We start from the raw sequence: 172104 nt of genomic DNA on the forward strand, positions 1-172104 counted from the left end.
GATCTCCGACGTCGAAGCCCAGCTCGTTGAGCCGCTGCAGCCGCTCGGCAACCCGGTAGCGCTGCTCGTCGGTGCGGAAGACCTCCTCGCGGCGGCCGGCGAGCTCGCGGCGCAGCCGGCGCAGGTGCCGGGCCAGGTCGCCGGAGGCGGCCATCGCGGCCAGCACCCGCTGCCCGGCGCGCGGCGGGCGGGCCCCGGTGCGGGTGCGCCGCTCCACCACCAGGTCCCGCAGCACCGGCGGAGCCACCATCCAGCCGACGCCGAGCGTGGGGCTGACGATCTTGCCCGCGGTCCCGAGGTGCACCACGACGTCGGGACCGAGCGCGCCCAGCAGCGGCAGGGGGGCGACGTCGTAGCGCAGCTCGCCGTCGTAGTCGTCCTCCAGCACCCACCAGCCCTCCGCCCGCGCCCGCGCGACGAGCGCCAGCCGCCGCTCCGCGGCCATCCGGCGGCCCAGCGGGTACTGGTGGGCCGGCGTGCAGTAGACGGCGGCGACGTCGGCCGGGACCGCGTCCACCACCAGGCCGTCGCGGTCCACCGGTACGGGCACCACCTCGGTCCCGGCGTCGCGCAGGGCGCCGACCACCCGCTGGTAGCCGGGGTTCTCCACCGCCACCCGGCTGCCGGCGGGGAGCAGGCGGGCGACCTCGGCGACCGCGGCCGAGGTGCCGGTCGTCGCCAGCACGTCGTCGGCTCCCGCCACGAGGCCCCGGTGCCGGAGCAGGTGCTCGGCGACCGCGGCCCGGAAGCCCGGGTCCCCGGCGGGCTCGGGCCCCCGGTCGGGCGGAGAGTCCCCGGCGGCCCGCCAGGCGCGACGCCAGGCACCCCGCTCGAGGACCTCCAGGCACGGTGCCCCGGCCCGGAGGTCGACCAGCTCGGAGGAGGCCGCCGGCCGACCGCCCCGGTGCGGAGGGGCGGTGGCGGACGGCGGCACCGCGCTCAGCACGTACGTTCCCGCGCCGCGGCGGGCACCGGCCCAGCCCTCGGCCAGCAGCTGGTCGTAGGCGGCCGAGGTGACGGTCCGGCTGACGCCCAGGGCGGCGGCGAGCTCCCGCGTGGAGGGCAGCCGGTCACCCGGCCGGAGCGTGCCGTCGGCGGTCGCGGCGCGCAGCGCGTCGGCCAGCTGCACCGGCAGCGGCGTGCGCGAGGCGCGGTCCAGCACCACGGGCGGAACGTCGACCACGGCGCATCCCCCTCGACCGGCAGGAGTGGACTGCCGGAAAGCCGGCGGATTGGCCGTTCCAGGATGCCACTGGTCCTAGCAGCATGATCACCGTGGACACCGCCGCCCCGCTCTCACCCACGCCCCGCAGCACCGTGCGCCGGGGTGCCAAGCGCGCCCGCACCGAGCGGGCCGACCTGTACGCCGTGCTCGACGCCGGCCTGGTCGGCCACCTGGGCGTGGTGCTCGACGGCGCACCGGTCGTGCTGCCGACCGGCTACGGCCGCCGTGGCGAGACCCTCTACGTGCACGGCTCCACGGGTGCGGCGTCCCTGCGGGCGTCGGCCGCCGGCGTCCAGGTGTGCTTCACGGTCACCCACCTCGACGGGGTCGTCTACGCGCGCTCGACCTTCCACCACTCCCTCAACTACCGGTGCGCCGTGGTGCACGGCACCGCCCGGGTGGTCACCGACCACGACGAGCGCCTGCTCGCCCTGGAGGCGCTCACCGAGCAGCTCGCGCCGGGCTCCTGGACGACGGCCCGGCTGCCCGACCGCAAGGAGCTCGCCGCCACCGCCGTCCTCGCGCTGGACCTGGGCGAGGCCAGCGTGAAGGTCCGCACCGGCCCGCCGGGCGACGACGAGCGGGACCTGGCGCTGCCCGTGTGGGCCGGGGTGCTGCCCCTGCGGACGGTCGCCGGGGAGCCCGAGCCCTGCCCGCTGCTCCCCGAGGGGACGCCGGTCCCGCCCCACGTGCGGGAGCGCCGGCTCAGCCCCGGGGCGTGACCCGCAGCAGCTGGTCGTCCCCGCCGTTGTCGGTGAGGGCGTAGAGGGCGCCGTCGCCGCCCTGCTGGACGGTCCGGATGCGCCCGTGGGTGCCCTCGAGCTCGGGGACGCCGAACTGCTCGGCCACGGCGCCGTCGTCGTCGAGCCGCAGGGCCAGCACCCCCTGCGCCTTGAGCAGGGCCACGAGGAGCAGCCCGTCGTAGCTCGTCCACTCCTCGCCGGTCACGAACGTGGCGCCGCTCGTGGCCAGCGTCGGCTGCCCGGAGGACCACACCGCCTCGACCGCACCGTCGATCGCCGGGTCGGTCATCGGCACGCTCTCGTCGTAGGAGCCGCCGCCGTCGGGGTCCCAGCCGTAGTTGCCGCCCTCCCGGAGGAGGTTGACCTCGTCGTCGCGGTCGGGACCGTGCTCGACGGAGAAGACCTGCCCGGTCCCGGGCCGTACCGCCAGCCCCTGCACGTTGCGGTGCCCCGACGTCCACACCGCCACCTCGCCGGACGACGGGTCGACGCGCAGCACCTTGCCGCCCAGCGACCCCGCGTCCTGGGCCACCGTGCCGCGCGCGGAGTCGCCGGTGCCGACCAGCAGCGCCCCGTCGGGCGCGAACTCCAGCCGGCACCCGCCGTGCCGTCCGCTGCGCTCGTTGAGCGGCAGCCCGCCCACCAGCGGGTCGGCCACGCGGGTCGCCGAGGACCAGTCCCCGGCGACCTCCCAGGCGACCACCCGGATGTCGCCGTCGGTGTGCCCCTGGCAGCTGTACAGGCGGCGGTCGGTCTCGAACGCCGGGTCCAGCGCGAGGCCCATGAGGCCGGTCTCCCCGTCGGCGAACAGGTCGGAGAAGTCGGCGGCGACCTCGCGCACCTCGCCGTCGGGCAGGACGGCGGTGAGGCCGCCGGAGCGCTCGTCGACCAGCAGGGTCCCGTCCGGCGCCTGGACGACGTCCCACGGGTGGTCCAGCCCGCCGGCCACGACCTCGACCCGGAGGCCGGGCGCCGAGGGAGGTGGCGGGGCCTCGTCGACGTGCAGGGTGGCGGAGGAGCAGCCGGCCAGCAGCAGCGCCGCGAGGCAGGGGCCCACCACCAGCTCGCGCGCAGTGGCCCCCGGCATGGTGGTCCCGATCAGCTGGTGCGGGTGACCACGTAGTCGCACAGCGCGGAGAGCGCGTCCCGCACGTCGCCGGCCGGCACGTCGCCCAGCCGCGCGCGGGCGCGGTCGGCGTACTCGCGCAGGACCTCCGTCGCGCGGGCCAGCGAGCGGGAGGCCCGCAGCAGCGCCAGCGCCTCGGCGTGCTCGACGTCGTCGGTGACCGGTGCGGCGACCAGCTCCCGCAGCCGGGCCTCGGCCGGGTCCTCGCCGGCGAGCGCGAACAGCACCGGGAGGGTCGCGATGCCCTCGCGCAGGTCGGTGCCCGGCAGCTTTCCGGAGGCGCCGTCGGTGACGATGTCGAGCAGGTCGTCCGAGAGCTGGAAGGCCACGCCGACCTCCTCGCCGAACGCGGTCAGCGCCTCGACCAGGTCCGGCCGCACCCCGGCGAACTCGGCGCCGAAGCGGGCGGAGGTCGCCACCAGCGAGCCGGTCTTGTCGGCCAGCACCTGCAGGTAGTGGGCGACCGGGTCCTCGCCGGGCTGCGCGCCGACGGTCTCCTGGATCTGGCCGGTGACCAGCCGCTCGAAGGTGCGGGCCTGCACCCGGACGGCGTCGGGCCCGAGGTCGGCCAGGATGTCCGAGGCGCGGGCGAAGAGCAGGTCGCCGGTGAGGATGGCGACGCTGTTGCTCCACCGGCTGTTGGCGCTCGGGGCCCCGCGGCGCACGGCGGCCTCGTCCATGACGTCGTCGTGGTAGAGCGTGGCCAGGTGGGTCAGCTCGCAGACGACGGCGCCCTCGGTCACCTGGGGCGCGTCGGCGTCGCCGAGCTGGGCGGCCAGCAGCGCCAGCATCGGGCGGAACCGCTTCCCGCCGGCGGCCATGAGGTGGCCGGCGGCCTCGCGCACGAACGGGTGCTCGCTGCCGACGGCCACGGCCAGCCGCGACTCCACCCGGGCCAGCCCCTCGGCCAGGGCGGCGCCGAGCTCCCCCTCGGGGAGCCAGGGGCCGATGGTCGAGGCCGGCGTCGAGATCCGGTGCCAGACCTCGGTGGGGGTGCCGTCGGTCGCGGCACGGGCTCCGGTCATATCAACCGACGAAGATAGCCGCCTGCTCGGCGAGTTCGAGCACCGCCCCGGGCAGGATGCCCAGAGCCAGGGTGGCCGTCGCCGTCACCGCCAGCACGACCGTGGTGGGGACGCCGGGGACGCCGACCGTCGGGCCGTCGGCCACCGGCTCGGAGAAGTACATGAGCACGATGACCCGCAGGTAGAAGAACGCCGCCACGGCGCTGGCCAGCAGCGCGACGACGACCAGCGGCCAGGCGCCCTGCTCGATGGCCGCGCGGAACACCGCGAACTTGCCGGTGAACCCGGCGGTGAGAGGGATGCCGGCCAGGGCGAGCAGGAACAGGGTCATCACCGCGGCCGTGAGCGGCGAGCGCGCCCCCAGCCCGGCCCACTGCGACAGGTGGGTGGCCTCGCCGTCGCCGTCCCGCACGAGGGTCAGGACGGCGAAGGCGCCGAGCGTGGTCAGGCCGTAGGTGAGCAGGTAGAACATCGTGGCCGCCAGGCCGGAGCCCTCTCCCCCGCCACCGAGGCCCAGCACGCCGGTGAGCAGGAAGCCCGCGTGCGCCACCGACGAGTAGGCGAGCATCCGCTTGAGGTCGGTCTGGGTCAGGCCCAGCACCGCGCCGACGACCATGGAGACGATCGCGACGGCGTAGACCAGCGGCCGCCAGGTCCACTCGGCGGTGCCGAAGGCGACGTACAGCAGCCGGAGGATGGCGCCGAAGGCCGCCACCTTGGTGCAGGCGGCCATGAACGCCGTGACCGGCGTCGGGGCGCCCTGGTAGACGTCGGGCGTCCAGGTGTGGAACGGCGCCACGCTGGCCTTGAAGAGCAGCCCGACGACGAGCAGGGCCAGCCCGAGGACGAGCAGCACGTCACCGCCGCCGTCGGGCCCCGCCGCGCGGATGTCGCTCAGCCGGACGCTGCCCGTGGCGCCGTAGACCAGGGCCAGGCCGTAGAGGAAGAAGGCCGACGCGAAGGCACCGAGGAGGAAGTACTTGACCGCCGCCTCCTGGGAGAGGAGCCGGCGACGGCGGGCCATGCCGCTGATCAGGTACAGCGGCAGGCTGAGCACCTCCAGCGCCACGAACATGATCAGCAGGTCGTTGGCCGCGACGAACAGCATCATGCCGCCGATGGCGAAGGTGGCCAGCGGGTAGACCTCGGTCTGCACGCGGGGCGTGGTCACGAGCTCGCGGTCGCGCGGGCTGCCGGCCGGCACCGCCGCGCTGACGACGAACGCCGACCGCGCCGGGTCCAGGGACCGCTCGGCGAACAGCAGGATGGACAGCGCCCCCAGCCCGGCGATCGTGGCCTGCAGGAACAGCGCGGCCCCGTCGACGGCGAGCGCGCCGCCCGCGGTGACCTCGTGCGTGCCGGCGAGCAGCAGCGTGGCCACGAGCGCGCCGCCGGTGCCGACGAGGGCGATCGCCACCTGCACCGGGTGGCGCACGTCGCGCGGGGCGAACGCCTCCACGAGCACCCCGAGGCACGCGGCGCCGAGCACCAGCAGCAGCGGGGCGAGCGCGGCGAAGGAGAGGTCGGGCACCTCGATCATCGGTCCGTTCCTCCGGTGTCGGTGCCGACGTCGCTCAGGGTGGCGCTCACGGCGGGCTCGATCAGGTCCAGCAGCGGCTGGGGGTACACGCCCAGCCCGATGATCAGCGCGACCAGCGGGGCGACCACGGCGAGCTCGCGGCGGCTCAGGTCCGTGACGCGCAGGGTGCGGGTCGGCGCGGTCAGCGTGGCGGTCGCGCCGTGGGCCTGCTGCGCCTCCTGCGGCGCCTCGGGGCCGGCGTCGGCCAGCAGCACGCCGCGGGGCGGGCCGTGCATCGTGCGCTGGTACATCAGCAGGATGTAGAGCGCGGCCAGAATGATGCCGGCGGTCGCCACGACGGTGAAGACCGGGCGCTCGGGGAACGAGCCGATGAGCACCAGGAACTCGCTGACGAAGCTGTTCGTGCCCGGCAGTGCGAGCGACGCCAGGCCCGCGACCAGGAAGGCGCCGGCCAGCTTGGGTGCGTGCCGCGCGACGCCGCCGTAGTCGCCGATCTCCCGGGACCCGCCGCGGGCGATGAGCATGCCGACCACGAGGAAGAGCAGCCCCGTCGCGATGCCGTGGTTGACCATGTAGAGCACCGCACCGGTGCCGGCCTCGGTGGTGAACGCGAAGATGCCCAGCGCGATGAACCCGAAGTGCGAGATGGACGTGTAGGACACCAGGCGCTTCATGTCGCTCTGCCCCATGGCCAGCAGCGCCGCGTAGAGGATGCCGGCCACGGCCAGGACCAGCACGAACGGCGCGAAGAACCGCGAGGCGTCGGGGAACAGCGGCAGGCAGTAGCGCAGGAACCCGAACGTGCCGACCTTGTCCAGGACGCCGACCAGCAGCACCGCCCCGCCGATCGGGGCCTCGGCGCCGGAGTCGGGCAGCCAGGTGTGGAACGGGACCAGCGGCGCCTTGATCGCGAAGGCGACGAAGAAGCCCAGGAACAGCAGCTTCTGCACGTCGGGGTCGATGTCCAGCTGACGCAGCGCGTCGAAGGCGAAGGTGCCCTCCCCCAGCTGGCTGGTGCTCACCACGTACAGGCCGATGACGGCGGCCAGCATGATCAGCCCGCCGACGAGGCTGTAGAGGAAGAACTTGACCGCCGCGTACTGCCGCCGCGGCCCGCCGAAGCTGCCGATCAGGAAGTACATCGGGACGAGCATCGCCTCGAAGAAGACGTAGAAGAGCAGCACGTCGACGGCGGCGAAGACGCCGACCATCATCGCCTCGAGGAGCAGCAGCCAGGCGAAGAAGACCCGCGGCGGGCGGGGGCCGGTGTCCGCCTCGTGCCAGGACGCCCCGACGACCAGCGGCACCAGCACGCCGATGAGCAGCAGCATCACCAGGGCGATGCCGTCGACGCCGAGGGCGAAGTCCGCACCGAAGTCGGGGATCCACGACACCGACGTCGTCAGCTGGAACCGGTCGCCGTCGGGGTCGAAGGCCAGCGTGGCCAGGACCGCCAGCAGCAGGACCGCGAGGCTGACGCCGAGGGCGACCTGCTTGGCGAGCAGGGACCGCCCGCGCGGCAGCGCGGCCACGACGGCGGCCCCGACCGCGGGCAGCGCGATCATGAGCAGGAGCCAGGGGAAGTCGCTCACGAGGCGCCCTTTCCGGAAGTCGAGGAGGTCATCCCGCCGTCACCGCCAGCAGGGCCCCGGCCACCATGACGGCGCCGCCGAGCATGCCGAGGGCGTAGGTCCGCACGAAGCCGGTCTGCGCCCGTCCCAGCCGCGACGACGACCCGCCCAGGCCCGCGGCCAGGCCGTTGACCGCGCCGTCGACGCCGCGGTTGTCGAACCAGACCAGCGCGCGGGTCAGCCACTGGCCGGGCCGCATGAACAGCGACTCGTTGACCGCGTCGGCGTAGAGCGCGTTGCGGGCAGCCCGGGTGACCGGCGAGACGCGCACGGGGGCGGTGACCGGCACCTCGCGGCGGCCGACGAACAGCCAGGCCGCCAGGACGCCGAGCAGCATCACGACGGTCACGACCAGCCCGACCAGGGCCGGGGCCACGACGTGCGCCGCCTCCTCCGGCTCGCCGAACACCGGCTCCAGCCAGCCCGACAGGGGGACCACCGAGACCAGGAGCGCGCCGGAGAACACCGAGCCGACGGCCAGCACGACCATCGGGGCGGTCATGACCGTCGGCGACTCGTGCGGGTGCAGGCCGTCCTCCCAGCGGGCCCGGCCGAAGAAGGTCATGAGCATCAGCCGGGTCATGTAGAACGCGGTCAACCCCGCGCCGAGCACGGCCACGCCGCCGAGGACCCAGCCCCAGACGTCGTCGCGGTCCAGCGCCGCCTCGATGATCGCGTCCTTGGTGAAGTAGCCCGACAGGAACGGGAAGCCGATCAGGGCCAGGTAGCCCAGGCCGAAGGTGGCGAAGGTGACCGGCAGCTTCCGCCACAGCCCGCCGAAGCGGCGCATGTCCACCGAGTCGTCCATCGCGTGCATGACCGAGCCGGCACCGAGGAAGAGGCCGGCCTTGAAGAAGCCGTGTGCCAGCAGGTGGGCCAGGCCGGCGACGTACCCCGCGGGGCCCAGGCCGACGGCGAGGAACATGTAGCCGATCTGGCTGACCGTCGAGTACGCCAGGACCTTCTTGATGTCGTCGTAGGCGCAGCCGGCGATGGCCCCGACCAGCAGGGTCAGGGCGCCCACGGCGAGGACGACGGCGCGGGCGGTGGGCGTCAGGTCGTAGATCGGCGCGGAGCGGGCGATCAGGTAGACGCCGGCGGTGACCATGGTCGCGGCGTGGATGAGCGCCGAGACCGGGGTCGGGCCCTCCATCGCGTCCGGCAGCCAGGCCTGCAGCGGGAACTGGCCGGACTTGCCGCAGGCGCCGAGGAGCAGCAGCAGCCCGATCGCGGTGATGGTCCCGCCGGCGAGGGTGCCGACGGTCCCGTGCACGCCGGCGTAGGACGTCGTCCCGAGCTGGGCGAACATGATGAAGATGGCGATCGCCAGCCCGACGTCGCCAACCCGGTTCATGATGAACGCCTTCTTCGCCGCGGTGGCCGCGGCCGGGCGGGTGTACCAGAAGGCGATCAGCAGGTAGGACGCGAGACCGACGCCCTCCCAGCCGACGTAGAGCGCGACGTAGCTGTTGCCCAGGACCAGCAGCAGCATCGCGGCCACGAACAGGTTCAGGTAGGCGAAGAACCGCCGGCGGGCGGGGTCGTGCGCCATGTAGCCGATCGAGTAGACGTGGATCAGCGATCCGACGCCGGTGATCAGCAGCGCGAACACCGCCGACAGCGGGTCGTAGAGCAGCCCCGCGGTGACGTCGAGGTCGCCGGCGGAGATGAACGTGAACAGCTCGACGTCGGCCGAGCGCCCGTCGGTCCCGGCGAGCTGCACCGTGCAGGCCACGGCGAGCACGAAGGCGGCGACGACCGTCGCCGTCCCCAGCAGGTGGCCCCACCGGTCGGTGCGGCGGCCACCCAGCAGCAGGACGGCGGCGCCGGCGAGCGGCAGCGCGATCAGCAGCCAGGAGGCGGCGAGCAGCCCTTCAGCAGGCACGGTGCCCATGTCCGTCGACCCCGTCCCCGGTCAGTACTTCAGCAGGTTGGCGTCGTCGACCGAGGCGGACCGGCGGGTCCGGTAGATCGACATGATGATGGCGAGCCCGACGACGACCTCGGCCGCGGCGACGACCATGACGAAGAACGCCATGATCTGGCCGTCGACGGTGCCGGTGGCGCGGGCGAAGGTGACCAGCGTCAGGTTCACCGAGTTGAGCATCAGCTCGACGCACATGAACACGACGATCGCGTTGCGGCGGACCAGGACCCCGACGGCGCCGATCGTGAAGAGGATCGCGGCGAGGACCAGGTAGTAGCTGATGGTCACCGCTGCTCCCCGCTGTCCGCCGGGGCGGGGTCGAGCGTGCCGAGCGCGGCGTCCGGGCTGCCCAGCTGCTCGCGGCCGGTGGGACGGGGCATCTGCTGGACCTCCTGGGGTTCGACACCGGTGGCCACCGTCTCGTCGAGCGTCCGGCCGTCGGGGAGCAGCGCGGGTGCCGCGACGGAGTTGGCCCGGGCGTAGACGCCGGGGCCGGGCAGGGTCTGCGGCCGGTCGCTGGTGAGGAACCGCGCCCGGGACAGCTCCTTCTGCGTCTGCCGGCTGCCGGGCTCGCGCTCGATGTGCGCCAGCACCATCGCGCCGACGGCGGCGGTGATGAGCAGCGCGCTGGTGACCTCGAAGGCCAGCAGGTACCGGGTGAACAGCAGCTCGGCGATGGCCGGGATGTTGCCCTCGGCCTGCGCGTCGCCGAGCCCGGCGACCGGCAGGTCCTCGGTGGCCCGGGCGATCCCCGCACCGACGAGGCCGGCGAAGCCCAGCCCGAGGACGGTGGCCGCGACCCGCTGCCCGCGCAGGGTCTCCACGACCGAGTCCGACGAGTCGCGCCCGACCAGCATGAGCACGAAGAGGAACAGGATCATGATCGCGCCGGTGTAGACGATGATCTGGACCGCGCCGAGGAAGGGCGCGGACTGGACGACGTAGAAGACGCCCAGCGCCAGCATCGTGTTGACCAGCCACAGCGCCGAGTGCACGGCGTTGCGGCTGAGCACCATGCCGAGCGCCCCGGCCAGCGCGACCGGCCCGAGGACCCAGAAGACGACGGCCTCGCCGGTGCCGATGACGACGTCCGCGTCCCCGGGGGTCACGGCCGGGCCTCCGGCGCGCGCAGGTAGTAGTCCTTCTCGTCCTCGCCCAGGCGCATGGCGTGCGGGGGCGCCTCCATGCCGGGCAGCAGCGGGGCCATGAGCTGTTCCTTGGTGTAGATCAGGTCGCGGCGGTTGTCGTCGGCCAGCTCGAAGTCGTTGCTCATCGTCAGCGAGCGGGTGGGGCAGGCCTCGATGCACAGCCCGCAGAAGATGCAGCGGAGGTAGTTGATCTGGTAGACCGCGCCGTAGCGCTCACCGGGTGAGAAGCGGGCGTCCCCGGTGTTGTCGCCGCCCTCCACGTAGATCGCGTCGGCCGGGCAGGCCCACGCGCAGAGCTCGCACCCGACGCACTTCTCCAGCCCGTCCGGGTGCCGGTTGAGCACGTGCCGGCCGTGGTACCGCGGCTTGGTCACCTTGGGCTCGAACGGGTACTGCTCCGTGGTCACCGTGCGGAAGATCTGCGCGAAGGTGACGCCGAAGCCCTGGGCGGGCGCCGGGGTGACCGCGTCGCGCAGGGCCGGCCGGGACGACGACGTGCCGACCTCGGCCGCCGTCCTCCGCACCAGGTCCTGCTCGCCGGGCCGGGAGCCGGTGGGCTCAGACATCGCCGTCCTCCTCGATCGTCGCGGTGCCCCGGCGGCCGGTGCCGACCACTGCTCCGCCGGCGTCGGCGCCCTCCCGGCGCAGACGCGGCGAGGGCGGCACCTTCAGGTCCATCGGGGGCACGGGGAAGCCGCCCTCGGCGCGGCTCGGTGCCCCGGCCGGGCGGCGGCGCGCGGCCGCCGGGGGCAGCACCTCGGGCTCGGGGTCGGTGGCGTGCACCGCGCCCGCCGAGGCCTGCTCGGCCATCACCCGGGTGTCGCTGTTGGCCGACCGGCTGGCCAGCAGCAGGCCGGCGAGGACCAGCAGCGCCGCCGGGACGCCGACGAACAGCGCGACCTGCCCCGTGGAGAGGTCGGCCTCGCGGGACACCGTGCGCATGGTGGCGACGACGAGGATCCAGACCAGCGCCGTCGGCACCAGCACCTTCCAGCCGAAGCGCATGAACTGGTCGTAGCGCAGCCGGGGCAGCGTGCCGCGCAGCCAGATGAAGACGAACAGGGCGGCGACGACCTTGAGGAAGAACCACAGCAGCGGCCACCAGCCGGTGTTCGCGCCGTCCCAGACCGAGATCGGCCAGGGCGCCCGCCAGCCACCGAGGAAGAGCGTCGCGGCCAGGGCGGAGACGGTGACCATGTTGATGTACTCGGCCAGGAAGAACAGCGCGAACTTCAGCGACGAGTACTCGGTGTGGAAGCCGCCGACCAGCTCGCTCTCGGCCTCGGGCAGGTCGAACGGTGCCCGGTTCGTCTCGCCCACGACGGCGATCACGTAGATGACGAACGAGACCGGGAGCAGGACCGCGAACCAGCTCGGGCCGGTGAACTGGAGGCCGAAGAAGTCCAGTTGGTTGCCGTCGGCCTGCGCGGCGACGATCTCGGAGGTGGACATCGACCCGGCGTAGAGGAACACCGCGACGATGGACAGGCCCATCGCGATCTCGTAGCTGACCATCTGGGCGGCGCTGCGCAGGCTGCCCAGCAGCGGGTAGGTGGAGCCGGACGCCCAGCCGGCGAGCACGATCCCGTAGACGCCCATCGCGGAGCAGGCCAGGACGACCAGCACGCCGATCGGGGCGTCGGTGAGCTGCAGCGGGGTGCGCTCGCCGAAGATGCTGACCGTCGGGCCCAGGGGGATCACCGAGAAGGCGAGGAACGCCGGGATCGCAGCGATCACCGGGGCCAGGAAGTAGACCGGCTTGTCCGCCAGCGCCGGCATGATGTCTTCCTTGAACGCCAGCTTCAGCCCGTCGGCCAGGCTCTGCAGGTAGCCGCGGGGGCCGACCCGGTTGGGGCCGATCCGCTGCTGCATGCGGGCGACGACCTTGCGCTCGAAGACGATCGCGAACAGCGTCATCAGCACCAGGACGCCGAAGATGCCGACGACCTTGAGAAGCACGATCCACCAGACGTCGTGCCCGAAGTCCTCCAGCGTCGGCTGGTCGGCCGCTGCCCAGAGGTTCACGACGCACCGCCCGCGAGGTCGGCCACGACGGGAGCGCTCGTGCGGGCCAGCCGCACGATGCCGCCCGGCCCGGTGCCGAGCTGGACGCGGATCTCGCTGCCCGGTGACCGCATCGGCAGCCACACCACCTGCTCGGGCATCGGCGTGATGCGGACCGGCAGGCTGACCGAGCCGGTGGTCCCGCCGACGGTGACCCGGTCCCCGTCGGCCAGGCCGAGCCGTGCCGCGGTCTGCGCCCCGACGCGGGCGACGGGGTGCCGGGCGGTCCCGGCGAGCTCCGGCTCGTCCCGCTGGAGGGTGCCGACGTCGAGCAGCTGCCGCCAGGACGCCAGCAGCGCCTCGTCGTCGCGCAGCACGGGCGCGGCGGGGGCGGCCACGTCGGGCCCCTCGCCGGCCGCGGAGCGCCGGCTGCCCAGCGCGGCCAGCGCGGCCCGCGCGACCTCGGGCGTGGGCAGCCGCAGGTCGACGTCCATCTCCTCGGCCAGGCCGTGGAGCACCCGCCCGTCGGTGAGCGTGCCGGTCCCGTGCAGGGTGGCGTCGAAGGAGCGGGCCCGCCCCTCCCAGTCGAGGTAGGTGCCCGCCTTCTCCGGGGCGGCGGCGACGGGCAGCACGACGTCGGCCCGTTCGGTCACCTCGCTGGGGAACATCTCCAGGCTGACGACGAACGCGGCCGAGTCCAGCGCCGCGAGGGCCAGCGCCGGGTCCGGGAGGTCGCCGGGGTCGACGGCGCCGACCAGCAGCCCCGGCAGCCGGCCGCTGCGCGCGGCGGTGAGGATGCCCGTGAGGTCCCGGCCCGGTGCGGCCGGCACCGCGGCGGGGTCGACGCCCCAGAGCGCGGCCACCTCGGCCCGCGCCTGGGCGTCGGCGACGCTGCGGCCGCCGGGGAGCAGGCTCGGCAGCGCCCCGGCCTCGACGGCGCCGCGCTCACCCGCGCGGCGTGGCACCCAGGCCAGGCGGGCGCCGGTGGCCCGGGCCAGGGCCACGAGGGCGGTGAAGGCGCCGGGCACCTCGGCCAGCCGCTCGCCGGCGAGCAGCACCGCGCCCGGCTGCCGGAGCGCCTCGACGGCCGGGCCGCCCCAGCTGCCGTCGGCCAGCGCCAGCAGCGAGCGGGCCTCCGCGCCGGGCAGCGTGGCCAGCACGGTGGCCTGCAGCTTCTCCGCGGCCCGGGTGGCGTACGGGGCCAGGTCGAAGACGGCGAGCTTCCCGGTGCGCACGGCCCGGCGCAGCCGCAGGAAGAGGATCGGCGACTCCTCCTCCGGCTCGAGCCCGGCCAGCAGGACCGCCGGGGCCGACCCGAGGTCGTCGTAGGTGACCGCGCCGGTCGCGGGGCCGGTGCCGGCCACGGCCGCGCCGAGGAACGCCAGCTCCTCGGCGGAGTGGGCGCGGGCGCGGGCGTCGACGTCGTTGGTGCCCAGCGCCACGCGGGCGAAGGTGGCCCAGGCGTAGGCGTCCTCGAGGGTGAGCCGGCCGCCGGGCAGCACCCCGACGCCGCCCTCGGCGCGCGCCTGCAGGAGGCCTGCGGCCGCGGCGGCCCACGCCTCCGGCCACGAGGCCGGCTGCAGGACGCCGTCCCGGCGGACCAGCGGGGTGGTCAGCCGCTCGTTCGACGTGGCGTAGCGGAACGCGTAGCGGCCCTTGTCGCAGGTCCACTCCTCGTTGACCGCCGGGTCCTCGCCGGCCAGCCGCCGGGTGACCTTGCCGCGCCGGTAGTCGGTGCGCATCGCGCAGCCCGAGGCGCAGTGCTCGCACACGCTGGGCTCGCTGCGCAGGTCGAAGGGGCGGGCGCGGAACCGGTACTGGGCGCTGGTGAGCGCGCCGACCGGGCAGATCTGGGTGGTGTTGCCGGAGAAGTAGGACTCGAACGGCTGGTCCTCGTAGACCGCCACCTGCTGCAGCGCCCCGCGCTCGAACAGCTCGATGAACGGGTCGCCGGCCACCTGCTCGGAGAACCGGGTGCAGCGGGCGCACAGCACGCAGCGCTCGCGGTCGAGCAGGATCTCGGTGCTGATCGGCAGCGGCTTGGGGTAGGTCCGCTTCTCGCCCTCGAACCGGCTCTCGGTCCGCCCGTTGCTCATCGCCTGGTTCTGCAGCGGGCACTCGCCGCCCTTGTCGCAGACCGGGCAGTCGAGCGGGTGGTTGATCAGCAGCAGCTCCATCGTGCCCTGCTGCGCCTTGTCGGCGACCGGGCTGGACAGCTGCGTCCGCACCGCCATGCCGTCGGTGACCGGCATGGTGCAGGAGGCGACCGGCTTGCGCTGCCCCTCCACCTCGACCAGGCACTGCCGGCAGGCACCCACCGGCTCCAGCAGCGGGTGGTCGCAGAACCGCGGGATCTGCACGCCGATCATCTCGGCGGCCCGGATGATGAGCGTCCCCTTCGGCACGGCGACGTCGAACCCGTCGATGGTGCAGTGGACGGCGTCCGGCGGGGTGTGCGGGCCGGGGGCGCCCGGGGGCACGGCCGGCGCCGGCGTCGGGTTCACGAGTGTCACGATGCGACCTTCACTGCGGCGGCTCCCACGGGCTCGAGTCGGAGGCTGCGACCCAGGCGGGCCTGCTCCTCGGGCGGCAGCAGGGCGACGTAGTCGTCCTTGAAGTACTTGAGCGAGCTGGAGATGCAGCTGGTGGCGCCGTCGCCGAGCGCGCAGAACGAGCGCCCGAGGATGTTGTCGCAGGTGTCGACCAGCAGGTCGAGGTCCTGGGCGGTGCCCTGCCCGTCGACCAGCCGCTGCAGGATCTGGACCAGCCAGTACGTGCCCTCCCGGCACGGGGTGCACTTGCCGCAGCTCTCGTGCGCGTAGAACTGCGTGAACCGCAGGGTGGCCTCGACGATCGAGTCGGTCTCGTCGAACACCATCAGCGCGGTGGTGCCGAGCATCGAGCCGGCCGCCCCGACCGAGTCGAAGTCCAGCGGGACGTCGAGGTGGTCGGCGGTGAAGTACGGCGTCGACGAGCCGCCCGGCGTCCAGAACTTCAGCTCGTGGCCGGGGCGCACGCCCCCGGCCATCTCGAGCAGCTCGCGCATCGTCGTCCCCATGGGGGCCTCGTACTGGCCGGGGCGGACGACGCGGCCGGACAGCGAGTAGATCTTGGGCCCGGGCGACTTCTCGGGGCCGAACGCCTTGAACCACTCCGCCCCGCCGCGGACGACGAACGGGACGCTGGCCAGCGTCTCGACGTTGTTGATGACCGTGGGCGAGCCGTAGAGGCCGGCGACCGCCGGGAACGGCGGCTTGAGCCGGGGCTGGCCGCGGTAGCCCTCCAGCGACTCCAGCAGCGCCGTCTCCTCGCCGCAGATGTAGGCGCCGGCACCGGCGTGCACGACCAGCTCCAGGTCGTAGCCGGAGCCGAGCACGTCGCGGCCCAGGTAGCCGGCCGCGTAGGCCTCCCCCACCGCGTTCAGGAGCCGGCGGTGCGCGTGCACCGCCTCGCCGCGGACGTAGATGACGGCGAAGTGCGAGCGGATCGCGTACGCGGAGATGACCACGCCCTCGATGAGCGAGTGCGGGTCGGCCATCATCAGCGGCAGGTCCTTGCAGGTGCCCGGCTCGCCCTCGTCGGCGTTGACCACCAGGTACTTGGGCATCGCCGCGGGGCCGGTCGGGGTCTCGCCCGGCTTCGGCTGCGGGATGAAGCTCCACTTCATGCCGGTGGGGAAGCCGGCGCCGCCGCGGCCGCGCAGCCCGGAGTCCTTGACCATCGTGACCAGCTCGTCGGGGCTCATCGACAGCGCGGTGCGCAGGGCGGTGTAGCCGTCCATCGACTCGTAGGTCGACAGCCGCCAGGACTGGTCGGCACCCCACCGCGAGGTGAGGACGGGGCTCAGGGGCATCGCTCATCGCCTCCGCTGCGGGCCGCGGCCCTCGATGGTCTTCGGCGGGCCGTCGGGCCCCTGGCCACCCGTGCCGGGCTCCTGGCCGGCGGGGGTCTGCGTGCCCGAGTCCTGGTCGGCCAGCGAGCGGCCGGCCGGCTCCGGTGCGTCGGGGTGCGAGGCGGCGGCGCCGGCCTTCTCCGCGGGGGTGCCGGCCGCGGCGACGCGGGCGTCGGCGGCCTCCTTGCCCGGGGTCTCGCCGGTGTCGCCCGAGGGGCGGACCGTCTCCTCCGGCTCCCCGGCGTCGGCCGGCTCGGCCTCCGGGCCGGTCATCGGCGGCGCCTGCTCGCCGCGCTCGGCCGCCAGCCGCAGCCCGACCAGCGTCGGGCCGTACTCGCCGGGCGCGTCGACGGCGGCCGCGGCGGCGGCCTGGTCGGCGTGCTGGGAGAAGCCGGCCAGCTGCCGGGAGATGCCGCGGAAGTCGGTCAGCGGGGCACCGCGCGTGGGGTGCGGCTTCTCCCCGCGGCGCAGGGCCTCGACCAGGGCGCGGGCGCTGTCGACGTCCTGCTGGTCGTAGAACTCGTAGTCGACGGTGACCACCGGCGCGTAGTCGCAGGCGGCCAGGCACTCGGCGTGCTCGAGGGTGACCGAGCCGTCGGCGGCGGTCTCGTCGTGGTGGACGCCGAGGTCGGCGGAGAGCGCGTCCATGATCCGCTGGCCGCCGAGGACGGCGCACAGCGTGTTGGTGCAGACGCTGACCAGGTGCCGGCCGGTCGGCCGCCGCTTGTACATCGTGTAGAACGTCGCGACCGCGCCGACCTCGGCCTTGGTCAGGCCGAGCTCCTCGGCGCACAGCGCGACGCCCTCGGGGCTGACGTAGCCCTGGTAGCTCTGCACCAGGTGCAGCATCGGCAGCAGCGCCGAGCGGGCGACCGGGTAGCGGGCGATGATCTCCCGCGCCTCGACCCGGGTCTGCTCGGTCAGCGGTGGCAGGTCGGCCGGGGCGGGCAGGACCGGGCTGTCGTCCAGCCCGGTCGTCAGCGCCGCCTCGGGGCTGCCGGGAAGTGCACTCACCTGTCGACGCCCCCCATCACCGGGTCGATCGATGCGATCGCGGCGATGACGTCGGCGATCATGCCGCCCTCGCTCATCGCCGCTGTGGCCTGCAGGTTCACGAAGCTGGGGTCGCGCACGTGGACGCGCCACGGGCGGGTGCTCCCGTCGCTGACGACGTGGTAGCCGAGCTCGCCGCGGGGCGACTCGACCGGCACGTAGACCTGGCCCGCCGGCACCCGGAAGCCCTCGGTCACCAGCTTGAAGTGGTGGATCAGGGCCTCCATCGACTGGCCCATGATGTGCGCGACGTGCTCGGGGGAGTTGCCCATGCCGTCCGGGCCGAGGGAGAGCTGCGCCGGCCAGGCGATCTTGCGGTCGCCGACCATCACCGGTCCCGGCACGAGCCGGTCCAGCGCCTGCTCGATGATCTTCAGCGACTCGTTCACCTCGGACATGCGCACGAGGTAGCGGCCCCAGGCGTCGCAGGTGTCGGCCGTCGGGACCTCGAAGTCGTAGGTCTCGTAGCCCAGGTAGGGCTCGACCTTGCGCAGGTCCCAGGGCAGGCCGGCCGCGCGCAGGATGGGGCCGGTGACGCCGAGGGCCAGGCACCCCGTGACGTCGAGGTAGCCGACGTCCTTGAGCCGGCGCTGCCAGATCGGCTGGCCGGTGAGCAGCCGGTGGAAGTCGGCGACCCGCTTCGGCATCACCTGCAGGAACTCGCGGATGTGCTCGACCGCCCCCTCGGGCAGGTCCTGGGCCAGCCCGCCGGGCCGGATGTAGGCGTGGTTCATCCGCAGGCCGGTGATCTCCTCGAGCAGGTCGAGGACCATCTCCCGCTCGCGGAAGCCGTTCGTCATGCCCGTGAGGGCGCCCATCTCCATGCCGAAGGTGGCCAGGGCGACCAGGTGCGAGGCGATGCGGTTGAGCTCCATGACCAGCACGCGGACCGTCTGCGCGCGCTGCGGCACCTCGATGCCCAGCAGCTTCTCGACGGCCATGCAGTAGCCGGCCTCGTTGAACAGCGGGGCCAGGTAGTCCATGCGGGTCACGAAGGTCGTGCCCTGCACCCAGTTGCGGTACTCGGTGTTCTTCTCGATGCCGGTGTGCAGGTAGCCGATCACCACGCGGGCCTTGGTGACCGTCTCGCCCTCGAGGTCGAGCACGAGCCGCAGGACGCCGTGGGTGGACGGGTGCTGCGGGCCCATGTTGACCACGAGCCGCTCGTTCTCGTGCGGGTCGGCCCCGAGCGTGGCGTCCCAGTCCCCACCGGTGACGGTGTAGACCCGCCCCTCGGTGGTCTCGCGGGACCCGGCGTAGGGGTCGCTGGTGGTCGTCATCGGTACGCCCCGTTCACCTGTAGGCCCGACGTGTGTCCGGCGGCGGGATCGTCGCGTCGTGGTACTCGACCGGGATGCCGCCGAGGGGGTAGTCCTTGCGCTGCGGGTGCCCGTCCCAGTCGTCCGGCATGAGGATCCGGGTGAGGCCCGGGTGGCCGTCGAAGACGACCCCGAACATGTCGAACGTCTCCCGCTCGTGCCAGTCCGCCGTCGGGTAGGTGGCGGTCACCGAGGGGACGTGCGGGTCCTCGGCGGTGACGGCGACCTCGAGCCGGATGCGCCGGCGGTAGGTCATCGACGTCAGGTGGTAGACGACGTGCAGCCGGGGCCGCCCGGGCGTGACCGCCGGCCCGCCGCTGTCGAGGTAGTCGACGCCGGAGACGCTGCTGAGCAGCTCGAAGCGCAGTGCCTCGTCGTCCCGCAGCGCGCGCACCAGGGTCAGCAGGTGCTCGCGGGCGACGAAGTAGGTGATCTCCCCGCGGTCGACCAGGACCCGGTGGACCGCGGCGTCGTAGGTCGCCTGCCCGACCGCCTCGGCCAGCGCGTCGGTGACCTCGTCGAACCAGCCGCCGTAGGGCCGCTCGGTGGAGTGCAGCGCGACCGCGCCACCGGGCTCGACGCGGACCAGGCCGCCGAAGCCGGAGGTGTCACCACTGCCGCTGACCCCGAAGGCACCCTTGCGGAAGCCGCCCGCGGGCGCCGTGGCGTCGTCGTACCCGGCCTCCTCGCGGCCCGGGACCACGTTCGACCCGCCGTCGTTGCTCATCGCCCGCGCTCCCCCGGCAGGAGCACCGCGTTGCCGCCGCGCTGCTCGATGGCGAACTGGCCGGTGCGGCCCTGCGCGGCGGCCTCCTCGTAGGCCCGGCGGAGGTCCTTGTCCGCCCGCACGGTCGAGGGCATCTCGACGAGCAGGTCCCGGGCGCGGCCCTCCGCGCGGTCCCGCTCCAGCTGCCGCTCCCGCTTCGCGCCGAGGGGTTCGTGCTGGATCTTGTGGTGCAGCTTGAGGATCGCGTCCATGAGCATCTCCGGCCGCGGCGGGCAGCCGGGCAGGTACATGTCCACCGGGACGATGTGGTCCACGCCCTGCACGACGGCGTAGTTGTTGAACATGCCGCCGGAGCTGGCGCAGACGCCCATCGCGAGCACCCAGCGCGGCTCGGGCATCTGGTCGTAGATCTGGCGCAGGACCGGCGCCATCTTCTGGCTCACCCGGCCGGCGACGATCATCAGGTCGGCCTGCCGCGGGGAGGCGCGGAAGACCTCCATGCCGAAGCGGGCGAGGTCGTAGCGCCCCGCGCCCGAGGCCATCATCTCGATCGCGCAGCAGGCCAGCCCGAACGTGGCCGGCCACAGCGAGGACTTGCGCGTCCAGTTGACCAGCTTCTCCACGCTGGTCAGCAGCACGCCGCTCGGCAGCTTCTCCTCGAGACCCATCTAGATCGCCGGCCCCACGCTCAGTCCCATTCCAACCCCCCACGTCGCCACACGTACGCGTAGGCGATGAACACGGTGGCGATGAAGATCGCCATCTCCACCAGGCCGAAGACGCCGAGCGCCTCGTTGTGCACGGCCCACGGGTAGAGGAAGACGATCTCGATGTCGAAGACGATGAACAACATCGCCGTCAGGTAGTACTTGACCGGGAAGCGGCCGCCGGTGAGCGGCTGGTCGACCGGCTCGATGCCGCACTCGTAGGCCTCGAGCTTGGCGCGGTTGTACCGGCGCGGCCCGATGTAGGGCGCTGCGGCGACCGAGAACAGCGCGAACGCGGCGGCCAGCACGAAGAGCCCGACGATCGGGACGTAGGTCGAGAGCATCAACGGCACCCTAAGGTGAGATCGGTCACGTCCGGGTCACGATGCGGACACGGAGCGTCGGCGTCGGGTCGGCATGTCGGTCCGGTGCCCATTCAGGCCGCCGGGGTGAGTCGGAGGAGGACGGCCATCGCGCGGTCGACCGCGTCACCGTCCCGCCCGTCGGTCAGGTTGCCCATGAGGCGCAGCGCCCCGTCGACCACCGCGGGGCGGCGCAGCCCGCGGGCCATGGCGAGGCGGACCACGCCGGGCCGGGCGAGCAGGGCCAGGAACCCCAGGCCGAGCCGGTGGTGGCGCCCCACCTCGTCGCGCAACCGCACCGGGTACCGCTCGAGCGCGGCCTCGCGCGCGGCGGCCGTGGGTGCGGCGAGCGCCTCGGCAGCGGCCTCGGCGGCCATGCGGCCGCTCTCCAGCGCGTAGCTGATGCCCTCGCCGTTGCAGGGGTTCACCGTGCCCGCCGTGTCCCCCGCGAGCAGCAGCCCCCGGGCGTAGGCGGGGCCGCGGCTGAGGGCCATCGGCAGCCCGGCGCCCCGGAGCGGGGAGACGGCGTCCTCCTCGCGGAGCCCGTCCTCGTCGGGGAAGAGGTCCAGCCACCGGCGCAGGACCGCCCGCCGGTCGGCGCCGCTCCCCCGGCGGGTGTCCAGCAGGCCGTAGCCGACGTTGGCCGTGCCGTCGCCCATGCCGAAGATCCAGCCGTAGCCCGGCATGCAGTCGCGGGTCGGGCCCTCGGCGGTCAGGTCGAAGGCGATGTCGAGGTACTGGTCGTCGGCCCGGCGGCTGCGCACGTACCGGCGGACCGCGACCCCGAGCGGCCGGTCGGTGCGGCGCAGCAGGCCGAGGCTCTTGGCGAGCCGGCCGGACAGCCCCTCCGCGGAGACGACGAGCGGTGCGCGCCAGCTGACCGGCTCGCGGTCGGGGCCCTCCTCGGCGCGCACGCCGGAGACGCGCCCGTCGTCGAGCAGCGGCTCGGTGACGGTGGTGCTGGTGACCAGCCGGGCGCCGGCGGCGACCGCGTGCTCGGCGAGGAGCGCGTCCATCTCCTTGCGGGTGCGGACCAGCCCGTGGTCGGGCCAGGAGTCCAGCCGCGGCCAGTCCACCTCGGCGACCTGCCCGCCCCCGTGCACCCGCAGGCCGCGCCGGCGGACCCAGCCGGGGGCGGAGGTGTCCACGCCCATGTCGTGCAGCGCCTTGACCCCGCGCGGGGTCAGCCCGTCGCCGCAGACCTTCTCGCGGGGGAACTCGGACTTCTCCAGGAGGGCGACGTCCAGGCCGGTGCTCGCCAGGTGCCAGGCGGCGCTGGAGCCCGCGGGGCCGGCGCCGACCACGACGACGTCGGCACGGCGTTCGGCCGTCCTCGCCATGGCCACCACCCCCGGTTCCGTCGTCCAGCCCGGCAGCACTTTGTGAAATGGTTCACAAAGTGGTCGGTCCCGAGTCTAGGACCAGGTGTGACCCAGCTCGCAATGACCCCTCGGGAAGTGGCCCCGGAAGAGCGGTCGGGACATCAGAACGGCGGCGGCCCCACGGGTGCCACGTCGGGTCCGGGCAGCGCCGGTTGGACCACGGGGTCACGCGATCCGGGCGGCCGGGTCGTGCGGGTGACCCCGCTCGGCGTCGTGACCCGCACGGTGCCGTCCGGGAGCAGCTCGAAGCGCCACCCCCGGGCGAAGGTCTTCAGCCGGTGGTGGGTGCGGCACAGGCAGCACAGGTTGTCGCAGCTGGTGCGCCCACCGCAGGCGTAGGGCACCACGTGGTCGGCGTCGGTCCGTCCCGCCTGCCGCGAGCACCCGGGGTGTCGGCAGGTGCCGTCCCGGAGCCGGAGGAACCTCACCTGCGCCGCGGAGGGGGCGTGACCGCTCACCGCGGGAGGAGGGCCGGCCAGGGCGCAGCCGCAGGCGGCGTCCCGGCCGTGGGCAGGGCACCCCCTGGCGGCGAGCCGGCGGACCTCCGCCGGCGTGAGAGATGCCAGGAGCGCACCGTCCGCGCCCGTGACCGCAACGGCGAGGCTCCCGCCCGGCGGCTCCTGCACCCCGAGCGCGCCCAGCCGGGCGAGGAGCTCCCGCACCTGCCCGGCGGTCACCGGGGCACCGTCCACGCTCGGGCCCCGCTCGTCGTCGGGAGCGGCCCCCTCCGGCCGCAGCGCCGACAGCGGGGCGACCACGGTGACGTGCCCGGTCATGGCAGGGCGCGAGGTGTCCCACGGCCGCAGCACCAGGGCCGCGTGCGCCTCGGCCCGGAGCACCCCGATGGGCCGGTCGTCGCCGGTGGTCCTCGCCAGCTGGGCCGCCTGGTCGATCGCCGACCACATGGCCGCCGCCACCGGGGAGGGGAGCTCGCTGGTCAGCGCCGACATCCCGTCGGCGGTGGGACGCGTGCGCACGTCGGCGCGGCGCTCGGCCTCGACCCGGCGCTGCTCGGCGAACTCCTCGTCCGCCGCGGTCGCCGCGGCCACCAGCCGCCGGCGGAGCCTCCCCGAGGAGAGCTGCGCGGCCTCGGGCAGCAGGAGCGGCACCACGGCGGCGACCACCTCGTCGGAGGCGTGCCCGAGCACGTCGGCGAAGACCTGCGCCCGGAACCAGTCCAGCCGGCCCTCGCTGCACGCTTCCCACACCGCGGGCATCCGCTCGACCAGCGCGTAGGAGTCGGCGAGCAGCCCGGCGGCGAAGACGGGCGAGCAGTTGAGCACGAGCGCCAGCTCCTGGGGCAGGAACTCGCTCGTACCGGGGACCGGGGAGCCGGATCCCCGACGCCGGGCACCGGGGTGGCCGGGCGGCGGGTCGTCGGTGTCGGGCCGCTCGGCGGCCAGCGACATCAGCAGCTCCGCCTCGTACGCGCAGTCCATCGCCTTGAGCGCCTGCAGCCGCCGCAGCTCGGTGGCCTTCTCCTCGGCCGTCAGCAGGCCCACCGGCAACCGGTCGACCAACGGCGGGCGCTCGACCAGCCACCCGGCCAGCGCAGCCTCGACCCGGCTGCGGGCGAGCTCGGCGGTGGCCACGACCCGAACCTACGTCCGGGGTACGACGGTTTCCGCAGGTCAGACCTTGCGTCCGCGGTGCAGCGCGACGATCCCCCCGGTCAGGTTGTGCCACGCGACGTCGGACCAGCCGGCCCCCTGCAGCCGGGAGGCGAGCGCCGCCTGGTCGGGCCAGGCCCGGATCGACTCCGCCAGGTAGACGTAGGCCTCCGGGTTGCTGCTCACCGCACGGGCGATCCGCGGCAGCGCCTTCATCAGGTACTCGGTGTAGACTGTGCGGAACGGCGACCAGGTGGGGCTGGAGAACTCGCAGACCACCAGCGTGCCGCCCGGGCGGGTCACCCGGTAGAACTCCCGCAGCGCGGCGTCGGGGTCGGCCACGTTGCGCAGGCCGAAGGAGATGACGACGCCGTCGACGCTCTCGTCGGCCAGCGGCAGCGCCATCGCGTCCCCGGCCACCTTGGGCACCGGCCGGGCGGCACCGGCGCGCAGCATCCCCTGGGAGAAGTCGCAGGCGATGGCGCGCACCCCACCAGCGGCCAGCTCGACGGTGGACACGGCGGTCCCGGCCGCGACGTCGAGCACGGTCTGCCCCGGGCGGGCGCCGAGCGCCTCGCGGGTGGCCCGCCGCCAGGAGGCGTCCAGCCCCCCGGAGAGCACGGTGTTGGTGACGTCGTAGCGCTTCGCCACCCGGTCGAACATGGCCGCGACCTCGGCCGGTCGCTTGTCCAGATCGGCCCTCAGGCCGGCGGTGTGCGGGTTCTCTCGCCGGTCTGCCACACCATCGACGCTACAAGGCCTCCTAGTCTTGTCTCGTGACCGCGGCCGCCCTGACCTCCCCGGCAGCGGCGTCGCGCACCGTCACCACGGTCCGGTCCGACGCCGCCGTCGAGCTGCTCGACCTGCTCCCGGCGGTCGGCGCGCTCTCCTGGGTGCGCCGGGGCGAAGGCCTCGTCGGCTGGGGCGAGGCCGCCCGCCTGGAGGTCACCGGTCCCCGTGCGCTGGCCGAGGCGGCCGCCTGGTGGGACGAGTACACCGCCGGTCTCGACGTGGACGACGAGCTCGAGGTGCCCGGGTCCGGTCCGGTGCTCTTCGGCAGCATCGCCTTCGACCCGGACGCCGGCACGTCGGTCTTCGTCGTCCCCGAGGTCGTGGTCGGCCGGCGCGACGGCGTCGGCTGGGTCACCTCCGTGGGCAGCGCACCGCCCCGCCTCCAGCCGACCGCGCTCGCCGACGGCCCGTCCCCCCGGCTCCGCTACGCCGACGGGGCGCTCGACCCGGCCAGCTGGTGCGCCGCCGTGGCCGAGGCCGTGCAGCGGATCGACGCCGGCGACCTGGCCAAGGTGGTCCTCGCCCGCGACCTGCTGGTCTCCTCCGACGTGCCGCTGGACCCGCGGCGGATGCTGCGCCGGCTGGCCGGCCGGTTCCCCGACTGCTGGACCTTCGCCGTCGACGGGCTGCTCGGCGCGACCCCGGAGCTGCTGCTGCGCCGTACCGGCCGGCGGCTGTCGGCCCGCGTCCTGGCCGGCACCGCCCCCCGCGGGGCCGGCGCGGAGGACGAGCGGCTGGCCCGGGCGCTGCTGGCCTCGCCCAAGGACCGCGCGGAGCACGCGCTCGCCGTCGACTCCCTCGTGCGCGCGCTGGAGCCCTACTGCGACACCCTCGACGCCCCCGCCGAGCCGCAGCTGCTGACGCTGGCCAACGTGCGGCACCTGGCCACCGACGTCGTCGGCTCGCAGGCCGACAGCGGCCGGGCCTCCGCCGCGGGGCTGCTGGAGCTGGTGGGCGCCGTCCACCCCACCGCCGCCGTCTGCGGCACCCCCACGCCCGACGCCGCGGCGCTGATCCGCGAGCTGGAGGGCATGGACCGCGGCCGGTACGCCGGCCCGGTCGGCTGGCTGGACTCGACCGGCAACGGGGAGTTCGGTCTGGCGCTGCGCTGCGCCGAGCTGGTCGGGGACGACGGCGCGCGGCTGTTCGCCGGCTGCGGGATCGTCGCCGGCTCCGACCCGGCCGCCGAGCTGGCCGAGACGCAGTCGAAGTTCGCCGCCTTCCAGGCCGCGCTCGAGGGCTGAGGGCTCAGCCCCGCAGGGCGTCGGCGGCGGCGGCGCGCAGGTCCCTCGCCAGAGCGGCCTCCGCGCGCTGGTCGGTGCCGACGACGACGACGCGCGGCCCGCCCAGCGCCAGTGCGCCGGGCAGCTCCTCGGGCGACCGCACCCGCGACGCCGCCCAGCCCAGCGACTCCGCCACCGCGACCAGGTCACGGCCGTGCGGGGTGCCGAACACCCGCCGGTAGTCGCCCGCGTAGCGGTCCTCCCCCGGCTCCAGCTGGGCGAAGATCCCCCCGCCGTCGTTGTCCGGGACGACGACCGTGAGGTCCGGCCGCCGCTCCCCCTCACCCAGCAGCAGCCCGGTGAGGTCGTGCAGGAACGTCAGGTCGCCGATCAGCGCGAACGACGGGCCGCCGCGCACGAGCGCCGCCCCGACGGCCGTGGAGATCGTGCCGTCGATCCCGGCGACGCCGCGGTTGGCCAGCACGGTGAGGTCGGACCGCGGGACCGCCAGCCGGTCGACGTCGCGCACCGGCGTCGACGAGCCGAGCACCAGCAGCGCCCCGGCGGGCAGGACGGCGACGACGTCGCGCGCGAGCCGGGCGGCGGTCAGCGCCGACGTCGCGTCCAGAGCGGCGTCGACGGCCGCGCCGACACGGGCGGCAGCCGCGGACCACGCCTGCACCCAGCCGGCCTCGACGGTGCCGCCCTCGCCCGGGCCCGCGTTCAGCCCGAGGCCCACACCCGCGCTCGACCGGGTGGCGTCGGCCCACCGCGGCACGGTGGTCACGGTCTCGACCTCGACCCTCGGGTCGGCCAGCAGCGCCGACACCGGGCGCGAGAGCGTCGGCCGGCCCACGACCACCACCCGGTCGGGCCGGTGCCGGTCGAGCCACCCGGGAACGCCGAGGAGCAGTGCACCGCCCCGCAGCCCGGCCGCGCCGCTGGAGGGCTCGGCGATGACCGGCCAGCCGTTGCCCGCCGCCGTCGCGGCCGCGATCCGGCCCCACATCGGCGGTCCGTCCCCGATGACCACGAGCGTCCGCTGCCGCCAGCCCGAGGGCGCCGACGTGGCGTTCGTCCTCGTGCGGGCCGCCGTCCAGGGCGCGCCGTCCGGCCGCCCGGCCCAGGGGCCGGTGAGCTCTCCCGGCTCGTCGTCGGGCATGAGCGGCTCGCGCAGCGCCAGGTTCAGCTGCACCGGTCCCGGGTCACCGGAGAGCGCGCCGGAGGCGGTGACCAGCGCCTTGGACACCACCGACCGCCAGTACCGGTTCTGCTGCTCCTCGCGGCCGGCCTCGGGCGTGCCCACGTCGACCGCCCAGCGCACCGCGCCCCCGTAGAGCCCGGCCTGCTCGATGGTCTGGTTGGCCCCGGTCGCGCGCAGCTCCGGCGGCCGGTCGGCGGTCAGCGCCAGCAGCGGCACCCCGCTCTGGTGCGCCTCCAGCACGGCGGCGTGCAGGTGCGCGGCCGCCGTCCCGGACGTCGTCAGCACCGGCACCGGGCGCCCTGACGCCTTCGCCAGGCCGAGCGCCAGGAACGCCGCCGTCCGCTCGTCGATGCGCACGAAGAGCCGCAGCCGCCCGGCCCGCTCGGCGGCCGCGAGCGCCAGGGCGACCGGGGCGGAGCGGGAGCCGGGTGCCAGGACGGCGTCGGTCACGCCGCCACGCAGCAGCTCGTCGACCAGCACGCGGGCTAAGGCGGTCGAGGGGTTCACGCGGCCAGCACCTCCTCGATGCGGGCCCGCCAGCGGGCGGTGGTCCCGTTCCCGGCGCCCAGGTCGGCGAGCCGGTCGGGCTCGGGGCGCACCACCGGCAGCGCGCCGTCGACCGGCAGCAGGGGGGACGACGACACGTCACCGGTGAACAGCGCGACGGTGGCCAGCCCGCAGGCGAACGGCAGCTCCGGCAGCGCGGCGGCCAGCGCCACCCCGGCGGCGATGCCGACCGAGGACTCCAGCGCGGAGGAGACGACGCAGGGCAGCCCGTGGGCCTCCGCCACCCGCAGCGCGGCCCGCACGCCGCCGAGCGGCTGCACCTTGAGGACGACGACGTCGCCGGCCTCCCGCAGGTCCACCGCCAGCGGGTCGTCGGCCCGCCGCACGCCCTCGTCGACGGCGACGCGCACGTCGATGCGGCGGCGCAGCGCGGCGAGCTCCGCCAGCGTCGCGCACGGCTGCTCGACGTACTCCAGGCCGACGGCGGCGTCGAGCTCGCGGATGCGGCGCACCGCGGTGTCGACGTCCCAGGCGGCGTTGGCGTCGACCCGGACCGCCCCGCCGGGGCCGAGCGCCGACCGCACCGCCTCCACCCGGGCCAGGTCCTGCGCGTGCGTCTGCCCCGGCTCGGCGACCTTGACCTTGGCGGTCCGGCAGCCCGACGCCGCCACGATCGCGTGCGCCCGCTCGGCGTCGACGGCGGGGACCGTGACGTTCACCGGCACCGAGCCGCGCACCGGCGCGGGCCAGCCCTCGACGGCGGCCTCGACCGCGGCGGCCCACCAGCGGCGGCTCTCGGCGGCGTCGTAGTCCCAGAACGGCGAGAACTCGCCCCAGCCGGCCGGCCCGCGCAGCAGCACGCCGTCGCGGACGTCGATGCCGCGGAACCGGGCACGCAGGGGCACCTCGTAGACCGCCACCTCGGTGATCGCCGCGGGCAGCGCGGCGGCACGGGCGACGGTCACGGTGATCAGCGTAGTTCGGCAGGGCCGTAGGCTTGCCCCTCGTGGGTGAGCGGCTGAATCCGGTGCCGGCCGCCGACCTCTCCGACGACGACGTCCGCGCCGCCCTGGACGGTCTGCGCCCGCTGGCCGTGCTGCCGTCGGGCCCCGCCCCGGTCGTCGACGCGGCCCGTGCGGTCCTCCGCCCGGACGAGCCGCTGGAGCCGGGCACCGACCTCGTCGTCGTCACCTCCGGCTCCACCGGCGGTGGGCGGGGCGTGCTGCTGTCGGCCGCCGCGCTGCGCGCCTCCGGGACGGCGACGCTGGACCGGGTCGGCGGCCCCGGCAGCTGGCTGCTGGCGCTGCCGGTCTCGGCGATCGCCGGCCTGCAGGTGCTCTGCCGCAGCCTCCTCGCCGGGCGGACGGCGACCCGGCCGGCGGAGGGCGAGACGCTGGCCGCCGCCGTGGCCCGCATGCCGGCCGGCGACCGCCGCTACACCTCGCTGGTCCCCACGCAGCTGCGCCGCTGGCTGGACACCGAGCCCGACGCGCTGCGCGCCTTCGACGCGGTCCTCGTCGGCGGCGCGGCGGCCGACCCGGCGCTGCTGGCGCGTGCCCGCGCCGAGGACGTCGCCGTCGTCACCACCTACGGGATGACCGAGACCGCCGGCGGCTGCGTGTACGACGGCGTCCCGCTGGACGGCGTCCGCGTGCGCGTGGCCGACGGCGGGGTCGAGCTGGCCGGCCCCGTGCTGGCGCACGGCTACCGCGGTGACCCCGAGGGCACGGCGGCCGCGTTCGCCGACGGCTGGTTCCGCACCCGCGACGCCGGCACGCTGGCCGGCGGCCGGCTCACCGTGCACGGCCGGCTCGACGACGTCGTCATCTCCGGCGGTGTGAACGTGGCGCCCACCGCGGTCGAGGCGGCGCTGCGCGAGCACCCCGCCGTCGCCGACGCGGTGGTCTTCGGCCGCCCCGACCCGGAGTGGGGGCAGCGGGTCGTCGCCGCCGTCGTCCCGGCGCCCGGCAGCAGCCCCGGCCTGGCCGAGCTGCGCTCCTGGGTGGCCGACCGGCTGGGAGCCGCGGCCGCCCCCAAGCAGCTGCACCTCATCGACGCCGTCCCCACGCTGCACACCGGCAAGCCCGACCGCCGCGCCGTCGCGGCCCGCACCCCGGAGGTCTGATGGCCACCCCCGCCCAGTGGCTGGCCGGCGCCCGCCCCCGCACCCTGCCCGCGGCGCTCGCCCCGGTCCTGGTCGGCACCGGCACCGCCGTCGCGCTCGGCGGGTTCCGCCTCGGCCCCGCGCTGCTGGCCCTGCTCGTCGCCCTCGCCCTGCAGGTCGGCGTCAACTACGCCAACGACTACTCCGACGGACGGCGCGGCACCGACGCCGACCGGGTCGGCCCGATGCGGCTCGTGGGCTCCGGCGCGGCCGGCCCGCGGCAGGTGCTCGTCGCGGCGCTGGTCTGCTTCGCCGTCGCCGGGCTCGCCGGGCTGGCGCTGGCGGCGCTGTCGAGCTGGTGGCTGGTGCTGGTCGGAGCGGTCTGCATCGCCGCGGCCTGGACCTACACCGGGGGCCCGCTGCCCTACGGCTACCGGGCGCTGGGCGAGGTCTTCGTCTTCGTCTTCTTCGGACCGGTCGCCGTCGTCGGGACGACCTACGTGCAGACCCGCACCGTCGAGGGGCTGGCCTGGGCGGTGTCGGTGCCGATCGGCCTGCTCATCGTCGCGATCCTCGTCGTGAACAACCTGCGCGACCGCGTCGGCGACGCCGAGGTCGGGAAGCGCACGCTCGCCGTCCTGCTGGGCGACCGGGCGACCCGGTACCTGTTCGCCGGGCTGTTCGTCGCCGCCTTCGCCGTGGTCGCGGCCGTCGGGGCCACCCGGCCGTGGGCGCTGCTCGGCTTGCTCGCCGCACCGCTGGCCGTGCCGCCGTCGCGCACCGTGCTCACCGGCGGCCAGGGCCCCGCGCTGATCGCGGCGCTCCAGGGCGCCGGGCTGGTCACCCTGGCCACCGGCGTGCTGCTGGGGGCGGGCCTGGCCCTCAGCTGAGGGCCGGCCTCGCGGCCCCGCAGCGCTGCGGACCGCTCACCGGAGCAGGCCCGGGAGGTCGAGCACCGCGAACGGAGCGACCCAGAGGACGGCCGACGTCCCCCACCACTGGCGGCCCGACAGGGACGTGGCACGGCGAGCGAGCACGTTCAGCGGCGCGGCGACCAGCACGAACAGCGCCCAGAGCACCGCGACCAGGACGAAGAAGACAGCGACCCCGTCGTCGACGAGGGTCGGGTCGATCGAGGCCCACCCGGCCTGCCAGGCCACCGCCCGCCCCGTCAGGCAGGTCCAGACCAGCGGGTAGCGGCAGAGCCAACCGAGGCCGAGGCCGAGCACCAGGCACAGCGCCCACCCGAGCGGCGCCGGGAGCCGTCCGGCCCCGCCCCGGAGGCCCAGGTCAGCCCTCGCCGCTGAGCCGGCTGCGCAGCTCCGCCTTGGCCGCGGCGCGCGCGTCGGCCCGGGCCACCAGGGCGGCGGTCAGGCGGTCCCGCGTGGGGCGCAGCAGCAGGTAGGACACCGGCATCGACAGGAGCAGGCCGAAGAGCAGGCCCGGGAAGCTGCCCAGGCCGACCTGCCAGAGGACCAGCACCAGCAGCGCGGCGATCGCGAACCGCCCCACGACGTAGGCCAGCAGCAGCGGCAGCACCTTGGGCCGGGCGGTGCCGGCCGCGCCCGTCGGAACGTTCTGCTCAGCCATGACGGCCCTCCCACTTGGTCGACAGGACGACCGTCGTCCGGGTGCGTGCCACCCCTCTGATCCGGTTCAACGCGTTGACGGTGGCCTCGAGTGCCGGGATGTCGGTCACCCGCACCTTGAGCACGTAGCCCTCGCTGCCGGCCACGCGCCAGCAGTCCTCGATCCCGGGGACCTCGCGCATCGCGGCCTCCAGGCCGGTGTCGTCCACCGAGTCGCTCTCGATCACGCCGATCAGCGCGGTGACGTCCAGGCCCACGGCTGACGGGTCGACGACGGCGCGGTAGCCGGTGACCACCCCGGCCGCCTCGAGCTTGCCCACGCGCTCGTGCACAGCGGGCGAGGAGAGGCCGACCTGGCGGGCGAGCTCGGCGTAGCTGGCGCGGCCGTTGGCGCGCAGCAGGTCGATCAGCTGCCGGTCCACGGCGTCGATGGTGGTTCTCCGTCCTGCGGTCGTCAGCGGCGTCCCGAGCGCCGGTGCCGCTCGTCCGCCCCGAGTATCCCCGGCGGTCGTACGCTGGATGACGACGAGGGGGTGGGCCCGTGGTGTTCCTGGTGGTTCTGGTGGCAGCGGTCGTCGTCCTGCTGCTGGTCGTGCGTGCCGCAGCGGTGTCCGGGGACCCGGCCCGCGCCGCCCGCAAGGCCCGTCGTGCACCGCGCCCGCCGCAGGGGCGCACCCGTCCGCTGGCGCCCGACGACGACCCGGAGTTCCTCCGGGAGCTCGGCCGCCGCGTGCGCCGGGACGACGGCTCTCCCGCCTGACCCCCGCGACGGGCCCTCCCGTCAGGCGGCGCGGACCCCGAACAGCCGGCGCCAGCCCCGCTTCGGGCGCGCCTCGGCCGTCCCCGGGCCGGCCGCGTCCTCCGCGGGCTGCTCCGAGCCGCCCGGCCAGCCCAGACCGCCGTCACCGGGGTCCGGCGCGTGCGGGGCCTCGGGCCACCCCAGGCCGCCCTCGTCCGGTCCCGAGGACCGGTCCCCCCGGTGGGCGCCGCCGCTGTCGGGCGACCGCCGGGCCAGCGCGGCGGCCACGAACGGGTCCGCCGCGGCCCCGTCGGCCGCGGTGTGCCTACCCATGCCGCACCTCCGTGCGGACCTGCCGTCGTTCGACGAGCTCCATGGGGGCATGGAAGCACGGCCCTCCGACGCGGTCACCGGTGATCGGCGCGGTCTCGCCCGACAGGGCGACCGCCGGTCAGACGCCGGCGTAGCTGTGCAGGCCGGTGGAGACCAGGTTGACGAACGTCAGGTTGAAGATCATCACCAGCAGGCCGACGACGTTGACCCAGGCCGCCGGGCGCCCGCGCCAGCCGGCCGTCGTCCGCGCGTGCAGGTAGGCGGCGTAGACGACCCAGGCCACGAACGACCAGGTCTCCTTGGGGTCCCAGCCCCAGTAGCGGCTCCACGCCGCCTCCGCCCAGATGGCGCCGGCGATGACCGCGAAGGTCCACACCGGGAAGCCGAACACCGCGGTGCGGTGCGCGAGGCGGTCGAGCGTCGCGGCCGAGGGCAGCCGCGAGACGAAGCCGGTGCCCTGGTCGGCGCCGGGGCGCGAGCGGACCAGGTACAGGACGCTGGCGATGCCGCTGACCATGAAGATGCCGAAGCCGAGGATCGCCGCGGTGACGTGGATGGCCAGCCAGTACGACCGCAGCGCGGCCACGACCGGCCCGGCCTCGGTGTAGAGGCCCAGACCGATGGCGACGAGCGCCAGGATGACCGGGCCCACCACGAAGACGCCGATGTGGCGGAGGTTCGGCACGCGCACGGCGAACCAGATGAAGGCCAGCACGGTGACGAGCACGACCGCGGTCGCGAACTCGTACATGTTGCCCCAGGGCAGCCGGTCGGTGGCCAGGCCGCGCGTGACCAGGACGCCGGCGTGGGTGAGCGCACCGACCGCCGTCACCGCGAGGGCGATCACTCCCCAGCGGTTTGTGCGGGCCGCGCCGTCGGTGGCCTCGGCGGGCGCCGGACGGTCCGCGACGGTGACCCCGCCCCGCCCCGTGCCGGCGGCGGCACCGACGAGCTCGTGGGCGCGCTCGCGCCGCCGGCCGAACGCCAGGTGCGCGCAGAACGCGACCAGGGCGACCGAGTAGAGCGCGACGCTCACGGAGAAGAGGCTGTTCGACAGCTCGGCCAGCGAGGAGTCAGACACGCGGGGGGACCTCCGGATCCGGTGGTGCGGTGCGGGGGGCAGCCGTGGTGAGCGCTCCCTGCAGGTCGTCGGACAGCGCGGTGAACCGCGGACCGCTCTCGCCGCCGCCGCGCGTGAGCGAGGCCAGCGTCAGCACGGTACCGCTCCCGTCCGCGCCGGGCCCGGCGCGGGCGAAGACGCGCTCCCGGCTCAGCAGCAGCATGCCCAGGAGGCCGGCCAGCAGCGCGATCGCCGCACCCAGCACCCACAGCTGCCCGGGGTCGTGCGAGAACTGCAGCGCCGCGAACTCCTTGTAGCCGCTGAAGGTGACCCGGGTGCCGTCGGGCAGGTCGAGTGACTCCCCCACCGACAGGTTCGCCGCGCCCACCTCGGTCAGCCGGCCGCGCTCGATCTGGTCCTGGTCCAGCGAGTAGACCGACTGCGGGAGGCCGGAGTCCAGGCCCAGGTAGCCCTGGTAGGCGAAGATCGCGACCTGCGGGGCGAGCGGGCGCGGGTCGACCGAGGTCAGCACGCCACCCTGCATCAGCCCGGTCGGGGCGAAGAACCCCTCGAGGGCGAGCTGGTCCTCCTGGTCGGCCCCGAGGTCGGGGAGCTTGAGCGCCCCCTCGCTGGCCATCGTGCGCTGGTCGGTCGGGAGGAAGGGCGCCGAGACGTCGGTGAACGCCGTGCCGTCGGGCAGCGTGACGGTGAAGGTCGGGGAGAACCCGTGCCCGGTCACGTGCACCCGGCCGCCCTCGATGCGCAGCGGCTCGTTGACGCCGATCGTCGTCCGCCGCTCCTCGCCCTGCGGGTCGCCGTAGCGGATCGCCGCGGTGAACGACGACGCGGTGAGGTTCTCCTCGTACTCGGCCCGGAACTGGTCGAGGTCCACGCACATCGAGGTGAGGTCGCCGCTGTCGACCAGCGGGCCCGCCGAGTAGGTGTCGTACTGCTGGAACGAGTTGCAGAAGCCCTGCCCCTCGGTGACCAGGATGCTGCCCTCGTAGCCCCACATCTTCCCGCCGGCCAGGCCGAGCAGGAGCGCGAGCAGCGAGAGGTGGAACAGCAGGTTCCCGGTCTCCTTGAGGTGGCCCTTCTCCGCGGAGACCTCCGGGCCGCCCGCCCCGTCCCGCCGGACGACGCGGAACCGCCGCACCCGCAGCTCCTCCTCGACGACGTCGAGGGCGGCCGACGGCGGCAGCGGGCTCTCCAGCCGGCCGGAGTCGGGCAGCCGGAGCAGGTTCCGCGGCGCGGGCGGCGGCGGCGTGCGCAGCGCCCGGAAGTGCTCGGCGGCGCGCGGCAGCACGCAGCCGATCAGGGAGACGAACAGCAGCAGGTAGATCGCGGCGAACCACGGCGAGCTGAAGACGTCGAACAGGTACAGGTCGTCGAGCACCGGGGCGAGGTCCGGGTGGTCGGCGAAGTACTGGCGCACGTTGGTCTGCGACAGCGAGCGCTGCGGCAGCAGCGACCCCGGCACCGCGGCCAGCGCCAGCAGGAACAGCAGGACGATCGCGGTGCGCATCGCGGTGAGCCGCCGCCACGAGCGCAGCAGGAGCCCGCCGACGCGGCGGCCGGCCGAGGGCCTGGACGGCGGCGACGGCGGGGTGGCCGGGCGCGGGGGTGCCTCGACGCTCACAGCGAGGTCTCCAGGAAGCCGGAGGCCGCGAGCCAGGACCGCAGCCAGCCCATCATCTCGGTCCACGCGCCGGTGACCAGCAGCAGCCCGACGACCACCAGGAGGATGCCGCCGAAGCGGGTGACGGCCTGCGCGTGCCGCCGCAGGAACGAGGTGGCGCCGATGGCCCAGCGGGCGCCGAGCGCGACCAGGACGAACGGCACACCGAGACCGAGGCAGTAGGCCAGCCCCAGCAGCGCCCCGCGCCCGGCGGTCGCCTCCTGGAAGGCGAGGTTCTGCACCGCGGCGAGCGTCGGCCCCAGGCACGGCGTCCAGCCCAGCCCGAAGACGACGCCGAGCAGCGGCGCCCCCGCCAAGCCGACGCCGGGCCGGACGGACAGCCGCTTGGTGCGCTGCAGCAGCGGCAGCCAGCCCAGGAACCCGAGGCCGACGACGACGGTGACCACGCCCATCACGCGGGTGATGAGCTCGTTGTGCACCAGCAGCAGCCGCCCCAGGCCGCCGACGGCCGTGGTGAGCGTGACGAACACGGCGGTGAAGCCGAGGACGAAGAGGACGGCGCCCAGCACCATCCGCCCGCGGGGCGAGCGCTCGTCCGCGCGGACCGCCGTGGCGGTCGCGCCGCCACCGGCCGCGGGCGCCGGCACGGTCTCCCGTGCCCCGGCGCCGACGAGCCCGGCGACGTAGGACAGGTAGCCCGGCACGAGGGGCAGCACGCAGGGCGAGGCGAAGCTGACCAGCCCCACCAGCGCGGCGACGGCGGCGGCGACCAGCAGGGGCCCGTCGGAGACCAGGCCGGCGAAGGTGTCCCCCATGTCAGGCGTCCTCCTCCAGCATCCGGTCGAGCACCCGGCGCAGGTCGTCCTGCGAGATCTCCCCGGTGTAGACCGCCGCCACCCGGCCCTCGCGGTCCAGCACGATGGTGGACGGGATGGCCGTCGCCGGGTAGTCCCGGAATGCCAGCGCGACCTCGCCCTTCGGGTCGTAGAGCGACGGGAACTCGATGCCGAAGCGGTCGACGAAGGCCAGCGCGAACTGCTCGTCGACCTCCTTGACGTTCAGGCCGAGGAACTCCACGCCGTCGTCCCGGACCTCGGCGTAGACCTCCTGGAACGCCGGGGTCTCCACGCGGCACGGGCCGCACCAGGACCCCCAGAAGTTGAGGACGGCGACGTCGCCCGCCAGCTCCTCGGAGCTGAACTCCCCGCCGCCGAGCAGGGTGCCGGAGAACTCCGGCGCCGTGGCCCGCTCGGGCTCGGGGATGACCTCGCCCCGGGGGGTGCCCTCCACGAACCGGAACTCGCCGCCGTTGTTGACGTCGACGGCGTCGGACCCCGTGGAGCACCCGGCCAGCAGCAGGCCCGCGAGCATGGCTCCCGCGACTCGTCTCATGCGCCCGGCACCGCGTCGGGGTCGGTGGCACCGGCAGGCTCGGCGTAGGTGACGCCCTCCAGCCGGTCGCCGTCGTAGGTCACCGACGTGACGCTGGCCAGCGCGCACTCGCGGCGGCGCGGGTCGTGCAGGTAGCGGCGGCCCTCGAGGTGCAGGCGCGTGGTCCAGATCGGCAGCTGGTGGCTCACCAGCACCGCCTCGTGCCCCCGGGCGGCGTCCCGCGCGGCCTCGACCGCGGTGATCATCCGCGCGGCGATCTCCACGTACGGCTCGCCCCACGACGGCTGGAACGGGTTGCGCAGCTTCCACCAGTTCCGCGGCGCCCGGAACACCCCGGCACCGCCGGCGACGGCCATGCCCTCGAAGGCGTTCCCGGCCTCGATGAGCCGGTCGTCGATGGTGACGGGCAGGCCGGTGGCCTCGGCCAGCGGCTGCGCGGTCTGCCGGGCGCGCTCCAGCGGGCTGGAGACCAGGTGCACGACGTCGTGGCCGGCGAACCAGGCCGCGGCGCGGCGGGCCATGCCCTCGCCGGCGGTGGAGAGCCGGAAGCCGGGCAGCCGGCCGTAGAGGACGCCCCCCGGGTTGTGCACCTCCCCGTGGCGCAGGAGGTGGACGGTGGTCCGCTCGCTCACGAGCTCACCTCGGACAGGTCCTGGTCGGCCGGCTGCCCGTCGCCGGAGACGGCGGCCGCCGCCCGGGCCGCGGCCGGCAGCGCCTCCAGCACGCGGTCCAGCGCCTCGCCGCCGAGCTGGGCGTTGACGAACCAGGCCTCGAAGGCCGAGGGCGGCAGGTAGACACCGCGGGCGAGCAGGGCGTGGAAGAACGCGGTGTAGCGGGCGACGTCCTGGGTCCGCGCGTCGTCGTAGTCCCGGACCTGTCGCTCGTCGGGCACGAAGAAGATCGAGAACATGTTGCCGGCCTGCTGGACCCGGTGCGGGACCCCGGCGGCGAACAGCGCGGCGGAGGCCGCACCCCGCAGCACGGCGGAGACCTCGTCGCAGTGCGCGTAGACCTCGTCGGTGCAGTTGCGCAGCGTGGCCAGCCCGGCCGCCACCGCCACCGGGTTCCCCGACAGCGTGCCGGCCTGGTAGACCGGCCCGCTCGGCGCCAGGTGAGCCATCAGGTCGGCGCGGCCGCCGAACGCCGCCGCCGGCAGCCCGCCGCCCATGACCTTGCCGAAGGTGAAGAGGTCGGCCTCGACCGGGTCCAGGCCGTACCAGCCCGACCGCGAGACGCGGAAGCCGGTCATGACCTCGTCGAGGACCAGCAGCGCGCCGTGCTCGGCGGTGATCCGGCGCAGCTCGGAGTTGAAGCCGTCCAGCGGCGGGACGACGCCCATGTTGCCCGCGGCGGCCTCGCTGATGACGGCCGCGATCTGCTGGCCCTTCTCCGCGAACACCGCCTCGACGGCGGCGACGTCGTTGTAGGGCAGGACGATCGTGTCGGCGGCGGCCCCGGTGGTCACGCCCGGGGTGTCGGGCAGGCCCAGGGTGGCGACGCCGGACCCGGCCGAGGCCAGCAGCGCGTCGACGTGCCCGTGGTAGTTGCCGGCGAACTTGACCAGCAGCGGCCGGCCGGTGGCGCCGCGGGCCAGCCGGACCGCCGACAGCACGGCCTCGGTGCCGGAGTTGACCAGGCGGACGCGCTCCACCGGGGCGACCCGGCTGCGGATCTCCTCGGCCAGCTCCAGCTCGCCCTCGGTGGGGGCGCCGAAGGACAGGCCGCGGCGGGCGGCGGCCGCGACGGCGTCGACGACGGCGGGGTGCGCGTGGCCGAGGATCATCGGCCCCCAGGAGCTCACCAGGTCGACGTAGCGCCGGCCGTCGGCGTCGGTGATCCAGGGGCCGGACGCCTCCACCATGAACCGCGGCGTCCCGCCGACGGCCCGGAACGCGCGGACCGGGGAGTTCACGCCGCCGGGGGTGATCTCCTGGCCACGGGCGAAGAGGTCCGCCGACACCGGCGCCTCGTAGGGGAAGGGTGAGCTGTCCGGCGAGGTCACGGTCCCAGTGTCCCCTTCGCGGTGAGCAGTGCGGTCCGCAGGGCGCCCGGGTCCCGTGTGGGAACGAGCACGGTCCGCCCGTCCGCCAGCCGCAGCGGCAGGCCGGTGCGGCCCTGCGGCAGCGACCAGCCACCGCCGAGGACCGGGGCGCCGGCGTCGACCCCGGAGTCGACGCCGGCCAGGTGCTCGCCGTCGACCTCGGTCAGCGCCAGCCGCTCGCGGCCCACACTGAGCGCGCCGTCGTCCCCGGCTCCCTCGACGCGGACGGTCCAGAGCCGGCGGGCGGCCAGGCAGCTGCCCGCCACGATGCCGAGGACGACGGCCAGGGCGGCCCAGGCCACCACGGGCAGGTCGGGGCCGGGGAGCACCAGCTCGAGGGCGAGGAAGAGCAGCGCCGCTCCCCCGACGACCCACAGGGGCCGCCAGGAGCCCCCGGGCTCGACGTAGTCCTCCGCCGGCGCGGCCACGGTCAGCCGCGGGCGAGCAGCCGGGCGGCCTCGACCGCCCAGTAGGTGAGCACCTGGCCGGCGCCGGCCCGGCGGATCGCGGTCAGCGTCTCCAGGATCGCCCGCTCGCGGTCCACCCAGCCGTTGGCGGCGGCCGCCTCGAGCATCGCGTACTCGCCGCTGACCTGGTAGGCGCTGACCGGCACCTGCACCGCGTCGGCCACCTTGGCCACGATGTCCAGGTACGGCAGCGCCGGCTTCACCATGACGGCGTCGGCGCCCTCGGCGAGGTCCTGCGCGACCTCGCGCAGCGCCTCGTCGGCGTTGGGCGGGTCCATCTGGTAGGTCGAGCGGTCGCCGAACTGCGGGGCGCCCTCGGCGGCCTCGCGGAACGGCCCGTAGAACCCGGACGCGTACTTGGCGGCGTAGGCCAGGATCGGCACCTCGGTGAAGGCGGCGCTGTCCAGCCCGGCGCGGATGGCGGCGACCTGCCCGTCCATCATCCCGCTGGGGGCGACCAGGTGGGCGCCGGCCTGCGCCTGGGCGATCGCCACGGCCGCGTACCGGTCCAGCGTCGGGTCGTTGTCGACCACGCCCGCCGGGGTGACGATGCCGCAGTGCCCGTGGTCGGTGTACTCGCACAGGCACAGGTCGGCCATGAGCACGAGCTCGTCACCCAGGTCCGACCGCAGGTTCTGCAGCGCCCGGTTGACCACGCCGTCGGCGGCGTCGGCCTGCGACCCCACGGCGTCCTTCTCCGAGGGGATGCCGAAGAGCATCAGCCCGCCGATGCCCGCCTCCGCGGCCTCGGCGGCCGCCTTCCGGAGCGAGTTGTGGGAGTGCTGCACCACGCCGGGCATCGACCCGATGGGGACCGGGGCGTCGATCCCCTCCTTGACGAAGACCGGGAGCACCAGGTCCGCCGGGGCCACCCGGGTCTGCGCGGTCAGCCGCCGCAGCGCGGGCGTCGACCGCAGCCGGCGCCCGCGCGCGAACCCGGGGCTCGCTCCAGCGCTCACTTGCCCTCGCCGTCCTCCGCCTCGCGCAGCGACAGGGCGTACTCGGCGAGCGCGTCGACCAGCGGCGCGACGGCCGCCGTCTCCGGCTGCACGTCCACCCGCAGGCCGAACTCCTGCGCGCTGGCGGCGGTGGCGGGGCCGATCACCGCGACGACGGTCTTCGCGTGCGGCTTGCCCGCGATGCCGACCAGGTTGCGGACCGTGCTGGACGAGGTGAAGCACACCGCGTCGAAGCCGCCGCCCTTGATCGCCTCGCGGACCGACGCGGCCGGCGGGGCGGCGCGCACGGTGCGGTAGGCGGTGACGTCGTCGATCTCCCAGCCGCGCTCGACCAGCCCGGCGGCGAGCGTCTCGGTCGCGATGTCGGCGCGCGGCAGCAGCACCCGGTTGATCGGGTCGAGGACGTCGTCGTACTCCGGGAAGTCGGCCAGCAGGCCCTGGCTGGACTGCTCGCCGGAGGGCAGCAGCTCCGGCACGATGCCGAAGTCCCGGACCGCCTGGGCGGTCTGCTCGCCGACGCAGGCGACCTTCACGCCGGCGAAGGCGCGGGCGTCCAGGCCGAGCTCGACGAACTTCTCGCGGACGGCCTTCACGGCGTTGACCGAGGTGAAGACGATCCAGCCGTAGCGGCCGGTGACCAGGCCCTTGATGGCGCGGTCCATCTGCGCCGGGCTGCGCGGCGGCTCGACGGCGATCGTCGGCACCTCCACCGGCACGGCACCGTAGGCGCGCAGCCGGTCGCTCATGTCGCCGGCCTGGTCCTTGGTGCGCGGCACGAGCACGCGCCAGCCGAACAGCGGCCGGCTCTCCCACCAGGACATGCGGGCGCGCTTGTCGACGACGGAGCCGATGGTGGCGACGACCGGGCCGCTGAGCGGGTCCAGGCCGGCGGTCTTCTCGGCGACGGCCGACAGCTTGGCGACCAGGCTCTTCTGGCCGGTGCCCGAGCCGCCGGTGGTGACGACGACCGGGGTGCTGCCGGACAGGCCGCCCTCGACCAGCCGCGCGGCGGCGTCGGGGAGCTCCTCGGCGGTGCCCTGCAGGACCAGCGTGCCGCCGGTCGCCGCGGTGGCGCCGGCGAGGGCGCCCAGGTCGGCACCGCTGCGCAGGTCGGCGGTCAGGGTGGTGCTGCCCATGGCGACGCCGGCGAAGGCAGGCACCCCGGTCGCGGTGGCGACACCCGGGACGACGTCGAAGGGCACCGAGGTGCGGCCGACGGCGAGCACCTCCTTGACGACCTCGTCGGAGGTGTAGGGGTCGCCGTGGACCAGGCGGACCACGACCGAGCCGCTCTTGGCGGCGGCGACCGCGCCCTTGGCGATGTCGGCCGGCTCGCCGGAGACCGGCGTCAGCTCGGTGCCGGGGTTGGCCTCGCGGACGGCGTCCTGGAGGGGCGCGGCCACGTCGGGGTCGACCAGCACCACGGCGGCCTCGGCCAGCGCGGCGGTGGCGCGGGCGGTGAGCATGCCGGGGTCACCGGGGCCGGCTCCGACGAAGACGACCCGGCCCGACTGGCCTGCGGTCTTGCGGAAGCGCGTCATCGCGTGCTCCTGATCCTGGCCCGAATCGCTCGGGCGTCTGTCATGGCCCGGGTCCGGGCCGTTGCGGGGGTCTGGTGGTGCGACGCCGTCGGGCGTCGCGCGGGGGCGGTCATCCGCCGACCGCCATGAGCTCGGGCGCGCCCCGGTCGAGGAGCTCGTCGGCCAGGGCCCGGCCGAGCGCGGCGGCGTCGGCCATCGGCCCGGTGACCGAGCCGCGGACGCCGTCGCTGCCGTCGATGGCGGTGACGGAGGCGCGGAGGAACAGCTCCGGCCCGGCCTCGCCCTCGGCGACCTCGGCGTAGGCGGCGACCGGGGCGCTGCACCCGGCCTCGAGCGCGGCGAGGGTGGCCCGCTCGGCGACGACGCAGGCGCGCGTCGTGGCGTCCTCGAGCCGGCCGAGCAGCTCGCGGGTCCGGGCGTCGCTGGTCCGGCACTCCACCGCCAGCGCGCCCTGCGCGGGGGCGGGGAGCACCTGGAGCGGGTCGAGGGTCTCGGTGACCTTCGCCAGCCGGCCGATGCGGGACAGGCCGGCGCGGGCGAGGACGACCGCGTCGAGGTCGCCGGGGCCCTCGGCGGCGCCGGGCACCCTTCCGAGCCGGGTGTCGACGTTGCCGCGGATCGGCACGATCTCCAGGCCCAGGCCGAGCGCGCGGAGCTGGGCGACCCGGCGGGGCGCACCGGTGCCGACCCGGGAGCCGGCCGGCAGCTCGCCGAGGGTCAGCCCGTCGCGGGCCACCAGCGCGTCCCGCGGGTCCTCCCGCGCCGGGACGGCGGCGAGGATCAGGCCGGGCTCGGGGGCGGTCGGCAGGTCCTTGTAGCTGTGCACCGCGAGGTCCACCTCGCCGTCGAGCAGCGCCCGGCGGATGGCGGCCACGAACACACCGGTGCCGCCCAGCTGGGTGATCGCGGCCGAGGACCGGTCGCCCTCGGTGCTGATCAGGACCAGCTCGACCGGCACGCCGGTCGCGGCGGTGATGGCGTCGGCGACGGTCTGCGACTGCGTGCGGGCCAGCTCGCTGGCCCGCGTGCCCAGGCGGAGGACGGCGCCCCCGCTCGCGGCGGTGGCCACGGCCTGCGCGTCGGTGGCGGTCATGCCGGGCCTCCCGCGCGGTCGGGGTCGACGGTCACGGCGTCGGCCAGGCGGCCGGCCCCGGGGGTGACGTCGGCGTCGATGCCGAGGCCGAAGAGGGCGCGCAGGGCACCGGCGTAGTCGGTCCCGCCCGGCGCCGCCGCCAGCTCCTTCACGCGCACGGTCGGCTCGTGCAGCAGCTTGTCCACGACGCGGCGCACGGTCCGGACGATCTCCGCCCGTGCCCGCGCATCGAGGTCGGGCAGCCGGCCGGCCAGCCGCAGCAGCTCGGCGTCGACCACCTCGGCGGCCTGGGAGCGCAGGGCGGACACCGTGGGGCCCACCTCGGCGGCGCGGCGCTCGGCCCGCAGCAGCGCGGTCTCGGCCTCGATCATGGCGCGGGCGCTGTTGATGTCGTCGACCGCGACGGGGCCGACGGCGTCGCCGTCGGCGGCGTGCCGTTCGCCCTGCAGCAGGGCGAGGTCGACCACGTGCACGCCGGGCAGCGCGGCCACACCCGGGTCGACGTCGCGGGGCAGGGCCAGGTCGACCACGACCAGCGGGCGGCCCGGGCGGTCGGCCATGGCGGTGCCGACGACGTCGGTGCCCACGACCAGCCCGGTGGCCCCGGTGCAGGTGAGCAGCACGTCGGCGGCGGCCAGCTCCTCGGCCATGCGGTCCAGGGGTGCGGCGCGGCCGCCGATCGTCTCGGCCAGGCGCGCGGCGGAGGCCTCGGTCCGGCTGCTGACCACGACGTCGGCACCACGGCGGGCCAGCGTGGTCGCGGCCAGCGCACCCATGGAGCCGGCGCCCACGACGAGGACCGGGCGCCCGACGAGGCTGCCGATGCGGGCCTCGGCGCGGTCGAGGGCGACCGACACCAGCGACGCGCCGGCCTTGTCGATGCCGGTCTCGGAGTGGACGCGCTTGCCCACCCGCAGCGCCCGCTGGGCGACCGGGTGCAGGGCGCGGCCGACCGTGCCCTCCTCGCGGGCCAGGGCGTAGGCGGCGCGCAGCTGCCCCAGCACCTGGGTCTCGCCGACCACCATCGAGTCCAGCCCGGCGGCCACCGTGAAGAGGTGCTCGACGGCCTGGTCCTCGTAGTGGACGGTCACGTACGGGGAGAGCTCCTCGACCGTCGCACCCGCCTGGCGGGCGAGCACCCGGCCGACGTCGGTGACGCCGCCGTGGAAGCGGTCGACCTCGGCGAAGACCTCGATGCGGTTGCAGGTGGCCAGCACGAGGGCCTCGCTGACGTGGTCGCTGCCGACCAGCTCGTGCAGCGCCTTGACGCGCTCGTCGGGCCCCATCGCGAACTGCTCGAGCAGCGCGACCGGTGCGGTCTGGTGGCTGACGCCCACCGCGAGCAGGCTCACGCGGTCACCTCCGCCGCGCGCACGCCGCGCTGCTGGCCCAGGAAGGCCAGCACCTGCAGCTCGACGGAGAGGTCGACCGGGCGGACGTCGACGCCCGGCGGGGGCGTGAGGGTCACCGGCGCGAAGTTCAAGATGCTCCTCACCCCGGCCGCGGCCAGCCGGTCGCACACCGACTGGGCGACGTCGGCCGGCGTCGCGATCACGCCGATGGAGGCGTCGGTCGCCGTCACGGTCGCCTCCAGCTCGGCCATGGGCTGCACGACCAGGCCGCCGATCTCCTCGCCGACCCGCGCGGGGGCGGCGTCGAAGAGGCCGACGAACCGGAAGCCCCGGCTGCCGAAGCCGGCGTAGTCGGCCAGCGCCGTGCCGAGGTTGCCGATGCCGACGAGCACGCAGGCGCGGGACCGCTCGGCCCCGAGCACGTGGGCGATCCGCTCGCGGAGCGCACGCACCTCGTAGCCCACGCCGCGGACGCCGCACGAGCCCAGGTGGGAGAGGTCCTTGCGCAGGCCGGCCGGGTTCACGCCCGCGGCCGACGCCAGCTCACCGGAGGAGACGGTGGTCCGGCCGCCGTCGGCGAGACTGGTCAGCACCCGGAGGTACACGGCCAGGCGTGCGACGGTGGCCTCCGGGATGGTCCGGGGCCGTGGCTGGATCACGGGCTCTCCACAGCGGTCGCACCCGGGATGCCCGGCGGGCGCCGGGGGCGGATCTGCGACATCGGGACGCGAGCGGCAGGTGCGCTCGCGTCCGCCACGGTAACCGCTTGTGAACGCAGGAACAAAGTCGCTGGGCAGGCGTCGGCCCGCTGACCAGGCAGGATCCGGCCGGTTGTGGTGGACACCACCGTAACCGCAGGTCAGACGCCACCCGGACGGGGCAGGAGGACCCCCTGCCGGAGGCGCCTCAGAGGCCCAGGTCCCTGCGCAGCCGGGGGACGTCGAGCGTGAAGTAGGAGTGCTCCCGGCCGTCGAGCAGCAGCACCGGCACCCGGTCGCCGTACTCGGCCTGCAGCTCCGGGTCGGTGTCCACGTCGACGTCGACCACCGTCAGCCCGGCCTCGGCGGCGACGGGGGCGAGCTGCTCGGCCGCGGTGAGGCACAGGTGGCAGCCCGCCCGCCCCAGCAGCTGGAGGCGCGGCTCACTCACCCGGCGCGCTCCCCGCCGGGACCGCGAGCCCCTCGTCGGCGCCGGTGAGCCCGAGCTCGCGCAGCCGCGCCCGGCTCACCTTGCCGGTCAGGGAGTGCGGCAGGGACGCCAGGAAGTGCACCGAGGTGGGCACCTTGTAGCGGGCCAGGGACTGCCCCGCGAACGCCTGCAGCTCCTCGACGGTCAGCTCCCCACCCGGGGCGAGGACGACGACGGCGCGGACCGCCGCACCCGTCCGCGGGTCCGGCACGCCGATCACGGCGCTCTCGACGACGGCGGGGTGCTGGTCGAGGACCCGCTCGACCTCGGCCGGGTAGACGTTGAAGCCGCTCACCAGGATGAGGTCGCTGCGCCGGTCGACCAGGTGCAGGTCGCCGTCGGCGTCCCGGTAGGCGAGGTCGCCGGTGCCCAGCCACCCGTCGGCGTCCGGACCGTCCGTGCCGTCGGGCCAGTAGCCGGAGAAGAGGTTCGGCCCGCGCACCCAGATCTCGCCGGGGCCCTCGTCGGGGTCGCCGCCGTCGTCCTCCCCCGTCCCGCTCTCCTCGTCGGGCAGGTCGACGGTGACCGCGCCGGTCGCGGCGGTGTCCCGCAGCACCAGCTCCAGGCCCGGGAGCGCCCCGCCGATGCAGGCCGGCTTCGCCCGGCCGGTGGCCAGCGTGCTCGCCACGACCGGCGACGCCTCGGTCAGCCCGTAGCCCTCCCACACCGTGACCGCGGCCCGCTCGCGCATCGCCCGCCAGACCTCCTCGGGCAGCGGGGCGGCACCGGCCGAGGCGACGCGGACGGCGGCGAAGGCGCGGCGCAGGTCGGCGTCGCTGCCGACGGCGTCGGCCACGGCCAGCCAGGCCTGGTACATCGGCGGGGCGCCGGGCACGGCGGTGACCTGCTCCCGGGCCATCAGCGCCAGCGAGGCGTGGGGGTCGAAGGTCTCCTCGAGGACGGCGCAGGCGCCGGTGGCCGCGACCAGGCCGAAGCCCGCGTTGAGGCCGTAGACGTGGAACAGCGGCAGGACCAGCAGCACCCGGTCGTCGCTGCGCACCGGCGGCGGGCTCATGGCCAGGCACTGCTCCTGGTTGGCCCGCAGCGCGCCGGAGGTCAGCATCGCGCCCCGCGGCCGGCCGGTCGTGCCGCTGGTGTAGCAGAGGAAGGCCAGCGCGGAGGGGTCGTCGGCGACCGCCGGCACCGGCCCGTCGTCGTCCGGGGGGCCGGGGCAGACCGGCACACCGGCGAGGGACTCGCGGTCGTGGGCCGCCACCAGCAGCTCGGCGCCGGAGTCGGTGAGCACGTGCTCGAGCTCGGGGTCGGTGTAGGCGGTGTTCACCGGGACGACGGTCAGCCCCGCCCGGAGCGCCCCCAGCACGGCCCGCAGCCAGTCCAGCCCGTTGGGCAGCTGGACGGCCACCCGGGCGCCGGCACCCAGGCCACGACCGGCGTACCCGGCCGCGACCCGGTCCACGGCGGAGTCCAGCTCGCCCCAGCTCAGCCGCTGGTCCCCGGCCACCACGGCGGGGGCCGCGGGGTCGCGCTGCGCGGCCGCCCGGACCAGGGCGGCCAGCGAGGTGCCTGCGTCGGACACGGACGTCTCCTGTTCGTCAGGGGGCGGCGGACCGGCCGCCGGACGCACCCGGAGGGGGCGTCCGGCGAGGCTGCCGTGGACGAGCAGGGGCGATGTTGTCACCATGGGGCCTGCGCCGCAGCCGCGCACGCCGTCCCCCGGCGTGCGCGACCCACGAGACGGTCCAGGCACAGCGGGCCGACGAGGAGGTCGATCGCCCGCATGCCCCCGCCCCTGGACGCCGAGCGTCCCGCCGGTCTGCCTGCACCACCGAGGCCGCGTCCGACCCCCTTCCCCCGCACCAGCGCCGAGGCGCTCCCCGGCGACGAGCCGGCGAGCGACGAGCACCCGGTGAACGACGAGGACCCCCGTCCGGTGACGGCCGAGGACGGGGAGACCGTCGACGGCGTGCCCACCGAGGTCCCGGCCACCTCCGAGCTGCCCACCGAGGTGGCCGAGGAGATCGCCGCCGCGGAGGCCGGGGCGGCGTCGGACGCCCCGGACGTGTGGGCGCTGGTGCGCCAGGCGCAGGAGGGCGACGCCGAGGCGTTCGGCCGCCTCTACGACCACTACGTCTCGCTGGTGCACCGGTACGCCTACCACCGGGTCGGGGACCGAGCGACGGCCGAGGACGTCACGAGCGAGACCTTCGTGCGGGCGCTGCGCCGGATCGACTCGCTGTCGTTCCAGGGGCGGGACGTCGGCGCCTGGCTGGTCACGATCGCGCGCAACATCATCCGCGACCAGGTGAAGAGCAGCCGGTTCCGGCTCGAGGTCAGCACGGCCGACATGCGCGACGCCGACCGGGTCACCGACGGTCCCGAGGACGCCGTGCTGCAGCACCTCACCAACCAGCAGCTGCTCGCCTGCGTGCAACAGCTGGGGAGCGAGCAGCAGGAGTGCATCGTGCTGCGCTTCCTGCACGGTCTGTCGGTCTCCGAGACTGCCGAGATCATGGGGAAGAAGGACGGCGCCATCAAGGCGCTCCAGCACCGGGCGGTCCGGCGGCTGGCGGGGCTGCTGCCCGAGGGCCTGCGGTGAATCACGCTGCGGTAACGGGCGTAACCGACGGCCCCCGCCCGTCGTTGTGCCCCCTGGAACGGTTCCGCCTCGATGGCGGGGCCGGCTCGGACGAGAGGACGGGGGGTCGCAGGTGATCCGGCACGACGGCACGACGGCTCACGACGCCGCCTCCGCAGGTGACCGCGAGGCGGCGGTCGTGGCGCGCCTGCAGTCCCTCGCGACCGTCCTCGACGACGAGCCCGACGCGCAGTACCGGGCCCGTGCCCGCGCACGCCTGGTCGCGATGGCCGCCGTCCGCACCCCCGAGCCCGCACCGCGCCCGCTGGTCTCGCGGCTGCTCACGCTCCGCGCCGAGGACCGCGCGCCCTCCCGCTGGCGCGGGCGGCTCACCGCCGGGCTCGCCGGTGCCGCCGTCGGCGTGACCGGCCTCGCCGCGCTGGTGGCCGTGGCCGCCGGCGCGCAGCCGGGCGACCCCCTCTACGACCTCAAGCGCGGCACCGAGCAGACCCAGCTGGCGCTGGCCGGTGAGAGCCGCGGCCAGACGCTCCTGGAGCTGGCCAGCACCCGGCTGGAGGAGCTGCGGACGGTCACCGGCGACCCCGCCCTGGTCGAGTCGACGCTGCGCACCATGGACCACCAGACCACCGAGGCGGCCGCGCTGCTCACCTCCCGCGCGGTGACGGACCGGGACGCGGAGACGCTGGCGGACCTGGCCGCCTGGACCGACCAGCAGTCCGCGGGCCTGGCCGACCTCCGCGACGAGGTCCCCGCGCCCGCCGACCCCGCCTACGTCGGGTCGGTGGACCTGCTGAAGGCGCTGACGACGCGGACCGCGGGCCTGTCGACGGCGCTCGGCTGTGCCTCGGGCCCCGCCACCGTGGGCGAGGACGCCCTGGGACCGGTGCCCGGCCTCTGCCTGGCCGACGTCCCGCCGCCGGTCGCCGAGGAGCTCCCCGCCCCGCCGCCGGTCGCCAGCCCGCCGGGTGCTCCCTCGGTCGACCCGTCGTCGCCGCCCGCCCAGGGCCCGGCCCCCGCGCCCGCCCCGGCCCCGGGCGGGAACGGTCCCGGAGCGGCCGTCCCCACCCCCGCGCCGGGCGGGCCCGCCGGCAGCGCCCCCACGCAGCTGCCCACCCCGGGCGGGCTCCTGCCCACCGGGCCGGTGCTCCCGCTGCCCGGGACGCCGAGCGGCTCCGCGGCGCGGCCGACGCTCCCGCCGGTCATCGACGTGCCGCTGCCCGGACCGATCCGGATCTGCCTGCCGCCGCTGGCGACCGTGGGGAACTGCTGACCAGGACCTGAACCGACCCGCCGGTACGGCTAGGGTCGGGGTCGTCGGGATCGCTGCGCCGCGAGGCGCGACGAGGCAGGGAGGTCGCTGTGCCGAGACTGACGGTGCGCGGCCGCCGGGTGGGGCGGCCCGTCGTGGACGCCGACGAGAGCACCCGCGCCCACGTGGCGGGGGCCGCGTCCGCGGCCGCCGCGGAGGTCGACGCGCCGTCGACGGTCCACCCGGACCTGACCGGTGCCGCCTTCTTCGACGTGGACAACACGATGATGATGGGCGCCTCGCTGTTCTGGTTCGCCCGCGGCCTGGCGGCTCGCAAGTACTTCTCGACCCGCGACCTGGCCGGCTTCGTCTGGCAGCAGGCCAAGTTCCGCATCGCCGGCAACGAGAGCGCCGACGACATGCACACCATCCGCGAGAACGCCCTGGCCTTCGTGGCCGGCCGCACGGTCGAGGAGATCGTGCAGGCCGGTGAGGAGATCTACGACGAGCTGATGGCCGACCGCATCTGGTCGGGCACCCGCGCGCTGGCCCAGAAGCACCTCGACTCCGGCCAGCGGGTCTGGCTGGTCACCGCGACCCCGGTCGAGCTCGCCTCGATCATCGCCAAGCGGCTGGGCCTCACCGGTGCGCTGGGCACCGTCGCGGAGGTCGTCGACGGCCAGTACACCGGCCGCCTGGTGGGCGAGATGATGCACGGGCCGGCGAAGGCCGAGGCGGTGCTGGCGCTCGCCGAGCGCGAGGGCCTGGACCTCTCCCGCTGCACGGCCTACAGCGACTCGGCCAACGACCTGCCGATGCTCTCCCTCTGCGGCACGGCCGTCGCGGTCAACCCCGACACCGAGCTGCGCGCCGCGGCCAAGGCGCGCGGCTGGACGATCCGCGACTTCCGCACCGGCCGCAAGGCGGCCAAGATCGGCGTGCCGACCGTGGCCGCCGCCGCCCTCTCCGGGGGCCTCGTCGGCGGCGCGGTGGCCCTGCGCCGGAGGAACAAGCTCCCCTGGTGAGCGCCCCCGGCGGCGGGGCCGTCAGGAGAAGACGCTGCGGCGGCGGAGGAGCAGCTGGTACAGGGAGTGCTGGATGGTCTCCCGGACCTGGTCGGTCAGGTTGAACACCAGCATCGGGTCCTCGGCGGCGGCCGGGCCGTAGGAGGCGGTCTCGATCGGCTCGCCGAAGGCGATCAGCCACTTCGAGGGCAACGGCACCAGCCCGAGCGGCCCCAGCAGCGGGAACGTCGGCGTGATCGGGAAGTAGGGCAGCCCGAGCAGGCGGGCCGCCGTCTTCGCGTTGCCGATCATCGGGTAGATCTCCTCGGCCCCGACGATGGCGCACGGGATGATCGGCCTCCCGGTCCGCAGCGCCGCCGACACGAAGCCACCGCGGCCGAACCGCTGCAGCGTGTACCGGTCGCGGAAGGGCTTGCCGATCCCCTTGAAGCCCTCGGGGAACACCCCGACCAGCTCGCCCTCGGTCAGCAGCCGCTCGGCGTCCTCGTTGCAGGCCAGCGTGGCCCCGAGCTTGCGGGCCAGCGCCCCCGCGCCCGGGATCTCGAAGACCAGGTCGGCGCCGAGCAGCCGCAGCCGGCGCGACGCCGGGTGGTCGTCGTGCAGGGCGACCGTGGTCATCAGGGCGTCGATCGGCAGGGTCCCGGAGTGGTTGGCGACCACCAGGGCACCGCTGTCGGCCGGCACGTTCTCCAGGCCGAAGGTCTCCACCCGGAACCACTTCTGGAAGAAGGGCCGCAGGATCGGCAGCAGCACGTGGTCGGTCAGGTCGGGGTCGAACCCGAACTCGTCGGTCTCGTACTCGCCCGTCAGCCGGCGCTGCAGGAACTCCAGCCCACCGGCGACCTGGTCGTCCCAGGCCGGCGGCGGCGTCGTGGGGACGAACGGCTCGTCGTCGTCCGGGCGCAGCGGGATCACGCGGGCCTCAGGCATCGCGCACCGCCCGCAGCCCCGGCGGGGGCGGGGTCGGCCGCAGCCGCCGCTCCACGGCGGTGGCGGTGTCGCCCACCCGGCCCAGCGCCGAGCGGAGCCCGTCGGCGACCGAGCGGACGGTTCCCGGGGCGATCACCGGCGGGACCGTGCGCGCGTAGTCGGCCAGCGCGGCCGCCGTCGTGTAGCGCGGGGTGTAGCCGAACTCGGTGCGCAGCCGCGTGGTGTCCACGACGCGGCCGAAGTTGAGGAAGCGCATCTGTTCCGGGGAGTAGTCGACGAAACCGAACCGGCGGGAGAGCCGGCCCACCGACCCGAGGGTCGGGGACGGCAGCGGCACCTCGATGCGGCCGAGGCGGCGGATGGCCTGGGAGAGCAGGAGGGTCCCCTCGCCGCCGACGTTCACCGTGCCGGTGAAGTCGCCCGTGGTCGCGCGGGTGAGCACCGCCAGGGCGTCGTCCTCGTGCAGCAGCTGCACCCGGGCGTCGTAGCCGAGGGCGGTGGGCACCAGCGGCATGCGGAGGAACCCGGTGAGCAGCGAGTCGATGCGCGGGCCGATGAAGTTGGTGAACCGCAGGACGGCGACGTCGACGTCGGGACGGCGCCGGCTGAACGAGCGCACGTAGCCCTCGATGTCGACGCTGTCCTTGGCGAAGCCGCCGGAGGGGACCTGGCGCGCCTGCATCGACTCGGTGAAGACCGCGGGGTCGCGGGAGGAGGCGCCGTAGACCGCGCTCGTCGACTTCAGGACGAAGCGGCGGACCGACGGCGCGCGCTGGCACGCGGCCAGCAGCTGCATCGTGCCGATGACGTTGAGTTCCTTCATCGGCACCCGGCCGCCGGAGCCGGCGGGCGTGGAGCTGATGTTCATGTGCACCACGGTGTCGACCGACGCCGCGGCGATGACCTTGCCGATCAGCGGGTTGCGGATGTCGGCCCGCACGAACTCGGTACGACCGAGCCGGCGGAGCATCGCGGGCGACGGCGGGACCGTGTCCACGCCGATGACCCGCTCGATGCCCGGGTCGGCTGCGAGCTCGGCCGCCAGCGCGCCTCCCAGCCACCGGCTGACACCGGTGACGAGGACGACCGCGGGCGGCACGAGCGTCAGCTCACTTCTTGTTGCGACGCTGAACGCGCGTCTTCTTCAGCAGCTTGCGGTGCTTCTTCTTCGCCATCCGCTTGCGCCGCTTCTTGATGACCGAACCCACGTGGTGCTCCCGACGTCGTATTTGGAACAGCTCGAGCGCGACTGCCGGGTCCCCCCGGTGCCGCTCGGCGACCGAGCGTACCCGAGCCGCCCCGCGACGACGTCGTCGCGGGCGGCCGGACCGGGGGAAGTACAGCTGGTGCGACTGCTCGTCGCGACCCGTCCGGGACCGGCCCCGCGCTGGGCGGGGTCAGGCGGACGGGGGTCCTGCTCAGGCGATGTCGGTGTAGGCGTCGCGCAGGTAGTCCTGCACGGCGCGCTCCGGCACGCGGAACGAGCGGCCGACGCGGACGGCGGAGAGCTCACCGGCGTGCACGAGGCGGTACACGGTCATCTTCGAGACGCGCATCATCGAGGCGACCTCGGCGACGGTCAGGAAGGTCACGGCAGCGCGGGGGGCCGGCACGGACGGGCGGCCGACGGGCATGGCGGCCGGGTGCGCGGCCGGGACCGGGCGGGCGACGGCAGAGGCGGGCATGGGGCGACCCATCGGACGCGGGACGGGCATCCCCGGGCGGACGACGGTGGCGGCAGCGTGGCGCTGGGGCATGGTCATGTCTTCGTCTCCGGTACCTAGCTCATGTCGTGGCGCCGGCTTCCCCACCGGCAACTGAACACGCATGCGCTGGTACTGAGCGTAAGGGGACGGGCGTGACTGATGCGATGGATGAAACGAACAGGCGGACCGGTCCGTACTAGGCAGAACTACACCTATGCAACACGGGACACACCCGTTCCGGCGCGTTCCGCGACGCCGTGAACGACCGATCACGCAGCGTCCACCCGAAACGGCCGATGACCCGCTACTGTGTTCGGCCCGCTCCGGTCGGTGACGGTCGACGTGTCGACGTCACGACTTGTCGACTCCCAGCTCGACCGAGCGCGCGTGCGCGGCCTCGATCGCGGCGATCAGGGCAGCGCGGACGCCGTGCCGCTCCAGCTCGCGGATCGCGGCGATCGTCGTCCCCCCGGGGCTGGTGACCGCCTCGCGGAGCTGGACCGGGTGCTCCCCCGAGTCCCGCATCATCACGGCCGCGCCGAGCGCCGTCTGCACGATCAGGTCGGCGGCCAGCGCGCGCGGCAGGCCGAGGAGGATCCCGGCGTCCACCATCGCCTCGACGAGGTAGAAGAAGTAGGCCGGGCCGCTGCCCGACAGCGCGGTGGCGGCGTCCTGCTGGGCCTCCGGCACCCGCCGCACCCGGCCGACGGCGGCCAGCAGGGCCTCTGCCTCGTCCAGGTCGGCCTCGGTCACGTGCGACCCGGCCGACAGCACGCTCATCCCCTCGTCCACCAGCGCGGGGGTGTTCGGCATGACCCGGACGACGGGCACGCCGTCGGGCAGCGCCGCCTCGATCCGCGCCGTCGGGACGCCCGCCGCGATGGACACCACGAGGTGCCCGGGGTCGACGTGCGCGGCGACGAGCCCGAGCAGCCCGTCGACGTCCTGCGGCTTGACCGCCAGCAGCAGCACCCGCGCGCGTGCCGCCGCGCCCGCGAGGTCGACGGTGGCCACGCCGTAGCGCTCGGCGAGCTGCCGCGCCCGCTCCTCGCTGCGCTCGACGACCACGATCCCGTCGGGGCCGCCCCGGCGGACGAGGCCGGAGAGCAGCGCCTCCCCCATCTTCCCGCCGCCGACGATCGCCAGCCCGCGCCGGTCCGCGGCGCTCACGCCCGACCGCCCGTGACCGGCACCTGCACGCGGACGGTGGAACCGGCGGCGAGCAGCCGGTGCTGTTCCTCGGTGGGGGCTCCCCAGGGCATGACGTACTCCCAGCTCTCGGGCGGACGGCCGTTCCAGGCCGCGCGCTCTCCGGTGACGGCGATCAGTCGTGGGTCGGTGGTGGCCACGGCCGGCATCCCGCTGCCGGCCATCAGGACCGCGAGGCAGCGGGCGAACGCCAGGTCGGCCGCCCTGCCGCGCCCCGGGGTCAGGCGGACCCGGCGCCCGGCCAGCCGGCGGCACCGCTCCTCCGCTCCGGCCTCGGCGGCGCCGACGACGACGCGCGCCTCGGGCAGCACCGCGGCCGCTCGGTCGACGGCGTCCGCCGGCCCCACCAGCGCGAGGGCCGGCCCCGCCGGCGGGACGCGGCCGGGGACCGGGACCGTGACCTCGCAGGAGCCGGCGACCCCGGCGGCGTCCAGCCGGCCGGTCAGCTCCTCCCACAGCGCGTCGGAGACGGCCCCGTCGAGCGCGAGGTCCACCCGGCGGCCGGCCGCCACCAGGTCGCCGGCCGTGCGGACGGCGTCCTCGACCGCGAGGGCGCGACGGGTCGGCCGCGCCGGCAGACGGCGGGGACGGGGACCTGCGGGCACGTCGGAAACCGTAGTGCGCCCGGGTGTGCCCGCTCCGGCCGCCGGGTAGCGCCGCCCCCATGGCAGGAGAACTGGACGGGATGAGGGTGGCCGTGCTGGCCACCGACGGCGTGGAGCAGGTCGAGCTGGACCGGCCGTGGCAGGCCCTGGAGGAAGCCGGTGCCGAGCCGGAGCTGGTCTCCTTCAGCTCGGGGACCATCACGGCCTACGAGCACATCGACAAGGGCGAGGAGCGCACGGTCGACACCGAGCTCGGTTCCGCCGACCCGGACGACTACGCCGCGCTGGTGCTGCCCGGTGGGGTCATCAACGGGGACTTCGTGCGGGCCGACGCCGATGCCGTCACCTTCGTGAAGGCGTTCTTCGACGCCGGCAAGCCGGTGGCCGCCATCTGCCACGCACCCTGGGTGCTCATCGAGGCCGACGTCGTCCGGGGGCGCCGGATGACCTCGTGGCCGTCGCTGCAGACCGACCTGCGCAACGCCGGCGCGAACTGGGTGGACGAGGAGGTCGTCGTCGACGGCAACCTGGTCACCAGCCGCAACCCCGACGACCTCGACGCCTTCTCCGCAGCGATCGTCGAGGAGTTCGCCGGGGCCCGGGAGGAGGAGCCGGCCGACGCCTGACCCCGAGCGGTCAGGAGGTGCCGAGCAGGTTGGCCGCCGGGGCGATGGTGAGCAGCGTCCCGGCGAAGACCAGCACCGCGAGCAGCCGGGCCCCGACCGGCTCGGCACCCTGCCGGTTCCGCCAGAGGTTCACCCCGGCGACCAGGCCGGTCACCGCGAGCGGCGCCAGGAACATGGCCAGCCGCGGCACCATCTCCCACAGCACGGTGGCCGCGAAGTAGATGCCGACACCCGCCGCGAGGGCGATCAGCAGCTCCCCGCCGAACCGGAGCCAGGCGAGCGCGCTCTCCTGCGGGGTGCCGTCGAGGTCGGTGTCGGGCAGGTCGTCGGCCCGGACCACGGGGATGGGCCCGGTGTGCGGGTGGCTCTCGCGCGCGGCGGTGCGGGTGGCTCCCCGGCGCTCCTCGCGCTCGGCCGTGCGCGCCGCGCCCCGGTCGGCGGACCGCTGGGGACCGGCGGCCTCGGCCGCCCGGCGCAGCGGCGGGACGGGGGCCGACGGCTGCGCCGAGACCTGGGGGACGCCGGGCTTGCGGTCGGGCCGCAGCCCCGGGATGGCCGCGGTGGAGGGGCCGGCCGTCACGCGCTGGGCCGGGCGTCCCGGTCCCGACCGGCGGAGCGGGGGCTGGGTGGCGTCGGGCACCCGGGCGTCGCTGCGCCGCCGGTTGTAGGCCGCGCGCTCGGCCGCGGCCGCGTCGTCGGCACGCCGCTGCCGGATACCGGTGTCGTCGTCGTCGTCGGACCGCCGCCGGCGCGCCTGCTGCCGGGCGGCGGACTCGATGCCGGCCTCGCGCAGGATCTCGGCGAGCGACCGACCTCCCGTGTCCGGGTTCCAGTCCGGTTCGGCCATCACACCCCTCCCAACGAGTCCAGCCTGCGCAGGATGACACCCTCGCGCAGCGCCCACGGACCGATCCGCACGCACGGTACGTCCAGCGCACGCAGAGTTGCGGCAGCGACAACCGCTCCAGCGGGAACCTGGTGCGCGCGGTCGGCCGAGACGCCCGGCAGCTCGGCCAGGGCGGCCGACTCGATCCGCGACACGAAGCCCACCACCTGGCCCAGCCCCACGGCGGTCAGCTCCCGCGGGACGCGCAGCCCGGCCGAGGACGGCGCGGCGCCCGCGAGGCGGGCGAGCGTGCGGAAGGTCTTGCTGGTGGCCACCACCAGGTCGGGGGCGCCCAGGGAGGTGATCTTCTCGGCGGCCGGCGCGAGCAGCTGCGCGGCGTGCTCGTCGAGCGCCTCGAGCGCGGCGAGGTCCGGGCGTCCGCCCTCGCGCGCCTGCGGGAGGAAGCGCCGGGTCATCCGGCCGGCGCCCAGCGGCAGCGACAGCGCCACCTCGGGGTCCTCGTCGATGCCGGCCGCGAGCTCGAGCGAGCCTCCACCGATGTCCAGCACCAGCAGCCGGCCCGCGCTCCACCCGAACCAGCGGCGGACGGCGAGGAAGGTCAGGCGGGCCTCGTCCTCCCCGCTGAGCACCTGCATCTCCACGCCGGTGCGCTCCCGGACGCGCTCCAGGACCTCCATGCCGTTCGCCGCCTCGCGGATGGCGGAGGTCACCAGGGCCATGAACTCGTCGCAGCCCTGCGCCTCGGCCTGCTCGCAGGCGTTCTGCACGGCGGTGAGCAGGGCCTTCTCCCCCGCCTTGGACAGCACGTCGTCCGGGCCGACGTGCTCGGCGAGGCGCAGCACCGACTTGTCGTCGTGCATGGGCGTGGGGTGCGCGCCGCGGTGCGCGTCGACGACCAGCAGGTGGACCGTGTTCGAGCCGACGTCCAGCACCCCGAGTCGCATGGGCACAGTCTGCCTGGCCCTCCCCCGACACTCGCGCCGAGCGGCGTCGGGACCGGGTCCTTCTAGGCTGGGCCGGTGCTGAACGAGCCGCCGGAGGAGGTCGGGCTGGACTTCCCCCGGGAGTGGGTGGAGTTCCCCGACCCGGCCGATCCCGAGCACGTCGTGCGTGCCGACCTGACCTGGCTGACCTCGGCGTGGACGTGCGTCTTCGGCCGTGGCTGCGCCGGGGTGGTCGAGGGGCGCCCGGACGACGGCTGCTGCAGCCACGGCGCCTTCTTCACCGACGAGGACGACCTGCACCGCGTCACCGCCGCCGTCGCCGACCTGGCCGACGAGGACTGGCAGCTCGCCCCCGTGGGGCGCGGTGCCTGGACCGAGGAGGACGACGCGAGCGACGCCGAGGACGGCGTCCGGTCGCTGCGGACCCGGGTCGTCGACGGCGCGTGCGTCTTCCTGAACCGGCCGGGGTTCCCCGGGGGCATCGGCTGCGCGCTGCACCGCATGGCGCTGCGCGAGGGGCTGCACCCGGTCACCACCAAGCCCGACGTGTGCTGGCAGCTCCCCGTGCGCCGGGAGCAGGAGCACGTCGACCGCCCGGACGGCACGCGGGTGCTGGTCTCCACCATCGGCGAGTTCGACCGCCGCGGCTGGGGCCCGGGCGGGCACGACCTGCACTGGTGGTGCACCGGGTCGCCGACCGCGCACGTGGCCCCCGAGCCGCTGGTGGACACCTACGCCGCCGAGCTGACCGCCCTCCTGGGCGGTCCGGCCTACGCCGAGCTACGCCGGCTGACCCAGCTGCGCCTCGACCAGGGCCTGGTCGCGCCCCACCCCGCCAGCCCCGCCCCGGTGCCCGTCGAGCTGCACCGGCGCCGACCGGGCACCTGAGCGGAAGGTCTGCCGGTAGGCGCGCGGGGAGACCCCGCGCCGGCGGGCGAACTGCTCGCGCAGCCCCGCGGCCGTGCCGAAGCCGACGAGCCGGGCGACCTCCTCGACCGAGGCGTCGGACTCCTCCAGCAGCGCCTCGGCGGCGTCGAGCCGCCGGCCCAGCAGCCACGCGTGCGGCGTGGTCCCCGTCGTCGCCTTGAACCGGCGGGCGAAGCTGCGCGGGCTCATCAGCGCCCGGCGCGCCAGCAGGTCGACGTTGATCTCCTCGGCGAGGTGCTGCTGCGCCCACTCCAGGACCGCGCCCAGCCGGTCGTCCTCGCAGGCGGCCACCGGGGCGTCGATGAACTGGGCCTGCCCGCCGTCGCGGTGCGCCGGCACGACCATCTCGCGGGCGAGCGAGTTGGCCGCGTTCGCCCCCCACTCCCGGCGGACCAGGTGCAGCAGCGCGTCCACGCCGGCCGCCGTCCCCGCCCCGGTGATGATCTGGCCGTTGTCGACGTAGAGGACCGACGGGTCGACCTCCAGGTGCGGGAAGCGGCTGGCCAGCTCGCCGGTCCACTTCCAGTGGGTGGTGACCCGCATGCCGTCGAGCAGCCCCGCGGCGGCGAGCACGAAGACGCCGGTGCAGTGGCTGACCAGCAGCGCGCCACGGGCGTGCGCGCGGCGGACGGCGTCCAGCAGCCGGGGCGAGGGGTCGGCGTCGAAGTCCTCCCACGCCGTGACGAGCAGGATGTCGGAGCGGTCGACGCGCTCGAGGTCGTGCTCGACGAGGATCCCGATGCCGGTGTCGGTCCGGCAGACACCGGGGTGCTCCGCGGCGATGCCGAAGTCGAAGCGCGGCAGCCCGAGCCGGGTGCGCTCGTAGCCGAAGACCTCGTTGCAGACGCCGAGGCCGAACGGGGCGACGAGCCGGTCGGCGACGATGACGGTGACCACCAGGGGACGGTCCGGGAGAGCCATGGCGGCAGCATGGCAGAAAACATGCGCTAGCGGTCAGTCCTGCCACTCGTCCGGTGGTCGGGGCCGGGCCAGGCTGCTCCCATGTTGCTGATCACCTGCCCCGTCACCCGGACCGACGAGCTGGTCTCCGACCGGCGCATCCGGTCGGTCACCAACCACCCGTCGCACATCGCGCTGCACGTCGAGTGCCCCTCGTGCGGCAGCGTGCACACCTATCGCACCGGCCGCCGCTGGACCGCGACGCGGGCTGCGCGCGCCGCCTCGGTCGACGCCGCCGCTCGCCGTGCGGAGCACTCCGTCCCGGCCTAGGCTCGAACACATGAGCGAATCGAGCGAGAACACCCAGCCGGCCGCGTCGCCGGAGAAGGACCCGGCCGACTGGGTGACCGGCGACGAGCCGGCCACCGGTGCCCAGAAGAGCTACCTGGAGACGCTGTCCCGCCAGTCCGACGAGGACGTCGACCCCGACCAGCTCACCAAGGCCGAGGCCTCGCAGAAGATCGACGAGCTCAAGAACTGAGCCGTCAGGCCTCGAGCTTGTAGCCCAGGCCCCGCACCGTCAGCAGGTAGGTCGGGTTGGCGGGGTCGGGCTCGAGCTTGGCCCGCAGCCGCTTCACGTGGACGTCGAGGGTCTTGGTGTCGCCCACGTAGTCCGAGCCCCAGACCCGGTCGATGAGCTGCGAGCGGGTGAGCACCCGGCCGGCGTTGCGCATCAGGAACTCGAGCAGGTCGAACTCCTTCAGCGGCAGGGCCACCTGCTCGCCGTCGACCGCGACGACGTGCCGCTCGACGTCCATGCGCACGGGCCCGGCGGTCAGCACGCCCTCGGCCGACGACGACTCCGCCACCTCCCCGCGGCGGCGCAGCACCGCGCGGATGCGGGCGACCAGCTCGCGCGCCGAGTACGGCTTGGTCACGTAGTCGTCGGCACCCAGCTCCAGGCCCACGACCTTGTCGATCTCGCTGTCCTTCGCGGTCAGCATGATGATCGGCACGTTGCCCCGGGAGCGCAGCGCGCGGCACACCTCGGTGCCCGACAGGCCCGGCAGCATGAGGTCCAGCAGCACGATGTCCGCGCCGCCTCGGTCGTACTCGGCCAGCGCCTCGGGGCCGGTCGCGGCCACGACGGGGTCGAACCCCTCGCGGCCGAGCATGTAGGACAGCGCGTCGGAGAAGGACTCCTCGTCCTCGACGACCAGCACTCGGGTCATGAACGTTCGTTCTCCAGGGTCTGCGGAGCGGGGACGGGGTCTGTGGCGACCGGGTGGTCGGCAGGGCCGGCGAGCGGGATGCGGAGGGTGAAGGTCGAGCCCAGCCCCTCCTCGCTCCACACGCTCACCGAGCCGCCGTGGTTGCTGGCGACGTGCTTCACGATGGCCAGACCGAGCCCGGTGCCGCCGGTGCTGCTGGCCCGCGACTGGTCCACACGGTAGAAGCGCTCGAAGATGCGGTGCCGGTCGCTGCGCGGGATGCCGATGCCGCTGTCGGTCACGGCGATCTCGGCGAAGCCGGACCGCGACCGCGCCGCGACGGCGATCCGGCTCTCCCCGGTGCTGTAGGCGACGGCGTTGGCCAGCAGGTTCGTGACGGCGGTGGTCAGCTGGCTCTCCACCCCGCGGACGACGAGGCCGGGCTGCCCGCCCAGGACGATGTCGAGCTGCTTGGCGCGTGCGGCGGTCCGCGTGCGGTCGACCGCCTCGGCGAGCACCCGGTCCACCTCCACCGGGGTCAGCTCGGGCAGCGGCTCGCCGCCCTGCAGCCGGGAGAGGTCGATGAGCTCGCGGACGAGCCGGCCGAGCCGGTCGGACTCGTGCGCGATCCGCGCGGCGAACCGCTGCACAGCCTCGGGGTCGTCGGCGGCGCCCTGGATCGCCTCCGCGAGCAGCGCCAGCGCACCCACCGGCGTCTTGAGCTCGTGGCCGACGTTGGCGACGAAGTCGCGGCGCACCGCCTCGACCCGCCGGGCCTCGGTCACGTCCTGGAGGACCAGGGCGACCGGTCCCGGGCGGGCGACCGTGCCGCTGTCCAGCCGCACCCCGTGCGCGCCCACCAGGCGGGGGCCCGAGCCCACCAGGTCGCCGGGCAGCCGCACGTCGACCCGGCGGCTGCCCGCGCGGCGCACGTCGCGGGCGAGCGTCAGCAGCTCGGGGACCAGCAGCCGGTCGCCCCGGACGATGCCGAGGGCCCGCGCGGCCGGGTTGGCCAGCAGGATGGCGTCGTCGCTGCCCACGAAGACGATCGCGGGGTCGATGAGGTCGACCAGGCGGCGGGTCAGCGCCGCCTCCGGCGAGGTCATGACGACGTCGTCGACGGAGGCCTCGCCCATGTCGGAGCGGAAGCGGAGGATGACGGTGGCGGCCACCACCCCACCGAGGAGGAGGCCGACCACCAGGGCGACCAGCGGACTCACGGCCCAGATGCTAGGTGGGCGACGGCCCGGGAAGCGCCACGCCGCAAGGGTTCACCGCCCGGACGGGTCAGTGTTCACCGGAGGGTGGTGGCTCGTTCACCTGGCAGCGACCAGGCCGCTCCCGGGACCGCCTACCGTCGCCCGGGAACACCGACGAGAGGGACGAGAGCGTGCGCGACAGCTACCACGAGGAACTGGACGACATCAACGCCTGCCTGGTGGGGATGGCCAACGCGGTCGGCTCCCAGATGAGCACGGCGACCACCGCGCTTCTCGACGCCGACGTCGAGCTCGCCGACCGGGTCATCGCCGGCGACGACGCGATCGATGCGACGCGGGAGAGCATCGAGCAGCGCACCTTCACCCTGCTGGCACGCCAGCAGCCGGTGGCGGGCGACCTGCGGACGATCACGACGGCGATGCGCATCGTCAGCGACCTGGAGCGGATGGGCGACCTCGCGGCGCACATCGCCAAGGTCGCACGGATGCGCTTCCCCGACCACGCGGTGCCGCAGGAGGTGCGCCCGGCCTTCCTCGAGGCCGGCAACGTCGCCGAGCTGCTCATCACCAAGACGGCGACGGTCATCGCCAAGCACGACGTCGAGGCGGCCCGGGAGCTGGAGACCGACGACGACGCGATGGACCGCATCCACCGCGAGCTGTTCCGGCAGCTGCTGGGCGACCAGTGGCCGCACGGCATCGAGTCGGCCATCGACATCACCCTGCTCGGGCGCTACTACGAGCGCTTCGCCGACCACGCGGTCAGCGTCGCCCGCCGGGTCTGCTACCTGGTCACCGGTGAGCGCTGGGAGCGCGAGCCCGCCGAGGCCTGAGCGGCCCTGACGCGCCGTCGTGCGCCGTCACCCCTGCATCGGGCAGAGGGGTGGACGGGCGCACGGCGGCGCAGCCGTCAGCGCTTCCCCTGGTTCTTGACCGCCTCGATGGCGGCCGCGGCGGCCGCCGGGTCGAGGTACTGGCCACCCGGCTTCGTGGGCCGCAGGTCGGCGTCGAGGTCGTAGCGCAGCGGGACGCCCGTGGGGATGTTCAGCCCGACGACCTCGTCGTCACCCATGCCGTCGAGGTGCTTCACCAGGGCGCGGAGGCTGTTGCCGTGCGCGGCCACCAGCACGGTCCTCCCGGCCCGGAGGTCCGGCACGATCGCGTCGTACCAGTAGGGCAGCATCCGGACGACGACGTCCTTGAGGCACTCGGTGGCCGGCCGGGCCTCCGGGGGCAGGAAGGCGTAGCGCACGTCGCCGTCCTGGGAGAACTCGTCGCCGGGCGCGATGGGCGGCGGCGGGGTGTCGTAGGACCGGCGCCAGATCATGAACTGCTCCTCGCCGTACTCGGCGAGGGTGGCGGCCTTGTCCTTGCCCTGGAGCGCGCCGTAGTGGCGCTCGTTGAGCCGCCACGACCGCTTGACCGGGATCCACTGCCGGTCGGCGGCGGCGAGCGCCAGCTCCGCGGTGGTGATGGCCCGCTTCATCAGCGAGGTGTGCAGGACGTCGGGGAGCAGGCCGTGCTCGGCGAGCAGCTCACCGCCGCGGGCGGCCTCGGCGCGCCCCTTCTCCGAGAGCGGGACGTCCACCCAGCCGGTGAAGAGGTTGGCCTTGTTCCACTCGCTCTCGCCGTGGCGGAGCAGCACCAGCGTTCCCGTCGAGGTCGTCACGTCGGTCATCCTGCCCGACGGTGTCCGCGCAGGCAGCAGGGCCGTCAGGCCAGCGCCATCTCCCACTCGCCGTCGCGCGCCCGGCGGACGGCCGCGGCCACGACCTGGGCCGCCTCGCGGAGCTGCTCGTCGGTGTGGGTCGCCATGACGGTCAGCCGGAGGACGCCCTTGCCGCGCGGGACCGCCGGGTAGGCCACCGCGTTGGTGTAGACGCCGTCGTCGAAGCAGGCCCGCCAGGCGCCCGCCGTGACCTCCTCGGCCCCGGTCGGGACAGCGATGACCGCGCCGCGGCCGGGCACGGGCTGCGCGCCGGCGTCGGCGAGCGCGGTGCGCAGCAGCTCCCCGTTGCGCTGGAGCCGCGCGACCCGCTCGGGCTCGGCCCGCAGGATGCGGAGCGCGGCCAGGGCAGCGGCCACCGAGGCCGGGTCGTTGGCCGCGCTGAACACGTAGGGCATGGCCCCGGCACGGATGCCGTCGGCGGCGGCCCGCGAGGTCATGACGGCGCCGCCCACGCTGGCCAGCGACTTGCTCAGCGCCACGGTGACCGCGTCGACCCGGTCCAGCACGCCGAGCTGCTCGGCCGCGCCGCGCCCGCCGGCGCCGAGGACGCCGAGACCGTGCGCCTCGTCGACGACCAGCCGGGCGCCGTAGCGGTCGCACAGCGCCACGACGGCGTCCAGCGGCGCGAGCTCACCGGTCATCGAGTAGACGCCGTCCACGACGACGACGGCCCCGGCGCGCGCGTCGAGCCGCTCCAGCCGGGCGGCCAGCGAGTCGAGGTCGTTGTGCCGCCAGCGCACGACGCTGCCCCGGCTCGCCGCGGCGGCGGCGTGCAGGCTGGCGTGCACGTGGGCGTCGACGAGCAGGACGTCCTCCGGCCCGCAGACCGTGGACAGCAGCGCGAGGTTGGCGTTGACCCCGGACGAGGTGAGGACCGCCGCCTCGGTGCCGTAGTGGTCGGCGAGCTCCTCCTCGAGCTCGAGGTGCAGCGCGGTGGTCCCGTTGAGCACCCGGCTGCCCGAGGCCGAGGTGCCGTACCGCCGCAGCGCCACCGCCGCCGCCTCGACGACCCGCGGGTCACCGGCCAGGCCGAGGTAGTTGCCGGTGCCCAGGTTGATGCGGGCGCGGCCGTCGGCGTAGGTGGTGACCGGCAGCGGCGCCCCGCCGGTGGGGACGGAGTGGGTGGCGGCCCCGGCGTCGCTGTGCGCGCGCAGCAGGGCGGCCAGCGGGTTCTCCAGCAGCGGCGCGAACGGGTCGCGACGGCCTCGCAGGGCTCCGGTCGGGTCGGTACGGGTGGCGGCCGGGCCGTCGGTCACAGGTTGCACTCCCACACTTTGGACCGCGCGGATCCCCTCGCCGCGCGGTTACCCGGCCAGCCTGTGCGGATCGTGACTGAGCGTCAACGGTCTGGCGCGTGTTCACCTCAACGGGTGGCCGGGACCACCCGATCGCGGCGCCCCGGGAGCCAGATCAGCACGACGACGGTAGCGACCAGCGTCGCCGCCGCCGTGCCGATCGCGGTGACGTGCATGGCGGAGACGAAGGCCTCCTGCGCCGGCCCGACGACCTCCGCCGCGGCCCTCGCCGCCTCCGGCCCGCCCTCGGCCTGCACCCGCCGCACGGCCTCGAGCGTCGCGACGATCGACTCGCCGGCCTCGTCCCGGACACCGGCCGGCAGGGCGTCGACCGTGCTGCCCAGGTGGGCGGCGTAGGAGCCGGCGAGGAGCGAGCCGAGGATCGCGACGCCGAGCGCACCGCCGACCTGGCGCACCGAGTTGTTGACCGCCGCGCCGGCGCCGGCCTTCTCGCGCGGCACGACCGACATGATCGACTCGGTGGCCGGCGCCATCACCGTGCCCATCCCGACCCCCTGGACGGACAGCACGGCGAGGAGGACCCACACCGGCGTCGTCAGGTCCAGCAGCTGGACACCGGCGAAGGACAGCGCGATCAGCAGGAAGCCGACGGCGCAGACGGCCTTCGCCCCGAAGCGCTCGGCCAGCCCGGAGCTCAAGGGAGCCATGACCGCCATGCCGAGGGCCACCGGGATGAGCGCGGCACCGCTCTCCAGCGGGGTGAGCCCCCGCACGCCCTGCAGGTAGAAGACCAGGTAGAACGTCGCGCCCAGCAGGGCGAAGAAGTTCAGCCCGAGCGCCCCGGCCGCCGCGGAGAAGGCGGGGTTGCGGAAGAGCGAGACGTCGAGGGCCGGGTGGGCCGAGCGGCGCTGCAGCCAGACGAACAGCGCCAGCAGCACCAGCCCGCCCAGGAGCGGGACGAGCACCCTCGGCGTCGTCCACCCCTCGCCACCGCCGCCGCGGATGATCCCGTAGACCAGCCCGGCCAGCGCCGCGATCGACAGCAGGACGCCGGGGACGTCGAGCCGGCCGGGGCTGGGGTCCCGCGACTCCGGGACGAAGGCGACGACGGCCAGGACCCCGAGGAGCGCCACCGGGACGCCCACGAGGAAGACCGCGCCCCACCAGAAGTGCTCGAGCACCGCACCCCCGGCCAGGGGGCCGCCGGCGACGGCGATCCCCGCGGTGCCGGCCCAGACGCCGATGGCCCGCCCGCGCTCGCGCGGCGGGAAGACGTTGGTGATGACCGCGAGCGTGGTCGGCTGCACCGCCGCCCCGCCGACGCCCATGAGCGCCCGCCAGGCGATCAGCTCCAGCGCACTGTCGCTGAAGGCGGCGAGCACCGACCCGAGGGCGAAGATGCCCAGCCCGATGAGCAGGACCCGGCGGCGGCCGATCCGGTCGCCGATGACGCCCCAGGAGAAGAGCAGGCCGGCGAACACGAGGATGTAGGCGTCCACCGCCCACTGCAGCTCGCCCTGGGTGGCCCCCAGCTCGCGCTGGAGGGTCGGGATGGCGACGTTGAGGATCGTGTTGCCCATGATCACCACGAGCAGGCAGACCGTCATGGTGGCCAGCACCCACCAGCGGCGGGCGTAGCCCGGGCGCTCCTCCTCGCCGGGCGGCACCGCGCCCGGCTGCGACCGCTCGGTCGCCGTCACGCCTCGCCGTCGGGGGCCGACGGGCGGCGGCTCGGGTCGGCGAAGGCCGCGAAGGCCTCCAGGTTGCGCAGCGACTCGCCGCGCTTCACCCGCCAGTCCCACTCCCGGCGGATCGAGGTGCCGAAGCCGATCTCGAGCATCGCGTTGAAGTGGTCGTCGGCATAGCTGAGCACCGCGCCGAGCAGCCGGTCGAGCTCCTCGGGGGTGACGGCGGCGTGCGGCAGCCGGCCGGTCAGGTAGACGTCGCCCACGGAGTCGATCGAGTAGGCGACGCCGTACATGCGGGCGTTGTGCTGCAGCAGGTAGGTCCACAGCTGCTCGCGGTTCTCATCGGGCTGGCGGCAGACGAAGGCCTCCACCCGCAGCGAGTGCTCCCCCACGACCAGCCCGCACACGGTCTTGAGCTTCTTGGTGCCCGGCAGGTCGACCAGCCAGGTGCCGGGGGCGGGGTGCTCGTGCACCAGCTCGCTGTCCCGGAGCGTCTGGTCGATGACGGCGTCGAGCTCGGCCGTGCTCCTCGTCCCCGCGGGTCGGCTCACCGGGCGACCTCCAGGCCGGGCAGCGAGCGCAGCGGGCCGCCGGGGCGCCGCTCGCGGGCCGGGCGGGGCGGCGCGGCGGCCATCTCGGCGGCGGCGGAGGCGTAGGCCTCGACCAGCGCGTCGACGGTGCGCTCCCAGGAGAACCGGGCGGCGTGCCGCCGCGCGCCGGCGGCCAGCAGCTCCCGGCGGGCGAGCACCGCCCGTACGGCCGCCGCGTAGTCGGCCGGGTCGTGGCCGGGGACCAGGACGCCGGAGACGCCGTCGCGCACGGCCGTCGGCAGCCCGCCCACCGCGGCGGCGACCACGGGCGTCCCGCAGGCCTGGGACTCCAGGGCCACCAGCCCGAAGGACTCGTTGTGGCTCGGCACGACGGTGACGTCGGCGGCCCGGTAGAAGTGCGCCAGCCGCTCGGGGGGCTGCGGCGGGTGGAAGCGGACGACGTCGGTGATGCCGAGCCCGGCCGCCAGCTGCTCGAGCTGGCGCGGGGCGTCCAGGCCGCTGCCGCTGGGGGCGCCGACCACGTGCACCTGCAGGCGGGAGCGCAGCCCCGGGTCGTCGGCGAGCATCCGGGCGGCGGTGTGCAGCAGGACGTCGGGCGCCTTGAGCGGCTGGATGCGCCCCACGAACAGCAGCACGACGGCGTCCTCGGCCACCCCGACCGCACGCCGGGACGCGACCCGGCTGCCCGGCGCGAAGCGGTCCAGGTCCACCCCGGGCGGGACGACGAGCGTGCGCGCGGGGTCGGCGCCGTAGAGGCGCACCAGCTGGCGGGCCTCCTCGTCGGTGTTGGCGATCAGCCGGTCGGCCTCGGCGACCACCTGCTCCTCGCCGATGACGCGCGAGCGCGGCTCGGGGCGGTCGCCGGCGGCCAGCGCCTCGTTCTTGACCTTGGCCAGGGTGTGCGCGGTGTGCACCAGCGGCACGCTCCACCGGTCCCGCGCCAGCCAGCCCACCTGGCCGGACAGCCAGTAGTGCGAGTGCACGAGGTCGTAGTAGCCCGGCTCGTGCTGGGCCTCCTCGCGCAGCACGGCGGCGGTGAACGCGCACAGCTGCGCGGGGAGCTCCTCCTTGCCCAGGCCCTCGAAGGGGCCGGCGCTGACGTGGCGGACCGTCACGCCCGGGCTCATCTCCACGACCGGCGGCAGGTCGCTGGAGGTCGCGCGGGTGAACACGTCGACGGCGATGCCACGGGCGGCGAGCCGCCGGGAGACCTCGACGACGTAGACGTTCATGCCCCCGGCGTCACCGGCACCGGGCTGGTCGAGCGGGCTGGTGTGCACCGAGAGCGTCGCCACCCGCCGGGGCAGGCCGGGGCCTGGGAAGCGGCGAGCGGGCACCCTGCGACCTCCCGCTCTGCGCTTCACGGGGCGCACACGACGCACCCCTGTCTCCTGCCCATCCTGCAACAGCGCGAGGATGGCCCGCATGCCCGACCCCGCAGACCTCACCCGGTCCGAGCACTCCCCCCTCCCCGGACGCGGCCGCACCGCCGTCGTCACCGGTGCCTCCAGCGGCATCGGTGCCGCCACCGCCGCCCGCCTGGCCGCCGAGGGGTTCGACGTCGTCCTCGGGGCCCGCCGGGTCGACCGGCTCGAGGAGCTGGCGGCCTCGACCGGCGCCCGGGCCCTGCCGCTGGACCTCACCGACGCCGGCTCCGTGGCGGCCTTCGCCGAGGCGCTGGACCGGGTCGACGTGCTGGTCAACAACGCCGGCGGGGCGTTCGACGCCAACCGCGTCGAGGACGCCGACCTGGAGTCCTGGGCGCGCACCTACGACGTCAACGTGCTCGGGACGGTGCGGCTCACCAAGGCGCTCCTGCCGGCGCTGAGGGCGTCCGGCGCCGGCGACGTCCTGTTCGTCAGCTCGACCGCCGGGCTGGTCACCTACGAGGGCGGGAGCTCGTACACGGCGGCCAAGCACGGCGTGCACGCCCTCGCCGGGGCGCTGCGGCTGGAGCTGGTGGGCGAGCCGGTGCGGGTCATCGAGGTCGCGCCGGGGATGGTGCACACCGACGAGTTCTCGCTCAACCGGCTGGGCTCCCAGGAGAAGGCCGACGCCGTCTACCGGGGTGTGCGGGAGCCGCTGGTGGCCGAGGACGTCGCCGACTGCATCGCATGGGCGCTCACCCGGCCGCACCACGTCAACATCGACCTCATGGTGGTCCGCCCCCGCGCCCAGGCCGCCCAGCACAAGGTCGCCCGCGACGCCTGAGCCACCCGCGGTCCGCGCTGCGGGTCCCGGCCGGCGACCCGGTCGCGGCGGGGGTTGACCCGCGTCACCGAGCCTGGAGCCGGACCACAGCGCGGCTCGACGGCCGGTGGCGCGGGTCGAGCCGCGCGCCGAGAGCCCGCGCGGAGCGAGCCGAGGTCAGCCCTCCGCGAGCAGCCTGCGGGTCCACTCCTCGTCGCTCGCCTGCCCGCTCGGACTGGGCTCGGGAGCGGAGAGCACCGCGTAGAGGGCGCGCAGCCGCGCCTGCCGGTCGTCGGTCACGGCCGCACCGCCGTCGGCTCGCGCTCGAGCGTGACGCCGAACCTCTCCTGCGCGGTCGCCACGATCCGGTCGGCGAAGGCGAGCAGCTCGGCGGCGGTGGCGCCGTCCTCGGTGGTCAGCGCCAGGCTGTGCCGGGACGACGTCCCGACCCGGCCCTCGCGGGTGCCGCGGCCGAACCCGGAGTGCTGCACCAGCCAGGCGGCGCTCAGCTTGACCAGGCCCTCACCCGCCGGCCAGCTCGGGCAGCCCTCGACCGCGCGCTCGGCCGGGACGATCGGGTTGGTGAAGAACGACCCGGCGCTGCGGCTGTCGGGGTCCGCGGGGTCCCAGACCATGCCCTTGCCGCGGCGCAGCCCCAGGACCGCCTCGCGGACGTCGGCCAGCGGCGCCCGCTCGCCGATCTCCACCCCGAGGGTGCGCGCCAGCTCCGCGTACCCCACCGGGCGCGACAGCTCGCTGGGCTCCAGCGCGAACTCCACCTCCAGCACGACGAACCGGCCGGGCTCCCGCTTGAGCCGGCTGTCGCGGTAGGCGAACCCGCACTCGGCCGGGGACAGCGTCCGCTCCGCCTTCTCGTGCCGGTCGTGGACCCGGACGGCGGTGATCGTCTGCGCGACCTCCTGGCCGTAGGCCCCGACGTTCTGCACCGGCGTCGCGCCCGTGGAGCCCGGGATGCCCGAGAGGGCCTCCATGCCGGCCAGCCGGTTCTCGACGGTGAAGGCGACCAGCGCGTCCCAGTCCTCCCCGGCCTGCACGGTCAGCCGGTCCCCGGTCCGCTCGATGCCCCGGGACCGGACGGCGACGACGTCGCCGGGCCAGCCCTCGTCGGGCGCGATCAGGTTGGAGCCGCCACCGATGAGCAGCAGCGGGCGTCCGGACTCGTCGGCGTCGCGGACCGCGGCCACCAGCTCGGCCGCCGTCTCCACCTCGACCAGCCGCTCGGCGGGGCCACCGACGGCGAGGGTGGTGAGCTCCGAGAGGGGGACATCCGATCGCACCTGCACCCCTCGACGGTAGCCGGGACTACGCTCCCTCCCGGTGAGCGAGGCGGGCAACGAGCACAAGCGGCGGGCCTCGCTGTCTTCTCAGCCGCAGCGCAGGGCACCTCGCCTGGCTGCCGGCCGCGCCCGGGCGCTGGGCCTGCCGACCCGCGGGACCACCAACGCCAACCGGCTGCGCCGGGTCGACCGCTGGCTCGTCGCGACGCAGGTCCCGCGGCTGCGCGACTCCGCGCGGCCCCTGGTCGTGGACCTCGGTTACGGCTCGTCCGCGGTGACCACGCTGGAGCTGGTGGAGCGGCTCGGCCCCGAGGTCGACCGCCTGGAGGTCGTGGGCCTGGAGATCGACCCCGAGCGCGTGAAGGCCGTCGAGGCGGACCGGGACCCGCCCCGGGTGGACTTCCGCGTCGGCGGCTTCGAGCTCGCCGGCCTGCAGCCGGTGGTGGTGCGCGCGTTCAACGTGCTGCGCCAGTACGACGAGGAGTCCGCGGCCCGGGCCTGGGACACCATGCGCGGCGCCCTGGCACCCGGCGGGCTGATCGTCGAGGGCACCTGCGACGAGTGGGGGCGCCGCTCGGCCTGGGTGGCGCTGGACGCCGACGGCCCGCTGACCCTCACCCTGTCGGCCCGGGTGTCGGACATCGCGACGCCGTCGGACCTGGCCGAGCGGCTGCCCAAGGCGCTGATCCACCACAACGTCCCCGGCCGGCCGGTGCACGAGTTCCTGAAGGCCTTCGACGCCGCCTGGGCCGCGGCGGCGGGGATGTCGACGTTCGGCCCCCGCCAGCGCTGGGCCGCCGCCGTCGAGGCGCTCGGCGAGCAGGGCTGGCCGCTGGTGGGGTCCAGCCGGCGCTGGCGGCACGGCGAGGTGACGGTGCGCTGGTCGGCCGTCGCCCCGGGCTGAGCCGGTGCGGATCCCGCCCGGGCCCACGCCCGTGGACGGTGGCACCGCGGAGCTGCTCGGCGACGCCGACCGCGACGGCGCCTGGGTGCTGATGCTCAACGGCACCCCGCAGTCGCACGTGGACCTCGACGACCCGGCGCACCTGGAGTTCGAGTACGTCCGGCGCATGGGCCACGTCCTCGACCTCGCCGCCGAGCCGGGGGCCGCGCTCGACGTCGTGCACCTGGGCGGCGGGGCGCTCACCCTGCCCCGCTACGTCGCGGTGACCCGCCCCGGCTCCCGGCAGCGGGTGGTGGAGATCGACCAGCCGCTCACGGACCTGGTGCGCGAGCACCTGCCGCTCCCCCGCAACGCCCGCGTCCGGGTGCGGGCGGCGGACGCCCGCGAGGCGCTGCGGTCCATGCACCCCGGCAGCGCGGACGTCGTCATCACCGACGTCTTCGCCGGGGCCCGCACACCGGCGCACCTCACCAGCGCGGAGTTCGCCGCCGAGGTCGCACGGGTGCTGCGCCCCGGCGGGGTCTACGCCGCCAACGTGGCCGACGGCCCGCCGCTGCGCTTCGCCCGCGCCCAGGTCGCGACGCTGCGGACGGCGTTCCGGCACGTGTGCCTGCTCGCCGAGCCGGGCACCCTGCGCGGCCGCCGCTTCGGCAACCTCGTCGCGGTCGCCTCCGACGTCGAGCTGCCGCTCGCCGCGCTCACCCGCGCCTGCGCCCGCGACCCCATGCCCTCGCGCGTGGTCGACGGCGAGGACCTCGACCGGTTCGTCGGCAAGGTGGGACCGGTGTCCGACGCCGAGGCCCAGCCCTCGCCCGAGCCGCCGGCGGGCGTCTTCGGCCGCTGAGGACCGCGCCCGCCGGCCGTAGGGTGGGCGGATGACGACTCCTGCGCCGACCCGGCTCCGCCGCGACACCCGGAACAAGGTCCTGGGCGGCGTCTGCTCGGGCCTCGCCCGCCAGTTCGGGCTCTCCCCGGGCGGCCTGCGCCTGGCGTTCGTGATCTCCTGCGTGCTGCCCGGCCCGCAGATCGTGGCCTACCTGCTGCTCTGGCTGCTCATCCCCGCCGGCTGACCGGGGGGCGCGGTCACCAGCTGTTGCCGCGGTGCAGGCCGCGCACGGCCGGCCGCACGTCGACCAGGTAGACGATCGCGGCGATGATGGCCGGCAGGCCGAGGAAGCTCACCAGGCCGAAGGCGTAGACGACCACCGCAGCCAGGGCGGTGATGCCCAGCCAGGCGGGCTTGGTCAGCTTGCCCATGGCGACGAAGGCGTTCGCCGGCCTGGTCAGCGCGTCGACGAAGGCCCAGGCGGCCAGCCCGAGAGCGCCCAGGCGCAGGGCGTTCATCAGGAACCACTCGAACTCGGCCATGGCGGCAAGGTTACCCGCGGCATCCCGCCCGGCTGCCGGTCCCGCCCGCGCCCACCCGGTCGTGCCCCGGACGCGACAGGGCCCCGGAGCGCCGTAGCAGCTCCGGGGCCCTGGTCACGGGACCGGTGAGGTCAGTTCTTCTTGGCCGGCACGGCGGTCGGGTCGCTGCGCCGCGCGGTGCGGGCGCGGGTGACGCGAGCCGAGGTGGCCGGGGCCTTCTTGGCGGCGGCGGCGCTGTTCTTCTTGGTGGCCTTCGCCTTGGGAGCCGGGGCCTCCTCGGCGACCTCGGCCACGGAGGCCTTGGTCTGCTCGGCGGTCTCGTGCACCGTCTCCTCGGCCTTGGCGGCGGCCTTGGCGGCCTTGCCGGCGGTCTTCTGGACCAGCGAGGTGACCTCGTTCGACGCCTCGGTCACGGCCTCGGCGGTCTCCTCGAGAGCCTCCTCGAGGGTGTCCTCGACGGTGTCGACGGCCGACTCGGCGCGACGGACGACCCGGCGCACGGCCGGCTGGCGACGCAGCTCCTCGACGACCTCGGCACCGCGCTCGGCGAGCTGCTCGACGGTGCTGGCGGCCTGCGTGCGGGCGACCTCGACCAGCCCGGCGACGGTGCTGCGCAGCGCCTCGGGACGGACGGCGGTGGCCAGCTGCTGAGCGGTGGTGCGGGCGGTGCCGGCGGCCTCGGTGGCCCGGGTGCGGGCCTCCTTGACGGCGAGGTCGGCCTGGACCTGCGCCTCGCCGGGCAGCTGCTCGGCGCGGGAGCGGAACGAGCTGACGACGGTGCGGGCGCGCTCGACGGCGAGGTCACCGGCGCCGACGACGGCCAGGAGCGGGGTGCGGGCCTGCTCGGCGAGGGTGCGGCCCTGGGCCACGGCGAGCTCGCCGTACTGCTTCACGGTCTGGCTGGGGGTCATGTCGACTCCTTGGTCTGTGTGGGGGGTCAGCTGGCGGCCGGGGAAGAAGCCCGGTGCTCCCGGACGTAGGTCTCGTAGAGCTCGAGCAGGACGGCCTTGTGGCGTTCGGACAGCGACTCGTCCGACCGGATCGCCGCCACGGTGTCCGGGTTGCCGGAACGCCGGTCGAGGATCCCCGCCTGCTCGTAGAGCGACTCGGCCGAGATCTTCAGGCCCCGGGCGATCGAGGCGAGGATCTCCGCTGACGGCTTCCGGAGACCCCGCTCCACCTGGGACAGGTACGGGTTGCTGACCCCCGCGGTGCGGGCCAGCTCGCGCAGGGACACCCGGGCAGCACTGCGCTGCTCGCGGATGAAGTCCCCCACCGAGGAGCTGACGGCCGAGACGCTGGGCGCCTCGGCGACCGTCTCGGCCACGCTGCCGGCCACCCGGTCCACCTTCTCGCGGACCGTGGTCACCTGCTCGCGGACGAACTCACCGGGGGTCTGCACGGATACGACGCTAACCCCGGGTGCTAGCAGTTGCAAGCGGAGGAGTTAGCACACCGACGTGAACACCCTCACAACCGGAAAACCCCGCTCAGGCGTTTAGATCAGCCGATTCCCGCACGTCGCCGACGACGCCGTCACCGCCGGAGACCGGCGTGCGCGACCACGGAGCAAGCACCTCGGCCGGCACGCCGAGCCGGCGCAGCCCCGCCGCGAGCGCCGGCGTGCGCCCGCGGTCACCGCCGTCGTCCAGCTTGAGGGCCACCGCCCCGGCACCGGGCAGCGCCGCCACGTGCACGCCGTCGGCACCGCCCTTGACCAGCAAGCCCGGCAAGGCGCGCATCAGGTCGGTGTCCTCGCGCCCCGTGCCGGCGACGAACCACGGGTTGGCCCGCATGGCATCGGCCACCGCGCGCTCCCGCGACCCCTCGGCGGCCTGCACCAGCGAGAGCACACCCCGGGCCAGCCCGGTCACCGACAGCGCGTGCTGGGGCGCCCCGCAGCCGTCGACGACGACCGCCGCCACCGGCTCGCCGGCGGCCTCGGCCAGCCGCGCCTCGATCGCCTGCTGCAGCGGGTGCTCCCGCGCCAGGTAGCCATCGGTCGGCCAGCCGGCCGCGACGCAGGCGGCCAGCATCGCGGCGTGCTTGCCCGAGCAGTTCATCGCCAGCCGCTCCGGTGCCCGGCCCGAGGCCAGCCAGGTGGCCCTCGTCGCCTCGTGCGACGGCAGAGCCGGAGGGCACCCCAGCGCCTCGGGCCCCAGCCCGGCGGCGGCGAGCATCCCGGCGGCGGTCTCCCGGTGGCCGTCCTCGCCGTTGTGCGAGCCGGCCGCGATCGCCAGCTCCTCCCCGGACGCGGGCACCCAGCCGGCGGCGAGCACCGCCGTTGCCTGCACAGGCTTGTTCGACGACCGCGGCAGCGTCGGGCGGTCCACCGCGCCCACGGCGAACGTCACCTGACCGGCGGCGTCCAGCACGACCAGCGAACCGCGGTGCACCGACTCCAGGAAGCCCGACCGCCGGACCTCGACCAGGACCGGGTTCAGCGGCCAGCCGCCGCTCAGTGCCGACCCTCGTCGGCGAGCAGGGCGGCGACGTCGGCCTCGCCGTCGCGGTAGCGGCGGCCGAGCTCGGCGGCCAGCCCGTCCATGACCTGCTGCACGCCGCGCCGCCGCTCGCACAGGCCCTTCTCGGCCTCGGCGAGCGCGCGGGCCGCGGACTCCAGCTTCTTGTCCGACAGCTCGGTGATCGCCGAGAGGTCGGCGCCCGGGGTCAGCGAGTTCACCCAGGACTCGTACTCCTCCGGGCTGGCCGGCTGCACCGTCTGGTGCCGGCCCAGCCCGTGCGCCGGGCCGCGGCCCTTCTCGGCCAGGATCTCCGGCAGCAGGTCGACCAGCGACCGTCCGTCGTGCTCCGCGCGGCGCTGCAGCTCCCGGCGCACGATGTCGAGCCGGCCCTGCAGCAGGCGGCGCGTGTAGGAGAGGTTGACCTCCTCCTGCTCCGCCTCGCGACGCAGCCGCCGCACCTCGCCCATCGGCCGCTGGACGGCGCTGTCGAGGAACGACGGGTCCAGGAGCGCGTCGACGGCGGCACCCCCGGCGGGGGACGGCTTCGGACTCACGGGGCGGCCTCCAGGTGCGTGTTCCCCGGCATCGTGCGGGCGTCGGCGGTGGTCATCAGCGGGCGCTGGGCGGAGCGTAGGTCAGCGGACCGCTGGGGTCACTTCCCGATCGTCGCAGACCGGATCGCCCGGACCCGGTCGCGCGCCGCCGCCCGGGTGTCGTCGAGCTCGGCCGGGGCGTCGTCGGGGTCGATGGCGGCCGTGGAGCCGCCGACGGTGAGCACCGCGTCCTGCGCCACCGACTGCTTCACCAGCGCCAGCGCGACCACGCCCAGCTCGTGGTGGCGCACCACGGTGCCCACGCGGCCGACCACGCGCGTGCCCGCGAGCACCTCGGCGCCCGGCTGCGCCAGGTCCTCGCTCACGCCGTCCAGGTGCAGCAGCACCAGCCGGCGCGGCGGCCGGCCCAGGTTGTGCACCCGGGCGACCGTCTCCTGGCCGCGGTAGCAGCCCTTCTCCAGGTGGACGGCGGTGCTGAGCCAGGACAGCTCGTTGGGGATGGTGCGGTGGTCGCTGTCCACGCCGAAGCGCGGCCGCCGGGCCTCCACGCGCAGCGCCTCGTAGGCCGACGACCCGGCGGGCTGCGCGCCGGCCGCGACCAGCCGGTCGGCCGTGGCCGCGAGCTCGGCCCGCGGCACGACCAGGTCCAGCACCACGGCCCCGCCGTCGCCGATCGGGGGCATCCGGCGGACGAGCCCCGGCCCCTCGGGGAGGACGGCGTGCTCGCGCTCCGGGACGGCCATCCCCGCGGCGGCGAGCACCCGCGGCGCCTCCGGGCCGACCACGCTCAGCACCGCCCAGGCGTCGGTGACCAGCTGCGGCTCGACGCGCAGCATGAAGCGCATCCGCTCGAGGAAGGCCAGCAGCGCCGCGCCGGTGCCCGGCTCGACGTCCACCCAGGTGGTGCCGCCCAGCTCGGCGACGACGAGGTGGTGCTCCACGTGCCCGTTCGGGGAGAGCACGAGCGCCTCGCTGCCCGCGCCGTCGGTCAGCTGCTCGAAGTGCTGGCTGGTGATGCTGTGCAGCCAGGACAGCCGGTCGGCACCGGGGACCACGAGGACGTCGCGGTCGCTGCGGTCGACCAGCCCGGCCCCCTCGGCCAGCGTGCGCTGCTCGCGCAGCGGGTCGCCGTAGTGCACGGCGACCTGGCCGCCCTCCTCCTGCACGGCACCGGGGCGGGACAGCAGGGGTGAGACGGTCACGGCTTCTCCTGGGCTCGTTCACGGCAGTCGCGGCACGTGCCCGACAGGGCGACGTGACCCACGTCGACGGTGAAACCCAGCTCGGCCGCCAGACGTTCCGCGGCCTGGTCCAGCAGGTCCGGCGCCGCCGAGGAGATCTCGCCGCAGGAGGCGCAGACGACGTGCAGGTGCGGGCGCTCGGCCGCGTGGTAGACCGGCGCGCCCCGCCCCAGGTGGGTGTGCCAGACCAGGCCCAGGCTCTCCAGCAGCTCGAGGGTGCGGTAGACGGTCGAGGTGTCCGGCGCCGCGCCCCCCGGCCCCGCCTCCTCGCGCAGGCGGGCCCCGATCGCCTCCGGCGTCGCGTGCGCCAGCGCGCTCACGGCCGCCAGCACCCGCGCGCGCTGCGGGGTCAGGCGCAGGCCGCGCGCCCGCAACTGCTCGGCGAGCGGCGCCGCGACGTCGTCCGGACCCATGCCGTGAGCCTATGCCGCGCGTGCGGCAGGCTGAGGGGGTGACGGAGCAGCGCAGGGTGGCGGTCTGGCGCGACGGCGCCGCGGTCGCGGTGCCCGCCGACCAGCCCGTGGTGACCGCGTTCGACCAGGGCCTGGCCCGTGGCGACGGCGTCTTCGAGTCCGTGGCCGTCGTCGACGGGCGCACGCCGCACCTCGACGCCCACCTGGCCCGGCTCACCCGCTCGGCGGCCCTCCTCGCCATCCCCCACCCCGGCGACGGGACCTGGCGGGCGCTGGTGTCCGCCGTCCTGGCCGACTGGCCGCCGGCGCTGGAGGGGGTCTGCCGGCTGTTCCTCACCCGCGGCCTCGGCGAGGGCACGGCCCCCACCGCCCTCGCCCTGCTGGCCCCCGTCCCGGAGGAGACGCTCCGCCAGCGCACCGAGGGCATCTCGGTGGTCAGCCTCGGCCTCGGCATCCCCGCCGACTTCCGGGCCGGCGCGCCCTGGCTGCTCGGCGGCGCGAAGACGCTCTCCTACGCGGTGAACATGGCCGCCCAGCGGCACGCGCACCACGCCGGGGCGGACGACGTCGTCTTCACCAGCCTCGAGGGGCGCCTGCTGGAGGGGCCGACGTCGACGGTCGTCTGGGCCGCCGGCGGCACGCTGCACACCCCGCCGCTGGAGACCGGCATCCTCGCCGGCACCACCCAGGCCAGGCTGTTCGCACAGGCCGAGGCCGCGGGCTGGCCCACCTCCGTCACGCCGGGGACCGTCGCGGACCTGCACGCCGCCGACGCCGTCTGGCTGCTGTCCGGCGTGCGCGGCGCGGCGGCCGTGCACACCCTCGACGGCGTCCGACGGGGCGACGGCGGGCTGTCCGCGCGGGTGCGGGAGCTGCTCAGCCGGTAGCCTCGGCCCCTAGGTGAGCCGGGAAGTCTGGTCGGCAGTGTCCTTCTCGACCCTTCCGTCTGGAGCCGCCCCCCATGCCTTCCACCGCCGCCCCCGCCCGCCTGTTCGGGCGTGGCTCCTGGACCGAGGCCAGCCGGGTCGCCTCGGTCCTGCGCAAGGAGACCGTCGGCGGTGTGCTGCTGCTCGTCGGCACCGTCGTCGCGCTGGTCTGGGCCAACTCCCCCTGGGCGGAGGGCTACGAGGCGCTCCGCGACACCCGCGTCGGCCCGGCGTCGCTGCACCTGGACCTGCCGCTGGGCACCTGGGCGGCCGACGGGCTGCTCGCCATCTTCTTCTTCGTCGCCGGCCTCGAGCTCAAGCGCGAGTTCGTCGCCGGTGACCTCCGCGACGTCCGGCGGGCCGCGCTGCCGGTGGCGGCCGCGGTGGGCGGCATGGTCGTCCCGGCCGTCCTCTACGTCGCGGTCAACGCCGGCGGCGACGGCGCCCTGGGCGGCTGGGCCATCCCTACCGCCACCGACATCGCCTTCGCACTCGCCGTCCTCGCCGTCATCAGCACCCACCTGCCGAGCGCGCTGCGCACGTTCCTGCTGACGCTGGCCGTGGTGGACGACCTGCTGGCGATCACCATCATCGCGATCTTCTACACCTCCTCGCTCGCGGTGACCCCGCTGCTGCTGGCGCTGGTGCCGCTCGCCCTCTTCGGCTTCCTGGTGCAGAGGCGCATCCGGTCCTGGTGGCTGCTCGTCCCCCTGGCCGTCGTCACCTGGGTGCTGGTGCACGAGTCCGGCGTGCACGCCACGGTCGCCGGCGTGCTGCTCGCCTTCACCGTGCCCGTCGTCCGCAGCGAGGCCGCCGGCGGGCCGGAGGCCGGCCCCGGCCTGGCGGAGCACTTCGAGCACCGCATCCGGCCGATCTCCGCCGGGGTCGCCGTCCCCGTCTTCGCCTTCTTCGCCGCCGGCGTCACCATCGGCGGGCTCTCCGGGCTCACCGAGTCGCTGACCGACCGCGTCGCCCTCGGGATCGTCGTCGGCCTGGTCGCCGGCAAGGCGGTCGGCATCACGCTGGCCACCTGGCTGGTGTCCCGCTTCACGCGGGCGGAGCTGGCCGACGACCTCAGCTGGTGGGACGTGATCGGCCTGGCGCTGCTGGGCGGCATCGGGTTCACCGTCTCGCTGCTCATCGGCGAGCTGGCCTTCGGCCAGGGCAGCGAGCGCGACGAGCACGTCAAGGTCGGGGTCCTGGTGGGCACGCTGACCGCCGCGCTGCTGGCCACGGTCGTGCTGCGGGCGCGCAACCGCATCTACAAGCGGATCGCGCTGGAGGAGACCTCGGACGTCGACAGCGACGGCATCCCCGACGCCTGGGACACCGTCGACGACCGCGCCCGGCACGAGGTCGACAACCCTAGTGACACGCCGCCCGGCCGCCCTGCCAGGCCGTTCGCCGAGGGCTGACAAATGCGGTTGCAGGCCCCGCTTTCCCGGTCGTACCTTCGTCGTACACGAGAGAGGAGGTGGTCCGTAACTTGCTGAGCTACAGGACTCGTGAGGTGGCTGTCCGCTAGCCGCCGTCCAGATGGGCCGCCCGTCCGGCGTGGAAGCCGGACGATCGGCAGAATCGCCCGTCCGTCGCACGGCGGCGAGCGAGAACCGGACAGTCACCCGACCCCCGGGCCGCCGACCATTGTCCAGTCGGCCCGCGTGCTGCTCCCCCTCACCGAGGGCTGGGCGCCGCGGAGCAGCCCGGGGGTTGTCCGTTCTCCGGGGGAGGTCAGGTGCAGCTCGGCGGGCTGCCGATCGAGCGGGACGTCGCCGTGGGCACCTGGGTCTCCGAGGCGGTGGGCCGCGCGCACTGGAGCACCGTCGGGTCGCTCGTGCCGCCGGTCTTCCCCGCCTACGCGCGGGTGCTGCACCCCGCCTACCGGTACGACGGCGACCTCGACGTCGAGATCCCCTGGGCCGCCGTCGCCGAGCTGAACGGCACCACCCCCCACCCGCGCATGCAGTGGCCGGCGGTCACCGGCGGCTGGGAGTACGTCAGCGAGGACAGCCAGCCACCCACCTGGGACGGCACCCCGGCCGAGGGGCACCTCCCGTGCACGCTCGCCGAGCGCATGGCCGCCGTCCTGGCGCGCCACACGAGCACGCCGGAGAGCTGCTGGTTCGGGCGCTGGACCGGCTTCGGCTACGACACCGCCGAGCTGCGCGGCGCGCCCCGCCTGCCGCTGCCCCGCGCGCGGGACGTCGTGCTGGTCCGCGGCCGCGTCGACGACGCCGTCCGCAACCTGGCCCCCGAGCCGTCGGAGCAGAGCGCCAACCTGTGGTGGCCGGCCGACCGCGCCTGGCTCGTGGCGACCGACATCGACCTCATGAGCACCTACGTCGGCGCCAGCCGGGCCTGCGTCGCCGAGCTGATGGCCACCCCTGGCCTGGAGGTCGTCCCCGCCGACCCCGGTGACCGGGTCGGCCACGGCGACGACCCGCTCAACCCGGTCCCGCCGCGCTAGCGGGACCGGGTCGGCTCAGAGCGCGGCGAGCTCCGCCTCGAGGTCGTCGAGACCCAGCGAGCCCTGCGACAGCGCGGCCATGTGCCAGGCCTTGAGGTCGAAGCCGGCCCCCCGCGCGCGCTGCGCGGCCTCCCGCCCGGCCCGCCAGGCGCGCTCCCCCAGCTTGTAGCTGATCGCCTGCCCCGGCATGCCCAGGTAGCGCACCAGTTCGCTGTCCAGGAAGGCCGGCTCGGCACCGGAGTGCTCGCCCAGGAAGGCCCGCGCCAGCTCGGGGGTCCACGGCCGGCCGCGGTGCTCGGCCAGCACGCCCTCGGCGTCGTCGGGGACCGGCAGCTCCAGGTGCATGCCGATGTCGATGACGACGCGCACCGAGCGCAGCTGCTGGGCGTCGAGGAAGCCCAGCCGCTCACCGGGGTCGGTGAAGTAGCCCAGCTCGTCCATGAGCCGCTCGGCGTAGAGCGCCCAGCCCTCCACGTTCGCGCCGACCGACCCCACCGACGTCTGGTAGGTCGAGAGCTCGCCGGAGACCAGCGCCCACTGGGCCAGCTGCAGGTGGTGGCCCGGGACGCCCTCGTGGTACCAGATCGAGACCAGGTCCCAGAGCGGGAAGCGGGTGCGGCCGAGGGTCGGCAGCCAGGTGCGCCCGGGCCGGGAGAAGTCCTGCGCCGGGCGGGTGTAGTACGGCGCCGCCGCGCTGCCGGGCGGCGCGATCATCGCCTCGACCTGCTTCACCGGCTCGGCGAGGTCGAAGTGCGTGCCGTCCAGCGCGGCGATGGCATCGTCCATCATCTGCTGGAGCCGCTCGCGGATGGCCTCCTCGCCCTCGACCGCCGGGCCGTTGGCGCCCAGCCAGCGCATGGCCTCCATGGGGGTCGCCCCGGGCAGCACCCGCTCCGCCTCGGCCCGCTGCTCGGCCAGGATCCGCCGGTGCTCGGCCCAGCCCCAGGCGTAGGCCTCCTCCAGGCCGCGGCCGGCACCGAGGTCCGACCCGGTCCACCGTCGCGCGGCCACGGCGTAGCGCTCCCGGCCGACGGCGTCCGGGGTGCCCTCGGCCATCGGCGCGTACTCGTCGCGCAGGAAGTCGCGGATGTCGGCGACGGCGGCGTCGGCGGCGCGGGCGGCGGCGTCCAGCTCCGCGCGCAGGGCCTCGGGACCAGGGGCGACGAACCCGGCGAAGTAGGGGCCGGCCAGCCACTCGTCGAGCTGGGCGACGACGGTGCGCACCTGGCGGGGTGCGACCAGCAGGCCGCGCCGGCCGCCTTCGGCGAGGGTCTCCCGGTAGCCGCGGTAGGCCTCCGGCACCCGCGCCAGCCGGCGCGCGAGGACGGACCAGTCCTCCTCGGTGGCCGCCGGCATCATCGAGAACACCTGGCGCATCGAGTGGATCGGCGTGAAGAGGTTGTTCAGCGACCGGAACCCCTCGCCCGCCTCGTGACCGGCGAGCTCGGCCTCCAGCCGCTCGCGCAGCAGGCGGGCGCAGCGGCGCTCCACGGGGTCGTCGTCCAGCGACGGGTCGGCGGCGAGCACCCGGTCGAGCTCGGCCAGCGTCCGCCGGGCCAGCTCGGCCTCGGCCTCCAGCCCCGCGGGGCTGGTGTCGGGCAGCCGGTCCTCGCGCGGTCGCGTGCCCAGCGCGGTCCCGAGCGTGGGGTCCAGCTCGGTGGCGTCCTCGACGTAGCGGTCCGCGACCTCCCGCGGGGTGCGTGCGGCGCTCACCGGAGCCGCTCCAGGCGGGCCGACATCGTCGGGCGCAGCTCGCCCTCGCCGACCGCCCGGTCGATGGCGTACATCAGGGCGCCCTCGACGATGCCGTACAGCCGCACCGAGCGGCTGACCTCCGGGGCGTCGGGCGTCCGCGCGACGACGTCGCTGGTCAGCTCCCAGCTCGTCGTCGTCCGGGCGGTGCCGACGTAGATCTCGACCAGCCCGTCGGGCCCGACGACCAGCAGCTCGACGTCGTCCTCCCCGACCGGTCGCCAGAAGCCGGACTCGCGGACGTCGGGGCCCATGATCTTCCCGTCGTCGGTGAGCCGCCAGGTCCGGGACTCGTAGGCGAGGAAGCCGCGCCCGTCGTGCGCGAACCGCACCCACTGCCCGAACCGGTGGTCGCCCCCGGTGCCGGCCGCCTGCCCCTCGCCGTGCCACTCGCCCAGCAGCGGCAGGACCGACAGCAGCTCCGGCGCGACCTCCGGGCCGCTGCGGACGTCGGCGGTGTCGGGGACCGGGAGCTCGGTCTCCCCGCTCATCGCCGCGCCGCCTTCGGGCGCCGGGACAGCCGGACGGCGCCGTAGCCGAAGCCCAGCGCCGTGCCGGCGGCCAGGATGACCAGGACCCAGGCAGAAACCATGGGAACCACCGTAGTGACGGCCCGGTCCGCCGGCCGCACGGCGGTGGACCGGGCGGTGCCGCGACCCGGTCGGGAACGTTCCTGGTGGCTCGGGGCGTTGTGGGGCAGGCTTGGACGACCCAGGACGCGAGCGCGAGGAGCAGTCATCGAGATGGCCGAGGCCGGCCCCGGCGGAACGGTGCCGACCACGGAGAGCGAAGCGCTGCCCGGGACCCCGTCCTGGTACTCCGTGCTGCACGACTCCGCCTTCATGTTCGCCTCCGTCTGCGACCTGCGAGGGCGGCTGCTGACCAGCAACCTGCTCGCCGTCGAGGGGTGCGGGTTCGACCGGTACGAGCAGCTGGGCAGGCCGTTCTGGGACACCGGCTGGTGGGCCGGCAGCACCGCGGTCCAGGAGCAGGTGCGGCGCTGGGTGCACGCCGTCGCCACCGGAGGCGAGCCGGTGCGCGCCGTCACCCGGTACTTCCTCGCCGACGGCACGGAGCGCGCCGCCGACTTCACCCTGCAGCTGGTGCGGGAGGGCGAGAACCCCCAGTACCTCCTGGCCACCGGCATGGACATCACCGACCGGCTGGAGGCCGAGCGCACCGTCGCCGAGGCCCGGGCCGCCGGCGCCGAGGCCTCGACGCTTCGCCAGGTCGCGGCCAGCCGCGCCCGAGACCTGGAGTCGCTGCGGGAGACCGAGGCCAAGCTGACCCGGGCCCTGGCGATCAGCGACCGCGTCCTGGCCAACGTCGCCGACGGCATCTACGGCCTCGACGCCGAGGGCCGCGTCGAGTTCGTCAACCCGGCGGCACAGCGCATGACCGGCTACTCCGCCGAGGAGCAGCTGGACCGCGACCAGCACTCGCTGATCCACGGGCACCGGCGGGACGGCTCCCCGTACCCGCGGGAGGAGTGCCCCGTCTGGCGGGCGCTGCGCAGCGGGCGCACGGTCGTCGCCGAGGACGAGACCTTCTGGCGCCGCGACGGCTCCGCCATGCCGGTCGAGATGATCGTGGTCCCCACCGTCGAGGACGGCGTGCAGACCGGCGTCGTCGTCTCCTTCCGCGACCTCACCGAGCGGGTGGCCGCGAAGCAGCAGGCGGCCGAGCTCGAGGCCCTCGCCCTCCGGGCGGCGAGCGACCGCGCCCTGTCCGACCGGCTGCAGCAGTCGCTGCTCACGCCGCCGCCGGAGCCCGACCACCTGCAGATCGCGGTCCGCTACCGCCCGGCGGCGCACGAGGCGCAGGTCGGCGGCGACTGGTACGACGCGTTCCTCCAGCCCGACGGCGCCACCATGCTCGCCATCGGCGACGTCGTCGGGCACGACAGCAACGCCGCCGCGGCGATGGGCCAGCTGCGCGGGCTCCTCCGGGCGCTGGCGTACGACTCCGACGACGCGCCGGCCCGGACCCTGACCCGGGTGGAGCACGCCGCCCAGGGGCTCGCGGTCACGACCCTGGCCACCGGCGTCCTGGCGCGCATCGAGCGCCACCCCGACGTCCCCGCCACGGGCACCCGGCTCCTGCGGTGGAGCAACGCCGGCCACCCGCCGCCGCTGCTCCTGGCCCCCGACGGCACCGTGACGGAGCTGACCACCCGCCCCGAGCTGATGCTCGGCATCGACCCGGACGCGCCGCGCAGCGACCACGTCGCGGAGCTGCCGGACCACCACACCCTGCTGCTGTTCACCGACGGGCTGGTCGAGCGCCGCGACATCGACCTCGACGAGGGGACGAGCCGGCTGCGCGAGGCGCTCGGCGACCTCGGCGACCGGCCGCTGGAGGACCTGCTCGACGAGGTGCTCGCCCGGCTGGTCCCCGACGCCGGCGCCGACGACGTCGCCATCGTCGCCGTCCGCCCCTTCCCGGAGGACCGGCCCCGGCCGCCGGAGGCCGGGCCCAACCGGCTCCCTCCCGGCATGGGCTGAGAACGCGACAGCGCCCGCCCGGCTGGGGAGCCGGGCGGGCGCTGCCACTGGTACTGGGCGGGGGCCTCAGTCGAGGACGACGGTGGTCTCGTTCAGGCCGACCTCGGCGTCGAGGACGCGCTGCCCCTTGCCGGCCGGGGCCAGCGCGCGGAGCTTCCACGTCCCCGGAGCGGCGAAGAACCGGAACTCACCCTCGGGGCTGGTGACGACCTCGGCGGTGAACTCGTCGGTGCCGTCCAGCAGCCGGACGTAGGCGCCGGCCACGGGGGCGCCGTCGTGCCAGACCGAGCCCTGGATGACCGTCTGCGTGCTCAGGTCGATCCCCGCGAGGGAACCGCCCTGCTTCGGGGCTCCGCACATGTCAGCTCACTTCTCGATCGGGACGCCGACCAGGGAGCCGTACTCCACCCAGCTGCCGTCGTAGTTCTTGACGTCGGTCTTGCCGAGCAGCTCGCGCAGCACGAACCAGGTGTGGCTCGAGCGCTCGCCGATGCGGCAGTAGGCGATGGTCGGGCGGCTGTCGTCGAAGCCCTGCTCGGCGTAGAGCTTGGCCAGCTCCTCGTCGCTCTTGAAGGTGCCGTCCTCGTTGGCCGCCTTGCTCCACGGGATGTTGATCGCCGTGGGCACGTGGCCGGCCCGCTGCGACTGCTCCTGGGGCAGGTGCGCCGGGGCGAGGATCTTGCCGGAGAACTCGTCGGGCGAACGCACGTCGACGAGGTTCTTGCTGCCGATGGAGGCCACGACCTCGTCGCGGAACGCACGGATCGACAGGTCGGGCTCGGAGGCCTGGTACTGGGTGGCCGGGCGCTCGACGGCATCCTTCGACAGCGGGCGCCCGTCGAGCTCCCACTTCTTGCGGCCGCCGTCCATCAGCTTGACGTCGCGGTGGCCGTAGATCTTGAAGTACCAGTACGCGTAGGCGGCGAACCAGTTGTTGTTGCCGCCGTAGAGGACGACGGTGTCGTCGTTGCTGACGCCCTTGGACGACAGCAGCGCCTCGAAGGCGGTCTTGTCGAGGTAGTCACGGCGCAGCGGGTCCTGGAGGTCCTTCTTCCAGTCCAGCTTCACCGCGCCCTCGATGTGGCCGCCGTCGTAGGCGCTGGCGTCCTCGTCGACCTCGACGAAGACGATGCCGGGCTGGCCCAGGTGCTCCTGGACCCAGTCCACGTTGACGAGCACGTCGTTGCGGCTCATAGGGGTGTTCCTCCGGATGTCGGTGTGCGGTCGGTCGGTTCGGCGGTGCGAGAAGAGGACGCGGATCGCTCGAGCGCGGGACTCACGGGAGAAAGGGGCCTTCCCGGCGGCGCGGAGAGCGCGTCCGGACGGCGCTGTGCCGCCCTCAGAGGGCGGGACACAGGCAGCTGCCGACGCGGCACAGGTCGACTGTGCGGCGCGAGGTCAGCAGGATGCCCACGGCGCGAGGGTAGCGGATCACGACACGCCGCCGGTCCGGGCGTCCACCAGGGCCGCCAGGTCGGCGAGGGCCGGGGCGCCGGACATGCGCCGGACCACCGTCCCCGACCGGTCCAGGAAGAAGAGCGTCGGCGTGACGCGCACGTCGAGCTCCCGCACCTCCGCCAGGTGGCTCTCCGCGTCCACGTGGACCGTCGCGAGCCCGGGGCGCGTCGCCTGCAGCTGCCGCAGCCGCGCGGTGGTCGCCCGGCAGGGGCCGCAGAAGGCCGTGGAGAACTGGACGACGGTCAGCTCGGCGTCGCCCGCGCGCACCCCCAGCCGCTCGAACACCGCGGAGGTCTGCAGCTCGCCCTCCTGCCGCGTCGCCGTGGTCCCGGTCACCCACGGCACAACCGGCGGCAGCGGGCGGGCTATTCCGCCGCCAGCACCGTGTCGCGCGCCTCGACCCGCACCTCGACCCCGTCGTCGGCTGGCGAGACGCCGGTCAGCCGCAGGCCGAAGGGCAGCTCGACGGGGTAGCGCAGGTCCAGCAGGTCGCTGGCCCGCTCGACGAGGAAGCCCGGCACGTCGACCCCGGCGCCGGAGGCCCGCTCCACGTCGACGACGAGCACGTCGCCGTCCAGGCCGACCGTGCCCACCGCCGTGAGCGGGAGCGTGACCCCGAAGACCTCGACGGTCCGGGTGATCCGCAGCCCGTCGCCCTCGCGGCGCAGCGTCGTGTCCCCGCCCAGCTCCTGCGCGAGCAGCTCGTAGGACAGCGTGGCCGTCCCGTCGATGCTGTCGACCGGCACCTCGCGCACCTCGCCGCTGACGACGGAGGACAGCGGCAGCCGCACGCCGCGCAGGACGACGTCGGCCGTCGTGCCCTCCGGGCGGCCGAGCTGCTCGGCGGTCAGGGAGATCCGCACGTCCCGGTACCGGCCGCCGAACGCCTGGCTGAGGAACGGGAAGCCGCGGATCTCGACCTCCGGCCGCCCGGGCAGGTCGCCCTGGGCGGCGATCTGCCGGGCGACCTGGCCCTCGGCGACGCCCACCGCCACCCGGTCGAGCAGCACCCCCAGCCCGACGAGGAGGACCAGCAGGACGACGAGGGCCCTCACAGCACCGACAGCAGGCCGAGCGCCACCGGGGCGGCCCCGGCCAGGGGCAGCACCACCTGGACGACGGTCAGCACCCACGGCGAGATCGCGTCGGGCACCCCGTCGGCCGCCGCCTCGACCGCGACGTAGCTGGCGGCGACGGCGACCAGCGCCACCACGCCCGCGACGACGGCGCCGACGAACAGCGACCGAAGCATCCCCAGGTCCGCGAGGTCCCGGGCCGCCCACGCCACCGCCGCGCCCGCCAGGACCGACAGCACCGTGCCGGCGAGGCCGCGCGGCACGCCCTCGGCGACGACCGGGCGCGGCAGCACCTGGTCGAGCAGGTGACCGACGACGAGGGCGACGCCCGCCGCCAGAGCGGTGACGACGAGCCGCCCCTCGGCGGAGCGGTCGAGCAGCAGCAGCGCCGCCAGCGCGCCCACGGCGGTGAGCAGCAGGGCGGCGCCGGCGAGCGAGTCGACCAGGCGGTGCCGCGGGGAGCGCAGCATCTGCTGGAGCACCGAGACGATGAACCCCACGGCCAGCACCCCGAGCAGGCCGCCCAGCTCGGGCCGGTCCGGCAGGACGAGCACCAGGTCGGCGGCGACGGCGGCCGCCGTCCCGACGACGAGGGAGGCACGGGCCCCGCGCATGCGGGCGACCACGACCCAGGAGAGGACCAGCGCCAGCTGCAGCACCAGCACCGCCGCCAGCGCGCCGACGCTGCCGAGCGCCAGCGGCAGGCCGGCCAGCACCCCCGCGGCGACCGCCGCCAGCCCGGCGGCGGGCAGGTGGTGCGCCCGGTCCGGCGTCGCGCGGAGGACGGCGGTGGGGCTCACGCCCCCGATCGTCTCAGAAGTCCGGCCCGCGACGCGTCCGACGAGCGGAGCGGCCGGCATCTCCGGCTGCCCGTCCCCGGCCCCACGGGGGGATCGTCCCGCTCGGCGCACCCCCGCCGAGCAGCGCATCCGCTATCCTGCGCACTCACCTCGACAGCGTTGTCGTAGGTCCGGTCGGCGCCCGCCGGCCCTGGACCCGTGAGGAGACGACATGCGACTCGTGCTCATGACCGGCGCTCGTCAGGCCACCACCGAGGTGCTGCCCGCCCTGGGGCTGCTCCCCCACCAGGTCCGCGTGGTCGCCCCGGAGCTCTCCAGCCTCCTCGACGGGGACGCGGGCGACGTCGTGCTCGTCGACGCCCGCCACGACCTCATCCAGGCCCGCACGCTATGCGGCCTGCTGTCCTCCACCGGCGTCGCCGCCGCGCTGGTCGCCGTGCTCTCCGAGGGCGGCCTGGTCGCGCTCTCGGCCGACTGGGGCGTCGACGACGTCCTGCTCGACACTGCCGGCCCGGCCGAGGTCGACGCCCGCCTGAAGTGGGCCACCGCCCGCCGGCTCGCGGCGTCCACCCCCGCCGACGGCGGCGACGGCGGCCTCACCCAGGCCGGCGAGCTGGTCATCGACGAGCACAGCTACTCGGCGAAGCTGCGCGGCCGGTCGCTCGACCTCACCTACAAGGAGTTCGAGCTCCTCAAGTACCTCGCCCAGCACCCGGGCCGGGTGTTCTCCCGCGCCCAGCTGCTGCAGGAGATCTGGGGCTACGACTACTTCGGCGGCACCCGCACCGTCGACGTCCACGTCCGCCGGCTGCGCGCCAAGCTCGGCACCGAGCACGAGGCCCTGATCGGCACCGTGCGCAACGTCGGCTACAAGCTCGACCAGCAGGTCGCCGACGCCGGCGCCAAGGCCGCCCAGGCCTCCGAGGACAGGGCCGACGCCGAACTGGTCTGATGGCCGGGTGAGCTCCCCCGCCCAGACCCCCGTCGACGTCCCCGAGGTCCTCGCGCTGCTGGACGCCGCCGCCGCGGCCGACGGCGTGCGGCCGCTGTCCGAGGACGCGCAGCTGCGGCTGCAGCACCGCACGCCCGGTGGCACCGACCTGGTCGTGCGCGACGACGACGGCGCGCTGGCCGGCTACGCGCGGCTCGACGACGGCGTCGCGGAGCTGGCCGTGCACCCGGACCGCCGGCGGCGCGGCGTAGGCCGGTCCCTCCTGCGGCAGCTCGTCGGCCTCGCCGGCGACCGGCCGCTGAGCATCTGGGCGCACGGCGACCTGCCGGGCTCGGCCGAGCTGCTCGCCGCGCACGGCTTCCGGCGGGCGCGCGTGCTGCTGCAGATGCGGCGCGACCTGGCCGGCGTCGACGCCGACCCGCGCCCGGACCTGCCGGCGGACGTGCGGGTGGTGCCCTTCGTACCGGGTCGGGACGAGGACGCCTGGCTGCGGGTCAACGCCCGGGCCTTCTCCTGGCACCCCGAGCAGGGCCGCATGACGCGGTCCGACCTGGAGCTGCGCGAGGCAGAGCCGTGGTTCGACCCGGCGGGCTTCCTCATGGCGTGGCGCGGCGAGCCGGGCGCCGCGGGCGAGCTCCTCGGCTCGCACTGGACCAAGGTGCACCCCGCGGGCGACGCCGGGCCCGACCCGGTCGGGGAGGTCTACGTCCTCGGCGTGGACCCCGCGGCGCAGGGCATGCGGCTGGGCCGGGCGCTCACCGACCTGGGCCTGGCGCACCTGCGCGCCCAGGGTCTCGGCGAGGTCCTGCTCTACGTCGAGGAGGACAACGCGGCGGCCGTGCGGCTCTACGAGGGGCGGGGCTTCACCCGGTTCGCCGTCGACGTCTCCTGGCTGCTCGAGCCGGGCACCGACTGACTGCCCGACGGGCAATCCTCCCTCTGCGTGACCGGCGCCACCACCGCTCGACGAAGACCTCAGCGGTCGTTCACCCGTCGTTCACCCGACTCCGGTGATCACGCCACCTGCGCTCCCTAGCGTCCCTCTCGAAGGTCCACTGCTGCCCGGAAACGGTCCGGGCCCACGTCGAGAGGCAACTGAGTTGAAGCTCAGCAGCACGACCCGCGCCACCACCCTGTCCGTGGCGCTCGCCGCCACCCTGGCCCTCACGGCCTGCGGCGCCTCCAACGAGTCCGACGCCGGCACCTCCGGCGGCGACTCCGCCGCCGAGCTCAGCGGCGACCTCATCGGCGCCGGCGCCAGCAGCCAGCAGGCTGCCATGGAGGCCTGGCAGGCCGGCTTCGAGGGCGAGTACCCCGACGTCACCTTCAGCTACGACCCGGCCGGCTCCGGCGCGGGCCGCGAGCAGTTCATCGCCGGCCGCTCGGACTTCGCCGGCTCGGACGCCGCGCTCGACGAGGAGGAGCTGGCCTCGGCGCAGGAGCGCTGCGCCGGCGGCGAGATCTTCGAGCTGCCCAACTACATCTCGCCGATCGCCGTGGTGTTCAACCTCGAGGGCGTCGACGAGCTGAACCTGCAGCCCGCGACCATCGCCGGCATCTTCACCGGCGCGATCACCAACTGGAACGACCCGGCCATCGCGGCGGACAACCCCGACGCCACGCTGCCCGACCAGCCGATCACGGCGGTGCACCGCGCCGACGACTCGGGCACCACCGACAACTTCACCGACTACCTGTTCCAGACCGCCGGTGACGTGTGGACCTCCGAGCCCGACGGCGAGTGGCCGCTCCCCGGTGGCGAGGCCGCCAACCAGACCAGCGGCGTCATCGGCGTGGTCGAGAGCACCGTCGGCGCCATCACCTACGCCGACGCCAGCCGCGCCGGCGACCTGGGCGTGGTGAGCGTCGCGGTGGGTGACGACTTCGTCGCCCCCTCCGCCGAGGCCGCTGCCGCCGTCGTCGAGAACAGCCCGGCCGTCGAGGGCCGCGGCGAGTACGACTTCGCCATCGAGGTCAACCGGCAGACCGAGGGCTCGGGCGAGTACCCGATCGTCCTGGTCAGCTACCACGTCGGCTGCATCGAGTACGACGACCAGGAGACCGCTGACAACGTCAAGGCCTTCATGGAGTACGTCATCAGCGAGGACGGCCAGCAGGCCGCCGCCGACAATGCCGGCAACGCCCCGATCTCGGACTCGCTGCGCGAGCAGGCGCAGACCGCGGTCGACGCCATCACGGCGGCCGGCTGACAACTCGGAACCAGCGCGGTGCGGCGGCTCGGGGTGTCATGGACACCTCGGGCCGCCGAGCCACGTGACCGGTCCACCACGATGCGACGCACCAACCCGACGGAGAGGCCCCGGTGACGACCACCAGCGCACCCCCCAGCCCACCGCAGCCGAAGCGGCGCGTGGGCGACCGCGTCTTCGCCGGCACCGCCAAGGGCTCCGGCATCCTGATCCTGCTGATCCTCGCCGGGGTGGCCGCGTTCCTCGTCAGCGAGGCGATCCCCGCCATCACCGCCCCTGCGGAGGACATCCCCGGCGGCGAGGGCCTGGCCCACTACGTGTGGCCGCTCATCGTCGGCACCCTGCTCGGCGCCGTCCTGGCGCTGCTGATAGCCACACCGCTGGCCGTCGCGATCGCCCTGTACGTCACCTACTACGCCCCCCGGCGCCTGGCCGCTGCCATGGGGTACGTGATCGACCTTCTCGCTGCCATCCCCAGCGTCGTCTACGGCTTCTGGGGCCTGGCCGTCCTCGCGCCCACGCTGGTGCCCTTCCACGAGTGGGCCGCGGACAACCTGGGGTTCATCCCGCTGTTCGAGGGGCCGGCCTCGAGCACCGGCCGCACGATGCTGACCGTCGGCATCGTGCTGGCCGTCATGATCCTGCCGATCATCTCCGCCATCTCCCGTGAGGTGTTCGGCCAGGCGCCCGCGCTGCACCGCGAGGCCGCCCTCGCACTCGGCGCCACCCGCTGGGAGATGATCAAGATGGCGGTGCTGCCCTACGGCAAGTCCGGCGTCATCGGCGGAGCGATGCTGGGGCTCGGCCGGGCACTGGGCGAGACGATGGCCGTGGCGATCGTGCTCTCCGGTGGCGGTGCGGCCGCGCTCACGCTCATCACGAGCACCAACCCCTCGACCATCGCGTCGAACATCGCGCTGCGGTTCCCCGAGGCCACCGGGCTGGGCGTCAACACCCTCATCGCCAGCGGCCTGGTGCTGTTCGTCATCACCCTCGCGGTCAACATGCTCGCCCGCTGGGTCGTCAACCGCCGCGCCGACTTCTCCGGAGCCAACTGATGAGCACCGACACCCCGACGGCGCTGCGCTCCTCCACCCCGACCCAGGGTCCGGTCAGGGTCGAGCGGCGCCTGCCCCGCTTCGCACCGCTGGGCGCCTACCTGGCCGGCCTCGCCGTGGGCGCGCTCCTGTCGGCGCTGACCGGCTTCAGCGTGACCTCCACCCTGATCTACGGCGTCGTCCTCGGGACGCTGGCGGTCTACGTGCTCACCCGCACCGTCGAGGGGCGCCGCAAGGCGGCCGACCGGCTGGTGACCGCCCTGGTCACCACGGCCTTCGGGATCGCGATGATCCCGCTGGTGTCGCTGGTCTACACCGTCCTGGACAACGGCCTGCCCCGGTTCGATGCCCAGTTCTTCACCAACTCCATGTACCGGGTGGTGGGTGAGGGCGGCGGCGCGTACCACGCGATCCTCGGCACGCTCATCATCACCGCGCTGGCCACGCTCATCTCCGTGCCCATCGGCCTGATGACCTCGATCTACCTCGTCGAGTACGGCAGCGGGCGGCTGAAGCGGGCCATCACCTTCTTCGTCGACGTGATGACCGGCATCCCGTCGATCGTCGCCGGCCTGTTCGCCTTCGCCCTGTTCACCCTGCTGTTCGGCAACCAGGTCCGGATCGGTGTCATGGGCGCGGTCGCGCTGTCGGTGCTGATGATCCCGGTCGTCGTCCGGTCCTCCGAGGAGGTCCTCAAGCTCGTGCCCAACGAGCTGCGCGAGGCGAGCTACGCCCTGGGCGTGCCGAAGTGGCGCACGGTCGTCAAGGTCGTCCTGCCGACGGCGATCGCCGGCCTCGGCACGGGCGTGACGCTGGCCGTGGCCCGCGTCGTCGGCGAGACCGCTCCCCTGCTCATCACCGTCGGCCTGATCACCGGCACGAACCTGAACCCCTTCGACGGGCGCATGGCCACGCTGCCGGTGTTCGCGTACTACCAGCTCACCCAGCCGGGCACCGCCACGCAGGCGTTCCTCGACCGGGCCTGGACGGCGGCCCTGGTCCTCATCATCCTGGTCATGGCGCTCAACATCGTCGCTCGCCTGATCAGCCGCTTCTTCGCCCCCAAGACCGGTCGCTGACCGACCCACCGGAGGAAACTGTGGCCAAGCGCATCGAGGTCTCCGACCTCAACATCTACTACGGCGACTTCCTGGCCGTGGAGGGCGTCAACGTCGCCATCGAGCCGCGCAGCATCACCGCGCTGATCGGCCCCTCGGGCTGCGGGAAGTCCACCTTCCTGCGCTCGCTGAACCGGATGCACGAGGTGCTCCCGGGCGCCCGCGTGGAGGGCAAGGTCGCCATGGACGGCCAGGACCTCTACGGCGCCGACGTCGACCCGGTCGACGTGCGCCGGCAGATCGGCATGGTCTTCCAGCGGCCCAACCCGTTCCCGACGATGTCGATCTACGAGAACGTGCTGGCCGGCAACCGCCTGAACAACAAGCGGATGAAGAAGTCCGAGGCCGACGACATCGTCGAGAAGTCGCTGCGCGGCGCCAACCTCTGGAACGAGGTCAAGGACCGCCTCGACCGCCCCGGCTCGGGCCTCTCCGGTGGCCAGCAGCAGCGCCTGTGCATCGCCCGCGCGATCGCCGTCGAGCCCGACGTCCTGCTGATGGACGAGCCCTGCTCGGCGCTGGACCCGATCTCCACCCTCGCGATCGAGGACCTGATGACGGAGCTGAAGGAGCGCTTCACCATCGTCATCGTCACGCACAACATGCAGCAGGCCGCCCGGGTGAGCGAGTCCACCGGCTTCTTCAACCTCAACGGGGTGGGGCAGCCGGGCCGGCTGATCGAGTTCAACCCCACCGAGCGGATCTTCAGCAACCCCGACGAGAAGGCGACCGAGGACTACATCTCGGGCCGCTTCGGCTGATCGGCACGGGACAGGATGCCGGGGTGCTCCCCCCACCCCGGCTGGTCACCCTCGACGACGCCCCCGCCCTCGCCCGGCTCCTCCGGGAGAACCGGGAGTTCCTCGCACCCTTCGAGCCGCACCGCGAGGAGTCGTACTACACCGACGCCGGGCAGCGGGCGGTGCTCGAGGAGGCCCTGGCCGGGCACGCCGCCGGCACCGGTCTCCCGTGTGTCGTGCTGGCGCCCTCCGGCGAGGTCGCCGGTCGCATCACGCTGAGCGGCATCGTCCGGGGGCCGTTGCAGTCGGCCGTGCTGGGCTACTGGGTCGCCCGGCAGCACACCCGCCGGGGCCTGGCCTCGGCGGCGGTCGCCCACGTGCTCCGCACCGCCTTCGGCGAGCTGGGCCTGCACCGCGTGGAGGCCGGGACGCTCGTGGACAACGTCGCCTCGCAGGCGGTGCTGGCCCGCAACGGGTTCCAGCGCTACGGGCTGGCCCCGCGCTACCTGCGCATCGCCGGGCGGTGGCAGGACCACGTGCTGTTCCAGGTGCTGGACGAGCGGCCGGAGGCGCTCAGCACCTGACCGTGGAGGGCTGGGGTGCGGGCGTGGCCGGGGCCGGCTCGGGAGCGGCCTCGGCCGCGACCGGTGCGCCGACCTGCACCGGGACCACGGTCGAGTAGCCGGGCCCGATGACCAGCTGCACCGCGCCGCCGATGGCGTCGCTGGGGCGCAGCACCGAGTTCGGCACGGCGGCGGCCACGGTCCGCGCCTGCTCCTCCGCCCCCGGCCCGAAGCGGACGACGGTCTCGTTCACCGTCCCCTCCTCGTTGCCCACGGTCCCGACGGCGAAGCCCTGACCGCGCAGCGCCTCGGCCACCGTGCCGGCCAGGCCGGTGGTCGCCGTGCCGTTGAGGACGTCCACGGTGATCTCCCCCGGCGCGGCGGTGAGCGGCGCGGGGCCCGCTGGCTCCTCGGGGGCCGGCTGCGGCGCCTCGGCGGCCTGGCTGGCGGCGGCCTGCGCGGCCCGCTGGGCCTCGATCACCTCGGCCGGGAGCCGGGTGCCGTCGATGACCTCGTCGAAGAGCGCCCGGGTCGCCGGCCGGTCGAGGACCACGTAGGCCTGGTCCGAGCCGACCGGCACGTAGCCCACCTGGGCCACGGGGAGCCCGGCGCGCTGGACGGCGTCACCGGAGAGGTCGCCGAGCGAGCCGGCGAGCACCCGCAGGTCTCCCAGCGTCGTCTGGTCGTCGACGGTGAGGCTGTCCGACGCCCGGTTGAGGAACGTCGCGAGGGTCACCGGGTTCAGCAGCGTCTCCGACGACATCGCCGCCCGGAGGGTGGCGGTGAGCAGCCGCTGCGCCCGCTCCGCGACCGCGGCGCCGGTGACGTCGGTGCCCGTGTCGCCGGGGGCCAGGAACCCGGAGGCTGCCGCACCGGAGAGCTCCGAGGGGCCGGGCGGCGGGGGCTGCGCCGCCGCAGCGGTCGCCTCGGAGGGGATGACGCAGACGGGGACGCCGTCGAGGGCGTCGACCATCGTGGGGAGGCCGGCGAGGTCGACGCCGAGGTAGTGGTCGATCCGCAGGCCCGAGAGCTGCTGCACCGCCCGCACCATGCAGGCCGGCCCGCCGTCGAGCAGCGAGCTGGCGAAGGCCTCGGTCACCGGGTTGCGCAGGTCGCCGTCGGGCGTCCGGCACATCGGGGTGTCGACCATGGCGGTGGGCGGCACGCTGACCAGCACGGCGCGCTCCCCGTCGGCGGAGACGGAGGCCACCAGCGTGGCGATCGAGGCGGCGCCGGTCTGGCCCGGGACGCCGGAGCCGACCACGAGGTAGGTCTCGGCCGCGTCCTGCAGCTCGGCGGCGAGCACCTCGGGGCCGTCGGTCGCGAGGGCGTCGACGCGGTCGATGCGCTGGTCGACGTAGAAGTAGAGCGCCAGGTGGTAGAGGACGACGACGCCCAGCAGCGCGGCCAGCGCCGTCGCCACCCGCAGGGCACGCCGGCGGGCGGGGCTCGGCGGCGGGCGGTCCTCGGCCCGCTTGCGGCGCGGGGCCGGCGGCGCCGGCGGGGCCGGTGGGACGGCCAGGCCGGGCAGCGGCGGGATGGGACCGCTGCAGCGGGAGGGCCGCTCGGCCGGCGCCCAGAGCGAGGCGCCGCTCCCCGGCACCGGCGGCAGGCCGGGCTGGACCGCGGGCACGACCGGCGCAGCGGCGGCGGAGGGCGCGACGCCCGGGACCGGCGGCAGGCCCGGCTGGACGGTGGGCAGCGGCGGCTGGGCCGGTGCGGCACCGCGGACCGGGGGGAGGCCCGGCTGCGGGCCCGCAGGACGGGCGGCGCCCGGGACGGGCGGCAGCCCGGCGCGCACCGCCGGGCCCTCCTCGGGGCGCGGGAAGAGCTCGTCACGCCCCCGGGCAGACGAACCGCCGCGCACGGGCGTGGCGGGGAGGTCGCGGGCCGGCGCGGCCGACGTGCGGCGGGAGGCACGCCGCCGGCCCACCCCGTCGCCCTGCCGGGCGAGGAGCTGCTCGACGGTCACCGGCTCGACGGCGCCGGCCTCCGCGGAGTGCCCACGACGAGCACGGCCGGGGACGCCGCGAGCGCCCCCACCGTCCCGGGTCGGCTGATCCCCCACAGGTGTCGACACCTTCTCGTCGGTCCGCACGTACGTGTCCGTCGACCCACGATACGGGCGTCCGGGCCTCCGCCACGCCGACGCGCGGCACGGGTGGCGACGTGACGAGGTCAACCGGATGGTGCGCCACAGGTGCGGTGCGTAGCGTTGCCGGCGTGCGTCTGCCCTCCGTCCCCGGCCCGTCGGACGTCCTCGGTCTGGTGAGCGGGGTGCGCGACGGCGTGAGCGACGCCCTCGACCTCGTGCCGCGGGCGTTCGGTCTCCTCGGCCGGATGGAGGAGCTGCTGGACCGCGTGAGCCTGCTGCTGGACCGCGTGGACACCGTGGTCGACCGGGCCGACGGCGCCATCGACCGGCTGGAGGACACCCGCGCCCGGGCCGACGAGGCGATCGCCGGCGTCGGGAAGACCCAGGCCAAGGCCGACGAGGCGATCGAGCGCGTGGGCGAGACCCAGCAGAAGGCCGACGACGCCATCGAGCGCGTCGGCCAGACCCAGCAGAAGGCCGACGACGCCATCGAGCGCGTCGGCCAGACCCAGCAGAAGGCCGACGACGCCATCGAGCGCGTGGGTGAGACCCAGCAGAAGGCCGACGACGCCATCGAGCGGGTCGGTGGCACGTCGGGCCGCGCCGACGCGATCGTCGACCGGGCCGAGGGGATGCTCGGCCGGGTCGAGCCGATGCTCGGCGACTACGAGCCGGCCCTCACCGCGCTGGCCCCGGTCGTGCGGCGGCTGGCGGCCTCGGTCGACCCCACCGAGGTCGACGCGCTCATCAAGCTGATCGACCAGCTGCCCCAGCTGGTGACGCACCTGGACGAGGACATCCTCCCGGTGCTGGAGACCCTGGGGACCGTGGGCACCGACGTGCACGACCTGGTCGACACCGTCCAGGACATGCGGCAGATCGTGAAGGGCTTCCCGGGCTCCCGCCTGTTCCGCCGCCGGGGGGCGGAGGAGATCGCGCAGGACGAGGCCCGGGAAGCCGACGAGGCCTAGGCCCCGGGGTCGAGCAGGGTCACACGTCCGAGGGGCCCGGCCCGGGGCCGGTCTCGGTCGGGTAGCCCAGCGCACGGACGACGTCGCCGATGCGCTCGTAGGTCTCGCCGTCCGGCAGCTTCTGCAGCTCGGCGACGACGGCGTCGGGGGCGCGGTGGTCCAGCGCCGCCTCCACCAGGTCGGGCCCGGTGCTCGGGAAGTCGGCGCGGTCGAGCCAGCGGGCGAGCTCGGCGCGGACGGCGACGGCGTCCTCGGTCATGCCCACCGGCACGCCGCCGACGAGCGCGCCGGTGGGGTCGGCCGAGATGTCCGGGTCGCCCTCGGCGACCGGCTCGACCTCGCGCCACTCGTGTGAGCGGGTGGCGCGCTCGGCCTTGAGCATCCCCTGCATCTCGTGCTCGAGCTCCTCGTCGAGGCGCGGGTTGTGCTTGGTGCTGCGCTCGGACGCTCCGGCGAACTGGCCTGCGGACTCGGTCACGGCGTCTCCCTCATGTGTCTGGCCCGGGGCCCGGGCCGGTGGGTCAGTCCTCGTGCAGGGCGCCGGGCTTGTGCACGGCGGTCTTGCCGGTCTTGTCGCTCTTCACCTCGAACTGCGGGTCGTCCTCGCTGGCGCGCACGGTGCGGCCCGAGGCCTCGGTGTCGGAGGTGATCTTCCGTTCGACCGTGCCCTCGACCTCGTTCCCGTGGCTGCTCCAGGTGACGTGGTCGCCCTTCTTCGGTTCGCCCGACATGACCTCTCCCCACTCGCGGACGGTGCTGGTCCTGCCGTGCCCCCGGGGACGGCAGGGCACACATCGGGCACCGGCATCGGGCGCACACCTAGGCTGGAGCGACGTGACCTCTCCTGACGGCGCCGTGTTCACCGACGGACTGCGACCGGTCGACGTCCTCACCGTCGTCGCGGTCACCGACGTGACCCCCTCCGTGCGCCGCGTGACCCTCTCCGGCGAGCCCGCCGCCGTGGCCGCCGCCGGCCCGACGGTGAACCTGCTCGTGCCCCGCGTCGGCGACCCGTCGCCGGACTGGCCGCGCATCCAGCGCGACGGCCGGATCGTCTGGCCGCAGGGCAGCCACGGCGTCGCGCTGCGCAGCTACACCGCGCGCCGGCAGGACCCTGCGGCCGGCGAGGTGGACATCGACTTCGTCCTGCACGGCGACGGCCCCGCCGCTGCCTGGGCGGCCGCCGCCCGTCCGGGCGCCCTGCTGGCGGTCGCCGGTGCGGCGTCGCTGGCCGAGCGGCCCGCCGCGTGGCTGCTGCTGGCCGGCGACGAGACGTCCCTCCCCGCGATCAGCCGCCTGCTCGCCACCGCCGCCCCGGGGACGACGGGGGTCGCGTTCGTGGAGGTCGCCGGGCCGGAGGAGGAGCAGCCCCTGGCCGGGCCCCCCGGGATCGAGCTGCACTGGCTGCACCGCGGCGGCACGCCGCCGGGCGAGAGCACCCTGCTGGTGGACGCCGTGGCGGCGCTCGAGCGGCCGCCGGGCGAGGACGTCTTCGCCTGGGTGGGCGCGGAGTCGGCGGCCGTCCGGGCCATCCGCGCCGACCTGCGCGGCCGGTGGAAGCTGGGGCGGGCGCAGCACCACGCGATCGGGTACTGGCGGCGCGGCCGGGCCATGTCCCCCGCCGGGTGACCGCTCCCGGGGATGCGGCCCGCCTCCCAGCCGATTCACAGGTAGCGTCCAGTACCGGCGCAGACGGCGGACCGACACTCGGACCATGACGACCTCAGCGGCGCGCGCGACCGGAGGAACTGTGTCCGGCAACCAGCCCGGCGGGAGCACCGCCCCCGAGGCGCGCCTGCTCGTCGTGGACGACGAGCCGAACATCCGCGAGCTGCTCTCGGCCAGCCTGCGCTACGCCGGGTTCGAGGTCGCCACGGCCGCCGACGGGCAGCAGGCGCTGGAGCTGGCCACCTCGTTCCGCCCCGACCTGCTGGTGCTGGACGTGATGATGCCGGGCCTGGACGGCTTCGGCGTCGTCCGCCGGCTGCGCGAGTCCGGCCGGCACACCCCGGTGCTGTTCCTGACCGCGCGCGACGCCGCCGAGGACAAGATCTCCGGCCTCACGCTCGGCGGTGACGACTACGTCACCAAGCCGTTCAGCCTGGACGAGGTCGTCGCCCGGATCCGCGCGGTGCTGCGGCGGACGGCGGGTGCGCAGAAGGCGTCCGAGGCACCGCGGCTGAGCTTCGCCGACATCGAGCTGGACGAGGAGACGCACGAGGTCATCAAGGCCGGGGAGGTCATCAGCCTCTCCCCCACCGAGTTCAAGCTGCTGCGCTACCTGATGGCCAACGCCGGGCGGGTGCTGTCCAAGGCGCAGATCCTGGACCACGTGTGGAACTACGACTTCAACGGCGAGGCCAACGTCGTCGAGTCCTACATCTCCTACCTGCGCCGCAAGATCGACACGACCGAGCCTCGGCTGCTGCAGACGATCCGCGGCGTGGGCTACACGCTCCGCCTGCCGCGGGGGTCCTGACCGACCATGCCCCGCACGCCATGACCCGCACGCCATGACCAGCACGCCATGACCCCGCCCCCGGGCCCCCGCGTGCCCCTGCGGGTCACCCTGGTGGCGCTGCTCGTCGCGCTGGTCTCCGTCGCGCTCGTGGCGACCGGGTTCGCCGCCACCTCGCTGCTGCGCGGCTACCTGACCCAGCAGCAGGACACCCAGCTCCGCCTGACCGCCGACCGGCTCTCGGAAATGCGCGTCTCGGTGCTGCGCCAGTGCACCGTCGGGGCGCAGGCCTACCCGGCCAGCGACTACCTCGCCTGCCTGGCCCCGGGTGGCGAGGAGCTGGTGGTCCTCGCCGGGCCGACGGCCGACGAGCAGCAGCGCCCCGACCTCGGCCGGCTGGCCGCACGGATCGCCGACCGGGACGACGAGGACCGCCGCGGGCCGGAGGGACCCGAGCCGCCGCACATGTTCACGGTCCCGGCCGAGGACCGCAGCACCTCCTGGCGGGTGGCCGCCGTCGAGCTGCCGGAGGGCTACACGGCGCTGCTCGCCCGCGACCTGCGCGGCGACGAGCAGGTCATCGGCCGGCTCGTCGCGATCGAGGTCGTCGTCGGCCTCGTCGTCCTCACCCTCCTGGGCGTCGCGGGCTACGGCCTGGTGCGCAACAGCCTCCGGCCGCTGGCGCAGGTGGAGGACACCGCCCGTGCGATCGCCGCCGGCGACCTGTCCCGGCGGGTGCCCGAGGGCAACGACCGCACCGAGGTGGGCAGGCTGTCGACCGCGCTCAACGGCATGCTGGCCCGCATCGAGAGCGCGTTCCGCGCCCAGCAGGCGTCCGAGGAGCAGGCCCGCGGCTCCGAGCAGCGGATGCGGCGGTTCGTCGCCGACGCCAGCCACGAGCTGCGCACCCCGCTGACGTCGATCCGCGGGTTCGCCGAGCTCTACCGGCAGGGCGCGGTCCGCTCCGAGGAGGACGTCGCCCGGCTGATGCAGCGGATCGAGGCCGAGGGCGGCCGGATGGGGCTGCTCGTCGAGGACCTCCTGCTGCTGGCCCGCATGGACCAGCAGCGACCCCTGGCCACCAGCCCGGTGGACCTGGCGGCCGTCGCCGGCGATGCCGTGCACGACGCGCGCGCCGTCCAGCCCGACCGCCCGATCAGCCTGCACCTCGACGAGTCGCTCACCGACGTCCCCGTCGTCGTCGGCGACGAGGGCCGCCTGCGCCAGGTGGTCGGCAACCTGGTCACCAACGCGCTGACGCACACCCCGGTCGGCACCCGCGTGACCGTCACCGTGGCGGAGGCACCCGACGACCCGGACGTGCTCGTGCTCCGGGTCGCCGACGAGGGGCCGGGCATGGCGGAGGCCGACGCCGCCCGGGCGTTCGAGCGGTTCTACCGGGCCGACGCCTCCCGCACCCGCGCGGCCGGCGGCACCGGGCTGGGGCTGTCCATCGTCGCCTCGCTGGCCGCCGCCCACGGCGGGTCGGCCAGCCTCGAGACCGCCCCGGGCGCCGGGCTGAGCGTCACGGTGCGGCTGCCCCGCGGCGGCCCCACCGGGGGTGCCGCGACGCCGGCGTGAGCGGGCTTGCGACCATCAGGGCGTGACCACGAACGACGGCGCCCCCGCGGCCGGAACCCCGTACGACGCCGACCTGATGGCGGCGTCCACCGATCTGGGGGCGGCGCTGCGCGAGCTCATCGAGGCCTCGGTGGTCAGCACCGTGCCGGCCGCGGAGATCGCCGCCGCCGTCGAGCTCGTGCGCGAGGCCACCGCCCGGGTGGGCGCGTCCCGGCGCGCCGCCGCCCAGCTGCCCGTCCTCGACGACCCGTCGGTGGGGCGCCGGGTGTTCAACCCGGTCGTCGGCATCGGCAACGCCATCGCGCCGCCGCTGATCGTGCGCCGCGAGGAGGGTGGTGTGGTCGCGGAGGTGACCCTCGGCGTCGCCTACGAGGGCCCGCCCAGCTACGTGCACGGCGGCATGAGCGCACTGTTCATGGACCAGCTGCTGGGCAGCGCGGCCGGTGCCGCCGGCCTGTGGGGCATGACCGCCCACCTGGAGCTTGACTACCGCGGCCCGCTCCCGCTGGAGACGCCGCTGGTGCTCCGGGCCTGGGTGGAGAGCAGCGAGGGCCGCAAGTCGGTCATCGCCGGCTCGATCGCGCTCGCGGCCACGCCGGAGAAGCCCCTGGTCGAGGCGCGGGGCATCTTCGTGATGCCGCGGCCGGAGAAGGCCCAGGCCTACTTCGGCACGATCACCGACGCCTCGGGCAACCACGCCCCGCCGCGCCGGCCGGGCGACGCGACCTCGGTGCAGTGGGCCTGACCGACGTCGCCGTCGCGTCCGCGGCGGCACGGGCCGCCGCCGAGACGCTGCTCCCCCTCCGCTCCGGCGGCCGCTCGGGACGCGAGCTGGGCGACGCCGGCGACGCCGCCGCGCAGCGCGCGATCCTGGCCGTCCTCAACGCCGAGCGCCCGGACGACGTCGTCTTCAGCGAGGAGGCCGCGGACGACGCCCGCCGGCTGGACGCGGCCCGCGTGTGGATCGTCGACCCGCTCGACGGCACCCGCGAGTACTCCGACCCGGCGCGGGGTGACTGGGCCGTGCACGTCGCGCTGTGGTCGGCCGGGGAGCTCGTGACCGCCGCCGTGGCGCTGCCGGCCCACGGCCAGGTGCTCGTGACCGACCCGGCGCCGGCGCTGCCCGCCCGGCCGGACGGACCGGTCCGGATCGCCGTCAGCCGCACCCGCCCGCCGGCCGAGGCCGAGGCGGTGGCCGCCGCCCTGGACGGCGAGCTGGTGCCCCTGGGCTCGGCCGGCTACAAGACGCTCGCGGTCGTGCGCGGCGAGGTCGACGCCTACGTGCACTCCGGCGGGATGTACCAGTGGGACTCGGCCGCACCGGTCGCCATCGCGCGCGCGGCGGGCCTGGTCACCTGCCGGCTGGACGGGTCCCCGCTGGTCTACAACGCCCCCGACCCGTCGCTGCCCGACCTCGTGGTCACCCGGCCGGAGCTCGCCGATCGGGTGCTGGCTGCGGCGCGCTCCGGGCGATAGCGGACACTGGAGGGGAATCCGCACCTTCCCGGTGAGGTTGCTCGCCCTGATGTCGAATCCCCGGAGCCTGCGCGCATGACCGGCCACACAACGGTGCCCGACTACCGGCTCAGCCAGCTGGAGACGCTGGAGGCCGAGTCCATCCACGTGATCCGCGAGGTCGTCGCCGAGCTCGAGCGGCCGGTGCTGCTGTTCTCCGGCGGCAAGGACTCGATCGTGATGCTGGAGCTGGCCCGCAAGGCCTTCGCGCCCGCCCGCATCCCCTTCCCGGTCATGCACGTGGACACCGGGCTGAACTTCCCCGAGGTGCTGGAGTTCCGCGACAAGCGGGTCGCCGAGCTGGGCGTGCAGCTCGTCGTCGCCTCGGTGCCCGACGCCATCGCGGCCGGCACGGTCAAGGAGGAGCCGAACGGCTCCCGCAACCGGATCCAGACGCCGGTGCTGCTCGACGCGGTGGAGGAGCACGGCTTCACCGCGCTGTTCGGCGGCGCCCGCCGCGACGAGGACAAGGCCCGCGCCAAGGAGCGGATGTTCTCCTTCCGCGACGAGTTCGGCCAGTGGGACCCCAAGAACCAGCGCCCCGAGATCTGGGACCTCTACAACGGCCGGATCCACCTCGGCGAGTCCATCCGCGTCTTCCCGCTGTCGAACTGGACCGAGCTCGACATCTGGCAGTACATCGCCCGCGAGCAGATCGCGATCCCCCCGCTCTACCTCGCGCAGGAGCGCGACGTGGTGGAGCGCCAGGGGATGCTCTACGCGGTCAACGAGTTCATCACCGCGCGCGAGGGCGAGCAGGTGCGCCGGGAGAGCGTCCGCTACCGGACCGTGGGCGACGCGAACCTGACCGCCGCGGTGCTCTCCACGGCCACCACCGTGGACGAGGTCATCGCCGAGATCGCCGTGACCCGCATGACCGAGCGCGGCGCCACGCGCGGCGACGACAAGGTCAGCGACGCAGCCATGGAGGACCGCAAGAAGGAGGGCTACTTCTGATGCCCTCCGCGGCCGCCCCGGCGTCGCCACGCACGCAGCGCGAGGCGCGCGACGACGAGGAGCGCGAGCAGCCCCGTCGTCCAGCCGGCCGGCTCCGAGGGCGCGCCCACGAGGCCCGACAGGGCGTGGCCGACGACGTAGCCCAGCACCACCACGAGGAACGCGGGCGCCGCGAACACGAAGACGAACATGCGGCCCCTTCCCGGGCGGTCCGCCCCAGCGTCCCCGCCCCCGCCGCACCGCGCCATCGAGCTCCCCGACCGGAGAGGAAGGGCCACCTCCGATGAAGCCCGTCGACGTCCACTCCCCCGAGGCCGAGCAGGCCCACGACCTCGCGGTGGCCCGGAAGGACATCATCCGGATCGCCACCGCCGGCTCGGTCGACGACGGGAAGAGCACCCTCATCGGCCGGCTGCTGTACGACAGCAAGGCGATCTTCGAGGACCAGTACGAGGCGGTCGAGCGCGCCAGCAAGGGCGACTACGTCGACCTCGCGCTGCTCACCGACGGCCTGCGCGCCGAGCGCGAGCAGGGCATCACCATCGACGTCGCCTACCGCTACTTCGCCACCCCGCGGCGCACGTTCATCCTGGCCGACACCCCCGGCCACGTGCAGTACACGCGGAACATGGTGACCGGGGCGTCCACCGCCGACCTGGCCATCGTGCTCGTCGACGCCCGCAAGGGCATGGTCGAGCAGAGCCGCCGGCACGCCTTCCTCGCGTCGCTGCTGCGGGTGCCGCACCTGGTGGTCGCGGTCAACAAGATGGACCTCGTCGACTGGTCGGAGGAGACCTTCGAGGCGATCCGCGAGGAGTTCAGCGTCTTCGCCGCCAAGCTCGACGTCCCCGACCTCACCGTCGTCCCGATCTCGGCGCTGCACGGCGACAACGTCGTCCGCCGCTCGGAGAACACCCCCTGGTACGACGGCCCCTCGCTGCTGCACCACCTCGAGCACGTGCACGTGGCCAGCGACCGGAACCTGGTCGACGTCCGGTTCCCGGTGCAGTACGTGATCCGGCCGCAGTCCGACGCGCACCACGACTACCGGGGCTACGCCGGGACGGTCGCCAGCGGCGTGCTCCGCCCGGGCGACGAGGTCCAGGTGCTGCCCAGCGGCCTGACGACGACGGTCGCCGGCATCGACGGCCCCCGCGGGCCGGTCGAGGAGGCCTTCGCGCCGATGGCGGTGACCGTCCGGCTCGCCGACGACCTCGACGTCTCGCGAGGCGACCTGATCTGCCGCCCGGCCAACGCCCCGCACGCCACCCAGGACCTCGACGCGCTCGTCTGCTGGATGACCGACGAGCCGCTGCGCCCGCGCCAGCGGCTGGCGGTCAAGCACACCACCCGCACGGTGCGCGGGATGGTGAAGGAGCTGCAGTACCGGCTCGACGTGAACACGCTGCACCGCGACCTGGAGGCCGGGGAGCTCGGGCTCAACGACATCGGCCGGGTCAGGCTGCGCACGACCCAGCCGCTGTTCGTCGACGACTACTCGCGCAACCGCGTCACCGGCCGCTTCATCCTGATCGACGAGGCCACCAACGCCACCGTCGGCGCCGGGATGCTCGTCCCCGGCTCCTGAGGGCCGACATGGCCATTACGGCCCCTAGCGCAGGGTGACCGGGAGCCGCTCGAAGCCGCGCAGGGTCTGCAGGTCGCGGCGTTCGGGCGTGCCGGCCACCCGCAGCTCCGGGAACCGCTCGCTGAGCGCCCGCAGGCCCACCACGCCCTCCAGCCGCGCGAGGCCGGCGCCCACGCAGTAGTGGATCCCACCGGAGAACGCCAGGTGCTCGCGGGCGTTGGCCCGGGTCACGTCGAATCGCGACGGGTCGGGGAAGACGTCGGGGTCCCGGTTGGCCGCACCCAGCAGCAGCGTGACGCGGGTACCGGCCCGCACGGTGCGCCCGCCCAGCTGCACGTCGGCCTTCGCCGTCCGCCCGGTCAGCTGCACCGGGCTGTCCAGCCGCAGCACCTCCTCCACCGCGCCGTCCCAGCCGGCGGGGTCGGCGCGCAGGCCGTCCCACTGGTCGCGGTGGGCGTCGAGCAGGACGACGGCGTTGCCGAGCAGGTTGACCGTCGTCTCGAACCCGGCGCCCAGCAGCAGGAGCACGGTGGCGTGCAGCTCGCGGTCGGTGAGCGCCTCCTCGGGCGGGAGCGTGACCAGCCGGCTCACCAGGTCCTCCCCCGGGTCGCGGCGCAGCCGGGCGAAGTGCTCGTCGAGGAAGCCGTGCATGGCCCGCAGCGCCCGCTCCGCGGCCAGGTACCGGCGCAGCGGGAGCCCGGGGTCCAGGGTGGCGGCGGCCGCGGCACCCCAGCGGAGGAAGTCCTCGCGCCGCTCGGTGGGCACCCCGAGCAGCTCCGCGATGACGAGGACGGGCAGCTGGGCGGCGTAGGTCCCGATGAGGTCGACGGTGGCCTCGCGCCGCTCGAGGTCGTCCAGCAGGGCGTCGGCGGTGCGGCGGATGGCCGGCTCGAACGCCGCCGTCGCCCGCGGGGTGAAGGCACGGCTGACCAGCCGGCGGAACCGGGTGTGGTCCGGTGGGTCCACGACCAGCATGGACGGCGGCTCGGCGACACCGGCCGCCCCGGGGTCGTCACCGAACTCCAGGGCCCAGCGGATGACCTTCGGCGCCGCGGAGCGGTCCCAGCCGACGCCGAACTGCTCGGAGCGCAAAACCTCCTGGGCGACCGGGTGCGCGGTGGTCACCCAGCCGAGGCTGCTGGGGCTGAGCGGGCCGCGGGCGCGCACCTGCTCGTAGGTCTCGTAGGGCTGCTCGCGCAGCGCCCGGTCGCGCATCAGCCGGCCCACCGGGTCACCGCGCCGCGCGCTGCGGGAGAGGTAGACGGCCGGCAGCCCGTGCCGCACGGCCCAGCGCATCGCCGTGCGGGTGGGGCGGGCCAGCGGTCCCAGGGCCGCGCCGGCGGGCCCCTGCCTCGTCTCGGCTGTGGCGCTCATCACCGCAGTCTGCCAGCCCGGCGACCGGCGACCGACGTGGCACCGCCCCCGGCCCGCGGGGCGGGACGGGGGCGGTGCGCCGGCTCGTCGGGGCGCTCAGGCCTCGTCGGTCGGTGCGGGCGCGGCGCCCGGGTCGCCGTCCCAGTCCTTGCCGGCGACGTCGGCGTTCTCCGACGCGCTGTCGGTCTGGCCGGCGACGGTCTCGATCATCTCCTCGTCGGAGATCCCCTCGCCTGCCGCGTGGGTGTTGGGCTCGCTCATCGCAGTCCCCTTCCTGTGGGTCGCTCCTGCCAGGAGCCTCCCCGCTCGGGGGACGCGGCAAACCAGCGACGCGTCACAGCCGCCGGCCCGAGCCGAGGTCAGAGGCGCGCGGGCCGCAGCTCGAACCAGACGCGCTTGCCGCCGCGGTGGTCCTCGCACCCCCAGCGGTCGGCGAGCACCTCGACCATGTGCAGGCCGCGGCCCCGGACGCTCTGCGTGTCCAGCTGCTGGAACGCCGGACGGGTGGGCGAGCAGTCGACGACCGCCAGCCGCAGCCAGTCCTCCGAGTAGGTGGCCTCGAGGGTCAGGCAGTCCGAGCCGCCCACGTGGTCGACCACGTTGGCCACCAGCTCGGTGACCAGCAGCGCGGCGTCCTCGTGGTCCTGGCGGGCGCCCCACGCCTGGAGCAGCTCACGCACGAGCCGACGCGCGACCGGCACGCTCGCGGCGGTCGGCGGCAGGTCGAGGCTGGCGGTGAGCGTGGACATGGTCTCGGATCCGTTCTGCCGGCGGGCGGTGGCGGCCTGGGGTGCCCGTGTTCTCCTTATCGGCAGACCGGACCCTCTTCCCGACTGGGTTGCACGCAACTTTCCCCGATGGGGGGACGGGGCGCAACCCCCGTTGCATGACACATCCGTTGCGTGCAACACATCGTGCCCGCCGCCGCGGTCCGCGTCCCCGCGCCGACCGAGAGGAACCGCATGAGCACGCCCCCGCCGTCCTCCGACGACGCCGCGATCCGGGCGCTGGAGGCGCTCGTGCAGGAGATCGACCGGTCGGTCGAGGAGCTCCAGCGGGCCCGGGTGCGAGCGGTGCAGCTGCTCGCGGACCGCCGGGCCGGGCGCCCCTGGCTGGAGCTGGTGACGGCCGAGGCGCGCCCCCTGGTGGTGGAGAGCATCTCCACCGTGCTGTCGGCCCTGGCCACCGCCGGTCACACCTGGCGCCGGGAGGAGGCCGCGGCCCTACAGCGGGAGCAGGTGAGCATCAACCGCATCGCCGCGCTGTTCGGCGTCACCCGCCAGCGGATCTCGGCCCTGCTCAAGGGCACCGACCCCACCGGCTAGCCCAGGATCGCGTCGATCGCCTTGTAGATCCGCTGCTCCGAGACCGGACGCGGGGTGCCGACCCCCTGCGCGAAGAGGGCGACCCGGAGCTCCTCGACCATCCAGCGCACGCGGACCACGGGGTCGTCCGGCGCCCCGGTGGAGGGCACCTGGCGGCGCAGTTGCTCGTACTCCTCGGTGACGGCGGCGACCTGCTGCATGCCCACCTGGTCGCGTGCGGCGTTGGCCGGCAGCTTCTCCAGCCGGTGGCGCATGGCGGTGAGGTAGCGGACGAGGTCGGGCAGCCGGCGGCGGCCCGTCGCCGCGACGAAGCCGCGGTGCAGGAGACCGGTCATCTGCCGCCGGAGGTCGGTCACCGCCGCCTCCGGGACGCGCCTGCCCGGCGCCGCGCCGATGGCCACCGCCACCTCGCGGGCCTGGGTGAGGACCGCCTCGACCCGCCGCACCGTGTCGGCCGTGAGCTGGGCCAGCTGCCCCTTGGCGGCCGCCACGAGCGCGGCGAAGGCGGCCTCGTCACGGGGCGGGCCACCGGCCGCGGCGACCAGCTCGTCGGCGGCTGCGTCCGCGCAGTCGGCGACCAGGTCCGGGATCTCGCCGTCCGGGTTGAACTGCAGGGCCAGCCGCGTCGCCGGGCCCAGCCCCTTCACCACCTGCTTGACCGGCGAGCCGGCGACCAGCACGAGGAGCCGCCGGGCACCGAGCCGGGTGAGCCTGTCGGCCTCGGCCTCGGTCGGGACGACGCGGACGCCGACCGTGGCGCCCTCGTCGACCAGCGCCGGGAAGGCGATGACCACGTGCTCCCCGCGGCGGACCTCCACGGTCCGGGGCAGCGAGCCGAACTCCCAGGCGGTGCAGCCGGTGCGCTCGAGCTCCGACGCCGCCCGCGCGAGGCTCGCCCGCGCCTGCGGCGCCACCTGCGCCTTGAGCGCGACGAGGTCCTTGCCGGTGGCCAGCGTCCGCTGCTGGTCGTCCAGCACGCGGAAGGTCGCCCGCAGATGGCCGGGGACCTGGTCCGGCTGCCAGGCGTCGGGCGGGATCACCGTGCCCACCGCGCGGCGGAGCTCCCGCTCCAGCGCCGGCAGCAGCGGCTCCCCCGCGTCGATGCGCGGCAGCACCTCGCGCACGCGGTCGGGGATCGGCACCAGGGCGCGGCGGTACTGCTTCGGCAGCGTCCGCAGCAGCGCCGTCACCAGCTCCTCGCGCAGCCCCGGGACGGTGAAGGCCAGCGACTCCCCGGAGGTCCGCTGCACCACCGAGTCGAGGACGCCCAGGGGGACGTCGACGGTCACGCCGTCCTCGCTCGCGCCCGGGGCGAAGGCGTAGGAAAGCGGAAGGGTGAGGCGACCGCCCGTCCCGCCGTCCAGCCGCACCTCGTCGGGGTAGTCCTCGGCCCGCACCTGCGCCGCCGCCGCGGCGTTGGTCAGCATCTCGGGCGTGAAGGTCAGCAGGTCCGGCTGCTCGTGCCGCGCGCGCTTCCACCACCTGTCGAAGTGCCGGGTGGAGACGACGTCGGCCGGGATGCGGGCGTCGTACAGCTCGAACAGCGTCTCGTCGTCGACACCGATGTCGCGGCGCCGGGCCCGCTCCTCCAGCTCGGCGACCCGCTCCATCGCCCGCTGGTTGTCGGCCCAGAAGCGATGGTGGGTGGTCCACTCCCCCTGCACCAGCGCATGCCGGATGAACAGCTCGCGGGAGACGACGGGGTCGATGGAGCCGTACTGGACCCGGCGGCCCACGACCAGCGGCAGCCCGTAGAGCGTGACCCGCTCGGTGGCCACGACGCTGCCCCGCTTGGCGTCCCAGCGCGGCTCCGAGTGCTGGCGCTTCACCAGGTGGTCGGCGAGCCGCTCCACGTCCTCGGGGTCGATCCGCGCGACCGTCCGGGCGAACAGCCTGCTGGTCTCCACGATCTCGGCGGCGACCACCCAGCGCGGGGGCTTCTTCGCCAGCGGGGTCCCCGGCGCGATGACGAAGCGGGTGCCACGGGTGCCGAGGTACTCGCGGCCGGGGCGGCCGGGCTTGCCGTCGCGACCCTTCACCGGCTCCGCCTGCAGGCCCACGTTCCCGAGCAGGCCGGCGAGCAGCGCGGCGTGGATGCCGCGCTCGTCGGGCTCGGCCGCCGGCTCCCGCAGGTCCATGCCCAGGCGCCGAGCCGTGCCGCGCAGCTGGCCGTGCAGGTCCTGCCACTCGCGGATGCGCAGGTAGTGCAGGAACTCCCGCTTGACCGTGCGGCGGAACTGGTTGCCCGACAGGGCGTCCTGCTGCTCCTCCAGGTACCGCCACAGGTTGAGCAGCGCCAGGAAGTCCGAGTGCTCGTCGGCGAACCGCGCGTGCGCCTGGTCGGCGGCCTGCTGGTGCTCGGTGGGCCGCTCGCGGGGGTCCTGGATCGTCAGGCCCGCCGCGATGACGAGCACCTCCTCGAGCACGCCGCGCCGGTCGGCCTCGACGACCATCCGCGCCAGCCGCGGGTCCAGCGGCAGGGTCGCCAGCGCCCGGCCGGTGTCGGTGAGCCCGCCGTCGGCGCCCAGGGCGCCGAGCTCCTCGAGCAGCGCCAGCCCGTCGGCGACCGCGCGCCGGTCCGGCGGGTCGACGAAGGGGAACTCCGCGACGTCCCCGAGGTCGAGCGCGGCCATCTGCAGCAGCACCGAGGCGAGGTTGGTGCGCAGGATCTCGGGGTCGGTGAACTCCGGCCGGGCCTCGAAGTCCGCTTGCGTGTAGAGCCGGATCGCGATGCCCGGCCCCAGCCGCCCGCAGCGGCCCGAGCGCTGCCGGGCCGAGGCCTGGCTGACCGGCTCGATCGGCAGCCGCTGCACCTTCGTGCGATGGCTGTAGCGGGAGATCCGCGCCGTCCCGGGGTCGATCACGTACCGGATGCCCGGCACGGTCAGCGAGGTCTCGGCGACGTTGGTCGACAGCACGATCCGCCGTCCGGTGTGCGGGGCGAAGACCCTGTGCTGGTCGGCGGCCGACAGCCGTGAGTAGAGCGGGACGATCTCGGTGCCCGGGTGCGCGCGCTCGGCGAGGGCGTCCTGGGTGTCGCGGATCTCCCGCTCGCCGGCGAGGAACACCAGGATGTCGCCCGGGCCCTCGGCCACCAGCTCGTCGACGGCGTCGACGATGGCGGTGACCTGGTCCCGGTCCTCGTCGGCCTCCGGGTCGTCCGGGTCGACGACCGGCCGGTAACGGACCTCCACCGGGTAGGTCCGCCCGCTGACCTCGACGACGGGGGCGTCGCCGAAGTGCTTGGCCACCCGCTCGACGTCGATGGTGGCCGAGGTGATGACGAGCTTGAGGTCGGGGCGCCTCGGCAGCAGCTGGGCCAGGTAGCCCAGCAGGAAGTCGATGTTCAGGCTCCGCTCGTGGGCCTCGTCGAGGATGATCGTGTCGTACTGCCGCAGCAGCCGGTCGTGCGCGATCTCGGCGAGGAGCACGCCGTCGGTCATCAGCTTGACCAGGGTGGAGTCCGACACCTGGTCGTTGAAGCGCATCTTGTAGCCGACGGCCTCGCCCAGGGGCGTCCCCAGCTCCTCCGCGATCCGCTCCGCGACGCTGCGCGCGGCGATCCGGCGCGGCTGCGTGTGCCCGATGCGCCCGCGCACGCCACGGCCGAGCTCGAGAGCGATCTTCGGCAGCTGGGTCGTCTTGCCCGAGCCCGTCTCACCGGCGACCACCACCACCTGCGCGTCCCGCAGGGCGGCGGCGATGTCGTCGCGACGCCCGCTGACCGGGAGCTCCTCGGGGTAGGTGACCACCGGGACGGCGGCCCGCCGGCGGGCGATGCGCTCCTCGGCGACGGCGACGTCGGCGGCGATCCGCTCCCGCTGCCGGTCGCGGGCCTGCGGGTCGCGGGTGCGGCGCAGCCCGTCGAGCCGACGCCGCAGCCGGTGCTCGTCGGCCAGGGTCAGCCCTGCGAGGCGTTCCCGGAGGTCGTCGCGCCGCGACCGGGGGTCGGGGTGCTCAGAACTCACGGGTTCCTCTCCGGTGGTGCGGGTACAGGGGGCGTCGCGTCAAGGATCCCACCCGCCACGGCCGGTGGCGCCCGGCCGGGAGGGGCGGTCGGCCAGGTCACATTGCGCCCGCCGCACGCCAGGATGTTTGCTTGATGCAACGGCATGCACTCTGCACAGATTCCGGAAGGCCCTTCGTGACGACGTCCGCCCCGCCCGGCTCCGGCCCGGAGCGGTCGGCGCACATCCGCACCCTGGCCGAGGAGCTGCCGCGGTTCCTGCGGCTGGTGCAGGCCGCACGCACGCGGCTGTCCAGCCCGACCCGCGACCGCGCCGCCCTGCTGCTGCTCAACCCGCTGGCCCGGCTCGGGCCGCTGCGCCAGGGGGCCCTGGCCGACCTGGTGCACTCCGACCCGTCGACGATCAGCCGGCACGTCGCCGCGCTGGTCGAGGCCGGGCTGGTCCGCCGCGTCGCCGACGAGGCCGACGGCCGCGCCAGCCGGCTGGTCATCACCGACGCGGGCCTCGCTGCGCTGGTCGCGCTCCGCGACGAGCGCGAGGTCCACCTCGCGTCCGTGACGGCCGCCTGGAGCGACGACGACGTCGCCACGCTGACCGCCCTGCTGAGCCGGTTCCTCGACGACCTCGCCGCCGTCCTCCCCGGCTACCCGGGAACCGCGCCCACCTCCGCACCACCCACCGACGTCACGCCCCCGGGGGAGAACCCATGAGCCAGACCACCCAGCGGCCCGGCGGGCCCGCACCGCACGGCGCCTCCACGGCCGGCGGCGCGGACGGCGCGTTCACCCACCGCCAGATCGTCACGATCCTGGTCGGCCTGATGGTCGCCATGTTCCTGGCGGCGCTGGACCAGACGGTGGTGGCCACCGCCATCCGGACGATCGCCGACGACCTGCAGGGCTACGACCTCCAGGCCTGGGCGACGACGGCGTTCCTCATCACCTCGACGATCGCCACCCCGCTCTACGGGAAGCTGTCCGACATCTACGGACGGCGGCCGTTCTACCTCTTCGCCATCGCGATCTTCGTGGTCGGCTCGGCGCTGTGCGGCATCGCCGACACCATGTACCAGCTGGCCGCCTACCGGGCGGTCCAGGGCATCGGCGCCGGCGGCCTGATGTCCCTGGCGCTGGCGATCATCGGCGACATCGTCCCGCCGCGTGAGCGGTCGCGGTACCAGGGCTACTTCATGGCCGTCTTCGGGACCTCGAGCGTGCTCGGCCCGGTCATCGGCGGGTTCTTCGCCGGCCACGCCTCCATCGTCGGCGTGGACGGCTGGCGCTGGATCTTCTGGATCAACGTGCCCCTGGGCGTGCTCGCCTTCGCCGCCGTGTGGCGGGTGCTGCACCTGCCGCACGAGCGCCGCGACCACCGCATCGACTGGCCGGGCGCGCTGGCACTGGTCACCTTCCTGGTGCCGCTGCTGATCGTCGCCGAGCAGGGCCGGACCTGGGGCTGGACCTCGGGGCGGGCGGTGACCTGCTACGCCATCGGCGCGGTCGGGTTCGTGCTGTTCGTGCTGGCCGAGCGGGCCTACCGCGACGACGCGCTGCTGCCGCTGCGCCTGTTCGCCAACCGCAGCTTCGCCGTCAGCGGCATCGGGTCGGTCGTCATGGGCGCCGGCATGTTCGGCGGCCTGCTGCTGCTCCCGCAGTACCTGCAGATCGTCCACGGCTCCAGCGCCACCGTCGCGGGCCTGCAGATGATCCCGCTCGTCGCCGGGATCATGGTCGGCGCGATGAGCTCGGGCATCGCGATCTCCAGGACCGGGAAGTACAAGGTCTTCCCGCTGGTGGGGATCGCGCTGATGGTCGTCGCGCTGCTGTCGATGTCGTTCGTCGTCGGCGCCGACACCTCGATCTGGGCGATCGTGCCCTTCATGGTGCTGCTCGGCCTGGGGCTGGGCTTCAACTTCCAGCCGGTCATCCTCGCCGTGCAGAACGCCGTCTCCCCGCGGGAGATGGGCGTGGCCACCTCGTCGGTGACCTTCTTCCGCCAGATGGGCGGCACGATCGGCACCGCGGCCTTCCTGTCCATCCTGTTCACCCGGCTGCCCGAGGACATCGGCGACCGGGTGGCGACGGCGGCCGCGGAGGACCCGCGGGTGGCCCAGGCGGTGCAGAGCGGCCGGCTGGAGGCCGGCACCGACCTGTCGGACACCTCGTTCATCCAGGAGCTGCCCGGCTTCCTGGCGCAGCCGTTCAAGGCCGGGTTCTCCGACTCGATCGACCTGGTCTTCCTCATCGCCGCCGTGGTCGTGGCGGTCGGGTTCTTCGTGTTCCTGTTCCTGCCGCAGCTGGAGCTGAGCAACAAGTCCGGCATCCAGGCCCGCCAGCAGAGCGCCACGTCGACGCACGACGTCGAGGACCCGGCCGAGCAGGCGACGGAGGCGGTCGGCGCAGCGTCCCCGACGTCCACGGCCCCGCCGGTGGGCCGCCCCGGCGACGCCAACCGCTGACCACCGGCACCGCGACGCGCTAGGGTCCGGCCAGCGTCGCGTGCCGGTGGCAGACCGTGCCAGGCATGGAGGCGTGGAACCGAAGGAGCACGACGTGACACCGTCGTCCCCTCCGCCGCCCCGTGACTGAGGGCGGCACGGCCAGGCTGGTCGCCTGGGGCACCGAGCTGCGACTGGTCCACGAGCGCATGCGCGCCGCGCTGCGGCTGACACGGCGCGCGCTCGCCGACGGCGATCCGGCCGAGCCCGCGGCACGCGAGCTGCTGCTGTTCTGCCACGGCTTCTGCACCGCGCTCACCGGGCACCACGAGGGCGAGGACCGGGACCTGTTCCCGGCGGTCGGCGCCCGGCACCCGGAGCTGCGGGAGACCCTGCGGTACCTGCAGCAGGACCACTCGATGATCGGCCACCTGCTCGGCGGGCTGCAGGCAGCCGTGGACCGCGCAGCTCCGCCCGCGGAGCTGGACCGCCACCTGGCCGGCATCGAGGCGATCATGGAGTCCCACTTCCGCTACGAGGAACGCCGGCTGCTCGCCGTCCTCGAGACGCTGGAGCTGGCGGGCGACCCCGCCGACGTCCTCGGACCGCTGGCCGGCGGGGACGGCGACCAGGCTTCGGGGGGACGCCTACTGTGAGGGTGCTCTCGCCCGCCGTCCGGAGGTCCTCCCGTGCAGTCGTCGCTGATCCTGTCCCGCCGTGACCTGGACTTCCTGCTGCACGAGTGGCTGGACGTCGAGTCGCTGACCAAGCGGCCGCGGTTCACCGAGCACTCCCGCGAGACCTTCGACGCGGTGATGGACCTCGCCCAGCAGATCGCCGCGGACCATTTCGCGCCGCACAACCGCAAGGCCGACGAGAACGAGCCGCACATGGTCGACGGCAAGGCCGTGCTCGTCCCCGAGGTGGCCAAGGCGCTGAAGGTCTTCACCGACGCCGGCCTGATGGCCGGCTCGTTCGACGAGGAGTACGGCGGCATGCAGCTGCCGCACACCGTCGGGCAGGCCGTGTTCGCCTGGTTCAAGGCGGCCAACGTCGGCACCTCGGCCTACCCGTTCCTCACGATGGGCAACGCCCGCCTGCTGCTGGCCCACGGCAGCCAGCAGCAGATCGACACGTTCGCGCGGCCCGAGCTCGAGGGCCGCTGGTTCGGCACGATGGCGCTGTCGGAGCCGCAGGCGGGCTCCTCGCTGGCCGACATCACCACCAAGGCCGTGCCGCAGGACGACGGCACCTACCGGCTGTCCGGCAACAAGATGTGGATCTCCGGCGGCGACCACGAGCTGACCGAGAACATCGTGCACCTGGTGCTGGCCAAGATCCCCGGTGGTCCGCCCGGGGTGAAGGGCATCTCGCTGTTCATCGTGCCGAAGTTCCTGGTCAACCCCGACGGCTCCCTGGGCGAGCGCAACGACGTCGTCCTGGCCGGCCTCAACCACAAGATGGGGTACCGGGGCACGACGAACACCCTGCTGAACTTCGGGGAGGGCGTGCACACCCCGGGCGGCCGGGCCGGCGCCGTCGGCTACCTGGTGGGCGAGCCGCACCGCGGCCTCACCTACATGTTCCACATGATGAACGAGGCGCGGATCGGCGTCGGCGTGGGCGCGACGGTGCTGGCCTACACCGGCTACCTGCACGCGCTGGAGTACGCGCGGACCCGCACGCAGGGCCGTCCCCCGGCGGGCAAGGACCCCGCGTCGCCGATGGTCCCGATCATCGAGCACACCGACGTGCGCCGGATGCTGCTGGCCGCCAAGTCCTACGCCGAGGGCGGCATGGCCCTGGGGCTGTACTGCGCGCGGCTGGTCGACGAGGAGCAGACCGCCGAGTCGCAGGAGGACCGCGACCGGGCCCACCTGCTGCTGGACATGCTGACCCCGGTCGCGAAGGCCTGGCCCTCGCAGTGGGGGCTGGTCGCCAACGACCTGGCCATCCAGGTGCACGGCGGCTACGGCTACACCCGCGACTACCCGGTCGAGCAGTTCTACCGGGACAACCGGCTCAACCCGATCCACGAGGGCACGCAGGGCATCCAGTCCCTGGACCTGCTGGGCCGCAAGGTCGTCATGCAGGGCGGTGCCGGGCTGGCGCTGCTCGGCGAGACGATCAGCGCGACGACGGCGCGGGCCGCCGGCACCGAGTGGGCCGGCTTCGCCGCCGACCTCGACGCCGCGGTCGCGCGCATGGGTGCGGTCACCGCGACGCTGTGGGGCACCGGCGACCCGGACCTGGCGCTGGCCAACTCGCACGTCTACCTGGAGGCCGCGGGCCACATCGTGGTGGCCTGGCTGTGGCTGGAGCAGGCGCTCGCGGCCGAGAGCGGCGAGGGCGCCTTCTACGAGGGGAAGCGGGCGGCGGCCCGCTACTTCTGGCGCTGGGAGCTGCCCCGCACCCGCGGCTGGTTCGACCTGCTGGAGTCCCTCGACCGCACGGTGCTGGACACCCCCGCCGACGTCCTCTGAACGGACGACGGCGCCCCGCCCTCCCGAGGGAGGACGGGGCGCCGTCGGCTGTTCGGTGCGCTACGCGCTCGCGCCGACCGCCTCGGAGGCGGTGCGGGCGCCGGCCGAGCGGGCAGCGGCACGCTGCTCCTGCTCGTAGCGAGCGGTGGACTGGGTGCCCATCGCGATGACCAGGGCCGTCAGGACCAGGAACCCCAGCAGGGCCACGGCCGGCCACATCATCATCAGATCTCTCCCCCAAAGCTGTTCTTCCACCGCCGGGTCACGGGCGGCGGTACGTCGTCGAGGGACTCTGTCCCCCGATCACCGGTGTCTCAATCGTCCGAACCTGTTGTTCACCTAACGAGGTGTGACGGGAAGCACACCCAGGGGTGGCCGAGCGCAAGGGAGGCGGCGTCCCGGCGGCATGGTCTGATCGACCCGTGCCCGACCCCACACCCGCCACCCGTCCCGTGGTGCTGGTCGTCGCGCTCTCCCTCGGGGTCACCACCCTCTCGCTGCTGCAGAGCCTCGTCGTGCCCTCGCTCGGGCGGATCGAGGAGCAGCTCGGCATCTCCCCCGGCGCGGCCGGTTGGGTGCTCACCGCCAACCTGCTGGCCGCCGCGGTGCTCACCCCGGTCCTGGGCCGGCTGGGCGACCTGCGCGGCGAGCGCCCGGTCATCCTGGGCATCCTGGCCGCGGTCTCCGTCGGCACGCTGCTGGCGATCGTGACCGAGTCGCTGCCGCTGCTGCTGGTGGCCCGCGTGCTGCAGGGCGCCTCCTACGGGCTGTTCCCGCTGTCGATCAGCGTGCTGCGCCGCGAGCTCCCCGAGGGCCGGCTGAGCGTGGCCATGTCGGTGGTCAGCAGCACCCTGGCGGTCGGCGGCGTGGTCGGCCTCGTGACCACCGGCCTGCTCACCGGCGACGACGGCGACTACCGGCACGCCTTCTGGGTCGGGCTCGGCGTCGGCCTGGTCTCCCTCGCGCTCGTGGCGTGGCTGCTGCCGGGCCACCCGGGCACCGCGACCGGCCGGATCGACTGGTGGGGCGCGGTCGTGCTCGGCGCCGGGCTGGTCCTGCTGCTGCTCCCCCTGTCGCAGGGGCCGACCTGGGGCTGGTCCTCCCCCGGCACGATCGGCTGCCTCGTCGGCTCCGCCGTCGTCCTCTCCGGGTGGGTGCTGCTGCAGCGGCGCACCGCCGAGCCCCTGGTGCGGCCCGCCATGCTCGCCGACCGGCGCACCGTGATCCCGAACGTCGCCGGCCTGATGACGGGGATCGCGCTGTTCGCCTCGTTCCTCGCTGTCCTCCAGTACGTCCAGTCACCGCCGGAGGTCACCGGCTACGGGTTCGGGGCCGGCGTGCTGGAGGCCGCGGTGGTCTACCTGCTGCCCGGCGGGGTGCTGGGCATCGTCGTCGCCCCGTTCGCCGGCCGCGTGGTCAGCCGGTTCGGGGCGCTGCCCACGCTGATGGCCGGTGCGGCGTGCGGCGTCGTCGGCTTCGGGCTGCTCGCCGGGCTCCGTGGCGAGCCGTGGCAGGTGATCGCGGCCGGCCTGCTCACCCAGCTGTCGGTGACGGTGGCCTACGCGGCGCTGCCGGCGCTGGTGGTCCAGGCCGTGCGCGAGGACGAGACCGGGGTCGCCAACGCGGTGAACTCCATCGCCCGGTCCGTCGGCCAGGCGCTCGGCAGCACGGTGGCGGTCACGCTGATCGCGGCCACCCTCGACCCCGCGACCGGCCTCCCGAGGGCCATCGCGTTCACCCTCCTCGCCCTGGTCGGGGTGGTCACCTCCGCCGTCGTCGTGGTGGTCGCGCTGGTCGGGCTGCGGTCGGGCCCTCCGCGCCGGCCGGACCCGCTGTCCGGCGTCGAGGAGGCGACGGCCGGGGCCGGCGAGTGGTCACCGGTCTCCGGGATGCGCTGACCCCCGGGACACGCCGTCGTCGGCGCGTCGGGCATGGAACGGGATCGTCCGGGGAAACACCGGGGACGACCGCCCTCGCCGACCGGAGGACACCTTCATGGCCCGAGCCACCGGCTCGTCCAGCCGCACCGCGGCGGACACCCGCTTCCACGGCAACCACGCCGCAGCCGACCCGGCGCCCGACGACGACAACGTCAGCGGCACCCGGTCGGACTTCGCGCCCACCGGCGCGGACCCCTCTCCCAAGGTGGGAGGCACGCTCAAGCGGACGCTGAAGGAGTTCAGCGAGGACAACCTCACCGACTGGGCCGCCGCTCTCACCTACTACGGCGTGCTGGCCCTGTTCCCCGCGCTGATCGCGCTGACCTCCATCGTCGGGCTGCTCACCACGCCCCAGCAGCTCAGCGACGCGCTGACCACGGTGGTCCCGGCGAGCGCCGCGGACACGCTGAACCCCGTGATCGAGCAGATCGCCGGCAACACCTCGACCGCCGGCTTCGGCCTGGTCATCGGTCTCGCCGCCGCCATCTGGTCGGCGTCGGGCTACGTCGGGGCCTTCACCCGCGCCGCCAACGTCGTCTACGAGACGCCGGAAGGCCGCAAGGTCTGGAAGCTCAAGCCCCTGCAGCTGCTGGTGACGCTGGTCGGCGTGCTGTTCGCCGCGGTCATCGTGGCACTGCTGGTGCTCAGCGGCCCGGTCGTGGACGCCATCGGCTCCGCCATCGGGGTCGGCGAGACCGGCCAGACCATCTGGAACATCGCCAAGTGGCCGGTCGTCCTGGTCGTCCTGGCGCTGATGATCGCGGTCCTCTACTACTCCACGCCCAACGTGAAGCTGCGCGGCTTCAAGTGGGTGAGCCCGGGTGCCGGTGTCGCGATCCTCGTGGCGGTCGTCGCCTCGGCGGCGTTCGCCTTCTACGTGAGCAACTTCGGCAGCTACAACAAGACCTACGGCGCTCTCGCCGGCGTCGTGATCTTCCTGATCTGGTTCTGGCTGATCAACGTCTCGCTGCTGTTCGGCATCGAGCTCGACGCCGAGATCGAGCGGTCGAAGGAGCTCAAGGACGGCGTGCCGAGGGCCGAGAAGGAGATCCAGCTCGACGCCCGCGCCGAGCCCAAGGACAAGCAGACGACCTGAGCAGGGTCCCCCAGGGGTGCGCGAAGGGCCCGGCACCGCGAGGTGCCGGGCCCTTCGTCGTGTCAGCGGCTGGTCGGCGGCTTGTCGCCACGGCGGGACAGCGGCACCCGCTCGACGACGGCGGCGACGCCGGCCAGCCCCTTGCTCAGCGCCCGGCCGGCCGGGACGAACCGGTCCGGTGCGCGGCGGACACCGGCGTCGACCAGGTCGCGGGTGCGGTCGATGAGCGACAGCGGCAGGCCCGACAGGGCGTTGCCCGGCGGGCGGCGCGACACCGTGGGGTGCGGGCGGGTGGGCGAGATCCGGGCCATGAGCGCCCAGCGGCGGCCGAGCGCCCGGAGCTCCTCGTGGCCGAGCGCCTCCTGCAGCCGAGGGAAGAGCACGTCCTCCTCGTCGCGGACGTCCTCCCGCAGGACCTCCACGAGCCGGCGCAGCCGGGCCGGCCGCTCGGGGTGGTCGAGGCCGTCGCGCTCGAGCGCGGTGACGAGCTCGTTGACCTCCTGGTGCTCCTCCTCGACCTGCAGCGTCAGCGCGTCGCCGTCGGGCAGCACGCGCCGGATCACCGGCCAGAGCACGGTCTCCTCGGCGAAGGCGTGGCTGAACACCAGCCGGTCGATGCGGTTGAGCACCTCCTCCTGCGCGGCGCCGGTGCTGCCGTCGAGCTCCTGCAGCAGCCGGTCGAGCTCGATGTGGTCCTTGCGCTGGCGGACCAGCACGCTGCCGGGGCCGCCCAGCTCCTCCACGGTCTGGTCGGCGATGGATCGGGTCACGGGACGCCTCCTGTGTGCGGGGTTCCGCCCTGTCGTGCCCGCTCACCCCTTCGCGCACGCCCCGGTTGCTGCCGGGTCCCCCGGGTAGGTGGGGACGATGACCGACCGCTCGACCATCACGTCCGACTTCTACGACCTCGAGGCGCTCCTCGACGACGACGAGCGGGCCCTGCTGCACCGCGTGCGCGCGTTCATGGACGAGCAGGTCGAGCCGGTCATCAACGAGTACTGGACCCGAGGCGAGTTCCCCCGCCAGCTGATCCCCGCGATGGCCGAGCTGGGCATCGCGGGGAACCCCTACCGGGGCTACGGCTGCCCCGGCCGCTCGCAGCTGGTCGACGGCATGATCGCGATGGAGCTGTCGAAGGGCGACCCGTCGATCTCCACGTTCATGGGCGTGCACGGCGGCCTGGCCATGGGGTCGATCTACCTGTGCGGCTCCGAGGAGCAGAAGGAGCGCTGGCTGCCCGCCATGGCGCGCATGGAGCTCATCGGCGCCTTCGGCCTCACCGAGCCCGACCACGGGTCCGACGTCGCCAAGGGCCTGCAGACCACCTGCCGCCGCGACGGCGACGAGTGGGTGCTCGACGGCGAGAAGAAGTGGATCGGCAACGCCAGCTTCGCCGACCTGACGATCATCTGGGCCCGGGACGTGGAGACCGAGCGGGTGCTGGGCTTCGTCGTCGAGCAGGGCACGCCCGGGTTCACGACCGTCGACCTGAAGGACAAGATCGCCCTGCGAGCGGTGCAGAACGCGCACATCACGCTCGAGGGCGTGCGGGTGCCCGAGGAGAACCGGCTGCAGGAGGCGCACAGCTTCCGGGAGACGGCGAACGTGCTGCGCATGACCCGCGCCGGCGTGGCGTGGTCGGCGGTCGGCTGCTCGCGCGGCGCCTACGAGCATGCGCTGCGCTACGCGATGGGCCGCGAGCAGTTCGGCCAGCCGATCGTGGAGTTCCAGCTCGTGCAGGACCTGCTCGTGCGGATGCTGGGCAACATCACCGCGTCGGCGGCGATGTGCGCGCGCCTGTCGCACCTGCAGGGCGCCGGGGAGATGACCGACGAGCAGGCCTCGCTGGCCAAGGCGTTCTGCACGATGCGCATGCGGGAGACCGTGGGCTGGGCCCGCGAGCTGATGGGCGGCAACGGGATCCTGCTGGAGAACCACGTGGGCCGGTACGTCGCCGACGCCGAGGCCATCTACAGCTACGAGGGCACCCGCGAGGTCAACACCCTGATCGTCGGCCGAGGGGTCACCGGCACCAGCGCGATCGTCTGAGCGCCTGCCGGCTCAGCCCGTGGGGTTGCTCCGGTCGCGGAGGACGGCGAGCGCCGGCGCGTACATCCGGGCCTTGATGGTGCCCAGTGTGTCGCCGGCCTTGCCGGCCAGCGACGCGGCCAGCTCCACAGCGGTCGGACGGACGACGTCCTCGTCGACCGCGCGGTCCACGATCGCGGCGGCCTGCGCGTCGGCGCCGCCGTAGCGCCGTCCGGTGGTCATCGCCTCGTGCGCGGCCTGCGGGCTGAGGCGGGCCTGGATCAGGGCGGACATGCCGCGGGTGAACGGGATGCCGATGTCGGCCTCGGGCAGGCACCAGAAGCCGCGGTCGGCCCGCATGACGCGGAAGTCGTGCGCCAGCGAGAGCATCGCGCCGGCCGCGAAGGTGTGCCCCTGCAGCGCGGCGACGGTGACGAGCGGCAGCGAGAGCACGCGGGCGAAGAGCTCGTGCACGCGGACGACGTAGGCCTCGTGCTGGTCGGCGTGAGCGAACAGCCAGTCCAGGTCCAGGCCGTTGGAGAAGAACTTGCCGGTGGCCGCGGTGACCAGGGCGCGCGCGCCCTCGGCCCGCTCCACCTCGTCCAGGGCGGCCTCCACCTGCGCCAGCCAGTCGGGGTGGAAACGGTTCTCGGTGTCGCCGAGGTCGAGGACGAAGACGTCGTCGTGGCGGTCCAGGGTGGGCATCGGTTCTCCTAGGGGGTGTCGAGGACGGCGCCGACGGCGGCCGCCAGGTGCCGGCGGGTCAGGGGACGCACCCGGCCGGCGCGGATCTCGGGGAACAGCAGCGCCGCCGGCAGGCGCACGACGCACGTGGTGACGACGTCGACCGCCGCCCGGTCGGCCCGGCCGTGGGTCGCCCGGGCCAGGGTGCGCAGCACGCCGGCCAGCTCCCGGTCGAGCGCCCGGAGGTCGGCCGCCACGGGCTCGGCCACGCCCTCGGCCAGGATCTCCTCGCGGGTGAGGGCGGTGAGCAGCTGGGCGGCACCGAGGTCCTGCTCGGCCAGCCGCGCGGGGGAGTCGGCCGCGGCCTGGACCGCCCGCCGTCCTCCGCCCGCCGCCAGCTCGGCGTCCACCGCATCCCGCAGGAGCGCGAGGAACTGGCGGGCCCGACGCAGCCAGGCGCTGGCGAGCAGCGTCTCCAGGTCGCCGAACGCGTGGTAGACGCTGCCGTTCGAGGCGCCCGCGCGCGCGGCCAGCGCGCGGACGGTCAGCCCGGGGCGCCCGGAGCCGACCACCAGCGCCTCGGCCGCGTCGAGCAGCGCGTCGGGCGAGTGGAGCCGGGGGCGAGCCATGCCGCGAATTAGAGCATGTGCTCCACAACGGGCCCGCAGCCGTCCTCTCGCGGCCTGCCCCGTTCCGGAAGGTGTGGTTGAGTGGGCGAGGTCACATCCGCGCCTCGGGGACCGGCGTCCCGGCTCCCCGCAGGCGGCGCGCGTGAAGGAGACCGCCATGGCCCAGCCCGCGACCGAACCGGCCCGCAACGCCTCCGCTCCCCCGCCGGAACGCCCCACTGCCGTGGCCGAGACCGGCACCCCGGAGGCTGCCGCGGAGGCCGCCACCGGCCTCGACATGGTCCTGGTCGACGCCGCCCGCGGCCCCCTGCGCCGACTCGTGCCCCCGGCGGGCACGGCGGTGCGCTTCGGCTCCTCGCTGGCCCGCAAGCCGGGCACCGTCGCGCGCCGGGCGGGCGAGCTCGTGGGCGAGCTGGGCCGGATCACCACCGGCCGGTCGGAGCTCGCCCCCGGGAAGAAGGACAAGCGGTTCGCCGACCCGGCCTGGACCGGCAACCCGCTGCTGAAGCGGGCCATACAGCTGCACCTGGCCACGGCCCGGACCGCGTGGGAGCTCATCGAGGACGCCGACCTGGACTGGCAGGACGACGAGCGGATCCGCTTCACCGCGACGAACCTCGTCGACGCGCTCGCCCCCAGCAACGTACCGTTCCTCAACCCGCTGGCGCTGAAGGCGACCATCGACACCGGCGGCCGCAACGTCGTCGAGGGCGTGCGCCGGATGGTGTCGGACCTGACCTCGCCGCCGCGCGTGCCCTCGATGGTCGAGCCGGACGCGTTCACCGTCGGCGAGGACCTCGCGGTGACGCCGGGCGCCGTCGTCTTCCGGACGCCGGTGTTCGAGCTCATCCAGTACCGGCCGACGACGGAGAAGGTCCGCTCGCTGCCGCTGGTCATGGTCCCGCCAACGATCAACAAGTACTACATCACCGACCTGGCGCCGGGCCGCAGCATCGTGGAGCACTACGTCTCCGCCGGCCAGCAGGTCTTCATGATCTCGTGGCGCAACCCCGACGAGCGGCACGCCGACTGGGACCTCGACACCTACGGCCAGGCGCTCGTCGACGCGATGGACGTCGTCGAGCGGATCACCGGCCAGGAGCAGGTGGCCCTCCAGGCCTTCTGCTCCGGCGGCATCATCACCGCGATGGTCCTCGCGCACCTCGCCGCGACCGGCCGGCAGGACCGCGTGCGCGCGGCCAGCTACGCCGTCACCGTCCTGGACTGGTCGCGGGCGGGCACCGTGTCGGCGCTCATGGACCCCGACGCGGTGGAGGCCGCCACCGAGCGCTCCCGCAGGAAGGGGTACCTGGACGGCGCCCAGCTGGCCGAGGTCTTCGCCTGGCTGCGGCCCAACGACCTGATCTGGAACTACTGGGTCAACAACTACCTGCAGGGCAAGCCGCCGCCGAACTTCGACATCCTCTTCTGGAACGCCGACACCACCCGCATGTCGGCCGGGCTGCACCGCGACTTCATCGACGTCGCCGTCCGCAACGCCCTGACCGAGCCGGGCGCGGTGTCGATGCTCGGCTCGCCGGTAGACCTGTCGGCGGTCACCGTGGACACCTACGCCACGGCCGGGATCGCCGACCACCTCTGCCCCTGGGAGGCCTGCTACCGGACGACGCAGCTCCTGGGCGGCGAGAGCCGGTTCATCCTCTCCACGAGCGGCCACATCGCCTCGCTGGTGAACCCCCCGGGGAACCCGAAGTCGACGCTCCAGGTCGCGGGGTCCACACCGCCGGACCCGCAGCAGTGGCTGAGGTCGGCCGAGACGGTCAAGGGCTCCTGGTGGCCGGACTTCATGACCTGGCTCGGCGACCGCTCCGGCGAGGAGGTCCCGGCGCCGGCCGAGCTCGGCGGCAACGGGCTGGAGGTGCTCGCCGAGGCGCCGGGGACCTATGTCTTCGACAAGTAGCCCGGAGGTCGTGCGCAGCCTGACCGTCCAGGGACGGACGATCCGGGCCGCCGTCCGGCCGGGGTCGGACGACGCGGTGCCCCCGCTGCTGCTGATGAACGGCATCGGCGCGAGCCTCGAGGTGCTGCAGCCGCTGGTGGACGCGCTGGACCCCCGGCGCACCGTCGTCCGGTTCGACGTGCCGGGGGTCGGCGGGTCACCGCGCCCCGTCGTCCCCTACGTGCTGTCCACGCTCAGCCCGGTGGTGGCCGGGCTGCTGAGCCGGCTGGGCTACGACGAGCCGGTCGACGTGCTGGGGCTGTCGTGGGGCGGCGGGCTGGCCCAGCACTTCGCCGTCCAGCACCGCCGGCGCTGCCGGAAGCTGGTGCTGGCCGCCACGGCGACCGGGTCGCTGATGGTGCCGGCCCACCCGCGGGTGCTCGCCCGCATGCTCACCCCCCGCCGGCACCGCGACCCCGACTACGCGCGGCGGATCGCCGGGGACATCTACGGCGGGACGATGCGCACCGAGCCGGAGCGCGCAGCCGCAGTGCTGCACGCCAACACCCGGGTGGGGCCGAGGCGGGGGTACTACTATCAGCTGGCCTCCAGCGCGGGCTGGAGCTCGCTGCCCTTCCTGCGGCTGATCCGGCAGCCCACGCTGGTGGTCGCAGGTGACGACGACCCGATCATCCCGGTGGTGAACGCCCGCTTGATGGCGCGCCTGCTCCCCCACGGGCGGCTGCACGTCTACCCGGGCGGGCACATCGCGCTGATCACCGAGGCGCAGGAGCTGGCGCCGGTGATCGAGCGCTTCCTCGACGAGTAGTCAGCGGCCGCTCGCGGTGACCAGGTGGCCGCCGGTCGAGCCGTAGGGCTCCACCGCGAACCCGAGCTGCTCCAGGACGGCCGCGACGGCGCTGGACATCGTGCGCTGCACGGCCTCGTCGGCCTCGGCGCCCCGCACCTGCTGGACGCTCATCCGCTCGTGCTGCCGCCAGGCGACGACCAGCCCGCCGAGCTCGGGGCGCGGCGTCAGGCAGGCCCCACCGGAGGCGCGCGCCGGCCCGTCGCCGTCGTGCAGCGGGAGCCCGGCCTCGAGCAGCGCGGCGGTGACGTCGACGGCCAGCGTCGTCAGGGCGTCGTCGTCGGTGATCAGCTCGTCCCAGTCCGCCGGCAGCCGGTCCAGCTGCCGGCCCAGCTCCTCGAGCCAGACGCGCTCCGACGGCGACTGGCGGCGCACCACTCCGCCGTCCTCCCGCTGGGTGCCGTAGACGGGCTTCGCGGTGTCGGGCAGCCCGAGGGAGAAGGCGGCCCAGTCGGCGTCGATCACGTCGGCGAAGGGGCCGGCCAGCGGGGCGCCGGGGCCGTCGAGCAGCCACCAGCCGGTGACCATCGGGGTGACCGTCGCCAGCCGCCCGGAGGGGTGGGTGGCCACCGCGGCCGCCGCGGGCTGCTCGGCTCGCGCCGTCGCCGCCGTGGTCGGGGCGGCCACGGCCACCGGGGCCGGCGCGGCGGCCTTGCGGCGCTGCTGCTGGACACCGTTGCGCTCGAACTCGTAGCGCGCGGTGGAGCTGGTGCCCAGGGCGACGACGAGGCCGACGCTACTGAGCAGGGAGACGGCCAGCCAGATCAGCTCACCAGGCACGCCAGGCTCCTCGCGGTCCCTCGCCCCAGGAAGCCGCCCGCTGCGCCCAGTCCTGGGCCCGGCCGATCAGCCCGCCGTCGGCAGCCGGGGCGGGCGCCGCCGGCTCGTACGCCATCAGCTCCAGCACCAGCGCCAACCCCTCGTCGGGCAGCCCCGCGCTCGGGACGGGGGTGAGAGCCGGATGGGCGGGCGCGTTCACGGGGAGCTCCTCGGGGTCGTGCTCCGCGGCTGGGGAAGCGCCGCGGACAACCCGAAGGCTAGGGAGCGCAGGGGTCTCCGAAGGCCTCTCCGGGACACCTCGCGGACGCCCCGTTTCCCATTCGTTGCACAGTGCACCGGAGGCGGTCGGTGACCGGTCTCACGGTCCGATGTCTTGTCGACTTGTCCCCGGATTCCGAGCGTGGCGGCCCTGGATGCGGTGTCGGTCATCCCGACCGCGGCCGTGACACCCCGGCGTGTCGGACGGGGGTGGGACGGAGGCGTGCGCCGCCGTCCCTTCCTCCATCGGCAGCCGGTGGGCCGGCCCGTACCGACCGCCGCCGCCCGAGCTGGTCAGTCCCAGCCGTCGGGGCCGGTGGCCCACCGCCAGGTGCTCATGATCGCGTCGAACAGCTCGACGGTGAGCAACGTGTGCTCGCTCTCGGGGTCACCGTCGCCGAGGGTGCTGAAGCTGACGAGGACCCACTGCCGCGGATCGTCGGGGACCGCCGTCAGGTAGCTGACCCGCCGGACGGGCGCGTCCACGCCCCCCGCGCGGTCGGGGTCGGGCGGCATCACGCCTTCGGTGCGGACCCACACGGTGCCGGCGATCTCGACCGCCGTCGACCCCGGCGTGGTGGCGACGAGCTGGGTCAGCACGCCCCCGGCTAGGTCGTCGGGTGAGAGCTCCGCCGTTCCGCCCGGCGGGGTCACGGCGGCGACGAAGAAGGATGCGCCCAGGTGGATCCCGTGCATCGGGCCGAGCGGGAAGTAGTGGTCCAGCCCACCGCGCTCCGCCGCCGATGCGAGCTGCGAGAGCATGCGCCGCTCCAGCTCCCGCTTGAGCGGGCCGAGCTGGTCCGGCGACATCTCCTTCGGCGCCTGCGTGGCCGCCCGCTCCACGATGTCGTGCACCCGGTCCCGCGCCTCCGGACCGAGCGGGACCCGCACCCACGGGGGCGGCAGGACGATGCGGTAGGAGCGGATCCCGGTCACCGGCCCACCTCCCGCGGGTCGGCCAGCCGGACCGCCCGCGCGAGGTCGTCGAGGTCCGCCAGCGCCAGCGCGGTGGTGCGCAGGTCGGCCCCGGCGCTGCCGAGGACCACGTCGGCAGCGGGCCGCACGACCCGTCGGTGGTAGCGGATGACGCTGCTGAGCCGGCCGTCCTCGCCGAGGGCGTACCGCACAGCCCGCCGCAGGCCCGTTCCCTCGTCCACGACGACGACCTGCGGCTCGGCGTCGTACCACCGGGTCCCCGGCTCGAACTCCGAGAGCACCGCTGCACCCTGCTGCGCGGGGTCGACGTCGTCCGGGTCCGCCGGCCAGACGTGCAGCACGGCGACGATCGGGGCCTCGGCCAGGCTGCGCAACCGCAGGAAGCGGAACTCCGAGCCGAGGTCGGCGGCGGCGAAGGCGTGCAGCACCTCGCGCAGCGCACGCTGCTCCGCGCTGCCGTCGGCGATCGCGAAGTCGGCGCAGACCGCGGCGAGCGCCCCGGCGGTCCACGCCTCCGCATCGCCGTCGGTCGGGCCCGCCAGCCACGTCCCCGGGTCGAAGTCGACGGACACCGCCACGTCGAGGGAGAGGCCGGGGCGCCCGCCGTGGTCGGTGCGGTCAGCCACGTCCGCCCTCGCGCTCGACGTCGACCCGGGTGAAGAGGTGGAGCACAGGCCCGACCGAGGCGGGCGAGGAGTAGAAGGCACCGCCGTACAGGTGGACCGCCGGCCCCGCCGCGTCCGCCGGGATGCAGCGGTAGCCGCGCTCGAGGAACGACGGGGACTGCGTCCGGGGGTCCAGGCTCTGCACGCGCGACACCTCCCAGGCGCGCGGCTGCCGGCGGGAGGGGAAGAACTCCGGCCGCCCTGGCCGGGCCCCCTGGATGGCGAGGTCGGCCATGCTGGTGAACGCCTCCGGGGCACCGTGCTCCAGCAGGCCCAGCTCCTCGTCGACCACGTTGACGTAGGCGATGACGCCCGACTCCTGCCCCTCGCCCTGCAGGGAGACGAAGTCGCAGGTGTGCCCCAGCTCGCTGTCGGCGACGAGGTCGAGCGTGACCCGGGCCTGCTGGTAGCGCGCATCCGAGGCGCTCAGGCCGAGGTCGGCGGCGTAGGCGGCCAGGTGGGCCTCGACCCAGTCGGTGCGGTCCTGCCCCGGCGCGGGGCTGCGCACCCAGACCGCGGGGTCGTAGTCGACGTGCACGGCGGCCACGCCCGGGGTGGAGCAGGCGAAGACCGGGTCCTTGAGCGCCGCCCGGGCGGTCGTGGACGGTGCGGCCCTGCGACGGCGGAAGAGGCTCATGGCCTGCCCGCCGACGCGGCGGCGCGCTTCTTGGCCGGGAGGAAGACCAGCACCATGCACACGGCGCTGACCGCGAGCGGTTCCCAGTGCCGGCTGATCGCGAACGCGGCTCCGCAGGTGAGCAGGAAGGCCACGAAGCGGTACCCGGTCACCTGGCTCGGCCGGAGCCCACGCCCGCGCAGCCTGCGGAAGAAGTCGACCGCCAGCACTGCGGACAGCACCGGGAAGACGACCGGCACGGGCCAGATCCACCAGGTGAACACCTGCTCGAAGCCGGTGACGTCGAAGCCCTTGGTCAGCACGGCTCCGATCACCGCGAGCACCGGCCAGCCGGCGAAGTAGCCGAGGAAGACGAAGCCGAGCGTCCGGGCGAGCCGGGTCAGGTCCAGCATCTAGCGGAACACCGGAACGCCGTGGACCGTGTGCTCCTGGAGCCACTGGTCGACCGCCGGGATCCCCGGGAGGACCGGTCCGCCGTCCGGCCCGAGGCCCGGGAAGGCCGGGTTGACGACCTTGCCCGCGATGTCGGACGTGGTACCGGCCAGGAAGGCGGTGCGCGCACCGTTGGACATCCACAGCGCGCTGTTGAGCAGCAGGCCCGAGCCGTGCTGCGCGACCGACGTCTGGATCGCCTGGTGCAGGAGCGCCCCCTGCTTCTCCCCGAAGGACAGCCAGGACAGCAGCGGGACGTCCCCCGTCAGCACCTGGTTGCGCACCTGCTGGAACCGCGACAGCCCCGCTCCGGCTCCCCGGAGGTTCCGCGCCACGACGTTGCTCCGCGTCAGCCAGGCCCCGGCCCTGCCGAAGAAGCCGCTGGCGCTGGCGAATGCCTGCCGCGCGGCGGTGGACGTCGCCCGGAAGGCGGCCATGCCCTCGCGGGCCGCCAGCGCCGTCCGCGCGCCCGAGGTCAGCAGCCTGCCGGCGCCGAAGGTCAGCAGCGCGAACGCGTCCATGCCGACGTCGACCCAGGAGCCGTCACCGTTCGCCGCCAGGGCCGTGTGGATCACCATGGCGCCGGCGGTCAGGGCGATGGCCGCGAGGGCGATCCACCCGGCCGGGTTGCTCAGCAGCAGGACCGCGATCGCCAGCCCGGTCGCCGCCCACGTGAGCACGTCGGCGATGAGCTTCAGGAAGTCGGCGTGCTCGTGGATGAAGGAGCGGACGTTCCGGTCCCACCAGCTGTCCTCCAGCTGGTCCTCCGACGCGTCCTGGATCCGCCGGGCGACGTCGTCGCCGACACCGTTGACCTCCTCCAGGAGCGTCTGGCACCGCGCGACCAGGGTGGCGAGCTCCGAGGTCGCCTGCCGCAGCCTGGTGTCGCGGGCCTGGTCGGCGGCCACCGCGGCGGGGTCGGCCCGGTCGACGGGGGTGGTGGGTGCCTCGTTCACCGCGGCCTCGTGCTTCGCGTCCTCGGCGCGGCGCAGCAGGCTGCCCGTCTCGACCCGCCCGTACTCCAGCTCCGGGTGCCAGCGGTCGAGCTGCTCGGCCACGGTGTCGAAGCGGCCCTGCGCCTGGCTCAGGTGCGCGGCGAGCTCCTCGGCGCTGTCGCGGATCTCCGGGGCGAACTGGCCGACCAGCTCGTTCGTGCCGGCGGCCAGGTCGCGCAGGCGGGCGACCTGGCTGCGGATCTCGTCGGCGAGGTCGCGGTAGTGGGCCGCCTCGGCCGCCACCTGGTCCGGGTCGCCGGGCAGCGGGTCGCGGTCGAGGTCGAGCAGCCCCCAGTCCCCGGGTCGCGCGCTCATCGGGCCACCGGCTGTTCCACGGTGCTCGTGGGCGCGCTCGAGGCCAGCGCCTGGTCGGCCTCCTCGAAGACCTCCAGGCACTTCTCCAGCTTGTCGCCGGTGGCCTGGATCTCCTCGCTGAGGATCGTGCGGTGGTAGCGCCAGTTCGTGCCGAAGGTGTGCATGGCGTCGGCGATCCCGCGGTGGCCCCAGCAGTCCTGCGTGTCCCCGACCCGGGACGCCAGGTCGTCGAACGCCGACTTGATCACCCTCGCGGTCGCGGCGCTGCTGCGCAGCGTCTCGTAGTCGACCTTCAGGTCGCTCACGCGCATCCTCCGGAACTCAGGAATCCGCTCGCGCCGGCCCGACGCCCGCGCTCGACCTGCACAGTATCGATCACGAGGTGGCCGCCGGCAGCTTGCGAGACGAACCGGGTCCGTCCGGCGCGCAGGTCGTGCGCACCCCGACTACCGCCACTACCCGCCAGCGGGCCACGGAGAGACACGGGCGTCAACCGACATACCCCACCAATCGCCGGCGACGGACCGGCCAGAGGCCCCACCGGGGCCAGTACTTCCAGCGGGGCCGCCCATAGGTGAGTCGCCAACGACGTCCGTCTGGTCCCGCCACCTCGCAGCCTCGCTCGTGGGCGGTGCGCCACTCCCAGATGTCACCTGCCATGACCCCGGCGCAGATGCCCGCCGCCTCGGCGACCACGCCGTCGATGTCGCTGTGGTCTCGCCACTCGAGGATCCCGACGTCACCTATGAAGAGGAACAACTCACCCTCGTCGTCATAGCGGATCTCGATCCGCTGGCCTCGGACCGTCGGTTCGAGGGACGTGATCCACGCTGCATCCACGGAGCATTGCTCTGCAGGATCGAAGTGGGGGTCGGCATCGAGGTGACGTGCGACGACGAGGTCGCCGTAGGGCTCGACCAGAGCGTCCAGTGCCCGACGGAGCTCGGCCACGACCAGAGGTGGCCCTGGCGGCCCGGCCGCTAGCCGGGGGACGTTGTTGCCCATCAGGAAGCATCCTGCCCCGACGCGCGACTACGCCCCGCCGCCGGCCGCCCGCGCATGTCCTGAGGCCGCCTCCAGCAACACGGTGGCGGCCCTCGCAAACCGCAGGACCTGCCCCGTACCAGCGGGCGCTCGAACAGCCCCGCCGAACAGGTGGACGGCGGTCAAGCGTACGCCTCGTATCGCGTGGTCCTGCCCCACCGGGTCCAACCCGGCAACGGCAGGAGGACCGAGGCACAACCCTCGTATCCGGTGTCCTGCGCAACCGTGCCGTCGGCAAGGACCACCTCGACGCGCGAGCGCGCCACAGCCTTGGTCTCAACGGCCCGCCCGGCAGCGACCGCCCGCACGACTGCCTCGATGAACTCGACGTTCCCCGGGGTGCGCTCGAGCTCCCAGCGGCCGCCGAGGTCATACCCGCCCGCCTGAAGGATGATCTCGCCGCCCCACTCCAGCCAGTGGACGACCAGGGACCGAGGGTTGGCGGGACGGATCTCCCAGTACGAGCCCCCGCCTTGCAGGAAGTCGCCTCGCTCAACGGTCGCGACGCCTGACAACTCCACGCAGAGGCGCTCCTCGAGGGCCACGAGCATGACCCCCACCGCGTCCTGCGACCGTGACCCGCCCTCCCCCATGAGCGCATGGTGCCCGCGGACGAGCCCGGGTTCCGCGCGGCACCCTGTGACCCGCGGCGTGGGGCGCGCCGCAGCAGGGGAAGCGGGGATGGGCCACATGGCCTTGCCCGCCCCCGAGGAGCAGCGGGCAGAACAAGCTGTCCCACGGTGGGCCCCGAGGGGATCGAACCCACAACCCGCGGATTGAAAGGGCGCGGGCGCCCCGTCCGCCCACATTCCCCCACGTCCGCCTCCGCAGGTCAGCGCCATGCGTGACCGTCGGCGTACCCGTACGAACCCTCGCGGACGCCCATCACTGGCCACCACGCTGGCACCATCGATCGAGAGGACCCAGCGGATGGTCGACTCCCTCCCCTCCCTGTCCAAGCGTGGTGCGACCCGCTCAAGAACTGTCGGCCAGGCTTCCACCCCGGCGGAACTCTCATCGTTAAGGCACGACAGCGCCCTATCGGCGCGGGATCGCCGCTGACCGCACGACGAGCCGGTGCACGCCTAGGCATTGACGCTGCCCAGCGTTGGCGTGTAGCTCCCGCCACAGTCCAGGATGGGCGGCATGCCTGCGTGGGCCGACTATCAGGAGGAAGCGGCGCACTTCTTTCGCAGCCTGGGGCTCCTCGCCCTGACGAACGCGGCCATCGAAGGCGCCCGCGGTCGCCACAAGGTCGATGTTGAGGTGCGCGGGGAGCGGGCCGGCCAGCAGCTGCTCTGGATCGTGGAGTGCAAACGCTGGAAGACGCGCGTTTCCAAGCTCCACGTCGCCGCGTTGATCGGCATCGTCCAGGACGTCGGCGCTGACCGCGGCATCCTGCTGAGCGAAGTCGGCTTCCAATCGGGCGCCGTCGCGCTCGCGACCCGCAGCAACATTAGGTTGACGAGCCTTGCGGAGCTCCGCCATGAGTCGACCTGGGAGTATCAGGATCTGCAGTTCAGCGACTATCGCCGACGCCTTGCCCAGGTCCAGGCGCGGCTGAAGACCTTCACCGTTACTCGGGGGAACGTGTCGCGAACACGCAAAGGCGTCGATGGCGACCAATTGTTGCGTGGGTACGCGATGATTTCGATCGCTCAGCAGGCCCTCGATGCAGTCCATCTGAACCGCTGGCCAATCACCTATGGGCTCACCTTCAGCACCGACGACAGTGACGAGTACCTCCGCGCTGCGTCGCGCAGCGAACTCGTCCACGGCCTCGAACTTGAGGTCGACAGAGTCGAAACACTCTCATTGGAACTCGAGGCCAATGTCCAGGCGTGGTAGGTCCCCTGGTGGCTCAAGTCGGTGGGCGCCTGAGTGACCCGGCGTCCATCCTGACTCGCGCCATGCCGAGCGGCCCACCCTCACCCGCGGCCTCTATCCGTCCGGCGGCCCGTCCGCTGCGGATAGGCCCCGCCGACGGCCTCCACGTCCACTGCCCTGCACCGTGCGGGCGGGGCGACCCGGAGTCCGTGTGGCCAGCGCGGGGCGCCCAATTCGACCCGTCCGCCCTCGCGGGCTGCTAGGCGTGCCCCGCCTTGCCGGGCGTGCCTGCACTACGCCCTCGCCGCCGATGGACGCTCGGGCGTGTGGGGCGGGCACACCGCCTCCCAGCGTCCGGCTTGCCCCGCCGCCTTCGCAGGCGCGCCGCTCACTCCTCGGTCGGAAAGTGCAGTCGCACCGGTCCCACGACGAGCACCTGACCCGTGGCCAGACTCACCTCAAAGCTCGCGTCGCAGACCCGTTCTCGGGCCTGGCCGAAGTTGAGCAGCCGCGATACCTCTTCCAATGACATGTCCCAGATCGCTTCGTTGGTACCGATCACGTGCGGCACATCAGGTCCGTCCGGCCACGCGCCGCCCTTGCTCGGGGGACTCATACCGACGTGGGCCGCGTAACAGACGACGGTGGTCACCTCGAAGGCTCGCTCGCCCCGGTTGCGGACGCGGACCCCGAGGTGCCCAGAGTGACCGGCCATCGCTCCCTCGTCGAAGTGTCGCTGGTCCGTGATCGGGGTGAACATGCGGACGCCCCGCGCCGACAGTCCGATCTCGGCGACCGGCTGCGGTTCCTTCGCCGTCTGGGCTGCGCGGGACTGGCGCAGGTTCAGCCACGCGAGGATCGAGCCGACGACGATCGACGCAACAGCAACAACTACGCCGATGAGGGTTGCTGCTACCGCCGCGGTCACGGGGGCATTGTCCTGAAGGGGGTTGCCCTCAGTGTGCAGAGGCTGCTCGGCGAACTCGGGGCTGCGTGACCGAAGCCTGGGGTCCCCCTCGACCGCTCTACCCCGCGCGGCCCACGGTCACAGCAGCACGACAACGAGGGCAAGGGTGACGATTGCGACCGCGAGCGGGAAAGCTAGGGCGCCGATGCCGGCGATGACGGCGACGACATGGGCGACGGACCAGAACACCGACCCCCACGGGCGGGCCGGTCGCATCGTCTAGCGCGTCATCGGGTCACCGTTCCACCGCTGCCCGCCGCCCGCATCGCCTCGACCGCTGCCCGCCACGTCCGCAACGGACGTCGCCGCTGTCGTCCGCTGATCACCAGCGTGGGTTCACGTCTCACTAAGTACCGACCGACTCCACCTCACTTGTCGGGCCCCTGCTTGTTTCGTCAGCCTGTAACCAGAAGTCGTCGTTGATCTTGATGACGAGCGCAATAAGTAGCTTGAGTGCCGTTACGTACGTTCGGAAGTGCTCGTCCTCGTCGCTGGGATCCATATGCGAGCCGTGAAGGTAGCGGTTACGTAGGTCCGGTCCGTTACTGAACTCGGACTGGTTCAGGCTGTAATTGAAGTAGCTCGCCTCAGCGTCCGTCAGCAGGGTGCTCCGCCGCACCAGCCAACCTTTGGCCGCCATGGCGTCGATCAGCGCCCGCGCTTCAGCCGGGTAGTGGTAGTAGCTGGCCGCCTCCGCATGGGAAAGGCCGTGCAACACCCGGAATTGGTACGGACTGGTGAAGTGCAAGCGCTCCCCCGTGTCAGTCCAGACGCCCTGCTCGATCAGGTAGTCCACCCGTCGCCGCTGGTACTCCTCGAAGTCTTCGTAGGCCACGTGGTTCGCGATCAGAAGGGTGGCTGCGTCGTCGGCTCGTAGCGCCTCACTGATGTAGGCCAGTTCGGATTGGTCAGAAAACAGCAGGTACAGGACCTGCTGGATGTCGTGGTCGTCGCTCGCGTAGACGTACTTGCCGTCGAGCAGACTGGGGATCGCCTTGTAGCTGACCTGGTCTGAGGCGATGGCCAACAGCTCGGTGTCCAGCTCTCCATTCTCTGCGTACAGCGCGAACTGCTTTACAACCCTCTCCATCTCAACGAAGAGGTGCCGGCTCTTCTCCAAGTAGCTGGCTGCCTGACTCGACGGGACGAAACGAAGATTGTCCGCGCCGAAGTGCTTCGGGAGGTAGTCGCTGAAGTACCAGTCGACGACGGCTTCCAGCTCAATTTGCTGGCTGCGCAGGAAGTGGTGGTACAGCGCCGTCTGCACCAGCGAGGCCTGATCCTTGTGGCGGAAGGCCGCACCGATCGAGTAATCATCACGGCCCGCGACGCCCATCAAGCGCTCGATGACCCCACGCTGAGCGTCAAACGACGGGAGCGTGAGCAGCATGTGCCGGTCAGCGAACTCGAACAGGTAGATGAAGTTGTTCAGGATTGTCGGGTAGTCCAGCCCGCCCTCCAGCCACTGTCGGCTGTAGGAGAACTTGCTGACCAGTCCATCGAGCGAGGCCTCCACCGGTTCCGACTGCTCATCGGCAATGGCCACCTCGCAGCCGGTGCGGATGCCGGTGTTCTCTCGGAAGAAGTCCTCGGTCCAGCGGTCGTGCTTGCGTTTCGCCTTGAGCTTGAGCTTGGCGTCGAGCCCCAGGGCCGGGTATCTGTTCAACGGCGCAGTAGCGATCAGCTCCACCCAGTTGGGGTTGGCGTCGTCACTTTCCAGGAAGGCGTCCAGCAAGGCCCGCGCATCGGCCGTCGTCAGGCTGGCCGGCAGGTGGACGGCGCGTCGGGCGTCTCGCTCCAGGTACTTACGCAGCAACTGCTCAGCGTTGGTCGGTTCGGCGATCAACCGGGCCCGCAGCTCGGCATCACAAGCCCGCACCAGGTCCGGCTGGGCCAGCATCTCGCCCAGACGGATGCCCGTGTCATCGAGCACCGACAGGACAGTCGCCGGGCTGCAGCGGTCATAGACTTTGAACCGCGCGAACAGCTCCAGCAAATCGGAGTGGTAGTGGTAGCCGACGTCGCCAACGTGGGCCGCCAGGTTGCCGTCGTTCAGGTCATTGAAGAACCTGCCGACCACCGAGCGCGCGACCCGTACGCGGGCACGGGCGGTTGCCTGCTGCTCGTCGCTATAGGCACCGGGGAACAGGCCGTTAGCCGCGAACAGTTGCGCGTTGTGCAGCTCAAGGACGTCAGCGACCGTGCGAGAAGCGGCTGTCGAGTCGAAGTGTTCGAGAACGGCCGCGGCGCGCTCCGCCTGCCAGTGACTACCCAGGTCGTGGACGCCGTAGAACTTGACGCGCGGATCAGCAGCACGATCCGTTGCCATTCCCCCACCCTCGGCTCAAGCAAGCTGCGTCAGCATCAGCACTCTCGCATGACGAGTGATCAATGAGGCACAGGATCATTACAGGGGCCGCTAGAGGATCGCGCCTCTGCCGGGTATCTCTCAGCGTCCCACCTAGGGACAGGTCCGACTTCATAGCTGCCGCCATACTCGCGGCATGGACAAGGTGGACGCTCGACGGCGTCTGGAGTTGCTTGAGGAGACGTTAGCCGAACTCCTGGTGTGGGTCAGGCAGCAGGAAATCTACGACGATCAGTTCGACGAAGAGACCGCGTGGCTGCCGCGACTGGAGCCGTTGGTGCGCCCGGACGGCCTCGCGCCGCTGGCACCGTCGTACGAGGACCAGTGCATCCGGCTGGCCGATCTGCCGAGCGAGTTGCACAGCGTCTCGCAGATGGTGCAGCGCGCCGAGGGGTTGCTTGCGGGAGGCAGGTTGGACGCCGCGCTCGATCGCGCGAGATCACGTCGTCGCCTCACTCAGCGCCGTTCTGCGCAGTCCTCGGACGGCTGAACCGGGCTGTCCCATAGGCCGCCTTCAGGGCGAAGGATGCCGGGCGCGGTACTAGTTCGCCACCGGCGGGATGAAGGCCTCGATCTTCTCCCTGAGCACCCTGTAGTGCCGGTGGGAGACCTTGGCGACCAGCCCCATCTTCGCCAGATCGTTCATGTCCCGAGCGGGCGTCCGCTCGCCGCACGTGGCGTATTTCTTGGCGAGCCCCGTAGTCAGTTCCGTGACCTGCTCAGGGGTGTACGTCCTGCCAGCCTCCATGCGCAGTGCTACCTCCCGCTGGCGACTGCGCGGGGCGGTACTCGGCTTGTGGTTGAACGTCTCGTAGACGTAGCTCTCCCAGTGGATTCGCAGGTTCTCCTCTCGCACCACCTTGATCTGGGCTCGGAGCTCGTCGACGAAGCCTCGGAGTGCGTAGGAGATGAAGTGTCCGACGTCCTGTTGGGCCCGCTGTAGCGCCAGGTAGTAGGCGTTCCGCGTCTTGTTGTAGTGGTCAGACAGCAAGTTCGTGGCAACGATCGGCACTACTCCTGACTCGGAGAGGATCTGCACCTCGATGAGGCGCGCAAGCCGGCCGTTGCCGTTGCCGAAGGGGTGGACCCAGGCGATGTAGAGATGAGCCAGGATCGCCGCGACGATGGCGTTGAAGAATCGGTCTTCGCGGCGCGAGTCGCGGTTCACGGTGGAGCGGAGCTCGTCGAGCCACTTGACGAGCCTGGCGGTCAGTTCCGGCACCTCGGTCCAGTGGGGGGCGAGGTATGGCCCCACGGCCACGTTGTGCTGCCGCAGCTGCCCTGGCACGACCTCAGGGTTGTCCGGGATTCCCGCCAGAATCTCCCTGTTCAGTCGGCAAAGGCGGTCGACGTCGATGGGCAAACGGAGCCCCGCCTCCAGCGCCGCGTCGATCTCGTCGATGCACTTGACGATGTTCAGCACCTCCCGCTGGAGGTACTCACGGGACTCGGGCACGTCAGCCGTGCCTTGGCGCACGATGCGCTTGACTTCATCATCGCTGAGGGTGTTGCCCTCGATCGCTGTCGTGGCCTGCACTCCGCGCTCGAGCGACACAACCGCCAGCTCGTTGGCCGCCTCCGGCTTCAGCGGAACGCCGGCCAGGTGCTCGCACTTGCTCATCGCCTCGCCGATCATAAGCCAGTCGTTGTGGCCCAGCCGCGAGGGGTCGACGTCGAACGAGATGAACCCGTGCCGCTCGGAAGTGGTCGCCATGCTGTCCAGCATAGGCAGATTTTCGACCGCCTGACCTGTGGCTTTAGCTTAACGCGTACTATTTTCGGCCGATCCGCGGACGACTCGTTTTACCACGCGACGATCTCGCAGGTCAGAGGCTTGGTGACCCGCTCGGGCAGCGTCACCCGGACGAGCAGTCCCCAGACAGCCTCGGCGATCAGAGCGGCTTCGCCTGTCGGGTCGGCAGCGACGCGCGGTCACTTCCCCCGGAGGCCGAATGCGTTCGTAAGCACGGCCGGGATGAAGCCGCCGCCGATGCCAGCGATCAACGCGAGAAGGGCAACGCGGACGTCGCGGCGGTGGTTGGCACGCATGAGCCGGATTTCCCGTCGCGGCGTCGGGTCGATAAGGACGATTCCCCGCTCAAGCCGCAGGTCATCGGCCCGAGGCCGAGCCCAGCGAACCAGGCCAATGCTGCCCATGACGGCGAGCACGGCCACGGGCGGCCACAGCACCGGCGGAAGCTGCGCATCGGCGGAAGCAAGCGCCGCCTACTCGCACGTCGTTCCGGCGTTGGCAGAGGACGCTGCGCGCCGCATGGGGAGGCGTTGTGGGGATGACCGGCCACCACGCTGGCACCAGCGGCGGCCAGCGCCGATCACTGCCCGCAACAAGTGCGCAGGTCAGGGATGGTGGGCCCCGTGGGGATCGAACCCACAACCCGCGGATTAAAAGTCCGCTGCTCTGCCAGTTGAGCTAGAGGCCCCGCGCCGCCGGGCGTAGCGGGCCGCGCGGGGCGAGGCTACCGCCCGGGCACGGCCTGGATCCGGCGTCGACACCGGCCCGACCGGCGGCGCGGAGGGCAGAACGTCGCATCTCACAACCACCTGCGGCGGACACCTCGGGAACCGCGGTGCAGACTTGAGGTGTCGCGCACGCCGCCGCGGGTGACACGGCTCACAGCTCACCGGCCACATGTTCAGGCGACCGCGAGCCGACCATCGATGGGAAGGGCGCTCCGGCGCCTCGCCGAGGACAGCCAGAGAGGCAGCCGTGACTTCCGAGCGCAGCGCAGTTCCGGACAGCGCGAACCCCGACGTCGTACTCGTCGGGGCGGGCATCATGAGCGCCACGCTGGCCCAGCTCCTCAAGGTCGTCGCCCCCGACTGGAGCGTCGCCGTCTTCGAGTCGGGCAGCGCCGTGGCCGGCGAGAGCTCCGGCCCCTGGAACAACGCCGGCACCGGGCACGCCGCCCTCTGCGAGCTCAACTACACGCCCGCGGGCCCCGACGGCTCGGTGGACCCCACCAAGGCCAACACGATCAACGAGCAGTTCCAGGTCTCGCGCCAGTTCTGGTCGCACCTGGTCCGCGGTGGGATGACCGGCTCCCCCAAGGACTTCATCTCCCCCGTCCCCCACCTCAGCTTCGTCACCGGCGAGAAGGGCCGCAGCTACATGCGCGCCCGCCACTCCGCCCTCGCGGCCCAGCCCCTGTTCGAGGGCCTCGAGTACACCGAGGACTCCGCGCAGCTGGCCGAGTGGCTGCCGCTGATGATGGACGGCCGCGACCGCGACCAGATCGTCGCCGCCACCCGTTCTGCCGCCGGCACCGACGTCAACTTCGGTGCGCTGACCCGGCTCATGCTCGACGACGTCGCCGACCGCGGCGTGAACGTCTACCTGAACCAGCGCGTGCACGAGCTGGAGAAGGAGCCCGACGGCCGGTGGAAGGTGACCGTCCGGGACACCAGCACCGGCGAGCACCTCACCGTCCGCACCCGGTTCGTCTTCGTCGGCGCCGGCGGTGGCGCGCTGCCGCTGCTGCAGAAGGCCGCGATCCCCGAGATCCGCGGCTTCGGCGGCTTCCCGGTCAGCGGCCTGTTCCTCCGCACCCGGTCCCCCGAGCTCGTCGCCCGCCACCAGGCCAAGGTCTACGGCCAGGCCGCCGTCGGCGCCCCGCCCATGTCGGTGCCGCACCTGGACCTGCGCCTGATCGACGGCGAGTACTCGCTGCTGTTCGGCCCCTACGCCGGCTTCTCCCCGAAGTTCCTCAAGGCCGGTTCGATGTTCGACCTGCCGCTGAGCGTCAAGCCCAACAACCTGGGCTCCATGCTGGGCGTCGCCCGCACCGAGCTGGCGCTGACGAAGTACCTGGTCGGCGAGCTGCTGCAGTCCCGTGCGGCCCGGCACAAGACCCTCACGGGCTTCGTACCGACGGCGGAGCAGGACGACTGGGACATGGTGACCGCCGGCCAGCGGGTGCAGGTCATCAAGCAGGACCCGGGCTCGGGCAAGGGCATCCTGCAGTTCGGCACCGAGCTCATCGTGGGCGAGGACGGCACGATCGCCGGTCTCCTCGGGGCCTCCCCGGGCGCCTCGACGGCGGTGTCGGCGATGCTCACGCTCCTGGAGCGGGCCTTCCCGGACCGCGCCGCTGCCTGGCGCCCCCTGCTGCAGGAGGTCATCCCCTCCTACGGCCGGTCGCTCGCCTCCGACCGCGCCCTGCTTGAGCAGGTGCGCACGGAGACCATGCAGACCCTGGAGCTCAACGGCTGACCCCCGCACGACGCGCCCGGAGGGGCCGGTCCCACCTGGGGCCGGCCCCTCCGCGCGTTCACAGCACGTCGAGCGCCAGGAGCAGGACCAGCGTCAGCAGGGCCGACAGGAGCAGCGAACCGAGGCAGCCGAGGCGGCTGGAGAAGAGGAAGAACACCCCGACCGGGTGCCCACTGCGGCGACGGCCCCACACCCCGTGTGCGTCGAGTCACCCCCGCGGGGACCGGACCACCCGTTCAGGGGATCGCGGGTGACGACCCCGGTTACGTACGGTCATCACGTTCCGGTCGGGGGCCAGCAGTCCTGCCCTCGTCCGCCGCATCGTCCGCCGAGCCGCAGCGCCGGCGGGTACGACCCCGGCCCGGCTGACCCGTTCCCCCCGGGGCAGCCGGGCCGGCTTCTCTCCCCGCACCGTCAGCCAGCCCCGCAGACCCTGCGCACGAGGTCGGCCAGGGCAGCGCGCAGGTCGTCGTCGACCGGGAGGTCGACCACCACCGGCGCCTCCTCCCCCTGCAAGAGCTCCACCGGGAAGACGTAGGGCTGCTTGGTCTCGGCGAGGACGTGCGGCTCGCAGGTCGCGGGACGGAACGTCACCGGGACGTCGGCGGCGTCGTCCCGGACGCCCATCCGCAGGGGCAGGTCCGCCCACACCTCCACGAGGACGCTGCGGCCGATGCGGACGACGGTCACCGGCTCCCCGCCGGCCAGCCGGCGCAGCGCGAGCCGTCCGGAGACCGAGTCCTCGGCAGGCCGGAGGCCGGTCACGGCGACCTCCACCGCGGCGGCCAGCCGCACGGCGGCGCACTCCTCGGCGTGCACGCGGGCCGGCACGTCGCCCTGCAGCGGCACCAGCGGCTCGTCCACGGCCCCGTCGGGACGCCGGACGGTGAGCCGCACGGCCGCGGCCCCGGGCGTGACCGAGCAGTCCACGCCGCCGTAGGTCACCGGCAGGTCGACCACCCGCCCGGGAACGAGCTCCGCGGTCACCGCGGCCGCGGGGAGCGGCGCGAATCCCGGCACCTCCAGCGCGACGGCGGTCACCGTGAACGGCGCGCCCGCGGTGACGCGCACCTGGAACCGGTCGCCCGCCGCCTCGTCGGTGCGCAGGAGCACCGCCTCCGCCTCGACACCGGGGACCGTCGGCAGAGCGGCCCCGGCGTCGGCAGGCGCCGGCGCGTCGCCGGGCCGGCCGGCGCAGCCGGCCAGCAGCAGCGCGCCCACCAGCAGCGCCGCCCGCCTCATGCCGCGCAGCGTAGGACCGCCCGGACGCGGGCGGTGAGGGTCAGCGGTGGCGGCTGGGGACGCGCGCCATCACGTGGCCGGCCTCCATGCGCACCTCGAGCTTCTCCTGCGGGTTGGCAGCCGGCCCGCGGCGCGGTTCCCCGTTCTCCAGGTCGAACGCCGAGCCGTGCCATGGGCAGACCAGGCACTCCGACCCGCGCACCGTCTCCACGACGCCCTCGTCCAGCGGCCCGGACAGGTGCGAGCAGGCCGCGACGAAGACGTCGACCCGCGCGCCACGACGCACGACCGCCAGCGGCACCGCCATGCTGCCGCCCTTGCCCGAGCGCATCGTGGGCCGCCCCTCCGGCAGGTCGTCGAGCGGGCCGAGGTCGATCCAGTCCGTCGACAGGGCGCGCACCGCCGTCGCCGCGTGCGATGCCCCCGAGGACTGCGCGTACGACATGTGCCCGCCGATGGCCGCCGACCCCCCGGCCAGACCGAGGCCGGCGTAGGACAGCACCCGGCCCAGCCCGCCGCGCCCCCGGCCACGGGCCACGAGCGAGCCCACGTAGAGACCGAGGGCCGCGGTGTTCAGGACGGCGTGCAGGGCACCGAGCCGCCGGACGCCGACCTCCTGCTCCGACCAGTCGGCCGCGCCGGAGAGGGCGGCCGGCACGGCCGCGGCGACGCCGGTGCCGATCAGCAGGGTCGCGGCCGGTCGCATCGGGGGGATGGCGTCGAGCAGCCCCGCCGAGACCCAGCTGCCCACCGGCACCTGGACCATCACCGGGTGCAGCGGGTGGCCCAGCCAGGTCCCGTGCAGGAAGTCCTTGACCGCGCCCGGCTTCAGCGCGCCCTGGACGGCCTTGCGCGCCGGCTCGATCGCCTTGTCGAACGCCGACACGTCCGCGATGCGGTCCAGGATCCCCATGAGGCTCATGGCCGCCCCCTACCCCTGAGGTCAGGCGCCGATACCCGCTCCGTGCAGGACTCACAGGTAACGGTGAGCAACGACACGGGTGAGTCACAGTCCCGACCGGCATGTTCAGGCGTGACAACGGTTATGCCGAAGAGGAGCCTTGACCCTGCTCACCGTTCCGACCGCCCTGCCCACCTGCCGAAGGACCCCCGTGACCTGCGCGTCCCTGCTCCGCCGTGGCCCTGGCACCGAGTCCTTCGGTGAGCTGCCCCCGGTGACGACGCAGGAGCCCGACGGGGTCCTCGCCCGGGCCACCGCCCGGCTGCGGGAGGACGACACGGCCGCGCAGTTCATGCGGTTCGTCCTGGTCGGCGCGGTCACCACAGCCGTCTACGCCGCGTTCTTCGTCGCCCTGAGCGCCTGGGGCTACCTGGCCGCGCACCTGGTGGGCACCGCGATCTCGACGGTGCTCGCCAACGAGCTGCACCGCCGCCTCACCTTCCGCGCCGACGAGCGCGTGCACTGGTTCACCGCCCAGTGGGAGGCCGGGGGCGTCACCGTCCTGGGCCTGCTGGCGACCAGCACGGCCCTCGGCTGGCTGGAGGCCGTCACCGAGACCACCCAGCCGGTGCTGCAGATCGCCACGGTCGCCGCCGTCACGGCCTTCATCGGGGCGATGCGCTTCCTGGCCCTGCGCTGGATCTTCCGGCCGGAGCACAGCACCCCGTGAGCGCCCGCTCGCGCTGAGGTCCGTCCGCATCCTGGCTAGCCTCGACGGGGTGGACGACCCGACCCCGCCGCAGTGGCATCGGCACGCCCGGCGGGCGGGGACGTGGGCTGCGCGCATCGCCCTGTCGCTCGGGGGCGCGCTCATCGCCGTCCTCCTCTTCGCCCGGCTGAGCGCCCCCATCGGCCCCTTCGACGCCACCCTCGCCTTCCGGCCGTCCGGTGGCGGCGCCCAGGTGTCCGTCGCGCCGCTCGGCGAGCTCGCCGTCGACGTCTACGACGGGCCGCTGCGGCTCGACGTCGACCTGCAGCGGGTGGACCAGGAGCGCGCCCAGCTGCTGGCCTCGGACCCCGTCCGGCTGGCCGGCGTGGTCGACCAGGTCACCGACGACCTGCGCTCCGCCGTCGTCCGCCTCGTGTGGGTCACCGCGCTCGTGGCCCTCGCGGGGGGTGCGCTGACCTCCTGGGCCGTGCTGCGGGGCCGCAGGGAGCCGCTCATCGCCCTGGGGGTCACCACCACGGTGCTGGCGGCCACCGGCGGGCTGGGGGTCGCGACGTGGCGCCCGGAGGCGCTCTCGCAGCCCACCTACACCGGGCTGCTGACCAACGCCTCCAGCCTGATCGGCAGCGCCGAGGACATCGTCGCCCGCTTCGACGCCTACCGGGCCTCGCTGGAGGACCTGGTCGCCAACGTCGGCACGCTGTACTCGGCGCTCTCCGCGCTGCCCGCTCCTGCGGGGGACGGCGAGACGGTGGCCCTGCTGCACGTCTCGGACATCCACCTCAACCCTGCGGGGTTCGACCTGGTGCGCCAGGTGAGCCAGAAGTTCGGTGTCGAGGCCGTGATCGACACCGGGGACCTCACCGACTGGGGCAGCGAGCCGGAGAACCGGCTCATCACGTCCGTGGGCGACCTCGACGTGCCCTACGTCTACATCCGCGGCAACCACGACTCCGCGACGACCGCCGCCCTGCTGGCCGCCCAGCAGAACGTGACCGTGCTCGACCGCTCCGCCGTCACCATCGCCGGGATCGAGATCGTGGGCACCCCCGACCCGCGGTTCACGCCGGACAAGAGCACCGGCGACGACGACGCGGGCGAGGAGGTGCTGGTGGAGTCGGGCGAGGCGCTGGCCGACGTCGTGGACGACCTCCCGCGGCCACCGGCCATCGCCCTGGTCCACGACCCGAAGCAGGCGCCCCCGCTCGACGGCGGCGTCCCCCTGGTGCTGGCCGGCCACACGCACAGCCGCAAGGTGTCCGAGCTCCCGGACGGCACGCTGCTGATGGTGCAGGGCTCGACCGGAGGCGCCGGGCTGCGGGCGCTGGAGGGCGAGTACCCCGAGCCGCTCACCTGCACGGTGCTCTACCTCGACCGCGCGACCGGGGCGCTGCGCGCCTACGACGAGATCACTCTCGGCGGCCTCGGGGAGACCGAGGTGACGGTGCAGCGGACGGTGGTCCCCCGCACGGCCGAGACCACGCCGGAGGTGTCGGAGGTGCCGGCGCCGGACGCCCCGGCGGCACCGACGTCCCCACCCGGGTGAGGCCGCCGCCCTAGGCTGCGGGCATGTCGACGACGACCCGCGCCGCCCGGCTGGCCGCTGGGCTGCTCGCCGGGGGACTGTTCCTCTCCGGCTGCTCCTTCACCTCGGACAACGTCTCGTGCTCCGGCGGCTCGTGCACCGTCTCGCTGAGCGGCGAGGGCGCCGAGGCCGAGATCCTGGGCCAGAAGCTGACCTTCGGCGGGGTGCAGGACGGCCGCGCCTCGCTCAGCGTCGGCGGCGCGAGCGTGTCCTGCGGTGAGGGTGAGAGCGTCACCGCCGGGCCGCTGGAGCTGTCCTGCTCCGGCGTCACCGACGACTCCGTCGAGCTGACCGCTCAGCTGAACTGAGGTCCGCGCACCGGCTCAGCCGGCGTGCGCCACCTCGACCACGACGCGCACCGGGTCCTGCATGAGGTAGACCCGGAAGGGCGCCTGCGTCCGCGTGCCGATGAAGGCCGTCGTGGTGCCCTCGTAGGTCGCCTTGAAGGCGACCTCGGTGACGCTGCCGGTGCCCGGGGCCCGCAGCGTGCCCGCGGAGGAGAACTCCTCGACCCCCGTGTCGTAGGGGTAGCCGGCGCCGGTCAGGCCGACCTGGAGCACGGCCTCGCCCTCGAGCCGGGTCTCCGCGCCGCTCCCCGGGTCCGACGCCGTGTCGACGTACCGCACGTCCCAGCCCGGGGTCCCCTCGCCGCCGACCTCGAGCACGACCCGGTCGAAGCCGTCCTGGGCGGCCAGCCGCACGTCGCTGACCGTCACCCGGGCGTCGGCGGAGGCCGTGGCGGTGTCCGGCTCGGTGTCCCCGGGGAACTCGGCCGACGGCGTCGGCGAGGCGGGCGGTGCCGTCGGCTCGCCGGCCGTCGCGGTCTCCTCCGCGGTCGGCCCGGCAGTGGAGGACGCGGTGTCGGCGTCCCCCTGCTGGGCGCAGCCGGACAGGAGGACGAGCGAGACGGCGAGGGCGGGGACGACCAGCCGGAGAGGAGCGCGCACGGCCACAGCCTCGCACCCGGGGACCCCCGTCCAGAGGAGGCGCGAGGGGCATGTATTGTTCTGGCTGCCCCCGGCGAACGAGAGCCCTCATCGTCTAGCGGTCCAGGACGCCGCCCTTTCAAGGCGGTAGCACGGGTTCGAACCCCGTTGGGGGCACGCAGCACCACCAGCACGAAGCACCACACGCAAGGCCCTGTAGCGCAGTTGGTTAGCGCGCCGCCCTGTCACGGCGGAGGTCGCGGGTTCGAGTCCCGTCAGGGTCGCTCTCCGGTGGATACGCCGGGAGGGGCAGGTAGCTCAGTCGGTACGAGCGCTCGCCTGAAAAGCGAGAGGTCGGCGGTTCGACCCCGCCCCTGCCCACCGCACCAGCCCTTCGGCCCGGCGCCTCGCGCCGGGCCGAACGCATGTCAGGCCCAGCTGCGGTCCGCCGCCACCTGCGCGTAGACCTCCGCGTGCACCTGCCGCACGGCCTCGCGCTGGCCGTCCCGCCACACCCGGTCCGCCGGGCGCGGCATCGGCCGGGCCAGGGCGGCGCCGATCGCCACGGTCAGCGACACCGCGTCCACCCCGCCCTGCTCGTCGTGGCTGTAGGGCACGACCTCGGTCCACTGGTCGGTGAACCAGCCGCAGCTGGGCGCGACCACGCGGGTGCCGACGTCGCGGCAGACCTCGACGTCGCGGGAGTGGGTGCCGCACCGCTCGGGCAGGACGGCGACGTGCAGCTGCTGCAGCTGGGCCGCCCACTGGGCAGCGGGGAAGGCCACCAGCTCCACCTGGCCGGCGTCGGCCAGGGCAGCCACCTCCGGGTCGAGCGCCGGCAGCTCCGCCGCCTCGACCAGCACGCGGAGCCGGCCGCCGCCCGACACGGCGCCGGAGAGCGCCGCCCGGACGTACGCCAGCGGGTCGGGCACCGATGCCGACGCCGCGCCCACGCGCAGCCCGACGAGCCCCCGCTCGGCCCCGAGCTCGGGGTCGGCGGCGGCGACCGACGGGTGGGCGACGACGATCGCGGTGCGGCCGTAGCGCTCGGCGATGTCGTCGGCGGCCCCGGGGGTGAGGGTGAGCACCACCTCCGCGGTGGCGAGCACGGCCGCCAGGTGGGCGTCCTCCAGGCCCGGGGCGACCTCGCCCGGGCCGTGCAGCTGGTGCACGGTCACGACCAGCGGGATCCCCTGGCGCTGGAGCTCCTCGGTCCAGGCCTCCATCACGCCCGCGTCCAGCGCTCCGTACCCGACGTGCAGGTGGACGACGTCGACGTCCCCGGCGCGTGCGGCCAGGTGGGCGAGGTCGAACCACGGGCTCGTCCCCGGACCGGCCTCGAGCGGGTCGCCGACCCGTATGACGCCGTCGGGCAGCACCGCGTCCACGTAGGGGTCGCGGTGCGGGATGGTGGCCACCCGGAGACCGGCTCCGGGCAGTGCGGGAAGCCCCGTCTCCGGGGGTTGAGCGTGGGTCACGCGGCGGTGCGTCTCCTCGTGCGGTCGAGCGTCACGGCAGCACTCCCGTGCGGGCGACGCTCCCTGGACCTGGCCGCGGGACTCGAGCCGGTCCGTCACCGCCTACCCCGGCCGTCCGGCGCCCAACCCGTGACCGACTCCATCGGGTGAGCCGGTGTGCCCGACGCGTCACCGCCCCGTCCGGCCGGCGACGCGCGCCGTGGCGTAGGACGGCTCGCGGAACCTCGCCATCGGGCCGTCCGCCACCAGCCCCGGCGGCGGGTTGCGCACGGCGTCGAAGCGGATCGCGGGGTCGAGGGTGGCGCGCACGGAGGTGCTCCGGAGGCGGGCGAAGGGACGCCACCCGCCCAGACCGACGGCCGCGGCGAGGACGAAGTCCAGCGCACCGTCGGCCGCCGCGTCCGCGACCGGCTCCGGGTCGGAGCCGACCCCGGCCACCCGCGGGAGCGCCGCGATCCGCAGCGGCCCGGCGGCCGACCGGTAGGCCATGATCGAGCTGTAGGTGCTCCCGGCGTCGACACGCGGTACGGGCACCAGCCTGGTCCAGGTGCCCCGCCCGGTGCTCGACAGCAGCAGGTCGACCGGCGCCTCGTCCCCGCCGAAGCGGATCGCCAGGCCCAGGAGGTCGGGCAGCGGAGCGGGCAGCCCGGCCCCGCGCGAGAGCCGCACGACGACCCGGTCCTCGCGGACCTCGTCGAGCCAGGGCACGCCGAACGGCGGCTGCGCCCCGTGGCGCTCCACCGACGCGTCGAACACCGCGCCCCGCGGGTGCATGGGCCGGCCCCGCCGGAAGCGGGCCACCGCCCCGAGGGGCACGGCCACGGCCCTGCCGGCCAGCTCTGCCAGATCGCTCACTGCGCGCTCCTGTCGCTCGGGACGACGACCTACCCGGAGGTGCGGCAGGGGTATGCGGGAGCCGCTCCGCGGGCTACCGTCGGCTCTCGGCAGAGGTTGTCGAGACCTGCTGTGACTGGTGGGACCAGACGGTCGTGACGGGGCGAAGTCTGCGCACGTCGGAGCGGATGTTCGGAAAGATCTGCCCCGTGACACGGACCAGTCCCGGTCCTACGTTCGGAACATGCTCTCGACACTCCTGGTCATCGGTGGCGTGCTGGTCGGTCTGCTCGTGCTGCTGGCCGTGATCGTGAGCCTCAGCGCGCGCCCGGCGACGACGACCCGCACGACCGGCGCCCCGCGCAGCTCGACCTGGGTGACCGATGTCGGCCGCCCCCACCCGGACGCCTGGTCCCCGCTCTCCACCGGCGCCACCAGCGAGATGCCCGCCGTCCGCTGACCGCGACCGCGTCCCGGCGGCTGCCCCGACCGCGCCGCCGGGACGCACCGGCGCTCAGCCGCCGGTCATGAGGTCCGCGGCGCGCTCGCCGACCAGGACGGCGGTCGCGGCCGGGCCCCGGCTCGGCACCCGTGGCAGCACGGAGGTGTCGGCGACGCGCAGGCCCTCGACGCCGCGCACCCGCAGCTGCTGGTCGACCACGGCCCCGCGGTCACCGTCGGGGCCCATGCGCGCCGTGCCCGACAGGTGCACCGCGGTGGTCACCCGCTCGCGGACCCAGCGGTCCAGGCCCGCGTCGTCGCGAGGCAGCTCGCCCGGCTCCCCGAGCTGGCGCAGCGCCCGGCTGCGCAATAGCTGGAGGGCCAGCCGGACGCCCTGCCGCATCCGGCGCACGTCGGCGTCCTCGGCCAGGTGCCGGTGCTCGACGAGCGGCGGGGTGCCGGCGTCGCCGTCCACCAGCGAGAGCCGGCTGCGGCCCTCCGCGCGCTGCAGCGCCACCCCGACCTCGACGACCTGGCCGTCGGCCGGCGCCCCGGTCATGACCTGGGCGAACGGCGCCAGCCACGGCAGCACCTCCAGGTCCCCCGGGACGACCGCGTCGTCGGACGTGACGTTCAGGACCCCGTGCAGCGGGGACCGACCGGGCCCGGCCGTGACGCCCTCCCGCGGCCGGAACGGCAGGTAGACGATCGGGTGGTCCGTGCCGTCCTCGCCCACACCCGGGGCGTCGACCAGCACCTCGATGCCCGCCGCCCGTAGCCGCGCGGCCGGGCCGATGCCCGACAGCAGCAGCAGGTGGGCCGAGCCCACCGCGCCCGCGCTGAGGACGACCTCGCCTGCGCGGACGTCGCCGGCCGTCGTCGCCACCCCCACGGCGCGGCCGCGCTCGACGAGCACCCTGAGCACCCGGACGCCGCCGCGCACCGTCAGGAGCGGGTCGGCCCGCCGGGGCGCGAGGTAGGCGTCCGCGGTGCTGACCCGCACCCCGTCGACGACCGTGCGCGGCACCGGCCCGTAGCCGGGCGGCCCGCCGGCGTTCTTGTCCGGCTCGGCGGGCAGCCCGAGCTCCTCGGCCGCGCGGGCGAAGGCCGCGGCCAGCGGCGGCCCGTCGGCGGGGCGGGACACCGGCACCGGCCCGCCGGCACCGTGCCAGGGCCGGTCGCCGAAGTCACGGTCGTCCTCCAGCCGCCGCAGCACCGGCAGCAGGCGGTCCCACGACCACAGGTCGTTCCCCGCGGCCGCCCACCCCTCGGCGTCCGCCGGGGTCGGCCGGACGAAGTAGCCGGCGTTGACCGCGCTCGAGCCGCCCACGACCCGCCCGCGGGGCACCCGGACGGTGCGCCCGTCGGCCAGCAGGCCCGGCAGGTCCCAGTTCGCCGGGTGCCCGGGCACCGCGCCCCGCAGCGTCGAGGCGTCGCGGAGCTCCTCGGGCACCGGGTGGTCCGCGCCGGCCTCGAGCAGCAGCACCCGCCGTCCGGCGTCGACCAGCCGAGCGGCCAGCGCGCAGCCCGCCGTCCCCGCCCCCACGACGACGACGTCCGGGTCGCCGGGACGCTCAGCCATCCCCGAGGCCGAGCAGCGCGGGCAGGTCCAGCCGGCGCACCTTCCCGGTGGACGTGCGGGGCAGGTCGCCCACCGCGTGCACGCTCTTGGGGCGCTTGGCCGGGGCGAGGCGGGCACGGGCCCAGTCGGCCAGGTCGGCGCCGTCGGCGTCGCCCACGTAGGCGGCGACCACCCGCTGGCCCCAGTCCGGGTCGGGGACGCCGAACACGGCGCTCTCCACCACGCCCGGGTGCGCGTCCAGGACGGCCTCGACCTCCGCGGGGTAGACGTTGACCCCGCCGGAGATGACCAGGTCCTCACGGCGGCCGTCGAGCCACACGACGCCGTCGTCGTCGACCCGGCCGAGGTCCCCGACGGTCACCCGGTCGCCCCGCCAGGCGGCCGCGGTCTTCTCCGGCGCGCGCCAGTACTCGAACCGCGCCCACGGCGGCACGGCGCACCACAGCTGGCCCCGCTCGTCGGTCTCCAGCCGTCGGCCGGGCCGGGCCCGCCCGACGCTGCCGGGGTGCGCCAGCCAGTCCTCGGGCGAGCAGACGGTGAACTGGGCCTCGGTGGACCCGTAGAACTCCCACACGCTGCCCTCGGGCAGCGCGGCGAGGACCGCGCGCTTGAGCGGCTCCGGGCAGGGGGCGCCCGCGTGCACCAGCCGCCGGAAGGAGGACCAGTCGACGTCGTCGCGGGCCAGCAGCCGCTGGAGGTGGGTGGGCACGCAGAAGGTCGTCGTCGGCCGCAGCGCGGTGATGGCCCCGGCCGCGCGGGCGACGTCGAAGGGCCCGGGCAGCAGCACCTCGCCGCCGGCCAGCAGCGTGTGGATCGAGAACCGCAGCGGCGCGCTGTGGTGCAGCGGCGAGAGGACCAGGTGCCGGTCACCGGGGCCGAAGCCCCACAGCTCGATCTCCTCGGCGGCCAGGGCGCGGGCGTCCTCCTCGGCCAGCACCCCGGACCACACGCCCTTGCGGCGGCCGGTGGTCCCCGAGGTGTAGTGCATCGGGCGGGCCAGCGGCACGTCGGCGAGGTCCGCCTCCTCCTCCCCCAGCAGCCGGCCCGGGTCGTCCCCGGCGTCGAGCGCCGGGTCGGCGTCCTCGGCGAGGGCGGCCCGCTCCCCGGGCGGCAGCGCCGGGTCGAGCACGACCGGCACGATCCCCGTCCGGAGCGCGCCCAGGACCACCGCCAGCAGCTCCGGCGACGCGGCGGCCGACACCAGCAGCCGGTCCCCGGCGCGCAGCCCGGCCGCGGCGAGCGAGGCGGCGGCCCGCCGCTGGTCGCGCTCGCTGTCGGCGCTCGTGACGACCGGCACGGCGCTCATGCCGACCGGACCTCCTCGGCCGGGCCCAGGACGACCCGGCCCTCGGCGGCCAGCTTGGCCAGGGTGGCGCGCGTGGACTGGGCCGCGGCCGGCCACACCTCGCGGGGGACCTCGGCGTAGACGACCGCGACCAGCTCGTCGACGCTCGCGGCGCCGCCGTCCAGGGCATCGAGCAGCTGCTGCTCGCGGAAGGCCCGGTGCGCCAGGTAGTACTCCAGCACCGCTGCGGGGTCCTCGGTCAGCTCCGGCCCGTGGCCGCAGTACAGCGCGCTCGGCCCGAGGTCGTGCACCCGCCGCAGCGACTCCAGGTAGGCCACGACGTCGCCCTCGGGGTGCGTGACGACCGACGTCCCCCGCCCCAGCACGTGGTCCCCGACGAGGGCCGCGCCGGACTCCAGGCGGAACGCCAGGTGGTCGGCGGTGTGGCCGGGGGTGGCGACGACGTCGATCGCGGTCCCGGCCAGCACGAGGCGCTCCCCCGGCTCCAGGACACGTCCGCCCGGACCGGCGACCGCCGCCCCCGCCGCGGCGACCGGGGCGCCGAAGGCCGCCCCCCACGGCTGCGCCGCCTCGGCGTGGTCGCCGTGGTGGTGGGTGACCAGGACGGCGACGCAGCGGGCGCCCCGGGCGGCGAGCGCGGCCTCGACGGCGGCGAGGTGCGCGGCGTCGTCCGGGCCCGGGTCCACCAGGACCGCCTGGCCGCTGCCGGGCGCCCCCACGACGTAGGTGTTGGTGCCGTCGAGGGTCATCGGCGAGGGGTTGGGCGCCAGCACGCGCGTGACCAGCGGCTCCAGGTCCGCCGTGCGGGGCAGGGCCCCCGGTGCGGGCAGGCCCCAGCCGGTGCGGGGATCGCTCGGGAACGGCACGCAGCGCACGCTATCGGGCGGCGCCCGCGGTCCGCTCCGGGCCGCTAGCCTGCCGCGCATGCGCCGATCCGTCTCCGCCTGCCGCGCGGGCGTCTCCCTGGCCGCCGCGGTCGTCCTGCTCAGCGCGTGCGGGGGCTCCGACGAGGACGGCTCCGCCGCGGGCTCCTCGTCCAGCGCCACGGCGACCACCGCCGGGTCGGCGGTCTCGCAGTTCTGCACCGAGGCGGCGAGCATCCAGGAGCGGCTGCAGGCGACGATCACCGAGGAGCCCGACCCGATGCAGCTGCCGACGATCCTGAGCGAGGCCGCCACGGAGATCCGGGCCATCGAGGCGCCCGAGCAGATCGCCGGCGACTGGGCGGCCCTGGCCGACGGCGCCCAGCAGCTCTCGGGGGCGATCGCCGGGATCGACTTCAGCGACCCGAACGCCATCGCCGCCCTGGACCAGCAGCTCACGCCGCTCCAGCAGCAGCTGGGGTCGGCCTCGACCAACGTCGGCGACTACCTGCGCGACGAGTGCGGCATCGACGTCGACGCGACCCAGCCGGCCGCCCCGACCAGCTGAGCCACGCCCCGGCCGAGGCGGGTCAGCCGCCGCAGCCCCCGAGGTAGATGCCGCGCGCGTTGAGCCACGGCACGGGGTCGACGTGACCGCTGTGCATGGCGCCGTTCGGGTGCACCTCGAAGTGCAGGTGCGGTCCGGTGGACTGGCCGCGGTTCCCGACCTCGGCGATCTTCTCGCCGGCGGAGACGCGCTCGCCCACGCGGACGTCGTAGCTGTCCACGTGCCCGTAGACGGTGACCTCGCCGTTGTCGCCCTCGATGTAGACGGCCAGGCCGAAGCCGGTCGCCGCACCGGCCCGGCGCACGACGCCGGAGGACGCCGCGTAGATCGGGGTGCCGATCGGGGCGGCGATGTCGACGCCGCCGTGCAGCGCGCCCCAGCGCCAGCCGTAGCAGCTCGACACCCGGCCCGAGGTGGGCTTGGCGTAGCCGGAGGCGACCGGCGCGGCGCTGCCGCCACCACCGCTGCCCGCCGTGCCCCCCGAGGAGCCCCGTGCCGCTGCGGCCTCGCGGGCGGCGCGGTCGGCGGCGGCGCGGGCGGCGGCGGCCAGCGCCTCCTCCTCCGCCCTCTTCTGCGCCTCCCACTGCGCGTAGGCGTCCCGCGCGCCCTGCAGCTGCAGCAGCTGGATCTGCGCCGCCTCCAGCTGCCGCTCGTAGTCGGCCTTCTGGGCCTCGACCTGCTCCATGGCCACCTGCTGCTCGGCCAGCTGCGCGTCGGCGGTCTGCTTGGCCGCCTCCGCGGTGTCCTCGGCGGCGGCCCGCTCGTCGCGGGCGGCGCGGGCGACGGACTCGGCGTTGGCCTGGCGGGCCTGCGCGACCTCCAGGACACCCAGGACGTCGACCTGGTTCTCGGCGACGTAGTCCAGCATCGCCGCGCGCTGGATCAGCTCACCCGGGCCCTCGGAGTCCAGCAGGGCGGCGGTGCTGGAGAGGGAGGACCCCTTGATGTAGGTGTCCCGCGAGAAGGTGGCGATCCGGCGCTCCGCCGCGGCCACGGCCTCGGCGGCCCGCTGGAGCTCCGCGGCGGCCTCGTCGGCCTGGGCCTGGGCCAGCTGCAGGGCCTCCAGGGCGGCCTCGTAGGCCACGCCCGCTGCCTGGGCCTGGATGTAGAACTTCTCAAGCTCCGCCTCGGCGGCGGCGACCAGCCCGCGGATGCGGCCGACCTCGGCGGCAGCGGCGTCCTGGTTGCTCCGGGCGGCGCCGAGCTCGCTGTCGGTCGGGTTGGGCGGCGGCGGAGGGGCGGCGAGGGCGGGCGCGGAGGTGCCCAGCAGCGCCGCACCGGCCACGACACCGATCAGCGCGGTGCGCAGTGGCCGGGCGGGACGGCCCACGACGGACCGGCGTCGGCCGGCCCGTGGGGCCGCCGGTCCGGTCGGACGGCGCTGGGTCATGGCTCGCTCCCTGGGGAAGAGGGTGGGCGTGGTGCCCAGCGAGAGTCGCACCGTCACCAGTAGTCACAAAGGCAACACGCGGAACAGTTGACGCGCCGCAACCAAAACGGTCGGTCACCGCCCCGTCGCTGTCGGTATGTCGACACGGGCGTCAGTCGGTCGGTCGCTCCAGCTCGTGCGCGAGCGCGTCGAGCTCCGCCCCGCCGGCCATCAGCCGGGTCAGCTCCTCGCGCGAGATGTCGGCCTTCGCGAACTCGCCGAGGCTGCGGCCCCGGTTGAGCAGCAGGAAGCGGTCCCCCACCGGGTAGGCGTGGTGCGGGTTGTGCGTGATCAGCACGACCCCCACCCCGCGGTCACGGGCCTGGGCCACGTACCGCAGCACGACCCCGGCCTGCTTCACGCCCAGCGCGGAGGTCGGCTCGTCGAGGATCAGCACCCGGGCACCGAAGTGCACCGCGCGGGCGATCGCCACCGACTGCCGCTCCCCGCCGGAGAGGGTCCCCACCGGCTGGTCGGGGTCGCGGATGTCGATGCCCATCGCGGCCAGCTCCCGGCGGGTGGTCTCCTTCGCGCGCGCCGCGTCGAACCGGCGGAACGGCCCCCGGCCCCTCGTCGGCTCGGCGCCCAGGAAGAAGTTCCGCCAGACCGCCATGAGCGGGATCATCGCGAGGTCCTGGTAGACCGTGGCGATCCCGGCGTCGAGCGCCTCGCGGGGCGCCCCGAAGGACACCGGGAACCCGTCGAGCAGCAGCTCGCCGCGGTCGGCGCGGTGCACGCCCGACAGGATCTTGATCAGCGTCGACTTGCCCGCGCCGTTGTCCCCCAGGACGCAGGTGACCTCGCCGGCGCGCACCGTGGCGCTGATCCCGTCGAGCGCGATCACCGAGCCGTAGTCCTTGCCCAGGTCGCGCAGCTCGAGCAGCGGGGTGGTCGGTGGGGTGCTCATCGCCGGGCCGCCTCGGCGTAGCGCCGGACCAGCCGGTTGGCCAGCACGGCGAGCAGCAGCATGGCGCCCAGGAAGAAGTAGAACCAGTCCGCGTCCCAGCGCAGGTACGGGATGCCCAGCTGCGTCATCCCGAAGATCAGCGCCCCCAGCGAGGCGCCGACCGCCGAGCCGAACCCGCCGGTGAGCAGGCACCCGCCGATGACCGCCGCGACGATGTAGATGAGCTCCTGCCCGATCCCGGTGTTGGCCTGGACGGAGGTGAGCCGCACGGCCAGCGTCGTCCCGACGAACCAGGCCGCGGCCGCGGTGGTCATGAACAGCGTGATCGTGGTGCGCCGGGCGGGCACCCCCACGTTCCGCGCGGCGACGTCGTCCCCACCGGTGGCGAAGACCCAGTTGCCGAAGCGGGTGCGCAGCAGCACCCAGGTGGCCAGCGCGGTGAACAGCAGCCACCACAGGACGGCGACCCGGACCTCCGCGCCGAGGACCTGCATCTTCGAGGCGAACACCCACTCCGCGGCCGCGTAGCCCGGCACGTCGTCGATGCCGCCCACGCTGACCGTGCTGGTGAACAGCTTCGTCAGCCCGAGGTTCAGGCCCTGGAGCATCAGGAACGTGCCGAGCGTGATGATGAAGCTGGGCAGCCCGGTGCGGGTCACCAGCCAGCCGTTGACGAAACCGATGGCCAGCGCGACGAGCAGGGCGACGGCGATGGCCACCCACAGGTTCTGCCGCAGCTCGGTGGCGACGATGCCGACGGTCAGGGCCGTCGTCCCCACCAGCACGCCGGCGGACAGGTCGAAGTGGCCGCCGATCATCAGCAGGGCGACCGCGACCGCCATGATCCCCAGCGTCGACGCCGGGTCCAGCCAGTTGGCGATCCCGCGGGGCGACCGGAACGTCTCCGACTGCACCGCGAAGAAGGTGAAGACGACGACCGCGCCGACCAGCGCACCGAGCTCGGGCTTGACCAGCAGACGGCGCAGCGGCCCCGGGACCGCCAGCCGCTCGTCGGCCCGGCGCTCTGCCGGCGCGGTGACCTGCGGGGCGCTCAGCGCGTGCCGGCCGAGGCCAGGTCGGCGATCTCGTCGACGTTGTCCGCGTCCACGATGCCCGGGCCGGTGAGGACCGGCTGCCCGCCGCCGACGGTGTTCAGGTTCTCGGCGTAGAGCTTGAGCATCACGATCGGCAGGTAGCCCTGCTCGTACTGCTGCTGGTCGACGGCGAAGGCGATGTCGCCGGCCTGGATGCCGCCGATGACGTCCTCGTTGAGGTCGAAGGTCGCGACCTGCGCGTCGGAGCCGGCGTCCGCCGCCGCCTCGACGGCGACCGAGGCCAGCGCGGAGTTCAGCGTGAGCACCGCGTCGACCGAGGCGTTCCCCTGCAGCTGGGAGGCGATCGCGGACTGCGCGCCCGGCAGGTCGTTGACGTCGACCTGCAGCGGCGTCACCTGCGCGCCCAGGCCCTCCGACGCGCCCGCGCAGCGCTGCTCGAGACCGATGTTGCCCGCCTCGTGCACCACGCACAGCACGTTCCGGGCGCCGGCGGCGGCCAGCTCCTCGCCGGCGCCGCGGCCGGCGATCTGCTCGTCCTGGCCCACGTGACCGATGGCGCCGAGCTCGGCGGACCGGTCCCCGCCGGAGTTGATGGTGACGACCGGGATGCCGGCCGCCACGGCCGCCTCGATCGAGTCCTGCAGGGCGTCGGGGTTGGCCATCGAGACGACGATGCCGTCCACCTCGGAGTTCACCGCCGCGTCGATCAGCTGCGCCTGGCGCTGCGGGTCGCCGTCGCTCTGGTAGTCGACCTCGACCCCGAGCTCCTCGCCGGCGGCCACGGCACCGTTCTGCACGACGTCCCAGAAGGCGTCCCCGGCCGAGCCGTGGGTGATCACCGAGAAGGCGAGGTCACCACCACCGGCACCGCCCCCGGAGCCCTCTCCGCCCGAGCCGCCGCCGCTGTCGGTGGTGCAGGCGGCGAGCAGCAGCGGTGCGGCCACGGCGAGTGCCAGCAGTCGCTTCGGTGCGGGCATGGGGATGTCCTCCTGTGGTCACGGGCCGGGCCCGCGCGTCCGGGCCGCGTACTCGGCCCGACCACGGATCATGCTCCACCCGGGCGCCGAAGGCCGGTCAGGAGGGGGCGACGCGGCGTCCGCTCCTCCGAAGGGGCGACAAGCGGAGGGGTTCTAGGCTTCGGGGCGTGGACGTCCTCGCATCCGGTCACGAGCAGGTCGTGTTCTGCAGCGACCCCGAGTCGGGGCTGCGGGCGATCATCGCGATCCACTCGACGGCTCTGGGCCCGGCCCTCGGTGGCACGCGCTTCTACCCCTACGCCGACGAGGACGCCGCCGTCGCGGACGCCCTGCGGCTCTCCCGGGCCATGTCGTACAAGAACAGCCTGGCCGGGCTCGACCTCGGGGGCGGGAAGGCCGTCATCATCGGCGACCCGCGCACCGACAAGACCGAGGCGCTGCTGCGTGCCTACGGCCGGTTCGTCGAGTCCCTCGGCGGGCGCTACCTGACCGCCTGCGACGTCGGCACCTACAACGCCGACCTCGACGTCGTGGGCCGGGAGACCCGGTTCGCGCACGGCCGCTCGGAGGCCTACGGCGGCTGCGGCGACTCCTCGGTGCTCACCGCCTACGGCGTCTTCCAGGGCATGCGCGCCGCTGCTCAGCACTGCTGGGGCGCCCCGACGCTGGCCGGGCGGACGGTCGCGGTCGCCGGCGTGGGCAAGGTCGGCTCCTGGCTCGCCGGCCACCTCGTCGAGGACGGCGCCGACGTGGTGGTCACCGACGTCGACCCCGCGGCCGTGGAGCGGCTGCAGGCCCGCTTCCCGCAGGTCCGCGCGGTCGAGGACACGGCGGCGCTCGTCCGGGCCCCGCACGACGTCTACGCGCCGTGCGCGCTGGGCGGGGCGCTGGACCAGGAGACGGTCGACATGCTGCCGGGCCGGGTGGTCTGCGGCGGCGCCAACAACCAGCTCGCCGCCCCGGAGATCGCCGAGCGGCTGCGTGGCCGCGGGATCCTCTACGCGCCGGACTTCCTGGTGAACGCCGGCGGCGTGATCCAGGTCGAGGACGAGCGGCACGGCTTCTCCTTCCCGCGCGCGCAGGCCAAGGCCTCAGGCATCTTCGACGTCGCGCTGCGGGTCTTCGCGCTGGCCGACGCCGAGGGCGTGTCCCCCGCCGTGGCCGCCGACCGGCTGGCCGAGGAGCGCATGCGCTCGGTCGGCCGGCTGGCCACGATCCGGCTGCCCCGGTAGGCCGCCCGGGTCGCTCGGACGGGCGACCTGGGGGCGCCCCGGGGAGGGACGTGTGCCCCTCGCCGATCCGTGTCGTAAGGTTGCTCAAGACATAGTCACTTCAGTCGGGGTCGCCACGCGGGCCGTCCAGCCGCGGGCTGGGCCGCCGCACTCCGGTAACGAGGGGGTCGAGCCGATGGGGCGCGGCCGAGCGAAGGCCAAGCAGACACGCGTGGCCCGTGAGCTCAAGTACAGCTCACCCAACACCGACCTCTCCGCGCTTCAGCGCGAGCTGGCCGGTTCTCCGTCGTCGTACTCCGCGCCTCCGAGCGCGGCGGACGACGACGAGGACGAGGACGACACCTACGCCGACCGCTGGGCGGACGACGACACCGACGACGACTGGGCGGCCAGCCGCTGACCGGCGGCTGACCCACCCGTCCCGTCAGCGACACGACACCGCGGCCCTGCGGGGCTGCGGTGTCGTGGTGCTGCCGTGGTGTCGTGGCGCTGCCGTGCGCCCGCGTCGTCAGCGGTAGGAGCCGGTGAGCTCCGCGGCGGGCGCGTCCGCCTCGGCGCGCTCCTCCAGCGTGCCGGCGACCCATGCGGGCACCCCGCGGTCGCCGAGCAGCCGGACGGCGTCGTCGGCCCGGTCGGCCGCCACCGCGGCCACCATGCCCACGCCGCAGTTGAAGGCGCGCTCGGACTCCGCACGCGGCACCCCGTGCTCCTCCATCAGGCGGACGGCCGCCGGGAGGGCCCATGTGCCGCGGTCCAGGACCGCGCGCAGCCCCTCGGGGACGACGCGGGCGGTGTTGCCCGCCAGCCCGCCCCCGGTGATGTGCGCGAAGGCGTGCACGGTGTCCACGCCGAGCTCCTCGACCAGGGCGAGGCAGTCGCGGGCGTAGATGCGGGTCGGCTCGAGCAGCTCCTCGCCCAGGGGCCGGTCCAGCCCGGCCGGCGTGCCATGCAGGTCGAGCCCGGCGGCGCTGACGACCCGGCGCACCAGCGAGTAGCCGTTGGAGTGGAAGCCGCTCGACGCCATCGCGATGACGGCGTCGCCGGGGCGCACCCGCTCGGGGCCGAGCACGGCGTCGGCCTCGACGACGCCCACCGCGGTGGCCGCCAGGTCGTACTCGTCGGCGTCCATCAGGTCGCCGTGCTCGGCGGTCTCGCCGCCGACGAGCGCGGCGCCGGCCAGGGTGCACCCGGCGGCGATGCCGGTGACGATCGCGGCGATGCGCTCGGGGACGACCTTGCCGCAGGCCACGTAGTCCTGGAGGAACAGCGGCTCGGCGCCGCAGGCGACCAGGTCGTCCACGACCATGGCGACCAGGTCGATGCCGACCGTGTCGTGCCGGTCCAGCAGCCGGGCGAGCGCGATCTTCGTGCCGACGCCGTCGGTGGAGGAGGCCAGCAGGGGCCTGCGGTACTTCTGCACGTCGAGGGCGAACAGCCCGGCGAACCCGCCGAGCCCGCCGACGACCTCGGGGCGGTTGGTCCGCTCGACGGCGGCCTTCATGAGGGTGACCGCGCGCTCGCCGGCGTCGATGTCGACGCCGGACGCGGCGTACGTGAACTCGGTGCTCACGGCCGCCTCAACGCCTCCTCGGCGCCGCCGGGCACCGCCGCGCTGCCCGCCTGCTGGCCGGTCCAGCCGCTGACCGCCCGCTGGCCGATGCCCTCGAGCACGTGCTTGCCCAGCACCTCGGGGACGCCGAGGTCGATCGGGTACTCACCGGTGAAGCAGGCGGTGCACAGCCGGTTGCGTGGCTGCTCGGTCGCCGCGATGAGGCCCTGCTCGGAGACGTAGGCGAGGGAGTCGGCGTTGATCGAGGCGCGGATGCCGTCGATGTCCAGGCCGTTGGCGATCAGCTCGGCCCGGCTGGCGAAGTCGATGCCGTAGAAGCACGGCCACTTCACCGGCGGGGAGGAGATGCGGACGTGCACCTCCAGGGCGCCGGCCTCCCGCAGCATCCGGATCAGCGCCCGCTGGGTGTTGCCGCGCACGATCGAGTCGTCGACGACGACGAGCCGCTTGCCGCGGATGACGTCGCGCAGCGGGTTGAGCTTCAGCCGGATGCCCAGCTGGCGGATCGTCTGCGAGGGCTGGATGAAGGTGCGGCCCACGTAGGAGTTCTTGACCAGGCCCAGCCCGTAGGGGATGCCGCTGGCCTCGGCGTACCCGACGGCGGCGGGGGTGCCCGACTCCGGCACGGGGATGACGAGGTCGGCCTCGGCGGGGTGCTCCTTGGCCAGCCGGCGACCGATCTCCACCCGCGCCGCGTGCACGCTGCGCCCGGAGATCGTCGTGTCCGGGCGCGCCAGGTAGACGTACTCGAACACGCAGCCCTTCGGCTCGGCCGGCGCGAAGTGCTGGCTGCGCAGCCCGTTGCCGTCGATGGCGATGAGCTCGCCCGGCTCCACCTCGCGGACCATCGAGGCGCCCACGATGTCCAGCGCCGCGGTCTCGCTGGCTACCACCCAGCCGCGCTCCAGCCGGCCGAGCACCAGCGGGCGGACACCCTGCGGGTCACGGGCGGCGTAGAGCGTGTCCTCGTCCATGAAGGTGAGGCTGAAGGCGCCGCGCAGCTGCGGGAGAACCTCCATCGCGGCGGCCTCGACCGAGAGGTCGGGGCGGGCGGCGATGAGCGCGGTGACCAGGTCGGAGTCGTTGGTGGCCACGAACGCACCCGGGACGCCGGCGTCGGCGGCCTTGACGGCCAGCTCGGCGGTGTTCACCAGGTTGCCGTTGTGGCAGAGCGCCAGGCCGGTCCCGGCCTCGGTCGTGCGGAACGTCGGCTGCGCGTTCTCCCACGTGGAGGCGCCCGTCGTCGAGTACCGGGCGTGCCCGACCGCGATGTGGCCGCGCAGGCTGCCGAGGGTCGCCTCGTCGAAGACCTGGCTGACCAGCCCCAGGTCCTTGTAGACGACGACCGAGGCACCGTCGGAGACCGCGATGCCGGCCGCCTCCTGCCCTCGGTGCTGCAGGGCGTACAGACCGAAATAGGTCAGCTTCGCGACCTCCTCACCCGGCGCCCAGACACCGAAGACGCCGCAGGCGTCCTGAGGTCCGGGGGACTGGGGGTCGAGGTCGTGCGTCAGCCGTCCATCACCGCGAGGCACGGGGTCGAGCGTACCGGCGTCAGCGGTCCTGCCCAGAGGCGATCCGGTGTCCCCGGTCACCTTGCCGCTGCGTCGTCGCTGGTCGTGGGGGAACCGAGGGCCTCCCGAACGCGTTGTCCTGCTCTCCCCACCGGTCCCGGAGGTCCGCCCGTGCCCACGTCCCCCACCGCTGTCCTGCCCGCTCCCCTGCCCCCGGCCGCCGCGCAGGCCGAGCGGCTGCTCGCGCTCGGCGTGCACGAGATCGCCGGCCTCACCCCGCGCGAGGTCTGCGACGCGGCCGACCGCCTGGCACCCGGCGACCTGCTGGTGGTGCACCCCGACCGGGCGCCGGTGTCGGCCCTGGCGCCGCTCCTGCGGCTCGAGGGCAGGCCGGGCTTCGTCGTCGCCGACATGACCGACGTCGACGCGTTCGCCCCGATCGGGTCGGTGGAGCTCCCCGCGGCCCCGGTCTACGCCGTGACGGATCTCCGGCGCGGCGACGACATGCTGAACTGGAGCCCCGACGAGGCGCTGCCTGCCCTCACCGGCGCCGGCCGGACACCGCTCACCCTCGGCGAGGGCGTGCACTGGCTGCTGCAGTGTCCCGAGGTGCTGGCCCGGAACGTCTGCTTCATGACGATCGGCTCGCGGCTGCGCAAGGCGGACGGCCGCCTCGACTCGCGCACGCCGGCGCTGTGGATCAGCAACGGCACCGGACGGGACGGTCGCGAGCGGCGCGGGGCGCCGAAGGTCGGCTGGTGCTGGGCGGGCAACCGGCACACCTGGCTGGGCTTCGCCTCCGCGGCGTCCCGCTCCCCGGTCGGCTAGCCCTCCAGGCCCCGGAGCTCGGCGGCGATCGTGGTGTCGTCGCCGTGCCCGGTCCGGACGACGGTGTCGCCGTGCAGGCTGAACAGCTGCGAGCGGATCGAGCTCAGGATCGTCGGGTGGTCGCTGAACGACCGGCCCGTCGCGCCCGGGCCGCCGCAGAACAGCGTGTCGCCGGTGAACACGGTGTTGAGGTCGGCCGAGTGCAGGCAGGTGCTGCCCGGGGAGTGCCCGGGGGTGTGCAGCGCAACGAGGCGGACGCCGGCGACCGTGAACCGGGTGCCCGGCTGCAGGTCGCGGTCGGGCTCGGAGCCGGGGTGCGTCATGTCCCAGAGCATCCGGTCGGCGCTGTTGAACCAGAGCGGGGCGCCGGTGGCCTCGCGCAGCGCGGGCGCGGCGGTGATGTGGTCGTTGTGCCCGTGGGTCAGCACGATGGCGGTGACCTTCCGGCCGCCGATCGCCTCGACGATCGGGGCGGCGTCGTGCGGGGCGTCGATCACCAGCACCTCGTCGTCGTCGCCGACGAGCCAGACGTTGTTCTCGACGTCGAAGTCCTGGCCGTCGAGGGAGAAGACCCCGGGGACGACGACCTTGTCGATGCGGGCGGTCACTTCCCGAACACCACCACGGAGCGGAGCACGTCGCCGGCGTGCATCTTGTGGAACGCCTCCTCGACGGCGTCCAGGCCGATGGTCTCGGTGACGAAGTCGTCCAGCGGGAAGCGGCCCTGCAGGTAGAGGTCGACCAGCAGCGGGAAGTCGCGGCTGGGCAGGCAGTCGCCGTACCAGGAGGACTTGATCGCCCCGCCCCGGCCGAAGATCTCGATCGCCGGCAGGGTGATCTCCATGTCCGGCGTCGGGACGCCGACCATCACCACGCGCCCGGCCAGGTCGCGGGCGTAGAACGCCTGCTCGAACACCTTGGGGTGCCCGACGGCGTCGATCGCGACGTCGACGCCGAACCCGCCGGTCAGGCCCTTGACCGCCTCGACCGCGTCGGTCTCCCGGGAGTTGACGGTGTGCGTGGCGCCGAAGCCCTTGGCCCACTCGAGCTTCCGGTCGTCGATGTCGACGGCGATGATCGTCGTCGCCCCCGCCAGCTTCGCGCCGGCGATCGCGGCGTCACCCACGCCGCCGCAGCCGAAGACGGCGACGCTCTCGCCCCGCCGCACCGCGCCGGTGTTGATGGCCGCGCCCACGCCCGCCATCACGCCGCAGCCCAGCAGGCCGGCAGCCGTCGCGGGCGCCGCGGGGTCGACCTTCGTGCACTGACCTGAGTGGACCAGCGTCTTCTCGGCGAACGCGCCGATGCCCAGCGCCGGGGAGAGCTCCGTGCCGTCGGCCAGGGTCATCTTCTGGGCGGCGTTGTGGGTGTTGAAGCAGTACTGGAGCTCGCCCTTGAGGCAGGCGCGGCACTGTCCGCAGACGGCGCGCCAGTTGAGGACGACGAAGTCGCCCACCTCGACGTTGGTGACGCCCTCGCCGACGGCGGCCACGGTGCCGGCCGCCTCGTGGCCGAGCAGGAACGGGAAGTCGTCGTTGATGCCGCCCTCGCGGTAGTGCAGGTCGGTGTGGCAGACCCCGCAGGCCTGCACGTCGACGACCGCCTCACCGGGCCCCGGGTCGGGCACCAGGATCGTCTCGACGGTGACCGGTTGCCCCTTGCCGCGGGCCACGACGCCCCGCACCTCGTACGCCATGGGCCGAGCCTAGGGGGGCCACCAGGGGGCGGCGCGGCCGCTTCAGTTCCATAACGGTCGGTCACTGCTTGCTCACGTTGGCGAGTTGCGTGGGCCATCCGCCGCGGAACGACGTACCGTGCCTCCCGATCGCGACCTATATCACAGGGCGCGTCCCGGTTGTGGCCGCCCGGCCCTCCGGTTCCCGTCCCCGGAGGTTGTTCCCCGTGGCAGTACCCAGCTTCCTGGCGCGCGAGCGAACCGTCGCGCGCCCGGGCTTCAACCGCTGGCTGATCCCGCCGGCGGCCCTCGCCGTGCACCTGTGCATCGGCCAGGCGTACGCGACCAGCGTCTACAAGGCCGCGCTCGTGTCCCACTTCGACACGACGCTGACCGCGATCGGCATCACCTTCTCGATCGCCATCGTCATGCTCGGCCTCTCCGCCGCCCTCTTCGGCACCTGGGTGGACCGCAACGGCCCCCGCGCCGCCATGTTCACCTCGGCGTGCTTCTGGGTGACCGGCTTCCTCGTCGGCTCCCTCGGCATCTACACCGAGCAGCTGTGGCTGCTCTACCTGGGCTACGGCGTCATCGGCGGCATCGGCCTGGGCATCGGCTACATCTCGCCGGTCTCCACGCTGATCAAGTGGTTCCCGGACCGTCCGGGCCTGGCCACCGGCATGGCGATCATGGGCTTCGGTGGTGGCGCGCTCATCGCCTCGCCGCTGTCCCGCCAGCTCATGAACTGGTACGACCCGGGCTACGACCCCGCCGTCGCCGGCACCGTCCCGAGCGGCAACGCCGTCGCCGGGCTCTTCCTGACCCTGGCCGCGCTGTACGCCGTCTTCATGATGTTCGGCGCCTTCATCGTGCGCGTGCCCGCCGCCGACTGGAAGCCCGAGGGCTTCGACCCGTCGACGATCAAGCAGAAGGCTCTGGTCACCACCGAGAACGTCTCGGCCGCCAACGCCATCAAGACCAAGCAGTTCTGGCTGCTCTGGATCGTGCTGTTCTGCAACGTGACCGCCGGCATCGGCATCCTCGAGCAGGCCGCCCCGATGATCCAGGACTTCTTCCGCCGCCCCGAGGGCTCCCTCGTGGCCGCCACGACCGCTGCCGGCTTCGTCGGCCTGCTGTCGCTGTTCAACATGGCCGGCCGCTTCGTGTGGTCCTCCACGTCGGACTTCATCGGCCGCAAGCCGATCTACATGGTGTACCTGGGCGTCGGCCTCGTGCTCTACGTCCTGCTCGCCACCGTCGGCAGCACCGCGACCTGGGTCTTCGTGATCCTGGCCGCGATCATCCTGTCGTTCTACGGCGGTGGGTTCGCCACCATCCCGGCCTACCTGCGTGACCTCTTCGGCACCTACCAGGTCGGCGCCATCCACGGCCGGCTGCTGACCGCGTGGGCGGCCGCCGGTGTGGCCGGCCCGCTGATCGTGAACGCGGTGCTCGACCTCGCCGAGGGCGAGCCCGGAACCCTCGTCGCCGGCGACTACCGGCCCGCCCTGTTCATCATGGTCGGCCTGCTCGCCATCGGCTTCGTCGCCAACCTCCTGGTGAAGCCGGTCGACAGCAAGTACTGGGAGCCGAAGGCCACCGACGCCCCCACCGCCGCCGCCACCCCCGAACGGAGCGCTGCCCGATGAGTTCCTCCACTGGCAACCAGCAGCCGACGCACACCCCGGTGGGCTTCATCGCCTTCGCCTGGGCCCTGGTCGGAGTTCCGCTGGCCTACGGCCTGTACCAGACCGTGAAGACCGCCAGCTCGCTCTTCGGCGGCTGACCCACCCCCCTCACTGAGCCCCGTCCGCACCCAGCGGGCGGGGCTCAGTGCTGTCCGAGGGGCCTCAGCGGCAGGTGGCGCGAGAGGTCGGCGCGGTTGCCGCTGGCGCTGACCAGCCCCGCGCCGACGGCGTCGGCCCAGGAGAGGTCCCCGGTGGCCAGCCGCAGCCAGGTCGCCGCGTCGGTCTCGACGACGTTCGGCGGCGTGCCCCGCGTGTGCCGCGGGCCCTCCACGAACTGGACGGCGACGTGCGGGGGCACCCGCAGCTCCACCGAGCGCCCGGGCACCTGCTGGGCCAGCCAGCGGGCCGTCGTCTTCACCGCGGCCCCGACCACCGACCGCGGGGGCTGCTCGCCCTCCCCGGCCAGCCAGGCCCGCACCGGGTCGACGGCGGCCCGCAGCTCCTCGGCCGGGATCGGCGCCGGCATCAGGCGGTCGGGACGGCGCCCGCCGGGACGGTGAACGGCGTGCTGTGCTCCGGTCCGCCGAACAGCGCGGGGATCGTGGCGCTCCACGCCGCCCGCAGCTCCGCCAGCGGCAGCTCCAGCAGGCCGTCGACCGCGAGCGCCTCCCCGCCGGTGGTGCCGAGCTCGGTCACCTGGACGCCGGCCCACTGCGCCGTCGTCTTCACGCCGCCCGGGTCCGACGTCGTGATGACGACGCGGGCCGCGGACTCGCTGAACAGCGCGGTGAAGGGATCCTCGCCCAGCGACAGCCGCGCGCCGACGCCGTAGCGCAGCGCCGACTCCGCCAGCGCCTGCGCCAGCCCGCCGTCGGCGAGGTCGTGCGCGGACCCGACCAGGCCCTGCTGGGCCAGTGCGGCCAGCAGCTGGCCCAGGGCGCGCTCGGCGGCCAGGTCCACCGCCGGCGGCTTCCCGCCGAGGTGGCCGTGGACGACGCTCGCCCAGGCGGAGCCGCCGAGCTCGGGCCGCGTCTCGCCGAGGAGCAGCACGGTCTCCCCCGCCGCCCTCCAGCCGGTGGGCACGCGCGTGCGGACGTCCTCGTGGACGCCCAGCACGCCGATCACCGGCGTCGGGTTGATCGCGACGTCGCCGGTCTGGTTGTAGAGGCTCACGTTGCCGCCGGTGACCGGCAGGCCGAGCTCGCGGCAGCCGTCGGCCAGTCCGCGGACGGCCTCGGCGAACTGCCACATGACCTCGGGGTTCTCCGGGGACCCGAAGTTCAGGCAGTTGGTGACGGCCAGCGGCCTCGCGCCAGACACGGCGACGTTGCGGTAGGCCTCGGCGAGGTTCAGCTGCGCGCCCGCGTAGGGGTCCAGCCGTGCGTAGCGGCCGTTGCCGTCGAGCGAGAGCGCGATGCCGCGGTGCGACTCCTCGTCGATCCGCACGACCCCGGCGTCGTCGGGCTGGGCGAGCACCGTGTTGCCGCGGACGTAGCGGTCGTACTGCTCGGTGACCCAGGTCTTGTCGGCGCCGTCGGGGCTGCTGACCACGGCGAGCCAGTGCGCCTGCAGCTCCGCGGGGGTGGTCGGACGGGGCAGGCGCGCGGCGTCGTCGGCCTGGAGGGCGTCGAGGTCGGCCGGGCGCTGCATCGGGCGCTCGTAGACCGGACCCTCGTGCGCGACCGTGCGCGGCGGGACGTCGACGATCCGCTCGCCGTGCCAGTCGACGGTGAGCCGGTCGCCGTCGGTGACCTCACCGATGACGGCGGCGCGGACGTCCCACTTGCGGCAGACGGCGAGGAAGGCCTCGACCTTGTCCGGCTCGACGATGGCGCACATGCGCTCCTGCGACTCGCTCATCAGGATCTCGGCGGGCGTCAGGGTGCTGTCGCGCAGCGGGACGGTGTCGAGGTCGACGTGCATGCCGCCGGTGCCGGCGCTGGCCAGCTCGCTCGTGGCGCAGGAGAGCCCGGCGCCGCCGAGGTCCTGGATCCCGGTGACGAGGTCCTGGGCGAAGATCTCCAGGCACGCCTCGATGAGCAGCTTCTCGGTGAACGGGTCGCCCACCTGCACGGCCGGCCGCTTGGCGGGGCCCTCGGCGTCGAAGGTCTCGCTGGCCAGCACGCTCACGCCGCCGATCCCGTCACCGCCGGTGCGGGCGCCGAACAGGATGACCTTGTTGCCCACGCCCTCGGCCTTGGCCAGCCGCACGTCCTCGTGCTTCATCACACCGACGCACAGTGCGTTGACCAGCGGGTTCCCCGCGTAGCAGTCGTCGAAGAGCAGCTCGCCACCGATGTTGGGCAGGCCCAGGCAGTTGCCGTAGCCGCCGACGCCGGCGACGACGCCGGGCAGCACGCGCGCGGTGTCGGGGGCGTCGGCCCGGCCGAACCGCAGCGAGTCCATGACCGCGATCGGGCGGGCGCCCATGGTCAGGATGTCGCGGACGATGCCGCCCACGCCGGTGGCCGCGCCCTGGTAGGGCTCGACGTAGCTCGGGTGGTTGTGGCTCTCGACCTTGAAGGTGACCGCGTAGCCGTCGCCGACGTCGACGACGCCGGCGTTCTCACCGATGCCCACGAGCAGGGCCTCGGACTTCGGCAGGTCACCGAAGCGCCGCAGGTGCACCTTGGAGCTCTTGTAGGAGCAGTGCTCGCTCCACATGACCGAGTACATGGCCAGCTCGGCCGTGGTGGGGCGGCGGCCGAGGATGTCCTTGATCCGCGCGTACTCGTCGGCCCTGAGGCCGAGCTCGGCGTAGGGCTGCTCGTCGCCCGGCGTGCTGGCCGCCAGGTCGACGGTGTCGAGGCGGTGCTGCAGCCGGCCCGGGCCGGTGTCGAGGTCGGAGAGGCCTGCGGTGGCTGACTCGGTCACGCGCTGACGACCGCCTTCAGGACGGAGGTGAAGAAGCCGAGGCCGTCGGTGGACGGCCCGGTGAGGTCCTCGATGGCGTGCTCGGGATGCGGCATGAGCCCGACCACGCGCCCGTTCTCGCTGGCGACACCGGCGATGTCGCGGCTGGACCCGTTGGGGTTGCCGTCCGCGTAGCGGAACACCACGCGGCCCTCCCCCTCGAGGCGGTCGAGGTCGGCGTCGGAGCCCACGTAGCGGCCCTCGCCGTTCTTGACCGGGATCAGGATCCGCTGGCCCTCGGTGAAGTCGGTGGTCCAGGTGGTGTCCGCGCGCTCCACGACCAGCACCTGGTCGCGGTTGCGGAAGTGCAGGTGGCTGTTGCGGGTCAGCGCGCCGGGCAGCAGCCCGGCCTCGCAGAGCACCTGGAAGCCGTTGCAGATGCCCAGCACCGGCAGGCCCTGATTCGCGGCGGCGACGACGTCCTGCATCAGCGGGGAGCGGGCGGCGATGGCGCCGGCGCGCAGGTAGTCGCCGTAGGAGAAGCCACCGGGGAGGACGACGGCGTCGACGTCCTTCAGGTCGTGGTCGCCGTGCCACAGCACGACGGGCTCACCACCGGCGAGCCGTACCGCGCGTGCGGCGTCGACGTCGTCCAGGGAGCCCGGGAAGGTGATGACACCGATGCGCACGATCAGTCCTTGGGGATGTGGAGCTCGACGTCCTCGATGACGGGGTTGGCGAGCAGCGTCTCGGCGATCTGCTTCAGCTCGGCCTCGTCGGGCGTCCCGTCGACCTCGAGCACGAAGTGCTTGCCCTGGCGGACGCTCCTGACGGAGTCGTGGCCGAGCCGGCCGAGCGCTCCCAGGACCGCCTGACCCTGGGGGTCGGAGATCTCCGGCTTCAGGACGACGTCGACGACCACCCGGGACACGCCGACGAGGGTACCTGGCGCGTTTGCGCCCCTCACGGCACCGCGATCTGCACACTGAGCCGCCCCGTTCTCGCAACGGGGGTCGACCTGCGTCGATGCCCTGCGCCGAGGAGACGATGTGCGCTCGCTGAAGGTGGCCGTGGCCGCCGCACTGGTGGTCCTGTCCGCCACCCCCGCCTCGGCCGAGCCGGTGAACCGGGCACCGGTCGTCGTCGACGACGCGGTGGCCTACCGGAACACCGGCGGGATCGACTACCCCGTGACCGCGCTGGCCAACGACAGCGACCCCGACGGTGACGCGTTGACCTACGTGTCGGTCACGCCGGCCGGCAAGGGGAACGCCTACCTCCAGGACGGCACGCTCTTCTACAAGCCGTACTTCCGGGAGTCGGGCACGGACTCGTTCACCTACACCGTGTCCGACGGTCAGGGGAACACCGCGACCGGCACCGTGACGGCCACCCTCTGGGTCGATCCCGGCGCGCCTGGCAATGCTGCGATCTCCATCCCGGTCCCGGGCTCGGCCACGCTGACCTGGTCCGCTGCCGACGGTGCGGTCGAGTACCGGATCTACCTCAACGGGGCACTCGTCCACACCACGACGGACCTGTCGTGGACCGCCACCGGACTTCTCGACACGGGCTACTACTACTGGAACGTCTATGCCTTCAACGGCGGAGGCTGGCCTGGCGGTGCGTCGTACTCCCTGTCCCGCTATCCCAAGCTGCCGACGCCGGAAGCGGTCCACGCGGGTGGGACCGATGACCCGACCACGGTGAAGCTGACGTGGGACGCCAGGCACATGACCGGACCCTGGAACGTATATCGCGACGGCGTCCTCATCGGGAGCAGCCACTGGGCGGGGTTCGAAGACACCGGCCTGGTGACCGGCCACGAGTACAGCTACCAGGTGGAGCTCGTCGGCGGCACCACGGCCCAGAGCGTGTACCCGCCGAGTTCGCTCTCGGCGGCTGTCCGAGCAACGCCCGGCGTCCTGACCGGTATCGGTCAGCTCTTCCGAGACCTCGGCGGGTCAAGCGGCCCCCTCGGCCCGATCATCACACCGGAACGTGGCATTCCCGGCGGACGGCAGCAGGACCACCAGAACGGTTACATCCTCGAGCAGACCGGCCGGACCGCGCTGACGGTCACGCACCCCGTCGCCGGCGCGTATTTCGGCGCGCCCATGTATGGCGCCATGGGTGACCTCGGGTTCCCCGTGGCCGAGCAGGAGAGCGGGCTGCGGGACGGCGGCTTCGGTCAGCTGTTCGAGGGCGGCAGCATCTGGGGCTCGTCGCACACTCCGACCCGCGCCGTCCGGCAAGTGATCGAGGACGGCTGGGCCGAGGCAGGGTGGGAGGAGGGGCCGCTGGGCTATCCGGTCGCTGACCAGGTGACCCTGCCGCGTGGCATCTCCCAGCTGTTCGAGGACGGCGGCGTCTACTGGAGCGCGGCGACCGGATCCCATGCTGTCGCCGCCGAGAACCACGACACCTACACCGCCTGGGGTGGCCCGTCGGGTCGCCTGGGCTTCCCGACCACGGGTGACAACTGCGGCCTGCGCGGCGGCGGCTGCTGGCAGGGCTTCCAGGGCGGCGCCATCCACTGGTCACCGGCCACCGGCGCGCACGCCACCGACGGCATGATCCGCGAGGCCTGGGGCCGGCTCGGCTGGGAGAACGGCCGCATGGGCTACCCCACCGGCGGCGTCGTCTGCGGCCTGCGCGGCGGCGGCTGCTGGCAGCCCTTCCAGGGCGGC

General features: G+C 74.4%; 177 protein-coding genes, 4 tRNA genes and 1 pseudogene. 63 read left to right on the top strand and 119 right to left on the bottom strand.

The window, feature by feature from the left end; translation table 11 throughout:
* Positions 1 to 1183 (bottom strand): PLP-dependent aminotransferase family protein (locus E4P43_RS20365; RefSeq protein ID WP_135143699.1); only part of this gene is annotated, 1183 nt, incomplete at its 3' end.
* Positions 1184 to 1275: 92 nt separating this feature from the next.
* On the opposite strand from E4P43_RS20365, the gene E4P43_RS01710 reads away from it, so the two are divergent.
* Positions 1276 to 1947, top strand: coding sequence for a pyridoxamine 5'-phosphate oxidase family protein (locus tag E4P43_RS01710; RefSeq protein WP_209313681.1), 672 nt, complete (start codon positions 1276 to 1278; stop codon positions 1945 to 1947).
* Here the strand turns inward: E4P43_RS01710 and E4P43_RS01715 are convergent.
* The 19 genes and pseudogenes from E4P43_RS01715 to E4P43_RS01805 all read right to left on the bottom strand — a co-directional run bounded on the left by E4P43_RS01715 (position 1931) and on the right by E4P43_RS01805 (position 24162).
* On the bottom strand, positions 1931 to 3055 hold the full coding sequence (locus tag E4P43_RS01715) for a PQQ-dependent sugar dehydrogenase (RefSeq protein ID WP_135143701.1): 1125 nt from the start codon (positions 3053 to 3055) through the stop codon (positions 1931 to 1933). The genes E4P43_RS01710 and E4P43_RS01715 overlap by 17 nt on opposite strands.
* A gap of 11 nt (positions 3056 to 3066) precedes the next feature.
* Entirely contained in the window at positions 3067 to 4119 is a 1053-nt protein-coding gene (locus tag E4P43_RS01720) for a polyprenyl synthetase family protein (RefSeq protein ID WP_135143702.1), read from the bottom strand.
* Between the two features lies 1 nt (position 4120).
* Positions 4121 to 5659, bottom strand: coding sequence for an NADH-quinone oxidoreductase subunit NuoN (nuoN, locus tag E4P43_RS01725; RefSeq protein ID WP_135143703.1), 1539 nt, complete (start codon positions 5657 to 5659; stop codon positions 4121 to 4123).
* The gene (locus tag E4P43_RS01730; RefSeq protein WP_135143704.1) at positions 5656 to 7251 is read right to left on the bottom strand and encodes an NADH-quinone oxidoreductase subunit M; all 1596 of its coding nucleotides are present in this window, start codon (positions 7249 to 7251) and stop codon (positions 5656 to 5658) included. Before E4P43_RS01730 ends, nuoN begins: the two co-directional genes overlap by 4 nt.
* A gap of 28 nt (positions 7252 to 7279) precedes the next feature.
* Positions 7280 to 9184, bottom strand: a complete 1905-nt coding sequence (gene nuoL / locus E4P43_RS01735) for an NADH-quinone oxidoreductase subunit L (RefSeq protein ID WP_209313682.1) — start codon at positions 9182 to 9184, stop codon at positions 7280 to 7282.
* Between the two features lie 21 nt (positions 9185 to 9205).
* The gene (gene nuoK / locus E4P43_RS01740; protein WP_135143705.1) at positions 9206 to 9505 is read right to left on the bottom strand and encodes an NADH-quinone oxidoreductase subunit NuoK; all 300 of its coding nucleotides are present in this window, start codon (positions 9503 to 9505) and stop codon (positions 9206 to 9208) included.
* Positions 9502 to 10326 carry an NADH-quinone oxidoreductase subunit J gene (locus E4P43_RS01745; RefSeq protein ID WP_135143706.1) on the bottom strand — a complete coding sequence of 275 codons (825 nt, stop codon included), beginning with the start codon at positions 10324 to 10326 and terminating at the stop codon, positions 9502 to 9504. The genes nuoK and E4P43_RS01745 overlap by 4 nt, the downstream gene beginning before the upstream one ends.
* Positions 10323 to 10931 carry an NADH-quinone oxidoreductase subunit NuoI gene (nuoI, locus tag E4P43_RS01750; protein ID WP_245158882.1) on the bottom strand — a complete coding sequence of 203 codons (609 nt, stop codon included), beginning with the start codon at positions 10929 to 10931 and terminating at the stop codon, positions 10323 to 10325. Before nuoI ends, E4P43_RS01745 begins: the two co-directional genes overlap by 4 nt.
* A complete protein-coding gene (gene nuoH / locus E4P43_RS01755; protein ID WP_135143707.1) occupies positions 10924 to 12390 on the bottom strand; it encodes an NADH-quinone oxidoreductase subunit NuoH in 1467 nt (488 codons plus the stop codon). The genes nuoI and nuoH overlap by 8 nt, the downstream gene beginning before the upstream one ends.
* A complete protein-coding gene (locus E4P43_RS01760; protein ID WP_245158883.1) occupies positions 12387 to 14873 on the bottom strand; it encodes an NADH-quinone oxidoreductase subunit G in 2487 nt (828 codons plus the stop codon). Before E4P43_RS01760 ends, nuoH begins: the two co-directional genes overlap by 4 nt.
* Before the next feature lie 5 nt (positions 14874 to 14878).
* On the bottom strand, positions 14879 to 16222 hold the full coding sequence (gene nuoF, locus E4P43_RS01765; protein ID WP_135143708.1) for an NADH-quinone oxidoreductase subunit NuoF: 1344 nt from the start codon (positions 16220 to 16222) through the stop codon (positions 14879 to 14881).
* A gap of 3 nt (positions 16223 to 16225) precedes the next feature.
* Complete coding sequence (gene nuoE, locus E4P43_RS01770; protein WP_135143709.1) at positions 16226 to 17275, bottom strand: NADH-quinone oxidoreductase subunit NuoE; 1050 nt, start codon at positions 17273 to 17275, stop codon at positions 16226 to 16228.
* A complete protein-coding gene (locus E4P43_RS01775; RefSeq protein ID WP_135143710.1) occupies positions 17272 to 18594 on the bottom strand; it encodes an NADH-quinone oxidoreductase subunit D in 1323 nt (440 codons plus the stop codon). The genes nuoE and E4P43_RS01775 overlap by 4 nt, the downstream gene beginning before the upstream one ends.
* Before the next feature lie 13 nt (positions 18595 to 18607).
* Positions 18608 to 19360, bottom strand: a complete 753-nt coding sequence (locus tag E4P43_RS01780) for an NADH-quinone oxidoreductase subunit C (RefSeq protein ID WP_135143711.1) — start codon at positions 19358 to 19360, stop codon at positions 18608 to 18610.
* Positions 19361 to 19575: 215 nt separating this feature from the next.
* Positions 19576 to 20028: pseudogene (locus E4P43_RS01785) on the bottom strand (NADH-quinone oxidoreductase subunit B family protein); the annotation flags it as partial.
* 20 nt (positions 20029 to 20048) lie between these two features.
* Complete coding sequence (locus E4P43_RS01790; RefSeq protein WP_167759019.1) at positions 20049 to 20411, bottom strand: NADH-quinone oxidoreductase subunit A; 363 nt, start codon at positions 20409 to 20411, stop codon at positions 20049 to 20051.
* A 92-nt stretch (positions 20412 to 20503) separates the two neighbouring features.
* Positions 20504 to 21769, bottom strand: coding sequence for a geranylgeranyl reductase family protein (locus E4P43_RS01795; RefSeq protein WP_135143713.1), 1266 nt, complete (start codon positions 21767 to 21769; stop codon positions 20504 to 20506).
* 143 nt (positions 21770 to 21912) lie between these two features.
* Complete coding sequence (locus E4P43_RS01800) at positions 21913 to 23403, bottom strand: HNH endonuclease signature motif containing protein (RefSeq protein ID WP_135143714.1); 1491 nt, start codon at positions 23401 to 23403, stop codon at positions 21913 to 21915.
* A 39-nt stretch (positions 23404 to 23442) separates the two neighbouring features.
* On the bottom strand, positions 23443 to 24162 hold the full coding sequence (locus tag E4P43_RS01805) for a demethylmenaquinone methyltransferase (protein WP_135143715.1): 720 nt from the start codon (positions 24160 to 24162) through the stop codon (positions 23443 to 23445).
* A 35-nt stretch (positions 24163 to 24197) separates the two neighbouring features.
* Between E4P43_RS01805 and E4P43_RS01810 the strand changes: the two genes are divergently transcribed.
* Complete coding sequence (locus E4P43_RS01810; protein WP_135143716.1) at positions 24198 to 25457, top strand: isochorismate synthase; 1260 nt, start codon at positions 24198 to 24200, stop codon at positions 25455 to 25457.
* Between the two features lie 4 nt (positions 25458 to 25461).
* Here E4P43_RS01810 and menD read toward each other — a convergent pair whose 3' ends face one another.
* The gene (gene menD, locus E4P43_RS01815) at positions 25462 to 27147 is read right to left on the bottom strand and encodes a 2-succinyl-5-enolpyruvyl-6-hydroxy-3-cyclohexene-1-carboxylic-acid synthase (RefSeq protein WP_135143717.1); all 1686 of its coding nucleotides are present in this window, start codon (positions 27145 to 27147) and stop codon (positions 25462 to 25464) included.
* On the bottom strand, positions 27144 to 28112 hold the full coding sequence (locus E4P43_RS01820; protein ID WP_135143718.1) for an o-succinylbenzoate synthase: 969 nt from the start codon (positions 28110 to 28112) through the stop codon (positions 27144 to 27146). Before E4P43_RS01820 ends, menD begins: the two co-directional genes overlap by 4 nt.
* A gap of 41 nt (positions 28113 to 28153) precedes the next feature.
* Here E4P43_RS01820 and menE point away from each other — a divergent pair, with 41 nt between their 5' ends.
* Together menE and E4P43_RS01830 are read left to right on the top strand one after the other, a co-directional pair.
* A complete protein-coding gene (gene menE / locus E4P43_RS01825) occupies positions 28154 to 29272 on the top strand; it encodes an o-succinylbenzoate--CoA ligase (protein WP_135143719.1) in 1119 nt (372 codons plus the stop codon).
* Positions 29272 to 30141, top strand: coding sequence for a 1,4-dihydroxy-2-naphthoate polyprenyltransferase (locus tag E4P43_RS01830; protein ID WP_135143720.1), 870 nt, complete (start codon positions 29272 to 29274; stop codon positions 30139 to 30141). The genes menE and E4P43_RS01830 overlap by 1 nt, the downstream gene beginning before the upstream one ends.
* A gap of 36 nt (positions 30142 to 30177) precedes the next feature.
* On the opposite strand, the gene E4P43_RS01835 is transcribed toward E4P43_RS01830, so the two are convergent.
* The 3 genes from E4P43_RS01835 to E4P43_RS01845 all read right to left on the bottom strand — a co-directional run bounded on the left by E4P43_RS01835 (position 30178) and on the right by E4P43_RS01845 (position 31262).
* Positions 30178 to 30480, bottom strand: coding sequence for a hypothetical protein (locus tag E4P43_RS01835; RefSeq protein WP_135143721.1), 303 nt, complete (start codon positions 30478 to 30480; stop codon positions 30178 to 30180).
* A gap of 61 nt (positions 30481 to 30541) precedes the next feature.
* Entirely contained in the window at positions 30542 to 30841 is a 300-nt protein-coding gene (locus E4P43_RS01840) for a DUF4229 domain-containing protein (protein WP_135143722.1), read from the bottom strand.
* Positions 30834 to 31262 carry an Lrp/AsnC family transcriptional regulator gene (locus E4P43_RS01845; RefSeq protein WP_232797177.1) on the bottom strand — a complete coding sequence of 143 codons (429 nt, stop codon included), beginning with the start codon at positions 31260 to 31262 and terminating at the stop codon, positions 30834 to 30836. Before E4P43_RS01845 ends, E4P43_RS01840 begins: the two co-directional genes overlap by 8 nt.
* 131 nt (positions 31263 to 31393) lie before the next feature.
* On the opposite strand from E4P43_RS01845, the gene E4P43_RS01850 reads away from it, so the two are divergent.
* Positions 31394 to 31600, top strand: coding sequence for a hypothetical protein (locus E4P43_RS01850; RefSeq protein WP_245158884.1), 207 nt, complete (start codon positions 31394 to 31396; stop codon positions 31598 to 31600).
* Positions 31601 to 31621: 21 nt separating this feature from the next.
* Here E4P43_RS01850 and E4P43_RS01855 read toward each other — a convergent pair whose 3' ends face one another.
* From E4P43_RS01855 to E4P43_RS01925, 15 genes are all read right to left on the bottom strand, one after another.
* Positions 31622 to 31912 carry a hypothetical protein gene (locus tag E4P43_RS01855; protein WP_135143724.1) on the bottom strand — a complete coding sequence of 97 codons (291 nt, stop codon included), beginning with the start codon at positions 31910 to 31912 and terminating at the stop codon, positions 31622 to 31624.
* Between the two features lie 118 nt (positions 31913 to 32030).
* A complete protein-coding gene (gene ccsB / locus E4P43_RS01860; RefSeq protein WP_135143725.1) occupies positions 32031 to 32993 on the bottom strand; it encodes a c-type cytochrome biogenesis protein CcsB in 963 nt (320 codons plus the stop codon).
* Positions 32986 to 34611, bottom strand: coding sequence for a cytochrome c biogenesis protein ResB (locus E4P43_RS01865; RefSeq protein ID WP_135143726.1), 1626 nt, complete (start codon positions 34609 to 34611; stop codon positions 32986 to 32988). The genes ccsB and E4P43_RS01865 overlap by 8 nt, the downstream gene beginning before the upstream one ends.
* The gene (locus E4P43_RS01870; RefSeq protein ID WP_135143727.1) at positions 34608 to 35426 is read right to left on the bottom strand and encodes a cytochrome c biogenesis CcdA family protein; all 819 of its coding nucleotides are present in this window, start codon (positions 35424 to 35426) and stop codon (positions 34608 to 34610) included. Before E4P43_RS01870 ends, E4P43_RS01865 begins: the two co-directional genes overlap by 4 nt.
* A 1-nt stretch (position 35427) precedes the next feature.
* Positions 35428 to 36003, bottom strand: coding sequence for a TlpA disulfide reductase family protein (locus E4P43_RS01875; RefSeq protein ID WP_135143728.1), 576 nt, complete (start codon positions 36001 to 36003; stop codon positions 35428 to 35430).
* The gene (locus E4P43_RS01880; protein ID WP_135143729.1) at positions 36000 to 36635 is read right to left on the bottom strand and encodes a histidine phosphatase family protein; all 636 of its coding nucleotides are present in this window, start codon (positions 36633 to 36635) and stop codon (positions 36000 to 36002) included. The genes E4P43_RS01875 and E4P43_RS01880 overlap by 4 nt, the downstream gene beginning before the upstream one ends.
* Positions 36632 to 38005, bottom strand: a complete 1374-nt coding sequence (gene hemL / locus E4P43_RS01885) for a glutamate-1-semialdehyde 2,1-aminomutase (protein WP_135143730.1) — start codon at positions 38003 to 38005, stop codon at positions 36632 to 36634. The genes E4P43_RS01880 and hemL overlap by 4 nt, the downstream gene beginning before the upstream one ends.
* The gene (locus E4P43_RS01890) at positions 38002 to 38472 is read right to left on the bottom strand and encodes a hypothetical protein (RefSeq protein WP_135143731.1); all 471 of its coding nucleotides are present in this window, start codon (positions 38470 to 38472) and stop codon (positions 38002 to 38004) included. Before E4P43_RS01890 ends, hemL begins: the two co-directional genes overlap by 4 nt.
* 2 nt (positions 38473 to 38474) lie before the next feature.
* Positions 38475 to 39470: a porphobilinogen synthase gene (hemB, locus tag E4P43_RS01895; protein ID WP_135143732.1), complete on the bottom strand. Its 996-nt coding sequence runs from the start codon at positions 39468 to 39470 to the stop codon at positions 38475 to 38477.
* Positions 39467 to 41011, bottom strand: coding sequence for a uroporphyrinogen-III synthase (locus E4P43_RS01900; RefSeq protein ID WP_135143733.1), 1545 nt, complete (start codon positions 41009 to 41011; stop codon positions 39467 to 39469). The genes hemB and E4P43_RS01900 overlap by 4 nt, the downstream gene beginning before the upstream one ends.
* A 109-nt stretch (positions 41012 to 41120) precedes the next feature.
* Positions 41121 to 42104, bottom strand: coding sequence for a hydroxymethylbilane synthase (gene hemC, locus E4P43_RS01905; RefSeq protein WP_135143734.1), 984 nt, complete (start codon positions 42102 to 42104; stop codon positions 41121 to 41123).
* Positions 42101 to 43456 carry a glutamyl-tRNA reductase gene (locus E4P43_RS01910; protein ID WP_135143735.1) on the bottom strand — a complete coding sequence of 452 codons (1356 nt, stop codon included), beginning with the start codon at positions 43454 to 43456 and terminating at the stop codon, positions 42101 to 42103. The genes hemC and E4P43_RS01910 overlap by 4 nt, the downstream gene beginning before the upstream one ends.
* Positions 43453 to 44115, bottom strand: a complete 663-nt coding sequence (locus E4P43_RS01915; RefSeq protein WP_135143736.1) for a redox-sensing transcriptional repressor Rex — start codon at positions 44113 to 44115, stop codon at positions 43453 to 43455. The genes E4P43_RS01910 and E4P43_RS01915 overlap by 4 nt, the downstream gene beginning before the upstream one ends.
* Before the next feature lie 247 nt (positions 44116 to 44362).
* Positions 44363 to 44605: a glutaredoxin family protein gene (locus E4P43_RS01920; RefSeq protein WP_135143737.1), complete on the bottom strand. Its 243-nt coding sequence runs from the start codon at positions 44603 to 44605 to the stop codon at positions 44363 to 44365.
* The gene (locus E4P43_RS01925) at positions 44598 to 46181 is read right to left on the bottom strand and encodes an AMP-binding protein (RefSeq protein WP_135143738.1); all 1584 of its coding nucleotides are present in this window, start codon (positions 46179 to 46181) and stop codon (positions 44598 to 44600) included. Before E4P43_RS01925 ends, E4P43_RS01920 begins: the two co-directional genes overlap by 8 nt.
* Positions 46182 to 46382: 201 nt before the next feature.
* Between E4P43_RS01925 and E4P43_RS01930 the strand changes: the two genes are divergently transcribed.
* From E4P43_RS01930 to E4P43_RS01940, 3 genes are all read left to right on the top strand, one after another.
* Positions 46383 to 47201 carry a sigma-70 family RNA polymerase sigma factor gene (locus tag E4P43_RS01930; protein WP_135143739.1) on the top strand — a complete coding sequence of 273 codons (819 nt, stop codon included), beginning with the start codon at positions 46383 to 46385 and terminating at the stop codon, positions 47199 to 47201.
* A 112-nt stretch (positions 47202 to 47313) separates the two neighbouring features.
* Positions 47314 to 48471 carry a DUF5667 domain-containing protein gene (locus E4P43_RS01935; RefSeq protein ID WP_135143740.1) on the top strand — a complete coding sequence of 386 codons (1158 nt, stop codon included), beginning with the start codon at positions 47314 to 47316 and terminating at the stop codon, positions 48469 to 48471.
* Between the two features lie 89 nt (positions 48472 to 48560).
* The gene (locus E4P43_RS01940) at positions 48561 to 49475 is read left to right on the top strand and encodes an HAD-IB family hydrolase (protein WP_135143741.1); all 915 of its coding nucleotides are present in this window, start codon (positions 48561 to 48563) and stop codon (positions 49473 to 49475) included.
* Between the two features lie 21 nt (positions 49476 to 49496).
* On the opposite strand, the gene E4P43_RS01945 is transcribed toward E4P43_RS01940, so the two are convergent.
* The 6 genes from E4P43_RS01945 to E4P43_RS01970 form a co-directional block, all read right to left on the bottom strand.
* Entirely contained in the window at positions 49497 to 50405 is a 909-nt protein-coding gene (locus tag E4P43_RS01945; RefSeq protein WP_135143742.1) for a lysophospholipid acyltransferase family protein, read from the bottom strand.
* Positions 50398 to 51504, bottom strand: coding sequence for an NAD-dependent epimerase/dehydratase family protein (locus E4P43_RS01950; protein WP_135143743.1), 1107 nt, complete (start codon positions 51502 to 51504; stop codon positions 50398 to 50400). Before E4P43_RS01950 ends, E4P43_RS01945 begins: the two co-directional genes overlap by 8 nt.
* A 10-nt stretch (positions 51505 to 51514) precedes the next feature.
* Positions 51515 to 51613 (bottom strand): AURKAIP1/COX24 domain-containing protein, encoded by a 99-nt coding sequence (locus tag E4P43_RS01955; RefSeq protein WP_012854759.1) that lies wholly within the window; start codon positions 51611 to 51613, stop codon positions 51515 to 51517.
* Between the two features lie 210 nt (positions 51614 to 51823).
* Positions 51824 to 52090, bottom strand: a complete 267-nt coding sequence (locus E4P43_RS01960) for a helix-turn-helix domain-containing protein (protein ID WP_233491290.1) — start codon at positions 52088 to 52090, stop codon at positions 51824 to 51826.
* A gap of 372 nt (positions 52091 to 52462) precedes the next feature.
* On the bottom strand, positions 52463 to 53281 hold the full coding sequence (gene proC, locus E4P43_RS01965) for a pyrroline-5-carboxylate reductase (RefSeq protein WP_135143744.1): 819 nt from the start codon (positions 53279 to 53281) through the stop codon (positions 52463 to 52465).
* Entirely contained in the window at positions 53278 to 53925 is a 648-nt protein-coding gene (locus E4P43_RS01970) for a hypothetical protein (RefSeq protein ID WP_135143745.1), read from the bottom strand. Before E4P43_RS01970 ends, proC begins: the two co-directional genes overlap by 4 nt.
* A gap of 59 nt (positions 53926 to 53984) precedes the next feature.
* Here E4P43_RS01970 and E4P43_RS01975 point away from each other — a divergent pair, with 59 nt between their 5' ends.
* The gene (locus E4P43_RS01975; RefSeq protein ID WP_135143746.1) at positions 53985 to 54551 is read left to right on the top strand and encodes a type 1 glutamine amidotransferase domain-containing protein; all 567 of its coding nucleotides are present in this window, start codon (positions 53985 to 53987) and stop codon (positions 54549 to 54551) included.
* A gap of 10 nt (positions 54552 to 54561) precedes the next feature.
* Here the strand turns inward: E4P43_RS01975 and E4P43_RS01980 are convergent, their stop codons facing one another.
* The gene (locus tag E4P43_RS01980) at positions 54562 to 55398 is read right to left on the bottom strand and encodes a hypothetical protein (protein ID WP_135143747.1); all 837 of its coding nucleotides are present in this window, start codon (positions 55396 to 55398) and stop codon (positions 54562 to 54564) included.
* Complete coding sequence (locus tag E4P43_RS01985) at positions 55398 to 56342, bottom strand: hypothetical protein (protein ID WP_135143748.1); 945 nt, start codon at positions 56340 to 56342, stop codon at positions 55398 to 55400. The genes E4P43_RS01980 and E4P43_RS01985 overlap by 1 nt, the downstream gene beginning before the upstream one ends.
* Before the next feature lie 75 nt (positions 56343 to 56417).
* Here E4P43_RS01985 and E4P43_RS01990 point away from each other — a divergent pair, with 75 nt between their 5' ends.
* Positions 56418 to 57230, top strand: coding sequence for a hypothetical protein (locus E4P43_RS01990; protein WP_135143749.1), 813 nt, complete (start codon positions 56418 to 56420; stop codon positions 57228 to 57230).
* Here the strand turns inward: E4P43_RS01990 and E4P43_RS01995 are convergent.
* The gene (locus tag E4P43_RS01995) at positions 57123 to 58190 is read right to left on the bottom strand and encodes a helix-turn-helix domain-containing protein (RefSeq protein ID WP_135143750.1); all 1068 of its coding nucleotides are present in this window, start codon (positions 58188 to 58190) and stop codon (positions 57123 to 57125) included. The genes E4P43_RS01990 and E4P43_RS01995 overlap by 108 nt on opposite strands.
* Before the next feature lie 81 nt (positions 58191 to 58271).
* Between E4P43_RS01995 and E4P43_RS02000 the strand changes: the two genes are divergently transcribed.
* Together E4P43_RS02000 and E4P43_RS02005 are read left to right on the top strand one after the other, a co-directional pair.
* Complete coding sequence (locus tag E4P43_RS02000; protein WP_135143751.1) at positions 58272 to 58499, top strand: hypothetical protein; 228 nt, start codon at positions 58272 to 58274, stop codon at positions 58497 to 58499.
* Between the two features lie 10 nt (positions 58500 to 58509).
* Positions 58510 to 58710: a DUF3072 domain-containing protein gene (locus E4P43_RS02005; protein WP_135143752.1), complete on the top strand. Its 201-nt coding sequence runs from the start codon at positions 58510 to 58512 to the stop codon at positions 58708 to 58710.
* A gap of 4 nt (positions 58711 to 58714) precedes the next feature.
* Here E4P43_RS02005 and E4P43_RS02010 read toward each other — a convergent pair whose 3' ends face one another.
* A complete protein-coding gene (locus tag E4P43_RS02010) occupies positions 58715 to 59401 on the bottom strand; it encodes a response regulator transcription factor (protein ID WP_135143753.1) in 687 nt (228 codons plus the stop codon).
* Positions 59398 to 60600 carry an ATP-binding protein gene (locus tag E4P43_RS02015; protein ID WP_135143754.1) on the bottom strand — a complete coding sequence of 401 codons (1203 nt, stop codon included), beginning with the start codon at positions 60598 to 60600 and terminating at the stop codon, positions 59398 to 59400. Before E4P43_RS02015 ends, E4P43_RS02010 begins: the two co-directional genes overlap by 4 nt.
* Before the next feature lie 170 nt (positions 60601 to 60770).
* On the opposite strand from E4P43_RS02015, the gene phoU reads away from it, so the two are divergent.
* Positions 60771 to 61433, top strand: a complete 663-nt coding sequence (phoU, locus tag E4P43_RS02020) for a phosphate signaling complex protein PhoU (protein WP_135143755.1) — start codon at positions 60771 to 60773, stop codon at positions 61431 to 61433.
* A gap of 77 nt (positions 61434 to 61510) precedes the next feature.
* Here the strand turns inward: phoU and E4P43_RS02025 are convergent, their stop codons facing one another.
* The 5 genes from E4P43_RS02025 to mshA form a co-directional block, all read right to left on the bottom strand.
* On the bottom strand, positions 61511 to 62278 hold the full coding sequence (locus E4P43_RS02025; RefSeq protein ID WP_135143756.1) for a phosphoglyceromutase: 768 nt from the start codon (positions 62276 to 62278) through the stop codon (positions 61511 to 61513).
* Positions 62279 to 62313: 35 nt separating this feature from the next.
* Positions 62314 to 63585, bottom strand: a complete 1272-nt coding sequence (locus E4P43_RS02030; protein ID WP_167759020.1) for a pyridoxal phosphate-dependent aminotransferase family protein — start codon at positions 63583 to 63585, stop codon at positions 62314 to 62316.
* Between the two features lie 107 nt (positions 63586 to 63692).
* Positions 63693 to 65285, bottom strand: coding sequence for an MFS transporter (locus E4P43_RS02035; RefSeq protein WP_135143758.1), 1593 nt, complete (start codon positions 65283 to 65285; stop codon positions 63693 to 63695).
* A complete protein-coding gene (locus E4P43_RS02040) occupies positions 65282 to 65824 on the bottom strand; it encodes a YbjN domain-containing protein (protein ID WP_135143759.1) in 543 nt (180 codons plus the stop codon). Before E4P43_RS02040 ends, E4P43_RS02035 begins: the two co-directional genes overlap by 4 nt.
* Entirely contained in the window at positions 65821 to 67161 is a 1341-nt protein-coding gene (gene mshA, locus E4P43_RS02045; RefSeq protein WP_245158885.1) for a D-inositol-3-phosphate glycosyltransferase, read from the bottom strand. The genes E4P43_RS02040 and mshA overlap by 4 nt, the downstream gene beginning before the upstream one ends.
* 88 nt (positions 67162 to 67249) lie before the next feature.
* Between mshA and E4P43_RS02050 the strand changes: the two genes are divergently transcribed.
* Positions 67250 to 68035 (top strand): SDR family oxidoreductase, encoded by a 786-nt coding sequence (locus E4P43_RS02050; protein ID WP_135143760.1) that lies wholly within the window; start codon positions 67250 to 67252, stop codon positions 68033 to 68035.
* Between the two features lie 156 nt (positions 68036 to 68191).
* Here E4P43_RS02050 and E4P43_RS20740 read toward each other — a convergent pair whose 3' ends face one another.
* Together E4P43_RS20740 and E4P43_RS02055 are read right to left on the bottom strand one after the other, a co-directional pair.
* Positions 68192 to 68314, bottom strand: coding sequence for a hypothetical protein (locus E4P43_RS20740; RefSeq protein WP_280790922.1), 123 nt, complete (start codon positions 68312 to 68314; stop codon positions 68192 to 68194).
* Positions 68311 to 69318, bottom strand: a complete 1008-nt coding sequence (locus tag E4P43_RS02055; protein WP_135143761.1) for a UDP-N-acetylmuramate dehydrogenase — start codon at positions 69316 to 69318, stop codon at positions 68311 to 68313. Before E4P43_RS02055 ends, E4P43_RS20740 begins: the two co-directional genes overlap by 4 nt.
* A 34-nt stretch (positions 69319 to 69352) precedes the next feature.
* Between E4P43_RS02055 and E4P43_RS02060 the strand changes: the two genes are divergently transcribed.
* Genes E4P43_RS02060 through E4P43_RS02070 form a run of 3 tightly spaced genes read left to right on the top strand, consistent with a single transcriptional unit; the run spans position 69353 to position 71286 of the window.
* Entirely contained in the window at positions 69353 to 70216 is an 864-nt protein-coding gene (locus E4P43_RS02060) for a class I SAM-dependent methyltransferase (RefSeq protein WP_135143762.1), read from the top strand.
* A gap of 4 nt (positions 70217 to 70220) precedes the next feature.
* Positions 70221 to 71060, top strand: coding sequence for a fused MFS/spermidine synthase (locus tag E4P43_RS02065; protein ID WP_135143763.1), 840 nt, complete (start codon positions 70221 to 70223; stop codon positions 71058 to 71060).
* A 31-nt stretch (positions 71061 to 71091) separates the two neighbouring features.
* Positions 71092 to 71286, top strand: coding sequence for a PspC domain-containing protein (locus E4P43_RS02070; protein WP_135143764.1), 195 nt, complete (start codon positions 71092 to 71094; stop codon positions 71284 to 71286).
* Positions 71287 to 71299: 13 nt separating this feature from the next.
* On the opposite strand, the gene E4P43_RS02075 is transcribed toward E4P43_RS02070, so the two are convergent.
* From E4P43_RS02075 to E4P43_RS02105, 7 genes are all read right to left on the bottom strand, one after another.
* On the bottom strand, positions 71300 to 71584 hold the full coding sequence (locus tag E4P43_RS02075; RefSeq protein WP_135143765.1) for a DUF2516 family protein: 285 nt from the start codon (positions 71582 to 71584) through the stop codon (positions 71300 to 71302).
* A 131-nt stretch (positions 71585 to 71715) separates the two neighbouring features.
* Positions 71716 to 72495, bottom strand: coding sequence for a hypothetical protein (locus tag E4P43_RS02080; protein WP_135143766.1), 780 nt, complete (start codon positions 72493 to 72495; stop codon positions 71716 to 71718).
* A gap of 26 nt (positions 72496 to 72521) precedes the next feature.
* Entirely contained in the window at positions 72522 to 72986 is a 465-nt protein-coding gene (locus tag E4P43_RS02085) for a helix-turn-helix transcriptional regulator (protein ID WP_135143767.1), read from the bottom strand.
* Positions 72987 to 73074: 88 nt separating this feature from the next.
* The gene (locus E4P43_RS02090; protein WP_280790924.1) at positions 73075 to 74046 is read right to left on the bottom strand and encodes an asparaginase; all 972 of its coding nucleotides are present in this window, start codon (positions 74044 to 74046) and stop codon (positions 73075 to 73077) included.
* On the bottom strand, positions 74043 to 74603 hold the full coding sequence (locus E4P43_RS02095; protein WP_135143768.1) for an aerial mycelium formation protein: 561 nt from the start codon (positions 74601 to 74603) through the stop codon (positions 74043 to 74045). The genes E4P43_RS02090 and E4P43_RS02095 overlap by 4 nt, the downstream gene beginning before the upstream one ends.
* A gap of 98 nt (positions 74604 to 74701) precedes the next feature.
* Positions 74702 to 75805: a folate-binding protein YgfZ gene (locus tag E4P43_RS02100; RefSeq protein ID WP_135143769.1), complete on the bottom strand. Its 1104-nt coding sequence runs from the start codon at positions 75803 to 75805 to the stop codon at positions 74702 to 74704.
* Complete coding sequence (locus tag E4P43_RS02105; protein WP_135143770.1) at positions 75802 to 76257, bottom strand: Fur family transcriptional regulator; 456 nt, start codon at positions 76255 to 76257, stop codon at positions 75802 to 75804. The genes E4P43_RS02100 and E4P43_RS02105 overlap by 4 nt, the downstream gene beginning before the upstream one ends.
* A gap of 38 nt (positions 76258 to 76295) precedes the next feature.
* Here E4P43_RS02105 and E4P43_RS02110 point away from each other — a divergent pair, with 38 nt between their 5' ends.
* The 3 genes from E4P43_RS02110 to E4P43_RS02120 all read left to right on the top strand — a co-directional run bounded on the left by E4P43_RS02110 (position 76296) and on the right by E4P43_RS02120 (position 79650).
* Positions 76296 to 77144 carry an aminotransferase class IV gene (locus E4P43_RS02110; RefSeq protein ID WP_135143771.1) on the top strand — a complete coding sequence of 283 codons (849 nt, stop codon included), beginning with the start codon at positions 76296 to 76298 and terminating at the stop codon, positions 77142 to 77144.
* A 74-nt stretch (positions 77145 to 77218) separates the two neighbouring features.
* Positions 77219 to 78598, top strand: a complete 1380-nt coding sequence (gene nhaA / locus E4P43_RS02115) for a Na+/H+ antiporter NhaA (RefSeq protein ID WP_135143772.1) — start codon at positions 77219 to 77221, stop codon at positions 78596 to 78598.
* A 320-nt stretch (positions 78599 to 78918) separates the two neighbouring features.
* Positions 78919 to 79650, top strand: a complete 732-nt coding sequence (locus E4P43_RS02120; protein WP_135143773.1) for a hypothetical protein — start codon at positions 78919 to 78921, stop codon at positions 79648 to 79650.
* Between the two features lie 15 nt (positions 79651 to 79665).
* Here the strand turns inward: E4P43_RS02120 and E4P43_RS02125 are convergent, their stop codons facing one another.
* Both E4P43_RS02125 and E4P43_RS02130 read right to left on the bottom strand, forming a co-directional pair.
* Positions 79666 to 81363 carry a DUF885 domain-containing protein gene (locus E4P43_RS02125; RefSeq protein WP_135143774.1) on the bottom strand — a complete coding sequence of 566 codons (1698 nt, stop codon included), beginning with the start codon at positions 81361 to 81363 and terminating at the stop codon, positions 79666 to 79668.
* A complete protein-coding gene (locus E4P43_RS02130) occupies positions 81360 to 81893 on the bottom strand; it encodes an FABP family protein (protein WP_135143775.1) in 534 nt (177 codons plus the stop codon). Before E4P43_RS02130 ends, E4P43_RS02125 begins: the two co-directional genes overlap by 4 nt.
* A gap of 252 nt (positions 81894 to 82145) precedes the next feature.
* Between E4P43_RS02130 and E4P43_RS02135 the strand changes: the two genes are divergently transcribed.
* Positions 82146 to 83906, top strand: a complete 1761-nt coding sequence (locus E4P43_RS02135; protein WP_135143776.1) for a SpoIIE family protein phosphatase — start codon at positions 82146 to 82148, stop codon at positions 83904 to 83906.
* A 66-nt stretch (positions 83907 to 83972) separates the two neighbouring features.
* Here the strand turns inward: E4P43_RS02135 and E4P43_RS02140 are convergent, their stop codons facing one another.
* The 5 genes from E4P43_RS02140 to E4P43_RS02160 all read right to left on the bottom strand — a co-directional run bounded on the left by E4P43_RS02140 (position 83973) and on the right by E4P43_RS02160 (position 87240).
* Positions 83973 to 84266 carry a DUF1416 domain-containing protein gene (locus tag E4P43_RS02140; protein WP_135143777.1) on the bottom strand — a complete coding sequence of 98 codons (294 nt, stop codon included), beginning with the start codon at positions 84264 to 84266 and terminating at the stop codon, positions 83973 to 83975.
* A gap of 6 nt (positions 84267 to 84272) precedes the next feature.
* On the bottom strand, positions 84273 to 85100 hold the full coding sequence (locus tag E4P43_RS02145) for a sulfurtransferase (protein WP_135143778.1): 828 nt from the start codon (positions 85098 to 85100) through the stop codon (positions 84273 to 84275).
* A gap of 237 nt (positions 85101 to 85337) precedes the next feature.
* Positions 85338 to 85700, bottom strand: a complete 363-nt coding sequence (locus tag E4P43_RS02150) for a thioredoxin family protein (RefSeq protein ID WP_245158887.1) — start codon at positions 85698 to 85700, stop codon at positions 85338 to 85340.
* A 29-nt stretch (positions 85701 to 85729) separates the two neighbouring features.
* Positions 85730 to 86419, bottom strand: a complete 690-nt coding sequence (locus E4P43_RS02155; protein WP_135143779.1) for a DUF2993 domain-containing protein — start codon at positions 86417 to 86419, stop codon at positions 85730 to 85732.
* Positions 86416 to 87240 carry a hypothetical protein gene (locus E4P43_RS02160; RefSeq protein ID WP_135143780.1) on the bottom strand — a complete coding sequence of 275 codons (825 nt, stop codon included), beginning with the start codon at positions 87238 to 87240 and terminating at the stop codon, positions 86416 to 86418. The genes E4P43_RS02155 and E4P43_RS02160 overlap by 4 nt, the downstream gene beginning before the upstream one ends.
* A 211-nt stretch (positions 87241 to 87451) precedes the next feature.
* Between E4P43_RS02160 and E4P43_RS02165 the strand changes: the two genes are divergently transcribed.
* From E4P43_RS02165 to E4P43_RS02195, 7 genes are all read left to right on the top strand, one after another.
* The gene (locus tag E4P43_RS02165) at positions 87452 to 88192 is read left to right on the top strand and encodes a response regulator transcription factor (protein WP_135143781.1); all 741 of its coding nucleotides are present in this window, start codon (positions 87452 to 87454) and stop codon (positions 88190 to 88192) included.
* A gap of 7 nt (positions 88193 to 88199) precedes the next feature.
* Positions 88200 to 89108, top strand: coding sequence for a mycothiol synthase (gene mshD, locus E4P43_RS02170; protein WP_135143782.1), 909 nt, complete (start codon positions 88200 to 88202; stop codon positions 89106 to 89108).
* A gap of 184 nt (positions 89109 to 89292) precedes the next feature.
* A complete protein-coding gene (gene pstS, locus E4P43_RS02175) occupies positions 89293 to 90402 on the top strand; it encodes a phosphate ABC transporter substrate-binding protein PstS (protein ID WP_135143783.1) in 1110 nt (369 codons plus the stop codon).
* 113 nt (positions 90403 to 90515) lie between these two features.
* On the top strand, positions 90516 to 91460 hold the full coding sequence (pstC, locus tag E4P43_RS02180) for a phosphate ABC transporter permease subunit PstC (protein WP_135143784.1): 945 nt from the start codon (positions 90516 to 90518) through the stop codon (positions 91458 to 91460).
* Positions 91460 to 92539 carry a phosphate ABC transporter permease PstA gene (gene pstA, locus E4P43_RS02185; RefSeq protein WP_135143785.1) on the top strand — a complete coding sequence of 360 codons (1080 nt, stop codon included), beginning with the start codon at positions 91460 to 91462 and terminating at the stop codon, positions 92537 to 92539. Before pstC ends, pstA begins: the two co-directional genes overlap by 1 nt.
* Positions 92540 to 92559: 20 nt before the next feature.
* Positions 92560 to 93339 (top strand): phosphate ABC transporter ATP-binding protein PstB, encoded by a 780-nt coding sequence (pstB, locus tag E4P43_RS02190; protein WP_135143786.1) that lies wholly within the window; start codon positions 92560 to 92562, stop codon positions 93337 to 93339.
* 23 nt (positions 93340 to 93362) lie between these two features.
* The gene (locus E4P43_RS02195; protein WP_135143787.1) at positions 93363 to 93902 is read left to right on the top strand and encodes a GNAT family protein; all 540 of its coding nucleotides are present in this window, start codon (positions 93363 to 93365) and stop codon (positions 93900 to 93902) included.
* On the opposite strand, the gene E4P43_RS02200 is transcribed toward E4P43_RS02195, so the two are convergent.
* Positions 93892 to 95853, bottom strand: a complete 1962-nt coding sequence (locus E4P43_RS02200) for an LCP family protein (RefSeq protein ID WP_245158888.1) — start codon at positions 95851 to 95853, stop codon at positions 93892 to 93894. The two genes, E4P43_RS02195 and E4P43_RS02200, sit on opposite strands and share 11 nt — an antisense overlap.
* A 251-nt stretch (positions 95854 to 96104) precedes the next feature.
* Here E4P43_RS02200 and E4P43_RS02205 point away from each other — a divergent pair, with 251 nt between their 5' ends.
* Positions 96105 to 96947, top strand: a complete 843-nt coding sequence (locus E4P43_RS02205; RefSeq protein WP_135143789.1) for a hypothetical protein — start codon at positions 96105 to 96107, stop codon at positions 96945 to 96947.
* Between the two features lie 19 nt (positions 96948 to 96966).
* Here the strand turns inward: E4P43_RS02205 and E4P43_RS02210 are convergent, their stop codons facing one another.
* Together E4P43_RS02210 and E4P43_RS02215 are read right to left on the bottom strand one after the other, a co-directional pair.
* The gene (locus E4P43_RS02210) at positions 96967 to 97425 is read right to left on the bottom strand and encodes a DUF2795 domain-containing protein (RefSeq protein ID WP_135143790.1); all 459 of its coding nucleotides are present in this window, start codon (positions 97423 to 97425) and stop codon (positions 96967 to 96969) included.
* Positions 97426 to 97468: 43 nt separating this feature from the next.
* On the bottom strand, positions 97469 to 97678 hold the full coding sequence (locus E4P43_RS02215) for a DUF2945 domain-containing protein (RefSeq protein WP_135143791.1): 210 nt from the start codon (positions 97676 to 97678) through the stop codon (positions 97469 to 97471).
* Positions 97679 to 97781: 103 nt separating this feature from the next.
* Here E4P43_RS02215 and E4P43_RS02220 point away from each other — a divergent pair, with 103 nt between their 5' ends.
* From E4P43_RS02220 to cysD, 6 genes are all read left to right on the top strand, one after another.
* Positions 97782 to 98576 (top strand): siderophore-interacting protein, encoded by a 795-nt coding sequence (locus E4P43_RS02220; RefSeq protein WP_135143792.1) that lies wholly within the window; start codon positions 97782 to 97784, stop codon positions 98574 to 98576.
* 121 nt (positions 98577 to 98697) lie between these two features.
* Positions 98698 to 99426: a response regulator transcription factor gene (locus E4P43_RS02225; RefSeq protein ID WP_280790923.1), complete on the top strand. Its 729-nt coding sequence runs from the start codon at positions 98698 to 98700 to the stop codon at positions 99424 to 99426.
* 48 nt (positions 99427 to 99474) lie between these two features.
* Positions 99475 to 100986 (top strand): HAMP domain-containing sensor histidine kinase, encoded by a 1512-nt coding sequence (locus E4P43_RS02230; protein ID WP_135143794.1) that lies wholly within the window; start codon positions 99475 to 99477, stop codon positions 100984 to 100986.
* A gap of 22 nt (positions 100987 to 101008) precedes the next feature.
* Positions 101009 to 101731: a PaaI family thioesterase gene (locus E4P43_RS02235; protein ID WP_245158889.1), complete on the top strand. Its 723-nt coding sequence runs from the start codon at positions 101009 to 101011 to the stop codon at positions 101729 to 101731.
* On the top strand, positions 101722 to 102462 hold the full coding sequence (locus E4P43_RS02240; protein WP_135143795.1) for an inositol monophosphatase family protein: 741 nt from the start codon (positions 101722 to 101724) through the stop codon (positions 102460 to 102462). Before E4P43_RS02235 ends, E4P43_RS02240 begins: the two co-directional genes overlap by 10 nt.
* Positions 102463 to 102555: 93 nt before the next feature.
* Positions 102556 to 103458 carry a sulfate adenylyltransferase subunit CysD gene (gene cysD / locus E4P43_RS02245; protein WP_348522071.1) on the top strand — a complete coding sequence of 301 codons (903 nt, stop codon included), beginning with the start codon at positions 102556 to 102558 and terminating at the stop codon, positions 103456 to 103458.
* Here the strand turns inward: cysD and E4P43_RS02250 are convergent.
* The gene (locus E4P43_RS02250) at positions 103449 to 103649 is read right to left on the bottom strand and encodes a hypothetical protein (RefSeq protein WP_135143797.1); all 201 of its coding nucleotides are present in this window, start codon (positions 103647 to 103649) and stop codon (positions 103449 to 103451) included. The genes cysD and E4P43_RS02250 overlap by 10 nt on opposite strands.
* A gap of 92 nt (positions 103650 to 103741) precedes the next feature.
* Here E4P43_RS02250 and E4P43_RS02255 point away from each other — a divergent pair, with 92 nt between their 5' ends.
* On the top strand, positions 103742 to 105046 hold the full coding sequence (locus E4P43_RS02255; protein ID WP_135143798.1) for a GTP-binding protein: 1305 nt from the start codon (positions 103742 to 103744) through the stop codon (positions 105044 to 105046).
* Positions 105047 to 105070: 24 nt separating this feature from the next.
* Here the strand turns inward: E4P43_RS02255 and E4P43_RS02260 are convergent, their stop codons facing one another.
* The 3 genes from E4P43_RS02260 to E4P43_RS02265 form a co-directional block, all read right to left on the bottom strand.
* Positions 105071 to 106420: a cytochrome P450 gene (locus E4P43_RS02260; protein WP_135143799.1), complete on the bottom strand. Its 1350-nt coding sequence runs from the start codon at positions 106418 to 106420 to the stop codon at positions 105071 to 105073.
* Between the two features lie 96 nt (positions 106421 to 106516).
* Entirely contained in the window at positions 106517 to 106681 is a 165-nt protein-coding gene (locus E4P43_RS19725) for a hypothetical protein (RefSeq protein WP_167759022.1), read from the bottom strand.
* A 98-nt stretch (positions 106682 to 106779) separates the two neighbouring features.
* Positions 106780 to 107169: an ATP-binding protein gene (locus E4P43_RS02265; RefSeq protein ID WP_135143800.1), complete on the bottom strand. Its 390-nt coding sequence runs from the start codon at positions 107167 to 107169 to the stop codon at positions 106780 to 106782.
* Positions 107170 to 107382: 213 nt separating this feature from the next.
* Between E4P43_RS02265 and E4P43_RS02270 the strand changes: the two genes are divergently transcribed.
* Positions 107383 to 107745 (top strand): hypothetical protein, encoded by a 363-nt coding sequence (locus tag E4P43_RS02270; protein WP_135143801.1) that lies wholly within the window; start codon positions 107383 to 107385, stop codon positions 107743 to 107745.
* On the opposite strand, the gene hrpA is transcribed toward E4P43_RS02270, so the two are convergent.
* Positions 107742 to 111713 carry an ATP-dependent RNA helicase HrpA gene (gene hrpA / locus E4P43_RS02275; RefSeq protein ID WP_135143802.1) on the bottom strand — a complete coding sequence of 1324 codons (3972 nt, stop codon included), beginning with the start codon at positions 111711 to 111713 and terminating at the stop codon, positions 107742 to 107744. The genes E4P43_RS02270 and hrpA overlap by 4 nt on opposite strands.
* Positions 111714 to 111889: 176 nt before the next feature.
* On the opposite strand from hrpA, the gene E4P43_RS02280 reads away from it, so the two are divergent.
* From E4P43_RS02280 to E4P43_RS02295, 4 genes are all read left to right on the top strand, one after another.
* Positions 111890 to 112423, top strand: a complete 534-nt coding sequence (locus E4P43_RS02280; RefSeq protein WP_245158890.1) for a MarR family winged helix-turn-helix transcriptional regulator — start codon at positions 111890 to 111892, stop codon at positions 112421 to 112423.
* The gene (locus E4P43_RS02285; RefSeq protein WP_135143804.1) at positions 112420 to 114171 is read left to right on the top strand and encodes an MDR family MFS transporter; all 1752 of its coding nucleotides are present in this window, start codon (positions 112420 to 112422) and stop codon (positions 114169 to 114171) included. The genes E4P43_RS02280 and E4P43_RS02285 overlap by 4 nt, the downstream gene beginning before the upstream one ends.
* Before the next feature lie 122 nt (positions 114172 to 114293).
* Entirely contained in the window at positions 114294 to 114806 is a 513-nt protein-coding gene (locus E4P43_RS02290) for a hemerythrin domain-containing protein (protein WP_135143805.1), read from the top strand.
* 33 nt (positions 114807 to 114839) lie between these two features.
* Entirely contained in the window at positions 114840 to 116633 is a 1794-nt protein-coding gene (locus tag E4P43_RS02295) for an acyl-CoA dehydrogenase (RefSeq protein ID WP_135143806.1), read from the top strand.
* A 60-nt stretch (positions 116634 to 116693) separates the two neighbouring features.
* On the opposite strand, the gene E4P43_RS19730 is transcribed toward E4P43_RS02295, so the two are convergent.
* On the bottom strand, positions 116694 to 116858 hold the full coding sequence (locus E4P43_RS19730; protein ID WP_167759023.1) for a hypothetical protein: 165 nt from the start codon (positions 116856 to 116858) through the stop codon (positions 116694 to 116696).
* A 197-nt stretch (positions 116859 to 117055) separates the two neighbouring features.
* Here E4P43_RS19730 and E4P43_RS02300 point away from each other — a divergent pair, with 197 nt between their 5' ends.
* Positions 117056 to 118531: an MFS transporter gene (locus E4P43_RS02300; RefSeq protein WP_135143807.1), complete on the top strand. Its 1476-nt coding sequence runs from the start codon at positions 117056 to 117058 to the stop codon at positions 118529 to 118531.
* Positions 118532 to 118628: 97 nt separating this feature from the next.
* The gene (locus E4P43_RS02305; protein ID WP_135143808.1) at positions 118629 to 119669 is read left to right on the top strand and encodes a YihY/virulence factor BrkB family protein; all 1041 of its coding nucleotides are present in this window, start codon (positions 118629 to 118631) and stop codon (positions 119667 to 119669) included.
* Between the two features lie 62 nt (positions 119670 to 119731).
* Here the strand turns inward: E4P43_RS02305 and E4P43_RS02310 are convergent, their stop codons facing one another.
* Positions 119732 to 120439, bottom strand: a complete 708-nt coding sequence (locus E4P43_RS02310; protein ID WP_135143810.1) for a hemerythrin domain-containing protein — start codon at positions 120437 to 120439, stop codon at positions 119732 to 119734.
* A 97-nt stretch (positions 120440 to 120536) separates the two neighbouring features.
* On the opposite strand from E4P43_RS02310, the gene E4P43_RS02315 reads away from it, so the two are divergent.
* Positions 120537 to 121718, top strand: coding sequence for an acyl-CoA dehydrogenase family protein (locus E4P43_RS02315; protein WP_135143811.1), 1182 nt, complete (start codon positions 120537 to 120539; stop codon positions 121716 to 121718).
* 12 nt (positions 121719 to 121730) lie between these two features.
* Here E4P43_RS02315 and E4P43_RS02320 read toward each other — a convergent pair whose 3' ends face one another.
* Positions 121731 to 122402 carry an enoyl-CoA hydratase-related protein gene (locus E4P43_RS02320; RefSeq protein WP_135143813.1) on the bottom strand — a complete coding sequence of 224 codons (672 nt, stop codon included), beginning with the start codon at positions 122400 to 122402 and terminating at the stop codon, positions 121731 to 121733.
* A gap of 8 nt (positions 122403 to 122410) precedes the next feature.
* Positions 122411 to 123010 carry a TetR/AcrR family transcriptional regulator gene (locus tag E4P43_RS02325; protein ID WP_167759024.1) on the bottom strand — a complete coding sequence of 200 codons (600 nt, stop codon included), beginning with the start codon at positions 123008 to 123010 and terminating at the stop codon, positions 122411 to 122413.
* Positions 123011 to 123167: 157 nt separating this feature from the next.
* Here E4P43_RS02325 and E4P43_RS02330 point away from each other — a divergent pair, with 157 nt between their 5' ends.
* Together E4P43_RS02330 and phaZ are read left to right on the top strand one after the other, a co-directional pair.
* The gene (locus tag E4P43_RS02330) at positions 123168 to 124931 is read left to right on the top strand and encodes an alpha/beta fold hydrolase (RefSeq protein WP_135143815.1); all 1764 of its coding nucleotides are present in this window, start codon (positions 123168 to 123170) and stop codon (positions 124929 to 124931) included.
* Positions 124932 to 124941: 10 nt separating this feature from the next.
* Positions 124942 to 125739 (top strand): poly(3-hydroxyalkanoate) depolymerase, encoded by a 798-nt coding sequence (gene phaZ, locus E4P43_RS02335; protein ID WP_245158891.1) that lies wholly within the window; start codon positions 124942 to 124944, stop codon positions 125737 to 125739.
* On the opposite strand, the gene E4P43_RS02340 is transcribed toward phaZ, so the two are convergent.
* From E4P43_RS02340 to E4P43_RS02385, 10 genes are all read right to left on the bottom strand, one after another.
* Positions 125740 to 126558: a hypothetical protein gene (locus tag E4P43_RS02340; protein ID WP_245158892.1), complete on the bottom strand. Its 819-nt coding sequence runs from the start codon at positions 126556 to 126558 to the stop codon at positions 125740 to 125742.
* Positions 126548 to 126757, bottom strand: coding sequence for a hypothetical protein (locus E4P43_RS02345; protein ID WP_135143818.1), 210 nt, complete (start codon positions 126755 to 126757; stop codon positions 126548 to 126550). The genes E4P43_RS02340 and E4P43_RS02345 overlap by 11 nt, the downstream gene beginning before the upstream one ends.
* Before the next feature lie 353 nt (positions 126758 to 127110).
* Positions 127111 to 127752 carry a hypothetical protein gene (locus E4P43_RS02350; RefSeq protein WP_135143819.1) on the bottom strand — a complete coding sequence of 214 codons (642 nt, stop codon included), beginning with the start codon at positions 127750 to 127752 and terminating at the stop codon, positions 127111 to 127113.
* Positions 127749 to 128378, bottom strand: coding sequence for a hypothetical protein (locus E4P43_RS02355; protein ID WP_135143821.1), 630 nt, complete (start codon positions 128376 to 128378; stop codon positions 127749 to 127751). The genes E4P43_RS02350 and E4P43_RS02355 overlap by 4 nt, the downstream gene beginning before the upstream one ends.
* On the bottom strand, positions 128371 to 129054 hold the full coding sequence (locus E4P43_RS02360; RefSeq protein ID WP_135143823.1) for a hypothetical protein: 684 nt from the start codon (positions 129052 to 129054) through the stop codon (positions 128371 to 128373). The genes E4P43_RS02355 and E4P43_RS02360 overlap by 8 nt, the downstream gene beginning before the upstream one ends.
* Positions 129051 to 129446, bottom strand: coding sequence for a hypothetical protein (locus E4P43_RS02365; protein WP_135143824.1), 396 nt, complete (start codon positions 129444 to 129446; stop codon positions 129051 to 129053). Before E4P43_RS02365 ends, E4P43_RS02360 begins: the two co-directional genes overlap by 4 nt.
* Entirely contained in the window at positions 129447 to 130796 is a 1350-nt protein-coding gene (locus E4P43_RS20130; protein WP_209313684.1) for a hypothetical protein, read from the bottom strand.
* Complete coding sequence (locus E4P43_RS02375; protein WP_135143825.1) at positions 130793 to 131101, bottom strand: hypothetical protein; 309 nt, start codon at positions 131099 to 131101, stop codon at positions 130793 to 130795. Before E4P43_RS02375 ends, E4P43_RS20130 begins: the two co-directional genes overlap by 4 nt.
* 184 nt (positions 131102 to 131285) lie before the next feature.
* Positions 131286 to 131747, bottom strand: a complete 462-nt coding sequence (locus E4P43_RS02380) for a hypothetical protein (RefSeq protein WP_135143827.1) — start codon at positions 131745 to 131747, stop codon at positions 131286 to 131288.
* A gap of 215 nt (positions 131748 to 131962) precedes the next feature.
* Positions 131963 to 132391: a hypothetical protein gene (locus E4P43_RS02385; RefSeq protein WP_135143828.1), complete on the bottom strand. Its 429-nt coding sequence runs from the start codon at positions 132389 to 132391 to the stop codon at positions 131963 to 131965.
* A 595-nt stretch (positions 132392 to 132986) separates the two neighbouring features.
* Here E4P43_RS02385 and E4P43_RS02390 point away from each other — a divergent pair.
* On the top strand, positions 132987 to 133688 hold the full coding sequence (locus E4P43_RS02390; protein WP_135143830.1) for a restriction endonuclease: 702 nt from the start codon (positions 132987 to 132989) through the stop codon (positions 133686 to 133688).
* Between the two features lie 367 nt (positions 133689 to 134055).
* Here the strand turns inward: E4P43_RS02390 and E4P43_RS02400 are convergent, their stop codons facing one another.
* Positions 134056 to 134595 (bottom strand): hypothetical protein, encoded by a 540-nt coding sequence (locus E4P43_RS02400; RefSeq protein ID WP_135143831.1) that lies wholly within the window; start codon positions 134593 to 134595, stop codon positions 134056 to 134058.
* 385 nt (positions 134596 to 134980) lie between these two features.
* Positions 134981 to 136963 carry a hypothetical protein gene (locus tag E4P43_RS02405; RefSeq protein ID WP_135143832.1) on the bottom strand — a complete coding sequence of 661 codons (1983 nt, stop codon included), beginning with the start codon at positions 136961 to 136963 and terminating at the stop codon, positions 134981 to 134983.
* Positions 136964 to 137138: 175 nt separating this feature from the next.
* Between E4P43_RS02405 and E4P43_RS02410 the strand changes: the two genes are divergently transcribed.
* Entirely contained in the window at positions 137139 to 137492 is a 354-nt protein-coding gene (locus tag E4P43_RS02410; protein ID WP_135143834.1) for a hypothetical protein, read from the top strand.
* 51 nt (positions 137493 to 137543) lie between these two features.
* On the opposite strand, the gene E4P43_RS02415 is transcribed toward E4P43_RS02410, so the two are convergent.
* The 3 genes from E4P43_RS02415 to E4P43_RS02425 all read right to left on the bottom strand — a co-directional run bounded on the left by E4P43_RS02415 (position 137544) and on the right by E4P43_RS02425 (position 139443).
* Entirely contained in the window at positions 137544 to 138716 is a 1173-nt protein-coding gene (locus tag E4P43_RS02415; protein ID WP_167759025.1) for a Fic family protein, read from the bottom strand.
* 218 nt (positions 138717 to 138934) lie between these two features.
* Positions 138935 to 139192 carry a hypothetical protein gene (locus tag E4P43_RS02420; RefSeq protein WP_135143836.1) on the bottom strand — a complete coding sequence of 86 codons (258 nt, stop codon included), beginning with the start codon at positions 139190 to 139192 and terminating at the stop codon, positions 138935 to 138937.
* Between the two features lie 175 nt (positions 139193 to 139367).
* A tRNA-Lys gene (locus E4P43_RS02425) sits at positions 139368 to 139443 on the bottom strand.
* Between the two features lie 287 nt (positions 139444 to 139730).
* On the opposite strand from E4P43_RS02425, the gene mqo reads away from it, so the two are divergent.
* Entirely contained in the window at positions 139731 to 141233 is a 1503-nt protein-coding gene (gene mqo / locus E4P43_RS02430; protein ID WP_209313685.1) for a malate dehydrogenase (quinone), read from the top strand.
* A gap of 414 nt (positions 141234 to 141647) precedes the next feature.
* On the opposite strand, the gene E4P43_RS02435 is transcribed toward mqo, so the two are convergent.
* Entirely contained in the window at positions 141648 to 142475 is an 828-nt protein-coding gene (locus E4P43_RS02435) for a hypothetical protein (RefSeq protein WP_135143840.1), read from the bottom strand.
* Between the two features lie 40 nt (positions 142476 to 142515).
* Complete coding sequence (locus E4P43_RS02440; protein ID WP_135143841.1) at positions 142516 to 143397, bottom strand: Rieske (2Fe-2S) protein; 882 nt, start codon at positions 143395 to 143397, stop codon at positions 142516 to 142518.
* Between the two features lie 190 nt (positions 143398 to 143587).
* Here E4P43_RS02440 and E4P43_RS02445 point away from each other — a divergent pair, with 190 nt between their 5' ends.
* From E4P43_RS02445 to E4P43_RS02455, 3 genes are read left to right on the top strand one after another with little or no spacing between them, the layout of a single operon-like run.
* Entirely contained in the window at positions 143588 to 144106 is a 519-nt protein-coding gene (locus E4P43_RS02445) for a GtrA family protein (protein ID WP_245158893.1), read from the top strand.
* 49 nt (positions 144107 to 144155) lie between these two features.
* Positions 144156 to 145649 (top strand): metallophosphoesterase, encoded by a 1494-nt coding sequence (locus E4P43_RS02450; protein WP_135143843.1) that lies wholly within the window; start codon positions 144156 to 144158, stop codon positions 145647 to 145649.
* Positions 145650 to 145672: 23 nt separating this feature from the next.
* Positions 145673 to 145996: a hypothetical protein gene (locus tag E4P43_RS02455; RefSeq protein WP_135143844.1), complete on the top strand. Its 324-nt coding sequence runs from the start codon at positions 145673 to 145675 to the stop codon at positions 145994 to 145996.
* A 15-nt stretch (positions 145997 to 146011) separates the two neighbouring features.
* On the opposite strand, the gene E4P43_RS02460 is transcribed toward E4P43_RS02455, so the two are convergent.
* A complete protein-coding gene (locus tag E4P43_RS02460) occupies positions 146012 to 146635 on the bottom strand; it encodes a hypothetical protein (protein WP_135143845.1) in 624 nt (207 codons plus the stop codon).
* An 83-nt stretch (positions 146636 to 146718) separates the two neighbouring features.
* On the opposite strand from E4P43_RS02460, the gene E4P43_RS02465 reads away from it, so the two are divergent.
* From E4P43_RS02465 to E4P43_RS02475, 3 genes are all read left to right on the top strand, one after another.
* Positions 146719 to 146791: transfer RNA gene (locus E4P43_RS02465), tRNA-Glu, on the top strand.
* Positions 146792 to 146824: 33 nt separating this feature from the next.
* Positions 146825 to 146898, top strand: a tRNA-Asp gene (locus E4P43_RS02470).
* A gap of 23 nt (positions 146899 to 146921) precedes the next feature.
* A tRNA-Phe gene (locus E4P43_RS02475) sits at positions 146922 to 146995 on the top strand.
* A gap of 47 nt (positions 146996 to 147042) precedes the next feature.
* On the opposite strand, the gene E4P43_RS02480 is transcribed toward E4P43_RS02475, so the two are convergent.
* Both E4P43_RS02480 and E4P43_RS02485 read right to left on the bottom strand, forming a co-directional pair.
* On the bottom strand, positions 147043 to 148032 hold the full coding sequence (locus E4P43_RS02480) for a glycosyltransferase (protein WP_135143846.1): 990 nt from the start codon (positions 148030 to 148032) through the stop codon (positions 147043 to 147045).
* A 228-nt stretch (positions 148033 to 148260) separates the two neighbouring features.
* The gene (locus E4P43_RS02485) at positions 148261 to 148947 is read right to left on the bottom strand and encodes a phosphodiesterase (RefSeq protein WP_135143847.1); all 687 of its coding nucleotides are present in this window, start codon (positions 148945 to 148947) and stop codon (positions 148261 to 148263) included.
* Between the two features lie 223 nt (positions 148948 to 149170).
* Between E4P43_RS02485 and E4P43_RS02490 the strand changes: the two genes are divergently transcribed.
* On the top strand, positions 149171 to 149386 hold the full coding sequence (locus E4P43_RS02490) for a hypothetical protein (RefSeq protein WP_135143848.1): 216 nt from the start codon (positions 149171 to 149173) through the stop codon (positions 149384 to 149386).
* 54 nt (positions 149387 to 149440) lie between these two features.
* Here E4P43_RS02490 and mftG read toward each other — a convergent pair whose 3' ends face one another.
* From mftG to E4P43_RS02505, 3 genes are read right to left on the bottom strand one after another with little or no spacing between them, the layout of a single operon-like run.
* A complete protein-coding gene (gene mftG, locus E4P43_RS02495) occupies positions 149441 to 150949 on the bottom strand; it encodes a mycofactocin system GMC family oxidoreductase MftG (protein WP_135143849.1) in 1509 nt (502 codons plus the stop codon).
* Positions 150942 to 152255 carry an AMP-binding protein gene (locus E4P43_RS02500; RefSeq protein ID WP_135143850.1) on the bottom strand — a complete coding sequence of 438 codons (1314 nt, stop codon included), beginning with the start codon at positions 152253 to 152255 and terminating at the stop codon, positions 150942 to 150944. The genes mftG and E4P43_RS02500 overlap by 8 nt, the downstream gene beginning before the upstream one ends.
* Positions 152252 to 153121, bottom strand: a complete 870-nt coding sequence (locus E4P43_RS02505; protein WP_135143851.1) for an MBL fold metallo-hydrolase — start codon at positions 153119 to 153121, stop codon at positions 152252 to 152254. Before E4P43_RS02505 ends, E4P43_RS02500 begins: the two co-directional genes overlap by 4 nt.
* Before the next feature lie 58 nt (positions 153122 to 153179).
* Here E4P43_RS02505 and E4P43_RS02510 point away from each other — a divergent pair, with 58 nt between their 5' ends.
* Positions 153180 to 153686, top strand: a complete 507-nt coding sequence (locus E4P43_RS02510; protein ID WP_135143852.1) for a hypothetical protein — start codon at positions 153180 to 153182, stop codon at positions 153684 to 153686.
* Positions 153687 to 153708: 22 nt separating this feature from the next.
* Here E4P43_RS02510 and E4P43_RS02515 read toward each other — a convergent pair whose 3' ends face one another.
* From E4P43_RS02515 to E4P43_RS02530, 4 genes are all read right to left on the bottom strand, one after another.
* Positions 153709 to 155076: a M23 family metallopeptidase gene (locus E4P43_RS02515; RefSeq protein WP_135143853.1), complete on the bottom strand. Its 1368-nt coding sequence runs from the start codon at positions 155074 to 155076 to the stop codon at positions 153709 to 153711.
* Positions 155077 to 155227: 151 nt separating this feature from the next.
* Positions 155228 to 156022: an ATP-binding cassette domain-containing protein gene (locus E4P43_RS02520; RefSeq protein ID WP_135143854.1), complete on the bottom strand. Its 795-nt coding sequence runs from the start codon at positions 156020 to 156022 to the stop codon at positions 155228 to 155230.
* The gene (locus E4P43_RS02525; RefSeq protein WP_245158894.1) at positions 156019 to 156936 is read right to left on the bottom strand and encodes an ABC transporter permease; all 918 of its coding nucleotides are present in this window, start codon (positions 156934 to 156936) and stop codon (positions 156019 to 156021) included. The genes E4P43_RS02520 and E4P43_RS02525 overlap by 4 nt, the downstream gene beginning before the upstream one ends.
* A 137-nt stretch (positions 156937 to 157073) precedes the next feature.
* Positions 157074 to 158054 carry a sugar ABC transporter substrate-binding protein gene (locus tag E4P43_RS02530; protein ID WP_135143855.1) on the bottom strand — a complete coding sequence of 327 codons (981 nt, stop codon included), beginning with the start codon at positions 158052 to 158054 and terminating at the stop codon, positions 157074 to 157076.
* Between the two features lie 167 nt (positions 158055 to 158221).
* Here E4P43_RS02530 and E4P43_RS02535 point away from each other — a divergent pair, with 167 nt between their 5' ends.
* Entirely contained in the window at positions 158222 to 159286 is a 1065-nt protein-coding gene (locus tag E4P43_RS02535) for a Glu/Leu/Phe/Val dehydrogenase dimerization domain-containing protein (RefSeq protein ID WP_135143856.1), read from the top strand.
* A gap of 175 nt (positions 159287 to 159461) precedes the next feature.
* Complete coding sequence (locus tag E4P43_RS02540) at positions 159462 to 159686, top strand: DUF3073 domain-containing protein (protein ID WP_135143857.1); 225 nt, start codon at positions 159462 to 159464, stop codon at positions 159684 to 159686.
* Between the two features lie 108 nt (positions 159687 to 159794).
* On the opposite strand, the gene purM is transcribed toward E4P43_RS02540, so the two are convergent.
* Together purM and purF are read right to left on the bottom strand one after the other, a co-directional pair.
* Positions 159795 to 160856, bottom strand: coding sequence for a phosphoribosylformylglycinamidine cyclo-ligase (purM, locus tag E4P43_RS02545; RefSeq protein WP_135143858.1), 1062 nt, complete (start codon positions 160854 to 160856; stop codon positions 159795 to 159797).
* Entirely contained in the window at positions 160853 to 162391 is a 1539-nt protein-coding gene (gene purF / locus E4P43_RS02550) for an amidophosphoribosyltransferase (protein WP_135143859.1), read from the bottom strand. Before purF ends, purM begins: the two co-directional genes overlap by 4 nt.
* A 150-nt stretch (positions 162392 to 162541) precedes the next feature.
* Here purF and E4P43_RS02555 point away from each other — a divergent pair, with 150 nt between their 5' ends.
* A complete protein-coding gene (locus E4P43_RS02555) occupies positions 162542 to 163198 on the top strand; it encodes a DUF5701 family protein (RefSeq protein WP_135143860.1) in 657 nt (218 codons plus the stop codon).
* Here E4P43_RS02555 and E4P43_RS02560 read toward each other — a convergent pair.
* On the bottom strand, positions 163195 to 163806 hold the full coding sequence (locus E4P43_RS02560) for an MBL fold metallo-hydrolase (RefSeq protein ID WP_135143861.1): 612 nt from the start codon (positions 163804 to 163806) through the stop codon (positions 163195 to 163197). The two genes, E4P43_RS02555 and E4P43_RS02560, sit on opposite strands and share 4 nt — an antisense overlap.
* A complete protein-coding gene (locus E4P43_RS02565) occupies positions 163803 to 164894 on the bottom strand; it encodes an S-(hydroxymethyl)mycothiol dehydrogenase (protein ID WP_135143862.1) in 1092 nt (363 codons plus the stop codon). The genes E4P43_RS02560 and E4P43_RS02565 overlap by 4 nt, the downstream gene beginning before the upstream one ends.
* A 206-nt stretch (positions 164895 to 165100) precedes the next feature.
* On the opposite strand from E4P43_RS02565, the gene E4P43_RS02570 reads away from it, so the two are divergent.
* Together E4P43_RS02570 and E4P43_RS19735 are read left to right on the top strand one after the other, a co-directional pair.
* The gene (locus tag E4P43_RS02570) at positions 165101 to 166522 is read left to right on the top strand and encodes an OFA family MFS transporter (RefSeq protein ID WP_135143863.1); all 1422 of its coding nucleotides are present in this window, start codon (positions 165101 to 165103) and stop codon (positions 166520 to 166522) included.
* Complete coding sequence (locus tag E4P43_RS19735) at positions 166519 to 166659, top strand: hypothetical protein (RefSeq protein ID WP_167759026.1); 141 nt, start codon at positions 166519 to 166521, stop codon at positions 166657 to 166659. The genes E4P43_RS02570 and E4P43_RS19735 overlap by 4 nt, the downstream gene beginning before the upstream one ends.
* Before the next feature lie 44 nt (positions 166660 to 166703).
* On the opposite strand, the gene E4P43_RS02575 is transcribed toward E4P43_RS19735, so the two are convergent.
* From E4P43_RS02575 to purS, 4 genes are read right to left on the bottom strand one after another with little or no spacing between them, the layout of a single operon-like run.
* On the bottom strand, positions 166704 to 167087 hold the full coding sequence (locus tag E4P43_RS02575; protein ID WP_135143864.1) for a sterol carrier family protein: 384 nt from the start codon (positions 167085 to 167087) through the stop codon (positions 166704 to 166706).
* Positions 167087 to 169435 carry a phosphoribosylformylglycinamidine synthase subunit PurL gene (gene purL, locus E4P43_RS02580; RefSeq protein ID WP_245158895.1) on the bottom strand — a complete coding sequence of 783 codons (2349 nt, stop codon included), beginning with the start codon at positions 169433 to 169435 and terminating at the stop codon, positions 167087 to 167089. The genes E4P43_RS02575 and purL overlap by 1 nt, the downstream gene beginning before the upstream one ends.
* Positions 169432 to 170103: a phosphoribosylformylglycinamidine synthase subunit PurQ gene (gene purQ, locus E4P43_RS02585; RefSeq protein WP_245158896.1), complete on the bottom strand. Its 672-nt coding sequence runs from the start codon at positions 170101 to 170103 to the stop codon at positions 169432 to 169434. Before purQ ends, purL begins: the two co-directional genes overlap by 4 nt.
* Before the next feature lie 2 nt (positions 170104 to 170105).
* Positions 170106 to 170345 (bottom strand): phosphoribosylformylglycinamidine synthase subunit PurS, encoded by a 240-nt coding sequence (gene purS, locus E4P43_RS02590; RefSeq protein ID WP_135143865.1) that lies wholly within the window; start codon positions 170343 to 170345, stop codon positions 170106 to 170108.
* 118 nt (positions 170346 to 170463) lie between these two features.
* Between purS and E4P43_RS02595 the strand changes: the two genes are divergently transcribed.
* Positions 170464 to 172104: Ig-like domain-containing protein (locus E4P43_RS02595; protein ID WP_245158897.1), on the top strand; the 1641-nt coding region annotated here is incomplete at its 3' end.

The organism is Blastococcus sp. TF02A-35 (assembly GCF_004571075.1).
Classification (GTDB): domain Bacteria; phylum Actinomycetota; class Actinomycetes; order Mycobacteriales; family Geodermatophilaceae; genus Blastococcus.

Bases quoted from the DNA above. Each gene is read 5' to 3' on its own strand.
- E4P43_RS01715 (WP_135143701.1), bottom strand. From the start codon at position 3,055: ATGCCGGGGGCCACTGCGCGCGAGCTGGTGGTGGGCCCCTGCCTCGCG.
- E4P43_RS01720 (WP_135143702.1), bottom strand. From the start codon at position 4,119: ATGACCGGAGCCCGTGCCGCGACCGACGGCACCCCCACCGAGGTCTGG.
- nuoN (WP_135143703.1), bottom strand. From the start codon at position 5,659: ATGATCGAGGTGCCCGACCTCTCCTTCGCCGCGCTCGCCCCGCTGCTG.
- nuoL (WP_209313682.1), bottom strand. From the start codon at position 9,184: ATGGGCACCGTGCCTGCTGAAGGGCTGCTCGCCGCCTCCTGGCTGCTG.
- nuoI (WP_245158882.1), bottom strand. From the start codon at position 10,931: ATGTCTGAGCCCACCGGCTCCCGGCCCGGCGAGCAGGACCTGGTGCGG.
- nuoF (WP_135143708.1), bottom strand. From the start codon at position 16,222: ATGCCCCTGAGCCCCGTCCTCACCTCGCGGTGGGGTGCCGACCAGTCC.
- E4P43_RS01775 (WP_135143710.1), bottom strand. From the start codon at position 18,594: ATGACGACCACCAGCGACCCCTACGCCGGGTCCCGCGAGACCACCGAG.
- E4P43_RS01780 (WP_135143711.1), bottom strand. From the start codon at position 19,360: ATGAGCAACGACGGCGGGTCGAACGTGGTCCCGGGCCGCGAGGAGGCC.
- E4P43_RS01790 (WP_167759019.1), bottom strand. From the start codon at position 20,411: ATGCTCTCGACCTACGTCCCGATCGTCGGGCTCTTCGTGCTGGCCGCC.
- E4P43_RS01795 (WP_135143713.1), bottom strand. From the start codon at position 21,769: ATGGCGAGGACGGCCGAACGCCGTGCCGACGTCGTCGTGGTCGGCGCC.
- E4P43_RS01830 (WP_135143720.1), top strand. From the start codon at position 29,272: ATGGCCACCCCCGCCCAGTGGCTGGCCGGCGCCCGCCCCCGCACCCTG.
- E4P43_RS01840 (WP_135143722.1), bottom strand. From the start codon at position 30,841: ATGGCTGAGCAGAACGTTCCGACGGGCGCGGCCGGCACCGCCCGGCCC.
- E4P43_RS01855 (WP_135143724.1), bottom strand. From the start codon at position 31,912: ATGGGTAGGCACACCGCGGCCGACGGGGCCGCGGCGGACCCGTTCGTG.
- E4P43_RS01870 (WP_135143727.1), bottom strand. From the start codon at position 35,426: ATGGGGGACACCTTCGCCGGCCTGGTCTCCGACGGGCCCCTGCTGGTC.
- E4P43_RS01875 (WP_135143728.1), bottom strand. From the start codon at position 36,003: ATGAGACGAGTCGCGGGAGCCATGCTCGCGGGCCTGCTGCTGGCCGGG.
- E4P43_RS01900 (WP_135143733.1), bottom strand. From the start codon at position 41,011: ATGACGCGCTTCCGCAAGACCGCAGGCCAGTCGGGCCGGGTCGTCTTC.
- hemC (WP_135143734.1), bottom strand. From the start codon at position 42,104: ATGACCGCCACCGACGCGCAGGCCGTGGCCACCGCCGCGAGCGGGGGC.
- E4P43_RS01930 (WP_135143739.1), top strand. From the start codon at position 46,383: ATGCCCCCGCCCCTGGACGCCGAGCGTCCCGCCGGTCTGCCTGCACCA.
- E4P43_RS01945 (WP_135143742.1), bottom strand. From the start codon at position 50,405: ATGCCTGAGGCCCGCGTGATCCCGCTGCGCCCGGACGACGACGAGCCG.
- E4P43_RS01960 (WP_233491290.1), bottom strand. From the start codon at position 52,090: ATGCCCGCCTCTGCCGTCGCCCGCCCGGTCCCGGCCGCGCACCCGGCC.
- E4P43_RS01975 (WP_135143746.1), top strand. From the start codon at position 53,985: ATGGCAGGAGAACTGGACGGGATGAGGGTGGCCGTGCTGGCCACCGAC.
- E4P43_RS01980 (WP_135143747.1), bottom strand. From the start codon at position 55,398: ATGGCCGAACCGGACTGGAACCCGGACACGGGAGGTCGGTCGCTCGCC.
- E4P43_RS01985 (WP_135143748.1), bottom strand. From the start codon at position 56,342: ATGCGACTCGGGGTGCTGGACGTCGGCTCGAACACGGTCCACCTGCTG.
- E4P43_RS01995 (WP_135143750.1), bottom strand. From the start codon at position 58,190: ATGGCTCTCCCGGACCGTCCCCTGGTGGTCACCGTCATCGTCGCCGAC.
- E4P43_RS02000 (WP_135143751.1), top strand. From the start codon at position 58,272: ATGTTGCTGATCACCTGCCCCGTCACCCGGACCGACGAGCTGGTCTCC.
- E4P43_RS02005 (WP_135143752.1), top strand. From the start codon at position 58,510: ATGAGCGAATCGAGCGAGAACACCCAGCCGGCCGCGTCGCCGGAGAAG.
- E4P43_RS02010 (WP_135143753.1), bottom strand. From the start codon at position 59,401: ATGACCCGAGTGCTGGTCGTCGAGGACGAGGAGTCCTTCTCCGACGCG.
- E4P43_RS02025 (WP_135143756.1), bottom strand. From the start codon at position 62,278: ATGACCGACGTGACGACCTCGACGGGAACGCTGGTGCTGCTCCGCCAC.
- E4P43_RS02050 (WP_135143760.1), top strand. From the start codon at position 67,250: ATGCCCGACCCCGCAGACCTCACCCGGTCCGAGCACTCCCCCCTCCCC.
- E4P43_RS02070 (WP_135143764.1), top strand. From the start codon at position 71,092: ATGACGACTCCTGCGCCGACCCGGCTCCGCCGCGACACCCGGAACAAG.
- E4P43_RS02075 (WP_135143765.1), bottom strand. From the start codon at position 71,584: ATGGCCGAGTTCGAGTGGTTCCTGATGAACGCCCTGCGCCTGGGCGCT.
- E4P43_RS02080 (WP_135143766.1), bottom strand. From the start codon at position 72,495: ATGACCCCCAGCCAGACCGTGAAGCAGTACGGCGAGCTCGCCGTGGCC.
- E4P43_RS02105 (WP_135143770.1), bottom strand. From the start codon at position 76,257: ATGGGTCCGGACGACGTCGCGGCGCCGCTCGCCGAGCAGTTGCGGGCG.
- nhaA (WP_135143772.1), top strand. From the start codon at position 77,219: ATGCCTTCCACCGCCGCCCCCGCCCGCCTGTTCGGGCGTGGCTCCTGG.
- E4P43_RS02130 (WP_135143775.1), bottom strand. From the start codon at position 81,893: ATGAGCGGGGAGACCGAGCTCCCGGTCCCCGACACCGCCGACGTCCGC.
- E4P43_RS02135 (WP_135143776.1), top strand. From the start codon at position 82,146: ATGGCCGAGGCCGGCCCCGGCGGAACGGTGCCGACCACGGAGAGCGAA.
- E4P43_RS02140 (WP_135143777.1), bottom strand. From the start codon at position 84,266: ATGTGCGGAGCCCCGAAGCAGGGCGGTTCCCTCGCGGGGATCGACCTG.
- E4P43_RS02145 (WP_135143778.1), bottom strand. From the start codon at position 85,100: ATGAGCCGCAACGACGTGCTCGTCAACGTGGACTGGGTCCAGGAGCAC.
- E4P43_RS02165 (WP_135143781.1), top strand. From the start codon at position 87,452: ATGCGACTCGTGCTCATGACCGGCGCTCGTCAGGCCACCACCGAGGTG.
- pstA (WP_135143785.1), top strand. From the start codon at position 91,460: ATGAGCACCGACACCCCGACGGCGCTGCGCTCCTCCACCCCGACCCAG.
- E4P43_RS02215 (WP_135143791.1), bottom strand. From the start codon at position 97,678: ATGTCGGGCGAACCGAAGAAGGGCGACCACGTCACCTGGAGCAGCCAC.
- E4P43_RS02230 (WP_135143794.1), top strand. From the start codon at position 99,475: ATGACCCCGCCCCCGGGCCCCCGCGTGCCCCTGCGGGTCACCCTGGTG.
- E4P43_RS02250 (WP_135143797.1), bottom strand. From the start codon at position 103,649: ATGTTCGTCTTCGTGTTCGCGGCGCCCGCGTTCCTCGTGGTGGTGCTG.
- E4P43_RS02255 (WP_135143798.1), top strand. From the start codon at position 103,742: ATGAAGCCCGTCGACGTCCACTCCCCCGAGGCCGAGCAGGCCCACGAC.
- E4P43_RS02260 (WP_135143799.1), bottom strand. From the start codon at position 106,420: ATGAGCGCCACAGCCGAGACGAGGCAGGGGCCCGCCGGCGCGGCCCTG.
- E4P43_RS19725 (WP_167759022.1), bottom strand. From the start codon at position 106,681: ATGAGCGAGCCCAACACCCACGCGGCAGGCGAGGGGATCTCCGACGAG.
- E4P43_RS02265 (WP_135143800.1), bottom strand. From the start codon at position 107,169: ATGTCCACGCTCACCGCCAGCCTCGACCTGCCGCCGACCGCCGCGAGC.
- E4P43_RS02270 (WP_135143801.1), top strand. From the start codon at position 107,383: ATGAGCACGCCCCCGCCGTCCTCCGACGACGCCGCGATCCGGGCGCTG.
- E4P43_RS02285 (WP_135143804.1), top strand. From the start codon at position 112,420: ATGAGCCAGACCACCCAGCGGCCCGGCGGGCCCGCACCGCACGGCGCC.
- E4P43_RS19730 (WP_167759023.1), bottom strand. From the start codon at position 116,858: ATGATGATGTGGCCGGCCGTGGCCCTGCTGGGGTTCCTGGTCCTGACG.
- E4P43_RS02305 (WP_135143808.1), top strand. From the start codon at position 118,629: ATGGCCCGAGCCACCGGCTCGTCCAGCCGCACCGCGGCGGACACCCGC.
- E4P43_RS02315 (WP_135143811.1), top strand. From the start codon at position 120,537: ATGACCGACCGCTCGACCATCACGTCCGACTTCTACGACCTCGAGGCG.
- E4P43_RS02320 (WP_135143813.1), bottom strand. From the start codon at position 122,402: ATGCCCACCCTGGACCGCCACGACGACGTCTTCGTCCTCGACCTCGGC.
- E4P43_RS02325 (WP_167759024.1), bottom strand. From the start codon at position 123,010: ATGGCTCGCCCCCGGCTCCACTCGCCCGACGCGCTGCTCGACGCGGCC.
- E4P43_RS02330 (WP_135143815.1), top strand. From the start codon at position 123,168: ATGGCCCAGCCCGCGACCGAACCGGCCCGCAACGCCTCCGCTCCCCCG.
- E4P43_RS02360 (WP_135143823.1), bottom strand. From the start codon at position 129,054: ATGAGCCTCTTCCGCCGTCGCAGGGCCGCACCGTCCACGACCGCCCGG.
- E4P43_RS02365 (WP_135143824.1), bottom strand. From the start codon at position 129,446: ATGCTGGACCTGACCCGGCTCGCCCGGACGCTCGGCTTCGTCTTCCTC.
- E4P43_RS20130 (WP_209313684.1), bottom strand. From the start codon at position 130,796: ATGAGCGCGCGACCCGGGGACTGGGGGCTGCTCGACCTCGACCGCGAC.
- E4P43_RS02385 (WP_135143828.1), bottom strand. From the start codon at position 132,391: ATGCTCGTGGCCCTCGAGGAGCGCCTCTGCGTGGAGTTGTCAGGCGTC.
- E4P43_RS02390 (WP_135143830.1), top strand. From the start codon at position 132,987: ATGCCTGCGTGGGCCGACTATCAGGAGGAAGCGGCGCACTTCTTTCGC.
- E4P43_RS02405 (WP_135143832.1), bottom strand. From the start codon at position 136,963: ATGGCAACGGATCGTGCTGCTGATCCGCGCGTCAAGTTCTACGGCGTC.
- E4P43_RS02410 (WP_135143834.1), top strand. From the start codon at position 137,139: ATGGACAAGGTGGACGCTCGACGGCGTCTGGAGTTGCTTGAGGAGACG.
- E4P43_RS02415 (WP_167759025.1), bottom strand. From the start codon at position 138,716: ATGGCGACCACTTCCGAGCGGCACGGGTTCATCTCGTTCGACGTCGAC.
- E4P43_RS02435 (WP_135143840.1), bottom strand. From the start codon at position 142,475: ATGAGGCGGGCGGCGCTGCTGGTGGGCGCGCTGCTGCTGGCCGGCTGC.
- E4P43_RS02440 (WP_135143841.1), bottom strand. From the start codon at position 143,397: ATGAGCCTCATGGGGATCCTGGACCGCATCGCGGACGTGTCGGCGTTC.
- E4P43_RS02455 (WP_135143844.1), top strand. From the start codon at position 145,673: ATGTCGACGACGACCCGCGCCGCCCGGCTGGCCGCTGGGCTGCTCGCC.
- E4P43_RS02490 (WP_135143848.1), top strand. From the start codon at position 149,171: ATGCTCTCGACACTCCTGGTCATCGGTGGCGTGCTGGTCGGTCTGCTC.
- mftG (WP_135143849.1), bottom strand. From the start codon at position 150,949: ATGGCTGAGCGTCCCGGCGACCCGGACGTCGTCGTCGTGGGGGCGGGG.
- E4P43_RS02500 (WP_135143850.1), bottom strand. From the start codon at position 152,255: ATGAGCGCCGTGCCGGTCGTCACGAGCGCCGACAGCGAGCGCGACCAG.
- E4P43_RS02510 (WP_135143852.1), top strand. From the start codon at position 153,180: ATGCGCCGATCCGTCTCCGCCTGCCGCGCGGGCGTCTCCCTGGCCGCC.
- E4P43_RS02515 (WP_135143853.1), bottom strand. From the start codon at position 155,076: ATGACCCAGCGCCGTCCGACCGGACCGGCGGCCCCACGGGCCGGCCGA.
- E4P43_RS02520 (WP_135143854.1), bottom strand. From the start codon at position 156,022: ATGAGCACCCCACCGACCACCCCGCTGCTCGAGCTGCGCGACCTGGGC.
- E4P43_RS02530 (WP_135143855.1), bottom strand. From the start codon at position 158,054: ATGCCCGCACCGAAGCGACTGCTGGCACTCGCCGTGGCCGCACCGCTG.
- E4P43_RS02540 (WP_135143857.1), top strand. From the start codon at position 159,462: ATGGGGCGCGGCCGAGCGAAGGCCAAGCAGACACGCGTGGCCCGTGAG.
- E4P43_RS02565 (WP_135143862.1), bottom strand. From the start codon at position 164,894: ATGGCGTACGAGGTGCGGGGCGTCGTGGCCCGCGGCAAGGGGCAACCG.
- E4P43_RS19735 (WP_167759026.1), top strand. From the start codon at position 166,519: ATGAGTTCCTCCACTGGCAACCAGCAGCCGACGCACACCCCGGTGGGC.
- E4P43_RS02575 (WP_135143864.1), bottom strand. From the start codon at position 167,087: ATGCCGGCGCCGATCCCGGCCGAGGAGCTGCGGGCCGCCGTCGACCCG.